This window comes from Blautia sp. LMAG:89, from assembly GCF_008679485.1.
GTDB classification, from domain to species: Bacteria; Bacillota; Clostridia; order Lachnospirales; family Lachnospiraceae; genus Blautia_A; species Blautia_A fusiformis.
This window is the reverse complement of sequence record NZ_NANC01000003.1, coordinates 560,514-791,199: the sequence shown is the minus strand read 5'-3', so window position 1 is coordinate 791,199 and position 230,686 is coordinate 560,514. Positions and strand designations below refer to the sequence as shown.

205 protein-coding genes, 9 pseudogenes and 1 riboswitch (2 of these 215 only partly in view) are annotated in these 230,686 nt (G+C 43.4%); of the genes and pseudogenes, 39 read left to right on the top strand and 175 right to left on the bottom strand.

Annotation, left to right across the window (positions count from 1 at the left end):
- From CCC70_RS03930 to CCC70_RS03905, 6 genes are all read right to left on the bottom strand, one after another.
- Nucleotides 1–945: the 5' portion of an ATP-binding protein gene (locus CCC70_RS03930; RefSeq protein ID WP_287084312.1), read on the bottom strand. The gene continues 576 nt to the left of window position 1, outside the view; 945 of the gene's 1,521 nt are visible here — the first part of the coding sequence; its start codon is at nucleotides 943–945; the stop codon falls past the left edge of the window.
- A complete protein-coding gene (locus CCC70_RS03925; protein ID WP_287084311.1) occupies nucleotides 942–2,228 on the bottom strand; it encodes a vWA domain-containing protein in 1,287 nt (428 codons plus the stop codon). Before CCC70_RS03925 ends, CCC70_RS03930 begins: the two co-directional genes overlap by 4 nt.
- A gap of 33 nt (nucleotides 2,229–2,261) precedes the next feature.
- The gene (locus tag CCC70_RS03920) at nucleotides 2,262–2,693 is read right to left on the bottom strand and encodes a hypothetical protein (RefSeq protein ID WP_118626141.1); all 432 of its coding nucleotides are present in this window, start codon (nucleotides 2,691–2,693) and stop codon (nucleotides 2,262–2,264) included.
- A gap of 156 nt (nucleotides 2,694–2,849) precedes the next feature.
- On the bottom strand, nucleotides 2,850–3,506 hold the full coding sequence (locus CCC70_RS03915; protein WP_287084310.1) for an SdpI family protein: 657 nt from the start codon (nucleotides 3,504–3,506) through the stop codon (nucleotides 2,850–2,852).
- Nucleotides 3,496–3,774: an autorepressor SdpR family transcription factor gene (locus CCC70_RS03910; RefSeq protein WP_021977088.1), complete on the bottom strand. Its 279-nt coding sequence runs from the start codon at nucleotides 3,772–3,774 to the stop codon at nucleotides 3,496–3,498. The genes CCC70_RS03915 and CCC70_RS03910 overlap by 11 nt, the downstream gene beginning before the upstream one ends.
- Before the next feature lie 215 nt (nucleotides 3,775–3,989).
- Nucleotides 3,990–4,220, bottom strand: coding sequence for an HPr family phosphocarrier protein (locus CCC70_RS03905; protein ID WP_110103223.1), 231 nt, complete (start codon nucleotides 4,218–4,220; stop codon nucleotides 3,990–3,992).
- A gap of 156 nt (nucleotides 4,221–4,376) precedes the next feature.
- Here CCC70_RS03905 and CCC70_RS03900 point away from each other — a divergent pair, with 156 nt between their 5' ends.
- Nucleotides 4,377–5,603: a 6-phosphofructokinase gene (locus tag CCC70_RS03900; RefSeq protein WP_118368989.1), complete on the top strand. Its 1,227-nt coding sequence runs from the start codon at nucleotides 4,377–4,379 to the stop codon at nucleotides 5,601–5,603.
- 147 nt (nucleotides 5,604–5,750) lie between these two features.
- Here the strand turns inward: CCC70_RS03900 and CCC70_RS03895 are convergent, their stop codons facing one another.
- The 10 genes from CCC70_RS03895 to CCC70_RS03850 all read right to left on the bottom strand — a co-directional run bounded on the left by CCC70_RS03895 (nucleotide 5,751) and on the right by CCC70_RS03850 (nucleotide 14,234).
- Entirely contained in the window at nucleotides 5,751–6,839 is a 1,089-nt protein-coding gene (locus tag CCC70_RS03895) for a class II aldolase/adducin family protein (RefSeq protein ID WP_287084307.1), read from the bottom strand.
- A gap of 241 nt (nucleotides 6,840–7,080) precedes the next feature.
- Entirely contained in the window at nucleotides 7,081–8,892 is a 1,812-nt protein-coding gene (locus CCC70_RS03890; RefSeq protein WP_278603659.1) for a S8 family peptidase, read from the bottom strand.
- A gap of 104 nt (nucleotides 8,893–8,996) precedes the next feature.
- Nucleotides 8,997–9,767: a prolipoprotein diacylglyceryl transferase gene (locus tag CCC70_RS03885; protein ID WP_278603660.1), complete on the bottom strand. Its 771-nt coding sequence runs from the start codon at nucleotides 9,765–9,767 to the stop codon at nucleotides 8,997–8,999.
- Nucleotides 9,764–10,582: an arginase family protein gene (locus CCC70_RS03880; protein WP_021651344.1), complete on the bottom strand. Its 819-nt coding sequence runs from the start codon at nucleotides 10,580–10,582 to the stop codon at nucleotides 9,764–9,766. Before CCC70_RS03880 ends, CCC70_RS03885 begins: the two co-directional genes overlap by 4 nt.
- Nucleotides 10,583–10,625: 43 nt before the next feature.
- The gene (locus tag CCC70_RS03875) at nucleotides 10,626–11,570 is read right to left on the bottom strand and encodes a DUF308 domain-containing protein (protein WP_059086005.1); all 945 of its coding nucleotides are present in this window, start codon (nucleotides 11,568–11,570) and stop codon (nucleotides 10,626–10,628) included.
- A 168-nt stretch (nucleotides 11,571–11,738) separates the two neighbouring features.
- A complete protein-coding gene (locus tag CCC70_RS03870; RefSeq protein ID WP_015527205.1) occupies nucleotides 11,739–11,930 on the bottom strand; it encodes a small, acid-soluble spore protein, alpha/beta type in 192 nt (63 codons plus the stop codon).
- Nucleotides 11,931–12,027: 97 nt separating this feature from the next.
- Complete coding sequence (locus tag CCC70_RS03865) at nucleotides 12,028–12,210, bottom strand: PspC domain-containing protein (RefSeq protein WP_287084304.1); 183 nt, start codon at nucleotides 12,208–12,210, stop codon at nucleotides 12,028–12,030.
- Nucleotides 12,211–12,223: 13 nt separating this feature from the next.
- Entirely contained in the window at nucleotides 12,224–13,141 is a 918-nt protein-coding gene (locus tag CCC70_RS03860) for a DUF4097 family beta strand repeat-containing protein (protein ID WP_287084302.1), read from the bottom strand.
- Complete coding sequence (locus CCC70_RS03855; RefSeq protein ID WP_287084301.1) at nucleotides 13,138–13,914, bottom strand: DUF1700 domain-containing protein; 777 nt, start codon at nucleotides 13,912–13,914, stop codon at nucleotides 13,138–13,140. The genes CCC70_RS03860 and CCC70_RS03855 overlap by 4 nt, the downstream gene beginning before the upstream one ends.
- Nucleotides 13,915–13,916: 2 nt before the next feature.
- On the bottom strand, nucleotides 13,917–14,234 hold the full coding sequence (locus CCC70_RS03850; RefSeq protein WP_015527209.1) for a PadR family transcriptional regulator: 318 nt from the start codon (nucleotides 14,232–14,234) through the stop codon (nucleotides 13,917–13,919).
- 256 nt (nucleotides 14,235–14,490) lie between these two features.
- On the opposite strand from CCC70_RS03850, the gene CCC70_RS03845 reads away from it, so the two are divergent.
- Nucleotides 14,491–15,951 (top strand): RsmF rRNA methyltransferase first C-terminal domain-containing protein, encoded by a 1,461-nt coding sequence (locus CCC70_RS03845; protein WP_173722851.1) that lies wholly within the window; start codon nucleotides 14,491–14,493, stop codon nucleotides 15,949–15,951.
- A gap of 52 nt (nucleotides 15,952–16,003) precedes the next feature.
- Here CCC70_RS03845 and addA read toward each other — a convergent pair whose 3' ends face one another.
- Nucleotides 16,004–19,726 (bottom strand): helicase-exonuclease AddAB subunit AddA, encoded by a 3,723-nt coding sequence (addA, locus tag CCC70_RS03840; RefSeq protein ID WP_287084300.1) that lies wholly within the window; start codon nucleotides 19,724–19,726, stop codon nucleotides 16,004–16,006.
- The gene (gene addB, locus CCC70_RS03835) at nucleotides 19,707–23,129 is read right to left on the bottom strand and encodes a helicase-exonuclease AddAB subunit AddB (protein WP_330577125.1); all 3,423 of its coding nucleotides are present in this window, start codon (nucleotides 23,127–23,129) and stop codon (nucleotides 19,707–19,709) included. The genes addA and addB overlap by 20 nt, the downstream gene beginning before the upstream one ends.
- A gap of 167 nt (nucleotides 23,130–23,296) precedes the next feature.
- On the opposite strand from addB, the gene CCC70_RS03830 reads away from it, so the two are divergent.
- Nucleotides 23,297–23,734 (top strand): FMN-binding protein, encoded by a 438-nt coding sequence (locus CCC70_RS03830; protein WP_118368969.1) that lies wholly within the window; start codon nucleotides 23,297–23,299, stop codon nucleotides 23,732–23,734.
- Between the two features lie 23 nt (nucleotides 23,735–23,757).
- Here the strand turns inward: CCC70_RS03830 and CCC70_RS03825 are convergent, their stop codons facing one another.
- From CCC70_RS03825 to CCC70_RS03810, 4 genes are all read right to left on the bottom strand, one after another.
- A complete protein-coding gene (locus tag CCC70_RS03825) occupies nucleotides 23,758–25,707 on the bottom strand; it encodes an NAD(+) synthase (protein ID WP_287084299.1) in 1,950 nt (649 codons plus the stop codon).
- A 19-nt stretch (nucleotides 25,708–25,726) separates the two neighbouring features.
- Nucleotides 25,727–26,608, bottom strand: a complete 882-nt coding sequence (gene hslO / locus CCC70_RS03820) for an Hsp33 family molecular chaperone HslO (RefSeq protein WP_287084297.1) — start codon at nucleotides 26,606–26,608, stop codon at nucleotides 25,727–25,729.
- Between the two features lie 17 nt (nucleotides 26,609–26,625).
- Nucleotides 26,626–27,399 carry a class I SAM-dependent DNA methyltransferase gene (locus tag CCC70_RS03815; RefSeq protein WP_173733129.1) on the bottom strand — a complete coding sequence of 258 codons (774 nt, stop codon included), beginning with the start codon at nucleotides 27,397–27,399 and terminating at the stop codon, nucleotides 26,626–26,628.
- Between the two features lie 176 nt (nucleotides 27,400–27,575).
- Nucleotides 27,576–28,706, bottom strand: a complete 1,131-nt coding sequence (locus CCC70_RS03810) for a hypothetical protein (protein WP_059086908.1) — start codon at nucleotides 28,704–28,706, stop codon at nucleotides 27,576–27,578.
- 443 nt (nucleotides 28,707–29,149) lie between these two features.
- Here CCC70_RS03810 and CCC70_RS03805 point away from each other — a divergent pair, with 443 nt between their 5' ends.
- Both CCC70_RS03805 and CCC70_RS03800 read left to right on the top strand, forming a co-directional pair.
- A complete protein-coding gene (locus CCC70_RS03805; RefSeq protein WP_044961472.1) occupies nucleotides 29,150–29,713 on the top strand; it encodes an ECF transporter S component in 564 nt (187 codons plus the stop codon).
- A gap of 48 nt (nucleotides 29,714–29,761) precedes the next feature.
- Nucleotides 29,762–30,892, top strand: coding sequence for a pyridoxal-phosphate-dependent aminotransferase family protein (locus CCC70_RS03800; RefSeq protein ID WP_287084296.1), 1,131 nt, complete (start codon nucleotides 29,762–29,764; stop codon nucleotides 30,890–30,892).
- Between the two features lie 90 nt (nucleotides 30,893–30,982).
- On the opposite strand, the gene CCC70_RS03795 is transcribed toward CCC70_RS03800, so the two are convergent.
- The 3 genes from CCC70_RS03795 to CCC70_RS03785 all read right to left on the bottom strand — a co-directional run bounded on the left by CCC70_RS03795 (nucleotide 30,983) and on the right by CCC70_RS03785 (nucleotide 34,095).
- Nucleotides 30,983–31,804, bottom strand: a complete 822-nt coding sequence (locus tag CCC70_RS03795; protein WP_092068387.1) for a carbohydrate ABC transporter permease — start codon at nucleotides 31,802–31,804, stop codon at nucleotides 30,983–30,985.
- Nucleotides 31,804–32,685, bottom strand: coding sequence for a carbohydrate ABC transporter permease (locus tag CCC70_RS03790; protein WP_226843038.1), 882 nt, complete (start codon nucleotides 32,683–32,685; stop codon nucleotides 31,804–31,806). The genes CCC70_RS03795 and CCC70_RS03790 overlap by 1 nt, the downstream gene beginning before the upstream one ends.
- Nucleotides 32,686–32,769: 84 nt before the next feature.
- A complete protein-coding gene (locus CCC70_RS03785) occupies nucleotides 32,770–34,095 on the bottom strand; it encodes an ABC transporter substrate-binding protein (RefSeq protein ID WP_015527223.1) in 1,326 nt (441 codons plus the stop codon).
- A 285-nt stretch (nucleotides 34,096–34,380) separates the two neighbouring features.
- Here CCC70_RS03785 and CCC70_RS03780 point away from each other — a divergent pair, with 285 nt between their 5' ends.
- Entirely contained in the window at nucleotides 34,381–36,183 is a 1,803-nt protein-coding gene (locus tag CCC70_RS03780) for a sensor histidine kinase (RefSeq protein ID WP_278655111.1), read from the top strand.
- 4 nt (nucleotides 36,184–36,187) lie between these two features.
- Nucleotides 36,188–36,955, top strand: coding sequence for a response regulator transcription factor (locus CCC70_RS03775; protein ID WP_118368961.1), 768 nt, complete (start codon nucleotides 36,188–36,190; stop codon nucleotides 36,953–36,955).
- A 98-nt stretch (nucleotides 36,956–37,053) separates the two neighbouring features.
- On the opposite strand, the gene CCC70_RS03770 is transcribed toward CCC70_RS03775, so the two are convergent.
- The 12 genes from CCC70_RS03770 to clpB form a co-directional block, all read right to left on the bottom strand.
- Nucleotides 37,054–39,156 (bottom strand): HelD family protein, encoded by a 2,103-nt coding sequence (locus CCC70_RS03770; protein ID WP_118368959.1) that lies wholly within the window; start codon nucleotides 39,154–39,156, stop codon nucleotides 37,054–37,056.
- Between the two features lie 5 nt (nucleotides 39,157–39,161).
- Nucleotides 39,162–39,482, bottom strand: coding sequence for a putative heavy metal-binding protein (locus tag CCC70_RS03765; protein WP_015527228.1), 321 nt, complete (start codon nucleotides 39,480–39,482; stop codon nucleotides 39,162–39,164).
- Nucleotides 39,483–39,638: 156 nt separating this feature from the next.
- On the bottom strand, nucleotides 39,639–42,008 hold the full coding sequence (locus CCC70_RS03760) for a glycoside hydrolase family 31 protein (RefSeq protein ID WP_287084295.1): 2,370 nt from the start codon (nucleotides 42,006–42,008) through the stop codon (nucleotides 39,639–39,641).
- A 172-nt stretch (nucleotides 42,009–42,180) separates the two neighbouring features.
- Complete coding sequence (locus tag CCC70_RS03755) at nucleotides 42,181–43,050, bottom strand: AraC family transcriptional regulator (RefSeq protein WP_092068404.1); 870 nt, start codon at nucleotides 43,048–43,050, stop codon at nucleotides 42,181–42,183.
- A 104-nt stretch (nucleotides 43,051–43,154) separates the two neighbouring features.
- On the bottom strand, nucleotides 43,155–43,448 hold the full coding sequence (locus CCC70_RS03750; protein ID WP_110103239.1) for a hypothetical protein: 294 nt from the start codon (nucleotides 43,446–43,448) through the stop codon (nucleotides 43,155–43,157).
- A gap of 124 nt (nucleotides 43,449–43,572) precedes the next feature.
- Entirely contained in the window at nucleotides 43,573–44,724 is a 1,152-nt protein-coding gene (locus CCC70_RS03745; protein ID WP_287084294.1) for an aminotransferase class V-fold PLP-dependent enzyme, read from the bottom strand.
- A gap of 4 nt (nucleotides 44,725–44,728) precedes the next feature.
- Complete coding sequence (locus CCC70_RS03740; protein ID WP_270652640.1) at nucleotides 44,729–46,096, bottom strand: hypothetical protein; 1,368 nt, start codon at nucleotides 46,094–46,096, stop codon at nucleotides 44,729–44,731.
- A gap of 405 nt (nucleotides 46,097–46,501) precedes the next feature.
- Nucleotides 46,502–48,334 carry an ABC transporter ATP-binding protein gene (locus CCC70_RS03735; RefSeq protein WP_287084293.1) on the bottom strand — a complete coding sequence of 611 codons (1,833 nt, stop codon included), beginning with the start codon at nucleotides 48,332–48,334 and terminating at the stop codon, nucleotides 46,502–46,504.
- Nucleotides 48,331–50,493 carry an ABC transporter ATP-binding protein gene (locus CCC70_RS03730; RefSeq protein WP_287084292.1) on the bottom strand — a complete coding sequence of 721 codons (2,163 nt, stop codon included), beginning with the start codon at nucleotides 50,491–50,493 and terminating at the stop codon, nucleotides 48,331–48,333. The genes CCC70_RS03735 and CCC70_RS03730 overlap by 4 nt, the downstream gene beginning before the upstream one ends.
- The gene (locus CCC70_RS03725; RefSeq protein WP_270406379.1) at nucleotides 50,486–51,004 is read right to left on the bottom strand and encodes a MarR family winged helix-turn-helix transcriptional regulator; all 519 of its coding nucleotides are present in this window, start codon (nucleotides 51,002–51,004) and stop codon (nucleotides 50,486–50,488) included. The genes CCC70_RS03730 and CCC70_RS03725 overlap by 8 nt, the downstream gene beginning before the upstream one ends.
- Before the next feature lie 298 nt (nucleotides 51,005–51,302).
- Complete coding sequence (locus tag CCC70_RS03720) at nucleotides 51,303–51,476, bottom strand: DUF4250 domain-containing protein (RefSeq protein WP_044961487.1); 174 nt, start codon at nucleotides 51,474–51,476, stop codon at nucleotides 51,303–51,305.
- Between the two features lie 285 nt (nucleotides 51,477–51,761).
- On the bottom strand, nucleotides 51,762–54,344 hold the full coding sequence (gene clpB, locus CCC70_RS03715) for an ATP-dependent chaperone ClpB (RefSeq protein ID WP_287084291.1): 2,583 nt from the start codon (nucleotides 54,342–54,344) through the stop codon (nucleotides 51,762–51,764).
- Nucleotides 54,345–54,662: 318 nt separating this feature from the next.
- On the opposite strand from clpB, the pseudogene CCC70_RS16665 reads away from it, so the two are divergent.
- Nucleotides 54,663–55,259, top strand: a pseudogene (locus tag CCC70_RS16665) (helix-turn-helix domain-containing protein); the annotation flags it as partial.
- Here CCC70_RS16665 and CCC70_RS03700 read toward each other — a convergent pair.
- Nucleotides 55,231–55,512, bottom strand: a complete 282-nt coding sequence (locus tag CCC70_RS03700; protein WP_287084290.1) for a hypothetical protein — start codon at nucleotides 55,510–55,512, stop codon at nucleotides 55,231–55,233. The pseudogene CCC70_RS16665 and the gene CCC70_RS03700 sit on opposite strands and share 29 nt — an antisense overlap.
- Nucleotides 55,513–55,617: 105 nt before the next feature.
- Between CCC70_RS03700 and CCC70_RS03695 the strand changes: the two genes are divergently transcribed.
- Nucleotides 55,618–55,818 carry a helix-turn-helix domain-containing protein gene (locus CCC70_RS03695; protein WP_087169710.1) on the top strand — a complete coding sequence of 67 codons (201 nt, stop codon included), beginning with the start codon at nucleotides 55,618–55,620 and terminating at the stop codon, nucleotides 55,816–55,818.
- 76 nt (nucleotides 55,819–55,894) lie between these two features.
- On the opposite strand, the pseudogene CCC70_RS16660 reads toward CCC70_RS03695, so the two are convergent.
- The 20 genes and pseudogenes from CCC70_RS16660 to CCC70_RS03595 all read right to left on the bottom strand — a co-directional run.
- Nucleotides 55,895–56,145 (bottom strand): annotated as a pseudogene (locus tag CCC70_RS16660) (very short patch repair endonuclease); the annotation flags it as partial.
- Between the two features lie 469 nt (nucleotides 56,146–56,614).
- Complete coding sequence (locus CCC70_RS03685) at nucleotides 56,615–56,938, bottom strand: hypothetical protein (RefSeq protein ID WP_287084288.1); 324 nt, start codon at nucleotides 56,936–56,938, stop codon at nucleotides 56,615–56,617.
- The gene (locus CCC70_RS03680; RefSeq protein ID WP_287084287.1) at nucleotides 56,919–58,946 is read right to left on the bottom strand and encodes a hypothetical protein; all 2,028 of its coding nucleotides are present in this window, start codon (nucleotides 58,944–58,946) and stop codon (nucleotides 56,919–56,921) included. Before CCC70_RS03680 ends, CCC70_RS03685 begins: the two co-directional genes overlap by 20 nt.
- A gap of 5 nt (nucleotides 58,947–58,951) precedes the next feature.
- The gene (locus tag CCC70_RS03675) at nucleotides 58,952–59,719 is read right to left on the bottom strand and encodes a hypothetical protein (protein ID WP_287084286.1); all 768 of its coding nucleotides are present in this window, start codon (nucleotides 59,717–59,719) and stop codon (nucleotides 58,952–58,954) included.
- A gap of 9 nt (nucleotides 59,720–59,728) precedes the next feature.
- The gene (locus tag CCC70_RS03670) at nucleotides 59,729–60,928 is read right to left on the bottom strand and encodes a restriction endonuclease subunit S (RefSeq protein WP_287084285.1); all 1,200 of its coding nucleotides are present in this window, start codon (nucleotides 60,926–60,928) and stop codon (nucleotides 59,729–59,731) included.
- Nucleotides 60,918–62,054: an HsdM family class I SAM-dependent methyltransferase gene (locus tag CCC70_RS03665; protein WP_287084322.1), complete on the bottom strand. Its 1,137-nt coding sequence runs from the start codon at nucleotides 62,052–62,054 to the stop codon at nucleotides 60,918–60,920. Before CCC70_RS03665 ends, CCC70_RS03670 begins: the two co-directional genes overlap by 11 nt.
- 117 nt (nucleotides 62,055–62,171) lie before the next feature.
- On the bottom strand, nucleotides 62,172–63,707 hold the full coding sequence (locus tag CCC70_RS03660) for an IS66-like element ISRob1 family transposase (RefSeq protein ID WP_004611469.1): 1,536 nt from the start codon (nucleotides 63,705–63,707) through the stop codon (nucleotides 62,172–62,174).
- A gap of 66 nt (nucleotides 63,708–63,773) precedes the next feature.
- On the bottom strand, nucleotides 63,774–64,124 hold the full coding sequence (gene tnpB, locus CCC70_RS03655; RefSeq protein ID WP_158526524.1) for an IS66 family insertion sequence element accessory protein TnpB: 351 nt from the start codon (nucleotides 64,122–64,124) through the stop codon (nucleotides 63,774–63,776).
- 14 nt (nucleotides 64,125–64,138) lie between these two features.
- Entirely contained in the window at nucleotides 64,139–64,537 is a 399-nt protein-coding gene (gene tnpA, locus CCC70_RS03650; RefSeq protein ID WP_249308030.1) for an IS66 family insertion sequence element accessory protein TnpA, read from the bottom strand.
- A 110-nt stretch (nucleotides 64,538–64,647) separates the two neighbouring features.
- On the bottom strand, nucleotides 64,648–65,139 hold the full coding sequence (locus CCC70_RS03645) for a hypothetical protein (protein WP_287084284.1): 492 nt from the start codon (nucleotides 65,137–65,139) through the stop codon (nucleotides 64,648–64,650).
- On the bottom strand, nucleotides 65,136–68,135 hold the full coding sequence (locus CCC70_RS03640; RefSeq protein WP_287084283.1) for a type I restriction endonuclease subunit R: 3,000 nt from the start codon (nucleotides 68,133–68,135) through the stop codon (nucleotides 65,136–65,138). Before CCC70_RS03640 ends, CCC70_RS03645 begins: the two co-directional genes overlap by 4 nt.
- Nucleotides 68,122–68,352: a helix-turn-helix domain-containing protein gene (locus CCC70_RS03635; protein ID WP_270190606.1), complete on the bottom strand. Its 231-nt coding sequence runs from the start codon at nucleotides 68,350–68,352 to the stop codon at nucleotides 68,122–68,124. Before CCC70_RS03635 ends, CCC70_RS03640 begins: the two co-directional genes overlap by 14 nt.
- Before the next feature lie 567 nt (nucleotides 68,353–68,919).
- Entirely contained in the window at nucleotides 68,920–69,108 is a 189-nt protein-coding gene (locus tag CCC70_RS03630; protein WP_287084282.1) for a hypothetical protein, read from the bottom strand.
- Between the two features lie 377 nt (nucleotides 69,109–69,485).
- A pseudogene (locus tag CCC70_RS03625) lies at nucleotides 69,486–70,708 on the bottom strand (IS256 family transposase).
- A 410-nt stretch (nucleotides 70,709–71,118) separates the two neighbouring features.
- Nucleotides 71,119–71,631: pseudogene (locus tag CCC70_RS03620) on the bottom strand (cytidylate kinase-like family protein); the annotation flags it as partial.
- Between the two features lie 145 nt (nucleotides 71,632–71,776).
- The gene (locus CCC70_RS03615) at nucleotides 71,777–73,090 is read right to left on the bottom strand and encodes a sedoheptulokinase (RefSeq protein ID WP_287084281.1); all 1,314 of its coding nucleotides are present in this window, start codon (nucleotides 73,088–73,090) and stop codon (nucleotides 71,777–71,779) included.
- 63 nt (nucleotides 73,091–73,153) lie between these two features.
- Entirely contained in the window at nucleotides 73,154–73,906 is a 753-nt protein-coding gene (locus CCC70_RS03610) for a response regulator (protein ID WP_215638328.1), read from the bottom strand.
- The gene (locus tag CCC70_RS03605) at nucleotides 73,899–75,482 is read right to left on the bottom strand and encodes an ATP-binding protein (protein ID WP_287084280.1); all 1,584 of its coding nucleotides are present in this window, start codon (nucleotides 75,480–75,482) and stop codon (nucleotides 73,899–73,901) included. The genes CCC70_RS03610 and CCC70_RS03605 overlap by 8 nt, the downstream gene beginning before the upstream one ends.
- An 85-nt stretch (nucleotides 75,483–75,567) precedes the next feature.
- Nucleotides 75,568–76,215, bottom strand: coding sequence for a potassium channel family protein (locus tag CCC70_RS03600; protein ID WP_173759589.1), 648 nt, complete (start codon nucleotides 76,213–76,215; stop codon nucleotides 75,568–75,570).
- Between the two features lie 19 nt (nucleotides 76,216–76,234).
- Nucleotides 76,235–77,572 carry a TrkH family potassium uptake protein gene (locus tag CCC70_RS03595; RefSeq protein WP_287084279.1) on the bottom strand — a complete coding sequence of 446 codons (1,338 nt, stop codon included), beginning with the start codon at nucleotides 77,570–77,572 and terminating at the stop codon, nucleotides 76,235–76,237.
- Nucleotides 77,573–77,879: 307 nt separating this feature from the next.
- Here CCC70_RS03595 and bioB point away from each other — a divergent pair, with 307 nt between their 5' ends.
- Both bioB and CCC70_RS03585 read left to right on the top strand, forming a co-directional pair.
- The gene (gene bioB, locus CCC70_RS03590) at nucleotides 77,880–78,851 is read left to right on the top strand and encodes a biotin synthase BioB (protein ID WP_118071249.1); all 972 of its coding nucleotides are present in this window, start codon (nucleotides 77,880–77,882) and stop codon (nucleotides 78,849–78,851) included.
- A gap of 100 nt (nucleotides 78,852–78,951) precedes the next feature.
- Nucleotides 78,952–79,497 carry a biotin transporter BioY gene (locus tag CCC70_RS03585; protein ID WP_015527251.1) on the top strand — a complete coding sequence of 182 codons (546 nt, stop codon included), beginning with the start codon at nucleotides 78,952–78,954 and terminating at the stop codon, nucleotides 79,495–79,497.
- Between the two features lie 80 nt (nucleotides 79,498–79,577).
- Here the strand turns inward: CCC70_RS03585 and CCC70_RS03580 are convergent, their stop codons facing one another.
- From CCC70_RS03580 to CCC70_RS03545, 8 genes are all read right to left on the bottom strand, one after another.
- Nucleotides 79,578–80,465: a putative ABC transporter permease gene (locus CCC70_RS03580; protein ID WP_278603872.1), complete on the bottom strand. Its 888-nt coding sequence runs from the start codon at nucleotides 80,463–80,465 to the stop codon at nucleotides 79,578–79,580.
- Between the two features lie 123 nt (nucleotides 80,466–80,588).
- A complete protein-coding gene (locus CCC70_RS03575) occupies nucleotides 80,589–81,941 on the bottom strand; it encodes an MATE family efflux transporter (protein ID WP_287084278.1) in 1,353 nt (450 codons plus the stop codon).
- Nucleotides 81,931–82,383 carry a MarR family winged helix-turn-helix transcriptional regulator gene (locus CCC70_RS03570; RefSeq protein WP_173739032.1) on the bottom strand — a complete coding sequence of 151 codons (453 nt, stop codon included), beginning with the start codon at nucleotides 82,381–82,383 and terminating at the stop codon, nucleotides 81,931–81,933. Before CCC70_RS03570 ends, CCC70_RS03575 begins: the two co-directional genes overlap by 11 nt.
- A gap of 113 nt (nucleotides 82,384–82,496) precedes the next feature.
- Nucleotides 82,497–82,778, bottom strand: a complete 282-nt coding sequence (locus tag CCC70_RS03565; protein WP_270391766.1) for a hypothetical protein — start codon at nucleotides 82,776–82,778, stop codon at nucleotides 82,497–82,499.
- 133 nt (nucleotides 82,779–82,911) lie between these two features.
- Nucleotides 82,912–83,220: an MGMT family protein gene (locus CCC70_RS03560; RefSeq protein ID WP_015527257.1), complete on the bottom strand. Its 309-nt coding sequence runs from the start codon at nucleotides 83,218–83,220 to the stop codon at nucleotides 82,912–82,914.
- Between the two features lie 107 nt (nucleotides 83,221–83,327).
- On the bottom strand, nucleotides 83,328–83,861 hold the full coding sequence (locus CCC70_RS03555) for a methylated-DNA--[protein]-cysteine S-methyltransferase (RefSeq protein ID WP_118368721.1): 534 nt from the start codon (nucleotides 83,859–83,861) through the stop codon (nucleotides 83,328–83,330).
- Between the two features lie 394 nt (nucleotides 83,862–84,255).
- On the bottom strand, nucleotides 84,256–85,941 hold the full coding sequence (locus CCC70_RS03550; protein WP_092068491.1) for a formate--tetrahydrofolate ligase: 1,686 nt from the start codon (nucleotides 85,939–85,941) through the stop codon (nucleotides 84,256–84,258).
- A 73-nt stretch (nucleotides 85,942–86,014) separates the two neighbouring features.
- A riboswitch (ZMP/ZTP riboswitch) is annotated at nucleotides 86,015–86,096 on the bottom strand.
- Nucleotides 86,097–86,337: 241 nt separating this feature from the next.
- Nucleotides 86,338–87,738, bottom strand: coding sequence for a sodium-dependent transporter (locus tag CCC70_RS03545; protein ID WP_270652509.1), 1,401 nt, complete (start codon nucleotides 87,736–87,738; stop codon nucleotides 86,338–86,340).
- Nucleotides 87,739–87,959: 221 nt separating this feature from the next.
- Between CCC70_RS03545 and CCC70_RS03540 the strand changes: the two genes are divergently transcribed.
- Nucleotides 87,960–88,688: a helix-turn-helix domain-containing protein gene (locus CCC70_RS03540; protein ID WP_118512801.1), complete on the top strand. Its 729-nt coding sequence runs from the start codon at nucleotides 87,960–87,962 to the stop codon at nucleotides 88,686–88,688.
- 66 nt (nucleotides 88,689–88,754) lie between these two features.
- Here the strand turns inward: CCC70_RS03540 and CCC70_RS03535 are convergent, their stop codons facing one another.
- Genes CCC70_RS03535 through CCC70_RS03525 form a run of 3 tightly spaced genes read right to left on the bottom strand, consistent with a single transcriptional unit; the run spans nucleotide 88,755 to nucleotide 90,939 of the window.
- The gene (locus tag CCC70_RS03535) at nucleotides 88,755–89,603 is read right to left on the bottom strand and encodes a 4Fe-4S binding protein (protein ID WP_270652507.1); all 849 of its coding nucleotides are present in this window, start codon (nucleotides 89,601–89,603) and stop codon (nucleotides 88,755–88,757) included.
- A gap of 7 nt (nucleotides 89,604–89,610) precedes the next feature.
- Nucleotides 89,611–89,763: a CD1871A family CXXC motif-containing protein gene (locus tag CCC70_RS03530; RefSeq protein WP_092068499.1), complete on the bottom strand. Its 153-nt coding sequence runs from the start codon at nucleotides 89,761–89,763 to the stop codon at nucleotides 89,611–89,613.
- Nucleotides 89,764–89,790: 27 nt separating this feature from the next.
- Nucleotides 89,791–90,939 (bottom strand): TlpA family protein disulfide reductase, encoded by a 1,149-nt coding sequence (locus CCC70_RS03525; protein ID WP_287084277.1) that lies wholly within the window; start codon nucleotides 90,937–90,939, stop codon nucleotides 89,791–89,793.
- A gap of 205 nt (nucleotides 90,940–91,144) precedes the next feature.
- Here CCC70_RS03525 and CCC70_RS03520 point away from each other — a divergent pair, with 205 nt between their 5' ends.
- A complete protein-coding gene (locus tag CCC70_RS03520; protein WP_287084276.1) occupies nucleotides 91,145–91,822 on the top strand; it encodes a response regulator transcription factor in 678 nt (225 codons plus the stop codon).
- A complete protein-coding gene (locus CCC70_RS03515; protein ID WP_330577124.1) occupies nucleotides 91,819–92,991 on the top strand; it encodes a sensor histidine kinase in 1,173 nt (390 codons plus the stop codon). Before CCC70_RS03520 ends, CCC70_RS03515 begins: the two co-directional genes overlap by 4 nt.
- An 11-nt stretch (nucleotides 92,992–93,002) precedes the next feature.
- On the opposite strand, the gene CCC70_RS03510 is transcribed toward CCC70_RS03515, so the two are convergent.
- From CCC70_RS03510 to CCC70_RS03460, 11 genes are all read right to left on the bottom strand, one after another.
- Nucleotides 93,003–93,896: an AraC family transcriptional regulator gene (locus CCC70_RS03510; protein WP_118624957.1), complete on the bottom strand. Its 894-nt coding sequence runs from the start codon at nucleotides 93,894–93,896 to the stop codon at nucleotides 93,003–93,005.
- 27 nt (nucleotides 93,897–93,923) lie between these two features.
- Complete coding sequence (locus tag CCC70_RS03505) at nucleotides 93,924–94,634, bottom strand: ABC transporter permease (protein WP_287084275.1); 711 nt, start codon at nucleotides 94,632–94,634, stop codon at nucleotides 93,924–93,926.
- 92 nt (nucleotides 94,635–94,726) lie between these two features.
- Nucleotides 94,727–95,515, bottom strand: a complete 789-nt coding sequence (locus CCC70_RS03500) for an ABC transporter permease (RefSeq protein WP_287084274.1) — start codon at nucleotides 95,513–95,515, stop codon at nucleotides 94,727–94,729.
- Nucleotides 95,516–95,548: 33 nt separating this feature from the next.
- A complete protein-coding gene (locus tag CCC70_RS03495; protein ID WP_287084273.1) occupies nucleotides 95,549–96,283 on the bottom strand; it encodes an ABC transporter ATP-binding protein in 735 nt (244 codons plus the stop codon).
- A 380-nt stretch (nucleotides 96,284–96,663) separates the two neighbouring features.
- Nucleotides 96,664–96,801, bottom strand: coding sequence for an iron-containing alcohol dehydrogenase (locus CCC70_RS03490; RefSeq protein WP_147343313.1), 138 nt, complete (start codon nucleotides 96,799–96,801; stop codon nucleotides 96,664–96,666).
- A gap of 140 nt (nucleotides 96,802–96,941) precedes the next feature.
- Nucleotides 96,942–98,039: an IS200/IS605 family element RNA-guided endonuclease TnpB gene (tnpB, locus tag CCC70_RS03485; protein WP_287084272.1), complete on the bottom strand. Its 1,098-nt coding sequence runs from the start codon at nucleotides 98,037–98,039 to the stop codon at nucleotides 96,942–96,944.
- Nucleotides 98,039–98,461: an IS200/IS605 family transposase gene (tnpA, locus tag CCC70_RS03480; protein ID WP_270610229.1), complete on the bottom strand. Its 423-nt coding sequence runs from the start codon at nucleotides 98,459–98,461 to the stop codon at nucleotides 98,039–98,041. The genes tnpB (CCC70_RS03485) and tnpA (CCC70_RS03480) overlap by 1 nt, the downstream gene beginning before the upstream one ends.
- Nucleotides 98,462–98,727: 266 nt before the next feature.
- Entirely contained in the window at nucleotides 98,728–100,002 is a 1,275-nt protein-coding gene (locus CCC70_RS03475; protein ID WP_287084271.1) for an MFS transporter, read from the bottom strand.
- A 430-nt stretch (nucleotides 100,003–100,432) separates the two neighbouring features.
- Nucleotides 100,433–101,557: a DUF362 domain-containing protein gene (locus CCC70_RS03470; RefSeq protein ID WP_287084270.1), complete on the bottom strand. Its 1,125-nt coding sequence runs from the start codon at nucleotides 101,555–101,557 to the stop codon at nucleotides 100,433–100,435.
- A 99-nt stretch (nucleotides 101,558–101,656) separates the two neighbouring features.
- The gene (locus CCC70_RS03465; protein ID WP_287084269.1) at nucleotides 101,657–102,124 is read right to left on the bottom strand and encodes a DUF2284 domain-containing protein; all 468 of its coding nucleotides are present in this window, start codon (nucleotides 102,122–102,124) and stop codon (nucleotides 101,657–101,659) included.
- Nucleotides 102,125–102,189: 65 nt separating this feature from the next.
- Nucleotides 102,190–103,062, bottom strand: coding sequence for a LysR family transcriptional regulator (locus tag CCC70_RS03460; protein ID WP_118753072.1), 873 nt, complete (start codon nucleotides 103,060–103,062; stop codon nucleotides 102,190–102,192).
- A 155-nt stretch (nucleotides 103,063–103,217) separates the two neighbouring features.
- Between CCC70_RS03460 and CCC70_RS03455 the strand changes: the two genes are divergently transcribed.
- From CCC70_RS03455 to sdaAA, 3 genes are read left to right on the top strand one after another with little or no spacing between them, the layout of a single operon-like run.
- A complete protein-coding gene (locus tag CCC70_RS03455; RefSeq protein WP_118512825.1) occupies nucleotides 103,218–104,438 on the top strand; it encodes a dicarboxylate/amino acid:cation symporter in 1,221 nt (406 codons plus the stop codon).
- Nucleotides 104,439–104,443: 5 nt separating this feature from the next.
- On the top strand, nucleotides 104,444–105,112 hold the full coding sequence (gene sdaAB / locus CCC70_RS03450; RefSeq protein ID WP_118753071.1) for an L-serine ammonia-lyase, iron-sulfur-dependent subunit beta: 669 nt from the start codon (nucleotides 104,444–104,446) through the stop codon (nucleotides 105,110–105,112).
- Nucleotides 105,113–105,132: 20 nt separating this feature from the next.
- Nucleotides 105,133–106,002 carry an L-serine ammonia-lyase, iron-sulfur-dependent, subunit alpha gene (sdaAA, locus tag CCC70_RS03445; RefSeq protein ID WP_015527274.1) on the top strand — a complete coding sequence of 290 codons (870 nt, stop codon included), beginning with the start codon at nucleotides 105,133–105,135 and terminating at the stop codon, nucleotides 106,000–106,002.
- A gap of 392 nt (nucleotides 106,003–106,394) precedes the next feature.
- Here sdaAA and CCC70_RS03440 read toward each other — a convergent pair whose 3' ends face one another.
- The 3 genes from CCC70_RS03440 to CCC70_RS03430 form a co-directional block, all read right to left on the bottom strand.
- Nucleotides 106,395–106,754 (bottom strand): P-II family nitrogen regulator, encoded by a 360-nt coding sequence (locus CCC70_RS03440; RefSeq protein ID WP_118753070.1) that lies wholly within the window; start codon nucleotides 106,752–106,754, stop codon nucleotides 106,395–106,397.
- Between the two features lie 54 nt (nucleotides 106,755–106,808).
- A complete protein-coding gene (locus CCC70_RS03435; RefSeq protein ID WP_118753069.1) occupies nucleotides 106,809–108,047 on the bottom strand; it encodes an ammonium transporter in 1,239 nt (412 codons plus the stop codon).
- 218 nt (nucleotides 108,048–108,265) lie between these two features.
- Nucleotides 108,266–108,991: a TraX family protein gene (locus CCC70_RS03430; RefSeq protein WP_287084268.1), complete on the bottom strand. Its 726-nt coding sequence runs from the start codon at nucleotides 108,989–108,991 to the stop codon at nucleotides 108,266–108,268.
- Nucleotides 108,992–109,164: 173 nt separating this feature from the next.
- Here CCC70_RS03430 and nudC point away from each other — a divergent pair, with 173 nt between their 5' ends.
- Nucleotides 109,165–110,001, top strand: coding sequence for an NAD(+) diphosphatase (gene nudC, locus CCC70_RS03425; protein WP_287084267.1), 837 nt, complete (start codon nucleotides 109,165–109,167; stop codon nucleotides 109,999–110,001).
- Between the two features lie 197 nt (nucleotides 110,002–110,198).
- Here the strand turns inward: nudC and glgP are convergent, their stop codons facing one another.
- Together glgP and CCC70_RS03415 are read right to left on the bottom strand one after the other, a co-directional pair.
- Nucleotides 110,199–112,466, bottom strand: coding sequence for a glycogen/starch/alpha-glucan family phosphorylase (gene glgP / locus CCC70_RS03420; RefSeq protein WP_114002280.1), 2,268 nt, complete (start codon nucleotides 112,464–112,466; stop codon nucleotides 110,199–110,201).
- Nucleotides 112,467–112,681: 215 nt separating this feature from the next.
- Nucleotides 112,682–113,599: an AraC family transcriptional regulator gene (locus tag CCC70_RS03415; RefSeq protein ID WP_287084266.1), complete on the bottom strand. Its 918-nt coding sequence runs from the start codon at nucleotides 113,597–113,599 to the stop codon at nucleotides 112,682–112,684.
- 284 nt (nucleotides 113,600–113,883) lie between these two features.
- On the opposite strand from CCC70_RS03415, the gene CCC70_RS03410 reads away from it, so the two are divergent.
- A complete protein-coding gene (locus CCC70_RS03410; RefSeq protein WP_270652497.1) occupies nucleotides 113,884–115,098 on the top strand; it encodes an iron-containing alcohol dehydrogenase in 1,215 nt (404 codons plus the stop codon).
- A 70-nt stretch (nucleotides 115,099–115,168) separates the two neighbouring features.
- Nucleotides 115,169–116,548 (top strand): aldehyde dehydrogenase, encoded by a 1,380-nt coding sequence (locus CCC70_RS03405; protein WP_287084265.1) that lies wholly within the window; start codon nucleotides 115,169–115,171, stop codon nucleotides 116,546–116,548.
- A gap of 57 nt (nucleotides 116,549–116,605) precedes the next feature.
- Here CCC70_RS03405 and CCC70_RS03400 read toward each other — a convergent pair whose 3' ends face one another.
- The 8 genes from CCC70_RS03400 to trpE all read right to left on the bottom strand — a co-directional run bounded on the left by CCC70_RS03400 (nucleotide 116,606) and on the right by trpE (nucleotide 125,646).
- Entirely contained in the window at nucleotides 116,606–118,699 is a 2,094-nt protein-coding gene (locus tag CCC70_RS03400) for a glycoside hydrolase family 3 C-terminal domain-containing protein (protein WP_287084263.1), read from the bottom strand.
- A gap of 182 nt (nucleotides 118,700–118,881) precedes the next feature.
- Nucleotides 118,882–119,655: a tryptophan synthase subunit alpha gene (gene trpA, locus CCC70_RS03395; protein WP_059086055.1), complete on the bottom strand. Its 774-nt coding sequence runs from the start codon at nucleotides 119,653–119,655 to the stop codon at nucleotides 118,882–118,884.
- Complete coding sequence (gene trpB, locus CCC70_RS03390) at nucleotides 119,648–120,832, bottom strand: tryptophan synthase subunit beta (protein WP_015527286.1); 1,185 nt, start codon at nucleotides 120,830–120,832, stop codon at nucleotides 119,648–119,650. Before trpB ends, trpA begins: the two co-directional genes overlap by 8 nt.
- Nucleotide 120,833: 1 nt before the next feature.
- Nucleotides 120,834–121,481: a phosphoribosylanthranilate isomerase gene (locus CCC70_RS03385; protein WP_278603592.1), complete on the bottom strand. Its 648-nt coding sequence runs from the start codon at nucleotides 121,479–121,481 to the stop codon at nucleotides 120,834–120,836.
- Between the two features lie 107 nt (nucleotides 121,482–121,588).
- The gene (gene trpC, locus CCC70_RS03380; protein WP_287084261.1) at nucleotides 121,589–122,383 is read right to left on the bottom strand and encodes an indole-3-glycerol phosphate synthase TrpC; all 795 of its coding nucleotides are present in this window, start codon (nucleotides 122,381–122,383) and stop codon (nucleotides 121,589–121,591) included.
- A gap of 129 nt (nucleotides 122,384–122,512) precedes the next feature.
- Nucleotides 122,513–123,526 (bottom strand): anthranilate phosphoribosyltransferase, encoded by a 1,014-nt coding sequence (gene trpD / locus CCC70_RS03375; RefSeq protein WP_287084260.1) that lies wholly within the window; start codon nucleotides 123,524–123,526, stop codon nucleotides 122,513–122,515.
- Nucleotides 123,527–123,583: 57 nt separating this feature from the next.
- Nucleotides 123,584–124,162, bottom strand: coding sequence for an anthranilate synthase component II (locus CCC70_RS03370; protein WP_270437805.1), 579 nt, complete (start codon nucleotides 124,160–124,162; stop codon nucleotides 123,584–123,586).
- A complete protein-coding gene (trpE, locus tag CCC70_RS03365) occupies nucleotides 124,159–125,646 on the bottom strand; it encodes an anthranilate synthase component I (RefSeq protein WP_287084259.1) in 1,488 nt (495 codons plus the stop codon). The genes CCC70_RS03370 and trpE overlap by 4 nt, the downstream gene beginning before the upstream one ends.
- 522 nt (nucleotides 125,647–126,168) lie before the next feature.
- Here trpE and CCC70_RS03360 point away from each other — a divergent pair.
- A complete protein-coding gene (locus CCC70_RS03360; protein ID WP_270388781.1) occupies nucleotides 126,169–126,846 on the top strand; it encodes a GTP pyrophosphokinase in 678 nt (225 codons plus the stop codon).
- Nucleotides 126,847–126,862: 16 nt separating this feature from the next.
- Here CCC70_RS03360 and CCC70_RS03355 read toward each other — a convergent pair whose 3' ends face one another.
- The 5 genes from CCC70_RS03355 to CCC70_RS03335 all read right to left on the bottom strand — a co-directional run bounded on the left by CCC70_RS03355 (nucleotide 126,863) and on the right by CCC70_RS03335 (nucleotide 132,731).
- Complete coding sequence (locus CCC70_RS03355) at nucleotides 126,863–127,846, bottom strand: AraC family transcriptional regulator (RefSeq protein WP_287084258.1); 984 nt, start codon at nucleotides 127,844–127,846, stop codon at nucleotides 126,863–126,865.
- Between the two features lie 212 nt (nucleotides 127,847–128,058).
- Complete coding sequence (locus CCC70_RS03350; RefSeq protein ID WP_287084256.1) at nucleotides 128,059–129,123, bottom strand: substrate-binding domain-containing protein; 1,065 nt, start codon at nucleotides 129,121–129,123, stop codon at nucleotides 128,059–128,061.
- Between the two features lie 99 nt (nucleotides 129,124–129,222).
- On the bottom strand, nucleotides 129,223–130,230 hold the full coding sequence (locus tag CCC70_RS03345) for an ABC transporter permease (protein WP_287084255.1): 1,008 nt from the start codon (nucleotides 130,228–130,230) through the stop codon (nucleotides 129,223–129,225).
- 3 nt (nucleotides 130,231–130,233) lie between these two features.
- Nucleotides 130,234–131,226, bottom strand: a complete 993-nt coding sequence (locus CCC70_RS03340; RefSeq protein ID WP_059086065.1) for an ABC transporter permease — start codon at nucleotides 131,224–131,226, stop codon at nucleotides 130,234–130,236.
- A complete protein-coding gene (locus tag CCC70_RS03335) occupies nucleotides 131,226–132,731 on the bottom strand; it encodes a sugar ABC transporter ATP-binding protein (RefSeq protein WP_059086913.1) in 1,506 nt (501 codons plus the stop codon). The genes CCC70_RS03340 and CCC70_RS03335 overlap by 1 nt, the downstream gene beginning before the upstream one ends.
- Before the next feature lie 265 nt (nucleotides 132,732–132,996).
- Between CCC70_RS03335 and CCC70_RS03330 the strand changes: the two genes are divergently transcribed.
- The 3 genes from CCC70_RS03330 to CCC70_RS03320 are packed head-to-tail and all read left to right on the top strand — an operon-like array spanning nucleotide 132,997 to nucleotide 136,813.
- Nucleotides 132,997–134,562, top strand: a complete 1,566-nt coding sequence (locus CCC70_RS03330) for a response regulator transcription factor (RefSeq protein WP_118753056.1) — start codon at nucleotides 132,997–132,999, stop codon at nucleotides 134,560–134,562.
- The gene (locus CCC70_RS03325) at nucleotides 134,559–136,382 is read left to right on the top strand and encodes a sensor histidine kinase (RefSeq protein ID WP_287084254.1); all 1,824 of its coding nucleotides are present in this window, start codon (nucleotides 134,559–134,561) and stop codon (nucleotides 136,380–136,382) included. Before CCC70_RS03330 ends, CCC70_RS03325 begins: the two co-directional genes overlap by 4 nt.
- 47 nt (nucleotides 136,383–136,429) lie before the next feature.
- Complete coding sequence (locus CCC70_RS03320) at nucleotides 136,430–136,813, top strand: DUF3783 domain-containing protein (protein WP_118753054.1); 384 nt, start codon at nucleotides 136,430–136,432, stop codon at nucleotides 136,811–136,813.
- Between the two features lie 146 nt (nucleotides 136,814–136,959).
- Here the strand turns inward: CCC70_RS03320 and CCC70_RS03315 are convergent, their stop codons facing one another.
- From CCC70_RS03315 to CCC70_RS03245, 15 genes are all read right to left on the bottom strand, one after another.
- On the bottom strand, nucleotides 136,960–138,378 hold the full coding sequence (locus tag CCC70_RS03315; RefSeq protein ID WP_287084253.1) for an arabinose isomerase: 1,419 nt from the start codon (nucleotides 138,376–138,378) through the stop codon (nucleotides 136,960–136,962).
- A gap of 24 nt (nucleotides 138,379–138,402) precedes the next feature.
- Nucleotides 138,403–139,806, bottom strand: coding sequence for a rhamnulokinase (gene rhaB / locus CCC70_RS03310; protein ID WP_015527297.1), 1,404 nt, complete (start codon nucleotides 139,804–139,806; stop codon nucleotides 138,403–138,405).
- Nucleotides 139,807–140,075: 269 nt separating this feature from the next.
- Nucleotides 140,076–141,245 (bottom strand): substrate-binding domain-containing protein, encoded by a 1,170-nt coding sequence (locus tag CCC70_RS03305; protein ID WP_021652145.1) that lies wholly within the window; start codon nucleotides 141,243–141,245, stop codon nucleotides 140,076–140,078.
- A gap of 147 nt (nucleotides 141,246–141,392) precedes the next feature.
- Nucleotides 141,393–142,370, bottom strand: coding sequence for an ABC transporter permease (locus tag CCC70_RS03300; RefSeq protein ID WP_021652144.1), 978 nt, complete (start codon nucleotides 142,368–142,370; stop codon nucleotides 141,393–141,395).
- Nucleotides 142,371–142,381: 11 nt separating this feature from the next.
- Nucleotides 142,382–143,893 carry a sugar ABC transporter ATP-binding protein gene (locus tag CCC70_RS03295; protein ID WP_287084252.1) on the bottom strand — a complete coding sequence of 504 codons (1,512 nt, stop codon included), beginning with the start codon at nucleotides 143,891–143,893 and terminating at the stop codon, nucleotides 142,382–142,384.
- A 21-nt stretch (nucleotides 143,894–143,914) separates the two neighbouring features.
- On the bottom strand, nucleotides 143,915–144,889 hold the full coding sequence (locus CCC70_RS03290) for an ABC transporter permease (RefSeq protein ID WP_278655019.1): 975 nt from the start codon (nucleotides 144,887–144,889) through the stop codon (nucleotides 143,915–143,917).
- Between the two features lie 157 nt (nucleotides 144,890–145,046).
- On the bottom strand, nucleotides 145,047–146,054 hold the full coding sequence (locus CCC70_RS03285) for a substrate-binding domain-containing protein (protein ID WP_270652488.1): 1,008 nt from the start codon (nucleotides 146,052–146,054) through the stop codon (nucleotides 145,047–145,049).
- Complete coding sequence (locus CCC70_RS03280) at nucleotides 146,051–147,838, bottom strand: cache domain-containing sensor histidine kinase (RefSeq protein WP_015527303.1); 1,788 nt, start codon at nucleotides 147,836–147,838, stop codon at nucleotides 146,051–146,053. Before CCC70_RS03280 ends, CCC70_RS03285 begins: the two co-directional genes overlap by 4 nt.
- Entirely contained in the window at nucleotides 147,835–149,451 is a 1,617-nt protein-coding gene (locus CCC70_RS03275; protein ID WP_287084249.1) for a response regulator, read from the bottom strand. The genes CCC70_RS03280 and CCC70_RS03275 overlap by 4 nt, the downstream gene beginning before the upstream one ends.
- A gap of 248 nt (nucleotides 149,452–149,699) precedes the next feature.
- Complete coding sequence (locus CCC70_RS03270; protein ID WP_287084247.1) at nucleotides 149,700–150,701, bottom strand: aldo/keto reductase; 1,002 nt, start codon at nucleotides 150,699–150,701, stop codon at nucleotides 149,700–149,702.
- A gap of 46 nt (nucleotides 150,702–150,747) precedes the next feature.
- The gene (gene pfkB / locus CCC70_RS03265) at nucleotides 150,748–151,677 is read right to left on the bottom strand and encodes a 1-phosphofructokinase (RefSeq protein ID WP_118753047.1); all 930 of its coding nucleotides are present in this window, start codon (nucleotides 151,675–151,677) and stop codon (nucleotides 150,748–150,750) included.
- A gap of 1 nt (nucleotide 151,678) precedes the next feature.
- Nucleotides 151,679–152,731 (bottom strand): galactitol-1-phosphate 5-dehydrogenase, encoded by a 1,053-nt coding sequence (locus tag CCC70_RS03260; protein WP_118512858.1) that lies wholly within the window; start codon nucleotides 152,729–152,731, stop codon nucleotides 151,679–151,681.
- Nucleotides 152,732–152,733: 2 nt separating this feature from the next.
- Entirely contained in the window at nucleotides 152,734–154,251 is a 1,518-nt protein-coding gene (xylB, locus tag CCC70_RS03255; RefSeq protein ID WP_092068595.1) for a xylulokinase, read from the bottom strand.
- Nucleotides 154,251–155,276, bottom strand: a complete 1,026-nt coding sequence (locus CCC70_RS03250; protein ID WP_147602915.1) for a LacI family DNA-binding transcriptional regulator — start codon at nucleotides 155,274–155,276, stop codon at nucleotides 154,251–154,253. The genes xylB and CCC70_RS03250 overlap by 1 nt, the downstream gene beginning before the upstream one ends.
- Nucleotides 155,277–155,310: 34 nt before the next feature.
- Complete coding sequence (locus CCC70_RS03245) at nucleotides 155,311–156,162, bottom strand: class II fructose-bisphosphate aldolase (RefSeq protein WP_015527310.1); 852 nt, start codon at nucleotides 156,160–156,162, stop codon at nucleotides 155,311–155,313.
- Nucleotides 156,163–156,504: 342 nt separating this feature from the next.
- On the opposite strand from CCC70_RS03245, the gene CCC70_RS03240 reads away from it, so the two are divergent.
- Nucleotides 156,505–156,951: an RbsD/FucU family protein gene (locus tag CCC70_RS03240; RefSeq protein WP_015527311.1), complete on the top strand. Its 447-nt coding sequence runs from the start codon at nucleotides 156,505–156,507 to the stop codon at nucleotides 156,949–156,951.
- Nucleotides 156,952–157,068: 117 nt separating this feature from the next.
- Here the strand turns inward: CCC70_RS03240 and CCC70_RS03235 are convergent, their stop codons facing one another.
- From CCC70_RS03235 to glf (CCC70_RS03225), 3 genes are all read right to left on the bottom strand, one after another.
- Entirely contained in the window at nucleotides 157,069–160,017 is a 2,949-nt protein-coding gene (locus CCC70_RS03235) for a C1 family peptidase (protein WP_287084246.1), read from the bottom strand.
- Nucleotides 160,018–160,056: 39 nt separating this feature from the next.
- Nucleotides 160,057–160,869 (bottom strand): hypothetical protein, encoded by an 813-nt coding sequence (locus CCC70_RS03230; RefSeq protein WP_270388803.1) that lies wholly within the window; start codon nucleotides 160,867–160,869, stop codon nucleotides 160,057–160,059.
- A gap of 122 nt (nucleotides 160,870–160,991) precedes the next feature.
- Nucleotides 160,992–162,107 (bottom strand): UDP-galactopyranose mutase, encoded by a 1,116-nt coding sequence (glf, locus tag CCC70_RS03225; RefSeq protein ID WP_287084245.1) that lies wholly within the window; start codon nucleotides 162,105–162,107, stop codon nucleotides 160,992–160,994.
- 318 nt (nucleotides 162,108–162,425) lie between these two features.
- Here glf (CCC70_RS03225) and CCC70_RS03220 point away from each other — a divergent pair, with 318 nt between their 5' ends.
- Entirely contained in the window at nucleotides 162,426–163,292 is an 867-nt protein-coding gene (locus tag CCC70_RS03220; RefSeq protein ID WP_287084244.1) for an Rpn family recombination-promoting nuclease/putative transposase, read from the top strand.
- Between the two features lie 91 nt (nucleotides 163,293–163,383).
- Here the strand turns inward: CCC70_RS03220 and CCC70_RS03215 are convergent, their stop codons facing one another.
- From CCC70_RS03215 to CCC70_RS03200, 4 genes are all read right to left on the bottom strand, one after another.
- Nucleotides 163,384–164,406, bottom strand: coding sequence for an acyltransferase family protein (locus CCC70_RS03215; RefSeq protein ID WP_287084243.1), 1,023 nt, complete (start codon nucleotides 164,404–164,406; stop codon nucleotides 163,384–163,386).
- A 242-nt stretch (nucleotides 164,407–164,648) separates the two neighbouring features.
- Nucleotides 164,649–165,842, bottom strand: coding sequence for a site-specific integrase (locus tag CCC70_RS03210; protein ID WP_117570047.1), 1,194 nt, complete (start codon nucleotides 165,840–165,842; stop codon nucleotides 164,649–164,651).
- A 78-nt stretch (nucleotides 165,843–165,920) separates the two neighbouring features.
- A complete protein-coding gene (locus tag CCC70_RS03205) occupies nucleotides 165,921–166,124 on the bottom strand; it encodes an excisionase (protein WP_287084242.1) in 204 nt (67 codons plus the stop codon).
- Nucleotides 166,124–167,185: a replication initiation factor domain-containing protein gene (locus CCC70_RS03200; protein WP_278278651.1), complete on the bottom strand. Its 1,062-nt coding sequence runs from the start codon at nucleotides 167,183–167,185 to the stop codon at nucleotides 166,124–166,126. The genes CCC70_RS03205 and CCC70_RS03200 overlap by 1 nt, the downstream gene beginning before the upstream one ends.
- A 486-nt stretch (nucleotides 167,186–167,671) precedes the next feature.
- Between CCC70_RS03200 and CCC70_RS03195 the strand changes: the two genes are divergently transcribed.
- The 6 genes from CCC70_RS03195 to CCC70_RS03170 all read left to right on the top strand — a co-directional run bounded on the left by CCC70_RS03195 (nucleotide 167,672) and on the right by CCC70_RS03170 (nucleotide 172,169).
- Nucleotides 167,672–168,307 (top strand): helix-turn-helix domain-containing protein, encoded by a 636-nt coding sequence (locus CCC70_RS03195; protein WP_005946876.1) that lies wholly within the window; start codon nucleotides 167,672–167,674, stop codon nucleotides 168,305–168,307.
- A 275-nt stretch (nucleotides 168,308–168,582) separates the two neighbouring features.
- A complete protein-coding gene (locus CCC70_RS03190) occupies nucleotides 168,583–169,269 on the top strand; it encodes a class I SAM-dependent methyltransferase (RefSeq protein ID WP_223380606.1) in 687 nt (228 codons plus the stop codon).
- 23 nt (nucleotides 169,270–169,292) lie between these two features.
- Nucleotides 169,293–169,853, top strand: coding sequence for a TetR/AcrR family transcriptional regulator (locus CCC70_RS03185; protein WP_008728836.1), 561 nt, complete (start codon nucleotides 169,293–169,295; stop codon nucleotides 169,851–169,853).
- Nucleotides 169,854–169,928: 75 nt separating this feature from the next.
- Complete coding sequence (locus CCC70_RS03180; RefSeq protein ID WP_008728838.1) at nucleotides 169,929–171,314, top strand: MATE family efflux transporter; 1,386 nt, start codon at nucleotides 169,929–169,931, stop codon at nucleotides 171,312–171,314.
- 191 nt (nucleotides 171,315–171,505) lie between these two features.
- Nucleotides 171,506–171,925: an RNA polymerase sigma factor gene (locus tag CCC70_RS03175; RefSeq protein ID WP_008728841.1), complete on the top strand. Its 420-nt coding sequence runs from the start codon at nucleotides 171,506–171,508 to the stop codon at nucleotides 171,923–171,925.
- A gap of 4 nt (nucleotides 171,926–171,929) precedes the next feature.
- Nucleotides 171,930–172,169: a helix-turn-helix domain-containing protein gene (locus CCC70_RS03170; protein WP_005946862.1), complete on the top strand. Its 240-nt coding sequence runs from the start codon at nucleotides 171,930–171,932 to the stop codon at nucleotides 172,167–172,169.
- Between the two features lie 248 nt (nucleotides 172,170–172,417).
- Here CCC70_RS03170 and CCC70_RS03165 read toward each other — a convergent pair whose 3' ends face one another.
- From CCC70_RS03165 to CCC70_RS03105, 13 genes are all read right to left on the bottom strand, one after another.
- Nucleotides 172,418–173,320, bottom strand: a complete 903-nt coding sequence (locus tag CCC70_RS03165) for a sugar phosphate nucleotidyltransferase (RefSeq protein WP_287084231.1) — start codon at nucleotides 173,318–173,320, stop codon at nucleotides 172,418–172,420.
- A 24-nt stretch (nucleotides 173,321–173,344) separates the two neighbouring features.
- On the bottom strand, nucleotides 173,345–174,460 hold the full coding sequence (glf, locus tag CCC70_RS03160; RefSeq protein WP_334296280.1) for a UDP-galactopyranose mutase: 1,116 nt from the start codon (nucleotides 174,458–174,460) through the stop codon (nucleotides 173,345–173,347).
- A 62-nt stretch (nucleotides 174,461–174,522) separates the two neighbouring features.
- Nucleotides 174,523–175,584, bottom strand: coding sequence for an acyltransferase family protein (locus tag CCC70_RS03155; RefSeq protein WP_118368691.1), 1,062 nt, complete (start codon nucleotides 175,582–175,584; stop codon nucleotides 174,523–174,525).
- Between the two features lie 45 nt (nucleotides 175,585–175,629).
- Nucleotides 175,630–177,072: a flippase gene (locus CCC70_RS03150; protein WP_147602910.1), complete on the bottom strand. Its 1,443-nt coding sequence runs from the start codon at nucleotides 177,070–177,072 to the stop codon at nucleotides 175,630–175,632.
- Between the two features lie 43 nt (nucleotides 177,073–177,115).
- Nucleotides 177,116–178,153 carry an NAD-dependent epimerase/dehydratase family protein gene (locus tag CCC70_RS03145; protein ID WP_118368689.1) on the bottom strand — a complete coding sequence of 346 codons (1,038 nt, stop codon included), beginning with the start codon at nucleotides 178,151–178,153 and terminating at the stop codon, nucleotides 177,116–177,118.
- A gap of 50 nt (nucleotides 178,154–178,203) precedes the next feature.
- A complete protein-coding gene (locus tag CCC70_RS03140) occupies nucleotides 178,204–178,932 on the bottom strand; it encodes an IspD/TarI family cytidylyltransferase (RefSeq protein ID WP_287084230.1) in 729 nt (242 codons plus the stop codon).
- A 74-nt stretch (nucleotides 178,933–179,006) separates the two neighbouring features.
- Complete coding sequence (locus CCC70_RS03135; protein ID WP_118368688.1) at nucleotides 179,007–180,386, bottom strand: O-antigen polymerase; 1,380 nt, start codon at nucleotides 180,384–180,386, stop codon at nucleotides 179,007–179,009.
- 48 nt (nucleotides 180,387–180,434) lie between these two features.
- On the bottom strand, nucleotides 180,435–181,517 hold the full coding sequence (locus tag CCC70_RS03130; protein WP_118368687.1) for a galactofuranosyltransferase: 1,083 nt from the start codon (nucleotides 181,515–181,517) through the stop codon (nucleotides 180,435–180,437).
- Between the two features lie 24 nt (nucleotides 181,518–181,541).
- Nucleotides 181,542–182,231, bottom strand: a complete 690-nt coding sequence (locus CCC70_RS03125; protein WP_442859717.1) for a LicD family protein — start codon at nucleotides 182,229–182,231, stop codon at nucleotides 181,542–181,544.
- Nucleotides 182,232–182,557: 326 nt separating this feature from the next.
- Nucleotides 182,558–183,682, bottom strand: coding sequence for a glycosyltransferase family 1 protein (locus tag CCC70_RS03120; protein WP_287084228.1), 1,125 nt, complete (start codon nucleotides 183,680–183,682; stop codon nucleotides 182,558–182,560).
- Between the two features lie 31 nt (nucleotides 183,683–183,713).
- The gene (locus tag CCC70_RS03115; protein WP_287084227.1) at nucleotides 183,714–184,748 is read right to left on the bottom strand and encodes a glycosyltransferase family 2 protein; all 1,035 of its coding nucleotides are present in this window, start codon (nucleotides 184,746–184,748) and stop codon (nucleotides 183,714–183,716) included.
- Nucleotides 184,749–184,759: 11 nt separating this feature from the next.
- Nucleotides 184,760–185,584 (bottom strand): DUF4422 domain-containing protein, encoded by an 825-nt coding sequence (locus CCC70_RS03110; protein WP_287084226.1) that lies wholly within the window; start codon nucleotides 185,582–185,584, stop codon nucleotides 184,760–184,762.
- A 329-nt stretch (nucleotides 185,585–185,913) separates the two neighbouring features.
- The gene (locus CCC70_RS03105) at nucleotides 185,914–187,149 is read right to left on the bottom strand and encodes a transposase (RefSeq protein WP_287084225.1); all 1,236 of its coding nucleotides are present in this window, start codon (nucleotides 187,147–187,149) and stop codon (nucleotides 185,914–185,916) included.
- 312 nt (nucleotides 187,150–187,461) lie between these two features.
- Between CCC70_RS03105 and CCC70_RS03100 the strand changes: the two genes are divergently transcribed.
- The gene (locus tag CCC70_RS03100) at nucleotides 187,462–188,571 is read left to right on the top strand and encodes a tyrosine-type recombinase/integrase (RefSeq protein ID WP_278603602.1); all 1,110 of its coding nucleotides are present in this window, start codon (nucleotides 187,462–187,464) and stop codon (nucleotides 188,569–188,571) included.
- 188 nt (nucleotides 188,572–188,759) lie between these two features.
- On the opposite strand, the gene galE is transcribed toward CCC70_RS03100, so the two are convergent.
- From galE to CCC70_RS03000, 20 genes and pseudogenes are all read right to left on the bottom strand, one after another.
- Nucleotides 188,760–189,776, bottom strand: coding sequence for a UDP-glucose 4-epimerase GalE (gene galE, locus CCC70_RS03095; protein ID WP_287084224.1), 1,017 nt, complete (start codon nucleotides 189,774–189,776; stop codon nucleotides 188,760–188,762).
- Nucleotides 189,777–189,868: 92 nt separating this feature from the next.
- Nucleotides 189,869–190,792, bottom strand: a complete 924-nt coding sequence (locus tag CCC70_RS03090; protein ID WP_021652265.1) for a sugar phosphate nucleotidyltransferase — start codon at nucleotides 190,790–190,792, stop codon at nucleotides 189,869–189,871.
- Nucleotides 190,793–190,935: 143 nt separating this feature from the next.
- Nucleotides 190,936–192,291 (bottom strand): sensor histidine kinase, encoded by a 1,356-nt coding sequence (locus tag CCC70_RS03085; RefSeq protein WP_287084223.1) that lies wholly within the window; start codon nucleotides 192,289–192,291, stop codon nucleotides 190,936–190,938.
- Nucleotides 192,288–192,962, bottom strand: a complete 675-nt coding sequence (locus CCC70_RS03080; protein ID WP_044961949.1) for a winged helix-turn-helix domain-containing protein — start codon at nucleotides 192,960–192,962, stop codon at nucleotides 192,288–192,290. The genes CCC70_RS03085 and CCC70_RS03080 overlap by 4 nt, the downstream gene beginning before the upstream one ends.
- Nucleotides 192,963–193,120: 158 nt before the next feature.
- The gene (locus CCC70_RS03075) at nucleotides 193,121–194,941 is read right to left on the bottom strand and encodes a Na/Pi cotransporter family protein (protein WP_287084222.1); all 1,821 of its coding nucleotides are present in this window, start codon (nucleotides 194,939–194,941) and stop codon (nucleotides 193,121–193,123) included.
- A 286-nt stretch (nucleotides 194,942–195,227) separates the two neighbouring features.
- Nucleotides 195,228–195,728 carry a transcription elongation factor GreA gene (greA, locus tag CCC70_RS03070; protein ID WP_015527340.1) on the bottom strand — a complete coding sequence of 167 codons (501 nt, stop codon included), beginning with the start codon at nucleotides 195,726–195,728 and terminating at the stop codon, nucleotides 195,228–195,230.
- Entirely contained in the window at nucleotides 195,725–195,868 is a 144-nt protein-coding gene (locus CCC70_RS03065) for a hypothetical protein (RefSeq protein ID WP_158526432.1), read from the bottom strand. Before CCC70_RS03065 ends, greA begins: the two co-directional genes overlap by 4 nt.
- Nucleotides 195,865–196,398 carry a CarD family transcriptional regulator gene (locus tag CCC70_RS03060; protein WP_287084221.1) on the bottom strand — a complete coding sequence of 178 codons (534 nt, stop codon included), beginning with the start codon at nucleotides 196,396–196,398 and terminating at the stop codon, nucleotides 195,865–195,867. Before CCC70_RS03060 ends, CCC70_RS03065 begins: the two co-directional genes overlap by 4 nt.
- Nucleotides 196,399–196,614: 216 nt before the next feature.
- The gene (locus tag CCC70_RS03055) at nucleotides 196,615–199,629 is read right to left on the bottom strand and encodes a translation factor GTPase family protein (RefSeq protein WP_287084220.1); all 3,015 of its coding nucleotides are present in this window, start codon (nucleotides 199,627–199,629) and stop codon (nucleotides 196,615–196,617) included.
- A gap of 84 nt (nucleotides 199,630–199,713) precedes the next feature.
- Nucleotides 199,714–200,583, bottom strand: a complete 870-nt coding sequence (locus CCC70_RS03050) for a patatin-like phospholipase family protein (protein ID WP_287084219.1) — start codon at nucleotides 200,581–200,583, stop codon at nucleotides 199,714–199,716.
- A 121-nt stretch (nucleotides 200,584–200,704) separates the two neighbouring features.
- On the bottom strand, nucleotides 200,705–202,261 hold the full coding sequence (locus CCC70_RS03045) for an ABC-F family ATP-binding cassette domain-containing protein (protein ID WP_021652255.1): 1,557 nt from the start codon (nucleotides 202,259–202,261) through the stop codon (nucleotides 200,705–200,707).
- 153 nt (nucleotides 202,262–202,414) lie between these two features.
- Nucleotides 202,415–202,912 carry a flavodoxin family protein BilS gene (bilS, locus tag CCC70_RS03040; RefSeq protein WP_022427068.1) on the bottom strand — a complete coding sequence of 166 codons (498 nt, stop codon included), beginning with the start codon at nucleotides 202,910–202,912 and terminating at the stop codon, nucleotides 202,415–202,417.
- 36 nt (nucleotides 202,913–202,948) lie between these two features.
- Nucleotides 202,949–203,938, bottom strand: coding sequence for a choloylglycine hydrolase (gene bsh, locus CCC70_RS03035; protein ID WP_287084218.1), 990 nt, complete (start codon nucleotides 203,936–203,938; stop codon nucleotides 202,949–202,951).
- 17 nt (nucleotides 203,939–203,955) lie between these two features.
- Entirely contained in the window at nucleotides 203,956–205,512 is a 1,557-nt protein-coding gene (gene cls, locus CCC70_RS03030; RefSeq protein WP_287084217.1) for a cardiolipin synthase, read from the bottom strand.
- A gap of 431 nt (nucleotides 205,513–205,943) precedes the next feature.
- Nucleotides 205,944–206,246, bottom strand: a complete 303-nt coding sequence (locus CCC70_RS03025; RefSeq protein WP_278603610.1) for a hypothetical protein — start codon at nucleotides 206,244–206,246, stop codon at nucleotides 205,944–205,946.
- Nucleotides 206,247–206,339: 93 nt separating this feature from the next.
- Entirely contained in the window at nucleotides 206,340–207,299 is a 960-nt protein-coding gene (locus CCC70_RS03020; RefSeq protein WP_278603611.1) for a MarR family transcriptional regulator, read from the bottom strand.
- A gap of 165 nt (nucleotides 207,300–207,464) precedes the next feature.
- A pseudogene (locus CCC70_RS03015) lies at nucleotides 207,465–207,815 on the bottom strand (DNA-3-methyladenine glycosylase I); the annotation flags it as partial.
- Nucleotides 207,816–207,818: 3 nt separating this feature from the next.
- Nucleotides 207,819–208,139 (bottom strand): TIGR04076 family protein, encoded by a 321-nt coding sequence (locus CCC70_RS03010; protein ID WP_287084216.1) that lies wholly within the window; start codon nucleotides 208,137–208,139, stop codon nucleotides 207,819–207,821.
- A gap of 21 nt (nucleotides 208,140–208,160) precedes the next feature.
- The gene (locus CCC70_RS03005) at nucleotides 208,161–208,997 is read right to left on the bottom strand and encodes an NAD-dependent protein deacetylase, SIR2 family (protein WP_287084215.1); all 837 of its coding nucleotides are present in this window, start codon (nucleotides 208,995–208,997) and stop codon (nucleotides 208,161–208,163) included.
- A gap of 532 nt (nucleotides 208,998–209,529) precedes the next feature.
- A complete protein-coding gene (locus CCC70_RS03000; protein ID WP_270388896.1) occupies nucleotides 209,530–210,510 on the bottom strand; it encodes an NAD-dependent protein deacetylase in 981 nt (326 codons plus the stop codon).
- A 501-nt stretch (nucleotides 210,511–211,011) separates the two neighbouring features.
- Here CCC70_RS03000 and CCC70_RS02995 point away from each other — a divergent pair.
- From CCC70_RS02995 to CCC70_RS02975, 5 genes and pseudogenes are all read left to right on the top strand, one after another.
- Nucleotides 211,012–213,620, top strand: a pseudogene (locus tag CCC70_RS02995) (heavy metal translocating P-type ATPase).
- Entirely contained in the window at nucleotides 213,610–213,873 is a 264-nt protein-coding gene (locus CCC70_RS02990; RefSeq protein WP_270388897.1) for a metal-sensing transcriptional repressor, read from the top strand. Before CCC70_RS02995 ends, CCC70_RS02990 begins: the two are co-directional and overlap by 11 nt.
- A 64-nt stretch (nucleotides 213,874–213,937) precedes the next feature.
- Nucleotides 213,938–214,300 (top strand): CGGC domain-containing protein, encoded by a 363-nt coding sequence (locus tag CCC70_RS02985; RefSeq protein WP_278603615.1) that lies wholly within the window; start codon nucleotides 213,938–213,940, stop codon nucleotides 214,298–214,300.
- Between the two features lie 53 nt (nucleotides 214,301–214,353).
- Entirely contained in the window at nucleotides 214,354–214,740 is a 387-nt protein-coding gene (locus CCC70_RS02980) for an ArsR/SmtB family transcription factor (protein ID WP_287084214.1), read from the top strand.
- Nucleotides 214,737–214,946, top strand: a complete 210-nt coding sequence (locus CCC70_RS02975; RefSeq protein ID WP_270388902.1) for a hypothetical protein — start codon at nucleotides 214,737–214,739, stop codon at nucleotides 214,944–214,946. The genes CCC70_RS02980 and CCC70_RS02975 overlap by 4 nt, the downstream gene beginning before the upstream one ends.
- A gap of 309 nt (nucleotides 214,947–215,255) precedes the next feature.
- Here CCC70_RS02975 and CCC70_RS02970 read toward each other — a convergent pair whose 3' ends face one another.
- The 14 genes and pseudogenes from CCC70_RS02970 to CCC70_RS02905 form a co-directional block, all read right to left on the bottom strand.
- A complete protein-coding gene (locus CCC70_RS02970; protein WP_287084213.1) occupies nucleotides 215,256–216,656 on the bottom strand; it encodes a tyrosine-type recombinase/integrase in 1,401 nt (466 codons plus the stop codon).
- 1 nt (nucleotide 216,657) lies between these two features.
- On the bottom strand, nucleotides 216,658–217,098 hold the full coding sequence (locus CCC70_RS02965; RefSeq protein ID WP_270388906.1) for a helix-turn-helix domain-containing protein: 441 nt from the start codon (nucleotides 217,096–217,098) through the stop codon (nucleotides 216,658–216,660).
- Entirely contained in the window at nucleotides 217,099–217,569 is a 471-nt protein-coding gene (locus CCC70_RS02960; protein WP_270388908.1) for a DNA-binding protein, read from the bottom strand. It lies immediately after the preceding gene.
- A 57-nt stretch (nucleotides 217,570–217,626) separates the two neighbouring features.
- Nucleotides 217,627–217,815, bottom strand: coding sequence for a helix-turn-helix domain-containing protein (locus CCC70_RS02955; RefSeq protein WP_055057014.1), 189 nt, complete (start codon nucleotides 217,813–217,815; stop codon nucleotides 217,627–217,629).
- A gap of 82 nt (nucleotides 217,816–217,897) precedes the next feature.
- Complete coding sequence (locus tag CCC70_RS02950; protein WP_270388933.1) at nucleotides 217,898–218,095, bottom strand: sigma-70 family RNA polymerase sigma factor; 198 nt, start codon at nucleotides 218,093–218,095, stop codon at nucleotides 217,898–217,900.
- Nucleotides 218,096–218,119: 24 nt separating this feature from the next.
- Nucleotides 218,120–218,374, bottom strand: a complete 255-nt coding sequence (locus tag CCC70_RS02945; RefSeq protein ID WP_270388912.1) for a hypothetical protein — start codon at nucleotides 218,372–218,374, stop codon at nucleotides 218,120–218,122.
- A 395-nt stretch (nucleotides 218,375–218,769) separates the two neighbouring features.
- Nucleotides 218,770–218,934, bottom strand: a complete 165-nt coding sequence (locus tag CCC70_RS02940; RefSeq protein WP_118062271.1) for an Arc family DNA-binding protein — start codon at nucleotides 218,932–218,934, stop codon at nucleotides 218,770–218,772.
- Nucleotides 218,935–219,136: 202 nt separating this feature from the next.
- On the bottom strand, nucleotides 219,137–219,916 hold the full coding sequence (locus CCC70_RS02935) for an HD-GYP domain-containing protein (RefSeq protein ID WP_287084212.1): 780 nt from the start codon (nucleotides 219,914–219,916) through the stop codon (nucleotides 219,137–219,139).
- A gap of 213 nt (nucleotides 219,917–220,129) precedes the next feature.
- On the bottom strand, nucleotides 220,130–221,671 hold the full coding sequence (locus tag CCC70_RS02930) for an ASKHA domain-containing protein (RefSeq protein ID WP_106492201.1): 1,542 nt from the start codon (nucleotides 221,669–221,671) through the stop codon (nucleotides 220,130–220,132).
- A gap of 59 nt (nucleotides 221,672–221,730) precedes the next feature.
- A pseudogene (locus CCC70_RS02925) lies at nucleotides 221,731–222,389 on the bottom strand (flavin reductase).
- On the bottom strand, nucleotides 222,382–222,789 hold the full coding sequence (locus tag CCC70_RS02920; protein WP_117450067.1) for a Fur family transcriptional regulator: 408 nt from the start codon (nucleotides 222,787–222,789) through the stop codon (nucleotides 222,382–222,384). Before CCC70_RS02920 ends, CCC70_RS02925 begins: the two are co-directional and overlap by 8 nt.
- 132 nt (nucleotides 222,790–222,921) lie before the next feature.
- Nucleotides 222,922–223,308: pseudogene (locus tag CCC70_RS02915) on the bottom strand (YaaA family protein); the annotation flags it as partial.
- A 134-nt stretch (nucleotides 223,309–223,442) separates the two neighbouring features.
- Nucleotides 223,443–224,366 (bottom strand): thioredoxin-disulfide reductase, encoded by a 924-nt coding sequence (gene trxB / locus CCC70_RS02910; RefSeq protein ID WP_005421617.1) that lies wholly within the window; start codon nucleotides 224,364–224,366, stop codon nucleotides 223,443–223,445.
- Nucleotides 224,367–224,381: 15 nt separating this feature from the next.
- Nucleotides 224,382–224,705, bottom strand: a complete 324-nt coding sequence (locus CCC70_RS02905) for a thioredoxin family protein (protein ID WP_015524989.1) — start codon at nucleotides 224,703–224,705, stop codon at nucleotides 224,382–224,384.
- A gap of 166 nt (nucleotides 224,706–224,871) precedes the next feature.
- Here CCC70_RS02905 and CCC70_RS02900 point away from each other — a divergent pair, with 166 nt between their 5' ends.
- Nucleotides 224,872–225,555, top strand: a complete 684-nt coding sequence (locus CCC70_RS02900) for a Crp/Fnr family transcriptional regulator (RefSeq protein ID WP_044994845.1) — start codon at nucleotides 224,872–224,874, stop codon at nucleotides 225,553–225,555.
- Between the two features lie 111 nt (nucleotides 225,556–225,666).
- Here CCC70_RS02900 and CCC70_RS02895 read toward each other — a convergent pair whose 3' ends face one another.
- From CCC70_RS02895 to yaaA, 8 genes and pseudogenes are all read right to left on the bottom strand, one after another.
- Entirely contained in the window at nucleotides 225,667–227,358 is a 1,692-nt protein-coding gene (locus CCC70_RS02895) for an FAD-dependent oxidoreductase (RefSeq protein ID WP_287084211.1), read from the bottom strand.
- 1 nt (nucleotide 227,359) lies between these two features.
- On the bottom strand, nucleotides 227,360–227,680 hold the full coding sequence (locus CCC70_RS02890) for a rhodanese-like domain-containing protein (RefSeq protein WP_008708183.1): 321 nt from the start codon (nucleotides 227,678–227,680) through the stop codon (nucleotides 227,360–227,362).
- Between the two features lie 11 nt (nucleotides 227,681–227,691).
- Nucleotides 227,692–227,997 carry a thioredoxin gene (gene trxA, locus CCC70_RS02885; RefSeq protein ID WP_118062274.1) on the bottom strand — a complete coding sequence of 102 codons (306 nt, stop codon included), beginning with the start codon at nucleotides 227,995–227,997 and terminating at the stop codon, nucleotides 227,692–227,694.
- A 92-nt stretch (nucleotides 227,998–228,089) separates the two neighbouring features.
- Nucleotides 228,090–228,836: an SDR family NAD(P)-dependent oxidoreductase gene (locus CCC70_RS02880; protein ID WP_005421611.1), complete on the bottom strand. Its 747-nt coding sequence runs from the start codon at nucleotides 228,834–228,836 to the stop codon at nucleotides 228,090–228,092.
- 159 nt (nucleotides 228,837–228,995) lie between these two features.
- Complete coding sequence (locus tag CCC70_RS02875) at nucleotides 228,996–229,154, bottom strand: rubredoxin (protein WP_005339874.1); 159 nt, start codon at nucleotides 229,152–229,154, stop codon at nucleotides 228,996–228,998.
- Between the two features lie 94 nt (nucleotides 229,155–229,248).
- Nucleotides 229,249–229,623, bottom strand: coding sequence for a desulfoferrodoxin family protein (locus CCC70_RS02870; RefSeq protein WP_055066633.1), 375 nt, complete (start codon nucleotides 229,621–229,623; stop codon nucleotides 229,249–229,251).
- Between the two features lie 184 nt (nucleotides 229,624–229,807).
- Nucleotides 229,808–230,008 (bottom strand): annotated as a pseudogene (locus CCC70_RS02865) (rubrerythrin family protein); the annotation flags it as partial.
- 89 nt (nucleotides 230,009–230,097) lie between these two features.
- Nucleotides 230,098–230,686, bottom strand: the 3' portion of a protein-coding gene (yaaA, locus tag CCC70_RS02860) for a peroxide stress protein YaaA (protein WP_055066634.1). It continues 158 nt past the right edge of the window; only the last 589 of its 747 coding nucleotides appear in the window; its start codon lies beyond the right edge, outside the window — the gene reads right to left on this strand; it ends in the stop codon at nucleotides 230,098–230,100.

The following is a 230,686-nucleotide window of genomic DNA, read 5'->3' as shown; positions in this document are numbered from 1 at the left end:
TGTCACAAGGAAGCGTTCCTCAAAAGAAGCATCCTTCGCCATTTTTACCTTTTTCTGCTGCTCTTCCTCCGGCATCTCTCCGGAAAGCAGGCGTTCCAGGCCATAGTCCTCTCCGTACTTCCGGTACAGCTGATAGCTGGCAAAAAAGCTTCTTGCGATCTCATCTCTGCATAAATACTCCCCGACCAGATTCTCCGTGATCTCCACGCCCAGTTCCTCATAAGCCTTCAGGATCTCAGACAGGTCTTCCCAGCCTCTTGCTGTCACGAAGAATTTCCCGTCCACTGTATTCTCCACAGAATAAAAATGATCCTTTTTCATGCCGAGATAAGCCAGGATCGATCCGTGGATCTCCTTTTTCCAGGCATACTCCATCCACACCTCAAGATCTGCCTCGATATCCATCCTCCGCACACGGTCCAGTGTTACAATATCAAACTCCCGGACCGATTTATTATATTCCGGAGGATTTCCTGCTGCCGCGATCAGCCATCCTTCTGGCACGCTGTGACTTCCGAAGGTCTTGTTCTGAAGGAACTGCAGCATAGTGGGTGCAAGTGTCTCGGAGACACAGTTGATCTCATCAATAAAAAGGATTCCCTCCTTCTTCCCGGTACGTTCCATACAATCATACACAGAAGCAATGATCTCACTTAAAGTATACTCTGTGATGCTGATCTCTTTTCCATTGTAGCACCGGGTCACGATCCTTGGCAGTCCTACCGCACTCTGTCTTGTATGGTGGGTGATAGTATAGGCTACCAGACCTGCCCCGCATTCCTCTGCCACCTGCTCCATAATCGCTGTTTTTCCGATTCCGGGAGGTCCCATAAGCAGGATAGGACGCTGCCGGAGTCTGGGAAATGTATAGCGCCCGGCTGCATCCTTCCGGTTGTAAGCCAGTAAGGTATGTTTGATCTCTTCTTTTGCCTCTTTTATATTCATGTTCTGTAACGCACTCCTTCCTGCTCTGCCACAAGCCGGATCGCCCAGGGCGGAACAAGCTCCATTTTTTCTGTTTTATGCAAAAATACAAAGGCCGTTTCATAATCCGGTTTGCTTCCGGGATATATCCCGTCCCCGTCTGTAAAATAGATCAGCGCCTTAAGACTGCGGATTTCTTTTTTCTCCTGCTGTTCCTTCACATACCGGAACACCGGCCGGAAATCCGTTCCGCCCCGGCCCTGTATGATGATATTTTTGCTGTATTCCTTCCATTCTTCCTCGGAATAGATCACCTTAACATCCTGGATACAGCAGTCACACTGGATCAGGTACACCTTCATTTTATGGAAAAAATTCTCTTTTTCACTGAGAATGGAATACGTTTCTCCAAGGAATCTCCGCACAGTCTCTCCATCACAGGAACCGGAAGTATCAATGGCGATCACCAGCTCCTCCAGACGGTTCACTTCCTTATATTCCAGCGGCTCGATCAGCGGAAGATTTCCATAATGCTCCATCCCGTAATTATAAAAAATATAATCAAAGCTTTCCGTATCCAGTTCCACCTCTTCCCGCAGCACAGAAAACTGACGGAGAAATTTTTTGTAATCGTACCTTCCTGATCTTACCGTTCCTGTTTCTTCCTTCTGGTCCCCTTTCTGGCTTCCCCGCCGTTTCCGGTGATCCTGACGGTTAGCGGCAGTATAAGAAAGAAGCTTGTTCCATTTTTCCTTTGTTCTTTTTCCTTTTTCTCCTGTGCAGGTGTCCCACAAGGTGTGATCGTCAAAATGAAAGGCTTCTTCCAGTTCTTCCAGGTGGAACGGAAAAGCCTGTTCCTTCAGCTTTCGGCATATCTTTTCTGCGGAATCCGACCTGTCTCCCAGAATATGAAAAACCTTTTCACGGATTTTTTTCGCATCGCCGCCTGTCTCCAGAATCGGAATCTTTTCCCTGGAAATGATCTGTTCTACTGCAATATCACAGGCCAGGTTCCATAAGCGTCTGTCCTCCTGATCTTCCCGAAAAAGATGCAGATACAGGCAGTGCAGCAGCATGTGCAGATAACCTCTTCGTACTGCCTCCGGCCTTTTTACATAAAGCTCCAGCAGATATTCCGGGAAAAAAAGGAAGAAAGCTCCATCTGTTCCAATGGTTCCGGTCTGCTCTGAGCCCTTCCCGGAAATACAGGCAAAAGCACCGTCCAGATATGGAAAATAGTAGTACAGCTCGTTCCTTATGTTTTCCAGGATATGTATTCCAAGCTCTTCCTGCCTCCGGTCCACTGAATGCCTCCTTTTCTGATTTCCTGAAAAAAATCACAACTCGAATTTTTTCTCTTTAAATCCATAATTTGCTTTTTTCAAATGGAGAAGTCCCATCAGCGCCGCAGGTCTCCTCCACTCTTCGGCCAGTTTCAGGAACACTTCCAGTTCCTGTTCCCCAAACCATTCGTTTTCATAAAGCTTCTCGATCTTTTCCCAGTCATCTTCCAGGATCAGACGTTCCACAGCCGGACGGATCCTTTTCTTAAGATATGCTCCATAATGCGCGCGTTCCTCTTCCTCCACACCTTCCTCCAGAAAATATCCCCGCAGGGCAACTGCCAGCCGCAGCGGCTCCTGCTTGGTACTTCCGAATTTCCGGTAAAGATGAATGGCCTCTTCTTTGGCATCCTCGTTCTCTGCCCGCATTTCAAGAGCATTGGCAGCAACTTCCACATCTTTTTGAAAACGGCTTAATTCTGTCATAGTGATCCCTCCTGTCTGCTGTCGGTTTATAGTGTTCGAGAAAATGCTTTTGTATGACATTATCATATCACGTACCGTTTTGTTTGAACATTATTTTTTGGTAAAAAAGAAGCCGCCACTGCCTTTTCCTGACAGTGACGGTCTGAATTTATTTTCTCAGATTCCCTTTTTATAAAGAATAAATGAATAGATCATTGGCACAAGGATGACCACAAAAATTACCGCCAAAACAATTTCCGTTTTCAGAAGCAGCGAATTCATAAGAAAAAGCACTCCTGACAGGATCAGCACCCAGCCAGCCATACGGTTGGTACGGTTCCAGTTCTCCTCGCTGTTTAACGTCCAGGGAAGCTTCATTCCCACCGTGTAATTCTGTTTCACCTTGTGGATATAATTTCCGAGAATGATAAACATGATACCAACCATGATGTTCACGATCATTCCCATATCAATGTCCATTCCCAGAGCAAGGCCATAGATTGACATGCAGGTGATCACAGATACCACCGGAACCAGCCACAGGATCATGGTAAAAATGCGCTTGTTGATATTTTTTCTCTTTGGATCATTGGCTGTAAAAAAAACACAGAACAGATGAACCAGCAGAAGCAGAAACGGGATCCCAAAAACTGCCACAGGCTTGCTGCTCCAGCCGTTGGCCAGATTATGCTGGTCAAAATGTGTGGCGATCTTCTCCGGCAGACGGTTCCACAGAAGGATTCCTGCCAGTGACGGCGAGATCGTAAGGATACTTCCGGAGATCAGGGACATTTTATACTCTTTCAGAAATTCTTTCTTTTCTTCATCTTTCATCACTATTTCCTCCTTTCAGATCACTGAGCCACAAAAGCAGTTCCTCCACTACTGTGGTATTCAGTTCGTAATACACGAAATTCTTCACCTTCGTCTCCCACACAAGATCTGCTTTCTTCAAAATTTTCAGATGATAGGATATGGTTGCACCTGTCATGTCAAAATGTCCTCCGATCTCACCGGCTGACATTTTCCCGTTTTTCAGAAGCTGCAGGATTTCTCTCCGCACAGGATCCGAAAGTGCCTTGAAGGTTTCCGCAAACGCCATCGTGTATGTCTTCCTCCTTTTTGATAGTATTTAGAAATATTTCTAAATAGAATATATCATTTTCGGATTTCCCAGTCAATAAGTATTTAGATTTTTTTCTAAATATTCACATTTGTCATCTATAAAAAATGAGGATACCGACCATCGCCTCTGCGACCTTACGATATCCTCATTCACCATCGATCAACCATTATTTATTTTTTCCCCTCTTAAACCTACCTCATGCAAAAACCAAGACTGGATGTGATCTCCGGCGCAAGCTCCGGCACATGTGCACAAAAGTCCATCTCTCTGCCAAGGCCAATGGATGCAACTCCAAGAATGGATTTGCCATTTACTGTTCTGCTTCCCCTTTTCAGATCCACTGCAAACGGAAAATGCTCTGTCACATCAAGAAAACGGTTCACTTCATCCATGCTCTCAAACTGTACTTTTCTTACTGTCATCGTTTTTTTCACCTCTTTTCTCTGTATATACTATTATATTACTATGATATGACCATTTGCATAGAGTAATTTTTTTATAAAAAAGGTGATTTTTTTAGATGTTATCTTCTCCTATTTCTGTTACAATATAAAAAACAACACCCAGGAGGTATCAGAATGTCAAAAAAGAACCTTATCGCAGGACAATCCGGCGGACCAACCGCAGCTATCAACAGCAGTCTTTACGGTGTGGTATCTGAAGCACTTAAACATACAGAGGAGATCGACCACGTTTATGGTATGGTCAACGGCATTGAGGGATTTTTAAACGGAACAGTCCTTGATTTCCAGGAAGCACTTCCGGGAGAGCAGCTTCTCGCTCTTACCTGGACACCCGGTGCCTATCTCGGCTCCTGCCGTTACAAGCTTCCGGAATCCCTGGAGGATCCGGTTTATCCGAAGCTTTTTCAGAAATTCGAGGAGATGAATATCGGCTGGTTCTTTTATATCGGCGGCAACGATTCCATGGATACCGTCAGCAAGCTTTCCCGCTATGCTGAAAAGATCGGCAGCGACATCCGTATCCTCGGTGAGCCGAAGACCATTGATAACGATCTTGTAAACACCGACCATACTCCCGGATTCGGAAGTGCTGCTCGCTACGTAGCCTCCACCGTCCGTGAGATCACCCTGGACGCCTGTGTCTATGAGAAAAAATCCGTCACTATCATCGAGATCATGGGACGTCACGCTGGCTGGCTCACCGGAGCTGCTGCCCTTGCCCGGAAATATGTTGGAGACAATCCGCTTCTCATTTATCTTCCGGAAACCGATTTCGATGTAGAAGAATTTCTCCGGAAAGTTCATGCTGCCTTCGAGAAAAACTGCAACGTCGTAGTCTGTGTATCTGAGGGAATCCATGATAAAGACGGCACTTTCATCTGCGAATACGACAGCGCTGCCGGAACCGACGCCTTCGGTCACAAGATGCTTGCTGGCTGCGGTAAATATCTTGAGAATCTTGTACGCAGCCGTCTTGGTGTCAAAGCCCGCTCCGTAGAGCTCAATGTAAGCCAGCGCTGCTCTGCAGCTATGCTCGCCGGAACAGACCAGCAAGAAGGCATCCTCGCCGGTGAATTCGGTGTACAGGCTGCCCTGAACGGCGAAACCGGAAAGATGATCGCATTTAAACGTCAGAGTGATTCTCCGTACTCCATGAAATGTACACTGGAGGATGTCAACGTTATCTGCAACGAAGAAAAGACGGTCCCTGTGGAATGGATCACAGAAGACGGCTCCGATGTCACCGAAGACTTTATCCGCTATGCCCGCCCGCTGATCCAGGGAACTGTAAATGTTCCGGTTGGCGAGGATGGACTGCCGGCGTTCGTGTATCGGAAATAAGATTTGTGGTAATGCGGATAAAAATATCCACATTTGCTGCGTAACTCTGTCCTGAGTAACTGTTTATCCGTCATTCGATAAAAAATGCACCGGGAATTCCTGATAGTTCCCGATGCATTTTCTTTATTTCTCTATATATTTTCTTTTTTATTTCTTACTGCGGTATGCTTCTGCTTCCCAGTGTGTGATAAAATATGTGATCTCATCGGTCATCTGCAGCGGGCCGCCAAAGCTCTCTGCATACACTGCAAGCTTGATCGCATCCTTTACCAGAAGCTGTGCCTTTGCTGCCTTTCCTTTGTTATCTTCCATGATAAATGCACCAACTCCCTGTACCAGGATCAGTCTTGGCTCTTTATCATGCTCTGCCATAAATGCATCCATCGCATTTTTCGCCTCATCAATATTTTCTACAAATAACGGATAAGGTCCGCAATATACAATATGATCCGGAGTAAACGGCTTCAGAAGAGGTGCTGCAGCAGTTTTGTCTTTTACAAAATTATCAGCCTCCGCAGCCGGTACGACTTCCACCGCATGTCCAAGCAGACTGGAAAGCTTCTGTGCTGCCTGCTCTTTTTCAGGTGTAACTGCATCACTTACATCCGCAGTTCTCTTTACCTGCTTTTCCAGCTTTCCGATCACACCATCGAATAAAACGCCGATCTCCTCTACAGTATCAGCCGCAACAAAAATTCCGTGATTCTGAAGCAGAAGAACCTGCACGTCTTTTCCTGTTTCTTCTTTATAGGCATTCATTTTCTCGAAGCAGATACGGGCAAGTGTGTATCCCGGTTTGCAGATATCGATCCAGAGTACATCTTTTCCAAGAAGCTCTTCGCAAAGAGCCTTTGCGCCCTTTCCGCAGGTCAGTCCATTGATAAGTGTCGGATGAACATGCAGGACATACGTATAAGCAAACAGATTGTGGAGCAGTGCTTCCACGCTGGGACGTTTGGTTTTATCCTCATCGGTCACTGCCGCCATTACATCTGCAAGATATGCAGATTCACGCTTCACATCATCCGCCGGATATTCCGTTTTCATGATCTCATTCAGACGGGCTCTGTCCATTTTGACAAATTCCTCTGCCTTAATGGTAGCAAGCTGTGTACCGGATCCCTTTACATACAGTGTTGTATCGTCTTTTACAGAAGTATTACCGCCTCCTGCCAGAACATAGGCCGGATTGCTTCCGTAAGTGTTTGACATTTTTACCAAAGTTGAAAGCTCCATAAGTAAAATTCCTCCCTGTTGTGTCATTATATAATTTTTCCATATATTTATAGTACACGATACAAAGTGAATTATCTATATGAATATTTTTTCCAAAATTAGTACTTTCGTATCCTTTTATTACTTTTCCAAATGTAATATCTATACATCTTTCCATTGAGTTTCTTCTGCGATCCGGGAAATCGTTTTTCCTTTATATATAAATAATAAGCAGCATACATGATCAAAAAAACAGATCATCTCACGTCAGCAACTCAAAGGTATGATACAGATCCACCCTCCCATACCCCCACTCCGGGTTTGGGTACTGCATGTTTTCTTCTCTTCTTGCGCCTCTCTGCAGATAATATTTCACGCTGCTCCCGGTAAAAAACGGCTGATTATTCCGTATGATCGCCCATTCAAACAGAAGTGCCGCGATGCCGGCGGTCTGTGCAGCGGATATACTGGTTCCGGAGCGGGTTCCAAATCCGCCTCGTACCAGCGGCACTTTTACGTTAACGCCAGGAGCTGCCAGATGTGGAGTGATCATGCCATCTGGCGTATAGCCTCTGCCTGCTGCAATGTAGATGCTTCCGTCACGATGCTGGTAGGCAGTTGCCGTAATGCTGTTCCTGGCGTCTCCCGGCGCTGTCACCGTGGTATAGGGGGATGGTTCCAGAAAATAGGTATCCTGGGAGATCAGCCCTTCCACAGGAAGCCATATATGGAACTGTACGTTCTGTCGATTTCTTGCCTGGGTAAAAATTTTCCAGATACCGGACGCCGGATGGAAAAATCGGATATACACCAGGGAATATCCGGTCTGACGCTCGATCAGGATATAATTCACATACACCTTTGTTTCCACAAAAACAAATGACAGCTCCTGGGTTCTGGAACCGATGGAACTGCTGACTTCCAGTATCTCACCGGTTGGTGACTGGATGGAAAGCTCATAGATTTCCGGCGGTTCTCCCCAGAATTCTATGGTAAAGCCCTGCTCTCTTTCCGCTACACGGAGTTCTGTCACGATCTGTTCCCTTCCCTGAGAAAAAATCCCCGTACTGTGGTTTCTTGTATTTCCTTCATTTCCTGCTGCCACAGATACGGATACCTGGGAAAAATTTGCCACATAGTCCACATACTGGCTTAACGCATTGGTCCCCAGATGCGCGCCCTGGCTGCTTCCGATCCCCAGGCAGATAGAAAGTGGCATCTTCAGCTTTTTGGCCTGGGAAATCGCAAAAGCAATGGCCATCATCACATCATTTTCCTGAAAAGCTTCTGCATCCGGAGGATAAAGATAAAAATTCCGAAGATATTGTTTTGCCGGCTTTACCTTGATGATGATCAGGGTTGCCTCCGGCGCTGCTCCGGTAAAATTTTCTCCGGGTACCATATTTCCAGCAGCAATACCCGCCAGTGCCGTGCCATGGCCGTTGGTATCTCTGGATGGCACGATGGCAAACGGCTCCTCGGAAGCCAGTGCCCGGTCGATATCCTTTTTCCGGAATAATTTGCCATATGGAACTTCTGTATCTGCTATATCATCCCCCGGCAAATTATCTGCATCTCCATTTTCAGCTTCCAACTCCCGTCCAGACTGATTTTGTTCTTCCTCTTCTATGGACTGATCCCATAAATAAGCGATTCTGGAGCCGCCTGCATTTCGAAACACCTCATTCTGATAATCAATCCCCGAATCGATCACCGCCACCGCAGTACCTTTTCCACGCAGCTTCAGATAAGGGTGATCGTGCAGCCTGTTGATCCCTGATTCCCCTGCTGCCTCCATATCCATGTAGGTATAGCATTTCGGGATCGAATTATAGGAGGTTCCCGTGACCTCAATTTCTCCCATACTTTCCAGCGGAACATAAAGAACCCCGAAAATTTCATTGATCGCCCGAAAAGATGCCCCCGGAAAAAGTTCCATAGTATCCTGGACATTCTGCATATATTTCACGATAAAATCCCCGAAGCGCTGACTCTGTGCCGGATTTTCCGTCTGCGCTCCGGGGATCTTATCCTCTGTTTTCATATTTGGTTCAAAATCTTCTTTTCTGAGCATGACAGGCCTGCTTTCGCCTTTTTCATAGATGTATGCAGCGAAAGCCTGTCCTTATACCACTATTGTCCAACTTTTTCCTGATACATGGAACTTCCCTGATTCGTTTAAACGCAGCTCTTGCTGTCTCTTTTTTTCCTGATCAATATCAGCAGCACGATTCCCGCAATCCCGGTAAAAATACTGATAAACTGGGACGTCGACAAAATCCCCACACTTCCACGGATAATATCCCCACGGAAAAACTCGATCACAAACCGTCCAATGCTATAAAAGATCAGATAACAGGCAGTGACCTGACCATCTTCTTTTTTGTTCCGTGCGATCAGCAACAACAGAAGAAAATGCAGAAAATCCAGTCCGCTGGAATACAACTGCGTCGGGATCAGCGCCACGTGATTGGGCGCATATTCAGAATTCTGAAATATCACAGAAAAAATACTCTCTGTCTCTTTTCCATAACAGCAGCCCGCCAGGAAACATCCGATCCGTCCAAATCCCTGGGCCAATGCCACAGATGGCAGGATCACATCTGCATATTTAAAAAATACAAGCTTTCTGATCCTGCAGTACAAAAGCCCCGTCAGTATCCCGCCGATGATACCGCCAAACACCACAAAACCAGAGCTTAAAGTTTCCATTATAAATCCCGGATCCTGAACAATTGATTTCCACTCTGTGATCCAGAAGAGAAGCTTTGCACAGAAAAATCCCCCTACCAGGCACCACAGGATCATTGGAAAGATCTGTTCACTGTCAAGCTTCTGTTTTCCGGCTCTATATTCTGCAGTCAGGCAGCCTGCCAAAATTCCAATGGCGATCATCAGACCATAACCGTATACCGTAAATGGCCCAATGGTAAGAAGTTCATTTTTCATCGGTTTCCTCCTGTTATCTCATTCTTATTTCCGTCATGATCTTCGCTCCCGTATGCGGACAGAAAACACTCCAGCAATGTAGCATTGGCCCGGTCATTCAAGGCGCTGTTTCCAGATTCTGCTACATCACATTCACCACAGATATCCACGCCCAGGATTCCCTCTGCACATATTTCTCTGACTCTCTTCAGACATTCCAGCATCGTATTCAGGCGCATATCCCCCTGGCTCCAGTTCGTGTCCGCATCATCCTTGCAGAGAACATCTTTATCCACAGAAATGTACAGCGGCAGCTTTCCCACATGCTTGCTTACAAACGCACACACCTGCGCCTCTTCCATTTCCAGAAGCTTCTCTCTGCTCAAGAATTCCACCTTTTCCTGAATCTCCGATTCCACTCTGGAAAAAGCTTCCTCATCCGGGCCGATCAGGATCACCCTTTTAAGCAATGGAAGTTCCATAACAGAATCGTAGATCCATCCTCCGCAGGAAAGCAGACCTCCGAATGCCGGCGGCTGCATATCCGTGTGATTGTCAAATACAAGAAGCGAGAAAGGCTCCGATATCTTTTCCAGCCAGATTCTTGTCATATAGTGATAGTTTCCGGAATCAATAAAATGGATTCCTCCGGAAGAATAAGGGGCAATACGGCTGCGAATGGCATTCATCGCATCCTCATCACAGTAGCAGTTGGTTCCGGGAATGTCCCTGGCCTCCACCCGGGATACTTCTTTTCCCCTCCAGAACTGCTGATCCTCATATATTCCGGAAAAATCCATCATCAGTATCTTTATATTTTTATCTGTATTTTTCATGTGCACATCTTACCACGGAATGGCAGATGATGCAAGAGAAGGGTCAGTCCTTCCACTCTTCCAGTTCTTCATCGGAACCGTCCAGAAGATCCTTCAGGCTGCCGGTTTCCGCCTGGTCTTTGCCTACAGCCCAGAGCTTCATCTCCACATTCTCCGGTTCTTTTTCCCATCGGGAATTCTTCTGCTTTTGCTCTTCTTCCGGTTCTGTGGATTCTTCTGTCTCTTTTCTGTCCGCAGAATATCCGTCTGCATCCTGCGCCGGCATAGCCGCTGTAGTCTCTGCTGTAGTTTCTGTTGGATATTCTGTTTCCTTCCCACTCTGCTGCTCACTCGGCGCGTTTTCATCCTGGGTTCTTGTATCATTTGGCACATCCATATCTGCCGTTTCATTTACAGCATCTGCACTGTCTGCACCAGAATCTTCCTTCTCTGTCTCCGCCTTTTTTGCGATCTTTCGAAGCCCCAGCTTCATAATAATATAGAATACGATATCCGCAGCTCCGTCACACACCAGCACCCAGCCGGAAAAGATCAGCAGAGTCATGATCTTCGGAAATCTTCCAAACAGCATCACGATTCCAAGTGCAATGAAAACAAGACTTCCGATCAGAAGCACGCTCCATGCGCCGTTTCCTCCTTTTTTCAGAAGGAAGGCTCCTTTAAACTTCCACAGACTGTCAACCAATACAAATGCGCTGAGCATCCATGGAAGCAATTTGATCACGATAGACGGTGTCATAAAAAGAAACACCCCCAGCACAAAAACAACCACACCACTTAGAAGATCCATGATCGTAGCTTTCGCTTTTCCACGTATGTAAATATAGATATGATAAATGCCAGCTCCGATGAGGATCAGCCCGAATACTACTTTGCAGATCACGTCCACCGTCTGCGTGGGGATCAGGATCAGGCAAAGTCCAAGCAGTATATAAAATACTGAGGAGATGATCTCACCCTTTAGAATGTTATTAATTTTTTCACCCATGTTCATTCATACCTCCTCTGTTATTCCAACAGTATAGCTCTTTTCCACTGGTCAGTCCACCCTGAACCGTCAAAAAAATTTCTTTTTTCCAGAAAAATATTCTTATAATTCAATACAGCCCGAAGGACTTTTCCGGCGTCATTTCGCCTTGTTCCTTCGGGCTGTATTTTACTTTTTATGTTTCTTCTTTTTTGTCATAAGACCACCGATCCGTCCGGTTTCTTTTGCAGAAAGGCTTTTCCACCCGTCTTTGATCACTTTATCCAGAACTCCCATCTCATCGGCAATCTCGTATTTCAATTTTTCCGCCTGGGAAAGCTTTCCCTCAAGATATGCTTTTACTTCTTTCTCCCTGTTCATCTTCCACACTCCTCATCTTTTTTATGGAGTATGGACCATTTCCGGATAAATTATGCATTCTGAAAAATATGTCCGTCCTTTATGGGTACTGTCATTTTTAATCCGGGATAATGATCGCCGCAATGATATACGCCAGGATTCCAGCTCCGCCCATCAGCGTGATGATTACCCATACCAGCCGGACAAGAGTCGGACCGATATTAAAGTATTCCGCAATTCCGCCGCAGACACCACATAACATACGGTTTACTGATGATTTGTATAGTTTTTTGTTACTCATAATGCTTCCTCCTTTAATCTTCTTCAAATTCAACCTCAACGTTTCCCATTCCGCAATCCAGTTTTATATTTTTCGTGGCACCTTCATTTGTGATCTGTTTATTTCCGGAAGTAATGGATGTTTCCAGAGAATCATCCACCTCCAGATTTCCAAGACCACATTTCAGCTCATAATTATACTCAGCAGCTTTTCCTGTAAGTGTAAGCTCCATATCTCCCATACCACAGCTTCCTTTTAAATTCTCTACCTGAAGTTCACTGATATCAGCAGTTCCCACTCCGACTGTAAAATCTGCTTCCTTTATATCCAGGCTGCCGGAATTTTCAATGGTTCCGGCCCCCACATTTACTTCCATCTGCTCCGCTTTAAAATCACCATCCAGTTCGATGGTTCCGGCTCCCATCTGAAGTTTTATCTTCTGAAAGCTTAAGTTTTCCGGGCAAAAAATTTCTATGGAACGGTTTCTCACTTTTTGATTGCTTGCAATTCTCAGACTACCGTTGTCATTGCTGATCTGAATGCGATTGTGATCCTTCCCTGAAACTTTCACCTGAACTTTATCCTCATTCCATGTTTTCAAAACCAGTTCTTCGTATCTCAGATCACAGAAAAGGTCTGACACAGCCGAGGCCTCATATACTTTCGTATATGCGGAACTGTCTGCACTGTCTGCCAGAACGCCCTTCTCAGTTACCGCGCTCTCTGCAGCTGCCTGAAAATCGTCCTCCTGCTCATCCATATCTTTCTCGGAATCTTCCACTTCCCAGCTGTCTTCATGATCCAGAACACGAAGCACCTGCGTGATTCCATGATCCAGAACACTCACATCTCCCATAGTCGCTCCCATGGCAGCTCCGCCGGCAGTAAGTCCCAGGCCTGCTACACCGAATACTGCTGCAAGGATCAGAATTACCTTCAGAAAACGTTTCATACTTTTTCCGCCTTTCTTCCATTCAGGAGATTGCTGCAGAATCCCGTAAATTTCCGCAGGATCGCAGGCAATATCTTACCTGTAAACCACACCGTCAGTAACAGTAACAAAAGTCCAAATGCCATCATCAGGCATCCGATACCGATAGTCAGGATCCCGGCCGGCGGAAGAGACACCGTCATGGCAATCCCAACAACAATGCACGCAGCTGCACCGATCACAAGGATGATCGATCCCGCTCCTGCAAAAAATGTCAGCAGGAAAGGCAGCAATGCCAGTGTCACCAAAATCCCCAGTACTCCGCCAAATAATCCTTTTATCAGAGGAGCCGCAAAAACAAGAACGATCAGCGCAAGAATGATTCCTGCCTTATTCTGCTTTTTCTCTGCGTGATAGCCGCGCTGGGCACGTCTTTTCCTGCGGTCTTCGAAATTTTCTGTATTTCCCGTATCACGATGGGCCTCTCCCTGTTCATTTCCGTATACGGTTACTTCTGTATAATGGTCCGGCATTTCCCCGTTCTCTTTCACACGGGTATCCTGATATCCGTTCTCTGTGTATTCCCCGTAATCTTCACTGTTCTCCTGAAGATCTGCCTTAATGATCGCAGCAACCTTCCCCGGATTTCCCAGTTCCCGGATCACTTCTCCTTCATTCTCAGGACCTGCATCATCAAAATATCCTTCATAATATTCCAGTGCTTCCTGTCTCTCTGCCTCTGAAATATCGGAAAGCAGCCGTTCAAGCTGTTCCATAAACTGCTTTCTGTTCATAATCAAACTCCCTCCTCAAACATCCTGGTGATCTTGGATGAATAGATCTCCCATTCACTTCTGTAAAGATTCAGCTGCGCTGCGCCCTTATCTGTCAGCTTATAATATTTCCGGTTTCTTCCTGCATATTCCATATTGTAGGCTTCCAGACATTCATCCTTCTGAAGCCTGCGAAGGACCGGATACAGCGTAGATTCTGAAACCTCCAGAACACTTCGCACATCCTGGGTGATCTTGTACCCGTAGGTACCGTCCTTCTCTCTGGAAATAACAGCCAGGACGATTGCATCCAGGAGGGCTGCTCCTGTATTAAATACCATCTGCTCACCTCTCTATGACCTGTAAAACGGACATTCACATTCCGTCTTACTACATGCTGATGAACGCGATCACTTCACGATCCAACGCTCACATGATAAGTCATGTAATATTGTTCTGTGAATAATACCATATATCGTATAATATAGTTTTGTCAATAGTATTTAGAAAAATCCCTCTATACTTTATAATATTTTTCGGAAACCACTCTTTTCACACAATATCCGAAAGAGTCAAGTTTATATTATGGAGGAAATTATGACAGATTCAGATAAAATACAGACATTACCGCTTCCTTTTCTGGAGCGTATGAAAGAAATGCTGGGAGATGATTATGATGCTTTCCTGAAAAGCTACAAAAATCCCCGCACCTACGGTCTACGTGTAAACACCGCCAAGCTCTCCTGCCAGGATTTTCAGGCGCTTTCCCCTTTCCCTATCCGGCCGATCCCGTGGATCAATACCGGATACTTCTACGAGGAGGAAAGCCGCCCTGCACGATGTCCTTACTACCAGGCGGGTCTTTATTATCTCCAGGAACCAAGTGCCATGACACCGGCTTCCAGGCTTCCCATCGAACCTGGAGATTTTGTCCTGGATCTCTGCGCAGCTCCCGGAGGAAAAGCCACTGCCCTGGGTGCAGCCTTAAATGACACCGGATTTCTCCTTGCCAACGATATCAGTACTTCCAGAGCCAGAGCCCTTCTTAGGAATCTGGAGCTTTTTGGCATGAAAAATATGCTCGTCACCGACGAAAAGCCCGCCAAACTTGCCCAACGTTTTCCTGCTTTCTTCAATAAGATCCTTCTGGACGCTCCATGCTCCGGGGAAGGCATGTTCCGAAAAGAGGAAGCCCTTGCCCGCGACTGGACACCGGAAAAATCCGCTGAACTTTCTGATATCCAGAAAGACCTGGTCTTAAAAGCTGCGGATATGCTCCGTCCGGGCGGAATGCTGCTTTATTCCACCTGCACTTTTTCCCCATGTGAAGACGAAGAAGTGGTAGCCTATCTTCTCAGACAACGCCCGGATATGGAACTTATGGAAATGCCAGGATATGAAGGCTTCTCCAGCGGCCGCCCGGAATATGCCGGCACAGCAGACACTTCCGATTCCGAAATCGCGTTAAGCTTAAATGCATTTAATCCGGAAGAACTTCAAAAATGCGTCCGAATCTTTCCACACAAAATGGATGGCGAAGGTCATTTTCTCGCCCTGTTCCGCAAAAAAGGTGACTCTCTTCCACCCGTTTTCCGCTTTTCCGCAAAAGGGCCGGACAAAAATACCCGGAAATGGCTGGAGGAATTTTTCTCTGAGATCGGCCTGAAAACCATTGGCGGTCAGGAATTTGACTGGAACCGTGTGGAAGTCCGCAAAGATAAAGTATACTATCAGCTGCCCTTCCCGCTGGATCTCCGCGGAATCTCCTTTCTTCGAAACGGCCTCTACCTGGGTGATCTGAAGAAAAACCGTTTTGAGCCGTCTCAGCCTCTGGCGCTGGCGCTTCACAAAGGAGATGTGGAAGCAGTTATCTCCCTGCCGGTTTCCGACGAGCGGCTTACCCGTTATCTGAAAGGCGAAACTCTTATGATCGAGCCGGAAGAGGCCGCTCACAAAAAAGGCTGGCACCTTCTCTGTGTGGACGGTTATCCTCTCGGCTTCGGAAAGCTTGTAAACGGGATCCTGAAAAACAAATATCCTGCTGGCTGGAGAGTGTAATCTCTCCGCCGCAGGATATCTGCCCACATTAACATATCATTTCATTTTCAGATCAGAGACTGAACGCTTCTCCAAGAGTAAACGAATAAATATACCGTTCCTTCACCTTCCGGCCTGTCATCCGTTCCAGCGCCTGGGCGTAATCCTCCAGCTGTACATGATAACGGTCGATCAGCTTCTGTTCTTCTCCACGTCTCACAAAGTCCGTTTTATAATCCACCAGAACGATTTCTTCATCCTCTATAAAATACGCATCAATGATTCCCTGTACCAGAACATTTTCCTCACACTGCCACTGCGGATCGAGCTCCGAAGCTTTTCTTGTGATCACAAAAGGCTGCTCCCGGAACAAAAGTCTCTTCTCTGAAGCTGCTTTCATCCGCTGTCCGAGGGGTGTTTCCACAAAATTCCAGATATCCTTTACCCGGACCGACTCAGCCTCTTTTCTTTCCATCTTCCTGGCGTCAACCCATTCTCTCAGCTGTCTGCGGATCTCATCCCTGTTTGCTGTCTTCTGATAGTCCAGGCATTCCATTACACGATGATAAGCCGTTCCACGAAGTGCCCCTGTATACCCTTCCTCTTTCTTCTCCTCGATAAATCGGGGAACCAGCGGCTGGATCTCTTCTTCCGTCTCATAATCCACCGTTTCTTCCAGATCCTGCTCACTGTGGTAGCTTCGCTTTTTCAGTTCTGATACACTGACCTTCACAGGAAGATCTTCCAGATATTGATATGGATATACAAAAGAAAAACGTCTCTGGATCTCCTCCCGGATCTCACTGTCAAAAACTCTGTCCGGATTCCAGTTCTCCAGCGTTTCCTTCTTCATTTCCCGCTCCGCCTGTTCCATAACCTCACTTTCTGTCAGTTCCCGTGCTGTGACCCTTGTAACTATGAATTCTGCCGGATCTTTGTACAGAGGATTTGCGGTATTCATAAAGATGCCATATTCATGAAATAATGGTGCCATGCAGCGATGTCTTACCAGTGCCGGAAGTACATAATCCCAGTAAGTCTTCCCGCAAAGCCTTCTTCCCAGAGAAAGCAATGGTGCCTCACTGTCCCTTAATGCGGACAATTCTTCCAATTCCGGACGCAAGGCTCCAATAGTTCCACTGAGGATCAGTTTTTCCTTTGCACGTGTAAGCGCTACATAAAGTACCCTCAGCTCCTCTCCGAGGCTTTCCATCAGGAGCGTTCTCCGTATGATCTGCTTGCACAGGGATGGAGCAATGATCCTCTTCTCCGGCAGGATCGCATCCGCACCGATCCCCAGCTCCGGATGGATCAGGATACTTGCGTTCATATCCCGGAAATTAAAGCGTTTTCCCATTCCTGCTGCAAACACTACCGGAAATTCCAGTCCCTTGCTCTTATGGATCGTCATGATCTGTACTGCACTTTCCCCGGTTCCGGAAAGATTTACCTCCCCGTAATCCACCTGATACTGCTGAAGCTTCTGGATATATCTTACAAAATTAAAAAGGCCTCGATAGCTTGTCTTCTCATATTCCATTGCCTTTTCCACAAGCATGTTCAGGTTTGCATTCCTCTGTTCACCATTTGGCATTGCCTTTGCATGGTCTCCATATCCGGTACGTGCAAGTACCTCCAGGATCAGCTGATGGACCGGCGTGTAAGCCGCCTTATCACGAAGTGTATTCATGGTGTCCATAAAACAGGACAGCTTCTCTCCGAGGATTTTTTTGTTTTCCTCAAAGCTCCCATGCTTTCTGTAGTCCTCCACAAACCTGCACACACATTCATAGATCATTCCTTCCGGATATGCGATCCGAAGCTCAGCCAGCTCTTCTGTGGTACATCCAACGATCGGTGAACGCAGTACGCCGGTCATGGGAATATCCTGCAGCGGATTATCCAGGATCCGTAGATAATTCAGCAGTGTCACAACCTCTGTTGCAGAAAAATATCCGGTTCTGGAGGCCGTATATACCGGTATCCCTCTTGCACTCAAAACCTCCCCGAAGGTTTCAGCCCAGCCTGAAGCAGATCGGAGCAGAATCACGATATCTCCATATCGAAGAGGTCGATACTCTCCCGTTTCCTTATCCAGCACCCGTTCATGCCCTACCATAGATCGGATCCTTTCTGCAATGGCAAGGGCCTCCAGCTCTCTCTCATTCTCCGTTATTTCTTCATCCTCATCTTCCAGCAGCGGACTGTATTTATCCACAAGAAGGATCTCTGTTTTTACAAATTCCGGATCCTGGCCTTCTGGAAAAGAAGCTCCGGGATACAGAGCTGCCGCCTCGTCGTAGGCAATTCCTCCCAGATCTTCCCCCATGATCTGCCGGAAAATAAAATTGACACTTTCAAGGACTTCCGGTCTGCTTCGGAAATTTTTGTGCAGGTCGATCCGCTGTTCCTGACTGTCTTCCAGCGAATAGCTCTTATATTTTTCCATGAACAGTTCCGGACGGGCCAGACGAAAACGGTAGATGCTCTGCTTTACATCTCCTACCATAAAGATATTTTTACGTTCATTGACCCAGCCGGAAACTGTCTGCATCAGGATCTCCTGGACCAGATTACTGTCCTGATACTCATCCAGCAGGACCTCATCATATTTTTCAGAAAGCTCTCTTGCCGCCTGGCTGGGCACATAGGTTTCTCCTTCCTTTTTCAGAAGGATATCCAGGGCAAAATGTTCCATATCCGAAAAATCCAGAACATTTTTTTCACGCTTCTTTGCCTGGAAACGTTCTGCAAAATCCTTTGTCAGCTTTACCAGCATCTCCAGCGGTGGTGCAGATGCTTCTGTCAGTTCCGTCAGCTCAGCCAGATTTCCGTAAAAATATCGGATTCCCAGTTCCTTCAAATTGTCTTTTGCATCTTCGCGAAGAGCTTTTACCAGATTTTTCAGCTGCTCCGATACTCCCTCCATTTTTTTTGAGGAAAGTCTTGCAAACTTCAGATTCCGGAGATTCTGCGCTATCTCATCATAATCCCTTTTAACGGACAGTTGTTTTAACTGCCGGATCAGCATCATATCTTTTTCCAGAGCCTCCAGATAAAGCTCCGGTCCATCCTGAAGCTGACAGGTCTTCATTGCGGTTTCTGTAAGCTCTTCCGCTTCTTTCAGTGCGCAGTCTGCAGCCTCCCACAGATATCGGAACCATCGCGTTCCCTCAAGACCTTTTTCCGGATCCAGATGATAATTCTCCACACAGCTGTCCAGCCATTTTTCGGGCCATGGATTACTCATCGCAGCATTATAAAGCTCCAGAACATGTTCCTTCAGTCCTTCATCCGTTTTTCCTGGCGCATAGCATTCCACAAATGCAGTAAAATCTGCCTTTCTTTCTGCATAATGATCCTCAAAAAGCTCCTTCAGCACATCTTCCTGCAAAAGCTTCAGTTCACCCTCATCTGCCGTCCGGTAACCCGGATCCAGTCCGATCAGATGAAAATAATTTCGGATCACATAGGCGCAAAAGCCGTCAATGGTAGTGATCTGTGCCGTATGGATCAACGTCATCTGTCTCTGCAGATGCTCATTATCCGGATCTTCAGCCAGTGCCTGATCCAGTCCACGCTCGATACGTTCCCGCATCTCTCCCGCTGCCGCCCTTGTAAATGTCATAATCAGAAGACGGTCAATGTCCACCGGTTTCAAAGGATCCATGATCTTACTTAAGATTCTCTGCACCAGCACTGCAGTTTTACCGGAACCGGCTGCTGCGCTGACCAGAATATTCCGGTCCCGGAGCGTGATGACCTTTTTCTGCTCCTCAGTCCATTTCACTGCCATTCTCTTCCTCTCCCTTCATGATCTTTTTCCACAGTGCATCTTCTCCGATGGACGACAGCCTGTGAAACTCATATCCCGGTATCTTCCTGTCGAAGCCGCACACAGTAAGATACGGACAATATGTGCAGGCATTCTTTTTTCCAAGTTCATAGGGTTCCACTGCCGCATTTCCATCCAGGATCGATTCCCTGATGTCACAGATCTTTCTCCGCACATACGCTCCCAGAGCATCAAACTGCTTCCTTGAGGCAACAGAAGATCTTTTGCTGAAGCTTCCGTCCCGGTTCAGGGATACCGGTATGGAGGCCATAGTGCTGTCGATTTTGGTACTCATATTATCATCTGCCTGTACAAGCCCGTTCATTTTCATTTTCTTCAGCATCTGCTCATTGATGCTTTCCATATCCGCATGGATCTTCTCCTGTATCATAGGATCCTTCACATTATAATAAAACACACCGGCCGGAACGATCTCGCGATCCGGATACTTCCGTTTTTCCACCTGTAATGCTCCATCCAGATAGACCATCAGCTGAAGCTGAAGGCCATGATACAACGCCAGCAGATCAAACGAAGTATTTCCGGTTTTATAATCGATCACCTTCACATAGACCCGGTTGTTCTCCGGCTCTTCCATGATATCCACACGGTCGATCCTTCCGCCCTGAAACCTCACCTCAAATCCTTCCGGCCGGAATGCTCCATGCTTCAGCTGTTCCTGCAAAGCCCACACGGTACGCCGCAAAATACGTCTGGTCCGTTCGATCATATATTCATTTCTCGCACTGCTTTTAAGGATCGTATTTCCGTAATCTGCGGAAACCTGATCCAGACAGCTGTCTATGATACGGTTTCGCTCTTCCTCCGTAAGCTCTGCCCAGTCCAGTCCCTCTTTTCGGACTTCCGCCGCAAATTTTTCCAGTGCCATATGCATGACATTTCCCATATCCATAGCCCGGAACTCATACTCTGCACGTTCTGTAACCTTCAGGCCATACTGCAGAAAATGTGCAAATGCACAGGCCGCAAAACGCTCCAGCCGGGTAGCACTGTACGGAGAAATTTCTCCATAGAGGATCTTTGCCACTGTTTTTCCGATCTTATCTGACGGTCGTTCTGAAAAAGATGCCTCTGTAAGTTTTTTTACAAGGATCCGGTATTCCGGGCTCTGAAGATACCAGCTGTACAGTTCCTGGAAGACCGCATTATCCTGGTAAGCTTCTCCTGCAAGCCCTCTCAGGAAATAATCCAGGCTGATTCCCGGAAGCTCCAGTAATTCCATAGGTTCCTGCATATCTCCGCACTGCCGGATCTCCATTTCCGGAAACATCTCCCGGATATTACTGACAAGAAAGGCCGGACTCAGGGCTTTTCCCTGGCTGTCGGACTGACAGAAGGACAGACAGAGCAGTTCTCTTGGCTTGGTCATGTTCAGATACAGATAAAATCGCTGCATGTTCATCAGTTCCTTTGGCCCCGGTGCAAGCTGGATCCCCTGATCTTTAAAAAATTCTCTGTCAATCTCCGTAAGCATTCCTCCACCGGATGTATTCTTCGGAATATTCCCTTCATTTACTCCCACAAAAAACAGTGCACGGATATCCTTCAGCCTGGTTCTCTCCATATCTCCCACAAGTACCTGGTCCATACTTGGCGGGATCAGAGCCACCTTGGCCTGGTTCAGTCCTGTTTCCAGAAGCTGACGGAAATCCTGGCGGTTCACGGTTTCCTCTCCAAGGATCTCCACCATATTATCCAGAAGTTCCATAACGATTCCGTATATCTGGGCATATTCCTTTTCCATGGCCTTGTCGCCCTGTTCCTTGAATTTCAGTTCCTGATGCTTCAGTTTCTGCTGCACCTGGCTCCGCACTGCAAACTCGTAGAGAAAAGTACAATATTCCCGGACCGTCTTTTTCCCGCCTTTAAAGCTTAGCGCAAGCTCTCTGGTCTCATCTGCGAACCGCTTCCGGATCTCATTAAGCCTCTGAATGCTTTCCGGCGGCATTCCCCGGTAAATACGCACCCACACTTCATCCCATCTCTTAAATCCACGGATACCAAGAGCCAGCACATAATTCTCCAGAAGGTCTGCTTCCTCCCTGGTCACACAGGACATTCCGCAGCGGAGATACCTGAATACACTCTCATAGGAAAAATCCTGCACTGCCATCTCAAGTGCTGCCCGGAAATATTCTACAAACGGATTCATCAGGACCGTATGCTTCTCATCAATGAAATACGGGATCCCTGCTGCTGTAAATACCTGCTTTGCAAGATTGCCATACTCCTCCAGATTACCTGTGATCACGGCGATCTCACCATAACGGCAGCCCTTTTCCCTTACAAGTCTGGCGATCCGGCGGGCAGCTTCTTCCATTTCCTTCTGCGGGTTCACTGCCGAAAACATGCAGATCTCATCCTGCGCTTTTTTATATATATTTTTTCGGTAACGGAAGATATTTTTTTCAAGGAAATGAAGGGCAGGTGCCTGGGAAAAGCGGGATTTTCCCACATCCTTCAAAAGAACCGGCGTCTCGATCTCCCTGGTCAGCTCCGAAAGCCCGTGGATCATCTGACGGCTCATATAAAAAAGCTGATAAGGTTTTCCTCTCATGCTCAGATTCTCATCCGCATCCATAGTCACCGTTACCATCACCTTTTCACAGACAGCAAGAAGTTCTCCCACAACACGCATCTGAATAGGAGTAAAACCGGTGTAACCATCCAGAAGAAGTACACTGTTTTTCATTTTTTCAGAAAACGGAAGAGCTTTTTCCAGCGCATCCATTACTTCTTCTCCCGTCATATAATGATCCTTCAGATATCCGGTAAACGCCTGGTAAAGAACAGCTACGTCTTTCAGCTTCATCTGAAGTAACGCTCTGTCACCGGAATCCTCGATCATCTCCTGAATCTCACTGTCCCGGATATCGTACTGCATAAACTCCGACAGGATAGACTTCACTTCATCCAGGTATCCCGCTTTACGCATCTGACCTCCCAGATAGGAAAGCTCCTTTCCATGCTGCTGTACCATCTTCTGCAGCACCATACTCTTACCGGTTTCTTCCAGAAGGATGCGGCTGTCTCCTCCAACTTCCTCCAGAACACGGTATGCAAGACGCTCAAAGCTCAGGATATCAATATTCAGGATTCCCCTGCCCGGACTCATTTCCACCAGTGTCTTCTGGGTCTGCATGGTAAACTGCTCCGGCACGATCACATAAAAAAGCTTCTCAGGATGCAGCCCCGCCTGTTCTATGATATTCTGATAAGCATAACAGGATTTTCCGCTTCCGGAACTTCCTATGATAAACTGTAATGACATCTTCATCCTCCCGATCACTTGCAGATTTTCAGTCATTCCGGCGCCATCCTGCGCCTGAAGTATTCCTATCATACCACAAATTCTACTCCTATAGAACGGTCGTTCTCTATATTCTGAAATATCTGCCTGCTCTTTTCCTTATTTTTCCAGGCACAGTATCGGATAACCTGCGCACAGCTGTGGCATAAATCCTCCCTCCCGATAATAAACTATATAAAAAGCTTTGGGAGGCGTGCGCCATGAGTTCCAAAACCAGGATCATCGTCCTACATATGAAAGAGATCATTTACACAGCTGTCTTTCTGGCTCTGGCTGTTGTTCTGGCTGTCGTTCTTTTCTTCATGTTCGGTCCCGGAAAAAATGCCAGTCATACAGCCAGCGAAAAATCCCGCTACAAGCCGGGCGTCTATACCTCTTCCATCACTCTGAATGATAATACCTTCGATGTGGAAGTTACTGTAAATGCTGACAGGATCAAGGCCATCCGTCTGGTGAATTTAAATGAAACCACAAAAGCTTCCTATCCTCTTATGGAACCGGTTCTGGATTCTTTGGCAAGTCAGATCTATTCCAGTCAGTCCCTGGAAGACATTCAGTATGCAGGAGACCGGAAATATACCTCCCAGGTACTCCTTTCAGCTATCACGGATGCAGTAAAAAAAGCGGAGAACACTTAAGCTCTCCGCTTTGCGATCTACGTTCAGATTTCAATCTTCTCCAGCACATCCTGCCAGATCCTTGCACTTGCATCACTTGGCATTCTGAGATCTCCTCTTGGAGAAAGTGCCACACTACCTACCTTCGGGCCATCCGGCAGACAGGAACGCTTGAACTGCTGGGCAAAAAATCTCCGATAGAAGGTTTTCAGCCATTTCAGGATCGTCTCTTTATCATAAATCCCATCAAAGGTCAGGCAGGCAAGCCTGTAGATCTTATCCGGTGTAAATCCTGCACGCAGCATGTAATACAGATAAAAATCATGAAGCTCATAAGGTCCTACCAGATCCTCCGTCTTCTGGGCGATCTTGCCATCCTTAGGAGGAAGAAGCTCCGGGCTTACCGGAGTATCCAGGATATCCAGAAGAACCTCCTTCAGTTCCTCATCTCCGCAGGTATCCGCATAATAACGTACCAAATGACGTACCAGTGTCTTCGGGATAGAAGCATTTACACCATACATGGACATGTGATCGCCATTATAGGTTGCCCAGCCAAGAGCCAGCTCGGAAAGGTCTCCGGTTCCCACAAGAACACCGCCTTCCTTGTTTGCCGTATCCATCAGGATCTGAGTACGCTCACGTGCCTGGCTGTTCTCATACGTCACATCGTGGATCTCCGGATCATGTCCGATATCCCGGAAATGGATATTTACCGCCTCTTTAATATTTACCTCGGTAAGCCTTGCACCAAGGCAGCGGCTTAACTTGCAGGCATTCTGATAGGTTCTGTCTGTGGTTCCAAAGCATGGCATGGTCACACAGTGGATCTGTTCTCTCGGCATTTCCATCCGGTCAAAGGCACGTGCCATTACAAGAAGCGCCAGGGTAGAATCCAGTCCTCCGGAAAGTCCTACTACCGCACTCCTGCTGTGGATGTGCTCCATACGTTTCTTAAGTCCCATTGCCTGGATGTTCAGGATCTCCTCGCAGCGCTCATCACGCTCTTCCTTCACAGACGGAACGAAGGGATACTGTGGATATTTTCTGGTAAGTCTTGTTTCCTCCTCTGCTACGGAAAAATCAACTCTTGTATGACTGCAGGTAGAAACTGCCGGATACGTGGACATTCTTCTTCTCTCATCAGCCAGTCTCTGCACATCGATCTCACTGTAAATGATGCCGTTCTCAAAGCGTCTGCTTTCCGCAAGCATGGAACCGTTCTCTGCAATCATATTCTGTCCGCCAAACACGAGATCCTGGGTAGACTCCCCTTCCCCTGCACTGGCATAAATATATCCGCAGATCAGTCGTGCTGACTGCCCGCTTACCAGAGTTCTCCGGTAGGAATCCTTACCTACCATCTCATCACTGGCAGAGAGATTAACGATGATATGCGCACCGTTGATGGCATGACGGATACTTGGCGGCGCAGGGACCCAGAGATCCTCACAAAGCTCTGCTGCAACAGTGAATTCCGGAAATTCCTTACATTCAAAGATCAGCTCTGTTCCAAAAGGAATTTCATCCCAGAACTCATCCTCCTCATTTTTCTCGCACTTCAGGAAGTCCACAAATTCCACATCTTCTTCCTCTGCACCTGCAAACTGTCTCTGCTCATAAAACTCATTATAATTCGGAATATGCGTCTTCGGCACAAATCCCACGATACGGCCATGATTCAAAGCTGCTGCCACATTATAGAGCTTGCCTCTGTGACGCAGCGGGAGTCCCACAAAGATCAGGGCGTCCGTCTCCCTTGTCTCCTCTGCAATATGCAGAAGCTCATCCCACGCACTGTCCAGAAGACATCTCTGGAGAAAAAGATCGTGACAGGTATATCCTGTGATACAAAATTCCGGAAATACCATCAGCTTGACATGCTCCTTTTCCATTTCATGAATGGCCTTCAGGATTTCCTCTCCGTTTGCCTTGCAATCTGCAACGGTAACTCTCGGCGTTGCCGCTGCCACCTTGATAAAACCATGCTTCATTTTTTCTTCCTCCCGAGTTTTATCGCTTGCACTCTCTTATGATCCTCTTAAGATCTTCCACGGTAAAATTATAATTTTTATTGCAGAAATGACAGTTCATCTCAATGTCCTTGCCTTCCTGGATCATCTCGTTAAGTTCTTTTCTTCCGATGCTGATCAGCGCTTTTTCTACACGCTCTCTGCAGCAGTTGCAATGGAACTGTGTGGGCAGTGTATCATTGATCTCTATGTCAAAGCCCTCCAGTACTTTTTCAAGAAGACTTTCCGGTGTATGTCCCTGTTCCAGAAGATTGGTAACAGAATCGATCTTTGATACGTTTTTCTCAAGCTTTGCGATCACCTCTTCCTCTGCAAAAGGCATCAGCTGTACAATAAAGCCTCCCGCCTGACGGACTGTATTATCCTTATTCATCAGCACACCCAGTCCTACCGCAGACGGAACCTGCTCGCTGGTTGCAAAATAATAGGTGAGATCTTCTGCGATCTCGCTGGTCTGAAGAGCAACCTGTCCCACATATGGCTCTTTCAGTCCCATATCCTTGATCACATCCATAAAGCCTACGCCGACAGCTCCCGCAACATCCAGCTTGCCTTTGCTGTTTGCCGGGATACATACATCCGGATTCCCCACATAGCCCTTTACATTTCCGTGAGAATCCGCAGTTACTGTGATTCCCTGCAGTGGTCCGCCTGCATGGATCCGAAGTGTAAGGAGATCCTTTTCCCCTTTCATCATAGCTCCCATCATGGCACCGCCGGTAAGGAGACGTCCCAGTGCCGCTGTTGCCACCGGACTGGTGTTATGATTCTTTCTCGCTGTCTCCACCATATCGGTTGTAACAGCCGCAAATGCACGGATCTGGCTGTTTGCCGCTGTTGCTCTTACAATATAATCACTCATATAAAAAATTTCCTCCTTTATTTCTCGTCTGACGGAATTTCCTTTCCATGTTCTCTGGCCACAAAAGTCAGTCTTCCGCTGTCCGGCTTCGGTGCATCCTTGGTGTATGCGTCATAAACCGCCAGCGGGATCAGGCCTGCCTTTTCAAGAAGTTCCCTTACTTTCTCCGGATCATAGGCCTTCTGGTAATGAATTTCCTCGTCTCTCTCATAAAGACCATCTTCTCTCGGAAGAAACAGAGTCAGATCATACACATTGATCCCGGCCTCCTCATCAAATTCATTTTCCCAGATAAAGCTTCCCTCTTCCCGATTCTCTGCAATAGTCGTATTTCCAAGCATTTCCCGGTATTTATACGGGGTGTTCATATCAAATATGAAAATTCCATCCGGATCAAGATAATTGTTCACCAGTTTAAATACAGTAAGCAGATCATCCTCCTCTGTGATGTAATTCATACAGTCACAGACGCTGACGACAGCACGTACTGTTCCATAAAGTTCAAACTCCCGCATATCCTGTTCCAGATAAAGGATCTCATGACCGGATTCTGCACGTTTTTCCATGGCTTCGCCAAGCATTTCCTCAGAGTTATCCACACCGATCATATCATAACCGGACTCAGCCAGAAGCTCTGTCATCACTCCGGTCCCACAGCCAAGTTCCAGCACGATCCCGTCTTCAATTCCATATTCTTTAAGACTTCCTATAAGATATTCCGCCCATTTTTCATATTCCACATTGTCCATGAAAATGTCATAAACTCTGGCGAAATCACTGTATGCTTCCATAAAAACCTCCAAATATTTTCCGGGCGTTCCATCGCCCGCAGCGTTCACATTATACCATGTCTTCCTGTATAAGTATACGCCTCTGACATAATATGACACAAAAAATCCGGGACCGCAGCCACAAAAGCTGTAATCCCGGAATTCTTATCTAACCGAATCTCCTGCTACTCCAGGCTTTACTGTACAGGCATATAGTATACGTCTGCAGCCTCACCGTGCCAGTAGAAGCTTGTTCCATCCTCTTCATATACATCACAGTCATACTGAGAAGAGAAGGTGAAACGGTTTCCTTCGTTATCCATCCATGCACCGTTTCCGTCCGGAACGATAACACGTGGTTTACCATCGGAGTTTCTGTAAATAGTTCTTGTCTCATCTGTGTTGCCAAGCTGCTCATCTGTAAATCCGCCATTTACGATAGCACCGGAGGAGCTGCTGTCAGTGGATGCAGTTCCATTGGAAGAACCATCAGATGTACTGCTTCCGTCTGTAGATGTTCCGTCAGATGCTGCACTTCCGTCTGTAGATGTGCTTCCGTCGGCAGCTGTAGTTCCATCTGCTGCTCCGTCAGAAGAAGCTGCTGCATTACCATCTGCAGATGCACTTCCGTCAGAGGAAGCTGCTGCATTACCTTTACCGGCAGTCTTGGCTGCGGAACCATTTGCCGCACTCTTCAGAGTGGAATCACCAAGGATTGCAAAGCTGTCGACAGACTCCTGAACCTTTTTCAGAGCATCCTCTTTTTTAACAGATGCCACAAGGCTGTAATACTCACTGTCATTTACAAAGTATTTATTGATAGCATATACATAACCGTCACTCTTGGTCGTATCCTTATATTTCACAGTATAGGAATAAATGTTGATTCCGTCTTTCTGATCTGCCTTGTAATCCTGGATCTCAAAATCGGTTCCATTTACCATGTTCTCTGCCTGTGTCATGGAAACTGCCATATCCTGGGAGTTCGGGATCACTGCGGATTCCAGATCTGCGCCGGATCCGTGAAGGATCAGGATTCTGCCCTGGTCCGGAGACTCGAAGCTTACCATATCTGTCTCGTCGGACTTGTTGGCCCAGGTTGCATCCGGAAGCTTGATCGCTACGGATTTATCCTTGGATGTATAGGTTGTATTCTGTGCGTCTGCTGCAACAGTCGGTGTAACCTTCGCTTTTTTCGCTGGTGTCGGAGTAGGAGTAGACTCCACAACCACGCTGTCCTCTTTTCCTCCTCCGAAACTACATGCCGTCATGACACCAGAAAGAGCAACAGTCATAGCTAAAAGTGCAATAAATTTTTTATTCTTCATAGTATCCTCCTCATAATCATCATCAGTCACAAAATGTGTCCGGAATATTCACTCCTGAACACACTCTTTGCTATAGTTTACGATTTTATTACAGCTTTGTCAATTGATTTCTCCCTATACTTTATGAATATCCTGTAAGCAAATATCCTGCTCCGTACAGGATTCTTCTAACATTATAATCTTCCCGGATATATCTATCTTATTCTCTTCTTCTGCTGATCCTGTATTTCCCGTTTTACGCCTTCATTACGAAAGCTCTGTTTATTCCCCCACCAAGTAAGCCTCCTGTTTTAATGACAAATATCCCCTTGAATCTGTCCCTTCTTTTTTTTCTATAATTGTGTCTTTATTCATGCACACTCATGTTGTAAAGTATACCCAACCAAAAATATATGAAAAGAGGACATCCATACATCGATGTTTTCAGGAAAGGATCTATCACTATGGAAAAAGCAGTTCAGACATCTCAGAGAACTGACCAGGAGCTTTCATCTGTTCAGTTTCTCACCATTACAGCCGCATTTGTTGCACTGACTTATATCTTCACCGCATTTATTAATGTTAAGCTTCCGATCGCAGCCAACGGCGGACTGATCCACCTTGGAAATGTGCCATTATTCATCGGTGCCATTTTATTTGGAAAGAAAACCGGAGCCATTGCCGGTGGGATCGGAATGGGGCTCTTTGACCTTCTCTCCGGCTGGACCCTGTGGGCACCATTTACTCTTATTATTGTAGGGATCATGGGCTTCACAGTAGGTAAGCTCACAGAGGATCCCCGGCACCAGAACATGAAATGGTATGTGATCGCCATTGCCGCAGCCTGCGTGATCAAGGTTGCAGGATACTACATTGCAGAGGTTATCATCTATGGAAATCCACTGGCACCGGTATCTTCCATCCCGGGAAACCTGGTCCAGATCGGTGTTGCAGCTGTCATCGTTCTCGTAGTGATCACACCATTAAACCTTGCAGCAAGAAAAACCGGATTAAAAAAACAGCTGTAACAGCTGCCGTAATTTGCGGAAATAATATAAAGATCAAGAGGTGAGCTTATGTATAAGATCATGACACCGGGACCTACACAGGTCGCAGAAAATGTCCGTCTGGCAAGAAGCATGGAATGCACGAACCCGGATCTGGACGAAGATTTTGTCGAATTTTATAAAGAAACCTGCGAGAAGATCAGCACTCTTCTCCATACCTCCAACGAAACCCTCATCTTAAGCGGTGAGGGTATCCTTGGACTGGAGGCTGCCATTGCTTCCATGACTGAGCCCGGAGATAAGGTTCTTGTTCTGGACAATGGTATCTACGGAAAAGGCTTTGCCGATTTTGTTTCCATGTACGGAGGCAGACCGGAGCTTTATACCAGAGATTATCAGAACACTCTCGATGTAAAGGAACTGGAAGCCTTCCTTGCGGATAACCATGACTACAAATATGCAACCGTAGTACACGGCGATACTCCAAGTGGCATGCTCAACGATGTATCTGCCATCTGCCCGCTCCTTAAAAAATACGGGATCCTTACCGTTGTAGATTCTGTCTCCGCTTCCTTCGGCGAGCCTCTGAACATTGATGCATGCCAGATCGATATCATGTGCGGCGGATCACAGAAGGTGGTATCTGCACCTCCGGGACTTACCTTTGTTGTAGTCAGCAGTGATGCAAAGAAATCCATGGCAGACCGTAAGACACCAATTGCTTCTTTCTATGCCAATCTTACAGCTTTTGCACATTATTACGAAGAGAAATGGTTTCCATATACAATGCCGATCAGCGATATCTACGGACTCCGCGCTGCCATTGACAACATCGCAGCAGACCCTGCCATCCTCTCCCGCCACGCAAAGATCGCCAGTGCCTCCAGAAAGGCCATCTCAGGCGCAGGCCTGAACCTTTACCTGCACAGCGGATATTCCAGTACTGTTACTGTTTTTGAAGTACCGGAGGGCACAACAGCCGAAGCGATCCTTGAGGGAGTAAAAAAAGACTACAACATTATGCTGGCAGGTTCCTTCGATGTCCTGGCTGGCAAAGTGATCCGCATCGGACATATGGGAAACAACGCTACATTCTATAATGTAAGAGAAGTTTTCGCAGCCCTGGACGGGACTTTACGCAGGCTTGGCGTTCCGCTTAAGGCTTCCATGGAGGATATCTTCTGCAAAAACATGCAGTAATTTCTGAGATTTCAATAGTAAAAAGCACTGTAAGATGAATCCAACTTTTCATCTCGCAGTGCTTTTTTATAATTCTTATAATATTTTTCTTTATTCTTTTACCGCACCGGATGTCATACCACCTACGATGTATTTCTGGCCGATCATGTAAACAATAATAACCGGGATACAGGTAAGTACGATATCAGCAAAAATATAGTTCCAGTAACTCTTGTTCTTTCCGAAGAACTGATATACAGCCATTGTCATCGGGAAGAGACGGCTCTTGCTTGACAGATACAAAGGTGTGAGGAAATCACTCCATACTGTCATGAACTGAAGGATAAAACATGTTACCATAGTTGGTTTCAGAAGCGGCATGATGATCTTGAAGAACAGGCTTAACGGGCCTGCGCCGTCGATAACAGCAGCCTCGTCCAGCTCAACCGGGACAGAGATTACGAAGTTACGGATGGTAAATACACAGAACGGAATCATTGCACTGGTAAATACCATGATAATGCCAACTCTTGTATCGTTCAGGTGCAGTGTACTGAGTACACGTACCAATGTTACATAGTTGACCGGGAAGAACAGTCCGCAAAGTACAAAGTAATACAGGAATACATTCAATTTTGTTCTCTTACGGCACATAACAAATGCAGCCATGGAGCAAAGTACAACGCCAAGTGTTGTAGCGATCAGCGCATATGCAAAACTGTTCAGGAATCCCTGGATCAGACTTCCTTTTTCAATAACCTCAGAGTAGTTGGAAAATACCCACTCTGTAGGAAGTGCCAGACTCATTCTGGCTGCCTCTGCTTTTGTCTTAAAAGAGTTGATCAATACCATATAAAATGGAAGCACGACACATAAGCAAAGCAGGATACATACAACATGTTTTAATAAATTCTGAATTCTTTTTTTTGCCATTACTGCTGTACCTCCTGTTTACTCAATGTCTTAACAATAAATACACCTATGATCGCTGTAATTACAAGAAGAACAGTATTCAATGCAGAAGACATTCCATACTGGCCTCTGGAATAGAGCTGGAATGCATAAGTTGTAAGAACCTCTGTTGCATGTCCAGGGCCACCGTTTGTAAGTACATAAACAATATCGAATACTTTCAGACCATATGTAATACCAAATACAAGGTTGATCATGATAGCACCACTCAGCATCGGAAGTGTTACATACCGAAGTCTCTGCCAGAAGTTTGCACCGTCAATCTGTGCAGCCTCATAATAAGATTTCGGAATCGTATTCAGACCTGCAAGAAAGATAGTCATAACATAACCAATACCTCGCCATGCATCTACACCATAGATGGATTTCCATACAATAGCCAGATCAGACAGCCATTTCTGTTTGAAAATTCCAAGATGGAATGCATCAAGAAGTGTGTTTAAAAGTCCGTTATTATAATTCAGGATGGATTTAAATACAAGACCAATGATTACAAAAGGCAGAATAGACGGCAGGTAGAGCAATGTTCTGTAAAGCCCTTTGCCTTTAAGTCCCTCCTGAAGCATAATCGCGATCAGAAGAGCCGGGATCAGCTTAACGATGTTGGAAATGATAGTAAACTTCAATGTATTGCCAATACCGCTCAGATAAGACTTATCTGATGTAAAAATCTCAGCAAAATTCTGCAGTCCCACAAAATGAGTACCATTAAGAACACTTCTGGAGTTCCAGTCTGTAAAGGAGTAACCAACACCCATTACACTGGGAAGCAGGAAAAAAATGATATATAATGCCAACGGCAGTATCAGAAACCACTGTGGATAGATTCTCTTCTTATTCACAGAAAGCACCTCCTGTTTTAAGTTAAAACAGAGCCGGCAAATACCGGCTCTGCCTTCGGGTCAACTAGTTTTAAGTTCTGTTATTTATTTCCAGTTCTCGTCGCCTACAGTTTTTGCTGCCTCAGCACGGTTGGTATCCATGTTCTTAAGAACATCGTTTGCTTCCATCTCGCCCTGGCAGAATGCAACCATATCCTGACCAAACTGTGTCCAGTAATCGTTTGTATATTTTGTACCTGTCTGAAGTGTTACAACAGCCTTCTTGTCATCCGGAACTGTTTTAAGGAACTCCTGCTCCTCCGGCAGCCAGTGCTGCTCAAGCTTGTCATCGTTAACGTCAAGGTTTGTGTATGCCGGAGAGTTGTCAAGAATTTCCTGAAGGCTCTCTGTTGTTGTAACGAAGTTGAAGAACTCTTTTACAAGATCCTCATGCTCTGTTCCCTTGTAACCAAACATTGTCGGGCCGGAGTTGCTGCTTGGATACCAGGTATTGTCGCCAAGTGGCTCAAGGAACATTCCAAACTCATCAGATGTGCCTGTGTCTTCCTGGATCTGTTTGATGAAACTGGAATTTGCAAGTGCCATTGCACAGTTTCTGTCACCAAATTCGTTGGACATGTTTGTACTGTCTGTTCCGATCCAGTCTTCTCCGAAGTATCCTGCATCAGAGAGTTCTTTGAACTCATTCAGAACTTCAAGCATCTTCTCGTTATCTGCAAATGTTGCTTTGTTTTCATTTAATTCGTCATAAAGACCAGGTGTTGCTTCTTCATAAACGCCGCCGATCTGGAAAAATGCCAGCTGATGCTGCCATCCATCTGCACCAGGCATGAACCAAGGTGTGATTCCTGCATCCTGGATCTTACCGCAGAGTTCTTTCAGCTCATCATATGTTGTCGGTACTTCCCAGCCGTTCTCTTCAAACAGTGTCTTGTTGTAAACCATTACATACTCCGGAGATGCGTTCCAGATCTGAAGTCCGTACAGTTTGTCATTGTATACGCAGGACTCTTTTCTTGTCTCCGGCATAACATTCTCCCAGGAAGCTCCTGTAAAGTCGATGCAGTATTTCTCAGGATCAACGATGGTAGATTCAATTGCAAACGGGTTGGACTGGATCCAGAAGATATCTGCACAGGAATCTGTAGCAAGTTTGGACTGAAGAAGATCTGAATACTGATCAGCCGGAATTGTCTGAAGGTCTACGGTAACATCGTAGGTATCCTCAAAACGTTTAATTGTCTCATCGTAACGATTGTCCATCCATCCTGCTGAAACCAGGATGCTGAGCTCCTCGCCTGCGAAATCGCTCTTCTCATCCGCTGCAGATACGTTCACTGCAAGTCCTGTCGTCATGGAAGCGATCATTGCTGCTGCACAGGCTACTGCCAGAAATCTCTTTCTTTTCATTAATGTTTCCTCCTTTTTTTGAACTGATTTTTCGTTCTCTCTTGATGATATTAGTTTATCATCTGATCATTTTAAAAGCCATGGATATTCCTGCCCTGTATTTGTACTTTTTTCACAGTTTATTATACTTTTTTCATATTTTCCGTAACTATACACAAGTTTCTATTGACATTTTCAAGCACTATTTCAGAATTACATTTTTACGGTTTGTACTTTTTTTACAAATGTGCTATACTTTTAGCCAATGTTTTGCACGACCATTTCACACACAGGGGGCTTACCAATATGAAAACACGCAGTCTGCAGTCCAAACTTTTTATCGCCTATCTTGGCATGGCCTGCCTGATCCTTTTTTCTTTTGCCATATTCTTTTATGTTTTTGCATCCGGGCAGCTGAAGAAAAGCCAGATCAGTGCCATGAGCACCTTAAATTCCACATTTCAGTCCCAGGTAGACTCTGCAATCCAGAATCTTGACACTGTATCTGTAAACATCAATTACAGCAACATGTCGAAATCCGTTCTCGACCAGAAATTTGACCTTAATATTTCCGATGAAATGCTTTCTGCCATGTCCGATCTTTTTATCTCCTTAAGCGGCACTGAATTGAAAGCAGATCAGGTAAATCTTTATGATTTCTCCGGATATGTGCTCCAGGCCGGCCTTTCCACCATGGTCAAAAAAAGCAACGACTCTCATAATGAATGGATCCAGAAAGCCCGTGAAGCCAACGGAAAAAAAGTCCTGACAGCTCCTTACAGCACTTACGTCTATTCAAAATCTGCCCGCTATCCCCAGTGGTTCATCTCCCTGTACCGCTCCTTCACCAACCAGTACGGCCGTGGTGTCGGCGTGATTGAAACCGCCAAACAATGTAAATCCATCTTTAAGAGCATCATTTCCTATGAGAAAAAAAATCACGGAAATGCTGCCAGTGTCTATGTTTTCAATGAGTCCGGCGATCTTATCTATCCTTATGATATCACAGCCGACGATACCAATGATATTTCAAAATATTACAAACTTACTGATTCTGACCAGGATACCCTTACCATACAGAGTCCCGTCACAGATCAGAAAGAATACGTCTCCAGACTGAATTCCGCATATACAGGCTACACTTATCTGACTATCCAACCGGAATCTGTGATCCTTGCCCCTGCATACAAAATGCTGAAGATCCTTCTGGCTGTTGTTGCTACTTTTCTTGCCGCAGCAGTAATCATTTCCTACAGGCTTTCCCGCTCTGTAGTAAAACCGGTGAAACACCTGAAGCACATTATCCAGCGTATGGAACTGGACACTCTCGGCCAGGAAAAAGTCACTTCCTATCCGGTTTCCGTCAATGAACTGGAAGAACTGTATCAGGCATTCCAGCTGATGAGCGATAACCTAAAAGATTCCATGACTCAGCTTAACGAAGCCAAGGAGCAGGAAATGAAAGCACGCAGCATGGCTTTGCAGAGTCAGATTAATCCTCATTTTTATTACAACTCTCTTTCCAGCATTATGGTGCTTGCAGAAAACGGAGATACGGATACCGTGGAAAAAATGTGCCGCAATCTTTCCAGGATCATGCGTTATATTACCAATACTGCTGAAACAACTGTAACACTCCGCGAAGAGCTTGATTATGTCCAGAAATATCTCTACTGCATGAAGGTCCGCTACCAGTCCAGTCTGAATTATTCCATTGATGTGGATGAATCTCTTCTGGATCAGCCGGTTCCGAAGCTGATCATCCAGCCTATTGTGGAAAACGCTATCAAATATGGTTCTGACTGCGAACCGCCATGGACTATCACAATCAGCAGTACAATAAACCAAAACAGCTGGCAGATCGATGTTACAGACACCGGACCGGGATTCACTGAAAAAGCCAAGAAAAAAATAAATTCAGATATCATGAATGCCATTCGAAATCCCGGCATGCCTGCTTTGAAGATCAACGGTCTTGGCACTGTCAATGTATTTCTCCGCTGGAAACTCTTCTGCAAAGATGACATAATTTTCAGGTATGGAAATACAGCGGACAGCCACGGAATTGTTTCTATTGGACGGTATTTTCAGACAGATGCGGAGGAATAATACTATGAACTATACTGTTATTGTGGCAGAAGATGAAGAACTTCTTCTGAATAATCTGGTACATAAGATTGAAAAAGCAGATCCTGATTTTCAGGTGATCGGCACAGCACAGACAGGTGCACAGGCCCTCTCGCTGGTGGAACAGATGAGCCCGGATGTGGTATTTACGGATATCAAGATGCCCGTCATGGACGGAATCACCCTGCTCACCAGGATCCGTGATCAGTTTCCCTTTACGAAATTTGTGATCACCAGCGGATTTTCTGATTTTAAATATGCAAAAAAAGCCATCACGCTGAAGGTTTCTGATTACCTTCTGAAGCCTGTAGATCCGGACGAACTCCAAAATGTTCTCCTTAAGATCAAACAGGAACTTCAGATTAAACGTGATGACTACGAAACCGTATTCGCCCCAGGTGCTTCCTGCATGTCACCGGGACAGATTGCAGAGCTTCTCAAGAACTTCATGGTACAGAATTATGCAGAGGATATCAACCTGAACCTGATTGCAGGAACCATGAACTACAGTCCCAGCTACCTGACCAAAATCTTCTGTCAGGTCTATGACTGCACCCCTACCAAATATCTGATCAATCTCCGGATGAGCCATGCACAGAAGCTGCTGATCCATGAGCCTTCCCTTTCTGTAAAACAGATCGGTGAAATGTGCGGCTATCACGACCAGGGATATTTCAGCAGGATCTTTAAGAAACATACAGGGAAAAGCCCTCTGGAATATAAAGATGAGGGAGAGAGCCAGCAGATCAGTTAATAAATTTTCCAGGTATATATAAACAAAAAAGTCATTTCACGACGTCCGGTTATGCTCTGTTCCCAAAGCATCCGGCTTCTGAAATGACTTTTTATATTTTATTTCACAACTTCATACATATACAATTCATGAAGAGCTCTCGTCGCCGCAATATATCTCGCCCGCTCCACGATCTGACTTCGGTCTTGCCCAGGAAATACAGAAAATACCTGATCAAACTCCAGACCCTTTGCCATGTAGAATGTTGTGACAGTCAGGCCTTTTTGGAAGTTTGTGCTGTCTCTGTGAAGAAGGGACAAACGCTCCTTGGTATCAAAGCCTTCTGCTTCCAGCTTCTCCTTCAGAATGTAGTAAGTTTCCCTTGCTTCATCTGCAGTTCTTGCGATCACTGCTGCTGTTTCATATGAAATAATATCTTCAACACCTTCATCTGCATTCTCAGCTATGACTGCCTGCTTCTCAAGCCGCAGCTCTCTCACTACGCTCTCCAGTGCCTCCTCAAGCCCCGGAAATTCTTTTTCCACAACAGGTTTTCCATGACGTTCAAAAAGCTCCACTTCCGTAATTCCCGCCAGTTTATTGGCATAAGACGCAATCTCAACAGTATTACGGTAGCTCTTGTTCATCACGATCCTGCGTATATCTTTTCCAAAGATCTTAGGCAGAAATGTCAGCACATCCTGTTGCTCGCCGTCCATAGTCTGTTCTCTGTCCCCAAGAATAGTCATCCTGCATTTAAAGAGTCTCTGAATGATCAGATACTGGATCATGGAATAATCCTGCATCTCATCCACGATCAGATGGCGCACACCGGAATCCTCCTGCTGAGTTTCCAGCCGATATTTCAGATACAAAACCGGATACACATCCTCATAGCGCAGCTTTCTTTTTTCATACTGAACCTGTGGAAGAGAAGGAAAACCCTCCTGTCTCAGGAAACGGTTGTACAGCACATAGAGATCTCTTGTCTCATACATCCTGTAGAAACGGTTCTTCACAGCCTCCCTTTCCTCATCCGGAAGATCGAATCCCTTAAGAGTCTCCACCTCATCAATGAAATATTCTGCTACTGCATCCATTCTGGAAAGCAGCGGGATATCCATGAATTTAAAGTAAAAAAGCTCTATGATCTCCTGCTCTTTTTTGACCACGCCTCTGTGTTCCACATCACGGAAGTTCATAAGGCTGTCCTCAAGCTCCACCAGATATCCTTCCATACGATCCAGAAAATCCCGTGACAGTTTCTCTTTCAGAAGCTTTTCATCGCATAATCCTGCAATCTGACGCTCGATCAGATCATATCTGTCTTCACAGTCAGAAACAACATTTTTCAGTCTCTTGTATGCAAAAAGGTCAAAGCTCATCTCCCGGATATTCTCCTCGCCAAGCTCCGGCAGGATATGGGAAATATAGTCCGAGAACACCCCATTCGGTGAAAGCACCAGCACAGAAGAAGATTTCAGATTTTTCCTGTCATGATACAGGAGATAAGCGATCCTGTGAAGGGCAATGGAAGTCTTTCCGCTTCCTGCTGCTCCCTGGATCACCATGATACGATCCGAAGTGTTTCGGATGATCGCATTCTGCTCCTTCTGGATCGTGCGAATAATATTCTTCAGCTGTACATCACCGTTGCTTCCAAGCTCTGCCTTCAGGATCTCATCGTCGATCTTCACATCACTCTCAAACTCATAGATCATTTTTCCACCGCGGATCTTGTACTGCCACTTGGCAGCAATATCCCCGTGGATCTCGCCAAGCGGAGCCTGGTAGGAAGCCGGTCCCTTGTCAAAATCATAGAACAGTCCGGACACAGGTGCTCTCCAGTCATAGATCAACGGAAGTCCGCCGTTCTCCTCAGCCAGGTTCGCAATTCCGATATAAAATATCTCCGGCTCATCTTCTCCTTCATAGCAGAAATCCACCCTTCCGAAAAACGGTGAATCCATCATCTTCCTGAATCTCCGACGCAGTTCGATCTTCTCATTGCTGGCATTGATCTCATGGAGAAGTGCCTGCTGGTTATCAAAATTCTCATATCCGTACTGGTCCATCTCTGTATAGTTTTCCCAGTAGTACTCATGCATACCTTCGATTTCTTTCTGCCCGACCTCTATGGATTCATCCAGCTGTGCGATCCTGTGCTTCAATGTCTCTGTCACATGTGAAAGGTATTCACGTCCGTTTTTTACCGCTGCCATAAGCCTTAATCCACCACTACAGCAGTTCCGCTTGCTGTTACCATCAGCATTCCATTATCTGCACCAAGCACTTCGTAGTCAATATCCACACCGATCACTGCATTAGCTCCCATTGCACCTGCACGCTGCTCCAGCTCTGCCAGGGCTTCTCCTCTGGCTTTCTGAAGTTCTTCCTCATAACCGGCGCTTCTGCCGCCAAAGAAATTCCGAAGACCTGCTCCAAGATCTTTCATGAAATTTACTCCTGTGATCACTTCTCCGAATGCGATTCCTTTATATTCACGGATTGCTCTTCCCTCTACAGATGGCGTTGTTGTTATGATCATGGTAAAATCCTCCCGTTTCTGTTGTTTTTTCTCAGGCATAAAAATGCCTTATTACAGAATTATACCCGAAAGCCGTCACGATGTATAGAGTAAAAAAAGGCTGCCCAAAGAGATGCCAGGCACCTTTTCAGACAGTCTTTCCTTATTATCGCTTATTTATTTTACAACTTCAGTCACATAGGAAACTTCTTCCATTCCCGGATAACTTCCCTGACGCCCGCCAACAGTCAGAGTTCCTGTTTTATCATCCCAGGTAAGCTCTGTTGTTGCATAAGCACCGTTTTCAAAATTGTAGTTATTTCCCTCATCCTCATAAATAGTGAACTTGCAGTCTTCACCTGGATATACCATAAGTTTCACCGACTCCTCAGGTTTCTGGGAAGCATATACAAGTCCCTCTGCAACAGGAAGGATACTTCCTGCTTTTACAAAGATCGGCATCCGGTCGATCGGAGCATCTGCGGTTACGTACTGGCCGCCTTCATACTCCTTGTTTGTCCAGTAATCGTACCATTTCGTACCTGCCGGGAGATAGCATTTCCATGTTTTCTCTCTATGGAGCTCAGTACTCTCAGGTCCGTAATACATCGGCTCTGTAACAGCACAGATCAGAAGGGACGGTCCGAACATAAACTCATTCTCAACCTTGCGTGCTTCTTTATCCTCCGGGAAGTCAAAGAGAAGGCTTCTCATAATCGTATAATCATTAAAATGTACAGCACCTGCAAGGGAATAAATATACGGCATCAGATGATAACGGAGCTTGATAAACTTCTCGATGGCATCATAGAACATGGTTCCTTTTTCACCAAAGTTCCAGATTTCTCTTGGTGTATCAGTTCCATGGGAACGGAACATCGGAAGGAAGGTTCCCATCTCCAGCCATCTTGTATACAGCTCACAGTATCCTTTATCCTTCACACCTTCGTTATATTTGCCCTGCCAGAACCATTTCGGCTCCGGATCTGTGTTGCAGCCGCATCCACGGTTCTGCCACTTATCAGCAACTGTAAAGAAAGCGCCGATATCCAGTGTCCAGTATGGATATCCACTCAGTCCCATATTCAGGCCTTCCACGATCTGTGTCTTAAGATTATCCCAGGATGCACAGGTATCGCCTGACCACAGCATTGCAGAATATTTCTGGCCGGAAGCATAGCCGGAACGTGTCAGGTTAAGAACTCGTTTCTCTTCTGTAGTTTTTCTCTGATTCTCATAAATTCCCTTTGCATGCATCAGTGCAAAAGCATTGGCAACAGCAGGATCCAGATATTTCTTGTGCTCACCGCCGACAAGCTCATATCTTTCCCATGGCTCTCTCTTTGCTGCACCACTCCAGTCAGGACCGGAAAACGGTTCTGTGGAATCGCACCACCAGGAATCAAAGCCCTGGTCAAAAAGTCCTTCCTGTGCCTGTTTCCAGTACATTTCTCTCGCTTCTTCATTAAAAGCATCATAAGTCGCATAATCATAAAGAAGATGACCAGTCTTAAAAAACTCTGTATGGTTCTTGCCGCCTGCATTCATATTCGGCCATACGGAAACCATGGTATGGGCATTCAGTTTGTGGATTTCCTCCGCACATTCTTTCATATCTCCGTAACGCTTCTGATCCAGGATCTTCTCGCCCCAGTTTCCAGGATCCCAGGTATTCCAGTCCTGTACCACACAGTCAAGCGGAACCCCGATCTTACGGTAGTGGCGAACAATCTCAAGAAGCTCTTTTGCCGTGTAATACTGCTCTTTGGACTGTACATAGCCATAAGCCCATTTCGGCAGCATCTGCGCCTTGCCTGTAAGATAACGGTAATCATGGATGATCTCATCCATAGTATGACCGCCCATAAAATAATAATCGATCTGATCTACAGTATCCAGAAACAGATAGGAATCTTTCAGATCATCATTAAAAGTCATAAGTGAACAGCAGTCAACAAGAATTCCATATCCTTCTGTGGAAACCAAAACCGGCATCGGGATACGCATGTTATGCTGATATAAGTACTGGCAGTGACCTCTGTAATTGTAAATACCTTCCTCTGCCTGGCCAAGCCCATGGATTTCCTCATCCTCTTTCCATGTGAAGAACAGTTTTCCACGATATGCTGTTCTTACTTTCTCAGCTTTCAGATTCTGGATAAAATTCCTCTCACCGTCAACTGTCTTTACACGGTTGATGATCGGCTCCTCATCGCCTGTATTATAGTGGATCACATCTGTTTCAGTCAGTTCCGGTTTCTTCTGGGAAAGCCACTTGCTTCCGTCTGCATGCTTCCAGATGATATCACCGGATGCAGTGTTGATCTCTGCACAAACTTTCACAGTTTTCACAATGATACTTCCTGCATTTTCCTCTGCTGAAAAATCAACCTCAGGATATTCTTTTTTCTCAATGATCAGGGAGTCCTGTGCCTCTTTGATCTCTTTTCCGGAAACGATCATGCGGATGATCTCCTCTGTCACCGGAACCACCCGGTATGTCAGCTTTCCTGCTTCAAACTGTACATAGCTATCTGTTTTAACCATAATTTCCCTTCTCCTTATCTGTCCGGTAAATCAGACATTAATATTCCGTTTCTGATATCGGAGCCTTTCTAATAAAAAAGCTCCGATATCAGGACAAAATTTCTTACTTTTATCCTAACATCGAAGCCTGATTTCCGTCTATGACTTATCCGCTCATGAATTTTAACTATTTTTACTGTTTCTTCTGCTTCTCATCTTTCGGCGGTTTCCCCACGTGTTTTTTGTAAAGTCTGTAAAAATTGGAAATATTATTAAATCCGCATTCCATGGCGATTTCCGTAACATTTTTATCTGTTTCCCGAAGAAGCTCACGCGCATGGTTGATCCTCATCCTTGTGACATAATCGCTGAAACTGATATTTGTCACCTTACGGAAATAAGAAGAAAAATAGTTGGAACTCATATATACGGAAGAAGCAACTTCTTCCAGAGTGATCTTCTCACAGTAATGATCATCTATGTAATTAAAAGCCTGCTCAAGACGCTTCATTGCATTTTTCTTCTCACGGAGCATTTCCCCTGACTTGCTCTCATCCTGATAAGCCCGGATCAGCATGGTAAGGATGCGAAGTACATTCGCCTTGATCATCAGCGGATAGCCTTCTTTTTTCTGCTGCCATTCGTGATAGATCTCCCAGATACTGGAACGGATCTCTCCGCTTACCTCTTCTTCCCTGCCGATACGGTTCTTAAAATTACTTCCTCTCTCAACAAAAGGCTTCAGATATTCCGTATCAAAAATACTCAGCTTTTCGGCCACGAATTCCGGTGAAAAGATCATCACAAGAAGCTTCATGTCTCCACCGATCAGCTTCCATCCATGAGGCTCCACATTATTGAAGATGATGATGTCATCTTCTTCCATTGTATATTCCTGCCCGTTTACAAAATAATTTCCCTTGCCCCCCAACACACAGGTGATCTCGAAATAGCTGTGCCAGTGATAACTTCCAGGCCGACTGTTCTCCGGTGTCAGTTCCACCTCTGAAATCTGAAAAGGAAATTCTTTGTCAAGGGGTATGTTGTCTCTCTCTAATCGCAAATTCTGCCTCCTGTAAACGCAGACACTGTCATCGCATCAGCTGTTTCCGGCAGGACCGGCAGCCTTTCCAGTGTCTTCTTACGCTCACAATATTATAGCAGATATTATTTTTCCATGCAATCTGTGATAGTTCGTTCTAACTCTTCCAGCTGATCTTCGTGCTTCCCATGGACAGCAATGCGGAAATAATCATTACCCTGAATTCCTTTTATCATATAGTAATCGCTGTCAATCTTAAAAAACGGCTGTTTCAGCATATCAAGATATGTGAATCCACCCAATGGTCTCAGCTTCAGAATGAATTCCCGCTCTACCGGTTCATCCAGAAGATAATCCCAGGCAAACCAGCCGGATTCTGCACATTTTTCCCTGGAAGGCTGTTTTCCTATTATTTTCATAATCGTGTATTCCCCTTTCCTTTACAGGCAGATTTCCCGTGGATCTGCTGTCTGCCCTATATGACTGATTCCTGCGATCGTTCTTCGTAATACATCCGTATAAATTTGCTCTGTAACTTGCCTGCTAAATATTCCGTGCCACAGATGCCGCTATTTCCTTCGCAGCTCCTAAAAATTCCTTTATATCCTTCTCCTCCGTAAACCACGAAACACTTACTCTCACAGTTCCGCCCTCTTCTGTTCCCATTGCCTTATGGATCAATGGCGAACAGTGAAGCCCTGAACGGACAATGATCCCATATACGCTTTCCAGAATATACGCGGCATCCGAAGCTTTCAGTCCCTGAAAATTCAGGCTCATCACAGGTCCTCTGCATACGTCATGGTTTCCGTAGATTCTTACACCCTCTATCTGTTCCAGACCACAATAAAGCATTTCCATTAGACGAGCTTCTTTTTCCATAATTGCCGCAAGTCCTGTCTGCTCAATAAACTCCGCCCCAGCCAGAAGTCCTGTGATTCCCGGCATGTTCTGAGTTCCTACCTCATACTCATAATCTTTGTTCTCGTAGGTAAGCTGTGCGCTGTTTCTTCCGGTTCCCCCATATTTCAGAGGCTTCAGCTCAATTCCGCTCCTGACATAAAATCCGCCGGTTCCCTGAATTCCCATCAGGCTTTTGTGGCCTGTAAAAATAAGCGCATCTGCTTCCCATTTATCTGCATCAACAGGGATACAGCCAGCACTCTGTGACACATCCACGATCAGGATCAGTCCATGTCTCTTTACAAATTCCCGGATCATCTCCATATCCTGCACACAGCCTGTCACGTTGGAACAGTGGTTCACGATCAGCACACGGCTGTCCGGTCGTACTGCTGTTTCCAGGGTTTCTTCCGTCACTGTCCCGTTTATCGTACACTTCACTACCAGCACCGGATGTTCTCTCAGCTGTTCCAGATTATATACCGGACGTAGCACACTGTTATGCTCTGTCTGCGTTACCAGGATGCTTCTGCCTTTTTCACCGTAGTCCAGCCCCCCAAGAACTGTATTCATGCTTTCTGTTGCCCCTGATGTAAAAAATATTCGCTCTGTTTCCCTGATTCCAAGGAGCTGTCCCAATTTTTCCCGGCAAAGTACTTCCACATCTTTTTTCATGATCGATCTGCCGCCCCGGAACTGCGAAGCAGGCGTGCCGCTAAGACACGCCTGCACAGCTTCCAAAACAGCAGGGGGCTTCGGCCAGGAAGTTGCCCCGTTGTTCAGATATATCATCCTATCATCCTTCCAGAATATTGAAGTTCATAATTTTTGCAATCTTCTTGATCATCTTTGTATAATCACCGAAGATCAGCACCTGATGATGTCCGAATCCTGCAAGATTGTGCATGAATTCTCTTGCATCGTCCATCTGGATGTAGTAGAACGGACTGCAGTATGTATCTGCATATTCAGAACGGATAACCTTGCCTTTCTTGATGCACATGGTATCGCCTGCCGGATTGAAACGTCCAAGTGTGATATAATCATCATCGTTCTCTGTGAAGTCAACCTGCAGTTTTCCACCGAATCCCTGGCCTGTGAATGCCCAGAGTTTGTATGCCAGCGGTTTTGTTCCATAACCGTTCATATGAAGAGCCGGTACTGCATGGTGGATGCGGAGAAGCTCGTCTGTCTCGTGGTTCGGGTTACCCATGAATGCCGGACGTTTTCCGGCATACTGCATGATCAGCATGGCCATCAGTGCATTAAGATCTTCCTCACATCCGCTTGGAATTCCCTCGTCTTTCATGATGGAATGGCACATACATGGTGTGAATTTACGGTTCTGCGGGATTTCTGTTGTACAGAGCTCATGACATGCGGTTGAGAAAGCGTTGCAGTCATAAATATCCATCATCTTTTTGGCAGCCAGATAATATTTCACGTCATTGATAAACCAGTCTGTGTTTACCTGTGTATCGGTAGATCCTGCAATGATCTTATCTGCAATCGGTTTTGCTTCCTCATCTGTGATCTCATCCATATATTTGAAGATGGATGTAAATGGAAGCTTCACCACTTCAACTCCGTAACGCTGACGAAGGATCTCCGGATCACGGATCAGACTCTGGATTCCGAATGTAGGCTGAGATCCTGCTGTCAGTACAAGCGCCCTTGTATTGCGAACTGCTTTTCTTACCCAGAGAATATGCATGATCTCATTCACATCCTGAAGATCCATACATACATATGCCTCTACTCCGATGGAACGGCAGTATGCTGCAAAATCAATTCCTTCGTTTCCGTTCTGCCAGATAACGACCGGCTTTCCGAAACGCTCAAGCTTAGGAATTCTCCATCCCATGCAGAGGAAGCAATCGATCTCATCAACATCCTCTCCGATTTTTGCAAAAAGGTCTTTATCTACAACAAAAGACTCATTATAGCGGACATCCACAGGCTCCGTGAATTCTACCTCATCAATAACCCCTTGTAATCCCTTAACTGAATTTTTGAACGCCTCATCAGCTGCTTTTGTCTCAGCTTCAACAGTCATATCCTCTTTATGTCCGGCACGACATGGTCCCTCCCAGAAATGTGTATGTGTCAGACAGCCAACCAGCGGTTTTACTACAAGTTTCATATCCATTGCTTTCTGTTTCATAATAAAAATACCTCTCTTCTCTTTAATATTCCGCATTTTCCGCATTATATAGTTTATAGTTTTTCCACACACTCGATATATCCTATTATACTGTATGAATCATGGAATTCCTCTTTATTCTTCCGAACAGACTGTACTTTCTTACGATTTTGTGCTATTTTCATATAATTTATATTATTATTCCTATCATTTTTATATGAATTATACAATATTTATTCACCACATTAACCTGAAAAAAATCCGCAAAAAAAGCACCGGAAACGTGGCCGATCCGTTTTTCGGATGGAAGTACATTTCCGGTGCTGTAATCCTGCTCAATACTCAGGTTATCTTATGCCTGAGCCTCTTTCAGCAAAGCAGACATTCGGAATCCGCTTCGCTACTTCCTCATGAACAAAAACAGGATTATGCCTGTTTTTGTTCAAACTGACTGTTATACAGATCCGCATAGAAGCCCTTCCGTGCCAGCAGCTCTTCATGATCTCCCTGCTCAATGATATCTCCGTCCTTCATGACAAGAATCAAATCTGCATCCTTAATGGTAGAAAGTCTGTGGGCGATAACAAAGCTGGTTCTGCCCTTCATCAGGTTATCCATAGCCTTCTGGATCTGCATTTCTGTTCTTGTATCAACGGAAGATGTGGCCTCATCCAGGATCAGGATCTTATTGTCTGCCAGGATCGCTCTTGCAATGGTAAGCAGCTGCTTCTGCCCCTGAGAAACATTACTGGTTTCCTCATCCAGGACCATCTGATAGCCGCCGGGCTGCTGCATGATAAAGTTGTGGATATGAGCCGCTTTTGCTGCTGCGATCACCTCTTCATCCGTTGCGTCCAATCTTCCGTAGCGGATATTTTCCATAATGGTTCCGGAAAACAGCCAGGTGTCCTGCAGCACCATTCCGAACATCTCACGGAGATTGCTGCGGTTGAAGTTCCGGATATCATGTCCGTCAACCTTGATGCTTCCGCCATTTACATCATAAAAACGCATCAGCAGCTTTACGATCGTCGTTTTTCCTGCACCTGTAGGTCCTACAATGGCAATCTTCTGACCGTCATGCACATCTGCGGAAAAATCATTTACAATGATCTTATCCGGATTATAACCGAATTTCACATGCTCAAACTGTACATTTCCTTCCAGTCCCTCAATGGAATCCGGGTTCTCCGGCTGAAGCTCTTCCTCCGGCTCCTCAAGAAATTCAAATACCCGCTCAGAAGCTGCCGCCGAGGACTGCAGAAGGTTTGTAACCTGGGCGATCTGCTGGATCGGCTGTGTAAAGTTACGGATATACTGGAAGAAGGACTGGATATCTCCAACCTCGATAGTTCCCTTGATGGCAAAAATTCCTCCGAGAAGTGCCACCATCACATATCCCAGATTTCCCACAAACTGCATGATCGGCATCATCATTCCGGAAAAGAACTGTGACTTCCATGCAGACTCATAAAGCTTATGGTTGTCATGCTCAAATTCCTTCAGCACATCCTGCTCTTTGTTGAATACTCTTACCACATCATGGCCGCCGAAATTCTCTTCCACCTGACCATTTACTTTTCCCAGATACTCCTGCTGTGCCTGGAAATATTTCTGGGAGTGTTTCATTACTTTATTAATGATAAGCATGGAAACCGGCAGGATCAGCACTGCTGCCAGTGTCATCCACACGTTGATGGAAAGCATCATGATAAATACACCGATCAGTGTTGTTACGGATGTGATCAGCTGTGTCATGCTCTGGTTGATGCTCATCTGCAGGGTATCCACATCATTTGTCACCCTGGAAAGGATCTCACCGTTTGTTCTGCTCTCGAAATAATTCATTGGCAGACGGTTGATCTTCTTTGAAATATCCTTTCGGAGATTGTATGTAACATCATTGGAGATCCCCGTCATGACAAATCCCTGGATCAGGGAAAAACATGCACTCGCCACATACAATCCCAAAGTCCACAGAAGGATCATTCCGATCTTACTGAAATCAATACCTCCTGTACCGTTTACCTTGGCAACCAGACCATTGAACAGCTCTGTGGTAGCTTTTCCAAGGATCTTCGGGCCTGCAATATTAAAAGCTGTACCTGCCACTGCAAAGATAAACATCAGGATAAAACGGATTTTATATCTGCCCATATAGCCAAAGAGCTTTTTCATGGAGCCTTTGAAGTCCTTGGCCTTCTCTGTTGGCTGCATTCCGTGTCCGCCCATAGGGCCTCTTCTTCTCTGCTGACTCATGCCAATTCCTCCTCTGATAACTGACTCATGGCAATCTGGCGATATACCTCGCAGGACTTCATCAGCTCCTTATGGCTTCCGATTCCTGCCATATGTCCATCGTCCAGTACAAGGATCTTATCTGCATTTAAGATCGTACTGATACGCTGTGCCACGATAATGGTTGTTGCTTCTTTTGTATGTTCTTTCAGCGCTTTTCGTAGTGTGCTGTCTGTTTTGAAATCCAGTGCGGAAAAGCTGTCATCAAAGATAAATATCTCCGGATCTTTTGCGATAGCTCTGGCGATGGAAAGCCTCTGCTTCTGTCCACCGGAAACATTGCTTCCTCCCTGTGCGATCGGAGTCTTATATCGCTCCGGCTTGGTGTCGATAAATTCCGTAGCCTGTGCAACCCCTGCTGCTTTTTTCACTGCATCTTCCGAAATCTCTGTCTTTCCGTAACGGATATTGGAATCAATGGTTCCTGAGAAAAGTACACCCTTCTGCGGAACGTAACCGATCCTGTCACGGACATCCTTCTGTGTCATTTCCCGGACATCCACGCCATCCACTTTCACAGATCCTTCTGTTGCATCATAGAAACGCGGGATCAGATTGATCAGTGTACTCTTACCGCTTCCTGTACTTCCGATGATCGCTACTGTCTCACCTTTTTCTGCCTTGAAAGAAATGTCTGTGATAACATTCTCTCCTGCCTCCGGATATGCGAAGCTTACATGATCAAATTCTACAGTACCCTTCACATCCTGGGAAGGCTGTACCGGATCCTCCGGATCCTGGACACTGACTTCTGTCTCGAGTACCTCGTTGATACGGCATGCAGATACATTTGCTCTCGGCAGCATGATAGACATTGCTGTGATCATCAAAAATGACATGATGATCTGCATTGCATACTGGATAAACGCCATAACATCACCAACCTGCATGCTTCCGCTGTCTACTGCATAAGAACCGCTGTAGATGGTCAGTACGGAAACTGCGTTCATGATCAGCATCATCACCGGCATCATAAATGTCATACAACGGTTTACAAAGAGGTTTGTCTTCGTCAGAGTGATATTTGCATCCTCAAAACGCTCCTCCTCATGTTTTTCCCGGCTGAATGCACGGATAACCGGAATACCGGTAAGGATTTCTCTTGTTACCAGGTTCAGCTTATCTACCATGGTCTGCAGGGCTGTAAATTTCGGCATTGCGATCCTGAACAGCATTGCCATAAATGCCATGATCAGTACAATGGCCACCCCAAGGATCCATGTCATGGAGGAATCTCTCTGAAGCACGCGGATCACACCACCGATTCCAAGGATCGGCGCATAAAGCACGATACGGAACATCATAGCCATTACCTGCTGGATCTGCTGGATATCGTTCGTGCATCGTGTGATCAGGGACGCTGTTGAAAACTTATGGTACTCTCTGCTGGAAAAACCTATGACTTTGTTATAAACCAGCCCACGGAGATCATGTCCCATAGATGCAGCAACTCTGGATGAAAGAAATACCACACATACTGCAGCCATCATGGTGACCAGTGCCATCAGCACCATGCGGATACCTGTTGACTTCATGTAATCCATCTGTATGGCGTCCACATCTTCACCCATAGCTTCATATTCTGCACGAACATAGGAAACACCTGCCTGTGTGATGATGGATTCCTGCATCTTGTCGATCTTTTCTCCGACCTGCTCCTTCATAGCAGACAGAGCCTCTGCAGGCATCTGAGAAAGAGCCGCCAGTGGATCAGTCCCTTCCGGGATTCCCATTTTTGCAAGAGCTGCCTTTGATTCTTCACTGTCGGACGTCAGAGTAGAAACGATCACCATCGGTTTGCCGAAGATATCGTTGAGTTCTTCTCTGTCTTTTTTGGAGATTTTATCCTTTAATACCAGATCATCTCCCTCTTCCTCATAAAATCCATCCACAGTTTTCGCATCATCCTCTTCCATAAACAGCTTCAGACTGTCCATGGACGTCTTTCTGATCTTCTCAGGAACACTGTCTTCAATACCGTTCTGCTGAATTCCCACATTAATGATATTGGATGTGTAATTCGGCAGAGACAGATCACAGTATGCCTGAAGAAAAAGAAGCGCAATGATGAGTACGATGTAACCTGCAGATCGTTTCAGATATTTCATCAGTTTAATCACGTTTCTGTTCCTTCCTTTCTGTCATTTCATCCGGATGAAGCTTTTCTATGGCTTCCTCCGGCTGGATCTTTTCGATATTTACAAGGATCTGCTCCAGAAATCTCCGAAGCAGGCACTGTTCCGCCTCACTGAAGCCTTCCATCATTACAGCCTCATTTTTATGGATCCGTTCCAGTGCTTTTGCCTTGATTTCCTTTCCCTTTTCTGTCATGTAGATCCTGGTCACACGCTGGTCCTTTTCATCCGGTTTCTTATAAAGAAAGCCTGCTTTCTCCAGTCTCTGTATCGATACATTTACCGTAGGCGGCTTGATATGCAGGATCTTTGCAATTTCCCGCTGACTCAGGCCATCCCTTCCGGACACAAGCCCCAGAACCGGGATCTGTCCCGGATAAATCCCAAGCTCCTGCATCTGACTAAAGCATTTCGTCATAAAATGACGGTCTACCTTCATAAACAGAGATAAAAAACTGCTCTGCTTTTCTTTCTCATCTTCCTCCTTACAAAACACGCTGTCACTCCTCTCTCATCCGATCAGACACCTGCTCCCTGTTAATGATATACGAAGCAGTGATCTTTTTTAATTAGTCGGCTAACTATATATAATATACATCTGCACAAAAAATGCAATTGATTTTTGTGAATTTTACACTTTTTTAAGATTTACAGCTTCTTTAATTTCCACCTAAAATCTATTAATTAATTTGTTTAACTAATTTATTTTCTTCTGTTTTTCCTATTTTTCCACAAAAAAATACCCGCTTCGTCTTTTTATTCGAAACGGGTACTTCTTTCTGTTCCTGATTTTCTTATACAAACTGATTCACAGCCGGATCATAAGCATAATCGATCATGTCAAGCTTATCCTCCAGTTCTTTCCGGTTAAGTCCTCTGTCCTCACAGAAGGCATCCAGGGATCTGTAAAAATCCCGCAGCTGTGTATTTACGTAACTTAAAAGCATTACCGGGTCCTTTGGTATCATAATCTGTTTCCATCCTTTTATCTGATATTTATCCAATATCCCAGATGCTGCTGGATAGCTGTCTGATCTGAAATATCAGATTTACTATCTTACCAATTTTATTTTTTGTCAAGAGCCAGTAAAAAATTTTTCAGGATTTTTTATTTCTTCAGTATCTGATAAAAATATTCCATTCCTTGTCCAAAAAAGAACTGCCTGGTTCCGATTTTCATCCTGAAATGAATTTCTATCAGAACCGACAGTTCTTTTCCTTGTCAATCTATCATAACTTTATGGAGTTATTTTTTACTTCGTGCTGACGGTAAACGCTCCGTCCTTCGCATCCAGCACAATGGTATCTCCGGCATGCACATCACCGGAAAGGATCTTCTTGGCTGTCAGTGTCTCCACATAATTCTGGAGATAACGCTTCAGAGGACGTGCACCGTAAACAGGATCATAACCGTTATCCACTACCATCTGTTTGGCAGCATCTGTAAGCTCCAGAGAAAGCTCCTGGTCAGCCAGACGGTCACTGAGCTCTTTGACCATAAGATCTACGATCTTACCTACATTATCCTTGGTCAGCGGCTTGAACATGATAATCTCATCCAGACGGTTCAGGAACTCCGGACGGAAGTGACCACGAAGATCATTCATAACCTGTTCCTGTGCCTCCGGCTTGATATCTCCCTTCTCGTCGATACCGTCAAGAAGGTATGGAGAACCAATGTTGGAAGTCATGATCAGGATCGTATTCTTAAAATCAACCGTACGTCCCTGTGAATCCGTGATACGTCCATCGTCCAGTACCTGCAGAAGTACATTGAATACATCCGGGTGAGCCTTCTCGATCTCATCAAAAAGAACAACACTGTACGGTTTTCTTCGAACGGCCTCTGTCAGCTGTCCGCCTTCCTCATATCCGACATATCCTGGAGGCGCTCCGATCAGACGGGACACGGAATATTTCTCCATGTACTCACTCATATCGATACGGACCATATTCTGTTCATCGTCAAACAGTGTGGCAGCCAGAGTCTTGGCAAGCTCTGTTTTACCAACACCGGTTGGTCCAAGGAACAGGAAGGAACCGATCGGCTTTGTGGGATCCTTGATTCCGGCTTTGGAACGAAGGATCGCATCTGTTACAAGACGAACACCCTCATCCTGTCCTACTACACGTTTGTGCAGCTCATCCTCAAGGCCCAGCAGCTTGGTTCTCTCACCTTCTGTCAGCTTGGTTACCGGAATACCGGTCCATCTGGAAATGATACGAGCAATCTCATCATCTGTGACAGCCTCATGTACCAGGCTTCTGTCACTCTCTTTAACCTGCTTCTCCTCAACCTCCAGCTGCTGCTGAAGCTTCGGCAGCTCGCCGTACTGCAGCTCAGCTGCTTTCTCCAGATCGTAATTCTGTTTTGCTTTCTGGATCTGTTTATTGATATCCTCGATCTGCTCACGTAATTTCTGAAGCTTCTCTACGGAATGCTTCTCATTATCCCACTGAGCTTTCTGGGTATTAAAAGTATCTCTCAGCTCTGCAAGTTCTTTCTGCAGATCAGCCAGACGCTCTTTACTTAAGTTGTCAGTTTCTTTTTTCAGGGCAGACTCCTCAATCTCCAGCTGCATAATCTTACGTCTCTGCTCATCCAGCTCTGTGGGCATGGAATCCAGCTCCGTCTTGATCAGCGCACAGGCTTCATCAACAAGGTCGATTGCCTTATCCGGGAGAAAACGGTCTGTAATGTATCTGTGTGAAAGTGTGGCAGCTGCAACCAATGCACTGTCTGTGATCTTAACACCGTGGAATACCTCATATCTTTCCTTCAGGCCACGGAGAATGGAAATGGTATCTTCCACTGTCGGCTCATTTACCATAACCGGCTGGAAACGACGGGCAAGTGCAGCATCCTTCTCAATGTACTGTCGGTACTCATCCAGAGTTGTTGCACCGATACAGTGCAGCTCACCTCTGGCAAGCATAGGCTTCAGCATGTTTCCTGCGTCCATGGCGCCGTCTGTCTTACCTGCACCCACGATCAGATGAAGCTCATCGATAAACAGAATGATCTGTCCTTCGCTCTTCTTCACTTCCTCAAGTACCGCTTTCAGACGTTCCTCAAACTCACCACGATACTTGGCACCTGCAACCAGCGCACCCATATCCAGGGCAAAAATCTTCTTATTCTTAAGACCTTCCGGTACATCTCCTGCCACAATACGCTGCGCCAGTCCCTCGATGGCTGCTGTTTTACCAACGCCAGGCTCACCGATGAGAACCGGGTTGTTCTTGGTCTTACGGGAAAGGATACGGATAATATTCCGGATCTCCATATCACGGCCGATCACCGGATCAAGCTTCTGGTTCTTCGCCTTCTCCACAAGATCCTCACCGTATTTATTCAAAGTATCATAGGTTGCCTCCGGGTTGTCACTGACAACTCTCTGGTTTCCCCTGACTGTAGATAATGCCTGAAGAAAACGCTCTCTGGTGATTCCGAATTCATTGAATAGCTTCTTCATGCTCGGGCTTGGATTCTTCAGCATGGAAAGAAAGAGATGCTCAACCGATACATACTCATCTCCCATAGCCTTCGCTTCGTCCTCTGCACTGACCAGTGCCTTGTTCAGATACTGACCAAATCGAAGCTCTCCACCGGAAACCTTAACTCTGGCATCCAGTGCCCTCTTAACTGTGTCAATAAAATATTCCTTCTGGATTTCCATCTTCTCGATCAGCTTGAGGATCAGGCTGTCCTCCTGTGTCAGCAATGCATACAGAAGGTGTTCCTCCTCAATCTCCTGATTGCCATATTCATAAGCAACCTTCTCAAGATCCTGGACAGCCTGTACGGATTTCTGTGTAAATTTACTGATATTCATAGGCTTTCCTCCTATTCTATGAAAAGCATTTCCAATATTCGCATACCGGAAATGCTGTGCTTTTTTCTTGTTCTATGAGAACTATAACACCATTTATTAGCACTGTCAAGAGGTGAGTGCTAATTTTTACAAAGAATTTCGCCATCCGTAAAATGAAAAACTAATTTCCATCTTTAGCCCTTTATGTTCTTTTTGCTGGAATCAGGGGTGGAACTTAGCCCTACAATAAGGTATCCTATAACAAATGCCAGGGTACACTGGCCCATATCCTCCGATCGCCGGAAATGATCCATTTTTATTACAAAGGAGGATTTATCTATGGCTACTAATAATATTGGAAATCACAAACACCTTACTCTCGCTGACCGTGCTGCTATCGAACATGGAATACAGATTGGCGAAAACTTTACACAGATCGCTCAGAGGTTAAACAATGATTCCTCTACCATCTCAAAGGAGATACGGCGGCATCTCATACATGTTCCTCATTATCAGGACGACCTACAGAAGAAACGCTCAGAATGCCAGTTCTTTCATTCCTGTGAAAAAAGAAATGTATGTGGCAGCCTTTCCTGCCAGTCATTATGCTTTAAATGCCGTTCCAAACGCTGCGCCGTGTACTGCCGTGATTTTACTCCTATACTTTGTGACAGACTTAAAAAACCATCTTACGTCTGTAATAACTGTAAACAGATCCGGACCTGTTCCCATGACTTCTATTTTTACCGTGCCCATTATGCCCATGACCTTTATAATGAGATCAAGGTTTCTTCCCGTTCCGGTATCAATCAGACTCCTGAATCGCTGGAACAATTGAATCAACTGGTTTCGCCTTTTCTCCTTAAAGGGCAGCCATTATCTCATATTTACGCTTCCAATCAACATCTTATCGATTGTTCCATCCGTACATTGTATCCTTTATATCATCCTCGATAGGTTTTACGTATTTATCTGATAATTCCGGATACTCATCCAGCAACCTTTCAAAGAGTTTATAAAGTCCATGCTCTGTACATTTAGCTAGGCATGAAGAAAAAAGTTCCATTGTCATTGGCTTTTGTTTATCGATTGCCGCCAGTTCATCATCGGAAAACTCGAATGTTAAGATAAGGAATTCTTCAAAATTATGTTTTTCTTTGTTGTTGGATAGCTCATCATATTTTTTCATCCCTGCTCCTTTCATATGCCTCTATTATAGATACATTTTTCAGTATAGTAAACTATTATTTTTCCCATGATAATGATTATATTACAAACTGGGAAGTGAACAGAAATGATAAGCTATTCTCCATTATGGGAGACCATGAAGAAACGGGATATCTCCACCTATACACTGATTCATAAGTATGGAATTAATCCCCGAACGATCAATAATTTAAAACATAATAAGTCTATTACCATGTTTACACTGGAAAGGCTTTGTGAGATTTTAAATTGCGAACCAAATGATATTATAAAGTTTGAGAAAGAATAAAAGCTACTGGATGATTACACTCCGGTAGCTTTTCAATCTTATGGATTTATCCTAAGCATACGTTTTCACAAAAACTATCATCACGTTCAATATTTCGTGATATTTTTCTTATCCAATAATCAGAATTTTTGCTTTTTTCCAATTTAGGTTTTAGAATCTTCCAATCCTTTCCATGGAAAAACTCTCCATCAAAAACACAGAAATTTTGTATTTTTTCAGTACTATATCTGGCTTTTTAGGTAGATTTTTAAGATTTGATATAACGGTATCCTTTAGCCCCACAATACTTTTCTAGTATAACTTCAAGGAAGTATCTTTACTACGAATGTTCTATATACTTTTTCTTCGCTGATCCACTGTTAAATTATTCATAATTTATCTCCCTTATCTTTGAAAGATCATATCAATATGATATTCAATAAAACGACGATCCGGCAGGAACTTACTTGGCATAATAATTTTTATAATCATAGTTCATAAACCATGCCTTTGTATATTCATCCATACTCTCGTTTTTAACTGTGAAAATACTATTATTTTATAATTGTAATTAAGTGTAATCGCCCCCCTATCTAATGCTTTATCATGCAATGTATTTAGGCATAGACCTTTTTTAGGATTAGTTCGTTCTGTTTTTTCATTACTCCCACTCAAAGTAGGGTTTTGAGATATACATATTTTATATAGCGTTCATGCTACAATCCGGCGTATTTTTCTCATATTCGCCGGTGTATTTCTGTGTCTCGCAAATAGTGTACTCAAAATGTGCTCATGCCATGTTGCAAATTTAGAATTTTCATTCTTCGCTCAATTCCGCAGAATACTTTTCGATCGCAGCTTTGTATAAATCACACGTTTCATCCTTGAATTGTACTCGCTTTTTAATTAGTGCATCGAATTTATCGTATATGTTTTTATAAATTATTTTGTGTGCAGGATTTTTTAAGCTTTCCTCATCATAAGAATCCATTTCGAATCCATTTTCTGCGCTCCCATCAACAATCAAGTTCAGTAATCTCAAAAGATCCTCTTTTCGAATTTTATCTATGGTTTGTTTATCTGTTTCCAAACCACTTACTGAAAAAAATCCCTGTCCATTCTCAATGTAAAGATACTTCATATGTTTTGCTCCTCTCGAGATACGCTTCTTCACCTGCTTCCAAGCAATTCAGCATAATTGATCTACGCTTTAACTTATTTCCCTCCAGATCTGTTAGTTCTTCACTGGTTGGATATCCAGAATAAAGGTGATATTTGATAGCACCATCCGGAGTAATCTCTTTTTCTGTGTATATGAGAAAATCAGGATGTACCGAAGCCCCAATAGTGTTATTGTGCGTTGCAATCACAACAGGAATGTGTTCGGACAGTTCTTTCAGTAAAACATCAACACCATCTTTTAAAAAAATATTGTCAAAAGAAGATTCTGGTTCATCCAAAATTAAAATATCTTCTTGTAAAGCATCTTTCACTCGTTGAAGCAGATTATATTCTGATCGTTCGCCACCTGACGCTTTAGTTCCATATTTATTCAAAACCTCATATTCAATATAAGCAAAAAATTTATGATATTCAGAACTTGGAATATTTTGATTTTTGCGTAACAAACACAAATACTCGTACGGATCATTATATTTTTCGTAAAGGGGAGTAAGTGCATCACTCGTTCTAAACACCGAATGAAGCTCCTGAGCTCCATTAAAAGGTCTCGATTTTGCAACGATGTTGAACGAATGGACGCTTTTTTGTTCAATAATACGTTTTTGCTGAATACCTTTAACAATAGCAACGAAGTTTTCTATTTTTCTCTGATTCAGCAAAATCCTGTAAAAGTCAATCTCCGGAATAACTGTATTTGTCGTCCTACTGCTCAACTCCGTCTTTATATTACCTACAATATCATTCACACATTTCATAGCGCTTGCTAATTGGCTTTCAGTGATATATTCTTTTCTGAGTGAAATCGCCAAATTTAACAATGCTTTTCTCTCAATATGAGAATTTATCAATTCTCGATACTCTAAATTAGAAATCAAAACATCAACAGCTTCAATAAGCTTTTTAAGTGATGATAGGTCTTTAATGTCAAATAATGTTTCACTAAATAGTTTTGCTTTTGCAAAAGCATCTTGTCTTTCGACCTCTGCAGCAGATTTTTTTAACATTTCAAGATATGTTTCTATTTCCCTTTCATCTGCTCTTAGATCTACCGCCTGTACATTATCAATCACATTTCTAAATGGTTGCAAAAATTCCTGAGTAATGGAGTCTCCTTTTCTCCGTAAAAGTTCATCAAATCTTCGTTTATCTGCTTCTTCATCCCGAGCAAGTAATTCAAACTGGCGTATATAAGCAGCATGTTCATACTGATCATTAATAGCGTCTAATGTATATGACTTTCCAGAAGATCTCCCTCCCAAAACAACTGTCAGACCTGTAGAGATTTGCAATCCATTATCTAAAATTTGAAACAAAACATTCCCTTCATCTGGAGAAAGTGAAACTTTGGCACGGTCTCTTAAGGCGTGTTTTAATGCATTTATAGATAATTCCTCAATATCAATAAAAGTTTGTCTATCTGGGAACTGCGCCTCCCTGTTTTCCATGCGTTCATCGCTAAAAAGAATTGGTACGAGTTCCCCACTTCTTTTTTTCATTGATATAAATTTTTTTACGCTTGTGACTTCGCCGCAAGTAATGTGGTCTTTGATTTTGGGAATTCGATGTAATTCTAACTTTGGACTTTTATCATAGTGAGGTATCAGTACATACTTTCCGATGTTTGGAAAATATTCCAGCAGATCATCTTCTGATATCCAAGAAGTATTCGTTGAATTTTTTCCCTGTATATGCTTGCATCGAGGTTCAAAATCATCCAGGTCGTCCGGTGAAGTAATCAATAATAAATGTCCCTGCTCTACATCAATTTCAATCCCCGGAAATACTGGAACTGATATTTTTTCACAAATTTCTTCATATTGCTTTCTATCAAACAGATTATGATTTGTGACAGCAATTGCATCTAATTCTTTGCATTCCACATAACTTTGCAGCGCATCCATGGAGAATTCAAAGTAATGGTCACTTACAGTCGCAACTGTGTGAATGTGTAAATCGACCTTTTTCATACTTTCTATCCTCCTATCAGTCCCAATGCAGCTGTTCCCAAAAGTTGAACTACAGCACCGTAAAACCAACCATGCTTTTCCATGTGATTGGAAATCTTTTCAAATAATTTCTTTTGCTTCGGTATGGCTCTGCTTGACTGTATATTTTCGATCAATTCTTTGACTTCATCCAACAATTCGTGAAGTTCCTCTTTATCCTCACCGCCTTTTTCATCTATGACTTGCTCAATTTGATGTATGGAATTGTCCACAGTCAATGTAGATCCCGAAACATTACCGAAAACTAAGTTTCCATAGTTGATGATACTTTGCTGGCGTTCCTTTTCACGCTTATCTTGCCTATATAAAGCTGTCTGTTTATCCTCAAAATAGGAGAAGGCAGGTGGTAACAAGTCGAGCATGCCTCCATTGTCAAATGATAAAAGCCCGCCAATCATCCCGTATTGTATTAGTTTCTCGAGTTCTACTCCAATAGACATCTGGACATACGACGGAAAAATATCATCAGAGAAATTAACATGGCTGTCCCTTACGCTGTCACACTCCAGTAAACATTTTAATATCTCTTCTGATGTCTTATCCATAATGCGAAAGCCTTCCACTAACGGTTGGCCATTTACAATAGATGATGCCCGATTCCGAACAATCGCTTTTTGTTCCATGCGCTTCTGCTCCCTTGCCCGTTTTTCATCTTCTCGCCGCTTTTTATCCGCAAGCTGTTTTGCCTGCTTCATTTGAGATTCAATTTGTCTTTCCAATGGACTTTTGGCCATATTTTCACCTCATTCCACCCGTGCCTGTCCGTTCATCAGCATAGGCAAAAGCCAGTCACGGAGTTTTAATAATTCTTGTGATTGTTGAGCTACCATTTCGAGATTTTCTCTTATTGGACGCACAATATCGATAAATCGATTCATAATTTCTGATTCCTTAGATGGAATAGGCATAATTAGCTGCTTAATTCCTCTAACATTTAAGCTACCAAAAAATGAACCTGTATCGGTATTGGATTTTATCTGCGCTTTCATATCACTGCTTGCAAAAAAGTAGTACATAAAAATGGGATCAACATTTACTGCCCTAATGGCAGTCATATTTCTACCTATACCACAAATAATTCCTTCTGGAATTCTTGCAATATCTCCTACTCGCCCAGCATTTGTTATCACCAAATCTCCACATCTTACCTCAATCTTTGAAGTCCAAGCAGCATAATCATTGGCTGATACATAATATTTGTTTGATAAATCAAGCAACCCCATATCAACCAAATTGTCTAATTGCAATAAGTAATAGTTTTCAGCCTCAAAGGACAAATCCGGTTTTTTAGAGTGCAGACAATCTACAACTGCGCAAATTTCCTGTATATTTTTAGCTTCCCACCCCTTGGGAATCTCCCGTTTGAGTTGCTTATTCCAGACCATTTCACCGCCGGAGGTGCGGTAAGGCTTACCATTTTCGTCAGGGAAATCAAACTGCACAAACCAGTAGTCGTAGAGGGTCTTTGCCATGGATTCCAACTCAGAGCAGATTCTATCATTTAAACGGATTTTACTATCTATTGCATAAACACTACTGATAAGAGTTTTTTGATCCTCATAAGGAAAATCTAAAACCTGAAAGGAGTCCAGAATCTGCATCGTCAAAAATTTTGTTTGAGAACCTTGAGCAAGTCGTTTTAGATGCTTCAAGGATAGTTCAAGAGAATATTTAATATAATCAATGTCGTATCCTTTTTTGGCAGTGATAACATATGTACGCTGGTATGCATCAAACTTTCCTTTGTATCGTTGAAGATGAAAATTCCCCTGTGCGTTGTTTCCGGCAAGTAAAACTACATCATCATCAAATGAAAATGTATTTATTCTCAGCGGAGTGGGTGCACATGTAAAAAACGGGAATTTTCCATCAGGTATTTCGGCGTTCGCATCAAGTTTTCCGGTAGTAATATTGCTTACCTGTGTAAGATTCTTAGTTTTCATACTTCACCCGCCCCAACTGCTGCTTAATCTCATCCTCCAGCCGACGGCTCTCTGCAAACAGCTCGTCCAGTCGGGTGGTGAATCCGTTCATCTTCTCAGAAAATTCATCAGGAGTCAGCTCTACATACTCAATTTTGACATCAAAATACTGACCGGCAGAAAAGGACAGCTTCTTTTCCTCAATCTCTTTGTAGCTGACTGCCACGCAGAAATCATCGACTGCTTCACCAGCATTGAAGATATCAATAATTTTGTTGATTTCCTCCTGGCTCAGCACCGTCCGCTGGTTTTTACCATCAACCTTTTCTTTTGTTCCCAGCTTGGACGCATCCATCAGGATTACCTGTCCATCCCAGTTTTCTTTATCCAGAAAGATAATAGACACATTGGTGCCGGTGGTAGCAAAGATATTTGAGGGCATGGACACAACACCACGCAGCATACGATTTTTCACGATATGCGCTCGAATCTTTTTAGGAATACCAGAACCGGCAGTCAGAAATCCGGTAGGAACCACAATCGCAGCTTTTCCATTTGTATCCATAGAATAGATGATGTGCTGCAAGAACATCAGGTACACAGCCATGCTGCTCTTGTCTTTATTGGGAATATTGGGCACACCGGCAAAGAAACGGCTGCTATATTTTTCACCGGCTAAGGTTTCCCGATTGTCGCTGAAGTCCATGTTGAAGGGAGGATTGCTGACAATATACTGGAACTTGGCAAGCCCCTTCTTCTGTGGGTTCAGGTGCCGGGGAGCAATAAGCGTATCGTCATGCACTACATTGCTGAGAGAGTGAACCAGATTATTTAGGATCAGGTTTAGTCGCAGGAACTCGTTGGACTTGGAAGATATATCCTGAGTGTAGATGGTGCAGTTGTCCTCGCCAATTTGGTGAGCCAGAGCCAATACCAGCGTACCGGAGCCAGCCGCAGGGTCATAGACGGTAGCATTGGTCACTTCTCCATGCACCATAATACGGGCAATGATATCTGCAATGGTGTGCGGAGTGTAGTATTCCGCATACTTACCAAAATCCTTGTTATAGTCTTTAATCAGATACTCAAAAATCTGGGAGAAGAAGTCGTATTTCTGCTCAAAAACTTCTGCAAAGCTAAACTCCACCAACTTATTGATAATTGCACGGCAAAAAGCAGATTTCTTTGCTGTTTCAATGTAAGCGTCAAATAAAACAGTGTATAGAAAAATAACCGTCAGCCTTTTATACTAAAAGGTCAACGGTTATCGACAGAATTCTTTTACAAGAGGATTCCAAGGCAGATAATCATCCAGATATTCAGGATGTTCAAGAAAAGCACTCCCCGGCATGTCGGACAGGATATATTTTATATATTTCATCGGGGCAAGCCCATTCGCTTTCGCTGTCTCTACCAGTGTATAGATTCCTGCACTGGCTTCCGCCCCTTTCGGACTGCCGGAGAACAGCCAGTTCTTTCTGCCGATCACAAAGGGACGGATACAGTTTTCCGCAAGCGAATTACTGATGGAACAATTCCCGTCTTCCAGATAATTCCAAAAACCTTCACGGTTATTTAAGGCGTAATGAAAAGCTTTTGAAAGTTTGGATTTCGGCAGCTCTCCGATGGCACTTTTTTCTGCCCATGACCAAAAAGCCTCGAGAAGCGGTTTCTCGCGGATAAGACGTTCTTTTTTCTTCTGATCAGGAGGGAGCGCCTCCAACTCTGACTCTATGTTAAAGAGTTGATTCAGACGGAGGATTGCTTCCGCAGGTTTTGATGCTTCCGAATTATGGATGTCTTTTGGGAGCGCATCCACGAAAGCCCGGCGCAGATGCGTATAGCAAAGACATCTTTTTACTCCTGAAACTGCATTGTATCCGGAGTAAGCGTCTGTATGGATATAACCTTCATATTCCCTCAGAAACGCTTCCGGATATTTCCCGCTTCGTCCCGGCTGGTACTCGAAGTAGCGGATGGGATTTACGGCATCTCTGATGCTGCAGTAAACCCACATATAGGAATCGGACGTATTTTTCCGTCCCGGTTCTTTCAGCACCTGTACATGTGTTTCATCGATATGAAGGTATCTCTGTTTCAGAAGTTCCAGCTTCAGACGGTGGACGATGTGTACAAGCCAGTCCCGATAGACAACCAGAAGCCAGTTTGACATAGTCGCTCTGCTTAAACGTAATCCCAAAGCCTCCCATTCTTTTTCCTGTCTGTACAGCGGGATGCTTAATTCAAACTTCTGGTGGATGAGCCAGGTGATGGTAGATGCAGATGCCAGAGAATGCAGGACGGGAGGATATGGCACCGGAGCCTTCTCCATATAAGGAGTTCCGTTTTTCCGGCATGACCTGCATTCATACGTTTCCCGGTAATGGTCAATCACCTTGAGTTTTGCAGGGATAAACTGTACTTCCGTGCGGACGAATTCTTCCCCTACTTTCACCATCGTACTCCCGCAGTTATCGCATATCTGTTCCCTTTCATCTATGGTATGGAGTACTTTGCTGTGAGGGAGATTTTTTACCAGTTCTTCCCGCTGACCGGTGTACTTCCTTTTACGTAGGTGCTTCTCTATCTCAACAAGCTCCGGTTCGTGTGCATCAGGATCCGCACAGGTTTCGATTTCATTAAAAAGAGACATCTGCCCCTCGATTTCGAGAGTAGATGTCTTCTCGGATTTTGTTCCATAAAGTTTACGGGTCAGGAAATCAACCTGCTCTTTCAGGAGCCGGACCTGCTGTTCCAGTTCTTTGATATGATTTTTATACTCCTGTTCCGTAGCTGACATAACCTGAAAACCCTTTCGTTTCGATAAGATTATTATACCATAGAATCGTCAGATTTCCCAGCATTTCTAAGGATTTTCAGTATTTTCAGACTTATGCGGGAGCCATTTCTGAACTGCCTTTGGCTGCTCCGGGTTCAAACCTTCCAGAAGCCAGCGTAGCTGCTGATCAGAAATCTGTTTTGCTTCTTCGCCGGTCCGCGGCCATTGGAGACGTCCGTTTTCGTACCGTTTGTATAAAAGGCAGAAACCGTCTCCCTCGTAATGGACTGCTTTGATCCGGTCAGCCCTCTTTCCACAGAACAGGAATAAGGAATTGCTGTAAGGATCCAGTTTGAAGTTGTACTGGATGATATCCAGCAAGCCATTGAGCTGCTTCCTCATATCGGTGTAGCCGCATCGGATATAGATTTTCTCCACATGGGAAAGATCTCCTAACATGACTGCACGGCTTTCAGAATGTTTTCCAGCATCTGGGCAGATGTGCCTTCATAAAGTTCCACTGTTATGGATCCGATATGAAGTATGGCTGCAGGAGTGGAACGGGAAATGTTTCTGTCCGGAAGTGAAAGCTCCGCAAACTCAGCCGGGGATTCCGTTAAAGCAGTTGACTGTTGGTCTGTACACATGTGGATGCCGTTTTTCTTGCGGGGCAGTTCTTCCAGGGCAAGCTTTCGAATTTTGGAAAGCCAGTAATAATAACTTTTCAAAGAGATATCGTGTTGTTCACACCAGATCTGATTTGTCAGTCCGGAGGCCCTGCATTGCTGTATTACATCCAGCCAGTATTGAAGTTTCACCTGTTTGTCTGGAGTCAAAGAAGAAAGATCCATAAGCCTGCTCCTTAGATTAGATTTAGAGTTTTTAGAGTCAACTCCCAAAACTCTAATCAATAGTTTACATGCAACAGCCAGAAATTTCGATACACCCTCTTATTGGACGCTTACGTTTCAATGACATACTGAGAAATTGGCTCAAAGAGCTTGATTTTCTCCTCGCTGCCGGTCCGGACGGAAAAGATGTCTAGGTTGTAGTTTGCAATATCTACCAGCGTATCATCAAAGAGTTCATGGAAGGGATACGGTGTTCCATCTGCTTTCTTCATGCTATCGTCGTTTTGGTGGTTAAACAGGTAGGAAATATAGTGGTTCTTTTTCAGCTTTGCCACATTGCCACCCAACATCATGAGCATCATCTCATAGTCTTCGTCTGGCATAGCACTCAGTGCTGCTTCCACATTTTCTGCCTCGGTAATGGACGGTTCAACCTTGCTGGCTTCATAGCCGAATTTGTCACTCAAATATTTGTACAGAAACACCTGAGTGATGATTTTATATTCACCCGGAGAGCCACCTAAGCCAAAGTTGGCACAGATGGCTTTCAGGTCATCAATCATCTGTTTTGTCTTTATGGTAATCGATTCAATCTGCATCATGCGGTATAATTCCTTTCGGCAAAATATTCAGTCGAAATACATTGGTCTATAAACTTCACTTGGTCGAGAGTGGGTTTTACGCCACTCTTGCGACAGGATTGGATAATGGACGGCATGATCTCCTGTGAGAAAAACGCATGGTTGTCCATCATCCGTTGATTTTTCAAAACTTTTTGGTCAACTGCCGCTTTCACTCCCATAAGCACATCAAAAATCACAGAATCTGCTCCAATGGGTGGCGGACTTGCTTTTAGCCTTTTATGGGTACGCATATATTTTGTATCATTGCCATACTTGGAGTACAGCATCTGATCCCGAAGGTTCTGCTGTGCAGCAGCTTTCCGAATCCGCTCCAAGTCCTGAATGTGCTCTTTCATTTCATCAGCGGTCAGTTCCTCTATGTTTTTCTTTTTGAAAATCCGCTTGAGTTCATCAAGTAGAGACACATACTCAGGGTCTTTGGGGTCAAGGGAACGTTCCAGTTCACGACGGGTTTTCTCCAAAGTATCCTGAAACTGGTCGGCAATCACCATTTCGCTCTCAGATACCTTGCGGAAATGAAACTCAACCTGATCCAATGCGGTATTGAGCAACTCGGTCATATCCTCACTTTTCTGCATATTCTGCTTGAGGTTGATAATGCTGATACGATTATTGACTTCGGTAAGCATAGCATGAAGGCGTTCCATCGAAAATTTCTTTGCCAGCTCATCGTAGCCAAAGAGTTTCATAATATTGATCAATTCCTTATAGGTATCCAATGCCTGACGCAGAGAAAACAGCTCCCCCTTATCGTCCAGAGCGGTGATCTGCTGAGAGAACAATTCTGCGTTGTCCGTTGCATATAGAAACAGCTTGTCCTGTATGCTTTTTAAATCCTGCTCAATCTCCTCTTGAGACTTGAAAATATTCCGGTATTTTTCAAATTCATCGCCAAGCTCAGACTGCAATTCTTCAAAGTATGCCTTGTTGGTTTTGTCAAATTCGTTCCGGATGTCTGCAAAATCTACTACATAGCCATAGCGGAAGGTTTTATAAGGACGATTGACACGGGTAAGGGTTTGCAGCAGGTTGTGCTCCCTGATCACACGACCAAGATACTGCTTTTTCAGTCGAGGAGCATCAAAGCCCGTCAATAGCATATTGTAAACCACCAGCAAGTCAATCTTGCCCTTTTTGAAGTCCTCCTGATAACCACGGCGGGTTTCTTTATCTTCCACATCGCAGAGAATCAACTCATGAGTCAGTTCCGAGTATTTATCCAGTTCTCCCTCAATTTTAACGGCTTGTGGAGAGGAGTCACAAACGATCATACCTCCAATGGTACTGTCTCTCAATGCGATTCTACTGTGCTTGAAATCTTCTACGATGTACTCCACCAGAGCTGACACATACTTCGGGTGTGCATACACATCCTTTTTGGATAGGGAGCCTTTCTCTGTTTCCAGAGATTCCAAAATAGACTGCATCTTGGTGCGATACTCTGTTTTAATGCCTTCCCGAATCAATTTCAGTGTGTAGCCGTCGGCAATGGAGCGATTGTAATAATATTTGTGAATGTACTCTCCAAATACATCCTTCGTGTTATATCCGTCACCAATCAATGGCGTGCCGGTTAAAGCAATTATCACAGCATCACGATCGGAAGCCATTAAGTTTGCCAAGAAGGAACCATTGGGTTTGTAGCTTCGGTGAGCTTCATCCAAAAAATAAATGCGCTGCACATCTACATCATAATCGGATTTTCTGGCAACAGATTCCTCTGTAAATTTCTGAATATTTACAACGGTTATGCTGTCCTCACCGGAGTTATTGGATGTTCCAATCGTTTTAATATTTCTGATAAAATCTTCCTTTGAATTGACTTTTTCAACATGAAGACCACGAGCAGCAAATTCCTCACTGGCTTGCGTAAGCAAATCAAGCCGGTCAACAACAAAATAGAATTTTGCCACCTTGCCCTGCCGCTGAAAATAATCACGGAGATATCGGACATTATGAAAGGCAAGCGCAGTTTTTCCGCTGCCTTGAGTGTGCCAGATGATACCGTGTTTCACACCCGCATCGAGTTTTTTCTCGATAGCCAAGGTTGCAAAAAATTGAGGATAGCGCATAATATGTTTTTGCAGAGTTTTGATGCCATTCTTGTCTGTTCGCTCCACATAGGCAAATCCATATTTCAAAAACATGTTGAAACGGGAGTGGGTGAACAAAGAAGTCAGCATTCGATTGGTGGGTGTATGTTCATCAATGTTACGGGCATATTCCTCTGTTCCTTTGATTGTAACCAAGTTGTTGTCTATCAAAATGGTTTCTTCGATGTTGGTGTCAACAGGGCGAACAGAACTATGTATGGTAGGATCTTCTTCACGAAAACGGTTAAAGAACAGCTTCTCATAGCTGCTGGATGCATAGAACGCACCTTCGATTGGTTCCACATCGTTGTCATCGTACTCCATGTTGTTGGAGAACACCATAATCTGTGTGATGTTGGCAAACCGACGGAATACCTTTTTGGCAAACCGCTTGTTCATACGAGTATGCTCTGCAATGATACCATCACGGTTGTTTGGTTTCTTCACTTCAATGAACGCCAACGGAAAACCATTGACCAACAATGTAATATCCGGGCGAAACTCATCTTCACCATTTTGGTATGTCAGTTCTGTTACTACATGATATGAATTTCGTGATTCATCTTCCAAATCAATCAGTCGTAAACCATTGAATCCGCTGAGAAGAATTTTATAAAACGCACGTCCTAAATCATCTGTATTGAGTTTGATTGCCAGCTCTTCAACCAACGAATCTACATCAGCTTCAGTCAGTACAGTACCATTCAGGCGATTGATGCTGTCACGCAGAATTCCTTTGAAGATATTTGTTTTAGGACAATATGCTCCGGAGCAATCCTTTTGTTTTATATATTTGTATCCTAAACGGGTTAAATGAACCAACGCCGGAATCTTCACTCTGGAATTTTCATTGTGAATCACATGACTCGCCTCCCTCAACCAGAACGATCTCCATAATATCCCCAATGTCGCAATGTAAGGCTGTGCAGATTTTCACCAAAGACTCCGTGGACACATTTTCGTTTCGTCCCAACTTCGCAATTAAGGCTGGACTAATCCCAGCAGCTTGCTGTAAATCCTTTTTCTTCATATCCAAATCAATCAATAATTTCCATAGCTTCTTGTAGCTTACTGCCATATTTGCCACCTTCCATGCAACAATTAAAGTTTATAATTTGTTATTATTATACCAGAAATCTTTTTATTTATCAATAAAACTATACGATAATGAAGTTTTACTATCCGATAACCCAAGCAGCATCATTAAAAAGAAAAATAAAACTTGGAAAAGTCTGTTGTACTTTCGTCACAAATTGGCAAGCAGTATAAACCTGTATAGGTTCACTCATTTTCTTGAATCACCCTTTCAGACATTCTTCGCAAATTTGCTTGTTGGGGTGATGCCTCAATTTCGCAGAACATTTTACTACACCATTTTCTTTCAAAATAACGATTTTTGACGCTCCAAGACAAAAAGTAAGAACCCGAAAAAGCCTTGTAAAATAACGCTTTACGGGCTCTGAAGCCACAGGACAAAATCACCCTAAACGAGCCAAGAGGCTGGAGTAATTTTAATTTCACGTCGGTATTATTTGGCGGTTACAATTATGGGGCGAGGTGTCAAAGGTGCTGCGGGAGCTCTCCGAGCTGGTTCAAAAGTAAAATAGGAGGGATAAAAGTCGCACGACTTTTATCCCTCCTATTTTTATAGGTATTTTGTTTTCATCAAATCAATTATATCTTCACTACTGTATCCTTTAAGTGAAAGCTCTCGTATTTCGAGTAGATACTTTTCAAAAGTTAATTTTCCTTCAACCAATATTCTTTTTGTTGCGGCAAAAACATCAAAAAACTCTGTATATGACATGGTAAGTGTAGTTACTTTATCGAACATCTTCTCAATCTCGCTGGAGATATTAGGATTTGTTGGCCGCTTGTTATAGCAGTACGCATAGAAACCGTAGTAAATTTCACAGCAAGAAATAATATCAGTTTGACAAACGCCTTTGATTAACTCGATTACATTGATAGCTTCTTCATATTCGCCGGTAATAACTTGGCGAAAGGTAGTGTAAATTATTCTGTGTAAACCTCTCAGATTGATGATAAAATCATAGGTTTATAGAATACAAAAATATAATGTGATGGGCTGAATGGCATACTTTGCTGTTCAGCCTGTTGTTTATTTAGTAGCATGGATTCTATTGCATGTCAAGGGCGCCCGAGAAAATCGGGCGTTTATTTACCCTTGATATGCGATTGGATCTGTGCTTAATCGATATCCTCTGGCTGGATCCGATCACCAAAATAGATGCATAACTGATCCAGTGTCAGACCCCAGTCCCAAGCCTTTCCGGTCCATTTTTTGTAGCATCCATCATTGCCAGATAGAGCATCTTGAAAAGTGCATCATCGGTCGGAAAAATAGTCTTGGATTTCGTAACCTTGCGTAGCTGGCGGTTAAAATTTTCGATAGAATTTGTAGTGTATATTAATTTACGTATCTCAGATGGATATTTAAAATAAGTGGATAATTGTGTCCAGTTATTTCTCCAAGATCCAATGGAAGCAGGGTATTTTTTGCCCCATTTTTCTTCCAGATCTTCCAAGGCTGTGAGCGCAAGATCTTCTGTATCAGCTTTGTAAACCAGCTTTAAATCCGCCATAAATGGTTTTAAATCTTTGTAAGAGATAAATTTTGTAGAATAACGAATCTGATGCACAATACACCTCTGGATCTCCGCCTGTGGGAATACTGCATGGATGGCATCCCCGAATCCGGTCAATCCATCTACGGATACGATCATGATATCTTCCACACCTCTGTTTTTTATCTCGTTGAGAACGGACAACCAGTATTTCGCACTTTCATTTCCTCCTACCCACATGCCGAGAACCTCACGTTTTCCATTCAGTTTAACACCTATAGCAACGTAAACTGCTTTTTTTACCGTTCGATTGTCTTCTCGAACATGGAAATGTACCGCATCCATAAAAACAATGGCATATTTTCTTTCCAGCGGCCGATTTTGCCATTCTTTTGCGATAGGAAGGATTCGATCTGTCATATGTGATATCATTTCTGCTGATGCATCCACACCATAAACATCTTTGAGATGAGCGGAGATATCCCTTGTCGTCATTCCTTTTGCATACATAGAGAGTACCTGATCTTCAATGTTTGAGATATCTGTCTGATTCTTTTTCACAATCTGCGGTTCAAAATCTCCCTTTCAATCTCGTGGTATATCCAGATCGATCGTTCCCATTGAAGAGGTGACTGTTTTAGGACTATAACCATTACGGCTATCGTCTGTCTCTTTGTTCTTGTAGTCATACTTAGAATATCCAAGGTGATCATCCATTTCAGCTTCTAACATACCTTGCAGCGTTTCGCCTAGCAGGTCTTTCAGCATGTCCTGGACGTCCTGGGCATCCTTTGGTTGATAGTGTTCCAACAAGCTACTGATGAACGCTTTGCGTTCCGGATCCATTTTTCTTCTTCGTGCCATAAAAAAATCCTCCTGAATTGATATTTATTTTAACATCAATCCAAGAGGATATATAGCTCTTTTAGAGTTTACACAGAATTAATTACAGTCTCTGGCGAAAGGCCAAATATCGAATGACTTCGCTTTTATCCAATATAGATAGCTGATTGTATTTTGTCGTCGTGTGAGAAATAGCTTTTAGACGTTTGTAGATTCTATCATGGTCTTTGATCTCTAATTTGCAGGCAGCTTGACTTAATATTGCTTCTTGCTTTGCCGCTAATCTTATAACAGAAACATAAAACACAATTACAATATATGCTAAATATAAAATGACAAATAAAGTAATATTGGCCTTTTCCCAATCAATCGAGTAAATCGTTAACACGCCTAATACAAAACTGAGTGTAGTTTCAGAAAAGCTTTTTGTGCTGACGTAAGTACCTATTGAAATTAAAAGAATAAGTAATCCTACATTCCATAACAAGCTTCTCACATCTGCCATATCCAAGCTGTGAACTATTCAGACACAACGTATAATTACTGGCCTTTCCCCATTTCTGATCGGTGTAAAAATTATAATTCGTCATACGCCTTTTATCTGTATCTGCCATCATTTTGACAGCTTCCTTCTCTCCTACATTATATAAACCCATAATACGCTGTGTTTTTTCCGGCATATTCCCATGGATAAATACATTCAGTACATCATCCCTATCTTTCAGAATATAATCTGCATTTCTTCCGATAATTACACAAGATTCCTTATCAGCCAGTTCTAAGATAACCTTTCTCTGTGTCTCATACACCATGTCTTCTACTGATTTTCCTGTGATATCACGTCCGGCAAATGCATATGCAAACAAACCTTTTTTCGGAGACAGTTCCGCACTTTCCTGAATATATTCCGGAGATAAGCTGGACTTACGCTGACACGCTACACACTTTTCATGGCGATATTCATTTTTGCAAAATAAAAACGAGTAGCCGGTAAACTGGATTTACGCTTACTTGCTACTCGTTTCTTGTAATTATATTGCCTCTTTTTCAAAAAGTCAAACAAAATTTTTCTTACATTGCCGCAACCAACTTTCCCGCAGTAAGTGCAGCTCCATATGCAGCCTCTTCTTCATATTCAGGAATCTCCATCGGCATTTTGAACATTTCTTCTGCCAGTCTTCTCATCAGCGGGTTTCGGCGAATTCCGTTTCCGGAGCCAGTCAGGCGTGTGGCCTTTTTTCCGGTGAGCTGACACATCTGCTCATACTGCTCATGCAGTTCGTTAAGGATTCCACAGATCACACCGACCGTCAGTGCACCAGGATGAAAATTCTCTACACCGATTCCTGCGATCATGCCCGTGTGAGACGGATCACTTCTTGTCCCTGAAAAAGCTGTATCTACTTTCCATGCAGCTTCTTTTCCGTATTTTTCAATAAATTTTTCTGCCTGCTCCTGCATCCGGGAATACAGTCTTTCTTCAGTTTCTGCAGCTTCTCTGTAAAACTGTTCCAGCATCGCATACGCACGACCACCACACAGGGAAGCTCCCACGAGGATATAGCTGTTTTCGGTACAGGGGCGAAGCTCCACACTGCCGCTGCATTCTATAAACGTCTCTGTCACTAAGGAAACCTGGCTGCCGGTTCCCACATTCAGGAGTACGGTATCTTTAAGATCCCGGACGGAACCAAACAGACTCGCCTGATTGTCACCGATCGATCCCATTACCGGCACACCGGCTCTTGTTTCTCCGACTAAAAAATGTCCCTTTCTTACTTCCGGCAGATAAGAAGTATCTACGCCGGCCTGCTCCAGGGCTTCATACAGAAACTCCTGTTTTCGCAGGTCAAAGCAGCCCCAGCTTGCCGCCATGTCAAGTCCAATAACAGGGACAGTATTTTCACACAGCCGCATAGCAATATAATCACTGATCGTCGTCATCCTTACAGCATCCTTCGGGATCTGATCTTTCTTCTGAAGATAAAAATGTGTCACTACACCATATCCGGACGCTGCCGCACCTACTCCCTGCAAAAGCTCTGCACAGGTTTTTCCGTTTTCCAGCGGAATCTCTCCGCTTCCATCCTGCCAGGTATAGAGAGGACTCACTGCCTTGCCGGAAGCATCCACATACAGCATTCCATGCATCTGCCCTGTAAACCCTATTCCATCTGGCAAACCATTCTCCTTCTGCTGCTTTATAAGAAGCTCCCGGACGATTTCATAGATCCGTTCCGGATCCTGCAGCTTCTGTTCCGGCTTACTGCTCCGCAGAAAAGAATTATGCTCCACTGTTTCCTTTGCAAGCAGCTTTCCCGTTTCTGTATCTGTCATTACGACACTGACTGTTGTTGTGCCGATATCAATCCCCATGATCTTCATCGTCTGTTTCCGTCCTTTTCTGTGATCTTTACTATAGAAAAAAACTGTCATCATATGAGATGATTATATTATCGTTTGAGGATTAATGCTATCTTTTTTGGTTTCCTGCTCAGGTTTCTCGATTCTGAGCATGCGATATCCGATTCCTATGTGCGTCTGGATATATTGTACACCGTTTTTTTCAGGCTCCAGTTTTTTCCGCAGTGTTGCCATAAAGACCCTGAGAGAAGCAACATCGTTTTCCGAGCAGCGTCCCCAGATCTGCTGAGTAATATATGTATGTGTCAATACTTTTCCAATATTACGGGATAAAAGACAGAGCAGCTTATACTCAATGGGCGTCAGATGCAGTTCTCTATCCTTCAGGAATGTGCAGCCAGCCGTGTAATCTATCTTTAATCCTCCATTTTCAAAAACAGAGGTTTCCGGCTGTTTTCCTGCCTGCGTTATGGCAAGCCGCCTTTGACTGACACGGATACGCGCAAGTAATTCTTCTACTGAAAATGGTTTTGTGATATAATCATCTGCACCCGCATCCAGTGCCTCTATTTTGTCCATATCTTCACTTCTGGCACTGATCACGATGATAGGCATATTCGACCAGGTACGGATTTTCTTTATTACCTCTACTCCTTCCATATCAGGAAGGCCCAGATCCAGAAGAACGATATCCGGATTGTGTGATGAAGCCTCCAAAATGGCTGAAGCTCCATTTTCTGCAGCCAGATATTTATAGTCATGTGTTTTTAATGTGGTAACGATCAGGTTCCGTATGGGTCTGTCATCCTCAACCACCAGAATTAATGTCTTATTCATTTAATGTCACCTCGCTTAATGGTAAAGTAAAAGTAAAATTACATCCATGCGGAGCATGATCTGAAAGAACCAGTGTTCCATCGTGAGCTTCTATGATAGAGCGGCAAAGTGCCAGGCCAAGCCCCAGACTCCGTTGGCTGTCTGCAACGGTCGTTTTCCCTGTATAAAACATCTCAAAAATATGTGGCTTCATTTCATCCGGAATTCCGGGGCCGTTATCTTCCACGCTTATCTGCGCTTTCCCGGCTTTTTTGACCCCCCGAATGCTGATGACAGAGCCTGACGGCGTATATTTTATCGCATTATCGATCAAATTTACCAACACCTGTATAATAAGATGCACGTCCATACGTGTAAGAACAAGTTCTTCACAGTCCGCCACGATCTTATACTCATCATGCTTCCGGCTGATATGTCGGAGTGACTCTGCTATTACCTCATCCAAAAGCTGATCCGTAAATTTAAACTTCAATCTTCCATCATTGAGCCTGGTAATGGAAAGCAGATTTTCCACAACTCCGATCAGCCACTCTGAATCCTCATGAATGTCCGTGTAGATCTGATACCTTGTAGCTTCATCCAGACGGTCACTGTTACTGAGAAGCATATCTGCATTTCCGGAAATAGAACAAAGCGGAGTACGCAGGTCATGGGAGATTGCCCGAAGAAGATCGCCACGCAGCTGCTCATTTTTTGCTAAAACCGCATTTTTTTCTTTTTCTATGGCATTTTGTACATTCTCCATTGCAAGTGCACATTCATTTATTACAGACAGCAGGATGCTGTATTCATAAGAGTCCAGTGTTTCTTTCTGCAGAGGGATCCCGATTACGCCATAAACATTATTCCCGCTTCGAATTGCCAGATATAAGCATTTTGCCTGTGAGAAATACTGTGTGGATGCGCCGGCACGCTGTCTGTTTTCATAAGTCCATCTGGCCGCCTGTTGTTCTTCCTGTGTCAGAAAATCCTCTGTGCTCTCTTTTTCCCCGGAAAAAAGCTTTCCTTCTGATAAAGTTCCATTTTCCACAACATATGCCGTGATGCTGCGGTTTAACAGGCGTATCAGCTGTGTACAGGTAACTCCGAGGATTTCTGTCTCACTTTTTGCCTTTTGCAGCAGACGATCCGTATCAAACAGAACCTGTGTGCGAAAGGCAATCTGTGAAGACAGCTTTGCATGCATTTTCAGCTTTGCCGCAAGGGTTCCTGTAAGTACAGACGAAATAAGCATTATGAAAAATGTCACCGGATATCCCACCGCATATGTCTCAAAAGACATCCTTGGCTCCATCAGGAAAAAGCAAAATAAGAATACACTTAAAAAGGAGCCGGCTACACTGCAAAGATAACCATCTGTCACGATCGAAGTGATCAATACGCCCAAAATGTATATCGTTACAATATTTGTATCTGTAAGATCCAGTTTCTGAAACAGCAGGCCGATCAAAGTGCATACTGCAAATATAAAAACCGTCAGCAAGTAATCTTTTGCGGACGGTTTTTCCACATACCATGCAAATGGCCGTTTCGGATAGGTTCTGTTTTTTACTGTATCCTCCATTTTCAAGCTCATTCTGTCATTCTCCTTCTACTGCTGTTTTCTGGAATTATATCACGCAGCTGTTCTGTGGTCAAAATTTTTTCTTCATGGCAATGAGCTATATACGGAAGCACTTCTGAAGAGCTCTGTACTCTCCTAATACCAGTAATTTATCATTCTCTGCAAAATACGTTTCCGGAGAAATTGCAATACTGAATTCCTCTTCATTTTTTACTGCCAGGATATTAATATTGTAGCGTTTTCTGATGTCAAGTCCGCCCACTGTTTTTCCAACCCATTCTTCCGGCACTTCCACTTCAAAAATTGCATGGGAAGCATCCACTTCCATATAATCCAGTATATGATCATCTGTATAACGGATGGAGGCCCATTTTGCCACCTGCTTTTCCGGATAAACTACCTTATCGGCACCATTGCGTAAAAGAAATTTTTCCTGAACATCACGTTCAGCTCTTGATATCACCAATTTTGCGCCCAGTTCTTTTAGAAGGGATGTTGTTTCAAGAGAATTTTGAAAGCTATCTCCAATGGTTACAAAACAAATGTCATAGTTTCCAATTCCAAGGGACTGTAAAAATTCAGCATTGGTGCTGTCACCAATCTGAGCATTCGTCACAAATGACAGTACTTTGTCCACTCTTTCTTCCTTCCAGTCAACTGCCATAACTTCATGTCCCAGCTGATTGAGCTGCATGGCAATATGTCTTCCAAACCTTCCAAGTCCAATAAGCAATACATTTTTCATAATATTATTTTTCTCCTTCTTATCCAACTGTGATTTTTTCCAGAGGGAGCTTTGCATTTCCCTTATTTCTTCCGGAAAATACCGCATAGATCAGGGTCAGACCACCTACACGTCCCAGATACATCAGTATGATCAGCACGACTTGTGAAAAAACATGAAGTTCCGGTGTGATTCCCAGAGTCAGACCTACCGTACCAACAGCTGAAGCAGCTTCGTACAGACAATCTAAAAGCGGAAGGCCTTCGTACACACTGATCGCTATTCCGCCGCCAAAGAATAAGGCAAAATATAACATGGCTATTGTCGCTGCATTTTTTATCACATGATATTCAAGTCTTCGCCCAAAAGCTCCTGCATTTTCCTGACTTCGAAATGTCGCAATTGCATTTAAAATAAGTACTGAAAAAGTTGTTGTTTTCATTCCACCTGCTGTAGATCCCGGTGAACCACCAATCAGCATTAACAATATCATAACTGCTTTTGATGCCTCACTCATCTCTGAAATGTTTATAGTATTAAATCCGGCAGTTCTTGTCGTTACCGATTGAAACGCTGCTGCTAACAGGCGTTTTCCCATGGGTAATTTTGTCAGATCACAGATATAGAAAAAAACTGCCGGAAATAAGATCAGACATGCGGTAGTCATGAGAATGATCTTGCTTTGCATGCGGTAGCGTTTAAAGTTCAGTTTATTTGTATAAATATCATCCCATGTGAGAAAACCGATTCCTCCTGTAATGATCAACAGCATAATTACCAGATTTATAAGTATATTTCCGGAATACCCAGTCAGCGATGGAAACATACTGGAATCTGTCCCCAGAATATCAAAGCCGGCATTACAAAAAGCAGAGATTGAATGAAAAACTGACATCCAGATTCCCTTTTTTCCATAATCTCCCATAAAAACCGGCAGCAACAACACCATCCCTGCAGCTTCGATCAAAAATGTTCCCCTCAAAATAAACCTTGTCAGTCTGACGATTCCTCCAACTTTAGGTGCTGAAATTGCATCCTGCATGGTGCTTCTTTGCATGAGGGATATTTTCTTTCCGGAAAGAAGGGAAACAGACGCAGCCACAGTCACTACTCCAAGCCCACCTGTTTGTATGAGTGCAAGAATGATCGTCTGGCCTGCCAGGGACCAGTAGCTTCCAGTGTCCTTTACCACAAGACCTGTAACACATACCGCCGAAGTGGCTGTAAAAAGTGCCTCATGAAATGGTGTGATCACTTTCTCCGCAGAAGAAAATGGAAGCATCAGCAGAACGGTTCCCAAAAGGATCACTCCTGCAAACCCCATGATAATCAGCTGAAAAGATGTCATATGTTTTTTCTTATATGATTTTTCCGGCATAAATGATCAGAACTCCTTATCAATACTTTTAACAGTGCTATCCTCGTAATGCATTTTATTATATATAACTACTTTCAAAGATAGTATAAAATTCTCTGCTTCCGTATTAAGATTTTATAAAGATATGATATTGAATTGAGAATTATTTTAACCGAATCAAGGAAATTACCTGCTTTGATGATCCTAAGCATTACCTTAATACTACAGTTTTTTAATTGTAAACTTATTTTATATTTGTAGTTGACATTCGATATTTCTCTGTGATAAAGTGATACCCGTACAAAAAACTCAAAAGGAAGGTATTGACATGAACACTGCATCATGCGAAAAAGAAGCTCCATCGCTTTCCAGAGATGAAGCCATTGCAATTTTAGATACTCCGGACGAAGAACTCGAGGCACTGATCGACCGTGCCAGCAGTTTACGTTACAAATATAAGGGAAACCGGGTAAGCATCCACATCCTTACCAATGCCCGCAGCGGAAACTGTTCCCAAGATTGTGCATACTGTGCCCAGTCATGTCGTTCCACTGCCGATATTGATAAATACAAATGGGTAGATGAAGACAAATTATATCAGGACAATGATTTCGTAAATGAGTATCATTTATCCAGACACTGTATCGGCCTGAGTGGTATGAAGTTTACAGATAAAGAGATCGAGGAGCTGGCCCGCAGGATCCGCAAAATGAAAGAACACGGAACTCATCTCTGCTGCTCCATAGGCTTTCTCACAGAGCACCAGGCAAAAATGCTCAAAGAGGCCGGTCTTGACCGGATCAACCATAACCTGAACAGCAGCCGTTCTTTTTATCATAATATCTGCAGTACACATACCTTTGACCAGCGTGTCCGGAATATCCATATGCTTCAGGGACTTGGTTTCGAGATCTGCAGCGGCGGTATCATTGGCATGGGTGAAAGCAAGGCAGACGTTGTTGACATGCTTCTGGAATTACGTGAGATCCAGCCGGAAGCACTGCCGATCAACTTTCTTCTTCCGATCAAGGGAACTCCCCTCGGAAATGCAGATATTTCCCAGCTGACAACAGAATACTGCATGAAAGTCCTCTGCCTGGCAAGACTTCTTGTACCCAAAGCAGATATCCGATGTGCTGCCGGAAGAGAAGTTTATTTTAAAGGCGAAGAAAAAAAACTGCTCAGTGTTGTGGATTCTATTTTTGCTTCCGGTTATCTTACAGAAGGTGGCCAGGGAATCGAAGACACTCTGAAAACCATTACAGATGCAGGATTCACCTATGAGATCGAATCTGCGTAAGCATCCTTATGGCATATGATCTTTCATACACACTTACAGCATTTCATTGCTTACCCGAACCAGTAAATACATTACCTTTTTCAAAGGAGGCTCTTTCAATATGAATCAGACAAATACTGTCTCTGCACCACGTACAAAAACCTACGAGATCACCATGACCGCTCTTATGGCAGCTGTCACCTGTATTCTTGCGCCGCTGTCCATTCCAATCGGTCCGGTTCCGATCTCATTTACCAATCTTGCCATCTATCTGTCCCTTTATCTTCTCGGATGGAAAAAAGGAACCATCAGCTATCTGATCTATCTGCTGCTTGGCCTTGTAGGTCTTCCGGTATTTTCCGGATTTACCGGCGGTCCTGCAAAGCTGGCCGGTCCTACAGGCGGATACATCATCGGCTTTATCGTTATGGCTGTTATTGCCGGACTGGTAATTGACAACTGCCATAAACCTCTGATCCAGCTCGTTGGTATGATCGCAGGAACAATTGTATGCTATCTTTTCGGAACTGTATGGTTCTGCATCGTTGCAGATTCCACTTTCAAAGCAGCTCTTGGAATCTGTGTAATTCCGTTTATCCCGGCAGATCTCATAAAAATGATCATCGCCATGATCATCGGACCAATGATAAAGAAACGAATCCGATAAGCTGAAGCTCTGATACGCCAAAAGAGGCAGCAGGAAACTTCCAACATTTCCTGCTGCCTCTTTATCGCGTTTCGTTTTTCTTATCTGAGTTTTTTCTTCAGTTCCTGGATCAGTTCAAAATAATCTCTGTGCTTCATCTCCGGGAAAGCCTTAATGATTCTTCCCTGACCGAATACGGTATGGTTTGTGATAGAGTTTGACAGCTCATCAAACTGTGCCTGAAGCTCCGCTTTCTTCATCCGAAGCATTTCAGAAGATTTTTCTCTCTGAGCCACAGTCGCATCTCTGAGCTCTGCCTTAGCAAGAGCAACCTGAACTTTTCCCTCTCCCACCTTCTGTGCTGTATCAATGGTAGTTGTTGCCAGAGTATCACTGAGCTTATCGCTCACGATCCGCAGATCTGCACGTACCTTATCCAGTCTGGTAAGCTTCTTATTCAGTCCGCGGATCACCGCTACTGTTACAATAAAATCTGCCAGATACACCGCATACAGAATTACCATAACAACCCATTCCAGTGTGGAAGGTGTATGAGAAGCCTGACGCTCCACATACTTTTGAAAAACCTTTACGACCATCACAATGGCAAGTCCCCATATCAGGGAAAACTCAAGACAGATATAGCCGTGAAAATTCAGCGGCTTATTAGAATAATCCCACCATCTTGCATGGAAACATACATCCAGAAGCCATCCGGCAACCAGCTCTACCGCAGTTGCAAGAACGATCCCAAACAGAAAGATCATTCCCTCACTCATCTGATGTCCGCCGCTCTGAAGCATATTAAGCAATGCAAACACGGAAAGTACACCAAATCCGTACACCGGGCATACCGGACCGTTGAGAAATCCCCGGTTTATAACCTTTCCTAAGGTTACTGCATGGAAGATAACTTCAACGACCCATCCTCCAAAAGAATAAAACAAAAAATACAGACATATCTGAAAATACGTCATCCCGCAAATCATCCAGTCCTCCTCCTTTACAGCTGTCAAGATTCCGGCAGCTATTTCAGGGTCAGTACCATCACCTCTGCCGGGGTGATTCTGATTATATCATATCACCCCTCTCATTTACATCCCTTTATCCAGTCATTCTTCAGAAACAATTTCTTTTTTCGCACGGGTGAAGTACAGAAAGAATCCGATGTTCAGAATGATTCCCACTGTAGTAGATACCGGTGCTGCAAGTCCGATCTTTGTCAGGCTGGCATCCGGCTGGATACTCATGAAGTACGCCATTGGAAGTCGTACCAGAAGCGTCTGGACCAGACCCTGGACCATAACCCAGATGGTCTGGTTGTTTCCGTTGAAATAGCCTATCATACTGAACAGAACAGCTGTAACCAGTGTCTCCGGAGCAAACCCCTTCAGATAATCAAAGCCCTTTTGGATAACGCCGGCATCTGTTGAAAAGAATCCTGCCAGCACATCACCCTTCAGCAGGATCAGGATAAATACCAGGCATCCCACAGACAGGCCAACTCCAATTCCCGTAAGCATGGATTTTCTCGCACGTTTCGGCTTTCCGGCTCCTACGTTCTGTGAAACAAAGGAGGCCATGGACTGCATCAGGGAGCTTGGAACCAGCATGGCAAAGTTTACGATCTTACATGCAACTCCGTAACCGGAGGATGCTTCCAGACCCAGGCGGTTGACAAATGCGCACAAGGCCAGGAATGAAATCTGCGTCAGGAATTCCTGAAGTGCCAGCGGCAGTCCGATCTTTAGAAAACGTCTGCACTGGGGATTCAACCGGAAATCTTTCTTTGTGATGGTAAAAGGAAGCTCCTTCTTTATCAGCAGAACTACTGCAAATACAACACTTAAGGCCTGCGCAGAAACCGTAGCAATAGCTGCTCCTGCTGCATCCATATGTAACCCGGCTACCAGTACCAGATCTCCGATCACATTTACAATACATGCCACCAGCACAAACAGCAACGGAGATTTGCTGTCACCAAGGCCACGGAAAATAGCAGACAGCAGGTTATACGCGACAATAAAGAAAATTCCACTTCCACAGATCCGTACATAAGATGCAGTCAGCACTACCGCTTCGTCTGGTGCCTGCATCAGCACGGAGATCGGATGTGCAAAGCCTACCATAACAATAAACAGCACGACAGATATCATGGTAAAAACGATCGCAGCCCCACCGATAACAGAGCCGATCTGCTCCGGTCTTTTTTCTCCAAGATAACGTGCGATCAGAACTGTGATACCCATAGCAAACTGGATCACTACAAAGGTAACAAGATTCAGTACCTGACTTCCGGTGGAAACCGCTGACAGTCCGGATGTGGAACCGAATCTTCCAACTACAAGAAGATCGACCGCACCATAGGCAGCCTGCAGGATCAGCGCACCGAGTACCGGCATCATAAATGCAACCAGCTTCTTCAGAATATTTCCCTGGGTAAAATCTGCCTTATCACTTGTCATAATGTTCCCTCCTGTCACACATAATCTGATAAAATTTCCCGATGGTCCGGATCATACTGTCTGCTTCTTCTTCGGAAATCTCTGAAAGATAGGGTGCCAGACTGCTGAAATAATCCTGGTCATACTTTCTGGAAAGATTCTCTCCTTTTTCTGTTATAGAGATGTAAGTAACGCGCCCGTCATCCGGAGACATGAGCTTCTGAAGATATCCCTTTGCCTCCATTTCTTTCACTGTTCTGGTGACACCGGGACGCGGCAGGTTCATGGCGTCACTGAGATCGGAAATCCTGATATCTTTTTTTTCCTTCTGCAGAGAGTGGATCACATCCAGATATTGAATATAGGACGGCATCACCCCTTGCGGCAGTGGCGGAAGCATATCCCGGATCCGCTTCGCCTGATAAAACGCATCAAACATCCTCTTGATCTTTTCATTTGTCATAAAAAAACTCCTCATATAATTATCTTAGTTAATTACCATTGATAATTATACGAGGAATTTATGGTTTGTCAAGCATGTTTTATTTTTCTGTTACAGAGTAACTTTCTATTAATCTATGCTTCTAATGCCTCTTTCAGAGAAGCTTCAAAGATCTCAAGTCCTTTCTCCATCTGCTCATCGGTCATGGTAAGCGGTGCAAGGTTCAGATATCTGGCCTGTGCCATCACACGCTCTCGGCTTAAATGTTCTGCATCCAGAATAGAGGAAGACAGCTGCTCTGCGGCGTTTCTGTCCTTTTCCTCCAGCACAAGTTTCCGGCTGTCGTTGGTGACACTGGGATTTGTCAGAACTACGAATTCTCCTCCATGGATATAGTTATTCAATCCTGTATTCACTTTTGATGCACTGCAGGCAGTCTGCAAAATAGCCCCATCGTACAGACTACTCCAGACCGTTTTCCCCTACTTTCAGCTTCAGAACTTCTGTAAGCTCCGGGATCTGCATCATATTTCTACAATTCATAAAACACTACTCCTCCCACTGATACTGCTTCATATCTACACATCCATTTGCCTTAAACTCCACACCCTCGTCTTCCAGAAGCATCTTCTGCTCTCTCCAGCCTGGTGCAGTACGCCCTGCATGGTTCACAACTCTGTGGCAGGGATACTTCCCGTAAAATTCTGCCATACCTAAGACTTTTCCTACAAGACGTGAATTTTTATCCCGCCCGATCAGCCGTGCGATCTGCCCGTAGGAGGCCACTTTTCCCTCAGGTATCTCTTCCACCACGGACAGTATCTCGTAGATTAAATCTTCATCCAGTATTTTTCCCATAATTATTCCTCCGAAATCCTGCTGGCAATTTTCATAGCATGTTTTCATAAATAAAATATCTGTCTTTTCGTGGACGCCTGCACCAGACCGTCCTCTCAGCCTGAGTTTTACAGTGCAGTTCCTTTCTTTGGAATAAACAAACGGCTCATATCTGTATGTTCCAGCTTGAGAAGTGAAATTTTTTTGTCAATTCCTCCGGCATAGCCCGTCAAGCTTCCATTTGTTCCTACAACTCGATGGCAGGGAATGATAATGGAAATTTCATTATGTCCAACAGCACCGCCTACTGCCTGGGCGGACATATGGGAAGTGTTTTTCATCACTGCAATTCTGCGCGCAATTTCTCCATATGTGATCGTCTGTCCGTAGGGAATCTCCAGTAAAATCTGCCACACTGCCTTTCTGAATGTTGAACCGTTCGGATGAAGTGGTGGAGTAAAGTTCGGTTCTTCACCGGAGAAATATACATCCAGCCATCTTTTTGCTTCTGTGAGAATTTCCGTCTCCTGTTGGATATGGTCATTGGGAAGTGTATTTGCAAAATATTTCTGTCCTTCAAACCACAGACCGGTAAGTCCGATTTCATCTGCGGCAAGTAAAATATCTCCGATTAGCGATTTATATTTGCATGTGTATACCATATTTTCCCCCATATTCATTTATCTCTATAATTTTTTCTATAGCATTCCTCTTAATTAACGCAAATGTCACATGCACGTCCCCTCTGCGCTTTCCTCGACATTGTGAGTTTTATCCCAACAAGCAGCAGGAGATTTCTGATATTCTTGACAATTTATAATATTATACCATTTTTGTTTTGAACATGCTATAAACGGAACAAAACCCCACGGAAGTCTCGACCACTTCCGGGGGTTTTCGTATCAAATTCGTATCACGGGATCGTCAAACCCAGTGTTTTTCCTGCTTTTAAAAGTTTTTCAATACTCTCTCCACAACAAGATAAAAAGCGGCAGAGCCTCTATTTTTGCAGGCTCTACCGCTTTCTATCTGAATTCCCCTCAAAAAATCTTTATATTAGAACAGTCCTGTGATCTTACCGCTCTCGTCTACGTCGATCTTGGTTGCTGCCGGTACTTTCGGAAGTCCTGGCATGGTCATGATCTCACCTGTCAGTGCAACAATAAATCCTGCACCTGCGGAAATCTTAAGATTTCTTACTGTTACCTCGAAATCTGTCGGAGCACCAAGCTTTGTCTGGTCGTCTGTTAAGCTGTACTGGGTCTTAGCTACACAGATCGGGCAGTTGCCAAATCCAAGTGCCTCCAGCTGTTTCGCCTGCTTCTGGGCATTTGCTGTAAGAACAACTTTCTTTCCACCATAAACCTTCTGTACGATCTGGTTCAGCTTGTCCTCGATGGATCCTTCCAGTTCATAAGCATATGTGAAGTCATTCGGTTCTTCAACAAGACGGATCACTTCCTCAGCAAGCTTGATTCCGCCTTCGCCACCTTTTGCCCATACCTCAGAAAGTGCTACGTTTACGCCAAGCTCCTTGCATTTTGCTTCCACAAAATCAAGCTCTGCCTTGGTATCGGTCGGGAATGCGTTAATAGCTACCACACATGGAAGCTTGTATACATTTTTGATATTGCTTACATGCTTCAGAAGGTTCGGGATACCCTTTTCAAGAGCCTCAAGGTTTTCATTGTTCAGGTCAGCCTTTGCAACGCCACCGTTGTATTTCAGGGCACGTACGGTTGCTACAATAACAACTGCACTTGGTGTAAGACCTGCCATACGGCACTTGATATCCAGGAATTTCTCAGCTCCAAGGTCAGCACCGAAACCAGCCTCTGTGATCGCATAATCAGCAAGCTTCATAGCCATCTTTGTAGCGGTTACGGAGTTACATCCGTGAGCGATATTTGCGAATGGTCCGCCATGAACGATCGCCGGAACATGCTCCAGTGTCTGAACAAGGTTTGGTTTCAGGGCATCCTTCAGAAGTGCTGTCATAGCACCCTCTGCGTGGAGATCTCCTGCTGTTACCGGTTTCTGCTCAGCAACCTTGCCGTAAGTATATCCGATGATGATTCTGGAAAGTCTCTCCTTCAGATCTTTGATATCACTTGCCAGACAGAGAACTGCCATGATCTCAGATGCTACGGTAATGTCATATCCGTCTTCACGCGGCATACCGTTTGTTCTTCCGCCAAGTCCGTCTACTACATTACGAAGCTGACGGTCGTTCATATCAACGCAACGTCTCCAGGTGATCTTTCTCGGGTCGATATTCAGCTCATTACCCTGGAAGATATGGTTGTCGATCATTGCTGCAAGAAGGTTGTTTGCCGCACCGATCGCATGGAAATCACCGGTAAAATGAAGGTTGATATCCTCCATCGGAACTACCTGTGCATAGCCGCCGCCTGCCGCACCGCCTTTGACACCGAATACCGGTCCCAGGGATGGCTCACGAAGAGCTACCATAACATTTTTTCCAAGTCTCTGCATTCCATCTGCAAGACCTACCGTTGTCGTAGTTTTTCCCTCACCTGCCGGTGTCGGGTTGATAGCTGTTACAAGAATCAGTTTGCCGTCTTTTTTGTCTGTTTCTTTCAGGAGATTATAGTCGATCTTTGCTTTGTATTTACCATACTGCTCCAGATATTTGTCATCAATACCTGCTTTCTCTGCAATCTTGGTAATTGGCTCCATTGTGCACTCCTGTGCAATCTCGATGTCACTTTTGAATCCCATAATGTTCTCCTTTCTCCGCTGCAACCGTCTGCATCTTTTATCCCATAAAAAAGAGCAGTATCTGAAGTTTTTCAAATACTGCCCAGACGGTCGACTCATCGAATCTCCGGCTCCCTCGTGGTTATCCCACAACTCCGTCAGTCACCGAAGACTTTATTAATTTGATGATTGAATACTAACATATTTATTAATGGTTGTCAATAAATTATCAAATTATTTTTTTCACTTTTAAAGTGAGCTAAGTCTAATTTTCTGAATCATTTCCGTTCTATGTATTAGTTTTCTCTCCAACATTCGTACATATCTTTTTTCATCAAATCCTCTGTTGTTTAATCGTATATTGTACTGGTCATCCGTTAATGCGACTGTCCAGACGCCATAAACATATTACCACACTTATGAAATCAAATCTGCAAATCCTGTAGATACCAGGAATAATATCAGCATTACAACCGGCACTACATAACGGATCATAAAGCGATATAACCCTGCCCGTTTAAAGTGTTCCCCATTTCGTTCCACTTCTCCTATGATCCAATCAGGGCCGATCACCCATCCGATCAGAATACTTGTCAAAAGTGAGATAAACGGCATCAGAAAACTGTTGCTGATATAATCCATCACATCCAGAAGCTGTCCAACAGAACCATTTGGCAGCTTAAGTTCAAAATACAGTTTGTTATAACCAAGGCAGATCAGTACTGCTGTAACAAGAGAATAGATTCCGACAGCACCACACATTTTCTTACGTGGTTTATGATAAAGTTCCATGCAGTTTGCAACCAGTGTCTCCATGACAGATACGCAGGAAGTCAGTGCCGCAAATCCCATCATCAGGAAAAATGCAATTGCCACCGGACGGCCAAATACTCCCATGGCATCAAAAACCTTTGGCAGTGAGATAAATATCAGGCTTGGGCCGGAAGCCATTCCATCCTTTCCGAGAAATACAAAAACAGCCGGTATGATCATCATTCCTGCAAGAAACGCAACGCCGGTATCAAAGATCTCAATCTGATTTGTTGCTTTATTTAAATTAACTTCATTTTTCACATAAGAACCATAAGTGATCATGATTCCCATAGATACACTTAAGGAAAAGAATAACTGGCTCATCGCATCCAGAAGGATCTCCAGGAAGCGTTTTACCGTCAGTCCATGAAAATCCGGTTTGAGGTAAACCGCCAGCCCCTGCATACCGGTGCGGACAGTTCCATCCGTATCAGTATGGGACAGTGTCAGTGAAAAAATGGCAATGATCACGATCAGAAGAATCAGCCCCGGCATAATGATCCTGGAAAACTTTTCGATTCCCTTTTCCACACCACGAAATACGATCCAGGCAGTCAGGGCCAGAAAAATCAGCATAAATACAACGGGTGCAATATCTGATGTAATAAATGATGTAAAGTATCCTTCTGAAGCCGCATCTTTCCCATCAGAAATAATATAAGTAAAAAAATATTTTGCGATCCATCCACCGATAACAGAATAATAGGTCATGATCAATGCCGGAACCAGAAACGTTAAATGTCCTAAAAATTTCCACTTTGGATTAAGTGCTTCAAAAGCTCTCAATGCATTTTTCTTTGTCTTTCTCCCAAGTGCTACATCCGTTGTCAACAGTACAAATCCAAAAGTCAGTACCAGTATCAGATAAACCAGCAGGAAAAGTCCTCCTCCATCTTTGGCACAGAGATATGGAAATCTCCAGATATTTCCAACTCCTACTGCACTTCCGGCTGCCGCCAGGACAAAACCTATTGAGCCGGAAAAGCTGCTTCCTTTTTCTTTCATTTCAATTTCCCCTCTTCAAGTATATATTTGATATAGGCTGAAACCTTCAGCCTAACAGCTATATCTTACCCTAAATAAAGATAAGTGCAAATGGCAGAAGTTTCTTTTTACGAAATTTTATTTCAAAAAAGTTTCTTGCCACTTTACAAAGAACCTGTTTTTCCGATATAATCGTATACAATGAAAATTAATAAGAAAAATAGATAGTATGAGGAAACAAAATGAGTGATTTTACCTGTTATGTAGGTGAACAAATAAGAAAATACCGAAAAGCCGGAAAGATGACTCTGCAGGATCTGGCAGATGCCATCCATAAAAGCCGAGCTACCATATGCAAATATGAAAACGGAGATATCTCCGTTGATATCGAAACTTTATATGAGATCAGCCAGATTCTCCAGGTATCTATGTCCCAGCTTACCACTGGTCTTCCTGAAACAGCCAGTGAACCGTCCAATGCACCGGGAAAAGGACAAAAAAGCCCATTTTTTCAGGCCCAGAGGCTATATTTTTACTTTTACGATGGACGATATCAGCGTACAAAGGATGGCGTCATCGATATTTATGAAAAAAAGGGCGAATCCGGAAAATATGAAGCAACCTTAACGATCTGTTCTGTTTCTGCCAACGGAAGAAGCAGTGAGATTTTTTACACCGGAAAAGTTCTTTACAGTGATATGCTGATCCGTTTTTCCTTTGTAAATCAGTATAACCCACTGGAAGAAGATCTCCTGTACATTTTTAATCCTCTGGAGCTTCGAGATTTTACAACAGGACTTTTGTGTGGGATTTCCAGTGCGGATCTGATGCCCTGCGCATTCAAATGTGTGATCACTTTAAAACCGCAGGAGCTTACCGAAGCTTTCCGCCACCAGCTTCTTTTTACAAAAAAAGATCTGAAGCGCTGGGAACAGCTGAATATGTTACTGATAGATAATATGGAAAAGTAGTTTACTGTCTCAAAAAACGGTACATCTTATATTTTATAAGCTGTACCGTTTTCGTATTTTTCTGTATCAGGATTTTCCTGCAACCCCACACCGGATTGCCTGTGTCGGACATATCTTTTTACATCTTCCACATCGGATGCACTCTGTACTGTTGGGATCCTCTGTCGGATCGACCTCCATCTGGCAGATATTTCTGCATTTTCCACAGTGAACACATTTTTCTTTATCTACTCTGTAACGAAAAACGGAAACTTTATTAAATACCGAATAAAAAGCTCCCAGCGGACAGATATACTTACAGAATGGCCGGTATATCATAATTGATAAGATAATGGTGATCACCAGGATCGTATTTTTCCACATGTACAGCCAGCCTACTGCACTTCGCATGGATTTGTTCAGCAGCACCAGCGGGATACCTCCTTCCAGTGTTCCTGCCGGGCAGATCAGCTTGCAGAAATATGGTGCTCCCTGGCCCATGATATCTACTACAAACATGGGAAGTATGATCACAAATACAAGAAAGATCACATATTTCAGTTTTCGCAGAAGCTTATCTCCCCGAAATGTCCGGATCTTCTTTGGAAAAGGAATCTTGTTCAACAGATCCTGGATCAGTCCAAAGGGGCAGAGAAATCCGCACACCAGTCTTCCAAGCAACGCTCCTACAAAGATCAGAAATCCAGCTACATAATATGCCATCTTGAAGTTCCAGCTTCCGATCACAGCCTGAAGGGAACCAATGGGACAGGCCCCTCTTGCCCCGGGGCAGGAATAGCAGTTCAGCCCCGGAACACAGACATTTTTCAGTTTTCCGGTATAGATCTTTCCAGTCACAAAGCCTGATATGTGACTGTTTGTAAGGGCCGCCCACAATGCCTGGATCCCATGCCGCGGCCATTCATTTATTTTCATCTTCTTATTATCCAATGCCAATACACTCCATACAGATGTTGATCGCTTTTGTAAAAACTACAGACACCTCGCCCCTGCAGATTCCCAGTATCATCAGTAAAATTCCCAAAACCGCCAGAGCAGGTCCGATCCACCTGGATTCTGTTATTTTCCGAATCATTTTTCCACTCTCCATAATGATCATCTTTTACTTTGAAACGTTTTTAAGCTCTTTTTCCACGATTTCCTTCCATTCGTCCAGTGTATGGCTTCCTGTATAGGTATCGCCTACAATGTTTCCATCTTTGTCAACAAAAAATGTTTCAGGAAATGCGGAAATCCCCTGCAGACGACCGTTCATCATAGTGGTATCCGGTGTCAGGAACGGATATTCTGCTTTTGTTTTTTCCTGAAGAATGCCTGCTTTCTTTACAGCCTCCTCGTCCTGATTTCCCTTTTCATCTGTAGTATCAAGCACTACGCCTGCTACTCCGACGCCTTTATCTTTCATTTCTTTATAGAGCTCCTGAAGTTCCGGAATCTCTTTTACACATGGTGAACACCAGGTTGTAAAAACATTTACCAGCGTCAGGTCATAGTCACTGAATACTTTTTCTGTATATGTTTTTCCATCTATTCCTGTTGTTTCAAATTTTCCTACAGATTTTACATCCTCCGGGTTGACGCTGGTATCCTGTGGCTGGTCAAACACGGAAATATTCTGATACGGTGCCATTTCCGTAATGTCGGTTTTGATCTTTTCCAGCTCCTTTGTCAGCTTTTCATCTGCATCTTTGTTGGTGCTCAGATAATATTTGTATTTCCCGTTACTGCTGCTTCCAAGCTCTTTATGCTCTGTACAGCCAGTGATCTCATCCAGCTTTTTCTGTGAAGCTTCGTCATAAACGCCAATTGTACCAATTCTGTCCAGACCTGCCACCCAGTCGTCATATCCTGTTCCCATCTTCTGTATTTCGGCATTTTTCTGTTCCTCTGTCATTTTACTCCAGCTTACATAAGCATATGTCACTGCATTGGTCTGATTCTCAAAATCTTCCGTGGTAAGCATTGCAATGCTCTGGTCCTTGATCTGCTTTAACAGCTCCTTCGAAAGCGAAAGCTTCAGTCCCAGAAACGGATATTCATAAGAATCCTGTGCCTTGCAGGTTACATCAGAAGGCTTAAATGTACCTGCCACCAGATCTGATGAAACTGCCTCTCCATCCACCATCATTGCCGCTCCGGGATCTGCTGTTTCCGTGCTTTCCGCCGCTGTTACCGGCACGCTTCCAAATGCAGATATTCCTAATACCGCAGCTGCCATAAGTGCTGTTATTTTCTGTGTTCTCAATTTCATTGTTTATATTCTCCCTTCTGATATCACCGGCCCATATCTGGAACCAGCATATATTTTATATGTAAATTTTGTTCTCTGTAGCCTTACTATATCATCCCCTGTATAAAATCTCTGTTAAGAAACAAAAAAATTTACAGGAATTTTATGCTATACATGATATTATAGATAACAAAGCAAAATCAACTGTTTTTTTGGAGGATTTATTATGCATATATTGATAATCGAAGATGAACAGCAGCTCTGCCAGTCTATTGCGGAGGGACTTCGTATGGATGGCTATGAAGCGGACACATGTTTTGACGGGGATGAAGGACTGGAATTATGTCTGGTGGAAAATTATGATCTCATCCTTCTTGATCTGAATCTTCCAGGCGTTGATGGTCTGGAAATCCTGCGCCAGTTTCGGGAATCCGATACTTCCACTCCCGTTTTGATCCTCTCTGCCAGAGGACAGATCCAGGACAAGGTTGAAGGGCTTGATCTCGGTGCCAATGACTATCTCACAAAGCCTTTTCATTTTGAAGAGCTGGAGGCACGGATCCGAAGTCTGACACGAAGAAAATTCATCCAGCAGGATGTGTGTCTGCAATGCGGACGTATCAGCTTTGATACCCGTACAAGAAAGACCAGTATCGATGGACTCCCCCTTTCTCTGACCCGAAAGGAAAGTTCTCTTCTGGAATATTTCCTTCTTCATCAGAACCGTATCATAAGCCCGGAAGAAATGATCGAGCATATCTGGGACGGAAGCGTCAACAGTTTCAGCAATTCTATTCGTGTCCACATTTCTTCTCTTCGAAAAAAACTGCGCACTGCTCTCGGCTTTGATCCAATACAGAATAAGATCGGCCAGGGTTACATTTTAACGGAGGATATACAATGAAAATGAAAAAAATAACCGGAAAGCTTTCTCTTCAATGGCGTCTGACACTGATCACTGCGTTGCTTATGACAGTCACCTGCATTCTGATGTATTTTTTTATCAGCCAGTCCGCAGTTGCCGGAATGGAGGATCTGGGAGATTACATGATACGGATCGATAACACTGATTCTGCTCCCATCACCTTTAATATGAATCCCTCCATCTTATTTCCGGAGCTTTCCGATCAGCTGCAGCTAACCAAAAAACTGTTTCTCACCAAAGGACTCATGGTAACAGGAATCATCATCCTTCTCAGCAGTATCTGCACATATTTTATCAGCCGTCAGGCATTACTTCCGCTTCGCAGACTCAGCCAGGAGGTGAACAAAATAGAGGTCCAGAACCTTTCAGAGGCTCTTGAAGTTCCTGCTACCAATGACGAGATTTCCCTCCTGACAATTTCATTTAACAAAATGCTCGCACGCCTGGATGAAGCTTTTACTGCCCAGAAGCAATTTTCTGCCAATGCAGCCCATGAGCTGAGGACTCCTCTTGCCGTTATCCAAACAAATCTGGATGTTTTTGCCCGCAGGGAAGCACCTGCTTTAAAAGATTATCAGGAGATTTTTGCCATGCTCCAGGAACAGACCGGGCGACTTTCCCATCTGGCTGAAATCCTCCTGGATATGACCGGTGTACAGACTGTTGAACGTTCCGAAAGGATCTCTCTGGCAGCACTGACTGATGAGGTTTTCTGCGACCTGGCTTCCGTAGCGGAACAGAAGGATGTTGAACTGATCCAGCAGGAGGGAGACTGCATCATTACCGGAAGCTACCTGCTGCTGTATCGCGCTGTGTACAATCTTGTGGAAAATGCGATCAAATACAATCACTCCGGTGGAAAAGTAACCGTAAATATCCATCTTTCCGAAGAAATAACAGATACATCCACGTCTGTCAATTATGTCTTTCTTGAAGTCTCCGACACCGGAATCGGCATTCCTCCTGAATATCAGGAAAAAATCTTCACCCCGTTTTTCCGTGTGGACAAATCAAGAAGCCGTGCTATGGGAGGTGCCGGCCTGGGGCTTGCACTTGTCAGTGAAATTGTCAGACAGCATAACGGACAGGTAAAAGTACTGGAAAGCAGCAAAAAGGGCAGCATGATCGCAATCATGCTGCCGGTCTGAACATGTTTGTATTACACTTGTCTCATATTCCGATACTCTGTAGGTGAAATTCCATAGCAGCTTTTGAATACTTTCGAAAACTGAAAAGGATTCGTATATCCAACATCTGATGAAATATCGGATATGGAATATTCTGTGGTGGTCAGCAGGATCTTTGCCTGATTCATCCTTACTTTACGGAGATATTCCCGGGGTGACTGGTCGTATTCCCGGCGGAACAATGTGCTGAGATAGTTTGGATGTACATGGAGGATTCCTGCCACATCCTGGATCCGGATATCCCGGCTGTACATGCGGTCCATATAGTTTTTTGCATCCTTGGCCAGATTTTTTTCTTCTTTTGTCAGCTTTTTTATATCGCCCTGTGTTTCAAGGAGCCTGGCAAAAAGATGCAGCATTCTGCTGTTTGCCTCCAGGGATGCGGAAAAATTCCGTATGGAGAAAAACTGCTCTCCCGGAAAATCTTCTTCCTGATAAATGGCCACATCCTGAAGTCTTTTATCCATAACTGACAAAATCGACAGGATTTCTTTTTCCAGTTCTTTAGCCGAAAGCGCCAGATCCAGGATCTCGTTTTTTCCAAATAGAAGATCAATAAATTTATTTCCGTTGTCTGCATAAAATCCGATCCAGGCATATTTCCAGGGGTTCTGCAGGGAAGCTATGTATTTTCCTTCTATTCCTGCAGGTATAAAAAATGCCTGTCCGGCATGTACATTCAGCATTCTGCCTGAGATTTTCAAGCTTCCTTCTCCCTGCAGTACAAAATGCAGCAGATGATAAGGCCGTGCCTGAAACTGCCACATATGTCCTTTTTCACATTCCTGGATACCGCAGTGGTTCATCTGCATAACCGACAATTCCCGCTTTGCCCGATCCAGAAAAATATCTTTACTTCCAAGCATGGACTCACCTCCCCCCATAAACGATCTTTAATTCCCAGCACTTTCATATCTTCCCAGTCCACGTTTCAGGCACACTGCCGATAACCACAGCATCCCTAAACAGACAGGAAACTGTAACAGACATCCCGGCAGCATGTCCTTCTTTCCTAACAAAAAGCCCGCCGGATAATAGCTGATATATGCGTAAGGTATGATGTATCCAAAGATTCCTTTCAGTAATCCCGGGTATATGATAAGTGGATATTTCGCCATCTCTCCTACAGAAAGAACCAGATAATTTAACGAATTTTTCGGTCCCTGCATCCAGAAGGACATACAGCTTGCCAGCCAGATCATGCAAAAACGAATCATAGATGCTGTAAGCAGATATGCCACAAAATACAGAATTTTTATGATCGTCCAGTTTATTTTACAGTTTTTTATTCCAACTGACAATATTCCCAGTGCTATGATCATTTTATTTAATCCGTCAAAATCAATCCGGGAAGCTGCCATCTGCATTCCTGTCGGAAGCGGTCTTACGAGAAACCGGTCGATTTCTGATTTATTTACCATCTGTGCAATTTTCCAGGAACCCTGAAAGAAGAAGTTCACCCATCCTTCTGAAAATAACAGATACCCGTATAACAATAAAATTTCCCATACAGACCAGCCGCCAACTGTGGGAATATTTGTATAGATAATTCCAACAACTGCCAGATTTGATACCTGGGACAGCAATGTAAAAAATGTCATCATCAGAAAATCTGCTCGATAATACATTAGGGATTTTATATTCATTTCCTGCATCTTCCGGTATATTTTGAAATATTTCCTGTATCTGCCCATCTTTAACCTCCATATAATGCGATAACGGAAGATGCTTTTTTCCATAAGATGCTTCCAAATGCAAATAATATTACATTCCACACGCTCTGGAACAAAAGTGCTTCCCAGCATTTCTGCCAGCAAAATATTCCATCAAATATGCTGCATGGAATATATACGATCCCGGAAAAAGGCATAACCGTAACAATTTTCTGCAAAAATCCAGGAAACAATGCCAGTGGAACCAGAGCTCCTGAACAGAAATTTGTCAGAACTTCTCTCCCTTTTACAACACCATACGCATTATCTGTATAAAAACAGAACATGGAAAATATATACTGGATGTTAAATTTGATTCCCATTCCCAAAAGTATGGAGAAAAGCAGAAGGAGAACTCGCCACACCTCTATATTCTGCATTCCGTTACACATTACCAGAAAAGTACCGCACCATAAAAATGTGATCAAAAATTCCATTCCTGCTGTTCCCACAGCTTTAAAGAATGTCAAACTTCGGTAACTCAGCGGTTTTAACAGATCTGTGATTATATTTCCACTGATAATACTGTTGGCCGTCTGCATTTCAAATCCAAAAGAAAACGTACTGTTGCACAAAAAAGAAACGATCACATATTTTTTCATAATTTCCCATGTATATCCATTGATCTCCGTATGATATAAAAAAACACTTTTCCATACATAGTAAAAAACTACAATCTGAATAAAATTTGCAAGCAAACCGGTCAGGAAATTTTCTTTATAAGCAATTCCTTCCAGAAATCCCCCTTTTATCAGTGCCAGATATTTTCTCATATTTGCTCTCCTCAGAAAAACAAAATCAGACGGTTAATTCTTCGTATTTCCATTGAACAGTTCAATAATAATTTCTTCCAGTGTTTCTGCTTCCGGATAATTATCAAAAATTTTTGTTATTTCATCATCAAATAAAATTTCTCCTTTTTCCAGAATGATAAGTCTCCGGCACAGCCATTCCATATCTTTCAGATCATGGCTTGTCAGCAAAATCGTGGTCTTTTTTTCTTTATTTATGTATTGTAAAAACTGATATACTTTCTGTTTGACTGCCACATCCAGCCCTATTGTTGGTTCATCCAGAAATAAAACCGGCGGATCATGTAAAAGAGCTGCTGCTATATCTGCCCTTACTCGCTGTCCGAGAGACAGCTTTCTTGCCGGCTGGTCTATAAATTCTTCCAGTTCCAGAATTTTCTTAAACAGATTCAGATTTTCTTCATAAACATTGTCCGGGATTTCATAAATACTATGCAGCAGTTCAAAAGAATCTTTTACCGAAATATCCCACCACAACTGTGTCTTCTGACCAAACACAACGCCTATCTTCCCGCCATTTCTGATCCGTTCCCTGAATGGATCATTTCCCATAACGGAAATCTTTCCGTCTGTCGGTTTCATGATCCCTGTAAGCATTTTAATGGTCGTTGATTTTCCTGCCCCGTTTGCACCAAGGAAAGCTACACATTCACCCTGCTGTATGGAAAAAGAAATTCCTTTTACAGCTTCCTTCTCTTTATATTGGGGATGGAATAAGTATTTCACCATCCCGGTAAAACCTTCCTGCCGCTGTGAGATCTTATATATTTTGTACAGATTTTTAACCGCTATGCTCTCCATATACATTCTTCTTTCTCTGTATTTTGCTCTGTTGTGGTAAGCTTGGTTACTGTCTATACAATAGCATCGTATATTTTATCCGTACATGTTCGTTGTATAAATCTTTATGTTTATAATATAATTTTCACTGCAAAAAAGCTCCCCGGAAAACAGCTTTTTACTTATTTCGGGAAGCCAATATCTTTTTCATTTGCACAAAACAGGAGCAAAAAGTCTGCCTGAACTTTTCACTCCTGTTCATTTCTTCAAATACTCTGATGACAGATTTTATTTCTGCAGTAGCGTCACATCCTTACCTGATACTATCTTTACAGTGCCTCTTTATACAGTGCCAGGATATCCTCCCGAACGGTCTTCCGGGGATTTACCGCAATGTTTCCACTTTTCATGGCATCCTCTGTCATCTGCGCAAAATACTCATCTGTAACCCCTGCGTCCGTTGACACTCCCCACAGCTAAAGCAGGGGGATTCTTGCTTCTCCCACTACTGCATTGGCAAACACCTTACGGTACTGCAATGTCTTACACAGTGTCCACAAGCTATATTTATACTGTTCCCGTATGCCCTACGGTACAGTTTTTATCTTTATGCAGACTGCATCTGCAGTCCTTTTTTCAGAATATTGATACTTGCATTCGTATCCCGGTCATGAACCGCATGGCATTTGGGACACTCCCAGATACGAATGCACAGATTTTTTATCCGTGGATTTCTGTAGCCACAACAGCTGCAGGTCTGACTGCTCGGATACATCGTTGGTACTCTGTGAATTTCATTTCCATACCAGCCAGCTTTATATTCCAGCATTTCAAAAAATTTTGCCCAAGAAACACTCGCTATCGATCTTGACAGTTTATGATTCCGGATCATCCCCTTAACATTCAGATCTTCAATACAGATGGTTTGGTTTTCACGCACCAGCATCGTTGACTGTTTCTGCAGGAAATCATTCCGCTGATTGGTTACTTTCTCATACACTCTTGCCACCCTGATCCGCTGCTTCTCGCGGTTATGGGAATCTTTTTGTTTTCGGGAAAGCCTGCGCTGTTCTCTTATGAGTTTTCGCATTGAGCGTTCCAGATATCTGGGATTTGATACCGTATTTCCATTACTGTCGGAGTAGAACGCTTTGATTCCGACATCAATCCCTATCATTCCGCCAGCATTTGAGCGTGGTTCCGGTTCAAAATCAACATTTAAAACCGCAAAATATTTTCCAGCCGATGTGTGCTCAATGATCACGTGATTAATCTTTTCCACTTCCATCGACTGCCGTATTTTAACAAATCCAAGTTTCGGAAGTTTGATATATCTTCCCACAATACGAATATTATCTTTTTGATTTACCGTTCTGTATGACTGGAACCGGTTATGTTTACTTTTGAAGGTTGGATAGGAAGCCCGTTTCTGAAAGAAATTCACAAATCCCCGGTCCAGATCCCGCAAAGACTGCTGTAATGCAATGGAATCTGCTGCTTTCAGAAAGGCAAACTCCTCTTGCTTTTTCAGTTCAGTCAGCATGGCGGAAGTCTGGGAATAGCCGATCTTTTCCCCATTTTCATAGCCTTCCTTACGCATGGCAAGTCCCCGGTTGTAGATGAACCGGCAGCATCCCAGGGTCTGATGGATGAAGTTTTTCTGTTCTCTGTTCGGGTAGATTCTAAATTTAATTCCTTTTTGCATTATCCCATCTTATCCTTTTGTCTCTGCGATGTTTTCTGGTTTTCAATATACTGTTTTACTGTTTCCAGCGGAGCACCGCCCACCGTCGATACAAAATAGCTGTTTGTCCAGAGAGTCGGCATTTTCGTTTTAAGATAGGGAAATTCCTGTCTTAAAATTCTGGACGTATAGCCTTTAAATGACTTTACAGCTTTGTGGATGCCAAACTGAGGATCTACTTCCAAAAGCATATGAACATGGTCTGGCATGATCTCCATTTCCAGAATGTCTACAGAAAGATTTGCAGCATACTCTGTGAGCAGCTCCTTCAGCCGGACGTCCACACCGTTAATTAATACTTTTCGTCTATACTTTGGACACCATACTATATGGTATTTACAGGAATAGACGACATTGTTGTTTGATTTATATGTTGTGTTCATATTTGTATTATACCATTGTTCATCAGTTAATACAATTACTATTTTGTCCATCTTCAATCACTTGCATAAACAGTCAAAAACAATATCTGATTTTCTCATCCTTTCGTTATCCTAGCAGAAATATCTGATCCCTGCAACTCAAAAAAAGCCTGGAAGAAATCAGCCACAGGCATTTTATTTCTTCCAGGTTTTTCTGTTTTCTGATTCTCAGTCAGCTGTCTTTGATCCGGCAGCTGATACAGCTCTGCATCCAATTACATTCAGACTTATTCTGCCTGTGGTTTGCTTACCTGTGCTGTATCATTCTTTACTCCGGCAGATTTTTCGGCATGCTCTTTCACAAGATTCCGTCCAAGCAGAGTCAGGCATACAAATGCGATCACTGCAAAAACAGCTCCGATCCCAAATACCACGTTCATCTCATAACCTTTGCTGCTCACCAGACCGGAGATTGCCGGTGCGCCAAAGGTTGCAAATACAATGCCGAACATGACAAATCCGTAATTCTCCCCGGTGTGCTTCATTCCGAAAATAGAGCTTGTCAGGGACGGAAAACTTCCCATGATGCCGCCGTAGCAGCCGTACATCAGCACAACAGCAACCGTTACTGCCAGGGATCTTGATACAGCGAGAACTCCCATAGCGATCACTGCCACGATCAGCACTCCTTTGATGCAGACGATCCTGCCTGCTTTATCTGCCAGTGTTGGAAGCACCAGTCTTGCGCCAGCGTTTACAATAGAACCAAGCATCACTGCACTAACTGCCATTGCAGACGGAATTCCAAGGTCGATCTGATAGGTCTGAGATACCGGTGAAACCATAAAATACGAGGTCAATCCAAAAAACATAGTAGCAAGGAGAAGATAAAAATTCTTTGTACGCACCATTTCTGCAGATGTGTACTGTTTTATTTCCGGTTCAGCTGCTTTCTTTCCGGCGGAAGCCTGTACATTCATCAGATTTTTTGCCGGCGCCTGGAAGAAAATTCCGCATAGTATCCAGGAAACTGTAATGGCAGTTCCAATAATAAGAAGTGTTTTCTGTACACCGGCTGTCTCCAGCAGTTTTCTGCTCAGCGGCGCCAGGAAAAATCCACAAAGTCCGTTGGCAGTTACCACAACGCCGGAAGCAAATCCGGTACGGTCCGGGAACCATCTCTGCACGGTTGCCAGGATCACCGTGTAGATCATTCCCTGTCCAAATCCCTGCATCACTCCATAGGAGAGATACATAGGAAGCGGTATGGGAACGATCAGAAATGCGGATGCCAGGATTCCTGCCGCAAAGATCCCGCCTCCGATCCATACAATCGTCTTTTCCTTAAAGCGGTTCTGCATCCTTCCGCCTACGATATTTCCGAATACAAAGGTGCTCAGTGCCAGATAAAAGCACATGGATGCCTGTCCCTGGCTCCAGCCTGCCTGCTCCATCACATAGGGCTGGTAAATAGACCATACATGGGGATATCCGGTAAAAAAGATCGCGAAAGCTCCGAATATCATGGTCAGCAAACGCTGTTTTTTCTGTATTCCTGTCATAATTTCCTCCTCTGAAAAGATTTCCGGCCTGCTCTGTACTCTCTGCCCACAGAATGCAGCCTGTTTCTGTACACACGACCTGCACGTTTTCCTGCACATTAGCTCTGCTTATTCCTGATATTCTTTTATTTGTGTGCCATTATTCTTTATTTGCGTGTCAAATGCGTGTTAATTATGTTGTGTGTATGTTATCACACGCAATCTTATTATGCAATATAAACTTACAGCTTTTTCTGTTTTCTCGTTTTTGTCCAAATTTTCCTGTTATTTCTTTGTATATTATTCACAGTGGTCATCTTTTAGGCACGCATATGCACGCATATATTTTTTATTTAAAATACCGTTTTTTCTATTTTATATTTCTTAATTCGCATAAAAAAGCACGCCATGTTACAGGCGTGCTTTCGTGATTTTATATAATTTCTGTTGCTTATTTGATTATCTTCAGCTCATATTCCCTGGTTCCCAGGCCGATCTTTTCTGCCTGATCCAGAGTTGCCTTCCACTCAATATTCGGATTGGAATCCTTAAAATGGTCATGATGACAGTGCCATCCCGGCTCTGCCAGATGCTCTCCAAGCTGGCTGTTGGCGATCGGTGTTGCCTTCAGGCAGGCATCTGCACAGGCCTGATCCAGTGCAACCGGGTCAAAGCTTGCGAACATTCCGATATCCGGAAGGATCGGCGCATCATTTTCACCATGGCAGTCACAGTTAGGGCTGATATCCTGTACCAGTGCAATATGGAAATGGGGACGTCCGTGACAGACAGCCTGTGCATACTCTGCCATCTTGCGGTCAAGAAGCTCGTTTGCACTGCTATTCGGATTGTATACGGCATCATAGCTGCAGGCCCCGATACAGCGGCCACAGCCTTTGCATTTATCGTAATCGATAACTGCTTTCTTGTTTACATATGTAATCGCATCACTTCCGCACTCTTTCGCACAACGGCGGCAGCCACGACAGACATCTTCATGAATGGCCGGCTTTCCGCTGGCATGCTGCTGCATTTTTCCGGCACGGCTTCCGCATCCCATACCGATATTCTTCAGAGCACCGCCAAAGCCGGTTGCCTCATGTCCCTTGAAATGGCTGAGACTGATAAAAATATCTGCGTCCATGATAGCATGTCCGATCAGGGCAGTTTTGCAGTATTCTCCGTTTACTACAGGAACTTCTACTTCATCGGTTCCTCGAACTCCGTCACCGATGATGATCTGACATCCGGTTGTGATCGTGTTAAATCCGTTAAGATTTGCACAGTCCAGATGCTCCAGTGCATTCTTTCTGCTTCCCGGATAAAGAGTATTACAATCTGTCAGGAACGGCATTCCGCCCTGCTCCTTACAAAGATCTGCGACTACCTTTGCATAGTTCGGACGAAGGAATGCCATATTTCCAAGCTCTCCGAAATGCATCTTGATGGCTACGAATTTTCCATCCATATCGATATCTTTGATTCCTGCGACAACACAGAGTTTTTTCAGTTTATCCAGCTGGCTGGTTCCCACCGGACAACGAAAATCAGTGAAATAAACTGTTGATTTTTCCATTCTGGTTTTCCTCCTGTTTAATCATTTCAAAATAAATTTACCCTTTTCCTGACAGTATGTCCAGTTTTTATACTAAAAATGTATAAAAAATGCGCTACTCTACTCTCGAAAAAGAATCTGCGAAAAATACCGGAACTTTCCATCATTGGTCCAGCACTGCATTCCCACAGCATCTGCCATCTTCTGCGCATCCACACAATAGGCAGACATACAGGAATTATGCTTGTACGGTCCGGCGCTCATGATCAGAATATCTGTTTTTCCGCACTCTTTCATCTTCTCTGAGAGCTGCTCTGTCAGCTTATTATGTGCAAGCTTGGCTTTTCTGTAATCCATGAGTCTGTCCTGCGTCGTCTGGAGCACCAGGGTGTTCTCATAATCCAGGGCACGTGCCTTCATTTCTTCCACAGTCCCGCTTTCCGGTGGACATGCAGGATTTTTATCATAATTACCACAAGCATTTTCTTCACAGAAAACACGGTATTCCGGCACAAACACCAGCTTATCGGTTTTCATGACCGCTGCATCGGAAAAGCCAAGCTTCTTTGCTTCTTCAATAAAATCCATTTTTCTCTCCTATGCTTTTTTCTTTTATAGTGCCACATTTTATTTGTTTTTACAAGCTCTGCCTTTCACTCTGCCGCCAGGCGGATGAATTCCTCCATCTCTCTCGTCTTAAACTTATTTTTATGGTAAAAGATCTGCCGGTACATGGATATCTCCACATCTTCCACATGTAAAAGGGCAATTCTTCCTTTCCGGATATCCCGCTCCACAGCCAGATAGGGAAGAAAGGAAAGTCCGTGGTTCTTTTCCAGCATGCGGATGATGAAAGCGGTATCGCTGATCTCCAGTACCGGTGACAGGGCCTGCTTCTTAAGCGCCAGCTGCTGATCTAGGGCCTGCCGATAATTGGCATTCTTTTCCGTGAGAAAAAAAGGCTCTTCCAGAATATCCTCCATCTTCAGCGTCTTTCCCGCAAACTCCGAATCTGCAGAGGCCACAAATACTACCGGCTCCGCCTTCTCCATGACCTTCACCCAGTTCTGGTCCCACCTTGGGGTATCCAGTATATAAATAAGATCCAGCCCGTTATGCTCCATCATCCGTATCAGCTGCTCCGGTGTATCAATAGTCACCTGCATATTTACTTTCGGGTGAAACTCACGAAATTTGCTGAGAACAGCCGGAAGCTTTGCTGTGCAGAGAGATTCAATAGTCCCGATATGCAATGGATTTTTCAGTTCCGCATCGTCATTCATTGATTTTTTTGCTTTATTTACGTCATATAAGATCCGGCTTGCATGCTCCATAAACTCTTTTCCGGACGGAGTAAGCACCACACGCTTTCCGGTTCTGTCAAAAAGTCTTGTTTCCAGCTCATTTTCCAGAAGACGGATCTGGACAGTGATCGCTGACTGGGTGTATCCCAGAACCTCTGCTGCCCTGGAAAAACTCTGAAGCTGTGCTACATGTACAAACGTCTCCAACTGACGGATTTCCATTATTTTCTCCCTTTTTCTATGAAATTTTTTCATCGTGATGATGAAATCTGTGAATTTGCTTTATTTTTATGTCAATGTTACAATACAATCACGAGGACGTCAATCGTATTTTTGTGCAAAATGAATAAATTCATACTTAGGAGGAAAGAATCCAAATGGAAAAGAAAAAAATCAAGATCGGACTTGTGCCGAAGCTGATCATTGCCATCATCATAGGTATCCTGTTCGGCCAGTTCCTTCCGGAAGGCTTCTGTCGCTTTGTTGTAACCCTTTCCGGATTTTTCAGTACCTTTCTGAAATTCGTCATCCCGCTGATGATCCTTGCCTATGTGACCATGGGTATTGCGGATCTTTCACAGGGTGCAGGGAAGCTTCTCCTGATCACAGTGGCTCTGGCTTATGGCTCCACTCTGATCGCAGGTTCCGCATCCTATCTGGTATCATCCAGCCTGTTCCCACACTTTATGAGTGAAGGTGCACTGGATCAGATCGCAGCTACCGCAGACGCATCCCTGACACCATTTTTCTCTATCACACTGGAGCCGGTCATGGATACTCTTTCTGCTGTTGCCCTTGCCTTTGTCATGGGACTGTGCCTCTCTTCCATGCGTGGAAAAGAAATGGGAAACAGCCTTTATAACGGAATGAGCGACTTTTCCAAAATCATTGACAAAGTCCTTCATACCATTATCATCCCGCTGCTTCCGCTTTACATCTGCGGAACCTTCACAGATATGACTATTTCCGGAAAAACCTTTGCCATCTTAAGCATCCTCTGGAAGGTATTCCTTGTTGTTATCATCATGCACCTGATCTGCATTACGATCCAGTTTGTGATCGCAGGTACTGTCAGCAAAAAGAATCCTTTCACTCTGATCAAAAATCAGATCCCGGGATACACAACTGCTCTGGGAACCCAGTCTTCCGCAGCTACCATCCCGGTCAACCTGGAATGTGCAAAGAAGGATGGCGTATGTGAGCAGATCCGCAACTTCGTAGTACCGCTCTGTGCAAACATCCACATGGCCGGTTCCATGATCACCATCACAGCCTGTGCTACTGCAGTCTGCCTTATGAACCAGCTGCCCATCAGTCTCGGGATCATCGTTCCGTTCATCATGACTCTCGGTGTTGCCATGGTTGCATCTCCCGGTGCTCCCGGTGGTTCCATCATGACTGCCCTTCCATTCCTTTATATGGTATTCGGAGCAGAAGCCGGTGATCCGGACGGTGCCATCTGTGCTATCATGGTTGCCCTTTACATTACTCAGGATTCCTTCGGAACTGCCTGCAATGTATCCGGTGACAACGCCATCGGCGTGATCGTTGACACCATTTATAAGAAATTTATCGCAAAAACACCACAGGAGAATTAAGCAAAATGTCTTTTATCAGTGTATTTGACGTTATGGGGCCCAACATGATCGGTCCTTCCAGTTCTCATACCGCAGGGGCTGCGCGTATTGCTTTCCTTGCCCAGAAGATGATCACGCCGCCCCTGAAAAAAGTGGAATTCATCCTTTATGGTTCCTTCGCCAGAACATACAAGGGACACGGTACAGACCGTGCCCTCCTTGGCGGAATCATGGGCTTTTCCACAGATGACATGCGTATACGGAGTTCTTTTGATATTGCCAGGGAACAGGGGATCGACTTTTCCTTTACTCCAAATGAAGCGGAAACCGATGTCCATCCCAACACTGTAGATATCCATATGGTCAATGAACAGGGACAGGAAATGACAGTCCGGGGGGAATCGCTGGGCGGCGGCAAGGTCCGCATTGTGGAGATCAACCACGTGAAAGTGGATTTCACCGGCGAATACAGTGCCATCATCGTGATCCATCAGGATACTCCCGGTGTTGTGGCCTACATCACCAGATGCTTAAGTGAACGTAACATTAACATTGCCTTCATGCGCCTCTTCCGTGAATCCAAAGGAACCACAGCCTATACGATCGTGGAATCCGATGGTCATCTCCCGGAAGATATCGTAGAAAGCATTCACCAGAACACCAACATCCATGATGTCATGGTTGTTCAGATGTAGGGAAAAGGAGGATGTGTTTTATGGATTTCAAAAATGCCAAGGAACTTCTTGCTCTCTGCCAGGAAAAAAAGCTTCCGATTTCCGAAGTAATGCGCCAGCGTGAGATCCTTCTCGGTGAAACCACTGCTGAAATCGTGGACCAGCGCATGGACCGTGTTCTGGAGATCATGAAGGACGCTGCTTTTTCCCCCATCAAAGATCCGGTGATATCTATGGGCGGACTAATCGGCGGTGAAGCCCGAAAGCTCTGCGAATTTCATGACCTGGGAAAAAGCCTGTGCGGAAATGTTCTCGGAAAGGGAATCACCTACGCTATGGCAACCCTTGAGACCAACGCTTCCATGGGACTGATCGTTGCCTCTCCTACTGCCGGCAGTGCCGGGATCGTTCCCGGAATGATGCTTGCTCTTCAGGAGGTCTACGGCTTTTCCGATAAAAAAATCCGCCAGGCACTATTTAATGCAGGCGCGATCGGCTATCTTGCCATGCGTAATGCAACAGTTGCCGGTGCTGTTGGCGGATGTCAGGCTGAGGTCGGAATCGCTTCCGCAATGGCTGCTTCCGCTGCTGTTGAGCTTCTTGGCGGCACTCCGCTGCAGTGTACCTATGCGGCTTCCACCGTTCTTATGAATATGCTCGGTCTTGTATGTGACCCGGTAGGCGGCCTGGTGGAATATCCCTGCCAGAACCGTAATGCAGCCGGTGTTTCCAATGCCCTAATCGCAGCGGAAATGTCACTGGCCGGTATCCCCCAGTTCATCCCGCTGGATGAGATGATCGATGCCATGTATACTGTGGGCAAAAAACTTCCTGCCGAGCTTCGTGAAACTGCTCTCGGCGGTTGTGCAGCCACACCGTCTGCCTGTGAGAAATGTCATCTTTGCAGCTGATGAGCAGAGTATAACACATAATAAATAGAGCCCGACTGAAATGACTCAAACAACAAAACGGAGAATTCCCGAACTTCTTTTTCCAGGAATTCTCCGTTTTCTTTTTTATAACAGGCATTCTGATCTCACATTCGCTGATTGTTCGGATTTTTTCTGGCAGTCTCAAAATCCGGTTCCAGTCCTTTCTTCAGAAGTTTAGCGTAAATACTTTCAGCACTTTTTATCCGGTTGGTGATCTAACTGATCTATTGTATACCTTTCTATCTTATATGTAACTGCAGAAGTTTGCACCAAATCAAAGTAAGACTATTGTTAATTATCTGCAAAAAGATCCTTCTGAAAATCTGAATATCTCAGTTTTCCAGAAGGATCTTTTTTACATTTCTATTATTTTAAAAGAACTCTGACTGCAGTGCATCATATCCGGTCTCACCGGTTCGGATTCGGACAGCATTTCGGATCTCGTAGCTGAAGATCTTGCCATCGCCCGGGTCACCGGTGAATGCTGCTTTCTGAATCGCATCAATGACTTTAATCTCCCAGTCTTCGGATGATACTACAATCTCAAACTTGATCTTCGGTTTCAGAAATACATCGATTTTAGAACCACGGACATATTCTGTGTAACCACGCTGTGTTCCGCAGCCCATAATCTGGGTTACTGTAAAACCGTTTACCTGGATGTCATTTAACGCTGCTTTGACATCTTCCATTTTTTCTTCTCTTACGATTGCTTCTATTTTAATCAACATATTATAATCTCCTCTTTAACACCATCATTCACATTAACAGGAAATGAACTCTTATCAGTCAAATCCATTGAATGACGGATATGCATTCTCTCCATGCTGGGATGCGTCCAGACCAACCAGTTCTTCCTTCGGATCTACACGAAGCGGTGTAAAAATACGCACGATTCCAATACAGATCAGTGTTCCCACAATGGCAACAGCAATGGTGATCACAATACTTAAAACCTGTGCCAGAAACAGACGGTAATCTCCAAATACAAGGCCATCCCATTTTGCAACAGAATTGATCGAAGATTTTCCGAAAAGTCCGGTTGCGATTCCTCCCCATATACCGCCAATACCATGGCAGCCAAAAGCATCCAGCGCATCATCGATCTTCAGTTTCTGCTTCAGAAGAATCACAGTAAAATAGCAGATCGGGCTTACCAGGATTCCAATGATAAAAGATGCCCAAACCGGTACGAATCCAGCTCCCGGAGTGATTGCTACCAGTCCGATAACAAGACCTGTAGATGCACCAACCAGTGTCGGTTTTCCCTCACGAATGACTTCGATCAGCATCCAGGTAAGCAAAGCACACGCAGAAGAAATACTGCTTGTCATAAAAGCATGTGCTGCAAGACCGTCTGCCTTCAGTGCACTTCCTGCGTTAAATCCGAACCAGCCAAACCACAGCATGGCTGCACCCAGGAAAACAAATGGAATATTATGGGTGCGGTAGGTTGCTTTTGCGTAGCCGCGTCTCTGTTTAAGATAAATGGCCAGTACAAGTGCACTGACGCCGGAGCTGATATGTACTACATTTCCTCCTGCAAAATCCACTGAGCCGATAGCTGCAAGAAATCCACCGTCTCCCCAGACCATGTGTGCCATAGGATAATACACGATCACAGACCAGATTGCAACAAAAAGAAGCAGTGCTTTAAAACGCATTCTTCCAACAACAGCACCTGTGATCAGTGCCGGTGTGATCATGGCAAACATCATCTGAAACGCTGCAAATACCAGATGCGGAATGGTATCTGCATAGGGCCCTGGCTCCCAGCCGACACCGTTCATGGCAAACCACCTGAAGTCACCGATAACACCACCGTGATTTCCGCCAAAGGCAAGTGAATAACCAAATAATGTCCACATCACAACGGACAGACCCATAATTGCTGCACACGCCATCATGGTATTGACAACATTTTTTCTCCGGACAAGTCCTCCGTAGAAAAATGCCAGCCCCGGTGTCATAAAAAACACAAAGGCCGTACAGATCAGCATAAAACCAGTATCTCCTGCATTCATAATCATTCCTCCTCGGTTCCCTCATTTATTTCTGCAACGCAAAAAGCGCCTGGAAATATAATTTCCAGACGCCTTTGTCATGGGAGTTATCATAGCAGATAATTTTTTTGATTTCAAGAGTTTTTCTTTAATTTTCTTATTTTCTTACAGACTTACTATGTTTTACTGATATGCTTTTTATTTTCAGCAATCTATCTGATACATTTTTTCAGCATCTTTTATACGATCCACATTTTGATCAAACTTAAGATCAGCAGATGTGCCGGATAGAAAATATAGAAAAACCACTTTGAAAACTTCGGTGCTTTTTCAGATTTTTCTCCATTATAGAAGCAGATAATGATAATTCCTGATACTACGATTCCAACTGCTGAAAATATCGCATGAAGCAATGCCTGTGCAGCCGGCAAAGTTTCTGCATAAGACGCGTAATTAAACGCTGCAAAAAGCACTGCTCCGATTCCATAAGCCTGAACCATTTTCTTCCTGTTTCCCCAGCCTGCATGAAACCAGAGAGTAAAAACAGGTGCCAGGATTGCCCAGTCCGAATAAATGGACAGTACCAGCAGAATGATTGTAAGCGGAACCCTCCACTTACTTGCTATCATCTTGTCCTGGATCACCAGGATCATAAAGCAGATAAACAGTGTAAAAATCATATTCAGCTGTGAAAAATCAAAGGCCATCATATAGGGAACCTGGGAGATTCCTGCAAAGACCAGAAGTCTCTCGCCATATTTCCTCCGGGAATGTGTATAGTAAAAACCTTCCACAAGAAAATAGCACATGGTGATGGCTGTGAAGTAACCGATGTCTATAAACACTTCCCACAGGATCGTGTTTTCCGGCAGAAGCACGTTGGCGATATGATTCAGAAGCATAGTGAAGATTGCTATGTATTTAATGGTATCCCGGGTCAGACCCTGCTTTTTTTCTGTTTGCATAATTTTCTCCTTTTCCTGCATAAGACAACAATCTTATCTTACACTTCCCATTTGCTGTCAGCAACTATTTTTCGTAAATTTACAGAATAGTTGCCTTTTTCTTAAGGTAAGTTTATACTGTAGAAAGCATACATAAAACACTCATACAGAACCAAAAACGAAAGGAATTTATCATGATCCAGGATATCGCACCACATACCTACCATAATGAATACAAACCTGTTGCCCCTGATAAAGCAAGCCACATTCTCGCCTATGAAGAGGGCAGGATCCTTATGAAAAAGGATGGCGAGACTATGACTCTTCCAAGCTTTGGAGAGCTGGAAGGAAAAATTGATAACCTATATGAAAATTATATCTATCTCTTCTCTGTTGATGAAGAGCATTTTTATCTGATCCCAGATCTGGATACCAGCCTTCTTCCCGGATATCAGTTTGAAATCACAAGAGTTCTCCGCACAGCGGAGCCTCAGTATCTGGCTTTTGCCGGAATCACCGGATACCAGCTCTTTCAGTGGTACAGCAAGCGCCGTTTCTGCGGCTGCTGCGGCAAACCGATGGTACATGATAAACATGAGCGCAAGATGATCTGCCCTGCCTGTGGAAACGGTGAATATCCGGTGCTTTCTCCAGCTGTGATCGTAGGCGTTACCAACGGTGACAAGCTGATCCTCTCCAAATATGAGGGCCGAAATCACACCCGCTACGCCATGATCGCAGGTTTTGCCGAGATTGGCGAGACCATCGAGGAGACTGTCCACCGTGAAGTTATGGAAGAGATCGGCGTAAAGGTCAAAAATCTCCGCTACTACAAGAGCCAGCCATGGTCCTTCTCCGGAACACTTCTGTTTGGCTTCTACTGTGATCTGGATGGCGACGACACTCTGACTGTAGACCACGATGAGCTTTCCATGGCCTCCTGGTTCAACCGGGAAGACATTCCGGATGAAGGAGATAATATCAGCCTTACCAAGGAGATGATGATGGCATTTAAGCATGGAAAAGCCTGAAATATCGCTTGCCTGATTCCGTAAACAATTTTTCGCAACCAATTTCACACAAAAACACCGGCCATTCATCTGTACCATATCCTGTCCAGGCTGCCAGATCCTCTATGACATCTCAGCCCCTGTACATATTCCGATGAATGCCGGTGTTTTTATTTTCTATTTTTCTTCCGAGCCGGAGCAATCTGCCTAAAACCGTTTTATTTCTCCGGTGTCAGATGCCAGATATCTCTGTTGTACTCCTCAATCGTTCTGTCTGAAGAGAAGTATCCTGCTTTTCCGATGTTTACAAGCATTTTTTCTGCCCATGCGGTTCTGTCCTCATAATCGGACAATGCCTGATCTTTCACCTTCGCATAATCCTCGAAGTCAAGAAGAGTCATGAACCAGTCTTTGCTTACGATCTCATGATGCAGTCTTCTTAAATGCTCCTCACTTCCAATAGAAAGAAGCTCGTTTCCTACAATAAAGTCTACTGCACGACGGATGCGCTCGTCTTTCTCATAAAAATCTCTGGAGCAGTAGTCAGCCTTTTCATAGTGTTCGATAACCTGCTCACTGGACTCTCCGAAGATATAGATATTATCCTTGCCTACCAGCTGGCTGATCTCCACATTTGCGCCATCCATGGTTCCCAGTGTTACAGCACCGTTGAGCATGAACTTCATGTTTCCTGTTCCGCTGGCCTCCTTGGAAGCAAGAGAGATCTGCTCGGAGATATCGCAGGCAGGGATCAGCTTCTCTGCTGCACTTACGTTGTAGTTTTCCACCATAACAACCTTCATGTACGGGGAAACCTCCGGATCATTGTTGATAAGCTCCTGTAAGCAGAGGAGAAGGTGGATAATATCCTTTGCGATAACGTATGCAGGAGCTGCCTTTGCACCGAAGATAAAGGTTACCGGGCGCTGCGGCTTCTCGCCTGCTTTGATCTTCAGGTAACGATCAATGATGTAAAGTGCATTCAGCTGCTGACGTTTGTACTCATGAAGACGTTTGATCTGGATATCATAAACACTGTGTGTGTTGATCTCTTCACCTGTGTTGGCTTTGATAAACTCCGCACATCTCTTCTTTGCATCCTGCTTGATCTTAAGGATATTTGCAAGAACGTCCTGATTTCCCTTGAAGCCAAGCATCTTGTCAAGCTCAAAGGAATCCTTTCGGAAGCCGTCACCGATCATGGAGGTGATGTACTCTGTCAGCGGATGGTTGCAGTGAAGGAGCCATCTGCGGAAGGTAATTCCGTTTGTCTTGTTATTGAATTTCTCCGGATAGATCTCATAGAACTGATGAAGCTCTGTCTCCTTCAGGATATCGGTATGAAGGGATGCAACACCGTTGATGGAAAATCCGTAGTGGATGTCCATATGTGCCATGTGTACCAGGTCGTTCTTGTCGATGATGGCAAGATTTTCCTGCGGATATTTTGCTTTGATACGCTCGTCCAGCTTGCGGATGATCGGCATCAGATGCGGAACAACCTCCTCAAGATAGGAGATCGGCCATTTCTCAAGTGCCTCTGCAAGAATGGTATGGTTGGTATAAGCGCATACATGAGATACGATCTCGCATGCCTCCTCGAACTCGATTCCACGCTCTGTGAGGAGACGGATAAGCTCCGGAATTACCATACTCGGATGTGTATCGTTGATCTGGATCACTGCATAATCGGCAAGGTCATGAAGATTGCAGCCTTTTGCGGTTGCCTCATCCAGGATCAGCTGTGCCGCATTGCTTACCATGAAGTACTGCTGATAGATACGAAGCTTTCTTCCTGCGTCATCGCTGTCATCCGGATACAGGAACAGTGTCAGGTTGTGGAGCAGATCCTTCTTATCAAAGGAGATTCCCTCGCCCACAATACTCTCATCTGCAATATCAATATCAAAAAGGCGAAGCTTGATCGCTTTGTTCTCATAGCCTGCAACATCAATATCATACAGTGTGGATTTCAGCATAAAGCCCTTAAACGGCACGTAATAGGAAACGCCTGCATCTGTAAGCCAGCTCTCCGGCTGGATCCACGGATTCGGTGTCTCAAACTGAAGATGATCCTTAAACTCCTGTTTGAAAAGTCCGAGGTGATAATTAAGTCCGATTCCTTCTCCCGGAAGTCCCAAAGTTGCGATGGAATCCAGAAAGCAAGCTGCCAGACGGCCAAGTCCGCCGTTTCCAAGAGATGGCTCCGGCTCTATTTCCTCAATCATGGAAAGCTCTTTTCCGTTTTCTTTAAGATATTTCGCAACTTCATCATAAACGCCCAGATTGATCAGGTTGTTGGAAAGAAGCTTACCGATAAGGAACTCTGCGGAAATATAATAAATTTTCTTTTTTCCTTCCTGGTAGCCGCGGCCCTTCAGCTGCTCCTTTGTCCAGGAGAGAAGTCCGTGATAGATTTCCTCGTTTGTACAATCTTTTACATTTTTGTTATATTTGTCTTCAAATACTTTGCTTAATGTTTCCATTTTGATCTCCTTTCATGGATCTTGATGGGATGAAATATGTTTTTACAAGGTTGTTTGCTTTGTTTTTGATGATATTAGGATATCACGCATTTCTTTTCAAAAATATAACAATCCTGTCATGATATGCAAGATATTTGTCAGACTGTTTTTCACTTTTTACTGTAGCTCTGGATAAAAACGTAACCGATACATATGCGGTTGCTTCGGGAGCTTTCTCAGATCTGTCTCATACTCTTCCTGTACTTATGCGGTGAAACCTTATTGGACTGCTGAAATTTCTTTATAAAATAACTTGTACTGTTAAATCCCACCTGCATGGCAATCTCCGTCACAGGTGCATCGGAATGCGTAAGAAGATACTTCGCCTTCTCCATACGGAAGTCATTGATGTATTCCACCAAGGTTTTTCCCGTATACTGGCGGAAAAGCTTCATAAAATAATACTCACTGTAATTGGAAAGTCCGGAAAGCTCTGAAACGGTAAGATTCTCCTGGTAGTGAAGGCTGATATGATCCAGCACTTCCTTTACTGCTGCAAGGCTCTTGTTCTGCTCTGTACTTACCGGGATAATATAATGCTTCGTCAGCATCTCATAAAAGAAATTAAAAAACAGCATTTTCAGCTTCACATAAAAATATGGCTTCTTCTCCGTATGACAGTCATGGATCTCCAGAAAAATTTCCCGTAGCTTCTCATATCCGGAATCTCCTTCTTCTATATGATGGCAGAATTCTGCCTTGTTTTCTATTAATGGTGATACCACACATTCCTGGCAGATATCTCCCGGCTGACCTGCAAGGAAACCCAGGCTGAAAACCACACTCTTATAATAAAGAGGCTTCTTAAGATCCGTGCGCATACTATGGAGAACTCCGCAGTTCACGATCAGGATATCCCCCTTTTTCAGGCGGATGCTCTCCCGGTTCAGTCTGGCAAAGCCACTGCCTTTTTCAATATACATGATCTCCATCTCACTGTGCCAGTGGTCATACAGTGCATGAAAGATCTCACAGTTCGCCATATAGGTTTCCACCGGCAGCTCAAAGGAACCGTGAGGGCTTAATTCTTTTAAATTATCATCCACTTCGGATACGTGAAGAGGATTTTTTGCGGATGTGTCTGTTTCTGGCATGATTTCCTCCGTGATCAATATCTATCCTGCGGACATTTGCCTTCCGCTGGATATCCAATCCTTGCATAATGATTCTGTTTGACTCCCTTAGTGTAAAGGATATTTACAACCATGACAATATTATATTTCCTGTTTTCTTTTTTATGACGTTACGGTTACTCTGTTCTCAGCAACACGCTTCGCGATGCACTTCCATAAACAGCAATCTTGACTTTTCCCCTTCCAACTGCTATATATAATATTTAGAATAAAATAATTTGACTTTAAAAGGAAAGAAAACTACCATGAATCCATTAAAAAAAGCTTACTGCCGGGTTTTCCAGAATGTCTTTAAATTCGCCCTTCCACTGCTTCCTTACCGCAATCCGAAGATCATCGGAAGCGTCAAAGGTATTCCGGAAGTTCTGGAAAAAAGAAACTATAACAATGTACTCATCATCACAGATGCAGGGATCCGAAGCCTTGGCCTTACAGAAAGACTGGAGCAGACACTGAAGCGAAGTTGCATCTCTTACCACATCTACGACAAAACCGTTGCCAATCCAACAACCGTCAATGTGGACGAAGCCCTTCACATGTATCTGGACAATGACTGCCAGGCGATCATCGGCTTCGGCGGAGGTTCCAGTATGGACTGTGCAAAAGCCACAGCAGCCCGCATTGCCAAGCCACACCAGTCTCTTGCTCAGATGAAGGGAATCCTGAAGATCCACAAAAAGCTTCCTCTTCTCATCGCCATCCCCACGACTGCAGGAACAGGAAGTGAAACAACACTTGCTGCTGTCATTACCGATGCAGAAACACGGCACAAATATGCCATCAACGATTTTCCGCTGATCCCACGCTACGCAGTCCTTGACCCGAAAGTGACTTTAAGCCTTCCGCCGTTTATCACAGCTACCACCGGCATGGATGCCCTGACTCACGCAGTGGAAGCCTACATTGGAAATTCCACTACACCTGGCACAAGAAAAAATGCCCTGGATGCTGTCAGACTGATCTTTGAAAATCTGGATACCGCCTACACAGACGGCAATAATATTGAAGCAAGACGAAATATGCTCCGCGCCTCCTATTTCGCAGGCTGCGCCTTCACCAAATCCTACGTTGGATATGTCCACGCAATTGCACATTCCCTCGGCGGAAAATATAATGTTCCACATGGGCTTGCCAATGCAGTGATCCTTCCTATGGTACTGGAAACATACGGAGATTCCATCACTCACAAACTCCGCAACCTTGCCGTAACTGCCGGTCTCTGCGATAAACATGAGGACGATAAAACTGCTGCCCGGATGTTTATTGATGCAATAAAAGATATGAAAAAACGCTTTGGCATCGGAGACTATATCCCGGAAATCCAGGAAACAGACATCCCGGAGCTTGCCCATTACGCAGATAAAGAAGCCAATCCTCTGTACCCGGTTCCTGTGCTGATGGATGCCGGCGAACTTGAGACACTGTATTACAGACTGATGCCTCCGGCAAGCAATTGCTAAAACAGCCATTGGCATAGAAAGATTTTTTCGATATTTCGAATACAGTTTTTTCAGAAAGGACTACAATTCCATGGAAAAAGAACAGATCAACCAGCTTTTAGATAAACAGCGCCAGTACTTCTACTCCGGCGCAACTCTTGACCTTGATTTTCGCATCAGCGCCCTGAAACGTCTCCGCGCTTCCATCCGGAAACACGAAGATCAGATCCACGCCGCGCTGAAAAAGGATCTGGGAAAAAGTAATTTCGAAAGCTATATGTGTGAGACCGGACTGGTACTCTCCGAGATCACACATATGCTGAAAAATATCCGCTCCTACGCAAAAGAACAGACCGTTCCAACTCCACTGGCACAGTTCCATTCCCACAGTTTCCGCAAACCATCCCCCTACGGTGTGGTTCTCATTATGAGTCCGTGGAACTATCCGTTTCTTCTCACCATAGAACCACTGGTAGACGCCATTGCAGCTGGAAACACAGTCATCCTGAAACCAAGTGCCTACTCACCGGCAACAAGTGAAGTGATCCGTCTTCTCATCCATGAATGTTTCGATGAAAAATACGTTGCAACTGTCACAGGCGGACGTGCGGAAAACACACATCTTCTCAGTCTGCACTTTGATTACATCTTCTTCACGGGAAGCCAGTCTGTGGGAAAAGAGGTCATGAGAAAGGCTTCCGAACACCTCACACCAGTCACTCTGGAGCTGGGTGGAAAAAGCCCCTGCATCGTGGACAAAACAGCCAATCTCCGCCTTGCGGCAAAACGTATCGTATTCGGCAAGTTTCTGAACTGTGGCCAGACCTGCGTGGCTCCGGACTACATCTACTGTGATCCGGAGATCAAAGAAGCCCTGGTCGCAGAGCTTCGCAGACAGATCACACGCCAGTATGGAAAAGAACCACTGAAGAACCGGAATTATGGAAAGATCATCAACGAAAAGCATTTCGACCGTATCAACAGTCTGATCGATCCTTCCAAAACTGTCTGCGGCGGTGGTTCCAACCGTGAAACACTTCAGATCGAGCCGACGGTTCTTGATAACGTAACCTTCGAAGATCCGGTCATGCAACAGGAAATCTTCGGTCCGGTACTTCCGATCCTCACCTATGACTCTCTCGGAGGTGCCGTAACAAAGATCAATTCCATGGCACATCCGCTGGCTCTTTATATCTTCACCGAAGATGAAAAAAATGCCCGGGAAGTTACTTCCCGATGTGGTTTCGGCGGTGGCTGTATCAACGATGTCCTCATACATCTGGCAACCAGCAATATGGGCTTCGGTGGCTTTGGTGAAAGCGGCATGGGATCCTATCATGGCATCGACGGCTTCCGGACATTCTCTCATTATAAGAGTATTGTAGATAAAAAGACCTGGATCGATCTTCCTATGAGATATCAGAAATATCGGAAGATTTATGAGAAAATGGTACGGTTGTTTATGCGTTAGATATAAAGGGAGGGCGCTGCCTGATGCATCGCCCTCCTGTTACTTTAGATTTTCTTATTATTTTTCCCAGATGATCTTTACCGGCATGATCCCGGTCAGTTCTTTGCTTTTTTCATCCGGCTGGCTGCAGCCTGCATAAATTTCAAATTTCTTTCCTTCTTCCATCCGTTTTCCTGTTTCATCTACTACGGTGAATGCTTTTTCCCATATTGGGATTTCTATTTTTCGGCATTCTCCCGCCTTCAGGAATATCCGCTGAAAACCGGCCAGCATCGGATTGGGAATGGCATTTTTGCTGTCGATATTTTTTACATAGATCTGAACAACATCCTCTGTATCATATGCGCCGTTATTCTGCACTTCTACCTCCACGTTTATCTTCTGTTCACATGTTTTGACCTCTGCTTTATCTACTGCCACCTTACTGTACGTCAGACCATATCCAAAAGGAAACTGTGCTTTTCGTTCCATATAGCGATATGTTCTGCCTTTCATGGAATAATCGGTAAAATCCGGAAGTTCTTCCAGGCTTTCATAAAATGTCACCGGAAGTTTTCCTGATGGCGAGATTTCTCCAAACAGTACCTTTGCCGCTGCCTTCCCGCCCTGACATCCAGGGTACCACAGCATCATGACGGCATCAAATTTCTCTGCCGCATATTTCAGATTAAGGTCACTTCCTGCCAGCAGACAGAATACTGCCGGTTTTCCGGTGTCTGCGATTGCTTCCATCAGTTCTCGCTGTACTCCGGGAAGTTCAATATCTTCTTTATCTCCCGATACATAGCTGTTTCCGGTGTCTCCCTCTTCTCCTTCCAGTGTCTCATCCAGTCCCATACATAAGATCACCACATCGCTGTTTTCCGCAACCACCTTTGCTTCCGCAATACGATCTCTGGTAAACGCAAGGTGCTCCGTCCGGTCTCGGAACAGATCACAGCCTCTGGAAGTAAGGATCCTTACATCGTCTCCCACATAATCCTGGATGCCTTCCTGTATGGTAATATACCTGGAAGCTGTCCCGTGATAATTGCCGATCAGCGCCTGCCTGCTGTCCGCATTTGGTCCGATGATCCCTATTGTTTTCAGTTTTTCTTTATCAAGCGGAAGAATCCCGTTATTTTTCAGCAGAACAAAGCTTTTTTCCGCTGCTTTCTCCGCTGCATCCAGATGCCTGGGAGATTCTACCTCCATGTAGGAGATATTGTCATATTCGCTTCCATCAAACAACCCCAGCAGATATCTTGTGGTAAAAAGCCGCACTGCTGCCCGGGTTATGGTTTCTTCTGTGACAAGCCCCTTTTCGTATGCCTTCATAATGTGAAGATAGGTATTTCCACAATTCAGGTCACAGCCATTATTAATCGCCAGTGCTGCAGATTCAACGGCTGTATCCGTTACCATATGGTGTTCATGAAAATCACGGATCGCCCAGCAGTCTGATACAAAATGCCCCTGAAATTTCCATTCGCCTCTGAGTTTTTTCTGTAATGTGGGACTTCCGCAGCAGGGTTCCCCGTTTGTCCGGTTATAAGCTCCCATAACCGCTTCTACTTTCGCTTCTTTTACCAGACCTTCGAATGCCGGCAGATACGTTTCTTCCATATCTTTTGCGGATGCTTCCGCATCAAATTCATGACGGAGTGCCTCCGGCCCGGAATGTACTGCAAAATGTTTGGCACAGGCTGCTGCCTTCATTGTATCCCCATTTCCCTGAAGTGCTTTTACAAAGGAAACTCCCAGTTCTTTTGTAAGATACGGATCTTCCCCATAAGTTTCATGGCCTCTACCCCATCGTGGATCACGGAAAATATTGACATTAGGAGACCAGAACGTCAATCCCTTATAAATATCTCTGTCACCGTTTACGGAATATGCATTATACTTTGCTCTGCCCTCTGTTGCCACGATACCGGCCATCTCTGCCACACTTTTCCGGTCAAAAGCTGCCGCCATTCCGATCGCCTGTGGAAAAACCGTTGCCTGCCCTGCTCTGGCAACACCGTGAAGTCCCTCATTCCACCAGTTATACGCCGGAATTCCCAGTCTTTTTATTGCAGGTGCATCGTACCTTAACTGACTGGCTTTTTCCTCCAGAGTCATCCTGGCAACCAGCGCTTCTGCTTTCTTCTTTGCTTCTTCCCGATTCATCCCCAATTTCCTCCTCACCTTTTTTATATCATCTATCATTTGGTCTCTGACTGTCAAGTAGATATTTCCTGCAATTTTTCCGGCCTCTGTTCAGAGCAGAAAAAAATCTGCTTTACCCTTTCTTTGGATAAAGCAGATTTTTATTACACTTTGTGATCTGTGTTCCGATTTCAGCCGGAAATTTATCTGATCGCATCCTTCATCTCTTTCACATAAGCCTTCACCTTCGGCACGCAGTCTTTGCCGTAGGCACCACAAAGCTTCACAATGGCAGATCCTACAATGGCACCGTCCGACTGATCTGCCATTTTTTTTGCCTGCTCCGGGGTTGAGATTCCGAATCCTACTGCACATGGGATGTCTTTCTGGGCTTTTACCAGCTTCACCATAGCTCCGATATCTGTGGTAATGCTGGTACGCATTCCTGTTACACCAAGGGAAGATACGCAGTAAACAAAGCCTTCCGCCTCTTTTGCGATCATGGCGATCCGCTCATGGGAGGTTGGTGCGATCAGGGATATCAGGTCAAGGCCGTACTGTTTGCACACAACATCAAACTCTTCTTTTTCCTCAAACGGAACATCCGGAAGGATCAGTCCATCCATTCCAACTTCCGCTGCTTTCTTGATAAAACGCTCTGTTCCGTAAGAAAATACTACGTTTGCGTAGGTCATGAATACCATTGGGATTTTTGTATTTTTACGGATTTTTTCTACCATTGCAAAAACTTTATCTGTAGTCACGCCACCTGCAAGTGCCCGGACATTAGCTTCCTGGATCACAGGTCCCTCTGCGGTAGGATCTGAGAACGGGATCCCAAGCTCGATCAAATCTGCGCCTGCTTCTTCCATTGCATAAACCAGTTGCTCTGTTACCTCCAGAGACGGATCTCCGCAGGTTAAAAAAGGAATAAATGCTTTTCCGTTTGCAAATGCTTCTGTAATTCTTTTATTCATGAATATCCTCCCCTCTGTAGCGGGCAATTGCCGCACAGTCCTTATCTCCACGTCCTGAAATGGTAACTACCATGATCTTGTCCTTTCCAAGTGTCGGTGCGATCTTTTTCGCATAGGCCACTGCGTGGGCACTTTCGATTGCAGGAATGATTCCTTCTGTTCTGGAAAGATATTCAAAAGCCTCTACTGCTTCGTCATCTGTAACAGGAACGTACTCTGCTCTTCCGATATCATAAAGGTGTGCATGCTCCGGACCTACACCCGGATAATCAAGACCTGCGGAGATGGAGTATACCGGTGCGATCTGTCCGTATTCATCCTGGCAGAAGTAGGATTTCATACCATGGAAGATTCCGAGACGACCGGTTGCGATGGTTGCCGCAGTCTCCGCAGTATTCACGCCACGTCCTGCTGCCTCACAGCCGATGAGACGAACGTCTTTGTCCTCAATGAAATTGTAGAAGGTTCCGATAGCATTGGAGCCGCCGCCTACGCAGGCCAGGACAACATCCGGAAGTCTTCCCTCTTTTTCCAGCATCTGTTCTTTGATCTCCTTGGAGATCACTGCCTGGAAATCACGTACGATAGTTGGGAACGGGTGCGGTCCCATAACAGATCCCAGTACATAATGGGTATCTGCAATACGGTTTGTCCACTCACGCATGGTCTCGGAAACGGCATCCTTTAAGGTTGCGGTTCCGCTTGTGACTGCATGGACCTTTGCTCCGAGAAGACGCATTTTGTAAACATTCAGTGCCTGACGTTCCGTGTCTTCTTTTCCCATGAATACCTCACATTCCATTCCCATCAGTGCTGCTGCGGTTGCAGTTGCAACGCCGTGCTGGCCGGCTCCTGTCTCTGCGATGACACGGGTCTTGCCCATTTTTTTTGCCAGGAGCACCTGACCAAGTACGTTGTTGATCTTGTGGGCTCCTGTGTGGTTTAAGTCTTCTCTTTTCAGATAGATCTTGGCTCCGCCAAGGTCCTCGGTCATATGTGCCGCATAGTAAAGACGGGATGGTCTTCCTGCGTATTCATTGAGAAGCTCTGTGAGCTCACGGTTGAATTCCGGATCGTTTTTGTAATGGTTGTATGCTTCCTCAAGCTCCAGAACGGCGTTCATCAGTGTTTCCGGGATGTACTGTCCGCCATGGATGCCGAATCTTCCTTTTGACATGTTATATTTCCTCCTTTATGTTCCTTACTGCGTATACTGCTTCTAATATTTTATCCGGGTCTTTGTGACCGTCGGTTTCTACACTGCTGCTTAAATCTACTGCCCAGGGGTGAAGCAGATGTATGGCCGATTCCAGATTTTCACAGCCCAGACCTCCTGCCAGAAACCAGGGACGTTTGATCGCCGGTACCAGACTCCAGTCGAAAGTTTCTCCTGTTCCTCCTACGCCCTGATCCAGCAGAATATAGTCTGCTTCCGAACGGATCGCTTTCTTTATATCTGCTTCTGTTTTTATGGAAAAAGCCTTTATCAGAAGCTGGTCTGTCATGGTCTTAAGCTGTCTGATATAATTCTCGTCCTCCTGTCCGTGAAGCTGTGCCAGTGCGATGGTTCCTTCGTTTAAAAGCTGTGCGGGAAGCTCCACCGGTGCATTGACGAATACGCCTACCGGCAAAATGCTATCATCCAGTTCTTCCCGGAGACCCTTCAATTGCTCCACGGTGACGTTTCTTCTGCTTTTTGGGAATTCTACAATGAATCCTGCAAAGTCCGGTTTAGCCTGGTTAACTGCCTGGATATCTTCCGGGCGGGTCAGGCCGCAGATCTTGATCCTGGTTCTGCTCCCATGTTTCAACGGTTGTTCTCTCATATTCAGCCAATCCTGCCCTTTCTGTCTGACCCTTCCCCTTCCTGTTTCGTTACTATTTGCTGCTGGTCAGCTCTGTTACTTATTTGCTCTATTCTTTCATTTGGCCTTTATACAAGCGCTCTACCATTCAGATTTTCCAATGCAGCTTTCTTATCCGGGCTTCGCATCAGGGTCTCACCGATCAGGACTGCACCTACCCGGTTTCTTTCCAGGATAGCGATATCACCTGCGTTTTTGATTCCGCTCTCAGACACAAATACCACATTGTCCGGTGCCAGGTTTCGAAGACGGATGCTATTATTCATATCAACCTTAAAGGTTTTCAGGTCACGGTTGTTTACACCGACGATCTTTGCACCTGTCTTTAATGCTCTTGCCACTTCATTCTCGTCATGAGCTTCCACCAGTGCATCCATTCCCAGAGCTTCTGCAAGCTCTCGGTATTCCAGGAGTTCCTGGTCATTTAAGATAGCACAGATCAGAAGTACAGCCGATGCGCCGAATGCTTTTGCCTGATAGATCATGTACTTATCCACCGTGAAGTCCTTCCGAAGGACCGGAATATCCACTGTTTCTGTGATCTCACGGAGATAAGTGTCACTTCCCATGAAATAAAATGGCTCTGTGAGGCAGGAGATCGCAGATGCACCTGCTGCCTCGTATTCTTTCGCAATTTCCAGATACGGAAATTCCGGTGCGATCAGCCCCTTGGAGGGGGAAGCTTTTTTTACTTCACAGATGTAGGACATACCCGGCTTTTTCAACGCTTCCAGAAAGGACGGCTGCTGTGGTGCTTTTTCTGCCAGGGTTTTCAGCTGATCCAGAGGAAACTGACGTTTTTCCTTCCGGATACGTTCTCTTGTTTTTTCTGCGATTTCCTCCAGAATGTTTTTTTCGCTCATTCTTTGTTTGTCTCCTTGATATTTCAGTTCAACTCTCATTCGGCAATTTCAAGAAGTCTGACAGATTAATGTTTCCGTTCGTATCTCTTCCGATAGGGATTGCCGATTTCTCTTCTGCCGCTATTATTTTCAAATCTCGTTACTTAATTTGATAAATTCCGCAAGCTTGGCAGCAGCTGCACCACTGTCGATCAGGTTTTCAGCCATCTTCACGCCATCTTCTATAGTCTTCGCCTTTCCTGCGATATAAAGTGCTGCACCTGCGTTCATGCAGACCGCCTGACGCTTCGGGCCTTTTTCGGTTCCGTTTACAATGGCTTTTGTGATCTCTGCGCTCTCTGCCGGTGTGCCGCCTGCCAGATCTTCTTTGCTGCAGCGTGTATAGCCGAACTGCTCCGGTGTGATCTCATAGGACTGGAACCATCCGTCCTTAATCTCGCACACAGAAGTCGGTGCGCTCATGGAGATCTCATCCAGCTTATCCTGTCCGAAAACTACCATTCCGCGGTTCACGCCAAGCTTCATCATAACCTGTGCCAGCGGCTCTACCAGAGACTGGTCAAAGACTCCCATCAGCTCCATGTTTGCGCCTGCCGGGTTGCTTAATGGTCCGAGGATATTAAATACCGTGCGGATTCCCAGCTCTTTACGGATCGGTGCCACATATTTCATGGCAATATGATAATTCTGGGCGAACAGGAAACAGATGTTGATCTTTTTCAGGATCTCTGCACTTTTTTCCGGCGGGATGGTGATCTTTACGCCAAGTGCTTCCAGAACATCTGCTGCACCGCTCTTGGAAGATGCTGCACGGTTTCCGTGTTTTGCTACCGGAACGCCACCTGCTGCGATCACAAGAGAAGATGTCGTGGAAATGTTAAAGGAGTTTGCTCCGTCACCACCGGTTCCTACGATCTCCAGAACATTCATATCGTGGAGAAGCTTGATGCAGTGTGCACGCATTCCGGCTGCTGATGCAGTGATCTCATCAATAGTCTCTCCTTTCAGGGAAAGTGCAGTAAGGTAGGATGCCATCTGTACCGGTGTTGCCGCTCCGTCCATGATCTCATTCATTACGGCTTCTGCTTCGTCATATGTAAGATCTTCTTTTTTTGAAAGCTTGATGATTGCTTCTTTGATCATTGTTGTTTCCTCCTGTTCTGTAACGATTCTATCTTTTATGGATTGCTGTTCTCTGTCTTATCTGTCTCTGATAACCTTCATAAAGTTCTCGATCATTGTTTTTCCATCCGGTGTCATAACAGATTCCGGATGGAACTGTAATCCGAATATCGGATATTCTTTATGCTCCAGTGCCATCACCTCTCCGTCCTCAGACTCAGCGGTAACAACCAGTTCCTCCGGTAAGGTATCCCGGATAGCTGCCAGTGAGTGATATCTGGCTGCCGGAAAAGTTTCCGGAAGTCCTTCAAACATCCGGCTCTTTCCAACTTTATGTATCTCTTTCTGCTTTCCGTGCATCAGCTCTTTTGCGTAGGATACTGTCCCTCCGAAGGCTTCACAGATGGACTGATGTCCAAGGCAGATACCCAGGATTGGCAGCTTGTCTTTGAAATATTTTATGGATTCAATACAGATTCCCGCATCCTCCGGTCTTCCCGGACCAGGAGAAAGGATCAATGCCTCCGGCTTCATGGCCTCCAGCTCTTTGATGGTCACTTCATCATTTCTTACCACCTTGATATCCGGCTCCACAGAACCGATCAGCTGGTAAACATTGTAGGAAAAGCTATCATAATTATCGATCAGTACTATCATTCCAGTCCCTCCTGTGCAGTTTCGATTGCCTGTACAACGGCTCTTGCCTTGTTGCAGCACTCCTGAAATTCACTTTCCGGAATACTGTCTGCTACGATCCCTGCTCCTGACCGGATACAGATCTCACCGTTTTTCTTATAAACCAGGCGAATGGCAATACAGGTATCCAGGTTTCCGGCAAAATCCAGATATCCGATAGCACCGCCGTAAATGCCTCGCTTGCTCTGTTCCAGTTCCTGGATGATCTGGCAAGCACGGAATTTCGGTGCTCCGGAAAGCGTTCCTGCCGGAAGGATGGCATCCACTGCATCCACTGCATCCCTGTCATCCCGGATCTGGCCGGTAACTGTGGAACCGATATGCATCACATGAGAAAAACGTTCGATGCACATATATTTTTCCACCTTTACCGTGCCGATCTTACTGATCTTTCCGATGTCATTTCGTCCCAGATCCACCAGCATGTTATGCTCGGCACGTTCTTTTTCATCTGCCAGGAGTCCTTTTTCCAGCGCTTCGTCTTCTTCTTTTGTCTTGCCTCTTGGTCTTGTTCCTGCAAGCGGGAAGGTACTTAATTCTGTTCCTGCAAGCCTGGCAAGTGTTTCCGGGGAGGCTCCTGCAATCTCAATATCATCACTGGAAAAATAAAACATATATGGAGAAGGATTGGTAGCCCGAAGGACACGGTAAGTATCAAACAGGCTTCCCTCGGCTTTTGCTCTCATAGGATTGGAGAGGACTACCTGGAAAATATCTCCTTCATGGATGTAATGTTTCGCTTTCTCAACCATCTCACAGTATTTTGCTTTCGGGAACTGCGGCTCAATGGAAGATTTCAGTTTCAAAGACGGAAATTCCTTCTGTTTTCCGTTTCGGATCAGATCTGCCATCTCTTTTAATTTTGCTTCCGCCCTCTGATAGGAATTTTCCGGATCATCTGTCATCACACCGGTAATCAGAAGCACCTTCTGTCTGTAATGGTCAAAGGCGATCACCTGGTCAAAAAGCATCAGATCCATGTCCCGGAAATCCTGTACTGTTTCGTCAGTAAGCTCCAGCTTCGGCTCGCTATACTTAATGTAATCGTAGGAAAAATATCCTACCAGACCTCCGGTAAAGGTCGGCATATTTTCCAGCACCGGGCTTTTGTATTCTTTCAGGATCTCCCGAATGGCATCTCCCGGATGCTTCACCTGCTGTACGGTTTTTTCTTCCGTTCCGTCCTCATGGATTCTACGGATCTGAAGCTTTCCGTCTGTACAGGTGATCTCCATGGATGGCTCATATCCCAGGAAGGAATAGCGTCCCCATACCTCTGTCTGGCTGGCACTTTCCAGAAGATAGCAATGTCTGCTGGCTGTGCGTAAGGTCCTCATAACTTCTACGGGTGTATAGCGGTCGGAATACAGCTCTCTGCATACAGGGATTCGCCGGTATTCGCCTGACTGTGCGAGTTCTTTGATTTTTTCTAATGTTGGATACATATACAGGCCCTCCTGAGTTTTTCATTCCTTACCGGAGGACGGGACATTCGTGATCTGCATTCGCTGCTTGCTCATAAAATCAAGAAAAGCCCGTCTCCGACAGAATCTGGTTCTGTCAGGGACGAGCTCTAAATTCAAAATCACCCGCGGTGCCACCCTGATTCACGGTCTGACCCGTGCACTTGGCGGAATACCTTCATATTCCCGGCAACTGACGTATGCCCTCACGTCACAGAATACTTGATATCCGAAAATATCTTTCCCTGTGCCCTCTGCGGTCCATTTGATAAACTGCCTCTCGACCCGGCTCTCACCCTCCCGGACTCTCTGTGCGCGCATGAATATCTTTATCTCCGCTTCAACGGTTTAGTGGTTTACTTAATTAAATTTTTTCTATAAAATAGCATAGCTTTTCTGATATGTCAATACAAAAGTTGAAAAAAATGTCATTTTGTTCTATAATTGTATAAAAGTAATTGTTATAAATATCACATAAGAAAGGAGTTTCACCAGAAAAACACTATGGCTGAAAGAAATACAAACACCTGGCTGGATACCCCCGATCCGCAGGTTTTTATCAAAAATTCCGCAAAATTTAATGATCTGATGATGATGTATCGATGTACGGTCCGTGAGGTACGCACCAAGCTGGAAGTCCTCAACGATGAATTTTCATTGGAATATAAACGTAACCCGATCTCCTTCATCAAGACAAGGATCAAAAAGCCAGAAAGCATTTACAAAAAGCTCAAAAAGCTCGGCTATGAGTTTACTGCGGAGAATATTCAGAATCAACTGAATGACGTGGCAGGCATCCGTGTTGTCTGTGCCTTTATCGATGATATCTACACCATTGCAGACCTGATCACCAGGCAGGATGACATTACCGTCATTCAGGTAAAGGACTATATCAAAAATCCAAAACCAAACGGCTACCGCAGTTATCACATGATTGTGGAAATCCCCGTATTCTTCTCCAAGGGAAAAACTCCCATGCGTGCAGAGATCCAGATCCGTACCAACGGTATGGATTTCTGGGCTACTCTGGAGCATCAGCTGCGTTACAAGCAGAATATCGAAGAAATGGACGGTTATGAGGAAGTCAGCAATGAGCTGCTGAACTGCGCCCGCGCTGTGATCGATATGGATAACGAAATGCAGCGGATTAAAAACAAGATCGGACAATTCCATGATATTTAAAAAACAGGTGAGGCTGTTACAGCCTCACCTGTTCTTTCTCACTGTTTTTCACCCGGAACGCCCGCGGTGTCATGTGATAATGTTCCTTGAATACCCGATGAAAATAACTGTTATTTTCATAGCCTACAGCTGCAATGATGTCACTGACAGGAAGATCTGTTTCACACATCAGCTCTACAGCCTTGTTCAGACGCTTTCTCTGAAGAAGTTCCTTAAAATTAAACCCTGTGCTTTTCTTGATCATCTTACTGAGGACATGCATGGGAAGATGCAGACGACCACAAAGCTCCGTCAGCGTGGCAGTCCGGTATTTCTGTTCAATATAATCCAGTGTTGTCATGGAGATCATATTTTCGTACTGATTGGGCAGACGCATCTCCACATACTGCACCGATTCTACCAGATACATAAAGATCAGGCCCATTGTGGTCTGATTGATCCGCTCTCTGTTCTCCTCACCGTTTACAAGAGAATAAATGATATTTTCCAGAAGATTCTGGATCTGCAGCACTTCCGCAACCTTAAAATGAAGATATTCCCCACGCTCTTCATCCTGACGCAGGACATTCACCAGAAAATCTGCCAGCATATTGTCATTGCCCGCCATGGAATAGGCCACATCAAAAAACTCCGGCAGCACCATAAAATTGATCGCAATATCATTCTGCCCCGCTTTCAGAATCTCATGCTTCGTAAACTGATTGAGAAAAAGCAGCTCACCTTTGTTAACTATGACTTTTTTTCCGTCAATGATATTCGTCAGAGATCCCTCACACACATACAGCACTTCCACAAAATTATGCCTGTGAGACGGAAAATACACAAAACGGGTGTGTGTACGCACAGCGATCAGCCTGCCTTCTTTCAGCATCTTACGGCTGTCCACGGTAAAGTCCCGACCGGATGTGTAGAGATCTTTGTCTACCTCTGCCTCTCCGTCCAGAATTCTCCTCTCTTCATCTGTAATTTTTCTCAGCTGATCCAGTAATGCCTGCTGCATGTATTTTGCTCCTTTATCTGTTCATGGTTTTCTGTTCTGCTGTCCTCATTTTAACACTGCAGCCATAAGAGTACAACCAGAATCAGAAGGCGGAGATTTTTTCAGAAACCTTCTATACACGAAATCCAAACATACAAAACGGGCGGAGCCCGAAGACTCCGCCTGTTCTGAAAGGATTTATCATATGATTATACAATCAATCTGAGGATTGATTAGTACAGCTTAGCCATCTCCTCGATGTTGCTTGTATCGAATTTCAGAGGTGCGCCAAGAACAACTTCTGTACCGCCGTCATCAGCATCTGTTACTGTGTAGTCACCAAGGTCACCAGCTGTGAACTTGTCATCTTTAGCACCTGTGATGTCGCCGTTGATCAGAGAGATTGTTGTGTAAGCACTGAGTTTTCCAAGGCCCTGCATATCCCACAGATAGAAGTACGGGCAGGAATGAGAATCATCATCACCTGTGTACTCCTGCATCTCAGATGGAAGTCCAAGTCCTGTCAGCTTGCAGGAAGATCCGTTATCCTGAAGATATTTAGCTGCTGCTGCGATACCAACTGTTGTAGGTGCGCAAATAACTTTCAGACCCTTGTAGTTCTGAAGAAGAGCTGCTGTCTGGTCTGTGGATTTCTGCGGCTCATCATCACCATATACAACGTCTACAAGCTCAAGCTTGCTGTATTTTTCATCGCCTTCCATGATAGTCTTCATTGCATCGATCCATGCATTCTGGTTAGCGGACTGAGATGTAGCGGAAAGGATAGCGAACTGTCCCTCACCACCGGAAATATCAAGAACTGCATCCATAAGTGCCTGAGCAACTTCTTTTGTACCAGCCTGGTTTACGAAAATCTCACGGCTGTCTTTGTTCGGTGCGGAGTCGAAAGAAGATACTTTGATTCCCTCATCCATAGCTTCCTCAAGCTTAGCCTGAAGAGCGTTAACATCGTTAGCGGAAATACAGATTGCATCGAAGTCCTGGGAAATCAGGTTGTCAAGAACCTTGATCTGTGCATCAGCTGTAGCTGTCTCAGGATAAACGACCTGAACCTCGCCGCCTTCAGCCTCTACTGTCTCCTGGAAAGATTTCGCTGCGATCTCGAAGAATGCGTTACCGGCTGCTTTACCAACCAGAGCGATCTTTTTGCCTTCTGCGGAATTTCCAGCTGCTTCTGTCTTAGTATCTTCGGATTTGTCATCTGCTGCGAGAACCGGGCAAACTGTACCAAGAACCATTGCTCCACAAAGGATTGCGCTAATTACCTTTTTTTTCATTGTTGTTCCTCCCTATAAGAATATAATTTTTTTATATGCAGCTGCCTCCGCTACACCACTGGAGGCAGCTAACAATCATATGGGTTTCAAAAGTGATATTTAGTTTTTCTTCATTGCGACTGCTTTTTTCACATCGCCGATGATATTCGGAAGAGCTACTGCTGCTACCAGAAGTACACCGATGATGAGAAGGATCACCTGTGCATTTACGTTCTTCTGTCCAAGACCAACTCGTAAGCATACGATGATGAATGCAGAAATGATACCGCCGGCCAGGTTACCTTTACCACCTGTGGATGAGATACCTCCGAATACTGCCATTGCAATGGCATCCATCTCAAATCCGTTACCGGTTGTTGTATTTGCACCGTAGGAAGAGGATACCAGGAATACTGCACAAAGTCCGGACATAAGTCCCATAACTGTGTAGATGATGAAACGGATCTTCTCTACGTGAACACCTGCGTAATAAGCTGCCACACGGTTTGTTCCGATCGCATATGTACGGCGTCCGAATGTGCTCTTTCCAAGGAAGATTGCAAAAAGTACACCAAGGATCAGCACCAGAAAAAGAATATATGGAATATTTCCAACCTTTCCACCGATAGCACGGAAGCCATCTGTGTTTGTGATCGCAATACTTCCGCCGGCTCCAAGTGTAACCTCAGCGATACCACGGAAGATAATCTGTGTTGCCAGTGTTACGATCATTGGAGGCAGCTCCTTGAAGCGGGTAAGGATAAATCCGTTAATCGCACCACAGAGGGCACCAACAACCAGTGCTGTAAGTACTACTACAATGAACGGAGCGTTTGTGTTGCAGACCATACAGCTTAAGGTAGCGGAGAGACACACGATCGCACCTACAGAAATATCGATCTCGCCTAATACCAGGATGTACGCCATTGGGAACATCATGAATACCTCTGCAAGGTAAACCGGCATCTGACGAAGAACACTCTTCATATTATAAAACTCAGAAAATGATGCGCAGAAAATATTTACCAGGATAAAGAGAATGACCAGGATGCCTTCCCAACTGAATATGATGTGTTTCATCGGATTTTCCGGCACATTGTTAATACTTCTTCCAGATTTTCCAGCCATGATTTACATCTCCCTTCCCTTTAATGCGTTTTTATCTGCGATTCTCTGCAGAACAACGTTGATCACAACTACTACCAGGATGATAACACCCTTGATCATGTTCTGCCACAGTGAACTGATACCTACAAGCGGAAGAGCTTTTGCGATCGTTGCAAGGATAATGGAACCGAGGAATGCACCTACTACGGTTCCACGTCCACCGCTCATGCTTACACCACCGATAACGCAGGCTGCGATAACATCCATCTCACCGCCGTACTGCATATCAGGCATTGCAGAAGCATAAACAGATACCTGAAGTGCTCCGCCAAGACCTGCGAGGAATCCCATGATCACATATACAAGAAGGTTGATATTCTTTGCATTGATACCGGAAACCTGTGCTGCGCTTGCATTACTTCCTACTGCGTAGATCCTTCGTCCTGTTCTTGTCCATTTCATAAAGAAGAAGAATACCACATAGCATACGATGATCACCCAGATAACCTTGTTGATCCCAAGGAAGCTGGTTGTTGCAAAATTCTTAAACTCACCAAGAGCTGCGGCACTTGCCCACTCACCACCGTGGGAAACAAGATAACCCATTGCTCTGTAGATGTACATAAAGCCCATGGTTGCAATGATAGGCGGAACGTTTGCTCTTGAGATCACAAGACCTACAACCAGTCCGCAGGCAATACCGATCGCCATTGCAATGATGAAAGCAAGTAATGTACTTGTGATATGTCCGTATTTCAGGAGCATACCGATGGACATACCGGAAAGTGCCAGAGTTGACATGATGGAAATATCGATTCCGCCTACCAGCATGACACACAGCATACCAAGTGACATTACCATTGTTACTGCATTATTTTTCAGCATCTCCATGAGTGACTTCGGCGTAAGGAATGACGGGCTGATCACTGTGACAACGGCAAACAGCACGACCACGATAATTGCCAGCAGAGCCTCTCGGGAGCCTGTAATCTTCTTGATAACAGATTTCTTTTCCATTATTTAGTCCCCTTTCCAGTGCTCTTTTCCATGGACAGCTCAAGGATTCCTTCCTGTGTTGCCTCTCCCCTATTCAGTTCACCTGTCTTACGGCCGTTGCACATAACGATGATACGGTCAGACATTCCAAGGATCTCAGGCATCTCGGAAGAGATCAGGATGATAGCATAGCCCTTCTTCGCAAGATCTCCCATGATCGCATAGATCTCGGCTTTTGCACCAACATCGACACCCTTTGTCGGCTCATCCATGATAACGACCTTCATTTCCTGAGCAAGTGCCTTGGCAACAACAACCTTCTGCTGGTTACCACCGGACAGTGAACTTGCAGGCTGGAAAATATCAACAGCCTTGGTATCTACTTCTTCAAGAAGCTTCTTGGAAAGCTCTCTTTCTGCTTTCTCGTCATTGAATCCGGATTTTGCATATTTGCTGATGATCGGAAGGGTTACGTTTCTTCCAAGGCCCCAGCTCATGACAAGGCCCTGCTTCTGTCTGTCCTCAGGAAGAAGGATGATACCTTTTTCCATTGCTTCGGAAGGAGTCTTGATATAAACCTCTTTTCCCTCAAGGAAAACCTTTCCTTCGTCCGGATGGGTGATTCCGCTGACAGCTTCCATAACCTCTGTACGTCCTGCACCGACCAGACCGGTAAGACCTACGATCTCGCCTGCACGTACATTGAAGGAAACATCCTTGAAAAATCCTGTTCTGGAAAGATGTTCAATACGAAGCATCTCATCTCCCAGCTTAACCTCCGGCTTCGGGAACAGATCATTGATCTCACGTCCAACCATTGCCTTGATCAGATCTGCGTTTGTGATCCCGTTTACATCATAGGTTCCGATATACTGAGAATCACGGAATACGGTAACTCTGGAAGCCAGACGGTACATATCCTCGAAACGGTGGGAAATAAAGATAATGGAAACGCCATTCTCTTTCAGCTTATCAACCAGTGTGTAAAGCTTCTCCGACTCGTTTCTGGTAAGTGCTGCTGTAGGCTCATCCAGAATGATGATCTTTGCATTTGTGGAAAGCGCTTTGGCGATCTCAACCATCTGCTGCTGTGCAACAGAAAGAGTTCCCATCTCAGCGGTTGCATCAAAATCTGCATCCAGCTCACCTAAGTACTTGTTCGCCTCCTGATTCATCTCTTTCCACTGGATCATATGATGTTTGATGATCTCGTGACCCATAAAAATATTTTCTGCAACTGTAAGGTGCGGATATGATGTCGGATGCTGATATACGGCTGCAATACCTGCCTCCTGGGCATCCTTCGGACCCTTGAAGTCAACCTTCTGTCCGTTCAGGAACATCTCACCTTCTTCTGCTTTATGTACTCCGGTAATAACCTTGATAAACGTAGATTTACCAGCACCGTTCTCACCCATCAGTGCGTGAACCTCACCAGGCTTGAGCTGGAACTGTACATTATTCAGAGCTTTGACACCGGGGAATATCTTCGTAATACCTTTTAATTCAAGAACATATTCTGACACGGCTCTTTCTCCTCCCTTTCCTTTAATCTGATTATATTCTATCATCCGGCCCACAGGTTGATAATGGGAATATTTTTGGATAAGGGTAAAATATTCTTCTTTTCCCTGTAAAATATTACTCATAAACCATTGTCCCATTCTCGTATTTCTATATACTTTATGCTATAATGATAACGCTGACGTTACAGTTTTCTGGGAATATAAACAGAGCTGTAAACGTCCGATTTACGAAGCTATAAAGCTATGCTCGATTGGAGAATTGTATATGAAATTACTGATCGTCGATGACGAAGAACTTACGCGTACCGGACTGATCTCATCTATCGACTGGGATTCTCTGGGGATCACCGAGATCCTTCAGGCAGATGATGGTGTGAACGGACTGGAAATGGCCAGACTGTATAAACCTGAGATCATTCTCTGCGATGTACGGATGCCGCGGATGACAGGCATTGCCATGCTGGAACGTCTGGAGAAATTCCTGCCGGACAGTATCCCTATCTTTATGAGCGGATATTCTGACAAAGAGTATCTGAAAGCTGCCATCAAACTAAAAGCCATCAATTACATCGAAAAGCCTCTGCATCCCGAGGAAGTACAGGCGGCAGTTCTGGAAGCGCAGACTCTTTACAAACAAAAGCTCCGCTCCCATCGTGGCGAAGCGATCCATTCTCAGGAAATCGCTACCCGGCTGGCACAACAGCTGACTCTTCCACCTTCCGATAACAACAAAATTGCAGATCTCTGTCTGGAACTGGGGCAGCCGGAGCTTCTTGAGAACGGCATGAATTTTACCTCTGTGATCGTAAAGCTTAATGAATCTGTGGAGGCTTCCGGTATTTTCCTGGAAGATCTCCAGAACGACATTTCCTGTTTTCTGGAGCATTACCATCTGAAATGTCTTTTTGTGGAAAAAAGGGTTCAGTATCTGGTCCACCATATATATGGAAGGAATGCCCTTTCCCCGACTACCCTTTCCGCAGTGGGAAGCTATATTTCCAGACAATATGACACCTGCGGAAAGCATCTGATCGCAGCCGGAAATACCGTAACGGATATTTTCAGGGTTTATCAGTCCTACGCTTCTGCCGTGATCCTTCTGCAGAACTGTTTTTTCTTTCCGGAAAAAACATTTCTGACGGAAAATGCCATCCGCCTGCTTTCCCCGAAGGGACCGGTTCCGGATTCCCTGCATTCACCGGAAAATACTTTTTCCAAATATCTCCTGGCCGGAGAAGAAGAACCCTGTTTTCAGTTTCTTGATGAGCTTTTCCGGTATTATAGCTGCAATCACACATTTATGCCTAACCAGATCCGTGATCTTTATTACCAGCTATTTAATACACTTTCGGCTTCCCGTAAAAAAAATCAGCTGGAAACCGAACTTCATGAAAAGCAGGATCTGATCGTAGATACGTTAAACAACGCCTTCACCTACGAAGAGCTTCACAAAGCTCTGAAAGAAAAAACCGCCCAGTATTTTGAAGATGCGAAAAATTCCCAGCCGGAAAATTCCACAATCTTTATGATCAAGGATTATATCAGCCGGAACTATATGAACGATACACTTTCCGTAAAAGATATCAGCGGCCATGTATACCTTTCCGCATCTTATGTATGCACTTTTTTCAAAAGTGAGACCGGACAGACTCTCAATCAATATCTGACAGAATACCGAATGGAAAAGGCCAAGCAGCTGCTTTCCGATCCCAGATACAAGATTTCCGAGATTTCTTCCAAGGTAGGCTATACGGATGGCAATTACTTCGGAAAAAGCTTCAAAAAATACTCCGGCTTTTCCCCGTCTGAATACCGGGAGAAAATGTCATGAGGGCCCTCTGGCGCCGTTTCAAAAACGGCTACCTGAATTTAAACCTGCAGACAAAATTCACCATTGCCCTAATCAGCATTGTGGTAGTTCCTGCCTGTCTTACCGCCTTTCTTTTTTATGGACGACTTTATAGCATGGTGGTTTCCAATACCATCCGGCAGGAACAGGACGCCTCCGCAAAAACTGCACCTCTGATCGAACGGACTATGGATACGATCCTCGCTACTACCCGGAATATTACAGGACAGAATTTTTTTCAGGAACTTTTTTATATGCCGGTCAGCGATTCAGCAGAACAGCTTGCAACATCTAACCATGCCACTGATTTTAAAAATGCCGTTCAGCGTCTGACCACAGATTCCATTGTTACCGATGTACAGATCTATGTGGATTTTCCTGATGATCTGAAGACACTGGATACTTATCCCAATACTGAGAATATCCTTGCTCCCTTAAGTCAGGCGAAAGGTACCTACTGGTACGGTATCTTTCAGGGAAACCGGAACACCCAGGAAATGTTCTGTCCTTCCTTCTATCTTGGTACCAGGGAAAAAAAGAATTATGGTGATATGGCATATATCTGCCCTTTAAGCCTTTATTATCACTCCACTGCCTATAAGGCTTATCTGGCAGTGTATTATTCCGATGACAAGCTTACTTCCATTCTTTCCGACAATCTATCTCTGGAAGGAAGTGTTTCATATATTGTAAACGAACGTGATGCCATTGTTGCTACCTCAGATCTGTCATTATCCGGAATCTACCAACTGGATTACGACACCATCAAGGCTTCCTTTATGTCTTCCAATAACTTCATTGAGCGGAACATTCTGGACACAAAGGTTTATGCCGGTTTTTACAGCATTTCCAATACGGACTGGTTTATGGTGACGGTCCTTCCTTCCCCACCGCTGATCCATGCGAGCAACCGACTGATGATCCAGATCGTACTGATCTATGCAGTTTTTCTGGTTCTGGCACTTATTTTTGCCAATGTACTGGCTCATTCCATTACCGGAAGACTTTCTTCTGTGATCCGGCAGATGCAGACCGTCCGCCACGGCCCGCCTACTCCTATGGAAAGTCCACAGGCACATGATGAGATCGGTAATCTTATCGATACCTACAACTATATGACTCGAAAAATGGAGGAACTGATGGAGAAGCAGGCTAAAGCTGCAGAAGATCTCCGGATCGCAGAATTCAATTCCCTCCAGGCACAGATCAATCCACATTTTCTTTATAATACCATGGATATGATCAACTGGATGGCACTGCAGGGACAGACCAATGAGATCAGTCACGCAGTACAAAGTCTTTCCCGTTTTTATAAGCTGACTCTGAGCCGCAAAAAAGGAATCTCTACCATTGCAAGGGAGCTGGAGCATGTAACCATCTACGTGCAGCTTCAGAATATGCGCTACCACGACAGCATTGAGCTGATCACGGATATCCCGGGTGAGCTTTCAGAATACCAGATCCCGAAGCTGACTCTTCAGCCTGTTGTGGAAAATTCCATTCTTCACGGGATCCTGGAAAAAGAATCAAAATCCGGAACTATTGTTATTACCGGATGGATGGAAAATGAGGATATTGTTCTTCTGATTTCCGATGACGGTGTTGGGATTTCGCCGGAAATCCTGTCAACTATCCTTTCCGGAAAGGGAAAAAGCCAGTCCGGCGGCACCAATATCGCAGTTTATAATACCCACCGGAGACTCCAAATTCTCTATGGAAATAATTACGGACTCACTTATTCCAGCAAGCCTGGAGAGGGGACGGATGTTGAGATCCGGTTCCCTGCACATCGTGAAAAGTAACTTACGTTCCAAAAAAATCTTTATTCAGAAATGAGGTATGACACTATATGAATACACAGCCAGAAGCTCTTTTATATAATTTTAACGACCCGGAACGGCTTCGCCAGATCCGCCGCTATCTGAACCGTCAGAAGGTTAAGACACGGATCGTCACTGCGCCGGAATTTCTTCATCCGCTGGGATATCTTTTTGAGATTCCTGGATTTCATCCCTCCTCACAGTTTAATCTGGGAAGCAATTTCAGCGATGAGATGATCGTGCTGAAGGATTTTTCCAGTGCACAGATGGATGGTTTTCTTGCTTTTTTCCGTGAAAACCAGATCCCGCCTGTTGCACTGAAGGCCATGCTCACACCGGTAACTCAGCACTGGTCTTCCATCCAGCTGCACGATGAGCTTTCCAGGGAGCACACACTTATGCATAAAAAATAAATAAAAATCCAAAGCTTTGATCTGCCGAATCTGCCTGCTGCATTTCCGGCAGATCTTTTTTATCTTATTTTCCCACTGAAAAAGGAGACCGCTCCGCGCAGTCTCCTTTTTTGAATATGTTTTAGGTTGAATACATAAGAAAGAATTTATCTTGTCACGATATCTACCGGTACGTTAAAGATTTTTGCAACCTTCAGGATCGTATCGATGTGTCTTCCTGTAGCAGCTGCCATATGATGTGTCGGGCCAGCCTCGCTCCAGCGGTTAACGAACTCTCTTGCTCCGCATGTGAAGCGTGTTCTCATGTTTGTATCACCGAAGGAAAGGATCGGTCCCTCCTCGTTTACGCCCTCAGCTACAACGAATTTGAAGTTTCCGTCTTTATCCTGAGTGATCGCAAGGTAGGTCACCGGACCTGTGTACGGATAGAACTGTGTCAGATATCCGCCGCCTGTTTTGCCATGGAATACTTTTACGATCTTCATGGTTGGCTTCTTGTCAGAGATGTCCGCGTCACCGCTTCCGGAATGTCCGATGATGCAGATGTCATCGTTGAAGTCGATGGAGTACATCTCAGAAAGCTGACCTGTACCGGAAATTGTCTTTAAGATACTCATTGCCATGGCAACCTTCATGTCACCCTCTACCGCACATGCAGTACCCTGTTTGATCAGCATGGAGAATGCCGGGATCAGCATACTGTCAAGGACACCGGCTTTACCCTGTGCAAATCCGTCGTAATGGGAAGCGATCATTCCAAGATGCTCGTCTTTTACCCATTTCTCAAAAGCAACAACGTATTTGGCCATATCCCATACTTTCTCGATGGTGCCGCCGCCCTCAATATCGAATGTATCAAGGATATCCTGTGCCTTTGCACGGATTGCTTCCTCGTCTGTGATATCATCAGCGATCGCCCACATCTTCTCCCAGTCGAACTGTTTTGTGTAGAGGAACATTCTGTTATAGAGGTTTGTCTCATCAATATACAGATCCATCATACCCGGATATGGTCTTCCGATCTGTGCAATGTTAGTCTCACGGAATCTTCTTCTTACCTGAGCAGCCTTGCACCAGTCTTCGATCTCAGCCTGAACTGACGGATCTCCGCCTTCTACAACGCCTGTGATAACCGCATGTCTCTTGCCTGCTCTCTCAAGGTCAGCAACTGCCTCGCCTACAGCACCGCATGCATAGCCTTCACCCAGCCAGGAGGCAATGTCAGTGTGCTCATAATCCAGCGCTTTGATCTTCTGAACGTTCACAAGAACAACCGGAACATCCAGATCACGGATTGCCGGAAGTATGTTGTAGGATGTTGCGTATGTCAGCATCTGAAGAAATACAAGGTCAACATCTGCTGCACGGAACTTATCTCCTGCCACCATTGCCTGCTCTTTTGTTGTCACCATTCCGCCGTCAACGATCTCTACTGTATCCGGGATCGTTTTCTTGAATGCGTCGTACTGTGCCTCAAATTCCGGCACCAGTGACGGAAACTGCGGAAGATATGCGCCTAAAGCAATTGAAAATACACCAACTTTTGCCTTTGTGTTAACTAACATAATAAAACCTCCAGTTATTTTTATTTATGCTTTGTATACTTTGATACCGAAGGACTCATGGATGGTTGTACGAGCCTCCTCGATCGTTTTAAACTCCTCGGCCTTCAGCATCTGTGCTGTGATATTACCGATTGCAGTAGCCTCACCAGGGCCTGCATGGATTTCTTTCTTTGTAGCTTTTGCAGTCAGCTCATTTAAGTATCCTGCATTGGAACCACCGCCTACGATATGGATACGGCTGTAGGTTCTTCCTGTCATCTCCTCGATTTCTTTTGCGATCTTAGCGTAGCAATCTGCAAGGCTTGTATAGATAACGGTTGCAATCTCGCCAAGAGTTTCCGGAACCTGCTGTCCTGTTCTGCGGCAGTAGTCCTGAACCTCTTTTGTCATGTTCTCAGGAGAAAGGAAGCACTCATCGTTTGCGTTTACTCTTGACGGGAAGTCTTTTGCCTCCTCAGCCATCTCGCAGATCTGTGCAAAGCTGTACGCATCATCAAACTCATGACGTACAGACTGGATCATCCAGAGACCCATGATGTTCTTCAGATAACGGAAACGTCCTGCATATCCACCCTCGTTTGTGAAGTTCATCTCACAGCTCTTCTCAGAGCAGTCTGCTTCTTTTCTCTCGATTCCCATCAGAGACCATGTTCCGGAACTGATATAAATGAAATCGTCATCATTTGCAGGCACAGCCAGAACTGCAGACCCTGTATCATGTGTAGCCGGTGCTACAACCTCAAGATCAAAGCCAACTGCTTCCTTCACTGCGTCTGTTAAATGTCCGATGCTTGTGCTAGGCATGATCAGCTTCTGGAATATCTTTCTTGGATATCCCAGCATATCGATCAGCTCATAATCCCAGTCCTTGGTTGTCGGGCATACAAGCTGTCCTGTGGTTGCCTCTGTGTACTCGCAAGTTTTTTCGCCTGTAAGAAGAAAATGGAAGTAGTCCGGTACATGAAGAAGTGTCTCAGCCTGCTCCAGATACTCAGGATGTTTCTTCTTCACTGCCATCAGCTGATATACTGTATTGTAGATTGCTTTCTGGATACCGGTTCTTGCATACAGATCCTTCAGGGAAATTGTCTTATAAACTTCCTCGTCCATTCCCTCTGTACGATGATCACGGTAGCCTACCGTGTTGCCAAGAACCTTGTCATCCTTGTCAAGAAGTACGAAGTCAACACCCCAGGTATCAACACCCATGCTTACCGGGATCTTGCCGATCTCTTTACATTTCTTAAGACCATTTACGATCTCGTTGAAAAGGCGGTCAAACTCCCAGCAGAGCTCTCCATCCTTCTTAACCATGCCGTTCTCAAAACGATAGATTTCTTCCAGGATCATTTTTCCGTTTTCCATATGTCCCAGAATGTGACGTCCACTGGATGCTCCGATATCTACTGCTAAATAATATGTTGCCATTTTTAAATCCTCCTCAATATGTAAGCTTCTGATCACTTTCATATCTGATGTTGTATTTATCATACATCAGGATCCTTCCGGTGATAAGAACCTCTTTTGTCAAAAAAAGTGTCTTTATTTGCCAATAATACAGCGATTATTTATGAACTACTACATTATTTGTTTAAAAAATCCGCTGACTGAATCAGCCAGCGGATTTCTTATTTCATACGTCCGAACGCAATCCGCGTTCATTATAACTTCACGATCTTATCAATTATATGATTTGATTAGTCATAAAGGTTAGGAGCGATATCCTCGTCTTCCATATTTGTTGCATCATACCAGTAACCGTCTGTAGGAACATCCTCAAGCTCCTGGCCGTTTGCTGCTGCTGTCAGAGCGTAGATTGCATAGTATCCCATCATAAGAGGAGACTGTGTAACAGCACCAATGAATGTGCCATCTTTAACAGCTGCTTTGATGATAGAACCAGCATCGAAACCAACACCAACTACATCACCGTTTGCCGGGTCAGAACCAAGAACGTTAAGGTTAGCATTTGCTGCAAGAACACCCTCTGCAGAAACCTGGTTGGAACCGAATACTGCGATACAGTTCTCCTGGGAAAGGATTGCCTGAGCCTCTGTGGAGCAAAGCTCTACAGTTGTCTGTGCCGGAACAGCTACCTGGATAACAACGTCTGCGTCTTTAGCATCAGCATCAGCACCCTCTGCTGCGTTAACATAGAACTCGTTACCGCTTACTGCTACAGTCTTGCCATCAGCCTGAAGAAGCTCGATCATCTTGTTGATGAATCCAGTACCACGCTGCTGAATGTTCTGAGCTGTTGCATCCTGGTTAACCTCACCGATGATAACCTGTCCGTCAGCATCTTTAACAACGTCTTTAATGGAGTTGTACATATTCTCAGCTGCTACTGCACCAGCCTGTGCGTTGTCTGTACAAACCTCGCATACTACAGATCCTTCCGGAGCATCAGCGATACCTGTATCGAAAGTTACAACCGGGATACCTTTTTCTGCACATGTCTTAAGAGCATCCTGAACAGAAGATGTATCGCAAGCTGCAAGTCCTAATCCAACAGGATTGGAGCCGATAGCTGTGTTGATCATGTTAACCTGGTCAGCGATATCGGACTCACTGTTCGGTCCCTGTGCTTTATAAGTAACGCCCAGCTCCTCAGATGCTTTCTTCATACCTTCCTGAGCTGCATCCCAGTATGTAGACTGGAAAGATTTAACCATCATCGGGAACTCATAAGCTTCGTTTGCTTTCAGTCCGTCGAACTGTGCGGTAGGATCCTCAGCTGCTGTGGAATCTGCGGATTCCTCTGTTGCTGCATCTTCTTTCTCCTCAGCTGCAAAAGCTGCTGTTGCGCTCATGCTTGTTACCATTGCTGCACAGAGCATTAATGCCATAACCTTTTTTGCTTTCATATAATATTTCCTCCTTAAAATATATTATATAGTTTTTTATGTTCATACGCCGTTGCTACCCCTTGGCGTTTCACATCTTTGATTATCGGGTGCTGTTCACATTTCTCTGTAAACAGCACCCTTACTTATTATACACACTTCTTAATATCAGTGTGCTGCTTTTTTCTCTTTCAGGATATCGATCAGAACGGCTACGATCAGAACGATACCAGTGATGATCTGCTGCCAGTTTGCCTGCAGGCCGATATATGGAAGACCTGTTTTCAGAAGCATGATGACGAAGATACCAACGAATGTACCGATCACGGAACCATATCCACCGGTAGCTGCTACACCACCAACGAATACACCACCGATAGCATCCATCTCAAGTCCGGCACCAGTACCAGGCTGTACAGTAGGTGTTACTGCTGCGTATGCGATTGCTGCAAGACCTGTAAACAGACCGCAGACAACGTATACCATTACGTGATAGAACTTTGTATTGATTCCAGAAAGGGCTGCTGCCTCTTTGTTGGAACCGATTGCAATTGTGTAACGACCGAATTTGGTGTGGTTCAGGATGTACTCCATAAGAAGAACCAGAATGATCATCCACAGGAAACCGAGCGGATAACGTGAAGCACTTCTTCCTGTACCAACTGTTACCTTGAAGATGGTATGGAACCATCCGCCCGGCTGTGTAAGTCCCGGCCATGGTGTTGCGCTGCAAAGAGAGCCGGCACCACGGGTAATCATACAGGTACAAAGTGTTGCCAAAAATGGCGGCAGGTTCATAACACCGATCAGTACACCGTTCAGTGCACCGACTGCGATACCAAGAACAATACAGATCAGCATTGCCAGAGCTACCGGGCAATTGTTGTTTCTGATCAGTGTTCCGGCGATCAGTGCGTATGCTACCATACCAGTTCCGATTGACAGGTCAACACCACCAGTGATAAGCGGGAATGTAACTCCGATCGCCATAAGAAGATCGTAATATGAGAAATCCAGCATACTCAGGATCGTGGTGTACTGTCTGAATTCTTTACTCAAGCCTGAGAATATTGCACACAGGACAATGATAACGAGCAAAACAATAAATCTCTGATCACTTAAAATACTTTTTTTCTTCTTAGTCATGACTTTCCTCCTTAATTGATATTCCGTGTGGCCTTGTCCATGATGTTTTCCTGGGTTGCCTCGGAGATATCAATACATCCGGTAACTTTACCCTCACACATGATGATGATACGGTCACTCATTCGGAGAACTTCTGTCATCTCAGAAGAAATCATGATAATGGATTTGCCTTCTGCTGCCAGTCTGTTCATTAATTTGTAGATTTCGTTTTTAGCACCAACATCGATACCTCTTGTCGGCTCATCGAAAATAAGGATGTCACTGTCTCGTGTCAGCCATTTTGCGATAACTACCTTCTGCTGGTTACCACCGGAAAGGTTAACTACCAGCTGGTCTGTAGTAGGTGTCTTAGTTGCAAGTTCGTTTACATATTTCTCAGCAACTTTTTTCTCTTTTGCTTTGTTGATAAAGATACCATTGGTAAACTCTTCCATTGTTGCCAGTGTTGTATTCTCTGTTACAGATTTCTGTACAACACAGCCGTATCTTCTTCTGTCCTCTGACAGATAACCGATACCGTATTTAACAGCATCCTGCGGGCTGTTGATGGTAACTTCGTGAAGCTGTCCATCTTTACCCATAACAGAGATCTTACCACTCTGTTTCGGGTCTGCTCCGAACAGTGCTCTGGCTGTCTCGGTACGTCCGGCGCCCATCAGTCCTGAGAAACCAAGGATCTCACCTTTTCTCAGCTCAAAGCTTACATCCTGAACCATCTTTCCTGCGTTCAGATGCTCAACTTTCAGGACTACCGGTGCATCTGCCGGAACTGCACTCTCCTGCTTCGGATCCTCATAGATAACACGACCAACCATCATGTTGATGATATCTTCTTTTGTACTGTCTTTTGTGATGAGGGTTCCTACGTAACCACCATCTCGCATGACTGTTACACGGTCTGTGATGGTTTTGATCTCATCCATACGGTGTGAGATATACACAATACCAAGATTCTTCTTACGAAGGTCACGGATGATCTCGAACAGGTCCGCGATCTCTTTCTCTGTCAGTGCTGCGGAAGGCTCATCAAAAATGATGACCTCAGCCTTATGAGAAATCGCTTTTGCAATCTCACACATCTGCTGTTTTCCTACTGTCAGATTACGCATTTTTTCTCTTGGATTGATATCGATGTTCAGATCCTGGAAAAGTTTCTTGGAATCCTCGATCATTTTCTTATCATCGATACGGAAGCCTTTTTTCGGCTCACGTCCGATAAAGATGTTCTGAGCAACGGTAAGATCACCTACCATGTTCAGCTCCTGATGTACGATTACAACGCCGGCATCCTGTGCCTCACGTGTATTGTGGAATTCTGTTTCCTGTCCTTTGTAAACGATGGAACCTGAATCCTTCTGATAAATACCGGTAAGAACCTTCATCAGTGTTGATTTACCGGCACCGTTTTCTCCCATAAGTGCATGTACTTCGCCGCGTTTTACTTCGAAATTAACGTGATCCAGAGCATGAACTCCAGGAAAGGACTTATCAATGTCCTTCATAGTTAAAATAACTTCACCCATTGTCGCATCCTCCCTCTAAGATCAGTTCTTTCTGCGTCTTGCAGAAACGTCGATATAAACTGCAACGATAACGATGATACCTGTGATGATCATCTGCTGTCCTTTACCAAGGCCAAATGCCATGATGCCCTGCTGAAGAAGAGAGATGATAAATACGCCGATTACAGTACCGCCGATGGAAGCAAGTCCACCAACCATGGATGTACCACCCATAACGCAGCCTGCAATAGCCTCGTTGTTGTACTGATCGCCATAACCAGGCTGAACAGTTGTGTATGTAGCTACAAAGAAGAGTGCTCCAATACCTACCAGGAATCCGCAGATCACATAAGCAAGCATTTCCCATTTCTTTGTGTTAACACCAGAAAGACGGACAGCCTCTTTGTTGGAACCAAGGCAGAGGATGTAACGTCCCGGCTTTGTGTTGTAAAGAACGATACCGCAGATAACTGCCATTCCCAGGAAGATAATAATTCCTACAGGGAAGCCGTTTGCGGAAACGATATTACGGAACCAGCCGTTTGCCTCACTGGCTGCCGGCCAGCTTACGGACTGTGTTTTTGTGAATACCGAAGCAATACCTTTTGCAATGTTCATGGATGCCATGGAAATAATGAATGGCGGTACTGACATGTAAGAAACCATCCAGCCATTAAAAATACCAAAGCAGAGGCCGATCAGAATGCAAAGGATCATGGCAACTGCACATGGAACCTTGTAGGATGTCATGCAGTAACCGGATACCAGTGCACAGCAGAACATTACAGGTCCGATGGAGAAATCAATTCCTCCTGTAGCGATTACGAATGTAACGCCAAGTGACAAAAAGCCCAGGAAGTACACATAGTTCAAAGTAGACTTGATACTGTCAACAGCCGGAAACTTGTTTCCAAGAACTACTTTAAAAACCAGGAACATAAGAATCAGAACACAGACAAGAAGTATTCTGTTCAATCCGAGCTTCTTAACGATTGGATTTTGTTTTAACTTTTCCAATTTTTACCCTCCTCACGTTTTGCACGTATCTTGTGTTTTCTTGGTTATTATAATACCGTCAAAAATCAATAATTGTAATAGAATATCTTTCAAAAAAAGGTTAAATATTTACTGTACTGTAAATATTTAACCCTTTTCTTTGTGCATTTATGACTATTTACGGTGTAAGATCACCATATGTTTTTAACGTATTAAACGGGAAAAGCAGTTTTTCGATCTCACTGGTATACATATTGTCAGGAGTTACCAGCTGGCACCCGGAATTAATATTCTTTTTATAGTTTTCTCCACGCAGCATCTTAACTGTTTCCCGAACACCCACATACCCCATTTTAAATGCCTTCTGTACAACGATTCCCTGGAAGATTCCGTGTTCCATCAGCTGAACGGCCTCCTGTGAGCTGTCTACTCCCACCACCCTAATCCGGTTCTCTGCTTTTGCTGCCTTTACTGCTCTTGCAGCACCTACAGAGGAATATTCATTCATCCCCGCGATCATCTTGAGATCCGGATATTTTTTCATCAGCTCTTTTGTAAGCTCATAGGACTTGTCATACTGAGAATCACAGTATACCACATCCACGATATTATCCTTCCGACTGCCAAGTCCTGTCCGGAAACCTTTTTCTCTTTCAACTGCCGTAGATACACCCTTTACATGTGAAACGATCGCGATCTGATCATCCGCTCCCACAAGATCCTTCGCAAACCTGCCAAGGATCTGCCCTGCTTCCAGATTATCGGTCGCAACGGTAAGGTCCTGAACCTCTTCCTGTGTGTAGGAATCAATAAATGAAATATGTATTCCCTGTTCCTTTGCCTTCTTCAAAAGCTGGTCAGATTCAGTGAAGCTGGACGGCGAGATCAGGATCGCATCCGGTTTTTCTTCTATTGCCCTTTCGATCAGCTTGTTCTGACCATCCACATCATTTTCTTCCTCAGGTGCCCATACGCGGATATCTGCATTATATTCCTTTGCAGCCATCTCCGTCCCCTGGATCAGTGATGTCCAGAAATCGTTGGTACCGTCCACAACCTTCGGAATATAGATCAACGATAGTTTTCTCTCTTCTTCTACCTGTTTATAATAGAATATTCCGGCTACAAGCCCCGCCACAAGGCAGATGACCACTCCTAAAGTCAGGAGTTTTCTATGTTTTTTCATATTGATTCCTCCTGTATTCCCGGAATGGTAATCGTGGCAGTGGTTCCGACACCTTTTTCACTTTCATAGGTGATCCCGTAATTTTCTCCATAATAAAGCTTCAGACGTTTTTGTACATTGTAAACACCCACACCATTGGAATGATAATTCACCTTATGCTTATCATAAATATGTGACAATGTTTCCTCATCCATACCTACACCATTGTCGATCACCTGAAGAACTGCATTTCCGTCCTTCATAAAGCCTTTTACCTGCAAAAGTCCCTTACTCTCTTTATATTTCAGTCCATGATAGATGGCATTTTCAATGATCGGCTGGAGAACCAGCTTGATCAGAGGGATATTTAATATAGAAGGTTCTACATCAATCTCGAATTCCAGCTTGTCCTTGTAACGCATCTTCTGGATCGTAAGATAACCCTTGGCATACTCCACTTCCCTTGCAAGAGGAACCACTTCATCTTCATTACTGATGCTCTGACGAAGAAGACGCGCCAGGGATGCTGTCATCAGAACAACCTCTTCGTACTTTCTGCCCTCTGCCATCCAGATGATCGAATCCAGGGTATTGTAGAGAAAATGAGGATTGATCTGGGACTGAAGGGCCTTAAGCTCACTTTTTCTCTTTGCTTCCTGTTCCTTCACGTTCTGCTCCATAAGATCCTGTATCCTATGTGTCATCACATTGAAAGATTTCGTCAGGCTTCCGATCTCATTCTCTGAATCGATCTCCACATCTGCTCCGTCAAAATGCCCTTCCTGTACTCTGGACATGGAATCTCTGAGACGCTGAAGAGGATATGTAAGACTCTTTGCCAGAAATCTGGAAAAAAGCAGTGCCACGATCATCAGAAGTGCGGAAATAAGCACATAAATACTCTGTGCCTGATTGCTTTTGCGCAGAAGCTCGCTGACGCTCATACAGCCCACAACTGTCCATCCGGTTTTATTTGATCTGGAAATGGAATACAGCTTTCCTCTGTTTCCCTTTTCGGTACGCACCGTATCTTCTTTTGATTTCACGATCAGGTCGATATTCTCAGTCTGTAATTCATTGTAAAGCTGCTGCTGTTGGGGATGGTATACAATATTTCCGCTTTCATCCAAAATGAATGCGTATCCCTTTTTCCCGATCGTATTCTGATCACAAAGTTCACTGATGGCACTATAATTCAGATCAATAAAAAAGACTCCCTCTTTCTCACCACTGTTGGAAAAATTACGGATTCCCCTGCTTAAAGTGATCACCCACGGACGCTCTCCGCTGATGATGTGCTGTACATGAGAAGATGTAAGAAGCGGGCCTTCCGGCTTCTGTAAAGCTTCCAGATACCATTCCTGGGTGGAAAGCTTCAGATCCGGATTCACAGACTGCTTGCCGTCGTTGATCAGCTTCCGTCCATTACTTCCAATGATTCCAAGATTTCGGATATCACTTCGTCCATCCAGAATAGTCTTGAACTGATTGATCAGACGCTCTCTTGTTCCATTGTCCACATTTTCACCAAAAAGATATTGCTGTACATCCTCGTTACTGGAGATCATATAGGCTATATTTTCCATGTAATCAATATAGGAATCAATATTCTGATTCATCTGCTGCACGATATTCTGGGTGTAGACAGCAGAATTTTCAAAAATAGAATTGCGGGTATATCTCATGGAAACACCTGTTATGACCAGCACCGCACTTAAAAGCAGCACCGTCACTACCGCAAAGATCGCACTCTGGATACTCTTAAATTTTCCTATGATCTTTGCCGCAAACCGGATATCTCTCATTTACGTTTCTCCCTTGCATATTCTGTTGGTGTGCAGCCGGTCATTTTTTTGAAGGAGATCCCAAAATAATGGGGATCTGCAAATCCGACTTTCTCGGCAATTTCATAATTCTTCATAGTTGTATTCTCCAGAAGTTCCTTCGCCTTCTCCATGCGGGTACGGATCAGAACTTCTGTAAAAGTCTCTCCCGTAAGATCCTTAAAGATCGTACTGAAATAGCTTGTACTAATATTCAGATAGGAACAGATACTGTTCAGGCTTAAATCCGGATCCATATAATTCTTCTGGATATAATCCAGGGCAAGTCTGGCCTGACGCTGTCCGCTGGAGCTGTTTGCATCGGAAAGTGTCTGGAAAATCTCTCCGATATGATTCCTGACCAGTTCAACAGCACTGTCAAAAGAATTCTGCTCCGTAACCTGCTGCAGAAGTGCTTCTCTTTTGGAAAAAAGCCTGTTGTCCGGAACCATATCCTCACAGGTTTCATCTGCTGCACGGATGATCTGCTGAAGATACACGCAGGCACGACTCTTATCCACCCGCGCTTCCTTGATCTCAGAAGAGATCTGTTCCAGAATATGCTCTGCGTTTTCCTTTTTATCCGCTTTCAGAGCAGCTACCAGCTTCTCTACATAATCTTTAATGGAAAGATTTTTTTCCTCCGGCTGTTCTTCCATATCAATAAGAAGGCTTCCGCCAAGAAGATAACGATATTCAATAGCTTTCTCAGCAAGTTCATGGGATACACGAAGCTCCTGCTGAGTTCTGGCCCAGCTTCCCACACCGATAGAAATATCCAGCGACATCAGTTCCTTCAGCTTATCCTGAATCGTCCTGCAGATCTCCATGATCTTCTGTTCAAACTCTCTGGTACGGTTTCCCATGAAAAGAGCACCGACCTTGTTATTTCCGGCCTGATATGCCACTCCTGCTTTTTCCTTGCTGATGATCTCATCACTGATATTAAAAAGAACAAAAGACATCAGTGCGCTCTCCTGGCGTTTCTCCGCAGTAAGCTGACTGCTGTCCGAATACAGATCCAGATCAAAAACAGCCACACGATAGCATGCTGCCTCAAGATCGATTCCTAATGCTGCAAGCTCTTCCAGACTTTCCTGCCGTGTCTTGATATTATCCACAAAGCCCTGCAGCGCTCTGGAACGGATCACAATGGCGTTTTTCTGATAATTCTCGGAAGTCTGTGTCAGACGTTCCAGCTTCTCTTTTTCTTTTCTTTGCTGGTCCACCTTCTCCTTCATTTTTCCGATAACATTTCTGAGTTCCATGGCGGTCACCGGCTTCAGCATATATTCACTGACACCATACTGGATCGCCTTCTTGGCATACTCGAATTCTCCGAATCCGCTGAAGATCACGATCACGATGTCCGGATAATTATCATGGAGAAAACGGCTCAGTTCCATACCATCCATATATGGCATAAGGATATCTGTAAGCACGATATCCACCGGATGGTTCTGTACAAATTCCGCTGCTGCTTTCCCGTTATCACAGTCTCCTACCAGCTCACAGTCCATTGCTTTCCAGTCAATATTCTCCCGGATCGCATCTCGAACAAGTATCTCATCATCTACCAGTAAAATACGATACATAATTTCTGTTGTCCCCCTCTGATCAGTTTCTGTTGTTTTTATTGCACATCCCCCTGACAGATCCTTCCCCCCGTCTCTGTCATTTTCATTGGTAAGATTACTGTCCTTTCTGTGAACAATAACTGTTAATTCTTTTTATATGTTAACATGTTTGGTTAAAATTTACAACGGAGTTTCTTAGTCCAAATTAAATACAAAGAAATCCCGCATCCAACATATGGGACACGGGATTTTCCTGCATATTTTTATTATTTTACGATAACGCCATCCTCATCCCAGAGGTCATGCCAGTCATTTGCACCATGCCACAGGAATACCTGGCCTTTTACAAGACGGTTGCCTTTTTCCAGAGTTGCGATGGTTGCCATTTCTTTCTCTGTAAGGGGATCCTCTGTGACACATTTCAGGTTGCTTGCATAGTTGTGCACAGAGAACGGAATGGAGATCTCGCCTCTCTGATGTGCCCACTTCAGAGCGATCAGAGCCGGATGAACCCCATGTGCCTTTGCGATTGCCTGCATCTCCGGAACCTCCAGATCCGCAACATCCTCCGGGCAGATATCTCTCTCCGGTCTGCGTGGAGAACCGATCGGCATATAGCCTACCGGCTGGATGTTATGCTCTACCAGATAATCATAAAGCTCCTGCTGCTGGAAGCATACATGAAGCTCAAGCTCACAGGTTGCAGGTTTGATCTTCATAAGCGGAAGAACTGCCTCAAGCTTCGGAATGGTCATATTGGAAATACCGATATAACGGATCTTTCCTTTTTCTACCAACGCCTCACACTGGCGGTATGTATCCATAAACTCCTCCACACTGAAGGGTTTGGAATCCGGATTTCTGGAATCCACATCACATCCTGGTGCATGATAGTTCGGGAATGGCCAGTGGATGAAATACATATCCACATAATCGCACTGAAGATCCTTAATGCTCTTATCACAGGCTTCCTCTACTCTTCTGTGCATGTCATTCCATACCTTTGTCATGATAAAAAGATCCTTACGCTCTACAACACCTTCGTCAAAAGCTTCCTTAAATACCTGGCCGATCTCATGCTCGTTTCCGTAGCATGCGGCACAGTCAAACATACGGTAGCCACTGCGGATCGCGCCTGCAACAGCTGCAGATACATCCTCTGCGGATACACGGTCGGAACCGAATGTTCCCATTCCAACACACGGAACCTGCTCGCCGGAAGGAAGTGTCACTTTCGGCACAATTGCCGGATTGATAACTTCTGCCATCTTTACATCTCCTTTTTTATAAAAATTTTCTTATTATAAGCTTATCTTATAAACGCCTGATCTCGATCTTCGGAAGAAGAGCCTCCATATCCTCCATCACAAAGAAGCCCGTTTCCTCGCGCATGGCTGCCGCCGCTGAGATCGCACTGGCTCTTTGCAGAGTCTCTTCCAAGGAAAGTCCCTCACTTAATCCAAGGGCAAAGCCTGCGATCATGGAATCTCCGCAGCCTACGGTATTTACCGCATCGATCTTCGGAACCACCGCACGGAAAATCCCTTCCTCTCCGACTGCCAGGGAACCATCTGCTCCAAGCGAGACCGCCACGATCTCCACACCACCGGCATGGATGGCTTTCGCTGCTTCAATGATATCGTTGATATCGTCACAATGCTTGCCTGTCAGCATACGGATCTCATCAATGTTAGGCTTGATCAGTGTCGGTGCTGCCTTGATCCCCTCTTCCAGAAGCTTGCCGCTGGTATCCAGGATCACCGGTTTTCCAGCGTCTTTCACAATCTTCACGAGGCGCTGGTAGGCACTCCCGTCAAGTCCCTTCGGCACGCTGCCGGACATTGCCACAACAGAAGCGTCTTTTACAAGCTGGCGGAATTTTTTCTCAAAGCCATCAAAATCTGCCTCTGTCAGTGTAAATCCCGGCTCCAGGAATTCGGTCTGTACATGATTCACCTCATCCCAGATGTTGATACAGGAGCGGCTCTCCGCCTCTACATGGTAAAAAGCACTCTTAATGCCAAAAGGCTTCAGGGCAGCTTCTATATAATTGCCTGCGTGGCCGCCTACAAAGCCGGTGGCAACCACTTCAGCACCGTAAATGGACGCCGGCTTGGAAACATTCAGTCCCTTTCCGCCGGGAACATAGGTACATTCACGCACCCGGTTCACTTCGCCCACCTTAAAATCATCCACTACATAACGCTTGTCAATGGCAGCGTTTAAGGTTACTGTCAGGATCATATCAGTCTTCCTCATTGGAAAGAAGGATCTTTCCTTTTACAAGGCCCGGTGTCTTGAACAGCTGGAAGGCCTCCTGTGCCTGACTCATCGGGATTTTCTTATAAATGAAGCCCGGGTCAAACTTCAGCTGACCGGTTGCAAAATAATGAGCAGTCAGATCCCACTCACGTCCCGGATATGGTGCACTGTAGGACATCCAGGAACCGGTAAGCTTGAACTCCTTACGGTTCATGTTCTCCCACTGCTTCGGTGTGAAAGTAAGGTTCTCATGAGGAGTACCGATGAAGCATACATGTGCTTTGTTTGCTGCAAGCTCGAATGCCATGTGCATGGTCGGAACCTGTCCGGCTGTCTCGAATACGAAGCCGTATCCCTTGCCGCCTGTGATAGCCATGGCTTTTTCCATATATCCATCTTCCTTTGTGTTGATGATCTCATCTGCGCCGAGACGCTTTGCAAGCGCAAGTCTCTCATCGCTGATATCAAAGACCACTACCTTCTTGGAGCCGAAGATCTTTGTCCACTGCATGGTGAACATACCAACCGTACCGCCGCCAAGGATCGCCACATACTCACCGCCGTGGTAATCATTCTGGAATACACCGTGGATAGCTACGGTTGCAGGTTCAAACATGGCTCCCTGCTCATATGGAACATTGTCTGCGAATGGTACTGCATTCTGCTCAGGAACCACTACATAATCTGCGTTTGCTCCCTGTTCTCTGGAACCGATGAAGCTGTAATGCTTGCAGAGAGAGAAATTACCCTTCTGGCAGTCGTCACATTTCATACAGGGAAGAAGTGGCGCACCGGATACACGGTCACCGACCTTCACCTTGGTAACGCCTTCTCCCACTTCCACCACATCGCCGGAAAATTCATGTCCGAGCACGATGGGATAAAAATGTACGCCGTGATTTAATACACGTGGGATATCAGACCCGCAAATCCCGGAATATCTTACCTTGATCTTCACATGGCCTGGTGTTACCTGAGGTTCTTCCACTTCCTGATACTGAACATCCTCATTTGCTACTACTACTGCTGCTTTCATGATCACTTTTCCTCCTCATTTCTCATCATAGGTTCAAGAGATTTATAGAGATTTAAATAGGTTTTATAGGTTTTCTCATAAACGTCCCGGTTTTCCGGGTTCGGTTCATGTCTTCTTGTTTCCTTTACCGTAAGACGGATGGCCTCATCATAATCCTGATACATTCCAACACCAACACCTGCCAGAATCGCTGCACCAAGTGTTGTTGCCGTATCAGAGGACGGCACTACGATGGGTTTTCCTGTGATATCGGATTTGATCTGTGTCCAGAGAAGAGAATTTGCAGAGCCTCCCATTGCACGGAGAACTTCCACATCTGCTCCCGCTTCCTTTGCCACCTCAAGGTTGTGTTTCAGAGAAAGTGCTACGCCTTCCATACAGGCACGTACCATATGTCCCTTGGTCTTGGCAAAATCCAGTCCGTAGAATACGCCCTTCGCATTGGGATTCCAGATCGGGGAACGCTCACCGGACATATATGGAAGAAATACCACTCCGTCACTGCCTGGTGCGACCCTTTCTGCGATCTCATTGAGCTGATTCAGAGAAGAGCCTTTTTCCCCTGCTACAGAGCGCTCATAATCTGCAAACTCACGTTCAAACCAGCGCATGACACCACCACCTCCGGTGGTTCCTCCCTGAAGGAGCCACTGTCCCGGAACCACGTGATAGCCAAGGATCAGTCTGGGATCTGCCTTGTACTCATCCATGCAGATGCTCATTCCGCCGGCCTGTCCTCCCTGCTCCTGTGTCTCACCCGGATGGATCACTCCAGCCCCCAGTGTTCCGCATGCCGCATCCAGACCACCGGCAACAACCGGTGTTCCCACAGCAAGGCCGGATTCCTCCGCCGCCTTCTCTGTAACTGTTCCCACAACATGATCACAGGCACAGATCTCAGGAAGAAATTCCATGGGAATCCCAAGCTTTCTGCACATATCCTCATCCCAGGCTGCTTTTCTCATGTCAAAGCAATGCAGGCCATAGCCCTGGGAAACATCCTGGCTCATCACACCCGTCAGCTTATATGCAATGTAGCTGTTAGACTGCAGGATCTTGTGGATCCTTTGGTATACCTCCGGGAGATTTTCTTTATACCAGAGGATCTTTGCAGTTGTGTAGGACGGCTGAAGGGAATTACCGGATACTTCAAAAATCTGCTCTGCCCCGATCTCTTCATTCAATCTGTCACAGATAGACTGTGCTCTGGTATCCATCCAGATCGGAGTGTTTGTCAGTACATTTCCGTCCTTATCCATGGCAATGGCTGACCAGCTCTGGCCGTCAATACCGATGCCTGCGATCTCCTCAGGTGCTATCCCCGCTTTTTGGATGGCCTTCTTTACCGCCTGACAAACAGCACTCCACCATTCTTCCGGATTCTGTTCTGCCCAGCCCTCCTTCGGATAGTAAACTGGATAATCGCCGTTGGCCGCAGCCACAACCGTTCCCGATTTTTCAAAAACCGCAACCTTACAGGCACTGGTTCCGATATCAATACCTAATAAATATGGTTTCATTATAGCTTCTCCTTCTCGTCCAGCACACAGACGGATTTTCCCATGATGATCTCTGCGCCAAGCTTCTCCGTGATCGGTTCTGTTTCTTCACTTGCAGCCCCTTCCAGCCGTTTCAGCATGATTCCCGCCACTTCTCCGGCAATCCCCTGTGTAGGCTGTGCCACAATGGTAAGCTTGGGATTGCATGCTCTGGCAAACTGCAGATTGTCAAAACCGATCATAGACAGCTGTTCCGGGATCTTAAGACCCAGCTCATTCATCCCGATCACCGCCCCCATGGTCATCTCATAGTTGGTAACAAACACAGCCGTCATATCCGGATTGTCCGCAACAAGCTTCTCTATTCCCTGCACACCGCCCTGAATGGTATAATCGCCGTGATAGATCAGAGATTCCCGTACCGGTATATTTTCTTTTTCGTATGCATTGCGGTACCCCTGGAGACGTTCCTGAGCTGTGGAAATTTCCTCCGGTCCGCCAATGATCCCGATCTTACGGTGTCCTGCCTGAAAAAAAACTCTCATTGCGTCCTCAGCCGCCTTCTCGTTGTCTACAAGAACACTGTCACAGGAAAGCTCCCTGATCCTGCGGTCAATGAGTACGATGGGCTTTCCGGTTTTCTGGAATTTTTTCAGATGATTGCCTTCCGCATCCACCGGCATGCTGATGATCCCGTCCACACGCTTCCGGCTTAAAAACTCCACTGCATCCCGCTCCAGTCTCTTATCGGTACGGCAGTCACAGACAATAGTCGCATATCCGTGACTCCTTAAGACATCCTCCATTCCTGTGATGATCTCCGCGCAAAAGGTATTGTTAAGCTCCGGGATCACCACGCCGATGGTCTTGGTAGCATTAGTCTTAAGCCCTCTGGCCACCTCATTGACCTCATAATGCAGCTCCTGAATGGCCTCCTCGATCTTTATTCTGTTTTTTTCTCTTACGTTTCCGCCGTTAAAATAAGAAGAAATCGTTGCGAGCCCAAGTCCGGTCCGCCTGGCAATATCTTTCATGGTTGCTGCCATACAGATCACTCCGTTTCTGCTTTTTTACAGAAGATCATTCTGCCTTTCCATCACAGCCGCAAACCTTCATACGCGCCTCAACCAGCTCCTTCACTGCCTGGATCGCTTTCTTTCCGTAGGCTTTCGGGTCGATGGTGTTCTCATTCTCTGCAAAGGTCTCCTTCACTGCCCTGGAATATGCAGCACGAAGCTCTGTTGCAAAGTTAACCTTGCAGATACCACGTTTTACACAGTCGCTGACATCCTCATCACTGAGTCCGGATGCCCCGTGAAGAACAAGGGGGATATCTACGACTTCGCGGATCTCGCTTAAGCGTTCCTTGTCAAGAACCGGTGTTCCCACATAGAAACCATGTGCGGTTCCGATGGCAACTGCCAGTGAAGTAACACCTGTACGCTCCACGAATTCCTTCGCCTCCTGCGGGTCGGTGTTAGTGTCTGCCTCAGCCTCAAGATCATCCTCTTTACCACCGACCTTACCGAGCTCAGCCTCACATGGGATATCCAGGGCTGCTGCCACATCCGCAACTCTCCTGGTCTCTCTGATATTATCCTCAAAATCCAGCTTGGAACCATCGATCATCACAGAGGTATAGCCTGCATGCATTGCCTGCATCGCAAGCTCAAAGCTGCTGCCGTGGTCAAGATGAAGGCATACCGGAACGGAAGCCTTGGCTGCCTCTGCTGCTACGATCGCAGCGTAAGTCTCAACCGTACCATATTTAACAGTAGAAGGTGTTGTCTGGATCATAACCGGTGCTTTCAGCTCCTCAGCTGCCTGGATGATCGCCTTCACCATCTCCATATTCTCTGCGTTGAATGCTCCTACTGCATATCCGCCCTTCTGTGCCTTTAACAGCATTTCCTTCGATGTAACCAGTGGCATAATCTTCTCCTCCTTGGAATCATTGTGTTTGTTTTGTATTATTTCCTCATTTGGTTCAGAAACCGAAACGTTTCCGTTTGAGTTCATCATAGCGCTCCATACGTTTTCTGTCAACCATAAAATTTTCATCATTTACAGGAAAATATTCCCTTGAAAAGGAGACCAAATACCGTTAGATTAATTAATAAGAGTTCTAAAGCCTGTGGCCGGGCAGGTCTGTCTGATACTACCGGCGTCATAACAGTTTCGGAAATCCATGTATCCTGTTCTGATCACCTGAGCCTGATGCTGTAATTTCCGAAAATACTATAAGTACACAATGATCTTAGGAGGATATGAACTATGTTAAAAGGAATTCCAGAAATCTTATCACCAGAATTACTGAAGGTTTTATGTGAGATGGGACACAGTGACCGTCTTGTTATCGCTGACGGAAACTTCCCTGTAGAATCCATGGGAAAAAATGCCATCACCATCCGTTGTGACGGACATGGCGTTCCGGAGATCCTGGATGCCATCCTGAAGCTCTTCCCGCTGGATACCTATGTAGAGCATCCGGTAAACCTGATGGAAGTAATGCCTGGCGATAATGTGGAGACACCGATCTGGGATACATATAAAGAAATCGTTTCCAAGCATGACGAGCGTGGCGAAAAAGCCGTTGGAAACATCGAGCGTTTCGCATTCTATGACGAAGCAAAAACTGCATACTGCATCATCTCCACAAGTGAGAAAGCACTTTATGCCAACATCATGCTTCAGAAAGGCGTTGTGATCAACAACGACTGATCTTTCTTTTGAACTGCCTGATATAATCATATATAATACACATATTCAACCAAAACATAAAACGCCCGGATCTGGAATGTTTCAAGCCAGATCCGGGCGTTTTATATTTTAACACTTTTATCTCTTTGCTGCTTTTGCGGCGTATCCTCCGCAGAGTACTTTTCCACCGGAGGTTTTTATCCCTGCACGCACCGCATAGTAATACGTTGTTCCCTTCTTTGCGGTCTTATCCTCAAAGGAGGAACGGCTGCCTCCGGAAACTGTACGGATCTTTTTCCATGAACCCTTTCCGGTCTTACGGTAGATCTGATAGCAATCTGCTTTCTTCTGCGCTTTCCAGCAGATCTTCAGCCCCCTGGAGGTCTTCCTGACACTGGATATCTTCTGAAGTTCCGGATAGGACAGGATATAGCTGCTTGCCTGATATCCTCCTAAAACTTTTTTCCCATCTACATTCTTATATGGCCTCACAGCATAAGCGTAGGAGGTGATTCCCTTAATCTTCGTGTCCTGCCAGGACAATACTTTGTTGTTAACGGTTCCGATCCGAACCCAGCTTTTCCCCTGGAGTTTCCGGTAGATATGATAGCCACTTGCTCCGGAAACCTTCTTCCAGGATACCCTGTTACATGGTCCGCTGACAGCTTCAGCCACTGCACGGGCCTTCCCCAGCTCCGCTTTTGCTGATAACGGCGAAGATACGGCTCCATAAACAGTCTTCTTTCCGGAACGTACATAAGAAGCCCGGATCCGATACGTATAAGTGCTTCCTGTTTTCACTGCAGTATCCTGCCAGGTCACTACATCTGCTGTCACGGTTGCCATTTTTTTTGAATTTCCGCTTTCATCCCAGCGATAGATAGCATAACGATTGCAGCCGGGAACTGCTTTCCAGGAGATCCGTATCCTGTTAAATGCCTTGGAAACCAGTTTTACACCTGTGGTCTGACGAAGCTTCACCGTAACCTTACAGGTAGCTCGGATTCCCCTGGCATTTTTTCCGTAGCAGGTTATGGTTGCTGTTCCCGGATTTTTTGCAGTAACAACGCCGCTTCCATTTACAGCAGCCACACTGGTATCTGAGCTTTCCCAGACAATGCCGGAAGCATCCATCTCGGATCTGGTAGCCGAAGCATTCAGTGTTTTCTGATCTCCGGAATACAGACTTATCTCAGAGGAAGAAAGCTGCATCCTGGCCGCACTGCTCAGAGTCCTAGTATGCGCCTTGATCCTCGGCGTTACCGATGGATTAAATTCAACTGCATCCATCCAGGTATCCTCCGCGTTATATCGCAGAAAGCTCTGACCGGATACGATAGACGGAGAAAAGCTGCACCAGCCATAACTGACCTCTGCCTCCACACAGTATTTTATATATGTGCTTCCTGCATTTGTCACCACAATAGAATACAGACTGTTCTGGCTGAGCAGAACCTCCGGGATCTGAAAGGTCATAACCCCAGCCATCGGCTGACTGCAGGAAACCGGTGTGGAATATGCCGGTGTTCCACTGGTAGGATCACTGGCATCCTTCAGATTTGTATATACCTGCACAGTATAGGAATTATTGGCAGACATGGAGCTGAGAGTCACCTCGCCAAGCGATTCCGCTTTTCCGTTTCCTGCACTGGCACGAAAAACCGTGGACAGCTGTTCCCCTGCATACATGCGGATAGAACCAAGGCCCGACGTTCCGTCATAAAAATAATTGTTGCTATATTTCGGTGTATTGACAGCCGTAGCCGCAACCAGCTCACTGACAGACTTATCCTCATAAGACATATAAAAATATCCGGATTTTCCCCAGCCTGTACCCCAGCTGTTCTTGACGATCCAGGCTCCGTCTCCCTTTACCTTGGAAGATGCCCGGAAATTCTTCGCAGAATAATTGTCATCCCAACCCACCACTGTAACTACATGATTCACGTTCTTGGTGCTGGTAGGATAGGAATAGGCCGCTGTACTTGCATTGTAATAGGCATTCTGTGCATTATACATCACAGTGACCGAATTATTTGCAACCAGAAGCTTCTTCATGGCATTTACGGAATAATCGGAAAAATAGGCATTTTTCAGATAAGCAGCTGCATTGTACGCCTTGGATGCCGCCGGAGTCACACCGGTTTTCTGTGTATGCGTGGAATCTGTTGCCAGCGGCACATCCCCTTCTGTTGTCATTCCGGACCAGGTACTCAGAAACATGGAAGCCAGAAGATCATTTCCGCCCTCATGATAATCTGCGTTTCCTTTATCATCTGTCCCCATATGCTTATTGACATCCCCGTAGGTATTTCCAAGCGGGTCATTCTTTCTGTTTGCAAAAAAATACGCCAGATGCTCTTCCGACAGATCATAAGTTCCAAGGCCCTGGGTCAGAAACGAAGTTTCCAGAAGAGAGGCCATTCCAAATGCCCAGCACATACCGTAGGGCTCCTGATTCTTTACGGAAGTAACATATCCCTGATCCGCTGCATTATAATAGGACGGATAGGCCGCAGCTCTTCCCATCGGTACCTCATCCACATCATTTCCGATCTCCACGGCGGTGGAATAAGCGGTCAGATTATCAAAGGGTGCCAGCTGTTCCTGCTCCTCTTCCTCCGTAAGCGGACGGCCCTTGATATATTCGATGCCGGACTCATCACTGTCTGAGGCATCCCCAAAGCTCTCCTCACCGTCGCCAAAGGTATCCTCCTGGGAATCAGAAGACAATCCTTCTGATGTTTCGGGAGTCTCTGTATCCTCCTCGGAACTCTGCAAGGCTATATCCTCGGTATCCCCGTCGGCTGCCTCTGCAATATCCTCTGTCTGTTCATCCGGGATACCGGTGTTCTCTGTGGTATTCCCTGTGATATTCTCTGCGGTGTTCCCTTCTGCGGTCTCCGTCGTATCCTCTGCTTCCGCTGACTGCGTCTGTGTATCTTCTGACCATTCTTCATTGAAGCCTTCCGCAGAATCACTGAAACCTTCCACATCGGCTGCCATAACCGGAACCTGGCTGCCCGCAACTGCCACACACAGAAGAAGCGGCAGTAATTTCTTCCTGACAAGCTGTAATCTCTTCACAAAATTCTCCACTTTTCTTATATTGATCTGGTTTATCTGTTAACGTTTCTTCAAATGATAACCCAGAATTCCGATTACTGCAAGTACTGTTGCGATCCCGATCCAGATAAACGGACTTTTATACCAGGAATTTTCTTCTTTAAAGGATGTCGCAGCTGTGCCATTGACCGGCTTGGTGACAGCTTCATCCGCAGATTCCCCACCTTCTGTTGTTCCATCCGCTGCAGGCGGTCCCTGGACCTCGCCGCTCTGAGCCTGAGAACTACCTGTGCTGGCCGTCCCTGCAGGTGGCCCCTGAACCTCACCTCTCTGAGCCTGAGATTCATCTGTGCTGGCCATCCCTGCAGACGTTCCCTGTCCTTCGCCATTCTGAGCCTGAGAGCTGCCTGTATTGTCCGTCCCTGCAGACGTTCCCTGTCCTTCGCCGGCTGCGGAATCCTGCGTATCGGATGCGTCTCCCTGATTCACTGCAGAAGTCTCTTTCTCCGTGCCCCCTGCGATTCCGGCCTTCGCCAGCTCCGCATCCTTTGAGGGCCGCAACTCCTCCAGCGGCACATAACCGTATCTGCCATTATACTTTGTATATCCCCAGGTCTCACCATTCTTCTCTGTCTCCCCTTCGATATGCAGGACAGTACCATCCCTTACCGTCTTATCATTGAGCTTTTCACCTTTTCCGTCGGTGGACGGATAGATATCCACACCAACTCCACCGGAATCCACAGTCATATAATAATCTGTGGTATCCGCCGGAGCCTCCACCTTTACCACAACCGACTTGTCCGCATACACCGGAACACTCATACTCAGCACCAGCATTCCTGCCAGAAACACACCTTTGCACCTTCTCATTGCTCTTTCCTCCCTCAAAAAATCTCACTGCCATTCTATGCATAAAATCCCCTTATATTTCTCTTTTGCCTTGACTCCGAAATATAAGAGGATCTTATCATTAGTTATATCCAGTATCTTTTTTATGCAAGCTCCCGCTCACACATATCCAGCGCAGAAGCGATCACCGCATCCATGTCATAATATTTATATTCGCCAAGACGGCCGCCGAAGATCACCTTCGGTTCCTTCTCTGCAAGCTCCCTATACTGTCCGTAAAGCGCTCCGTTCTTCTCATCATTGACCGGATAATACGGCTCATCTCCAGGCTTCCACTCGGAACTGTATTCCCGGCTGATCACCGTTTTCGGAAGATCATTACCCTCCTCATCCTTTCCGAACTCAAACCATTTATGCTCGATGATACGGGTCCATGGAGTCTCCACATCCGTATAATTCACTGCTGCATTTCCCTGGAAATTAGGTTTATCCAGTGTCTCGTTCTCAAAACGCACGGAACGATACTCCAGAGTTCCCAGCTTATAGTCAAAATACGAATCAATGGCACCTGTGTAGATCACCTTCTCCGCCATTGCATCATACTGCTCTTTTTTCTCCAGATAATCCTCATTCAGCCGTACCTCGATACCGTCCAGCAGATTGGCAACCATCTTCGTATAACCACCCACCGGGATTCCCTGATACAGCGCATTGAAATAGTTATTATCAAAGGTCAGACGCACCGGAAGCCTCTTGATGATAAAAGCAGGAAGCTCCGTACATGGACGTCCCCACTGCTTCTCCGTATAGCCCTTGATCAGCTTCTCATAAATATCCGTACCTACAAGGCTGATAGCCTGTTCCTCCAGATTCGAGGGTTCCGTAATCCCTGCAGCCTGCCGCTGCTCCTCGATCTTTGCCGCAGCCTCCTCCGGAGTCACCACGCCCCACATCCTGTTAAAGGTATACATATTAAACGGAAGACTGTACAGCTCCCCGTGATAATTGGCAACCGGACTGTTGGTAAAACGATTGAAGGTGGCAAACCGGGTGATATAATCCCAGACCTTCTTATTATTGGTATGGAAAATATGCGCACCGTATTTATGCACGTTGATCCCTTCCACCTTCTCTGTATATACATTTCCCGCAATATGCGGACGCTTGTCGATCACAAACACTGACTTCCCGGCACGCTTCGCCTCCTGTGCAAAAACCGCACCGTAAAGACCGGCACCTACGATAAGATAATCGTACATTGATTTCATTCTCCCTGTTCTTTTGATGATATTATTTTAACACTGAAAAAGGGCCGCTGGCAAGACACCACTACAAAATCTAGATAAATCTTATGTAAGAATGTTATCAAACAAATCTCCGCAAGCTACAAAAATGATAAAATATCAGATATCCGCTTCTCAAACACCAAAATGTATGATACCCTGTAACTGGATCAGATAATAAACTACTCTGATCACATAAACAGATCGAAGGTGGTGAAACCTATGGGTACAAAGGATACCATCACCAAAGATTACATGGCTGACAACCGCGTTTTTGCGGACGTGTTCAACCATATGCTGTACAAAGGAAAAAACGTCATAGACCCTGACACGCTTCATCCACTGGATACCACAGTTCTCGCTGTCCCCTACGGATCCGGCACTTCAGAAGTTCCCGTCCAGAAATTCCGGGACGAATTCAAATCTCTTAATGTTATGCACGATGATTCAAGGATCTATCTTCTCCTGGGGATTGAAAATCAATCGGAAACACACTACGCAATGCCGGTCAAAAACATGGTCTATGATGCATTAGAATACGCAGGGCAGGTAGAAAATTCTGCCAGATCCCACAGAGAAGCAAAACAATGGCCCTCCACATCCGGAGAGTATCTCACCGGTTTCTACAAGGATGACCGGCTCATCCCGGTCATAACCACGGTCGTGTACTTCGGTTCCGACACCTGGAACGCTCCCAGGAGCCTCCACGAAATGCTCTCTGTCCAGGACCCCGAGATCCTTTCTCTGGTCCCGGATTACCGGATCAATCTCTTCTCACCTGCCGAGATAAAGGATGAAGAACTTGACAAACTCCAGAGCAATCTCAAAGAAGTCATGCTCTTCATCAAATATTCCAAAGATAAACGGAAGCTTCAGGAGCTTACATCACAGAGCCCCGGTTTCCGGTCACTCGAGCTCAAAGCAGCCCGGGTCATTGACTCCATAACCGGTATCAACTTACGTTTCACAGAAACAGAAGGGAGTGTTAATATGTGTCAGGCTGTTCAGGAAATGTGCGATGATGCACGTGCCGAAGGCCATCAGGAACAAGCTATGCTGACAGCACAGCGTATGCTTCAGGATCCAAGATTCTCCCCTGAAGACATCTCCAGATTTTCAGGACTTTCTCTTGAGGACGTGCTGAAATTACAGAAGAAATAGTTCGTATTGAAAATGCTCAGATCCTTTACAGAGGATCTGAGCATTTTGCTATTCTTCTGACCAAGGCAGAAGCCGATTATTATCTATTACCCTAAATCAGCTTTTTTTGTAATTTTACAATTGTGTATGTCAAAAACAAACTTATCAAAATACAAAAAACATAATTTTGAAAATAAAATGTCTTTATCCCTATAACATTCATAAGTGCTCTAATTGCAACATGAGTCAAATATAATTCATAAGACATTTTTCCAAACTGCTCCAATATCTTTACAATTCTTTTAGGCATCTTTCGCATACTTACAGCAATACAATACAGCAAAAAAATCCCCCAAAAACACATCAAAATCCTAAATCCTAGTTTTGACACAACTATTTTGGTTACCGGTAAAAAGCCGCACAGCATTATCATTACTCCAAATAAAATTCCCATTTTATCTATATTATTAATACAAGCATTCTGGTAAACTTTTTTTCCACACCAACACCCTATGAAAAAAACAAGAAATCTTCCCAATAGAATTTCTATATTTAAATTCAATACAGGAGCTACAATTCTCGGTAAAAATTGAATAACTAAAGCTATAATAAGAAGAATTAACAGTTGCCTCCAATCTGACCACTTTACATGCAATATCTTATAAACAAATGGATAAATTAAATATGCAAAAACAATAAATAACACATACCAAAAGGTTCTTGTCCCTTGTGTAAAAAATGTAACAAAGCCAAAATCAAATGCAAACATCTTGACACCTTTTTGCATGATAATAAGATCAATCACAATCCAATATGGAATAGCAACCATAAGATAAGCTGGCAAAATTCTCTTTATTCTCTTCTGAAAAAAATGCAAAATATTGGAATCTTTTGACATCGAAAAATATAATCCAACGCCGGACAGAAAAACAAAGAACTCAACTCCAACACTACCAATGAATGTGTTATACAACTTGCCTAAAAATCCCAATCCCCCTCCGGATAAATTTGAATTTGCTATATCTTCAAAAAAATGAAATATCATAATTGAAATTATCGCCACACCATAAATTGCATTACGATTTTTGCTAAATATATTCCAATTATCCTTCGAATTCATCACCGATATATTCATCACAATGTTCCTTTATTTCTTTATATATTGGGGCCATTTGCAAATGATTCTATATTCTTATATACCTTCTATATAAAATTATATATGTCTTTTTGACTATCTTTTTATATCTTCCTAAATGTCCGCAAAGCCTTATTTTATCGGCTCTACGGGCATTTTGCTTTTGTGGTAAACCTCGCATATCTAGGTCTATCTTCTTATATTTTCCCTGTCAATCGTGGTTAAAATCGTGGTAAATACTTCTATGCGATTAGACGCTGAACCTCTGATTTTGCGGTATCTATGGACGCATGAGCGTACCAGTTCATTGTGATACTAATGTTTGAATGTCCCATGATATACTGTAAATCTTTTGGGTTCATGTTCTTGCTTGCCAGTCTTGTGCAGAATGTATGGCGTAGCGTATGCGGTGTGATATGTGGCAAGGGATTGTCCTTGTGGTGCTTGTTATATTTCTTTACCATACGGACAAATAAGGCGTTGTAATCAATCGCAACTTTGGGCTTGCCTTTATGATTGACAAATAAGAAATTGCTCTGTCCGTCTATCACAAATGGTTCTGCCTTTGGGCGTTTCTTCATAACTCGTTGAAATGCCTGTATTGTTTCTCTACTTAATGGCACTTGTCTTATTCCGCTTTTCGTCTTAGGCGTTTCAATATAATAGCCCTGTTCCTTGCTCTTTAGTAACTGGTGGTCGATAATTACAACTTCATTCTTGAAATCAATATCAGCTACTGTCAGTCCGCACAGTTCCGAGATACGAAGTCCAGTCTTTAACAGTATCAGCACATCATCATAATGGTTGTGATACACATTGTCTGTCTTGATAAATGAGAGTAAGGCTTGTTCCTGTTCCTCTGTCAATGCGACTTTCTCTTTGGTATCATTTTCTAGGACTTCACTTAACTTGAAATCAAAGGGATTTTTCCTTACGCAATCGTCTTGTATGGCGATATAGAATGACGCTTTTAACGAGCGTTTATGGTTGTTAATGGTATTGTAGGAAAAGCCTTTGTCTTTCATGCGTAACGCCCATTCTTTAGCGTCAGAGGGCTTGATTGTATCAATACTCCTAGCACCTAACTTGTCCTCTTTCAATAACCGCATGAGTTGTTCCCGTTGTTTCTGTGTGCTTTTCTTCACATTTGCCCTTTGTGCGTTCTGTTTGGCATAAAGTTGGCAAAGCGTCATTTTCTTGCCTGTGCTGTCGATACCGTCCTCAATATCCCGTCTTATCTGCTGTTCCAGTTCTCGAAGTGAGGGTTTTTCCCGTTTTCCCTTTGGTGTCGGGTCTGTGGGTGTCAATCTCCAAGCATACACATATTTTGTGTTTCCAAATGCGTCCACATATTTATATAAGTATTTTCCGTCTGTTCGTTGGCTCTCTCCAGTATGCAGGATACGACCTTTGTTATCCCGTCTTTTTTCTTTCATGGTGTCTGCTCCTTTCCTTGTTGGAAAGAGCCTTGATATGACTTGTGTTCATCATAACACATACAAGGCTCATTTGCATTAGATTGCGTCCAATTTGTCAATAACCTTTTCAAACTGTCGGCGTTTAATCTGTATGCGGTTGCCATTCATAATGAGCCAGCCAGCGTCCTTGTTTTCCTCTGCCAATCGTCTTAACTTGTTTTCTCCGATACGGAAATACTTTGACGCTTCTTCAATGGTAAGGGTGTATTTTTTCCATACGGGAATATCGTTGTTGTTCATCAGATACCCCCTTTCCCATGTTTCGTGTCATACTGGATATAGGGGATAAGGTCGGTGCGGTTTATCCTCTGTAAATGGGCGGTTAATTTACTGGAAAGGGAATTGCTGTATCTTGCCCTATCAAGCATAGTTCCTACTTTTTCCAGTCCACCTAATGCGTCATGTTCTTCTAAGAAATAAAAACTTTTGACAGCGGAAATCACGCCACCCTCTGTGAGCCATTGCTGTGTTTCCTCAAGGGAATTATGCTGTTTTGGTACTTGCAGTTCCAAGACTTCCACAGCCCCCAAAAAGCGTTCCCAAAATCGACACATTTTCCATCTGCTTTTATTACTTTCGTTTCTGTTTGGTACGACAAAGCGTAGGTTGTTTGCCAGCAGTCCGAAAGCCAGTTCCCCAAGTTCCAGCGGTCTGTCTTTGAATGTCATGGCAAAAACATGAGCCTTATCATCACGCAGTTGCATTTCTGTCCGTTTCCAACTGCCAACTTCATCAAGTGTCTTATTATGTTTTGAACAGACTTCCTTATCCTTATCATAAAAGCGGTAGGACAATCCCGATTTTCCAGCACCGATATAAACGGTCTTTGCAGTGTCGAAATCATCAAACTTGCTTTCGTCAAAGTGGTAGCCCTCACTATTCGAGATAAATTCCTCTTTTTCACATTTCTTCTTTATCTGCTCTATGGTAAAGAATGGCTTTTCGTTCCTATCATCAATGGCAATATCAAGTCTTGTGAAATGGAAGTTATCCAGTCCGTATCTTCGCTCACAGCGTCGGAACATATCCCCAAAGGTATAATTCCTACTGTCGAGAATACGGAAAATATCATCACAACCTCTGCCAGTCATAACAAGATAACAGCCTAGCCCTTGTGGATTGTCCTCTGTCTTTCTTGCGTCCCCCGATACATAAATATCTCCAATCTGCCAGCGTGCCTGATAGGTCTTGAATTTAACGCTTGCCGGATAGACATTGAAAATGTCAGTCGGTAAACCTAAAATGTGCATGATAACATCTTCTGCGGTTGCAGTATCAAATACAATGCTGATGTAATCAATCTTAACGGATAAATTTTTGTGTGTAGTTATAGTGCATTACTCCTTTCGTACTTCCCGTTTTTTTGCGAGGTAAAAATCGTGTTTTTTCCTTTATTTATCACAGTTTCTAGGTACTATGACATGTATGCGCAGGGCGGTGTTACATATACGCCCTCTGCGAACGCCTTTAGGCGTTCCTTTTCCAAAAGGAACTGTCTGTCCGAACACGTCTGGGGGACGTGCCCCGTCCAGCCAGCCCCTTTTGGAAACCACTATTTTCGGTCTGATAGTCCATGCTTATTCATGCTATCAAAGTGAAAATGTATCTTCTCTATGCTTACTCAAGCGTGTGATTGACCTTATCGTGCTTAATCACTCTATCTGATACGATAATAACGCCATTAGAATTACTTGTCAAGAAGTTTTTGTTGACTTTTAGATGTAGATTAAGTATGATATGCTTATAAATACCAAGAAAAGCAACGAAAGGAGCGGTTATACTAAGTTATGGAGCATTACGAAAAGAAAATCAGTTTCTTAGGAGAGAACATACAGACCATAAGAAAACACAGAGGAATGAAACAACAGGAACTTGCGGATAAAATCGGTATCAATATGCAGAGCCTTTCCAAGATTGAACGAGGTGTGAATTTTCCTACCTTCGATACATTAGAAAAGATAATGGACGTGCTGGGTGTAATGCCCAATGAATTATTATCGGGAGAATGGAAGTATGTTAATCAATCCGAAAAGGAAGTCTGCCAGTTTTTAAGAATTGAAGAACGATTAAATGCAGAACTAAAACATGGACATTATGACAACTTCTTTGACAGCGAGGAAGAATGGCTGGAATATGAGTTGGAAAAGTTACGGGAATATATTACCGACTACATCAACGGGAAAAGTATTGTAGCGTCCGACCTTTATCCAATCAAAGAATTTATCCAGCATTTGAAGTTTCAAAAACTGTTAGACCGCTATGATGATTTATACAGCATGGATATGTTCGGGGAAAGCATAGAGGGACATAAATATAGGACACCTTATCAAGTCGTAAAAATGATAAACCCCAATTCAAAAGAAGATATGGAATTATTACGGGAAGTATTGAAAAATAACCATTTTGATGATGAGGACGAATAACTTTTTCCCTCTTTGTAGAAGATACAGCAAACAAAAAGCCCAGTAAAGAGTGCAAAGCACCACCAATGGTGGCAAGGCTCTTGACAGGGCTTTTTCTTTTCTGTGGAGGGTAATCAAGAGGAAGAAAAGATAAAATTTGATTTGTGGTAAATCGGATAATATCAATGAAATTGTCACGGTACAAATTTGGGCTATATAAGGAATAGTAACTGGAAGATTGTAGGGTAATCAAAAAGGCGTGTATTTTAAATCAGAGATACACGTCTTTGAAATGAATGAAATTCAATGAATTTTATTCATTGACAATCGTTCATTCACGAGATATAATTTTAGTGAAAGGAGTTGATTACATGAATATTACGAAACAAAAATCACAAAAGACTTTTGATAAGCAAGCTGCCGATTATGATACAAATATTCAGGGGGAACATGCTCGAAAACTCTATAAGCCGATTATAGAAAATTTAAAAAATAAGAATATACATTCTATATTAGATTTAGGTTGTGGAACGGGTGCGTTACTTAAAGAAATAAAAGAATTAAATATAGCAGAACAACTATTTGGAATAGATATATCTCCCAATATGCTTGAAATTGCAAAAAATAAACTAGGAAATGATGCAACACTTATCTTAGGCGACTCTGAGAGATTACCTTTTGAAGATAGTTCTTTTGACGCCATTGTATGTAATGACTCATTTCATCATTATCCACAACCAGATATTGTAGAGAAAGAAGTGTCTAGGTGTTTAAAGCAAAATGGAGTTTTCATTATCGGTGATTGTTGGCAACCAATCGGAGCAAGACAGATAATGAATTACTATATGAAACACAGCAATAGTGGAGATGTAAAGATTTATTCAAAAAAGGAAATGTTGTTATTATTATCAAAAGACTTCCACGAAATTGAATGGAAATCTTTTGGCACAAGATCTTGTTTAATTATAGCATACAATAATTAAACCGCAAGAAAGGAAAGAAAACAATGCGTATTTCAAAAGAACCAGAGGAACGTAAACAAGAAATTTTAGAAACAGCCATTAAATTATTTAGTGTAAATGGGTTTGAAAAAACTTCAATATCAGACATAGCAAAAGAAATTGGAATAGCACAAGGATTATGTTATAGATATTTCCCATCAAAAGATGTACTTTTTCAGTCTGCTATCAATGAATATTCAAATATTTTAGTCGCCAATATGACAAAAAATATAAATATAAAAAAGGATAGTTTAAAAGATATTTTGCGGAAGATGATACTTTTTGCAGAACAAGAAGATGATACATATTATCCAGTTTTTCATAATAACCAAAATAAAAATTTCCATAATTTATTAACATTGAATGTATGTGAAAAACTTTTTCCTATTGTATCTGAAATTATTGAAAGAGCAAATTACACAAATGAAATACAAGTCAATGATGTTGAAATGTATGCCAGTTTTTGCATATATGGACAACTAGGAATTATTTTAAATACCGATATATCAATTAAAGAAAAGAGTTCACGGATAAAGGCATTTTTTAGGGACTTGTTTAGGCTTTAAATCTTCCCCTGCCAAAAGGCAGGGAATATTTAAATAAATTAAATGAATAATTTTCATTCAATAGGAGGAATTAAAATGAACAAAAATATTGATTTTGTAAACGGAAACACAAAAAAATGTTTACTTGAAATGACTGTTCCTATGATAATAGCTATGTTTTTAAATATGGCATATAATCTCGTAGACAGTCTTTGGATTGGAAATTTGTTAGGTGAGCAGGCATACGCAGCATTAACAAACTCGACACCTATTATTTTAATCTTAACTTCAATTGGTATGGGAGCAACAAACGGGTTAGCCATTCTATTATCACAGGTAATTGGTGCGAAAAATGAGCAAAAGAAAAAGAATATTATAGTTACTTCTTTTTTTGTATCTATAATTCTTTCAGTGTTTATGACAATTGTGTTGGAGATTTTTTTAGAGCCTATTTTGATAGTTTTAAATACACCGACTGAAATTTTTGATATGGCAAAAAATTACTTATCTATATATGCTTTGGGATATGTAGCAGTTTATTTGTATTTATACTTTACAGCCATTTTAAGAAGTTTTGGCAATACTATGTTTCAAGCAGTTGCAATGCTTGTGTCTACTTTATTGAATGCTATTTTAGATCCTATTTTCATTAACATAATTGGATTTCACGGAGCGGCAATCGCAACCTTAATATCACAGATTATTTGTTTGGCGTTTATGTGCATTTATATTTATCGTAAAAAATTATTTAACCTTTCACTATCTGATTTTGATACAAAAGAGATTATGCCGTTTGTAAAAAATGCTGTGCCGTCTGTCATTCAACAAAGTATTCCTGCTATTAGTACAACATTTTTAACTGCTATTGTTAGTACTTATAGTATTTCTGCTATTGCTGGCTACGGAGTTGCTGGAAAATTAGAAATGATATTATTTTATCCTGCTATGGCTCTTAATATGGTGTTGACTTCAATCGTAGGGCAATGTATTGGAGCACAACGTATCGACAGAGCAAAGAATTATCTGAAATTGGCGTTAAAATATGGTATTGTTGTTTCAAGTGTATTATCAGCAGTTGTTATTTTCTTCTCTAAACAGTTGGCAAAATTGTTTGTTTCCAACGTAGCTGTAACAAATGTTGTCAGCCATTATTTTTTAATTGTTAGTATCGGTTATGTTCTTTACACTATTACTAGTTGCTACTTAGGTACTTTAAATGGTATAGGAAAACCAACAAAAAGTATGATACTAATGATATTCTACTATATTATTATTCGTATTCCTTTTGCCTATCTATTATCTTGGCTGGCAGAAAATTTAAATGGTGTTTGGATAGCGATTTTAATCAGTCACATAGTCGCCTGCATTATAACTATTTTAACAAGTAATCAAATTATTAAGCGGTTATATGGAAAACTTTATGATAGGACTAAAAAAGCAAGATATAAAAGCATTGAAAGTAACTGCTGTGGAAAGTTTTAGGAATAATCTTATACGATTATGCACTACCTAACAGCATTTTATCAACAACTAAATATTTTACAATATTAAAAGTTCGTACAGACGGTATATTTTGTACGGACTTTTTTCTTGTTCTTCTTTTTGTATTTTCCAAAGATATAGACGGTATCTCCGTTTATATATTTCAGCGTATGCGGAAAGGAGGTGAGATTATGAACCCATCTTCTTTCGAGCATATCGTTAGAATACAGTTTAATGCTTTGATGATGACTGTTATTAAATGCACAGTAAAAAACAGAAACAGACAGTTTGCAAGACGTTCTAAGCGTGAAGTTTTATTCTGTGAATTATCAGATACGAAAAATGTTGAATGTGTAACTAAGGATAACTATTCTTGTGATTACATTTCGTTTGAAGTCTTGAATTTTACAATTCAAATATCAAATGAGAAACTTGCTGTTGCTTTATATAAGTTATCGAATAAAGAGCGTGATGTAATTCTATTACGCTATTTTCAAAGTATGAGCGACCAAGAAATAGCCGAATTATATCATGTATCACGTTCTGCTATTTATCGCAGAAGAAGTAACGGATTGAAGAAACTAAAAACAGTATTGAAAGAAAGGAATTGAACCAATGAAAAAAGAATATGGCTACCCTACATTAAAAGTAATATGTCAAGCGTCTGCTGGAAATGAAACTGCCATAAGAGAGATTTTGAAGTTTTATGACGCTTATATATGTAAATTATGCTTGCGTCCGTTTTACCACTCTGAAAGTGGTAAAATCATTATGCAGGTTGATGAAGAATTAAAAGGTCAAATCCATACAGAAATGATGAAAGCAATCTTGAAATTTGAAATCAGAGTAAAATAATCATACTACATGAATGAAAAACGGGAGATACACAGATATTTGTGCTATCTCCCATGTTGTTTTTGTGTCATATCAAGGCTCATTCAATCGTGGTAAATTCGTGGTAAAATGAATAGTTTTCTATACTTCAAAATGTTTGAAAGTATAGTGTTTATGCGGATAATCAAAAATCAGATATAAAATTTATAATAAATAATAGTAACATTATCCCCATTTACTGACGGTCTCGCTTTTATACAAAAAAACTCTTATAAATCAGCAAAAAGCTCTTCTCTGTAAATTCCTTTTTCCAACATCTCTCTGAAACTATCCTTCACTGCAGCAACATCCTCTTTATAAGTCATACCATACCAAGTATCATTGGTACGAAGAACCTTTACGGATATCCTTCCTTCTGCCAGAAGTTCTCCAATAAATGTTGGAATCAAAAATTCCGCCTTTATAAGATTCTCCGGAACCACTTTTTCAAAAAAATATTGAAAACCACTTTCCAGCGTTTTCAGGAACTCCGGTGCCAATCCCCACATATTCATAGAAACAAGTGATTCTGTATCCAGCTTTACGCCGTCCGCCTCGGCACCTTCTGCATTCTTTACAATATTGGAAGTCTCCACAATCTCCGTCAGATTATTATACTCATCCATTTTGCAGATACCACGTGTCACACCACCATTATCAGACAACGTATTCTTCAACACAAAACCAGCCATGCAGGACTGGCCTCCTTTTACAAGATAATCATGAATCTCACGGAATCCTTCTTTTCCATAATAATCATCTGCATTGATCACAACAAAAGGCGTTGTCAAAACATCCTTTGCAGCCAGAACCGCCTGTCCGGTACCCCAAGGCTTCGTACGGCCTTCCGGAAGTTCTCCCGGAATATCGTTGATATCCTGGAAAACATACTCCACAGTAACAGAATGCGCCTTGCAGACCGCCTCGATCCGATTCCCGATCACATCCTTAAATTCATTTTCAATATCCTTTCGGATAATAAAAACCACCTTGTTAAAACCTGCTTCGATTGCGTCATGAATCGAATAATCCATGATGATATGGCCCTGTTCATCAACCGGCTCCAGCTGTTTGATACCACCGCAAAAACGGGAACCGATACCAGCAGCCATGATAAGTAATGTTGTTTGCATTTAATTTCCCCTCATTTCCTGATCTTAATGCAATTCTTTTTCACAGCGGTCTAATACAGCCGCAATAACCTGATCCATGTCATAATATTTATATTCACCAAGACGTCCGCCAAAAATCACATTTGTCTCAGCTTCTGCCAGCTTTTTATACTCTGCGTAAAGAGCTCCATTCTTTTCATCGTTAACAGGATAATACGGCTCATCCCCCGGCTTCCACTCAGAACTGAATTCTCGGCTGATCACTGTCTTAGGAAGATCGTTACCTTCCTCATCCTTACCAAATTCAAACCATTTATGCTCAATGATACGCGTCCATGGAGTTTCCCGATCCGTATAATTCACAGCTGCATTTCCCTGGAAATTCGGTTTATCCAGAGTTTCTGTTTCAAAACGCACGGAACGATATTCCAGTGTACCAAGCTTATAATCAAAATATGCATCGATCGGACCTGTGTAAACTACTTTTTCAGCCATCGCATCTAATTCATCTTTGTTTTCCAGATAATCTGTACTCAAACGAACCTCAATACCTTCCAGAAGATTTGCTACCATCTTCGTGTAACCTCCAACTGGGATACCCTGATACAAAGCATTAAAATAGTTATTATCAAATGTCAGACGAACCGGCAGACGTTTAATAATAAACGAAGGAAGATCCTTACAGTCACGTCCCCACTGTTTCTCGGTATAACCCTTGATCAACTTTTCATAAATGTCACGTCCGACCAGTGAAATTGCCTGCTCTTCCAGATTCTTTGGTTCTGTAATTCCAGCTTCTTTTCTCTGCTCCTCAATCTTCGCTGCAGCTTCCTCCGGTGTTACCACACCCCACATTTTATTAAATGTATACATATTAAAAGGAAGACTGTAAAGTTCCCCTTTATAATTAGCGACCGGGCTGTTTGTAAACCTGTTGAACTCTGCAAACTGAGTGATATAATTCCATACTTTCTTGTTGTTAGTATGGAAAATATGTGCTCCATATTTATGTACGTTAATACCTTCTGTTTTCTCTGTGTAAACATTTCCAGCAATATTCGGTCGCTTGTCTACTACAAGAACTGTCTTTCCTGATTTTTTTGCTTCGTGCGCGAAGATTGCTCCGTATAAGCCGGAACCTACTACTAAATAATTGTACATCATTTTAATTTCTCCCTGTTATCAATTTCTTTAGTTACATCTTTAACTTTCTATCTGCCTTATTAATATAAATATTTCAAATTAAATTTTTTTAATATCCATGTAATACCTATTGCTATTATTGGTGTTATAACAATTCTTGAAAAATATATTATTGCTGCCCCGAACTCTGAACCAAAAAATTCAATTCCACAAAAACGATAAAACCAAAATAAAAATAAATAATTTAATGGTTCTGCATACAAATATATTCCCATTCCATAGTCACTCAATGACTTTATTGCTCTACCATTTATTTTTATATGCCTTACTATATAGTTTAAAACTATCAACATAAAAAATGGACATACAATATACGAACTCAAAAAATGGAAAAAATGAATCTTTACTATTTTATCGACAATAAAAGATAAACATACCAGCCCAAACAAACATAATATCGATGAATCTTTCCAAATATTATGTTTTTTCAACCACTCAATCATATTTTCCAATCTATATCCCAGATAAAACCATAAAAGATAATATAAAGGATCTCCCAAAACGTGATATTGATCCAATCCTTTATATAAGATTACTCCTATGCACCAACAAAAGCTAACTATAACTATTTGCTTTTTTGTTTCTAATTTACAAACAAAACTTGCAATGACAAACACAAAAAACAAACATTCTAAATACCATAAATATACACATGAAGGAAAAATCAACTGCAATAGCATTCCCTTTATACTAACACCATGGTAATAACCCGAAAAATATTTAACAGGTAAATTCCAGAAAATCCATACAGCAATAAATGGAACCAGTAACCTTTTTGTCTTTTTTATAATAGTTCCCCTGGTATTAATATTCTTTTTCAATGAAAAAAGACTTCCAGATAGCGCTATAAATGCTGGCATATGAAATGTATAAATAAAATTTGTTAAAATGCTTGTAATTTTATGAAACATTGTATCAGATATAGACGCATCTGACATCATAGTTCCGTAATTAATGCCTCCAAATTTTGTAGTTATATTATAATATGTCCCGTGACCTATAACTACCAAAGCTACCAATATAATTCTTAATATATCCTTATCTTCTTGCCGATATATGTTGTTTTTGTTTACATTTTCCATTCTTTTTATTTAATCTCTCCCTTTCATCATTTAATGCAACAGATATTATATTATTTTATTTTTTATTGTATTAAAAATTTCAAGAAACAGTTCTTCTTTCAAAATCAGTAATACAAATCCATATGCACCAAAAAAAAGAAGTGATGATATTACTAATGAAAAAAAACATTCTAAATTTAATATTTTCACCCACAAAGATACAATACTACCGACAGACAATGCAATTAATATTTTTATATAATGTATCTGTCGAAAAGTATTCAAAATTTCATCTTTTAACGCATAAAACTGGACAACAAAAACTGCAAACTCAGCAACCAATGTACCTATTGCAGCTCCCGTTGACGCATAAACCGGGATCAATAGTGCATTGATAATGACATCCACGACAGCACCAACAATCTCAGAATATAATACAATTTTCTCTCGTCCTGTTGGTACAAGTATCTGAATTCCAAGTATATTTGTAATACCAATTAATAAAAGAGTTGGCATAATCACCTGCATGGGTATAATAGAGCCAACATAATTATTACCTGACAAAAAGAAAATCCCTTCTTTTGCAAAATAAATAAAATATACAAACAAAGGTGTTGCCATTAAAAAGACAAAATTCAATGCCTTTCTTGTAATTCTATGAAACTCTTTCAATTCTCCTCTTTGTATATAATAAGATGCTCTAGGCAACAATACTGTCCCTAATGATGTTACAACACTCACAAGGATTACTTTAATTTTTACTGCTGCATTATAATATCCCACATCTGTATCTGTTGTCATAAATCCCAACATTACCGTATCAAGATTTGTATATATTGTTGTTGCACATGACATAGCAAAGAATATCAATACTGGTTTTAGGTGTCGTCTAAAATTGTAATTTCCAACAGGCTTCAGATTTATAAATTTATGTGCATTAATCAAATTTAAAATATTCGATGCAGAAGCTGCAAAAATTGTTATTCCACCATAAATAACATAATCCGTCTGTTTATGTACGAGAAAGAACATAAAAATCAGTGCGATAAATTTGAAAATAACTGATCGTACTGTGATATAAGTATACTGTTCCAAGGCTTTATATAACCATTCCATGCCGATAGATGTCAAAATAATGTTAAAACTCAATATTACATACAATTCTTTTTCACATCTAAATTTAGGTACATAAAACAACAATATAATCAATACCATATAAGAAATCATACTCATGATTATATTAATGATCAAAAGTTCCTGTGCCACCTTGGAAAGTTTCTCACGATTATCCCTAACTTTTGCACACGCCCGAATTCCATATGTAGGAATACCTAATTGAGCAAACATAGAAAAATATGTAATAACAGATGTTGCCATCGACACTTTTCCTGTTCCAACTGGCAATAAAACTCTTGATACATACGGAAAAGTTATCAATGGAAAAATGAAAGAAGACATTGTCAGAATTATATTCATAACAAAATTTAGTTTTATTGATTTCTTTTTCATTTATTTTTTCTACTCTCTTACTTATAAGATTTTCGTACTTACTCTATATTTCCTCAATCTTCATCTGTTCAATCATTCTCTTATATGCATCCTCTAAGCCTATTTCTGGTGTCCACCCTAAAGCTTGTAATTTATCAGAATTTAACTTCATTTTCGTATCTTCTGCATAACCAAATACATTATCTTTAGGAATATCGTATATTACTTTAATTTTCCCATTTGAAATTTTATCCGCAACCATATGCGCCATTTCTGCAATTGTAGTATGTGATTTTGGATTTGCCACATTATATGCTTCACCATTTTCTCCGTAAAGTAAAATTATAAATAATCCTAAAACACAATCTCGAGTATAACAATAATTTCCTTCCGATAATCCTCTCGTATGCAATACTATATCTCTTCCTGAAATTACGCTTTTAGCAAATTGAGCAAATACACGATTCTCCCCTGGCAAAATTCCTGCGCCAAACGTTTGTGCTAACCTAGCAATCTTGACTTTAACTCCGTATTCTCTCATATATGCAACACACATATTTTCGCATAACCGCTTACTTTCAGGATAATTACTACGTACTTTCAATGGATTAATGTAACCAATCTTATCTTCTGTTATCTCTGTATCAGAATTATTAAATGTTCCATACATTTCCATTGATGAAATATATACCATTGATTTACATTCATTTTTACAAGCAAGTTCTAAAATATTTTTTGTACCTTCTATTGCTGTAGATAATGTCTCTACTGGTTTTTCAATCATTAATTTAGATGTTGTTACAGCAGCACAATGAAAGATCCAGTCAACTTTTTTATTAACATTAATAGGAAATGTGATATCACCAACAATAAGCTCAATATTGTCCAACTCATGTCTACTATATAATTTATTTGCTTTTTCAATATTTCTCACTAATGCAATAATATGAATACCTTCTACTGCTATAAGTGCTCTTACTATTGAAGCTCCGATAAGCCCAGTTGCCCCAGTTACCAGAACAGTGGTTTCCTTCAGCTGCTCATACTGTAACGGATATTTTGCGATATATTGCAAATCATCCTCTAGCGGTCCTTTTCTCATCCAGCATCTCCTCCTTTAATTTATTTTTCTTTATAAGCTTTTTATTATCCTTATTCAAGCCCATATATTTGCTCATTTTCTTTTGCTTCAAGAATAGCTCGCATAGTATAAAAATCTTCTGGTGTTGTAATTTTAATATTTTCTCCTGGTCCATCAATCAGATAAAGATCATATCCATATCTTTGCATCATTGTGCAAGAATCAACACAATTCTTTTCACCTTCTGAAAGTGCTTTTTCATGAGCTTTCAAAATATCATCTAGCCAAAAACTTTGTGGAGCTTTGGCAACTCTTGAATTGTTCCGACTTGGGACATAATCAATTGTTGCTGTTCCCTCATTAACAACAAGTATTGTCTCTTTTACTTTAGCTGTTGTGATTGCAGAACCATATTTAATCACCGATTGAATATTATCACTAATTACTTTCTCATTAATCAATGGTCTAACGCCATCATGAATTAAAACAATGCTTTTTTCATCTTTTGCAATCTGTTTTGCAGATTTAAGACCATTGTATATGGATAATTGACCTGTTTCCCCTCCAGGAACTACAGATTTTACTTTTTCAATACGAAATTTATAAAGAAGTTTATTTAAATATGGAATCCAATCTTTTATACACACAACCACAATCGCATCTATCATAGAATGGTTTTCAAAATATTCCAATGTATGTATTATTATTGGTTTATTATACATTTCAAGAAACTGTTTCGGTCGATCTTTACTATGCATACGGCTTCCAACACCTCCAGCAAAAATCACTGCAATATTCATCCCTTGAACCTCCTAGTCTCTAGCTCGTGTTAATCAAATTCAATTATCTCTTGATTATTTGTCCATTTTTTGTTCTAATTTGTTCCCATTGGTATTACTGTTTTCTTTTGCCTTTTGAATTTAAGTTTAATCCCATGTCTATACTCCAATGCAACTCCTTTATCAATCAACACCTTATATAATATAAATGTGACTAACAAGTGCTTCACAAAACCTATTGATGCTACCGTTTCGTAAAATCTGTCTGAAAAAATCAACATAATTAAATCATTAAATAAATATGCATATATTATTATTGTAAAAGGTTTATTGTTATATATTTTTCTATAAGCACAACTAAAATATAAAGCAATTATTGCCATAAGCGGTACAATACCATCATAACCAAAATCATAATAAAACTGATAAAAGGTTGTATATACATTACCAGTATTTAATCCATTATGTTTTAAAAATGGAAGATCTAATTGATATAAATATTGACTTATTCCATATTTTCCTCCCAAGTATGTATAGATATTACGAAACACCTGACTGCCCCACAATTCAGGTGTATGACGAGTTCCTTGTAAATACGTATCCAAATTTTGTATTGGAGCTCCAATATATACATAAATTGATTCCAGAATTAGATTTAAAGTGCTATTCTCACCCGTACGATTTAAAAGCATATTGATTCCGATAAGTAATAAAATTATTCCAAAAATAATACCTACAATTTTAAATAATAACTTTGTAAAATTTCGACGTTTATTAAGTCCAAAACATATTACCGTTATTATCAAAATTGCAGTTATCATCCTAAATAATGCAGTTCTACCACCTGATAACATCTGATCAAATGCATAAATTCCCAAATATATTATCTGTATAATTTCTATTTTTTTCTTTACGGCTAAATTATTAATTAAAATATAAAGCAATACATATGCATATGCAGTTATCCAAACAATACCATGTCTATATATAAAAGATGCAGAGACTGCCTTTTCAATAAAATTATTATAATTGAACAGTGCAATGACATGGTACTTGCCGGCTATATCAAAAATTGATGAAGTACTATACCCAAACGCAGCTACAACATCTTTTATATATTTAGCATGATAAAACACTACTAGAACTTCCAAAATAAGAAATACTAGTTGAATCAAATAATTTATAGAAATATAATTTCTGGAATGTTGTTCTCCATAATTTCGAACATCAACTCTTTTCATGTAAAAAAAAGCACTAACAATTCCAAATGAAATCATTCCTAAAGCAATTACTAAAATAGTATTCAAATGAATTTCTACCTTGTACATCCTTGAAAAAAAAAGGCACAAAAATTCTGCAATTAAAAACATTTCACAAAAAACGCAAAATGGAGAAAAAATATCTACATGAGTAATTAAATACCCAAACATTAAAAATACAATTGTTACTAAAATAAGTACTATAAGATTAAACATTTTCACCTGTTCCTCATATATTAGAAGTTCAATATAACTTCACAAATATTATATACTTTGTTTCATTGCACTTTTTAAGAAATATCCTCTTCTTAATTTCCCACCAATTTTGCACGCATTAGCTTTTAATGTTTCATATTCTTCATCGAGCATATTGTCTATTATGTTTCTAATTTCATCTGTTGACTTTATTGTTATTCCACAATGATTTTTCTTAATAAAATTTGCTAATGCAGCTTCTTCCCATATAATTACAGGAATTCCAGCTGCCAAATACATTGATGTCTTATGCGGATTATTAATTTTAAGATAATCTCCATAAACTCCAGTACAAGTAGCACTGCTGTCCCCATCCCAGACCAAGCCAAAACTACCTTGTAGATTATAAATTAATTCTTCTGGATTAAATGCCCCAACATAATTTGTATTTGAAGAAGCTTTTTCTCGTTCAAAATTAATCCCATATAAATTAAAGTTACAATTTTCCGGTAAATTATATATATATCCAGCCTTGTGTTTACTCAATGCTCCCGCTATGATAACTGGACCTTTTCTGCTTAAGTTTCTCTTTTCTAATAATTCTTCATTATAATTCTCAACTAAATAATCAAATATTCCTAATATATCCATTTTATCTTTATGTATTTTCCATTTTTCATGCATAAATGACTTCATTTTTTCATTATGCACAATGATTTTACTGCAATTCTTAAATGAACTAATTTCTTCAAATCTCATTCTAATTTTTCGAGATAATGGAACATCATTTCTTAATGTAAAACGAATTGCCTCAACGTCATGTATGATTATTGAAGTATGTATTCCTCTCTTTTCCAAATTTTTTATAAGTAATGAAAACAGCATTGTATGTTCTAACAATGGAAACTGAATATATATCCAATCATTTTTTTTTATTTTTTTTAATGCATTCTTCCATAACATATAAACATCATAATGTGCTTTTATTTTTCCTAATCTTGTTTTGTTTTCACGTCCTTCTATCAGGCATGGAATCTCAATTTTTTTAAAATTATTCCACTTAAAAATAGTTTCTACATCTTGTCTGGCTTTAACTCCAGCTGTTTTTTGTATCAACTTATGTTTATCGGTTTCCACAACATAATAATTCATTTATTATATCCGCCTTTCCCTCAATCATCCCTCAATATAAGCATCAAACTCATGATTTATCCGCTTACTTTCTGGCGGAAGTTGCATATAGTCTCCATATATTTGTGTCAAATAAAACTTCCAACATGCTGGCGCATGAAATTTTTTCCCACAAAATTCCACATCATTATATGGTAAGTATTCTTTCTTTTTCATTCTTTCATTAGGACCCAAACTCCAAGCAACTCCACCAATATACTCCTGTTTGTCAAAATCATACTGATGAGCCAGCTTATCTAATTTTCTCCCAAATCTTTCTGGTGTATACATTCGCAAAAAAAGAATCATCGGTATTTTAACTATACTTCGTACAAAACCTTTTCCTTTTCCTATAGTTGCACTGCATCGATTAATCCATTTTTTTAATGGTTCCGCTTTACTCAACAATATATCACTTTCTTCCTTATCATCCGGAAGACCATCCATCGGAAAAATATCAATCCACAAATGTTGATCAACATTTGAATATTCATTTTTTATATAGGTTCTTGTATCAATAATTTTGGCAAATGGCCAAAAACTATTTCCCATCTGTAGACTGATTAATTTATAATATGGTCGAATATTTCCTTTTCTTAATAAATCATGTAATTTATCAAAATCTGGACGTGGCATTAATAAATCAACATCATCATCCCATGGAATAAACCCTTTATGGCGTACTGCTCCTAACAAAGTTCCTCCCGATAAATAATATCTCAGCCCATTCTGATCACAGAATGCCGCAAACTCACATAATATATTCAAAATATACTTTTTAACTTCCGTATTATCTAACTTTCTCATACTTTACAGAGATAAAACACAAATCTCTTATCTCACTGTCCTTTCTTTAATATATAAAGGTTAAATAGTTATTGTGCGATATATATCCATAAAACGCGCTCCTATCTTTCTTCCCTATTAAACGTCTCATAGAAATAGCCTTATTGTCTGATTGTTTTTTTATATTTTCTCTTTATCAGTCCATTATTCCACTACTGTTTCTTTTATTTTTAAACTTATTTGTTCACCACACCATTCAACAATATTTTTTCTAATTTTTTTGCTTCAGTATGAATTTCGTATCCTCGCATTGTAAAATTATCCACTATCTCCTTTTGGGACACTCGGTTTATATTTTCTTTGATATTTAAAATTTCTTCTGCCCAAGACTCCGCTGAATTTTCCAAATTCCAAAATATAAATGATGGATTAATTTTAACTTCTTTAGGAATTACACTGTCAGATGCTAACATAGGTACTCCATTTGCCTGAGCTTCCATCGCAGCCATGCTGAGGCCTTCAAATTTAGATGGAAACAAAAACAGATCGAATGTACTCAACCATCCACATATGTCTTTCTGAATTCCGGCCATATATACATACTTATTTAGTTTCTTTTTATCAATCTCTTTTTCAAGCTTTGTCCTGTCTTCTCCATCACCTATTAAAATCAATCTTACTTTTGGTTCTTTTTTTATAAGTTTTTCAAATATGTCTAAAATAAACATTTGATTTTTTTGGAAATGCAACCTTCCTATATTTCCTATGATATAATTTTCTTCCCACTTCAAATCTCGCCGCAATTTTTTTCGCTTCACATCATCAAAACAATATTTTTCTACGTCTATCGCATTACTGATAATAATAGATTTTTTTATTATTGAAGAATCATAAAACCATTCCGAAGCTTCTTTTGAGCAGCTCCAAAAATCCGTTACATAATAAGCAATTCTTTTTTTATTATATTTATGTAAAATTCCTCTTAACCTGCTATCCATATTTTGAGAATTATGGCTATGTATAATTCTTCTTTTTATCCCATATTTTTTTGCCATTTTCAGATAATCAATATTGGCAAGACTACACACATTCACCCATATTGCATCATACTTAGAGGCATTATTTTCAAAAAAACTTTTTAATTCTTTTTTGTATTTTTTATAATTTTTACTTCTCGCAGGAAAATGAAATGTTTGTGAGCCATTGGAAATAATTTCTTCTTCGAAAGCGATTTTATTATATGAATTACATAAAAAATCAAAATGAAAGGTATTCTTATCCATGTAATGATAGTAATTCATAATAACACTCTCTACCCCACCTGGATTTTCTGTCATACCAAAAACTAATATTTTATACATAGGTTTCCTCACAATTTAATGTTTGACTATTTTAATTTCTACTTTTTTCGTAAATATAATTTTGATATGCCCGCACAATATATATGATACTTGCAATATGAACCAATTTATATTTCATAAAAAAAACAGGCAATGTTCTCGCTGAAAAATTATTCTTTATATGGAACTTTTTTATCGCATCTTTGAATACAGGTGTATTTATAATTTTTTTTATATGCTCTATTTTTTTTACATAATTTTCTTTATTATTAACGCAAAATATACCTCTAACACAGGCTATATTTAAATGCATTAAAATATAATCATTAAATGCCAATTGTACATTTTCATGTTGTTTTTCAATATACTTACTCGTTATATTCATAGCTTCAATATATTGAAGTACTTTTTTATCTGCGTTACTCCTCATCGTAGACTCATTGTCTATAGAATAATGGTAAAATATCGTATCACTTATGCTAATTCTGGAACAATGCATTAAATAATGTAATGTAAAATCACTATCCTCTGAAAGCTGCATTTTTGTATTAAAGCCAATTCTATTTTCATAAATAATGCTTTTCCTAAAAATCTTTCCCCAAACCTGCATGAATTTTGTTGGATTTGCGATCATTTTCAACTTCATTTTTTCTGCAAAGTCATTAAAATAATATGTTTTCTCTTCTTTATTGTTTATATAATTTGCTCTATTACCAATCTCGTAACTATATACATACAAATCCGCTTTAGCATTTAATATATCTTCGTAAATATATTTTTTGCTTTTAGATACTATATAATCATCTGCATCGACAAAGACAATCCATTCTCCTCTGGCGTTTTTCAATCCTTCATTTCTAGCTCTTGACACTCCTTTTTCCGAATGAATTAGTTTAACATTTTCTCCATATTTTTGAATTAATTTTAATGCAACACTATTGGTGTAATCAGTTGATCCATTTTCAACAATCAATATTTCACATTTCTCCATGTTACAAGTATGTGTAATACTTTCCACAGCTCTTTCTAATGTATCAGCCGCATTATATGCTGGAATAATATATGAAATTAATATTTTTTCATTCATAATCCTCTTATTTAAAAGCTCCCTTCATATCTTTTTCCAACAAACTTAGCTTTTAAAAACGCTGTACTCTTTTTCCACCAATTAATCTTTTCCATATGCTGGTAAGGCAACTCTTTAATCTCATTTTTCTTAATTTTCCCTAGTTTAATCTCACCATCAAGCCACACATTAAATATTATCTCGCTTACTCTTCCATAAAATCTTCCCTGGAATGATGATAATTCCTGTGGATCAATGCGTTTTTCTAACTCGAAGAGAATATCAAATAACCATTCACAATAATCATTCAGATATCGTTTTTGCATGATCATCATATTGAACATATAACCATAAGTGTGTTTTACAACTTCATCATAACTTTTCAGATAGTCGGGATATTTTTCAGCGATTATCTCTCTGGTGATATCTAATTGAGATGCATAATGTGTATGTTCATAATGAGAATATAAGGTTTCTATATAATATTTTCTTTTTTTAGGTACAAAGATTTTATATTTCCCAAGCATTGGGCACAGCTCATTATACGTAAGAACACCTTCAAATGGTGCCTTGGTTTTCTTTCCAAAATGGCGTCTGTAATGTGCCAATCCTGTATAATCCGTGTCAAGATTTTTCCACGCCCAATATAAGCCTGTAAGCTCACAATACGCAGCGTTTTTGTTTGAAATGTTTTCTCCTGTATTATCTTTTTGATACCCTAAATCCAGCGGATTTCCATTCTGATCTGTTTTTCCCTCTGCGCCAACATGCAGTGGAAGATACATTGCATCTTGAGGCATTTCATATTTTTTATGTGTTGCTACTATAATTTTTACTGTAGGCGTATTCTTCGTCATTTCAATATTTCCTTACATGCTTTCTCTCTTTTTTCTATTCATCCTCCATATGCAAGTTTTTATTTTTCATAACTTCGAATACACTCCCCAACTCAAAATCCGGCACATTCTTCGCCGTGCCCACACCTTCTTCAGGCACACACACGACAGGCGGTATTCAACCCGACGGTGTTTATCACTGATATACACCGTGTTTTGCTTTCGCTTTCTTTTTGTCAGCACGGCAAAGCCGATGCACTGACTTTATGACATCTGTTTTCTGACATGCCATAAGGTCAATCCACCTGCTCGCTTTTCATACTGATATTCTGTTTCCTTTGTTCTTCCCTTCATGCTCTGCGTCCAAACTGTGTCAGGCACTTTTTCCCGAGATTTCTCACAGCATTCAGATACCGATTCGTCTGGTGTCCGTTGGCACAGCAGCATAGTTCTGTTCTGGTGTCAGTCCGAATGATTTCTGCACCGCACTTTGCACAAATTTTGCTGATGCCGGTGGCGTGAACTTCGATAACAATGATTCCGTTTTTCCAGGCTTTGTAGTCCAGGTACTGGCGAATCCTGGTGCTTAAGTGGAGCGAGCCCCAGTTTCCTGAGCCTTTCATGACGTTTCTGGAATATTCCTGGTTATAACGTGGAAGTACGATCACAGAAACGTCCTGCTCTACGGCAAAACGGAGGATCTGGCTTGTGACCTGGTGTCCATAGTGTTCAGAAAGATGTTTCAGATGCATCCAGTATTTCTGATCAACTCTGCCTGTCTGTCTGCCTCCGGTTGCTTCCTGGGACTTCTGGATCTTTTCCAGAAGCTTTCTGCAATGGTGGCCGTATTCCTTTCCGCCTTTCCAGAACTTCACTGCAATCTCCTGACCGGTTCCGTCCAGAACAACGCCTACCGCAAAGGCATCACTGTTTGTAAACTGAATACAGAGTATCCTGCATCCTGCCTGCATCCTCTGACGTACGGTTGCTGTATTTTCATTGTTCTGACGTACTGGAACATGCAGCATGTCATATTTGTATTCAAAAACTACGGATGGTGACATGAGTCTGGCGTTTTCCGGAAAGTCTCTGCCTGACAGCCGGCAATGCATCCAGGTCCATGTGTCTCCTGTCCAGACACGCAACGTGATCTCTTTAGCGGAAAAATCCTGATACATTCCTTTGTAATAAGTAACTGCTGCATTTAGTTTCTCTGCTCTGCCGATCTTCTCATCCTGGGCAAAACGGCTGAGATAGCTTTTGGCTGAAGCAATTCCCTCATTGGCTGCTGCTCTTCGAAAATACAGTGGAACCTTTTGCCAGGGGAGGGGATCTGATGGTATGCGTCCGCCTCGTCCCGGAATGCTCATGATTTCCAGCTCGCGTAAAGTCTGCTGGCTTCCCAGTTCCCAGAGATCCGTATGATCCAGAAGCAGGTTGTAATAAAATTCAGCGATCCGGTTATAAAATTCCTGTGTGGTCCGCAGCCATTCCGGATGTCTGCACCAGAGATGCAGTCGCCAGGTTGTAATGCTGTAGCCGCTTTTTCCGGTGTTTTCTTTTTTGCCGGTTTCCGGTTCTTTCATTTTGGTTCTCCGTTTTTTGTAAAGAAAAATCATTATAATATAACTTATCTAAATTATTATTTCCTGTCGCTTATCATTTCCATAAGCGACAGGTGATTTTCTCTCAAATTGCATAGTTTTTGAATCTTAATCAATGATAGCATTGCACCCTGTCGCTGTCAAGATGCGAAAAATGCACCACTTTCGACCAAAAATGCAGTTTTTTTTCGGTTGATTTTTTTATATACGACAAATTTTCCTTTTTTTCGCTTATTAGTGGTCACAAAAATGGTCAGACTTTTGCTATAATAGTGCGAAAAGGAGACTACGATTATGCCTAGAAAAGGGGAAAATATCAGAAAAAGGAAAGACGGAAGATGGGAGGCGCGTTATGAAAAATGTCGTGACCAGAATGGACGGATCCAGTACGGATATCTGTATGGTCGTACATACGAGGCTGTAAAAAAGAAAAAGCTGGCTGTTTTATGTCAGAATAATCTTCAAAACTCTCCGGGAAAGTGTTATGTATTTCGAAACCTCAGTGAAGAATGGATGTTATCCATGCGTTATGCTGTAAAGCTCAGCACCTATGCCTGCTACGAAACACTTCTTGATACACATATCCTTCCGGAATTTGGTGATATGCCGTTGAAATACATCTCTTCTGCTTCCGTATATGCCTTCTCTGAAAAGCTGAAACAGCAAGGGCTTTCGCCACGTACCATCAAAAATCTTCTGATCCTGTTCCACAGTATTTTACGCTATGGTGAAAAACAGGGGTATCTGAATCTTTCACAGCTGGAATTTCGGTATCCCAAAATAAATACCAGTCCTTTTCAGCTTATTTCTCATGAACATCTCACAAAGCTGATCACAGTTCTCTCTGCTGAGGACTCAGAATTCCCCATCGGCATCCTGCTATGTATTTATACAGGGATCCGCGTTGGCGAGCTCAGCGGCATCCGTTGGGAAGATATTGATTTTGATAAAAAGCTGCTACATATAAGGCGAACGATCTCACGGATAAAAAATCTTGATTATTCTGGTGAATCTGATGACGAACCCAAAACCGTTTTAATGATAGGTCCTCCTAAATCAGTCTCATCCATCAGGGATATTCCAATCCCTGATTTTTTATTGAAAAAAATGAAACGGATTGCTGCTGAACCTGATTCATACCTGCTGACGGGTACGAATCGTAAATGTATGGAGCCCAGAAATATACAGCGTAAATTCCAGAAGCTCCTTCAGCAATGTGAAATCCCCAGTATCAACATTCATTCTCTCCGGCATGCTTTTGCCACCCGTTGTACGGAAATGGGATTTGACAGCAAGACACTTTCTGAAATTCTGGGACATTCGTCCGTCAAGATCACCATGGATATTTATGTGCACAGCAGCATAAAACAAAAACAGAAGTGCATGGAAAAGCTGAACTATTAGCAGTCAGAATTATGGTCAAAGCAGGCCGGAAGTCCGCATTTATACGGGTTTCCGGCCTGTTTGTCGCTTATGGAAATGATAAGCGACTTTTTTACCCTCAAAAAAGCAACACGGCAGACACCCCTCCGGGGCTGTCTGCCGTGTTTTATATCGCTTTTATGTTTTTATGTAATTAAGCTTTCTGTTCCTTAAGCCTCATATCCATTAGGGTTCTGGCTCTGCCATCTCCAGGAGTCTGCACACATCTCGCGGATTCCGTTCTCTGCCTTCCAGCCAAGCTCTTTCTCAGCTTTGGTTGCATCGGAGTAGCAGGTTGCGATGTCGCCTGGGCGGCGTGGTTTGATCACATATGGGATCTTAACGCCGGTAGCTGCCTCAAAGTTCTTAACGATATCAAGAACACTGTAGCCTTTTCCGGTTCCAAGGTTGTAGATGCTTAATCCGGAATTGTCTTCCAGCTTCTTAAGGGCTTTTACATGGCCCTTGGCAAGGTCTACTACGTGGATGTAGTCACGGACACCTGTTCCATCCGGTGTATCGTAATCGTTTCCGAATACGCCAAGCTCTTTCAGCTTGCCTACTGCTACCTGTGTGATATATGGCATCAGGTTGTTCGGGATACCATTTGGATTCTCACCGATGGTTCCGCTCTTATGAGCACCGATCGGGTTAAAGTAACGAAGAAGAACTACGTTCCACTCCGGGTCTGCCTTCTGGATGTCTGTAAGGATCTGCTCCAGCATGGATTTGGTCCAGCCATATGGGTTGGTACACTGTCCCTTCGGGCACTCCTCGGTGATCGGGATCATTGCCGGATCTCCGTATACGGTTGCTGAGGAAGAGAAAATAATATTTTTAACATTATGTTTTCTCATCACGTCTACAAGAGTAAGGGTTCCTGCGATATTGTTCTCATAATACTCCCACGGCTTGGCAACAGATTCACCAACTGCTTTCAGTCCTGCAAAATGAATACAGGAGTCGATCTCTTCTTTGTCAAAAACTTCATTTAATGCTTCGCGGTCCAGGATATCTGCTTTATAGAATTTCACCGGTTTGCCTGTGATCTTGGATACTCTGCCCAGAGCCTTCTCACTGGAATTGCATAAATTGTCAACTACTACAACATCATATCCTGCGCTCTGCAGCTCTACAACGGTATGACTTCCAATGTATCCTGCTCCACCTGTTACTAAAATTGCCATAGTTTTTCTCCTCCTCTATTGGATCTAACTGTTCCTGTTTATTTTAGCACTGTTCCTTTGTTTCCACAATAGCAGAAAACCAGGTTTACTACCTAATCCCAGAGTCCCTGCGGATAAAGTCCCTGATCCTTCAGATTCTGGATCGCAGCTACCACTACCGGTTTGTCCTCTTTATAGGTCACTCCGTACCATTTATCCTGTGTGGTAAGGACCCTGACTGCTGCCTTTTTTTCCTGGAGGAGCTCGTCAACTACAAACGGAAGGAAATATTCGCATTTCAGAGGATTTTCCGGGATGCTCTTTTCAAGGAATACCGGGAAGCGTTTTACCAGCTCTTTCATAAATCCACCGGTGAATCCCCACATGTTCATGGATACCGGAGTCTCTCCCGGGAGACTTGTCCAGGTTTTTCCATCGTCCTCTGTGTAGGCTGCTCCGCCGTCACGTTTCTCAATATGTGTTCGCTCATTGATATCTGCAAGATATCCATTTTCATCTGTCTCACAGACACCTCTGGAAACGTAGCCGTTGTCTGTCAGGGTATTCTCAAGACGGTAGCCTACCATCATATACTGGGCAGGTACGGTGTCCTCCTGGGCCTGGATCAGGAAATCATACGCCATCTTAAAGGCATGGGTTCCATAATAATCATCTGCATTGATCACCACAAACGGTCCGTCGATCTCTCCGGCACAGCTTAATACCGCATGTCCGGTTCCCCATGGCTTCACACGGCCTTCCGGAACCTGGAAGCCTTCCGGGATGTTGTTGAGATCCTGATGCACATAAACGATCTCCACCTTGTCACTTAAGCGGTCGCCGATGGCATCGCGGAAATCCTGTTCATTCTCTTTTTTTATGATGAATATCACTTTCTTAAAGCCTGCACGTACGGCATCATAAATGGAAAAATCCATAATGATATGACCTTCCTGATCTACAGGATCGATCTGTTTCAGTCCGCCGTAGCGGCTTCCCATTCCTGCTGCCATTACTACCAGAACCGGCTCTTTCATAATCTTGTTCCTCCTGATTTTTAGAAATACAGGGATTTTTTCCCATACATAGTTTAAGCCGGTCAGATTCTCATCCGACCGGCCTTTGAACCTTTTTTTATTATACTACACTTCACCGTGAAATCCTACTGATTATTTTCAGTTTATTTTCGGTCAGAAGTATTCTCCGGGAAAACGATCTCCATCCTGGTTCCAACTCCCTGTTCACTTTCCACGTTGATCTGTGCATGATGAAGCGTTGCTCCATGCTTCACAATGGAAAGACCCAGACCTGTTCCGCCGGTCTGTCTGGAATGGCTTTTGTCTACCCGGTAAAAACGCTCAAAGATCCTTCCCTGTTCACTTTTCGGGATTCCGATCCCGTCATCTGCCACACAGTAGAACGGATGCCCTTTCCGGTTGCCTACCATGATCCGCACATGACCATTCTGTTCTGTATAGCGAACTGCATTGTCTGCAATATTAAAAAGCATCTCATAGAGTACATGGCGGACGCCCTGGATCTTCTCTGTACTTCCGGCAAGCTCAAGGGAAATATTTTTCTTTCCGGCAGGATGTCTGAGATTATTTCTTACGTCTTCTGCAAGCTCATAAAGATCCACCTCTTCAAAAGGAACCTCACTGTTGCTTTCATCCAGTCTGGAAAGCTGGATGATATCCGCTACCAGATTGGAAAGTCTTATTGATTCATGGTAGATCCTTCCGGAAAATTCCTGTATATGATCTGCCGGAACCATGCCGTTCATCATAAGCTCCGCATAACCGGAAATGGACATCAGCGGGGTCTTCAGCTCATGGGAAACATTTGCAGAAAATTCCTTCCGGATTTCCTCTGCCTCCTTCAGTTCTTTTACCTGCTGCCGGATCTGCCGATTCTGTTCATCCACCCGCACAAGAAGGGGACGCAGCTCCTCATAGCACACGTTGTTCAGCGGATGCTCCAGATCCAGATCGTTGACCGGACGGATCAGCTCTCTGGTCTGTCTCTGTGCAAAAACAAACTCCAGGATCAGTACCAGGAGCATCAGAAGTCCCAGCACTGCAAGACTTGAGGTCCATGTGGAATATATGGAATCTACGGTTTTTCCCACCCGGAGCACGTTTCCGTCATCCAGCTTCACCGCATAATAAAAAGTCTTTTTTGCAAAGGTTTCTGAATAACGGATACTTTCGCTTTTTCCGTTTTTTTCTGCCTGTATAAATTCCGGACGATCACTGTGATTTGCCAGTTTTTTCGGAGAGGCCTCAGAATCGTAGAGAACGGTTCCGTCTTTACGGATGAGAGTCACACGACTTGATGATACTGTCTGAAGCTTTTTTGTGAGAAAGGAATCTCCATACTCATCCATGGCAAGGCAGATATACTGCGCTTCCTCACGGACTCCCCGCTGCATGTATGTGTTTAATTTATTGTAGGTGACCACACTTGCTGCCAGAAACGTGACAAGAACAGCAAAAATGATCATAATGCTTGTATGATGCAGAATTTTCTTTTTCATACATGATCTCCGATCCGGTATCCCACGCCACGCACTGTCTCGATCAGATTTCCGGCTTCCCCCAGCTTTTGTCGAAGAGTCCGTACATGAACATCTACAGTCCTTGTTTCTCCGTCAAAATCATAGCCCCACACATGGCACAGGATCTGGTTTCTGGACATGACCAGTCCTTTGTTCTCCATAAGATATTCCAGAAGCTCGAATTCCTTTCTGGTCAGCTCCTTCACCTCACCCTGATAGCTGACTTCGTGACGGGACACATTGACACGAAGACCCTTACAGTGCAGCTCCCTCTCTTCGCTCTGCCTTGCGCAGCGCCGAAGGACCGCTTTAACCCTGGCTACAAATTCCATCATTCCGAAGGGCTTGGTGATGTAATCATCTGCGCCGCCCTCCAGACCTTTTACCTTGTCAAACTCCGCTTCTTTGGCTGTGACCATGATCACCGGGATATCCCGGGTCCTGGTATCACTTTTCAGTCGTTTCAAAATATTATACCCATCTTCACCCGGGAGCATGATATCCAGCAGGATCAGTTCCGGCATATTTTTTTTCATGGCTGTGTCAAGTTCTGCCCCGGTTTCAAAACCTTCTGCCTCAAAGCCTGTTGTCTCCAGGGTATAGACAAGAAGCTCTCTGATATTTCTCTCATCTTCCACACAGTAGATCATTCTATATCCTCTCTGTTCGTTTTTTTGCCGTTGGCACTTCATAATCGTCTGGTCTTTTTTGTTCCATGCCTTCAGTATAACTGCTTTCTTTTTACTACACAAGCCCTGGCCGTCTGCTGATACAGATAACCAGGGCATAGCATTATTTCGATATCTTTTTATTGGCTGCCTGCCGCGGCCATCTGGGCTGCCGCCGGCTCATCCTTTATTTCCGGAAGCTGATACTGACTCCGGATCACCTCCAGCGCACGGTAGAAGGTTTCGTCCGGCCCATGTTTGATCTGCTTCAGGTGCTGATGTGTATCAAAAGCATCTTCATGAACCTGTGTCACACAAACACCGATATTGGAACAGTGATCTGCCACACGCTCCAGGCTGGTCGTCACATCGGACAGGATGAATCCCATTTCAATGGTACATTCTCCGGCGCGAAGTCTCTGGATATGCCGGTACTTCAGTTCCTTGCTGAGTTCATCGATCACTTCCTCCAGTGGCTCGATCTCTCTCGCAAGCTGCACATCCTGATTTTCGTAAACCTTGTAAGCAATATCTACAATGTCTTCCACCGCATGCTCCATGACACGTAACTCTTCCAGCGCTTTATCCGAAAACTTCAGGCCTTTTTCATAAAGCTCCTGTGCGGATTCCATGATGTTCACACCGTGATCGGAAATCCTCTCGAAATCACCGATACAGTGGAGCATGATGGAAACACTGTGACTGTCATGAACGGAAAGATCCTTCTGGTTCAGTTTTACAAGATAGGTTCCAAGTTCATCCTCATAACGGTCTACCTTTTTCTCTGCTTCTTCCACCAGAGCCTTTCCTTCTGCGCTGAAATTCTTCAGAAGGTCCAGGGCGGTAAACAGAGTTCTGTGAGAATCCTCTGCCATTTTTTTCGCTGCATTCCTGCTCTGCTCAACTGCAAATGCAGGTTTCTCCAGAAAACGGCTTTCCAGGATCATGAAATCCGGATCTGCTGCCACCTTCTCCTCCTCTTCCTTCCTGTCGCGGATAGTAAGACAGGCAAGCTTCTCCAGAGCCTTTCCAAACGGAAGAAGGACAAGAGTTGCCGTGATATTGAAGGCACTGTGCAGGATTGCGATCCCGGCCGGAGTCGCTGCCTGTGCCATAAATGAAAAATGTACTGCTGCATTTATCGCATAAAATACTGCCATGAACAGCATGGTTCCGATCAGATTGAAATACAGATGGACCATAGCCGCACGTTTTGCGTTTTTGCTGGCTCCGATGGCTGAAAGGATCGCGGTGATACAGGTACCGATATTCTGTCCCATGATAATAGGAAGTGCTGCACTGAACGGTACCATTCCGGTAAGGCACAGTGCCTGGAGGATACCAACCGATGCGGAGGACGACTGTATGATCGCTGTCAGCACTGCTCCGGCCACAACTCCAAGGATCGGATTGGAGAATTTCACCAGCATTCCGGTAAACTCCGGTACCTCTGCAAGAGGTTCCACAGCTCCGCTCATGGCATTCATTCCATACATCAGGATCGCAAAGCCTACAAAGATCGCTCCCACGTTCTTTTTCTTCTGGCTTTTTGTAAACATGATCAGAACCACGCCGATCAGTGCCAGTATCGGTGAAAATGACGTAGGCTTAAAAAGCCGGATAATAAAGTTATCACTCTGGATACCTGTAAGACTTAAGATCCATGAGGTTACGGTAGTACCGATATTGGCACCCATGATGATTCCCACAACCTGGGACAGCTTCATGATTCCCGAGTTTACAAAACCAACGACCATAACGGTAGTTGCCGAGGATGACTGGATCACTGCAGTCACACCCAGTCCAAGAAGAACGGCTCTGATGGGATTGGAGGTAAGTGTCTCCAGGATCCGCTCAAGCTTTCCGCCTGCAACCTTCGCAAGCCCGTCTCCCATTAAGTTCATTCCATAAAGGAAAATAGCAAGTCCGCCAAGCAATGCCAGTACGCTGAAAAAGTCCATAATACTCTCCTTCACTTTCTCTTTTTGATATGTTTGATTTCCTTTTTTCTCATTTCAACGATTTTCATAATAGCGGCCTATTGTAAAATTTTCCCCACTGGAATGTAAAATCTGTGTAAAAAAAATAAAACAGAGGATCCTGTTACGGGAAACCGATTTCCCGTCAGGATCTCTCTATCCTATATATCGTACAGTGGTTTTTATCCTTATGATGTGTTTTGTGCTGCGGATATTCTCATTCCGCTGAGCTGCATGCTCATGAGCAGAGCTGCCCTGCGATCTGTGATCAGAATCCGCGGATCTCCTCATCCTCAGATCCGGTCTTGTCGATGGATTTTATTACAAGGTAATAGCTGTAATCATCATTGACCTTTACTTCCACCCGGTCTCCTACACGATGACCGCGCAGTGCCTTGCCGATAGGCGATTCGATACTGATACGGTTTTCCATGGAATTTCCGCGGATGGAAGTAACCAGCTTGTACTTCTCCACCTCATTATCTTCTTCAAAAAGAACTTCCACGATATCGTCCATTCCCACTTCGTCAGATCTGGAAGCATCGGATACAATGGATGCCGTCTTCAGCATCCTCTCCAGATAACGGATGCGGCTCTCGTTCTGATTCTTATGCTTCTTGGCTGCATAATACTCAAAGTTCTCACTTAAGTCTCCCTGGGCACGTGCCTCCTTGACCGCCTCAATGGCTTCCTTACGTACTACCAGTTTACGGTGTTCGATCTCCTGCTCTATTTTTTCAACATCCTTGCGGGTAAGCTGTTCTCTCATTTCTCTGGCATCTCCTTTTCTTTATAACATTCAGACTGATCCTGGATCTGTTCTCCACTTCCTGTGAAGCTTCTGTCACAGATACAGGATTTCTGGAAGGTTACCGGAAATACCATAGCAGATACGCTCTGCTTTGTCAAACAGCGCATACCTGTTCTTCGGCTTCCTTCTGCTGGTGTACTCGCTGTTCAATATAATCTGCCATATGTTCTTTGGGGATATCCAGTAACATGGAAAATTCAGAATAGAGATGATCCTCTGCAAGCTTCAGATACCGCTCGTCTGTAGCGGTTGTTTTTTTGCCATGAGATAATCTGGCCTGTTTTCTGACGTAGATCGTCTTGATGATTCGAAGAAGATCTCTGCATTCACAGGTACGGATGCATTTCTTGTAGCTATCCTCCCGGAATTTCTCATTCTCAATACTCAGTGTCTCAATAGATGGAATCTCATCGATAAGCCTCTCCGCTTCTTCCCTCGTAATGATTCCGCGAAGCACCTGCTTTCCACCTTTCACCGGTGTAAATATCTTCCCATCTGTCTCTCCTCCGGGTCTCAGTACATAATAAAGCTTCTCGCCGGAGGAACCATCCACCCTCATTGTGGTAACTCCTGTTACCTGGCAGATGCCGGTACGACCATACACAACATATTCGCCTGTTTCAAACATTTTTCCACTTCCTTTCATTTTTTTACTTTTCTTTTGTTATCCTGGCGCTTATTGTGCTCTAATGAAAGCTCCCTGCCAGGTTATATATCCAGACAAGGAGCTTCTCACTGAGGATTCTATCCTTATTTTACTACTTTTCCCATTTATTTGCAAAAGAATTCAAAAAGTTTTTTTATTTTTGTGAAATATGCCCACAATGAGAGCATATATTTTTTGTTATAATTCTTCTTTTTTCTTTCTTCCCAGACGGATGTCTTCCATATGAGATTTCAGTTCCGGTGTCATACTGTCAAAGAGATAGGTTTTGCTGTTGTCCCTGCGCTCCTGCCATTCTTCTCTCATCTGCTGTTTTGCGGAAGCGATCTCATCTTTGAATCCGCGCGCTGAGATCCTGGCGGCTCCCTGTCCCATAATGATGATCTGCTCCAGTCCGTCTGATGTGGCAACTGTCACGTTATGCTTCCGTCCGATTTTATGGACAGTGCGTTCAATATACTGGTCTGCAGTTTCCGCTTCTTTTGTATAGACAACATGAATGTTATGATACTGGAAGGTTTCCTCCGGATGGCCCTCCACACGGTAGGCATCAAATACCAGGATCAGGATGCAGCCCTTGATCCCCTGATAATCACTTAATATATCCATTAACCTGGACTGTGCCGCATGAAAGTCTGCCTGTGCCAGATCTCTTAAATCCTCCCAGGCAAATATGATATTGCAGCCGTCCACCAGCAGATAGTCCTCTCTGTGGATGGCCGGACTGCTGTTTCTCCAGGCGCCGTGACCGGTTTTTGCCAGAAGGCCGGAATCTGCTGCATCTTTGCCTCCCTTTCCGGAAAAGCTGCTTCCGCTTTCCGGATTTCCGAAGCTTCGACTGTTACTGCTGTATTTCTTTGAGCTCACCGGACCAAAGGTTTTCTCAAAGATTGCCTTCAGTTCTTTTTCCTCTTCGTAGCTTCCATACATGGATGTATATTTTCCACGGCCGGCATTGGCTGTTCTGTGATCCGGACTGTTTTTGGCTGTTCCCTGACCTGCACGCACTCCTGCAGAGCTGTTGTCGGAATCCTCATAGGCATCATTACTGTCCGGAAGCTGAGCTCCTTCCAGATGCATATATTCTTCTACCTCATACCAGGGAACCACGAAGCCTGCTCCATGGGCACAGAATACAGAGCCTGTAGGATTCTCAAGATCTCTCTCGGAATCATATCCGATCTCCTCTGCGATCTGCTCCTGATCCTGACAGGGTTCATAGCCATTCAGAGTACAGGTCAGATGACCTCTGCCTCTTGTGTAGGAAACTACCTGGCTCTGATAATCCCTCATTTTTGCCACCGGCGCACTTCCTGTGATCACCGACAGCTCTCCCTGGGTTTCCGGCCCCTGAAAGGTTCCCTGCATCCTCTGGATATCCGTCATGGCACGTCCTACATTTTCTACCGGGACCTCAAGTCGGAAGCTGTAATAGGGTTCCAGAAGAACTGTCTCCGCTTTCTTGAGGCCCTGGCGCACAGCACGGTAGGTCGCCTGCCGGAAATCTCCACCTTCCGTATGCTTCTGATGTGCCCGCCCGGTGAGCAGTGTAATCTGCATATCGGTGATGGGTGATCCGGTAAGGACTCCCAGATGCTCTTTTTCCTCCAGATGTGTCAGGATCAGCCGCTGCCAGTTCCGATCCAGCTGATCTTCATTTGCCGCAGTAAAAAACTGCAGTCCGCTTCCTCTCTCTCCCGGTTCCAGAAGAAGATGCACCTCCGCATAATGACGAAGCGGTTCAAAATGTCCCACGCCTTCCACCGGCGCGGCAATGGTTTCTTTGTATACGATATTACCGGTCCCAAATTCTACTGCCACGTGAAAACGCTCCCAGATCAGATGCTTCAGGATCTCGATCTGTACCTCACCCATCAGCATGGCGTGGATCTCTCCCAGTTGCTCATCCCACATGATATGAAGCTGCGGTTCTTCCTCCTCCAGCTCCTTCAGGCTTTTCAGCATCCTGTGAGCGTCACAGCCCTCCGGAAGGATGATCTGATAATTCAGTACCGGTTCCAGCACCGGCATGGCAGAATCCGCCTCAATGCCAAGTCCCTCTCCAGGATATGTTTCGGTAAGACCTGTAACTGCACAGACGGTTCCTGCCTCTGCCTCTTTGAGCATTTCAAATTTTGCACCGGAATAGATACGGATCTGATCTGCCTTTTCCTCCCAGATCTCCTCTGCCGGAATACCATTTCTTCCTGCATTGGTCAGCGTCTCCTTAACCTTCAGGCTGCCGCCGGTGATCTTCATATAAGTGAGACGGTTTCCCTGCTCATCTCTGGCGATCTTAAAGATCCTGGCTCCGAATTCTGCGGGATAGGACGGTACTGCCATGTAGGTCTCCATTCCATGGATAAAAGCATCTACGCCTTCCATCTTCAGGGCAGATCCAAAAAAGCATGGAAAAAGCTTTCGCTCCAGGATCAGCTCTGCCACGTCCTTTTTTGCGATCGTTCCTGTTTCCAGGAAGCTTTCCAGAAGGTTCTCCTCACACATGGCGATATTTTCCAGAAAATCATCAATTCCATTTATTTTATCAGAAGCGCCCTGCGTTCCAGATATATTCTCTTTTTCTGCTTCACTGGCGTTGTCTTTCAGCTGCATTCCTTCAGCTGACGGAGATTTCCCGGAGTTATCCACAGGATTCTCCTTTTTCCCTGCTGCTTCTGCACCGGAGCATTCCAGTTCTCCACTAAAATCCACACAGCATCCGCTTAATTTCTTCTTCAGCTCCTTAAGAAGTCTTTCCCTGTCCGTTCCTTCCTGATCCATTTTATTTACAAAAAGAAATGTTGGGATCTTATACTGTGTCAGCAGTCTCCACAATGTCTGTGTATGCCCTTGCACACCATCTGCTCCGTTGATCACCAGGATCGCATAATCCAGCACCTGCAGGGTACGCTCCATCTCAGCAGAAAAATCCACATGCCCCGGCGTATCCAGAAGTGTCACTTCCATATCCCCCATGGAAAAAACTGCCTGCTTTGAAAAAATGGTGATTCCTCTCTCCCTCTCAAGCTCATAGGTATCCAGATACGCATCCTTGTGATCGACTCTTCCGATTTTCCGGATCCTTCCGCATTTAAAAAGCAGGCCTTCCGATAATGTCGTCTTTCCTGCATCCACATGGGCAAGCACGCCCAAGCTTATATGTCTGTGTTTTATATTCTGAGGTTTTTCTCCCATTGAAAATACCCCTTTCTGTTGTAATGATATCCAATATCATAACATAGAAAGGGGTATAAGTCGAATTTTGTTTCGGTCTGTGATTCAGGAATCCAGGTAGGCTTTCAGCTTCTCCAGATCCTTTTTCATATCTGCTCTTCCTGTCTGGTAGATCCGCTCCAGATTACTCTCATCACGCTCGATCATCGCCGCCTGGATGGGACTGCTCGGACGGATGATATGAATGCGCCCCTCTTTTTCCAGAGAAGCCAGTTCCTCCAGTGTTTCATTATAATGGATATGCCGTTCCTCCAGATCCTTCAGAAAAGCCGGATATTTATGTAATACTGCTTTCAGAAAAAGCTGCATCTTCGGGTTTGCTTTTTTTCGGTACTTCACATCTCTGGTAAGCACCACTACGTTTTTTTCGTATCCCCGGGAAAGCATCCATTTAACCGGGATCGGATCAGACACACCACCGTCCAGAAGTCTCTTTCCCTCAAGCTTCACCGGTCGGGAGGCTATCGGGATCGATGCAGACGCACGCATCCATTCAATATCCTCCACATCTCCGTTGGGACATTCATGATACACCGGTTTTCCTGTATCCAGGTCCGTACACACCACTGTAAATTTCATGGGATTTTCTGCGTAGGTCTGACGGTCAAAAATATCCAGTTTCCAGGGCAGTTCATAATATCCGAATTCCCGGCTGTATACATCTCCTGTGGTGATCCAGTTCCGGATGCTTGCAAGTCTTTTATCCTTGCAGTACTTTTTGTTATAGCGAAGAACTCTTCCGATCTGCCTGGACTTATAATTGCATCCAAAAACAGCTCCAGCCGATACGCCCACCGCACTGTCTGCGTAAATCTCATTTTCCATCAGAACATCGATCACACCGGCTGTATACAAACCTCGCATACCGCCGCCCTCCATAACGATACTGAATTTTTTCAATTGTGTTTCTTCCATTTATTTGTCCTCTGTATTCTGTCTGGCAGACTCTGCTGCCCTTATGCTGTCATCTTTATGTCCCATTTATTGTACTTTTTGAATTATATCGGTCTTTTCTGCCATATATCTATATCCATTATCAGAATATCTTGGTTGTCCACTTGCTCATATCCCAGACTTCATTTACCACATCCTGGTAAAATTCCGGTTCATGGCAGATGAGAAGGATACTTCCGCGGTATTCCCGGAGAGCTTTTTTCAGCTCGTCTTTTGCATCTACATCCAGATGATTGGTAGGCTCGTCCAGAAGAAGAATATTGGTGTCACGGTTCACCAGCTTGCAAAGACGCACTTTTGCCTGCTCACCACCGCTTAAAACTCGTACCTGGCTCTCAATATGCTTGGTCGTCAGCCCGCATTTCGCCAGCGCGGAACGCACTTCATACTGGGAAAATGACGGAAATTCCTGCCAGAGTTCTTCGATACAGGTAGTTCGATTCTCACCTTTAACTTCCTGCTCAAAATATCCGATCTCAAGGTTCTCTCCCTGCTCCACGCTTCCGGAAAGAGGCTTGATCAGTCCAAGAAGGCTTCGAAGAAGTGTTGTTTTTCCTATTCCATTGGTTCCCACCAGTGCGATCTTCTGTCCTCGCTCCATCGTAAAATTCAGTGGCTTGGAAAGCGGCTCATCATAACCGATCACAAGGTCATGTGTCTCAAAAAGCATCTTTCCTGGTGTTCGGCCATAACGGAATTTGAACTCCGGCTTCGGCTTCTCTGCTGCCAGCTCGATCACATCCATCTTGTCCAGCTTTTTCTGGCGGGACATAGCCATGTTTCTTGTGGAAACACGTGCCTTATTCCTTGCTACAAAATCCTTCAGCTCACTGATCTCCTGCTGCTGTTTGCGGTAAGCAGCCTCCAGCTGTGCCTTCTTGACCGCATAGACCTCCTGGAAATGATCGTAATCTCCTACATAACGGTTCAGTTCCTGATTTTCCATATGATAGATAATGTTAACTACAGAATTCAGGAAGGGAATATCGTGGGAAATAAGGATAAAGGCATTCTCATAATCCAGAAGATATCTTTTCAGCCATGCAATATGCTCCTCATCCAGATAGTTGGTAGGCTCATCCAGAAGCAGGATGTCAGGCTTCTCAAGAAGAAGCTTCGCAAGAAGTACCTTGGTTCGCTGTCCGCCGCTTAGATCCGTAACATCACGGTCAAGCCCAAGATCCAGAAGGCCCAGAGCTCTGGCAACCTCCTCCACTTTGGCATCGATCGCATAAAAATCGTGAAGTGTCAGTTCGTCCTGGATCGTTCCAAGCTCTTCCATCAGACCATCCATCTCGTCAGGATCTGCAGTTCCCAGCTTGTCGCAGATCTCGTTCATCCGTTCTTCTTTTTTGAGGAGAGGATCAAAAGCGGATTTCAGCACCTGGCCGATGGTCATCCCCTTTTCCAGAACTGCATGCTGATCCAGATAGCCTGCGTGGACATTTTTTGCCCACTCTACCTTGCCCTCATCCGGCATCAGTTTTCCGGTCACAATACTCATAAATGTGGACTTTCCTTCGCCATTAGCGCCTACAAGTCCGATGTGTTCTCCCTTAAGAAGCCGGAAAGATACATCTTCGAAAATCGCTCTGTCTCCAAACCCGTGGGTCAGGTGTTCTACATTTAAAATACTCATTTGTTATATTCCTTTATCATTGTGGTTTTTCTGTTTTCCCGGAAGGGATTTTTAATAATGCTATAGTATTATACTTGATATTTTTCTCTGCTGTAAAGTCAAATCTCTGTATACACTGCGATCGGCTGACTGGCAGTTGCTGGTACACCGTTTTTATTTCATAATGATCTTCTTCAGTTTTTCCAGGTCGTCCGTATCAGGATGAGACAAAGCACAGTCAAAATTTTTGATCAACAGATCAAGATTCGCAGGGTGTTCCGGATTTTCTTTCATTTTTATATATCGTTCACGCACAGACTGGGGCATCTTTCCCTGACACATATACTCTCCGATAACAACATTACCCGGAGCAACAGACTGTCTGACCTGACCGAGGACCTTTTCAAAATATGCCGCACTTGCACCAAAACCGGCTGTTCCAAACAGAAAAATCTTCTTCCCTTTTAATTTGGATAACAATTCCAGGGTCTTCTTATCTGCATTCCCTTTGTCCGTCCAGAATCCGATATACAACAGATCGGATCCAGGTACCTGTGATCCGGTCTCCCCAAAGTGATCACACTTATCTTTTGGCAGCACTTCATAGATCGCCTCAGCCAGCTTTTTTGTATTACCGGTTAAGCTGCTGAATACTATTGAATAATTTTCCATCTTCCTACCTCATTATCTTCTGTAAAAATTCTTCTCTTATTTATTATGCCATCTGATCTCACCGTTTAATATGATCGGATAACGGATCAGCTTGTCTGAATCAAGGTTTTCCGCATACATATCTACTGCTGTTATCTGATGATTATCATATGTGGTGTAATAATAGATTCCCTTTGTCGTGTTGCAGCATGAAGTATAGATCGTGATCTCATATGCGCCCTCTGATACCTCACAGCATCCCCGCTGCTGATCAACAGAGCCTAAAATATGGAAAAACTGGCTGACACTTTCGTTTTCCCCATCTCCGGATATTGCATTTAATTTTGTAAATGCAACCTTTACAAATCTTGACTGGCTTGAAAGATCTCCCGGAATTCCCATTCCGCCCATTCCTCTGCTGTATGGATCCAGCTCCAGCACTCCTGCAAATGTACTTTCCGGCTGCTTTCTGGATACACCCGCATAATTGTTAAGTGCAAACATCTGACCGGGGAATGGAGGATTATTTGTAAGTACGCCAACAGGATCATCATAGATGTGCATTCCGTCTTTCATGGATTCTACAACGATGCATTCCTCCTTGTCTGCGATCATCCAGTGAAGCTGTGCAGTTGGAAGCTGTTCACTGAAGGAGGTTCCCATAAGCTTCATATTGGAAAGCATCCTCCTTGCTTCAGCCACCGAAGCACATTGGGTAAGGATCCATGGAATAAATTCATATTGCGCCACCGGGACAAGCTCCTTATCTGCCTCTGTCACTTCATCTGCATATGCCGCATTCCCCACAAAGTTAAGTCCTGCCATACCCAGTCCCTTTTCATTAGCCGCATCATAATAAAGCGGATAATCTCCTGCTACAAATGCCATTCCTATGAGAGCATAATGTGTTTTTAATTTTCCTGCATATCGAAAATCGAACTCATAATTTCTTGGAGTTATGGTCACCTCTTCCCCATAGGAAAACTCATAGTCAAGAGTTCTTCCCATATAAAAATCCTTTGTCTGATAAGTTGCTGCTGTACACATAGATCTACACCTCTTCCTTACAATAATCCTGCAAATAATCTCATGAAAAGCTGTCCAAGACGAAGATATGCACTGCGTCCTGTCCGGTATTGTTCTGTTACTTCCCGACATTCCTGCATTGTTTCTTCCAGATCATTTCTTATGGATAACACAGCCGGACTGTCTGCCATAAAGCATCCGTTTTCAAAATGATGATAAAGACTTCTGTAATCCAGATTTATGGTTCCGCAGGTTGCCATACAGTCATCTGCCACGCTCATCTTGGCGTGACAGAAGCCAGGTGTCCACTCGTAAATCCGCACTCCATTTTTAACCAGTCCATGATAAAAGGAACGTGTAACACTGTAAATCATTTTTTTATCCGGGATTCCCGGTGTAATGATCCTGACATCAATCCCCCTCTTTGCAGCAAGACACAGCGCATGTGTCATTTCATCCGTAATGATCAGATATGGCGTTATAAACCAGCAGTATTTTTCAGCTTTGTTGACCATGCTGATATAAACTTCCTCTCCTACCTGTTCATCATCCATTGGACTATCTGCATAAGGCTGTACAAATCCGTTCTGAGCTGCCTTATATTCTGATCTTATAAAATATTTGCTGAAATCCTCATTATTATTCCTGTCATTGGCTGCATTCCACATTTCAAGGAATGTTGCTGTCAGCGACTGAACTGCATCGCCTTCAAGACGGATCCCGGTATCCTTCCATTGTCCGTAGGGATTAGTGTAATTAAAATATTCATTTGCCAGATTATAGCCGCCTGTGAAAGCTACTTTTCCATCGATTACTGTTATTTTTCGATGATCACGGTTGTTCAGAAATACATTCAGCCCCGGCATAAATGGATTAAATACCCGGCAGTGGATTCCGATCTGCTCCATCTTTTTTACGAAATCCGTATTAATAAATCCAATAGATCCCATATCATCATAAAATACTCGCACTTCCACGCCTGCCTGTACACGCTCCTCCAGCACTTTCTGGATCTTTTTCCAGGCCTCTGCATCTTCTATCGCATGGTATTCCATAAAAATAAACTTTTCAGCCTTTGACAGTGCCGATAATTGTGCTTCTAATCCCTTTACCGCCTCATCATAATAAACAATATCCGTATTCTGGTATACGGGATAACCTGCATTTTTCCAAATATACTCACTGATATTTCCTGCTTTGGGGATTTTGTTTTTGATATTTTCCAGTTTTTCCCGATTGTCCGGCAGAAGCGGCAGAAGCTTTCTGTCGATATCCGCATATCGTTCTCGCATTTTACGGGTTCCGCCATTTAATCCAATCAGAAGATACAGTGCTACACCCATGATCGGAAACACAAGTATCAGAATGATCCACGGCATTTTCATGGAAGAGGTCTGATCGGATGCATATAGTGCCAGAACCAGAATTCCTGCAAAGACTCTAGTCAGCAGATTAACGATCTCCGCATATTCATTCAGCCTTGTGATCACGATAATGATAAAAGCTGCTTCCAATAAAATACAAAGCACCGAAAAGCATAATCGAATGACACCGTTTTTCGTTTTTGCTCTGCCCTCCAGTGTATCCTGCTTCATAAAACCGCCCCTTTCTGCATTGAGTGGGAATTTTCTGTTGTGCGTAAGCCTAACTGAATATTCCTGTTTCGTAGTAAACTCAACAATTATCTTTTGTACTGCAAACAGCGCAGCTCTTACCTGGTGGTTACTTATCCACTGTAATAAAAAATGAAATACGAAGAAAGCCCTGGAAGCTGCAACTTCGAGGGCTTTTGCTTTTTTTGTTATAAACACTTTAATTCTTTTTTGCCTGCGAGCATTATATCATATGCGATTTTTCTTCGCAATATACTCTGTATACTTTTTAAGATGTTTTGTGCGGTAGTGCGGAGTATTTTCATGGGTTGTCCTCCTGTAAAAACGTATTTTCCGTTTTTATTCTCTGATTGTTATTGGGTCAAGTCAATCAAATCCTTGCTGACATGCCCTTGTCTGTTCAAATATCTATATTAAAGTGTCTCGTACATTGCTTTTAATTCTTCCAGAATCTTCTCCTTTGTTCTGCCAACCAGCCCCAACTGTTTAATATCCACGTTTTCATTTTTCATACGCTGGACAAACTCTTGAATATCGGCATAAACTCCTTGGGGAGCCACTACCTTGGCGGTGGGATCAATCAACTCCGTCAGACGGAAAACATCATTCTTATGTTTCTTGATATTTTTGCTATCAACGTGTTCTCCTGCGGCCTTACGATCTGTCAAATCCATCCACGCTTTTGCCTTAAACGGAATCAAATATGCCGCATCCAAGACAGTCACTCCTCCGTCATCATAATGTCACACGCAGTTCCACCAATGATAGCATATTGTTCTTCACTGCCCTTGAACCATTCCTTAAAGCTATCAATTCCTGTAACCATCTATCTTCCTCCACAGTTCATTCAACATTTCTTCTACTGCTTCTTCAACCCGTTCATCTGCATCTTCTCTCAATGCCAATGCCAGCGAAAGCTCATCTACAATGTTTCGCATGGACAATTTTCGTGGATTGTATCTCCACATCTCTACGGCCACTTGCACCTGCGAATTCAGCAAGCTATTGGTCATAACATCTTTCCATTGAGAGATTCTTTCTGCCGCATAACATCTGACATTCGGTGTGTTCAGCATGGAATACTCTGCCAACGCCGAATATCCACTTTCCAACAGCTCTGTTCCCACCAATTCTTTCGGAATATAAACCGTTCGTTTTATTGGATTCAGCAACTTATCTCCTGCTTTTTGGAACAGTGTTTTCGGAGAATCCTCAGATTGCATGATCCTCTGCACACCGACTTTCCTGATATGCAGCAATCCCATTTCTTCAAGCTGTCTTGATGCCCTTGATATAGAAGTAGGTGTCAGTTCCAAGTCCTTCGCAGCTTGACTTGTAGATAGTTCCTGTGCGCCTCCATAAATGAAATGCAGTAGAAGCATCTGCGCCGATGGAAGTATTTCTTCCCTTGTCTTTTTTTCGGCGCTGCACCGTTCCTGCAAATACACTGCCATAAAGGGCAAATAAATTTGCTTTCCATCTACAATAAATGGAATCTTCTCACGAATCAAATATTCTTTCTGGCGAAAGCTAAGTTCTTTTAGCACCAGCACAACAGGCAAGTTCTCATTATTCTGTATCCGAGCAATATGTTTTTTCAGTACTTCAATCTGCTCCAGTTCTGTCTTAGGATAAAGAAAAATCATCTTCTGTTCATTCATTGACACCATCTGTAAACGATACCTTGTGGCTATAAAATTGGGCAAATGCTTAAACTCTACATCATCATAGGTAACCTTGACTCCCAGAACTTTATCGAGATATTCCATGTCATCACCTGCAATCTTAACTTTTTTTCTGTATTATAACTCTTTTTGAGTTAAGATGCAATATTTGAGTTAAGAGCAGTTAAGAATCAACATTATTAAAAATTATTTTTACAAAAAAACCGATGCAACATGAGCATTACACCCACACTGCACCGGACATTCCATGCCCCACTCTTGCTGTATCTTTTGAAACACTTGTGCGTTGACCACTGCGGCTCGTATTTTCAGCCGGTTACGGATGATTCCGGAGTCAGCTTGCAGAGCCATCAATTTTTCTTCGCTATAAGATGCCACTTTCCGTAAATCAAACCCGTCAAAAGCACGGCGAAACGCTTCCCGTTTATTTAAGACACATTCCCAGGTGAGACCTGCCTGAAAATTCTCCAAAATCAACATTTCAAACAGTATATGGTCATCGTGGACCGGTCTGCCCCATTCCTCGTCATGGTATCGCAGATAAGTGGTATTAGCCGGGTTCACCCAATGGCATCGAATCTTTCCATCTGCCCACTGCATTCCTTACTCCGCCTCCAAGAGAAAAATAACAAGCCGGATGCCGTCTGGACATGCAAACACACCAATCGTATCATCATTGAGCCAAGTCCCAGACGGCTGAACCAGTTCCCCCAAGGACAACTGACGCGCCATAGGAGCAATCACCTGCCAAGCAACGCCACACATCCCATCCGGTGGATTGATGCCATCGCTGTACAGCACTTGACCTTTCTGATGAAAAGGACACTTCCCCAAATTAGGAATTGCATACTGTTCTGCCAGTTCCTGATAATATTCCGTCCGCAGCACGGTGATTTTAACCTTTTTATGCATTTGTATAGTCATTTTGAACCTGCTCCGAAATCGTCATGCCTCGCACGCCTCCCGGAGAGCAGGCAGCAGCTCATCCAGTCGCCCGTCCAGTCCGAAGGACTTCTCTTTGATATTGTCCACAATGTAGATCTCACCCAGATTGATGGTCACATAAGTGGCGTTTGGCTCGCTGGCCACCAGGCGCATCATTGGGGCCTTGATCAGCTGATTACGCCAGCCAATGCCCAGCTCCAAAACCACCAGTTTCTTCCCGTGGTAGGTTTTCAGAAAGTTTTGGAACCGTGCCTGGGCTGCGGTATCCTGAATCATCCTCTGACCTGCGCCCATGTGGATGTCCATGGGACCGCCGCATTTTGGACAGCGCGGCACCAATTCAGCAGGCACATGGCCGCCCTGTTCGGCAGCCGATAATTTTTCGGCCACCTCCAGACTAGGATAGAGGGTGTCGTGGCAGGGGCGGGCACACTGCATCGTAAACCAGTTGCCCTCAATCTCATAGATTTTCGTCGGATCAAAGCCACACAGTTCAAAGTGACCTTCTCCGTTTGATGTGACGACAAAGTAATCTTTCTCTCCCACAATGGCCTTCAAATCGTTCATCACCGACGTAGGCTGGTACTGCCCGCAGTAATGATGGATGAGCCGGGTCCAGAAGGCCCACTTTTCCTCCTCGCTGGGCCATCCAGCCATCATGCCCTGCAAAATGCACTCAAGGCCGTATTTCCGTTTAAAATCCCCAAACAGTCTTTCAAAGGCCGCATTGTCCGCAAACAAATGCAGTCCTTCGGTGATGGACAGGCCGTTACTGGCCCCGATCAGGATAGCGTCCGCTTCTCTGAATTTTTCCGCAATAGGTTTCCAATCAATCATATTCGTTCGTCCCTTTCTATTTTATGGTTGCTGCGATGGATCGCTCCTGCCGGAGGGCAGGCAGAGTTTCCGCCAAATCTCCTTGCAGATACAGGCTTCGTGCCCGCAGATGCTCTGGCCTATGAGATGCCTCTCGATTAAGACATGCATAAAAGACGTTTTCGTTTTTGGCAGTAAGTTCCCAGAAAGGCAGTTTGATGATACTGGGCGTCATCTCACCCACGCCAAGTTCCAACAGCAGGACTTTTTGTCGGTCTGATCCATTATCCAGCGTCGCAGGAATCTATGGTAGCGGTGCAGGTTATCCTGCCAGAAGGTTCCCTCCAGGAAGGTATCATCTCGTACCCAGGGGCACCAGCACCCGCCCGCAATCCTGGCAACGAGGAACAGCCTCCTCCGGCAGACGAACATCTACCAAGTAACCCGTCAGTTCCTTCACTAGTTCGCGGTTTTCCCAAATATCATCCCGGCATGGCTGGCTACATTGGCAGCAGCTAAAGTCTCCCTGAAAGCGCCGCTTGGTTTCCAACCCTCATTGATCGTTATCTCTGCTTTCCATGGTGTCCCGTGCATCCCGTAGCGCTTGAGCAATGTCGGCCACAATGGTCATACCCTTGTCCTCCAACTGCTTGGGCAGGAAGTCATATTTGTCGTTGATAGCAATATATCGAGCATGGGGAAAGCTGAGGGTCAGGTTCCAGAAAGGCTCCTGGATGAACATGGGAGTCAGTCGACCAACACCCAGCTCCAGGAATAGAATCTTACTGTCTTTATGTTCCAGCACATAGCGAGAAATTTTTTCGTACTGTTCTTCGTATTTCTTTCCTTGCAGGAAATTCCCATATCCTCGCACCCAGGGGAATGCCTCGCCGCCGCAGTGAGGGCACCGGGGAATGAGATCCGTGGGAATCTTCGTGCCATCTCCCATAGCGGCCACCATACCAGCCACTGGCTTTACTGCATCCCAGGTGTCATCGGTACAGCAGGCGGCACACTGGAAGAACCGGTGATCTCCCTGGATTTCCGCCACCTTCTCCTCCGGGTAGAGTTTGACAAACTGGGTATCCTGGTTGGTGGTGAGGATGAAGAAGTCCTTGCCTTTCAGCAAAGCGTCTAAATCCAGATAGGGATGACGCACAGGTGCGGTCTGGGTGGTGTGAAGGAAGGTGGCGAGATACCCCCAATACTCTTCCCGGGTCTCCCAGGGGTGCATCATCCCTGCAAAAGCACCTTTAAAGTGGTACTTCTCAGCAAAAGGCCGGAAGTATTTCCGGTAGGAGTCGTTGTCCTCGTAGTAAAAATCTCCGCCACCGGCAGCGGACAAGCCGGAGGCTCCGCCCACTACCACGCAGTCAGCTTCCTTTACCTCCTGTACCAACCGATTGATCTGTTCGCTATACGGCAGCGGCTTTTGGTCAGTCAGCTGATAAGGCGTACTGCCGGAAGCATAGATATGATAGTACTTGGAATAATTCATCTGGGTCTGCATGACCAAATCATCATAAAAGTTCATTGTCACCATTCCTTTCGAGTGGGTGTTATTTTTATTCTTACTTCAAATCATCTTAGCATCCTCTTACGTTACTGTCAATATGCTGTTATTATAAAAATAACATTAAATTTGAAAAGGAGATCACACCACGAAATATCCCGCCCGCCTTACGGAAGGGAGGGCTGCTGATCAGCGTGAAGGGACATCCACACCAATCCTACCTGTGGCGCGGGTGTAAATATCCAACTGGTGCTGCGGGATTTTTACTTGGACATTCAAAAAACAGCGGAACAAAGAATGCAGGAAATCACACTGAAAGACGTGCTGGAACAATATCACATGAAGTTAGAAGGGATGCTCTTGCAGCGTTTATGACAGATTGATTTTCAGAAACTCTTCCATTTGGGACAAAAAATTCTTCTGAATGGGAAATACAGAACCGCCTTGCGGGACTATAATGGGAACCAGAAAGGCTGATACCCCGTATGGGTATTCTGCTTTCCAGAAAAGGAGGTTTCAAATATGCAGGAAAAGTACAATGTCACAGGCATGACTTGTGCGGCCTGCCAGGCCAGGGTACAAAAAAGCGTATCCAACCTGACCGGCGTGCAAGAGTGCAATGTCAATCTGTTAAAAAACAGTATGGTGGTGACTTACGACGACAAAAATGTAAACAGTGGGCAGATCATCGCCGCTGTAGAAAAGGCGGGCTATGGCGCATCCCTACAGCAGGTCAAAGGAAAATCAGCTGCACAGGCGGTCTCCCCGGTGGACACGGCGAAAAAGGAATATGAGGCGATGCGCCGTCGAGTAATCTGGTCCTTTGTATTCACTATCCCTTTGTTCTATATCTCAATGGGACATATGTTGGGCTGGCCGCTGCCGGGTGTCTTTCTGGAAACGGAAAGCTCCATGATCTACGCCCTGACCCTGTTTTTACTGGTTCTGCCAGTAGCAATTATCAACAACAAATACTATCGTATGGGTTTTAAGACCCTGTTCCACGGATCGCCCAACATGGATTCCCTAATCGCATTGGGTTCCGGTGCCTCCCTGGCCTACGGAATCTACGCCCTCTATAAAATTGCCTGGGGCTTTGGCCACGGAAATTTGGCGCTGGTAGATCAGTTTGCTCACGACCTCTATTTCGAGGGAGCGGGCACCATTCTCACTCTCATTACTCTGGGCAAATTCTTCGAGGCGCGTGCCAAGGGCCGTACCTCTGACGCAATCAACAAACTGATGAATCTGGCTCCAAAGAAAGCCACAGTAGTCCGGGACAGTGTGGAGTCTGTCATTCCCGCCGAAGAAGTGGCGAAAGGCGACATTCTGATCGTCAAGGCCGGAGAGCGCGTCCCTGTGGACGGCGTGCTGCTTGAGGGCAGCGGCTCGGTGGATGAGAGCGCCATTACGGCGAGAGCATTCCTGTGGACAAGCAGGCCGGTGATAAGGTCATCGGCGCTACCATCAATCAGAGCGGCTACTTTAAGATGCGGGCTGACAAAGTGGGCGATGAGACCGCACTTTCTCAGATTATCCGACTGGTGGACGAAGCCACCAGCTCCAAAGCGCCTATCGCCAAGTTGGCGGATAAGATGGCCGGAATCTTTGTCCCGATAGTCATCGGTATCGCTCTGCTTGCTATGGTGGTGTGGCTGATTTGCGGCGCGACCTTCGAGTTCGCCATGACCATCGCGGTATCGGTACTGGTGGTCTCCTGCCCCTGCGCTTTGGGACTGGCGACTCCTACTGCCATCATGGTAGGCACCGGCCGAGGCGCATCTAACGGCATCCTCATTAAATCCGCAGAAGCTCTGGAGACTGCCCACAGTGTAAATGTGGTTGTCATGGATAAGACCGGCACCATCACCCAGGGAAAACCTGTAGTCACCGATCTCAAATGCCACAGTGGAGTTACCGAAAAACAGCTTCTTCAGATTGCCGCGTCCCTGGAAAAACTTTCGGAGCATCCTCTGGCCCGTTCCATTGTGGCTGAAGCCGAGAAGCAGGACACTCAGCTTCTTCCAGTGGAGCAGTTTGAACAGATTCCTGGTCAGGGCATCAAAGGAAGCATCAAAGGACTCGCCTGTCTGGCTGGCAACCAAAAGTTACTGAATGCCGAGGGCATCCACGACGAGGCGCTGGAACAGCTTCAAGATCAGATGGCGGATCAGGGCAAGACACCGCTGTTCTTTGCTGCGGCGGGTAAGCTCATCGGCATGGTCGCAGTGGCAGATGTGGTGAAGCCCACCAGCAAGCAGGCCATTGCTGATCTTCAGACCATGGGTATTGAAGTAGTCATGCTTACCGGTGACCATCAAAAGACCGCCGAGGCCATTCGCAAACAAGTAGGTGTAGACTGTGTGGTAGCCGAGGTACTGCCTCAGGATAAGGAGCGTGAGGTGCGCTCCCTTCAGGCGAGCGGCAAGAAGGTAGCCATGGTAGGTGACGGTATCAACGATGCACCTGCTCTGGCCCGCGCCGATGTAGGCATCGCAATTGGTGCTGGCACTGATGTGGCTATGGAGTCTGCCGACATCGTACTGATGCGCAATGATCTTTTGGATGTGACTGGAGCTATTGAACTCTCTAAGGCCACCATCCGCAACATTAAAGAAAACTTGTTCTGGGCTTTCTTCTACAACATCATCGGCATTCCCATCGCCGCCGGATGCTGGTACACAGCCTTCAATCTGAAGATGAATCCGATGGTGGCGGCGTTGGCTATGAGCTTCAGCTCGGTGTTTGTAGTGTCCAACGCCTTGCGCCTGCGGTTCTTCAAACCCAAGCATGGCTCAGCGGTCTCCGACAACACAGCAGAGACTAGCACTTCTGTCACTACGGAATCTCCCGTACAGAAGATTTCCGTCAAGCAAACAACAATAAAGCAATCGAATGGAGGAATTACTATGAAAAAAGAACTGATGATCGAAGGAATGATGTGCCAGAACTGCGTCAAGCATGTTACCCATGCCCTGGAGGGTATCTCTGGTGAGTCCCATGTCCAGGTAAGTTTGGAGGACAAAAAGGCCACTGTTGAGGTCCCGGAGTCCGTTACCAACGAAACCCTGAAAGCGGCAGTTACCGAGGCAGGCTACGAAGTCACGGAGATTATCCCCCATGAAGGCTGATAAGGCTCACATAACCCATTCCATTAAGATTGCCAGGGGACAGCTGGACGGCATTTTGCGAATGATCGAAGAGGATCGCTACTGCGTGGACATTTCCAATCAGCTGTTGGCAACTCAGGCTCTTTTGAAGCGAGTGAATCAAGAGATTTTGCGGGCCCATATACGTGGCTGTATCCGAGAGGGACTGCATACGGACGAGCCCAACCCAAAACTGGAGGAAGCTCTCCAACTGTTGGAAAAGCTGGTTACATAATAATAAACAATGGAGCGGCCAAATTTGAATGATCGGCCGTGAATAAATCAAGGAGGAAACCAATATGAAACTTGGCATTATTCGTTGTATGCAGACAGAGGATTACTGCCCCGGAAGCCGGGATTTTCTGACAATCCGAGAGAGAAAAGGCGCTTTTATGGGAGCGGATGATATTCAGTTAGTGGGCTTCATCAACTGCGGTGGCTGCCCTGGAAAAAAAGCGGTGCTGCGGGCCCGTTCTCTGGTAGAACAGGGCGCTGACACCATTGCTTTTGCTTCTTGCATCAGCAAAGGGACTCCCATTGGTTACCCTTGTCCTTTTGCTAAGCGTATGCGGGAGCTGGTGCAGAAAGAGGTAGGCGATGGTGTCCGCATCTTGGATTACACCCATGACGCTGGTCCTAAACCAGAAACATCTCAGAAGTAAAGTTTCTTTTCCCTCCGGCCTATGGTAAAATAGACTTCAAGGAGGAATGCTAAATGATTCAGAAACACTTACCCCACGACCACGGACAAACTATCGAGCAGGAACTGGAACATATGCCCAGCGTAGAAAGCTTTCAAACCGTAGCTGATATTTTCAAGCAGCTGGGGGATGGCAGCCGTATTCGCATTTTTGGGTTGCTTTGCCACTGTGAGGAATGTGTTATCAATCTTTCGGCCATGGTAGATATGAGCAGTCCTGCAGTTTCTCACCATCTCAAGCAGTTGAAATCAGCAGGTCTGATCGTTAGCCGGCGGGACGGAAAAGAGGTCTATTATAGAGCTGCCGATACCGAACCGGCCCAAAATTTCCACCACATGATTGAGTGGCTTGTAAAAATCGCCTGTCCCTCGCAAGTAGAAACACAGAAAGGAACACCATGAAAAAAGAAGAATCCAAAGTTATCGCTCAAAAACTCCAAAAGATTCCAAACGGCACCCTCGCCTTGAAGCATTGCCGGGCTGGTGGAACGAGTAGCACACTCTTTGGAGCAACTTTTATGCAGGTTCAGACTAGTCCAACAGAGACAACCTATTCATTTATAGGTCCAGTAAAAAAGCGCCTTCCCGGACTATTTCTGTTCATATAAGATCATTGAAAATTATTCCGGATTTTTACATTTTCTGAGAAAATGATTGTACGCTTCTAATATAAAGCGCCAGCTCCATCTATAATTTTTCAAATCATAAAATCCAACTATCCTGCCCATTTAAAAGCGGGAAATGAAATGTGTGATACACTATTTTCTTTGTCAGATTTCTTCTAAATTATACATCAGATACCGCCATTTACGCAAGATGCTTTGACCACTATTTTACCTCTTTTTTCTCACATGCTCTGATTTGATCTCATAAATAAAACCGGCAGAGATTTTGCTCTCCACCGGTCTGCTTTTATCCTAATTATGTTCCCCTTGCATTGATTTTGCTAATGATGTCAGCAACACAGCCATTTCCGGATTGCTGAGAACTTTTGCAAGCAACTCTGCGTCCACTCCTTCTGGAACTTCCATCATCGTCCTCTTTTCTGTATCATGGATTTGCGGATTCAGATTCTTCCTGTTATAAAAGGAATCTTCCAACAGTGTCGCATTGCGCCGTCTGTCTTCATCTATGATATGCGAATATACTTCTGTAACCATATCTGCCTGTGCATGACCAGAATCCCCCTGTACCGCCTTTATATCACCGCCGTTCAGCTTAAGCTTATAGGTAACACTCATATGCCGGAAGCTGTGAAACACAATCTGTGGTAGATCATGTTGTTTGATCAGCTTATTCAGGGAATCTCTGATATACGCACCTCCCCTTGGAAGTCCATATTCAGTAGCAAGGATAAGGCCATAATCCTGGTATTCTTCCTGCAAAATATCCTTTATCTCCTCCTGCTGTGCTTTCCATGCAATCAGTTCTTCAGCTACGCTCCTGGGTAAAAACACTTTCCGCACACTGCTTTCTGTTTTTGGTGTTTTCATAATGCGTATCGTCCTATTCGTTTTCCGCTCCTCTGGAAATATGACGATCACATCTTTCTGGTCTAATTCCTCTAACGCTTTTTTGCTGACCCTCTGCACTTCCTTATTTACATAAAGATACGCCCTGTTTTCTTTGATAGCTTCTTCCGATATATCCACGCAATCCCAGGTAAGCCCCAGTAGTTCCCCTATTCGAAGAGAACCGGCAAAGGCAAGGTTCATACACAATTTCAGGCACTCATTTTCACACACATCCAGAGCATATGCAACGGTCTCTGCATCCCATATTACCCGTTTCTCTGATTTATGCTTTGGTACCGTCGCTTTAAATGCTGGATTCTTCTCCATGATATCCCACTTCACAGCCTGATTAAAACAACTCTTCAGCAGCTTATGTACATCACGGATTACACTGGTAGATACGAACTCGCTTCTGACATTTCCGTTCAAGTCTGGAACGGATGGCGTCTTTGTCAGCGTCTTATAGTAAATCTCCAGAAATCTGGTATTGATATCCGTCAGTGGAGTTTTCCCAATGATAGGCAATATATAATTCTTCAGCAATGACATATTCCCGTCATAGGTAGACAATGCCCACCTGTCTTTTCCATACAGTTCTACATACTCATTTATCAGATCCTCCAACGTCTTACAGTTCGATACGATAATACCGCCTTTTTTCTCTTTCAGTTCAATTTCTGCTTTTCTGATTTTAGCTGCGTTCTTTGTATCATACGTTTCCCACTTCTGTTTCCGCTTTCCATCTGTATCTTTACAGTAATATACGACACAATATTTGTTATTTTTCTTCTGTATCGAAGCCATGCTATACCACCCCCTTTTCCTTCCGCTTCAATAACCACTGTTCAAATGCTTCTCTTGGAATACGAATAATCTTTCCTGTTTTTCTGACCGAGATTTTTCCTGTGGTGTACCAATAAGCTATGGTTGCAGACTCCACTCCTGCCAGTTCTGCCGCTTCCGGCACTGTCAGATACTCCAGACACTTTTTCTCCTGGCTGTGATCTGCTTCTGCAAGGCATCTTCGCTTATAATTCTCATATTCCCGTTTTTCTTCCAGTTCCAATTCTTCATATTCAAAATTAAACAGCTCATAGGTATCCTGTGCCTGCAAGAATCGCTCAAAGCTCTCCCTTGTCACCCTTCTCCGTCCGGCAATTACAATGACGTCCAGCAATGGGGCATATTTTTTACTGCTCAGGATTCCATATACGGTACTTCTTGGAACATCAAGCAGCCGGGCCATTTACGGCATACTGAGACTGGCTGCCTCTGCAGCTGCATCTTTCTTACGATCTTCCTGTGTACGGTATCTGGACTGGCTGTGATACCAGTCCCAGAAAGCATCCGTCGGCACTCGCAATCTTTCATTCACGGTAACTGTCTCAATATTGTTTTTCTTCAATATCTCATATACCGTTGCGTTGTCCGTCCCCAGCATTTCCTGTATTTCTTTTGGGGAATAAGATCTGAGCCTCAACTCTTTTCCCGGTGCTTCCCCATTGACTTTGTGATACCAGTCCTGATTGGCATACCACTTTTCAAAACTGGCAATTTCAACCCTCATCTTTCCAAGCAATGTTTCTGTCCGAAAATAGTTTTTATGAACTAGCCAGTAACGATCTGTCTTCTTTAATCCCAACATATCCCCCATCTCGTGGACACTCATCCACTTTCGGGGTTTTGCCGGTGATCCAACTCTTTGTATCACTGCCATGTTTCACGCTCCTCCCATTCATTTTTCTTAAATCATATCTCACAATACGCAAATAATTTAGGATGTCACAGAAGCATTTCCCTTATCCAACCACTCGTCAAAACTCTTCTTGGAAATGCGGTAGCCACCGCCTTCTAACTGAATCCAGCGGAACTCATTTTGTCTCAACAGCTTATAGACCGTTGATCTGCTGACATCCAGCATTTCCTGTAAATCCTTCACCGTATAACATCTTTTTTCTGCCATATTTTCACTCTCTTTCTATCTGTTTTGATTTTATTTCTAAATACAAAAATCATGAAAAAGTTAAGAGTGCCGTTCTCACTCTTTAACCTATTTCATACATTTTCCGCATTTTCTTTAAGATTGCACTGACCTTCTGAGACATACGAACCTTTGAAATTCCCAGTTTTTTCGCCAGTTCTACCTGCTTCATACCATCAAAGTAGATGGACTTGATAATAAACTGTTCATGTTCTGACAGCTTTGCGATATTCTGATGCAATTCTGCAGATTCAGCCTGCAGAATTACCAGATCTTCTACGCTCCGCTAGCACTCATCCGGTAAATCCTGCACTCCGATTCCATCTGTATTCTCACTGAAAACACAGTCCAGAAGCTCTGTCCACTTTGTTTTTCTTGTCATGGTTTCCGGGTCTTCCGGCTGCCACTTTTTACTTCTGTAAACTTCATTACGGTAAGCGGAAAGCATTGCCTTGGCTACCTCTCTGGTTATTTCATAAAATTTCCCATCAACTTTTGCATAAAATTTGTCATTGAATTTATATGGATGCTCTACATACATCGTCCGTTCCTCCTGAATTTGAAATCTGTTTCGTGTTCCAAATTCAAGAGCGGAGGGGACCGGCTCCTTCTGATGCCTCTGATCATGCGTACTGATTTCCTTTCAGGCCACCAGATCAGGCAGACCTGTGGCTTATTGGCCGGAAATCCAAATTTCAGGGCAACAAAAAAAGCCCCTCCGGGGTGCTAACCCGAAAGAGCTTTTCTAATAATCATATGAAGTTTTCCTGCTGTTCTTTTATTTCCAGCATAATCAGTATAACAGTTCAAAGTATCAGGGGTATCTCAAATACCTGCCGTAAAGTATCACTGATTCCTATAAAAGTATCATCATTTGATACTTTTTAAATTGACATAAAAATACACCGGAACTCACCAGCCCGATGTATGATCTTTCTATTTATTTAATGTGCCATGATCTTTCTCATGTTGAGCAATTGCCTGACGAATCAGATACAGCACTTCTCCATTGATAGAACGCCCCTCAAATTCAGCAAGACTTTTCAGTTTTCCGTGCGTCTCAGAATCAATCCGAAGACCAAGATGTTTATCTTTTTCCATATGGCTTCCTCTCCATTTGATAAGTACAAAATAAGTTTATAATACAAGTACATTTTAAGTACAAAACATGGTAAAATGGTTTAAATGAACTTGTTTTAAGTACTCTATATTTTATTATTAGGGGAGAGCATCAAAAATATGAAGAAAGAAAAGCGATATTATCAAATCCGAATGGATTATTTCTGGCTTTCCATTCTGGCAGTCATAATACTGCATGATGTTTCATCGTTTTAAATTCTTCATCGGTTAATTTTTCTGGTTTTTCCAGAATCTCATTCCCGATTGCGACCTTTCCTATGTCATGTAAAGCTCCGGCAATATACATTTTCTGACAGATATCCTCATCAAATCCCATGAACCTTGATATTTTTTCCGCACCTTCCGCAACACCCATTGAGTGGTTACTTGTAAAGGGTGATTTATAGTCCACAATATGGGCAAAAAGATCTGCAATAGCTTTAATCTGTGCAAAATTAAGTTCCAGCTTTATTCTGGGTACTTTCTTCCACAACATCGTATCCAGGGTTTCATTATCAATCATATGAATTTTTTCATCTGAAAAAGCATTAAAAAAAACTTCCACGCAGAAGGAATCAAACAATTTATCTTTTGACTTTATTACAAATTCTTCTGTTCTTTTCCACTCATCCGAATCTGATTTCATAGATCGGCAAAATATATCTATCGTATCACACATATGGATAATCCTTGCAAAAAACGGTACTTCATTCCATTGTTTTCCAAAAGGTTCACTTCCATCAGCGTTTTCATGGGGGGGGTACAGTATGACATTAGATACATCATTATGAAACGGTATATTTTTCAGAATTTTTTCTCCTATGGTACAATGCCTTCCCAGCTTCGTCACCCCGTTACGTAAAGCGTCATTTTGAAGCTCTTCCTGAATATATTGTGCCACTGCATTGTCGTGCAGCAATGCACACTCTGCCAGATCCTGCAGGCTTTGACCCTGTATACCCATTTTTTTCAGCAGTACAAACCGCCATATATGCCACACGTTTAGAATGATTGTTTGTTACTTTAATCAGCTCTGCCTCTACACAGTCCAATGCATATGAGCAGGCTGCTAATAACCCCAGCACATCAAATTTCATTTTTGATCTTGTCTCCTCCTTTGTTCTGTTTTCTGAGAAATCTGGAATATGCTTACCATGACAGATTTCTCAACCTCGGATCAATAAAAGCATATGTTTTGTCTTTTCTTTAATTTTTCCATGACCGTTGGATATTTTTTATAATCTGTGTGAGGTAAGGCCTGGGCAGCTACCATCTGTTCCAGAAAATCATCCACTTCCGCAAATTGTATATAAGTCATTTCTTCCAGTATCTGATCAATATCTGCAAGAAGTTCTTTGTTCAGCAAAAGCTTTTGTGCTCCTTCCAGCGAAGAATTTCCAGCATTGATCATCTTCTCCCGTTCCATGTCAGGATACATCCCAATGGTAATGGCTGATTCCACAGATACATATTTTCCAAAAGAGCCGGCTACATAAAATCGATCTGCCTGATTCAGTTCAAGTCCAGATTCCCGGAGCATGATCTCAACCATTATATGTGCTGCGGCTTTGGTAAGAATAAATTCGTCGATATCTTTCTGATAAAAATACAGACCCGGAGCATATTCTATGCAAAGCTGACCTTCTCGTTTCTGAATAAGATTCGTTTTTTCAGGAGAAAACTTACCACGAATATCTATCCAGCCTTCTAAAAAAAGTTCCGCAATCAGATCGACAATACCGGAACCGCAGATACCCTTAGGGCTAATTTTTCCTGAAGAGTTACCAATTACATGAACATGGATTTTTCCACCTCTTATCCTCACGCTGTCCACTGCTCCGGCATCTGCCCTCATCCCGGTGTGTACTACACCGCCTTCCAATGCAGGCCCCGCCGCACCGGCGCCGCAAAGAAGAAAATCTTTATTTCCTATCACAAGTTCACCGTTGGTTCCAATGTCAAAGAAAACACTGATTCCATCCTTTTTATATAATTCCGTTTCAATCATTCCACTGATGATGTCACCACCCAGATAATTAGACTTCGCCGGATAACAATATACATAACCATTCAGCGGAATGTCCAGATCTTTTGCCGGCTGGAATCCCGGACGGTCTGCATGAACAGCATGTGGCGTATAAAAGACACAGAAAGCATCTATTCCCAAAAGAAAGTGGATCATGGTGGTATTGCCTGCTACTACCATAGACAGACATTTTCGTGACACCGGATGCTTTACATCCAGCTTATCCATGCACTCTATAATAGACTCAACTGTAGCAAGCCGTATCTCTTCCAGTTTTTTCCTGTCATCTTTGCAGAAAAAAATACGTGATAAAATATCGGTTCCCCACTGAATCTGTTTATTAAAGCAGCTCTCTTCTCCCAATATCTCACCACTATTACAATCTAAAAGTCTCACCACTACCGTTGTACTTCCAAGATCCACAGCCAGCCCATAATGCTGTCTGGCTGTATCTCCGCTTTCTATATCAACCAGCTCCCATTTTTCTCCATTCCAGGAAAGCGAAACGGTTATTTTCCAACCTGCACGATCAAGTAATGGATATAGTTGTCTCAACATGCGAACCGGAATATGAACCTCCTCTTTCACGCCCTCCGCGGATAAAGCTTCCAGAATGCGCTGCTGGTCTGAACGCTGATCCTCTTCGGTTGGAACAGAAAGATCAAGATATAATTTTCGGCTAAGCCCTCTCATAGTATTCATCTCCCTACAATTTGTGCATTTTTTATTCTGTAAAAAAAGAAGGTCATCCGTTATATCACATACTTGACATCCTTCCTTACCTCCGCTTTCTTTATCACTTTTTCAAAATCTGATGCCGGATGTTTGCACAAAGGACATACAAAATCATCCGGTAATTCTTCTCCTACATACTCATATCCACAGATCCTGCAACGCCATATTGTCTGACCATCTTCTGTTTTTCCTACTGCCTGTGGCTTAGGTTTTATGTGATTCTGATAGTACTCGTATGTTACAGAAGGGATATCACTTAAGACTTCCATGTCTGTTATTTCACCAATAAACATCGTATGGGAACCCAAATCTTCTGTTTTATTAACACTTACAGAAATATACGCATTTGTTCCTTCTGTGATATAGTAAATTCCATTTTCGCCCCTTGCACATTTTTCAAATTTTTCAAACTTATTCATATCCCGCCCGGATTGAAAACCAAAATGTTTAAATAATTCAAACTGGGCACTCTGGCTTAATACTGACACTGTGAATTTTCCGGTTCTTTGGATCATTTCATGTGTATAATTTGCTTTATTTACACAGATACTTAATTGATTAGGTTCTGATGCCGCCTGGATTGCAGTGTTAATGATACAGCCATTATCCTCTTGGGCTTCTCTGCAGTCAGTACAAATAATCCGTAACTCAGCTTATACATCGCTTTTTTATCCATTCTGCTCCTCCTTCATCTTCTCCCTGCATCTCGGACAAATGCCTTTAAAGGAAATATCATATTCCAAAAAATCAATTCCATGCGTATCATGAATTCTTTTCATTAAATCCGGTATTTCCTCCATATCTACATCCGATACCTCACCACATTTTATACATCTCACATGATAATGATTTTTCAATGTGATATCGAACCGATTTGCTCCATCTGGCACTTCAACCTTTCTCAGAGCACCTTCTTCTGACAGTATATCAAGATTTCTATATACTGTTCCTTTTCCAATGGTAGGATATTCTTTTTTTAGAAATTCATATACTTCATTTGCTGTAACATGCCTTTTCATTTCATATACAGCATTTTTCACAAGATCTTTCTGAATTGTATTTCTTCTGTTAGTCATTTGCCCTCCTTATTAGGATTTATTCTTAATTAGAAGTATATATCAGAAGTTTTAAAATGTCAATATAAAATTAGTAATAATTACTATTATTGAAATAATAGCACTTTGTAAATGTCCCTTTTTCGCACAATCTTATTCCATAATTTTTCGTTCAAAAACATATTCTATTTCAGATGATAAATCTCTTCTAAAATTGTATCCAAGTCTGTCAAACGTTTGTACGTCTGCAGGATTTTCAATTTCTTTTTCTGCCATATATCTGACCATCTCACCACGAGCCATCTTAGCATATGTACCTTTTGTTACCAGTTTATCCCCTGATTGTTCACAAAACGTAACCGTAATATATTTGTCTTTATCTGATAAATATTTTTCTATACATTTCGAGTATTCTTTTGATGCAAGATTAATGATAATCCTGCTGTCATCAAGCACTGAACAATATAATCTTTCACCCCAATAGTCATATAGATTTTTGGTATCTTCTATTTCAGCTTTCGCCTTCATCTCCAGGCGATGCCTTCTTTCATCAGCATAATCATTGTATCAGGATAAAGTTCACAAAGTATCCGCAATACATTCCCATAAGTTCATGTCATTATTGAAATTGTACATATTTCAGTATGAAAAGTTCACCATTCAAATTCTGATTATTATTTCTCCACATACTCTTCTGCCATATGTACTGCCATAGCACCATCTGCCACTGCTGTTACTATCTGACGAAGTAACTTTGTTCTGACATCTCCTACAGCATAAACACCCGGAATACTCGTTTCAGTGTTTTCACCTGCCACAATATATCCTTTATTATCCAGTTCTATCTGATTATCTAAAAAATCTGTTGTCGGTTTTCTTCCTATACTCACAAACAGGCCGTCACATTCTATAATGTTTTCTTCTCCTGTAACTGTATCTTTCAACCGCACACCAGTCAATCGTTCTCCATAAATCAGTTCATTTACTGTATTGTTCCATCGAAACTCTATATTTTCAGTTTTCATCAGCTGGTCATGGTAGATTTTCGTTGCACGTAATGTATCTCTTCGATGAACAATGATGACTTTCTTAGCAATTCGACTTAAAAGAACAGCATCTGATACAGCAGAATTTCCACCACCAACAACCACCACGATCTTATCTTTATAAAACATACCATCACAGGAGGCACAATAAGCAACCCCATGACCTATCAATTCTTTTTCTTTAGCGAGACCAAGTTCTCTTGGATTTGCTCCAGTAGCAATCACTACTGTTTTCCCAATATAAATTCCCGAACTAGTTTCTACTCTCTTAAGCTTTCCTGTTAAATCCATATTAAAAACTTCAGCATATTCACTTTTAGCGCCAAATTTTTCCGCCTGTTTTTGCATTTTCTCTGCCAATGAAAATCCGTCAATTCCATTTTCAAAACCAGGATAGTTATCAATCTGCCAGGTCAATGACATCTGACCACCTGCAGATAATTTTTCTAAAACAATGGTATCAAATCCTGCTCTGGCTGCGTATAATGCTGAAGTATACCCTCCAGGTCCTCCCCCCACGATAATCATATCGTAAACATGATTTTCATTCATACAGCAGTCCTCCTTTTATTTTTCCAATGCTTCATTAATAAAATTCTCTATCATTATTTTTGATTCAGGTGCAACAATAGAATCTATTGCCTTTCCATTTCGATATAAAACCAGCGTAGGAATCACCTCAATCTTTTCAGCTTCTGCAATCTGTGGTTCTTCATCAATATTTACTTTTCCAGCAACAAGAATATCGCTGTATTCTTCACTTATTTTTTCATAAGCTGCTCCAATTCTACGGCAATAACCACACCAAGGTGCCCAGAAATCAACCAAAACCGGTTTTTCCTTATGAATTAATTGTCCAAACTTTTCTTTATTTATATTTATAGATGTCATATTTTTCAACTCCTTCTCCTATTTGAACTTAATATACCCCAAATAAGTGCTTGCTTCCGTGATGATATCACAGAAAAGATAATTTACTTTATTACACTTCTTTTTATTTCTATTTATGGCATATGCCAGTTATATAATTGACGCATCTAAAAAAAGCAAGTATACTATGTTCGTAAAGGAGATGACTGCTATGAGCTTCGAAAATTATTTTCCACTATGGAATGACTTAAATACAGCACAGAAAAAACTAATTTCAGACAATTTAATCACACGGGATGTAAAAAAAGGAACGATCATTCACAATGGAAACCTGGACTGTACTGGATTATTACTGGTTAAATCCGGGCAGCTTCGAACTTACATACTTTCAGATGAAGGACGGGAGATTACACTTTACCGTCTGTTCGATATGGATATGTGTCTTTTATCCGCCTCATGTATCATGCGGTCTATTCAATTTGAAGTAACCATTGAAGCAGAAAAAGATACGGATCTTTGGATCATCCCTGCTGAAATCTATAAGGGCATCATGAAAGAATCTGCTCCTGTCGCAAACTATACCAATGAGTTAATGGCTACCCGTTTTTCTGATGTCATGTGGCTGATTGAACAGATTATGTGGAAGAGTTTGGATAAGCGTGTTGCTTCATTTCTTTTAGAAGAAACATCCATTGAAGGAACAAATGAACTGAAAATCACTCACGAAACTATCGCAAACCATCTTGGTTCCCACAGGGAAGTTATCACTCGAATGCTTCGATACTTTCAAGGCGAAGGACTCGTCAGACTCTCTCGCGGCAAAATAACAATCCTTGATTCAAAAAGACTGGAAACACTACAAAGATCATAAAACGTTTTTTTCTCTAAAGAATCCTCCATTTATCAGAATTATGAAAGTCATTCTAATAAATGGGGGATCTTTTTATACTACAATCAAACTATAAAAATATTTTATTTATTTCTAATAATCCATACCACATGCATATGATCTTTCAATCAGCGCATGGTCATTAGCCACTGCATCATAAAAGCGGAATCCACCTGAAAAGTTGTATGTTTCATATCCATTTCCTTCCAAAATACGGCTTGCAATATAACTGCGTAGCCCACTCTGACATATCAGGTAAACAGGCTTTCCCTTCTCAATTTCATTGATACGTTCCCTTAGTTCATCTACAGGAATGTTTTTGAATCCATCCATATGCCCCCTGTTAAATTCACCTACAGTTCTCACATCCAGCAACACAGCATTTTTATCTTTAGAAATCTTATCCATATCTTCCAAATGCCATTGTTTTAAGGTTCCTTTTGCTATATTGTCTATCATGAATCCGGCCATATTTACAGGATCCTTTGCAGAGGAATATGGCGGTGCATATGCGAGATCCAAATCTTTCAACTGGGTTGCCTTCAGCCCTGCATGAATTGCTGTTGCCAGCACATCAATACGTTTATCAACACCTTCATATCCAATAATCTGAGCACCAAGCAAACGATAAGTCTCTTTTTCAAAAACCACCTTCATGGTCATCACTTTTCCACCAGGATAGTAACCGGCATGACTCATAGGAGAAAGAATTACTGTATCTACATCTAACCCTGACTTTTTGGCATTGGTTTCATTGATACCTGTAGTAGCTGCTGTCATTTCAAATACTTTGATAACGGAGCTTCCCTGACTGCCCAGGTAACGACTATCACCGCCACAAATATTATCAGCGATGATTCTGCCCTGTTTATTGGCTGGTCCTGCCAAAGAAATCAGCGCATCATTACCCGTAACATAATGTTTTACCTGAACTGCATCACCTGCAGCATAAATATCCGGTACAGAGGTTTCCATTCTGTCATTCACTACAATACTTTCCTTGATGCCAAGTTCCAGACCGGCTTCTTTTGCTAATACTGTGTCTGGTGTGACTCCGATTGCCAGAACTACCATATCAGCCTGAAGGGATGGATTATCTTTCAACAGGACCTCCACTCCGTTGTCTTTTTCTTTAAATCCTTCTACTGTATAGCCCAGTACCAGTTTTATCCCATGCTTTCTCATTTCATTATGGATCATGGATGCCATATCCGGGTCAAAAGGGTTCATCAGCTGCTTAGGCCTCTGGACAATCGTAACATCCATGCCAAGCTCCCTCAAATTTTCTGCCAGTTCCAGACCAATAAAACCGCCACCTGCCAATACAGCCGATTTTGGATGATTCATGTTTATATATTCCTTTATCCGAAAAGTGTCTTCTACAGTACGAAGTGTAAAAAGTTTATCAATACCTACTCCGGGAAGTCTCGGCTGTGTTGGCTTTGCACCTGGAGAGAGGATCAGCTTATCATATTTTTCTTCAAATATCTCACCATTCTCTAAATTTTTCACTGAAACCGTTTTACGTTCCGGATGTATGGAGATAACTTCATGATGAATTTTCATGTTAATACGGAAGCGTTTAAAAAAACTCTCTGGTGTCTGTAGTGTAAGTTCTTCCGGGTCTGTGATCACGTCTCCAATATAATATGGAAGTCCACAATTTGCATAGGATATGTATCCGGATCTTTCAAACACAGTAATTTCAGCATGTTCATTCAGTCTGCGTATTCTTGCTGCGGCTGTAGCTCCTCCGGCTACACCTCCTACAATTATTACCTTCATCTTATTTTTCCACCTTTCCTGAGTAAGCTGCAATGCCACCGATATTATTTACTTTAGAATATCCCATTCGTTGCAGTATCCCAGTTGCCTGGCGGCTTCGTGAACCGGAATAACAGTATACAAACAGTGGGATATCCTTATTCTTCGCTACAGAAGCAATATTGTCAAGTTGCTGCAACGGCACATTTTTACTTTCTGGTATATGTCCTTCCTGATATTCCTGCGGTGTACGTACATCCAGCAGAACTGCATCACCAGTCCTTTTATATTCTTCTATGCCTTGATTAATATTCGACTGTTTAAAGAGATCAAAAAATCCCATTAGAACACCCCCTAAAGCATTTCTAAAATCGCATTCTTAGGTCTCGCCCCTGAAACCTGCTGTACAATCTTCCCATTCTTCATAACCACTAAAGTTGGAATGCTCATAATACTGAACTTATTTGCCAGTTCAGGCTCTTCATCTACATTAATCTTTCCAACTTTAATATCTCTACGCTCACTTGCAATCTCCTCTACAATAGGTACTACCATACGGCAAGGCGCACACCAAGATGCCCAAAAATCTAAAAGAACGGGTTTATCGGAACTCAGTACTTCGTTCTGAAAATTATTTTTATTGATATTAATAGCAGACATTTTACAGTCCTCCTTATCTTTTTCTTTTTGTAGATTTATTATGGTCTTAATTTCATTTATTTTCCGTGATTACATCACCATACCTCATTAACTTAACTTCTTGCCATACCATCTACACTTAATATAACACCTGTAATGTAACTCGCCTCATCTGAAGCAAGAAACACAAACGCATTGGCAATATCTTCTGGCTGTCCAAGACGACGCAATGGAATTCTTTCAATCATAGGTTCGATAACTTCCTTTGGCACGGCCTTCATCATATCAGTTTCTGTAATCCCAGGTGCAACAGCATTAACACGAATACCTTTAGGTCCTAGTTCTCTTGCTAATGATACAGTCAATCCGTTTACTGCAAACTTCGATGCCGGATAAGCAAACCCACTTGGCTGTCCCGAAATACTCACCATGGAAGAAGTTGAGAGAATGACCCCCTTGCCTCTTGCCACCATACATTCTGCTGCTACACGAGTAGTATTAAATACTCCTTTTACATTTAGATCCATGACTTTATCAAAAGTCTCCTCTGTATAATCCATAAATGAGGTGTTTTCTGAAATCCCTGCATTATTTACCAGTATGTCGACACATCCATATTTTTCAGTTGCCTCTTTAAAAGCCTTTCTGACAGACTCCATGCTTGCTAGATTTGGACTAATTCCAGCAACTATTGCATTGGGATATTTTTCTTTTAATTTATCTACAGCAACATCTGCCGATTCCTGTGAACTTGCTGCCAACACAACTGAAGCACCTTCCTTCAAGAATTTATCAGCTGTAGCAAATCCTATACCACGGCTTCCACCCGTAATGATTGCAACTTTATCTTTTAATCTCATTTAGACTACCTCCTTACTTTGTTTGTAGTTACATTATAAGCAAAAGGTAAATCATTTTCTGTGATATCATCACAATCACAAACTATCGCAATAAAAAACCCTGTTGCTCACACGCACCAGGGTTTTTGTTTATCTATCCGTATTTAAATAATCAGAATTTTATTCAACTTCTGAAAACTGATCTTTTCCAACATTACATAATGGGCATTCAAAATCTTCTGGAACGTCCTCCCACTTTGTTCCTGGTGCAATACCACCTTCAGGATAACCTTCCTCTTCATCATATTCCCATCCGCAAACGTCACATACATATTTCATTAGTTTGTTCCTCCTTATAAATATATTAATACAAAGCATATATTACTGTTGTATCTGAATTATTTTGTAATCTTAGCACGAAAGTCAAGTGTTTTTAGCATTTCCAGAGTCCATGAAGATTGCAGTATGCGTATACTTCTTCTACATACTCTCCATCACAGAGGCAGAAATCCGCAATAGGTTCCTGTCCTGGAATTAGCTGTTTTCTATAAATACCCTGATTTGTATTTAGTGTAATCCATTCAATGAAATGATTATCAAGCATTGGATGTTTTGTTTCACCGACCACAACATGTACATGCTGTTTGTCCACTGTATATACAGGTACATGCTTCTCAACAGCAGCATCTGTCACTCCAGCTTTTAACTCATGCATAGCCTCTCCGCAGCACATTACTGGTACGCCTTGATCCTTTACCATTTCAATAATGTTTCCACAATGATTGCATACATAATATTTTACTTCCATCTTTTTTATCTTCCTATGTTTAAAATTTAAAATCCAATTGTTTCTATAACTTTTTTCAAAGCATCCGCCGATTTCTTAAACTTTAATGCTTCTTTACCAACTGATGCGGAACCAACAAAGCCACAGCCTATCATTACTGCTTTTTTTAATAATCACTTTCTTCTTTGTAATAATCTCCTTCTCTTTAATAGTTCTCTTCACGTACTTCGAAATAACTCTGTGGATGGTTACATACTGGACATATCTCAGGTGCCCTTGTTCCTACCACAACATGTCCACAGTTACGGCATTCCCATACCTTAACTTCACTCTTTTCAAACACCTGTGCAGTTTCAATATTCTTAAGAAGTGCACGATATCTCTCTTCGTGGTGCTTCTCAATCTGTTTATTGTCAATAAATAATAGTAATAATTACTATTATTATAATAATCAATATTACTGATTACATTTCATTTAAAATAATCATTCAATCATCATTTTTTCCGTTCAAAAACATATTCTGCATCTGATGATAAATCAGAGCGGAATGAATAGCCTAGTCTATCAAATTTCTTAATATCCTCAGGATTTTCAATTCTGTTTTCAGCCATGAACCTAACCATTTCACCACGGGCCATCTTAGCATATGTACCTTTTGTCACCAGTTTATCTCCTGATAACTCACAAAATGTAATCGTAATGTATCTATCCTGTCGTGTCAGATATTTTTCTATGCACTTAGAGTATTCTTTCGATGCCAGATTGATTATAATCCTGCTGTTATCAATCACTGAGCGGTATAATAACTCTCCCCAGTACTCATACAGATTTTTTGTTTCTCCTATTCCAACCTTCGCCTGCATTTCCAAACGATAAGGTGTCACACCATCCCTTGGTTTTAGCACACCATAAAATGCAGATATTATTCTCAAATGATTTTGTACATACTCGAACTGACTGTCCTCAAACACGGATGGAGCCATATATTGAAAAGCAATTCCTTCATATGATAAGACAGCTGGGGTAAGTAAATGATAAAGATCCATGTTTTCCAATCTATTGAAGTTCTGTTCTGTAATTTTG

Excerpts from the sequence above, each read along its gene's own strand:
- CCC70_RS03920 (WP_118626141.1), bottom strand. The coding sequence starts at position 2,693 with ATGACAGAATTAAGCCGTTTTCAAAAAGATGTGGAAGTTGCTGCCAAT.
- CCC70_RS03915 (WP_287084310.1), bottom strand. The coding sequence starts at position 3,506 with ATGAAAGATGAAGAAAAGAAAGAATTTCTGAAAGAGTATAAAATGTCC.
- CCC70_RS03910 (WP_021977088.1), bottom strand. The coding sequence starts at position 3,774 with ATGGCGTTTGCGGAAACCTTCAAGGCACTTTCGGATCCTGTGCGGAGA.
- CCC70_RS03905 (WP_110103223.1), bottom strand. The coding sequence starts at position 4,220 with ATGACAGTAAGAAAAGTACAGTTTGAGAGCATGGATGAAGTGAACCGT.
- CCC70_RS03900 (WP_118368989.1), top strand. The coding sequence starts at position 4,377 with ATGTCAAAAAAGAACCTTATCGCAGGACAATCCGGCGGACCAACCGCA.
- CCC70_RS03895 (WP_287084307.1), bottom strand. The coding sequence starts at position 6,839 with ATGGAGCTTTCAACTTTGGTAAAAATGTCAAACACTTACGGAAGCAAT.
- CCC70_RS03890 (WP_278603659.1), bottom strand. The coding sequence starts at position 8,892 with ATGCTCAGAAAAGAAGATTTTGAACCAAATATGAAAACAGAGGATAAG.
- CCC70_RS03885 (WP_278603660.1), bottom strand. The coding sequence starts at position 9,767 with ATGAAAAATGAACTTCTTACCATTGGGCCATTTACGGTATACGGTTAT.
- CCC70_RS03880 (WP_021651344.1), bottom strand. The coding sequence starts at position 10,582 with ATGAAAAATACAGATAAAAATATAAAGATACTGATGATGGATTTTTCC.
- CCC70_RS03875 (WP_059086005.1), bottom strand. The coding sequence starts at position 11,570 with ATGGGTGAAAAAATTAATAACATTCTAAAGGGTGAGATCATCTCCTCA.
- CCC70_RS03870 (WP_015527205.1), bottom strand. The coding sequence starts at position 11,930 with ATGAACAGGGAGAAAGAAGTAAAAGCATATCTTGAGGGAAAGCTTTCC.
- CCC70_RS03865 (WP_287084304.1), bottom strand. The coding sequence starts at position 12,210 with ATGAGTAACAAAAAACTATACAAATCATCAGTAAACCGTATGTTATGT.
- CCC70_RS03860 (WP_287084302.1), bottom strand. The coding sequence starts at position 13,141 with ATGAAACGTTTTCTGAAGGTAATTCTGATCCTTGCAGCAGTATTCGGT.
- CCC70_RS03855 (WP_287084301.1), bottom strand. The coding sequence starts at position 13,914 with ATGAACAGAAAGCAGTTTATGGAACAGCTTGAACGGCTGCTTTCCGAT.
- CCC70_RS03850 (WP_015527209.1), bottom strand. The coding sequence starts at position 14,234 with ATGGTATTTAATACAGGAGCAGCCCTCCTGGATGCAATCGTCCTGGCT.
- CCC70_RS03845 (WP_173722851.1), top strand. The coding sequence starts at position 14,491 with ATGACAGATTCAGATAAAATACAGACATTACCGCTTCCTTTTCTGGAG.
- addA (WP_287084300.1), bottom strand. The coding sequence starts at position 19,726 with ATGGCAGTGAAATGGACTGAGGAGCAGAAAAAGGTCATCACGCTCCGG.
- addB (WP_330577125.1), bottom strand. The coding sequence starts at position 23,129 with ATGATAGGAATACTTCAGGCGCAGGATGGCGCCGGAATGACTGAAAAT.
- CCC70_RS03830 (WP_118368969.1), top strand. The coding sequence starts at position 23,297 with ATGAGTTCCAAAACCAGGATCATCGTCCTACATATGAAAGAGATCATT.
- CCC70_RS03825 (WP_287084299.1), bottom strand. The coding sequence starts at position 25,707 with ATGAAGCATGGTTTTATCAAGGTGGCAGCGGCAACGCCGAGAGTTACC.
- hslO (WP_287084297.1), bottom strand. The coding sequence starts at position 26,608 with ATGAGTGATTATATTGTAAGAGCAACAGCGGCAAACAGCCAGATCCGT.
- CCC70_RS03815 (WP_173733129.1), bottom strand. The coding sequence starts at position 27,399 with ATGGAAGCATACAGTGATTTCGCCAGAGTTTATGACATTTTCATGGAC.
- CCC70_RS03810 (WP_059086908.1), bottom strand. The coding sequence starts at position 28,706 with ATGAAGAATAAAAAATTTATTGCACTTTTAGCTATGACTGTTGCTCTT.
- CCC70_RS03805 (WP_044961472.1), top strand. The coding sequence starts at position 29,150 with ATGGAAAAAGCAGTTCAGACATCTCAGAGAACTGACCAGGAGCTTTCA.
- CCC70_RS03800 (WP_287084296.1), top strand. The coding sequence starts at position 29,762 with ATGTATAAGATCATGACACCGGGACCTACACAGGTCGCAGAAAATGTC.
- CCC70_RS03795 (WP_092068387.1), bottom strand. The coding sequence starts at position 31,804 with ATGGCAAAAAAAAGAATTCAGAATTTATTAAAACATGTTGTATGTATC.
- CCC70_RS03785 (WP_015527223.1), bottom strand. The coding sequence starts at position 34,095 with ATGAAAAGAAAGAGATTTCTGGCAGTAGCCTGTGCAGCAGCAATGATC.
- CCC70_RS03780 (WP_278655111.1), top strand. The coding sequence starts at position 34,381 with ATGAAAACACGCAGTCTGCAGTCCAAACTTTTTATCGCCTATCTTGGC.
- CCC70_RS03775 (WP_118368961.1), top strand. The coding sequence starts at position 36,188 with ATGAACTATACTGTTATTGTGGCAGAAGATGAAGAACTTCTTCTGAAT.
- CCC70_RS03770 (WP_118368959.1), bottom strand. The coding sequence starts at position 39,156 with ATGGCAGCGGTAAAAAACGGACGTGAATACCTTTCACATGTGACAGAG.
- CCC70_RS03765 (WP_015527228.1), bottom strand. The coding sequence starts at position 39,482 with ATGATCATAACAACAACGCCATCTGTAGAGGGAAGAGCAATCCGTGAA.
- CCC70_RS03760 (WP_287084295.1), bottom strand. The coding sequence starts at position 42,008 with ATGGTTAAAACAGATAGCTATGTACAGTTTGAAGCAGGAAAGCTGACA.
- CCC70_RS03750 (WP_110103239.1), bottom strand. The coding sequence starts at position 43,448 with ATGAAAATAATAGGAAAACAGCCTTCCAGGGAAAAATGTGCAGAATCC.
- CCC70_RS03745 (WP_287084294.1), bottom strand. The coding sequence starts at position 44,724 with ATGATATATCTGAACAACGGGGCAACTTCCTGGCCGAAGCCCCCTGCT.
- CCC70_RS03740 (WP_270652640.1), bottom strand. The coding sequence starts at position 46,096 with ATGAAACAGAAAGCAATGGATATGAAACTTGTAGTAAAACCGCTGGTT.
- CCC70_RS03735 (WP_287084293.1), bottom strand. The coding sequence starts at position 48,334 with ATGAGTCAGCAGAGAAGAAGAGGCCCTATGGGCGGACACGGAATGCAG.
- CCC70_RS03720 (WP_044961487.1), bottom strand. The coding sequence starts at position 51,476 with ATGATACCAAAGGACCCGGTAATGCTTTTAAGTTACGTAAATACACAG.
- clpB (WP_287084291.1), bottom strand. The coding sequence starts at position 54,344 with ATGAATATCAGTAAATTTACACAGAAATCCGTACAGGCTGTCCAGGAT.
- CCC70_RS03700 (WP_287084290.1), bottom strand. The coding sequence starts at position 55,512 with ATGAAAAAATATGATGAGCTATCCAACAACAAAGAAAAACATAATTTT.
- CCC70_RS03695 (WP_087169710.1), top strand. The coding sequence starts at position 55,618 with ATGATAAGCTATTCTCCATTATGGGAGACCATGAAGAAACGGGATATC.
- CCC70_RS03685 (WP_287084288.1), bottom strand. The coding sequence starts at position 56,938 with ATGAAGTATCTTTACATTGAGAATGGACAGGGATTTTTTTCAGTAAGT.
- CCC70_RS03680 (WP_287084287.1), bottom strand. The coding sequence starts at position 58,946 with ATGAAAAAGGTCGATTTACACATTCACACAGTTGCGACTGTAAGTGAC.
- CCC70_RS03675 (WP_287084286.1), bottom strand. The coding sequence starts at position 59,719 with ATGGCCAAAAGTCCATTGGAAAGACAAATTGAATCTCAAATGAAGCAG.
- CCC70_RS03670 (WP_287084285.1), bottom strand. The coding sequence starts at position 60,928 with ATGAAAACTAAGAATCTTACACAGGTAAGCAATATTACTACCGGAAAA.
- CCC70_RS03660 (WP_004611469.1), bottom strand. The coding sequence starts at position 63,707 with ATGTCAGCTACGGAACAGGAGTATAAAAATCATATCAAAGAACTGGAA.
- tnpA (WP_249308030.1), bottom strand. The coding sequence starts at position 64,537 with ATGGATCTTTCTTCTTTGACTCCAGACAAACAGGTGAAACTTCAATAC.
- CCC70_RS03645 (WP_287084284.1), bottom strand. The coding sequence starts at position 65,139 with ATGATGCAGATTGAATCGATTACCATAAAGACAAAACAGATGATTGAT.
- CCC70_RS03635 (WP_270190606.1), bottom strand. The coding sequence starts at position 68,352 with ATGGCAGTAAGCTACAAGAAGCTATGGAAATTATTGATTGATTTGGAT.
- CCC70_RS03630 (WP_287084282.1), bottom strand. The coding sequence starts at position 69,108 with ATGTTCGATAAAGTAACTACACTTACCATGTCATATACAGAGTTTTTT.
- CCC70_RS03615 (WP_287084281.1), bottom strand. The coding sequence starts at position 73,090 with ATGAAGATCATGGGGATTGATATCGGCACAACAACAGTCAGTGTCGTA.
- CCC70_RS03610 (WP_215638328.1), bottom strand. The coding sequence starts at position 73,906 with ATGAATAAGACATTAATTCTGGTGGTTGAGGATGACAGACCCATACGG.
- CCC70_RS03605 (WP_287084280.1), bottom strand. The coding sequence starts at position 75,482 with ATGAGCTTGAAAATGGAGGATACAGTAAAAAACAGAACCTATCCGAAA.
- CCC70_RS03600 (WP_173759589.1), bottom strand. The coding sequence starts at position 76,215 with ATGAAAAATGTATTGCTTATTGGACTTGGAAGGTTTGGAAGACATATT.
- CCC70_RS03595 (WP_287084279.1), bottom strand. The coding sequence starts at position 77,572 with ATGCCGGAAAAATCATATAAGAAAAAACATATGACATCTTTTCAGCTG.
- bioB (WP_118071249.1), top strand. The coding sequence starts at position 77,880 with ATGAACACTGCATCATGCGAAAAAGAAGCTCCATCGCTTTCCAGAGAT.
- CCC70_RS03585 (WP_015527251.1), top strand. The coding sequence starts at position 78,952 with ATGAATCAGACAAATACTGTCTCTGCACCACGTACAAAAACCTACGAG.
- CCC70_RS03580 (WP_278603872.1), bottom strand. The coding sequence starts at position 80,465 with ATGATTTGCGGGATGACGTATTTTCAGATATGTCTGTATTTTTTGTTT.
- CCC70_RS03575 (WP_287084278.1), bottom strand. The coding sequence starts at position 81,941 with ATGACAAGTGATAAGGCAGATTTTACCCAGGGAAATATTCTGAAGAAG.
- CCC70_RS03570 (WP_173739032.1), bottom strand. The coding sequence starts at position 82,383 with ATGACAAATGAAAAGATCAAGAGGATGTTTGATGCGTTTTATCAGGCG.
- CCC70_RS03560 (WP_015527257.1), bottom strand. The coding sequence starts at position 83,220 with ATGGGAAAAATACTGGATGAAGATTTAATCTACGAGATACTGTCCGTG.
- CCC70_RS03555 (WP_118368721.1), bottom strand. The coding sequence starts at position 83,861 with ATGGTATACACATGCAAATATAAATCGCTAATCGGAGATATTTTACTT.
- CCC70_RS03550 (WP_092068491.1), bottom strand. The coding sequence starts at position 85,941 with ATGGGATTCAAAAGTGACATCGAGATTGCACAGGAGTGCACAATGGAG.
- CCC70_RS03545 (WP_270652509.1), bottom strand. The coding sequence starts at position 87,738 with ATGAAAGAAAAAGGAAGCAGCTTTTCCGGCTCAATAGGTTTTGTCCTG.
- CCC70_RS03540 (WP_118512801.1), top strand. The coding sequence starts at position 87,960 with ATGAGTGATTTTACCTGTTATGTAGGTGAACAAATAAGAAAATACCGA.
- CCC70_RS03535 (WP_270652507.1), bottom strand. The coding sequence starts at position 89,603 with ATGAAAATAAATGAATGGCCGCGGCATGGGATCCAGGCATTGTGGGCG.
- CCC70_RS03530 (WP_092068499.1), bottom strand. The coding sequence starts at position 89,763 with ATGATTCGGAAAATAACAGAATCCAGGTGGATCGGACCTGCTCTGGCG.
- CCC70_RS03525 (WP_287084277.1), bottom strand. The coding sequence starts at position 90,939 with ATGAAATTGAGAACACAGAAAATAACAGCACTTATGGCAGCTGCGGTA.
- CCC70_RS03520 (WP_287084276.1), top strand. The coding sequence starts at position 91,145 with ATGCATATATTGATAATCGAAGATGAACAGCAGCTCTGCCAGTCTATT.
- CCC70_RS03515 (WP_330577124.1), top strand. The coding sequence starts at position 91,819 with ATGAAAATGAAAAAAATAACCGGAAAGCTTTCTCTTCAATGGCGTCTG.
- CCC70_RS03510 (WP_118624957.1), bottom strand. The coding sequence starts at position 93,896 with ATGCTTGGAAGTAAAGATATTTTTCTGGATCGGGCAAAGCGGGAATTG.
- CCC70_RS03505 (WP_287084275.1), bottom strand. The coding sequence starts at position 94,634 with ATGATGACATTTTTTACATTGCTGTCCCAGGTATCAAATCTGGCAGTT.
- CCC70_RS03500 (WP_287084274.1), bottom strand. The coding sequence starts at position 95,515 with ATGAGAAAATATCTGGCACTGATAAAAGGGGGATTTCTGGAAGGAATT.
- CCC70_RS03495 (WP_287084273.1), bottom strand. The coding sequence starts at position 96,283 with ATGGTGAAATACTTATTCCATCCCCAATATAAAGAGAAGGAAGCTGTA.
- tnpB (WP_287084272.1), bottom strand. The coding sequence starts at position 98,039 with ATGCAAAAAGGAATTAAATTTAGAATCTACCCGAACAGAGAACAGAAA.
- tnpA (WP_270610229.1), bottom strand. The coding sequence starts at position 98,461 with ATGAACACAACATATAAATCAAACAACAATGTCGTCTATTCCTGTAAA.
- CCC70_RS03475 (WP_287084271.1), bottom strand. The coding sequence starts at position 100,002 with ATGACAGGAATACAGAAAAAACAGCGTTTGCTGACCATGATATTCGGA.
- CCC70_RS03470 (WP_287084270.1), bottom strand. The coding sequence starts at position 101,557 with ATGGAAAAATCAACAGTTTATTTCACTGATTTTCGTTGTCCGGTGGGA.
- CCC70_RS03465 (WP_287084269.1), bottom strand. The coding sequence starts at position 102,124 with ATGGATTTTATTGAAGAAGCAAAGAAGCTTGGCTTTTCCGATGCAGCG.
- CCC70_RS03460 (WP_118753072.1), bottom strand. The coding sequence starts at position 103,062 with ATGGAAATCCGTCAGTTGGAGACGTTTGTACATGTAGCACAGCTTCAG.
- CCC70_RS03455 (WP_118512825.1), top strand. The coding sequence starts at position 103,218 with ATGGAAAAGAAAAAAATCAAGATCGGACTTGTGCCGAAGCTGATCATT.
- sdaAB (WP_118753071.1), top strand. The coding sequence starts at position 104,444 with ATGTCTTTTATCAGTGTATTTGACGTTATGGGGCCCAACATGATCGGT.
- sdaAA (WP_015527274.1), top strand. The coding sequence starts at position 105,133 with ATGGATTTCAAAAATGCCAAGGAACTTCTTGCTCTCTGCCAGGAAAAA.
- CCC70_RS03440 (WP_118753070.1), bottom strand. The coding sequence starts at position 106,754 with ATGTTGATTAAAATAGAAGCAATCGTAAGAGAAGAAAAAATGGAAGAT.
- CCC70_RS03435 (WP_118753069.1), bottom strand. The coding sequence starts at position 108,047 with ATGAATGCAGGAGATACTGGTTTTATGCTGATCTGTACGGCCTTTGTG.
- CCC70_RS03430 (WP_287084268.1), bottom strand. The coding sequence starts at position 108,991 with ATGCAAACAGAAAAAAAGCAGGGTCTGACCCGGGATACCATTAAATAC.
- nudC (WP_287084267.1), top strand. The coding sequence starts at position 109,165 with ATGATCCAGGATATCGCACCACATACCTACCATAATGAATACAAACCT.
- glgP (WP_114002280.1), bottom strand. The coding sequence starts at position 112,466 with ATGGAAACATTAAGCAAAGTATTTGAAGACAAATATAACAAAAATGTA.
- CCC70_RS03415 (WP_287084266.1), bottom strand. The coding sequence starts at position 113,599 with ATGCCAGAAACAGACACATCCGCAAAAAATCCTCTTCACGTATCCGAA.
- CCC70_RS03410 (WP_270652497.1), top strand. The coding sequence starts at position 113,884 with ATGAATCCATTAAAAAAAGCTTACTGCCGGGTTTTCCAGAATGTCTTT.
- CCC70_RS03405 (WP_287084265.1), top strand. The coding sequence starts at position 115,169 with ATGGAAAAAGAACAGATCAACCAGCTTTTAGATAAACAGCGCCAGTAC.
- CCC70_RS03400 (WP_287084263.1), bottom strand. The coding sequence starts at position 118,699 with ATGAATCGGGAAGAAGCAAAGAAGAAAGCAGAAGCGCTGGTTGCCAGG.
- trpA (WP_059086055.1), bottom strand. The coding sequence starts at position 119,655 with ATGAATAAAAGAATTACAGAAGCATTTGCAAACGGAAAAGCATTTATT.
- trpB (WP_015527286.1), bottom strand. The coding sequence starts at position 120,832 with ATGTCAAAAGGAAGATTCGGCATCCATGGCGGACAGTACATCCCGGAA.
- CCC70_RS03385 (WP_278603592.1), bottom strand. The coding sequence starts at position 121,481 with ATGAGAGAACAACCGTTGAAACATGGGAGCAGAACCAGGATCAAGATC.
- trpC (WP_287084261.1), bottom strand. The coding sequence starts at position 122,383 with ATGAGCGAAAAAAACATTCTGGAGGAAATCGCAGAAAAAACAAGAGAA.
- trpD (WP_287084260.1), bottom strand. The coding sequence starts at position 123,526 with ATGATCAAAGAAGCAATCATCAAGCTTTCAAAAAAAGAAGATCTTACA.
- CCC70_RS03370 (WP_270437805.1), bottom strand. The coding sequence starts at position 124,162 with ATGATAGTACTGATCGATAATTATGATAGCTTTTCCTACAATGTTTAC.
- trpE (WP_287084259.1), bottom strand. The coding sequence starts at position 125,646 with ATGTATCCAACATTAGAAAAAATCAAAGAACTCGCACAGTCAGGCGAA.
- CCC70_RS03360 (WP_270388781.1), top strand. The coding sequence starts at position 126,169 with ATGGCTGAAAGAAATACAAACACCTGGCTGGATACCCCCGATCCGCAG.
- CCC70_RS03355 (WP_287084258.1), bottom strand. The coding sequence starts at position 127,846 with ATGCAGCAGGCATTACTGGATCAGCTGAGAAAAATTACAGATGAAGAG.
- CCC70_RS03350 (WP_287084256.1), bottom strand. The coding sequence starts at position 129,123 with ATGAAAAAAAAGGTAATTAGCGCAATCCTTTGTGGAGCAATGGTTCTT.
- CCC70_RS03345 (WP_287084255.1), bottom strand. The coding sequence starts at position 130,230 with ATGGCTGGAAAATCTGGAAGAAGTATTAACAATGTGCCGGAAAATCCG.
- CCC70_RS03340 (WP_059086065.1), bottom strand. The coding sequence starts at position 131,226 with ATGGAAAAGAAATCTGTTATCAAGAAGATTACAGGCTCCCGAGAGGCT.
- CCC70_RS03330 (WP_118753056.1), top strand. The coding sequence starts at position 132,997 with ATGAAATTACTGATCGTCGATGACGAAGAACTTACGCGTACCGGACTG.
- CCC70_RS03325 (WP_287084254.1), top strand. The coding sequence starts at position 134,559 with ATGAGGGCCCTCTGGCGCCGTTTCAAAAACGGCTACCTGAATTTAAAC.
- CCC70_RS03320 (WP_118753054.1), top strand. The coding sequence starts at position 136,430 with ATGAATACACAGCCAGAAGCTCTTTTATATAATTTTAACGACCCGGAA.
- CCC70_RS03315 (WP_287084253.1), bottom strand. The coding sequence starts at position 138,378 with ATGTTAGTTAACACAAAGGCAAAAGTTGGTGTATTTTCAATTGCTTTA.
- rhaB (WP_015527297.1), bottom strand. The coding sequence starts at position 139,806 with ATGGCAACATATTATTTAGCAGTAGATATCGGAGCATCCAGTGGACGT.
- CCC70_RS03305 (WP_021652145.1), bottom strand. The coding sequence starts at position 141,245 with ATGAAAGCAAAAAAGGTTATGGCATTAATGCTCTGTGCAGCAATGGTA.
- CCC70_RS03300 (WP_021652144.1), bottom strand. The coding sequence starts at position 142,370 with ATGACTAAGAAGAAAAAAAGTATTTTAAGTGATCAGAGATTTATTGTT.
- CCC70_RS03295 (WP_287084252.1), bottom strand. The coding sequence starts at position 143,893 with ATGGGTGAAGTTATTTTAACTATGAAGGACATTGATAAGTCCTTTCCT.
- CCC70_RS03285 (WP_270652488.1), bottom strand. The coding sequence starts at position 146,054 with ATGAAAAAACATAGAAAACTCCTGACTTTAGGAGTGGTCATCTGCCTT.
- CCC70_RS03280 (WP_015527303.1), bottom strand. The coding sequence starts at position 147,838 with ATGAGAGATATCCGGTTTGCGGCAAAGATCATAGGAAAATTTAAGAGT.
- CCC70_RS03275 (WP_287084249.1), bottom strand. The coding sequence starts at position 149,451 with ATGTATCGTATTTTACTGGTAGATGATGAGATACTTGTTCGAGATGCG.
- CCC70_RS03270 (WP_287084247.1), bottom strand. The coding sequence starts at position 150,701 with ATGGCAGAAGTTATCAATCCGGCAATTGTGCCGAAAGTGACACTTCCT.
- pfkB (WP_118753047.1), bottom strand. The coding sequence starts at position 151,677 with ATGATCCTGACAGTAACCTTAAACGCTGCCATTGACAAGCGTTATGTA.
- CCC70_RS03260 (WP_118512858.1), bottom strand. The coding sequence starts at position 152,731 with ATGAAAGCAGCAGTAGTAGTAGCAAATGAGGATGTTCAGTATCAGGAA.
- xylB (WP_092068595.1), bottom strand. The coding sequence starts at position 154,251 with ATGAAACCATATTTATTAGGTATTGATATCGGAACCAGTGCCTGTAAG.
- CCC70_RS03250 (WP_147602915.1), bottom strand. The coding sequence starts at position 155,276 with ATGGCAGCAACCATGAAAGATATTGCCAGGCGGACCGGACTTGGGCTC.
- CCC70_RS03245 (WP_015527310.1), bottom strand. The coding sequence starts at position 156,162 with ATGCCACTGGTTACATCGAAGGAAATGCTGTTAAAGGCACAGAAGGGC.
- CCC70_RS03240 (WP_015527311.1), top strand. The coding sequence starts at position 156,505 with ATGTTAAAAGGAATTCCAGAAATCTTATCACCAGAATTACTGAAGGTT.
- CCC70_RS03230 (WP_270388803.1), bottom strand. The coding sequence starts at position 160,869 with ATGAGAAGGTGCAAAGGTGTGTTTCTGGCAGGAATGCTGGTGCTGAGT.
- glf (WP_287084245.1), bottom strand. The coding sequence starts at position 162,107 with ATGTACGATTATCTTATCGTAGGTGCCGGTCTTTACGGTGCGGTTTTT.
- CCC70_RS03220 (WP_287084244.1), top strand. The coding sequence starts at position 162,426 with ATGCTGTACAAAGGAAAAAACGTCATAGACCCTGACACGCTTCATCCA.
- CCC70_RS03215 (WP_287084243.1), bottom strand. The coding sequence starts at position 164,406 with ATGAATATATCGGTGATGAATTCGAAGGATAATTGGAATATATTTAGC.
- CCC70_RS03210 (WP_117570047.1), bottom strand. The coding sequence starts at position 165,842 with ATGAAAGAAAAAAGACGGGATAACAAAGGTCGTATCCTGCATACTGGA.
- CCC70_RS03205 (WP_287084242.1), bottom strand. The coding sequence starts at position 166,124 with ATGAACAACAACGATATTCCCGTATGGAAAAAATACACCCTTACCATT.
- CCC70_RS03195 (WP_005946876.1), top strand. The coding sequence starts at position 167,672 with ATGGAGCATTACGAAAAGAAAATCAGTTTCTTAGGAGAGAACATACAG.
- CCC70_RS03190 (WP_223380606.1), top strand. The coding sequence starts at position 168,583 with ATGAAATTCAATGAATTTTATTCATTGACAATCGTTCATTCACGAGAT.
- CCC70_RS03185 (WP_008728836.1), top strand. The coding sequence starts at position 169,293 with ATGCGTATTTCAAAAGAACCAGAGGAACGTAAACAAGAAATTTTAGAA.
- CCC70_RS03180 (WP_008728838.1), top strand. The coding sequence starts at position 169,929 with ATGAACAAAAATATTGATTTTGTAAACGGAAACACAAAAAAATGTTTA.
- CCC70_RS03175 (WP_008728841.1), top strand. The coding sequence starts at position 171,506 with ATGAACCCATCTTCTTTCGAGCATATCGTTAGAATACAGTTTAATGCT.
- CCC70_RS03170 (WP_005946862.1), top strand. The coding sequence starts at position 171,930 with ATGAAAAAAGAATATGGCTACCCTACATTAAAAGTAATATGTCAAGCG.
- CCC70_RS03165 (WP_287084231.1), bottom strand. The coding sequence starts at position 173,320 with ATGCAAACAACATTACTTATCATGGCTGCTGGTATCGGTTCCCGTTTT.
- glf (WP_334296280.1), bottom strand. The coding sequence starts at position 174,460 with ATGTACAATTATTTAGTAGTAGGTTCCGGCTTATACGGAGCAATCTTC.
- CCC70_RS03155 (WP_118368691.1), bottom strand. The coding sequence starts at position 175,584 with ATGGAAAATGTAAACAAAAACAACATATATCGGCAAGAAGATAAGGAT.
- CCC70_RS03150 (WP_147602910.1), bottom strand. The coding sequence starts at position 177,072 with ATGAAAAAGAAATCAATAAAACTAAATTTTGTTATGAATATAATTCTG.
- CCC70_RS03145 (WP_118368689.1), bottom strand. The coding sequence starts at position 178,153 with ATGAGAAAAGGACCGCTAGAGGATGATTTGCAATATATCGCAAAATAT.
- CCC70_RS03140 (WP_287084230.1), bottom strand. The coding sequence starts at position 178,932 with ATGAATATTGCAGTGATTTTTGCTGGAGGTGTTGGAAGCCGTATGCAT.
- CCC70_RS03135 (WP_118368688.1), bottom strand. The coding sequence starts at position 180,386 with ATGTTTAATCTTATAGTACTTATTTTAGTAACAATTGTATTTTTAATG.
- CCC70_RS03130 (WP_118368687.1), bottom strand. The coding sequence starts at position 181,517 with ATGAATTATTATGTTGTGGAAACCGATAAACATAAGTTGATACAAAAA.
- CCC70_RS03120 (WP_287084228.1), bottom strand. The coding sequence starts at position 183,682 with ATGTATAAAATATTAGTTTTTGGTATGACAGAAAATCCAGGTGGGGTA.
- CCC70_RS03115 (WP_287084227.1), bottom strand. The coding sequence starts at position 184,748 with ATGAATGAAAAAATATTAATTTCATATATTATTCCAGCATATAATGCG.
- CCC70_RS03110 (WP_287084226.1), bottom strand. The coding sequence starts at position 185,584 with ATGACGAAGAATACGCCTACAGTAAAAATTATAGTAGCAACACATAAA.
- CCC70_RS03105 (WP_287084225.1), bottom strand. The coding sequence starts at position 187,149 with ATGAAAGAACCGGAAACCGGCAAAAAAGAAAACACCGGAAAAAGCGGC.
- CCC70_RS03100 (WP_278603602.1), top strand. The coding sequence starts at position 187,462 with ATGCCTAGAAAAGGGGAAAATATCAGAAAAAGGAAAGACGGAAGATGG.
- galE (WP_287084224.1), bottom strand. The coding sequence starts at position 189,776 with ATGGCAATTTTAGTAACAGGTGGAGCAGGATACATTGGAAGTCATACC.
- CCC70_RS03090 (WP_021652265.1), bottom strand. The coding sequence starts at position 190,792 with ATGAAAGAGCCGGTTCTGGTAGTAATGGCAGCAGGAATGGGAAGCCGC.
- CCC70_RS03085 (WP_287084223.1), bottom strand. The coding sequence starts at position 192,291 with ATGAAAAAGAAAATTCTGCATCATACAAGCATTATGATCATTTTTGCT.
- CCC70_RS03080 (WP_044961949.1), bottom strand. The coding sequence starts at position 192,962 with ATGATCTACTGTGTGGAAGATGAGAGAAATATCAGAGAGCTTCTTGTC.
- CCC70_RS03075 (WP_287084222.1), bottom strand. The coding sequence starts at position 194,941 with ATGGACTTTTTCAGCGTACTGGCATTGCTTGGCGGACTTGCTATTTTC.
- greA (WP_015527340.1), bottom strand. The coding sequence starts at position 195,728 with ATGAGAGAACAGCTTACCCGCAAGGATGTTGAAAAAATAGAGCAGGAG.
- CCC70_RS03060 (WP_287084221.1), bottom strand. The coding sequence starts at position 196,398 with ATGTTTGAAACAGGCGAATATGTTGTGTATGGTCGTACCGGCATCTGC.
- CCC70_RS03055 (WP_287084220.1), bottom strand. The coding sequence starts at position 199,629 with ATGGGAGAAAAACCTCAGAATATAAAACACAGACATATAAGCTTGGGC.
- CCC70_RS03050 (WP_287084219.1), bottom strand. The coding sequence starts at position 200,583 with ATGGAAGAAACACAATTGAAAAAATTCAGTATCGTTATGGAGGGCGGC.
- CCC70_RS03045 (WP_021652255.1), bottom strand. The coding sequence starts at position 202,261 with ATGAGTATTTTAAATGTAGAACACCTGACCCACGGGTTTGGAGACAGA.
- bilS (WP_022427068.1), bottom strand. The coding sequence starts at position 202,912 with ATGGAAAATTATTCAATAGTATTCAGCAGCTTAACCGGTAATACAAAA.
- bsh (WP_287084218.1), bottom strand. The coding sequence starts at position 203,938 with ATGTGTACAGCAGCAACTTATCAGACAAAGGATTTTTATATGGGAAGA.
- cls (WP_287084217.1), bottom strand. The coding sequence starts at position 205,512 with ATGAAGCAGGATACACTGGAGGGCAGAGCAAAAACGAAAAACGGTGTC.
- CCC70_RS03020 (WP_278603611.1), bottom strand. The coding sequence starts at position 207,299 with ATGGAATATCTCGATAAAGTTCTGGGAGTCAAGGTTACCTATGATGAT.
- CCC70_RS03010 (WP_287084216.1), bottom strand. The coding sequence starts at position 208,139 with ATGACTATACAAATGCATAAAAAGGTTAAAATCACCGTGCTGCGGACG.
- CCC70_RS03005 (WP_287084215.1), bottom strand. The coding sequence starts at position 208,997 with ATGATTGATTGGAAACCTATTGCGGAAAAATTCAGAGAAGCGGACGCT.
- CCC70_RS03000 (WP_270388896.1), bottom strand. The coding sequence starts at position 210,510 with ATGAACTTTTATGATGATTTGGTCATGCAGACCCAGATGAATTATTCC.
- CCC70_RS02990 (WP_270388897.1), top strand. The coding sequence starts at position 213,610 with ATGAAGGCTGATAAGGCTCACATAACCCATTCCATTAAGATTGCCAGG.
- CCC70_RS02985 (WP_278603615.1), top strand. The coding sequence starts at position 213,938 with ATGAAACTTGGCATTATTCGTTGTATGCAGACAGAGGATTACTGCCCC.
- CCC70_RS02980 (WP_287084214.1), top strand. The coding sequence starts at position 214,354 with ATGATTCAGAAACACTTACCCCACGACCACGGACAAACTATCGAGCAG.
- CCC70_RS02975 (WP_270388902.1), top strand. The coding sequence starts at position 214,737 with ATGAAAAAAGAAGAATCCAAAGTTATCGCTCAAAAACTCCAAAAGATT.
- CCC70_RS02970 (WP_287084213.1), bottom strand. The coding sequence starts at position 216,656 with ATGGCTTCGATACAGAAGAAAAATAACAAATATTGTGTCGTATATTAC.
- CCC70_RS02965 (WP_270388906.1), bottom strand. The coding sequence starts at position 217,098 with ATGGCCCGGCTGCTTGATGTTCCAAGAAGTACCGTATATGGAATCCTG.
- CCC70_RS02960 (WP_270388908.1), bottom strand. The coding sequence starts at position 217,569 with ATGGCAGTGATACAAAGAGTTGGATCACCGGCAAAACCCCGAAAGTGG.
- CCC70_RS02955 (WP_055057014.1), bottom strand. The coding sequence starts at position 217,815 with ATGGCAGAAAAAAGATGTTATACGGTGAAGGATTTACAGGAAATGCTG.
- CCC70_RS02945 (WP_270388912.1), bottom strand. The coding sequence starts at position 218,374 with ATGTATGTAGAGCATCCATATAAATTCAATGACAAATTTTATGCAAAA.
- CCC70_RS02940 (WP_118062271.1), bottom strand. The coding sequence starts at position 218,934 with ATGGAAAAAGATAAACATCTTGGTCTTCGGATTGATTCTGAGACGCAC.
- CCC70_RS02935 (WP_287084212.1), bottom strand. The coding sequence starts at position 219,916 with ATGGGTATACAGGGTCAAAGCCTGCAGGATCTGGCAGAGTGTGCATTG.
- CCC70_RS02930 (WP_106492201.1), bottom strand. The coding sequence starts at position 221,671 with ATGAGAGGGCTTAGCCGAAAATTATATCTTGATCTTTCTGTTCCAACC.
- CCC70_RS02920 (WP_117450067.1), bottom strand. The coding sequence starts at position 222,789 with ATGACTAACAGAAGAAATACAATTCAGAAAGATCTTGTGAAAAATGCT.
- trxB (WP_005421617.1), bottom strand. The coding sequence starts at position 224,366 with ATGAATGAAAATCATGTTTACGATATGATTATCGTGGGGGGAGGACCT.
- CCC70_RS02905 (WP_015524989.1), bottom strand. The coding sequence starts at position 224,705 with ATGACATCTATAAATATAAATAAAGAAAAGTTTGGACAATTAATTCAT.
- CCC70_RS02900 (WP_044994845.1), top strand. The coding sequence starts at position 224,872 with ATGTTCGTAAAGGAGATGACTGCTATGAGCTTCGAAAATTATTTTCCA.
- CCC70_RS02895 (WP_287084211.1), bottom strand. The coding sequence starts at position 227,358 with ATGAAGGTAATAATTGTAGGAGGTGTAGCCGGAGGAGCTACAGCCGCA.
- CCC70_RS02890 (WP_008708183.1), bottom strand. The coding sequence starts at position 227,680 with ATGGGATTTTTTGATCTCTTTAAACAGTCGAATATTAATCAAGGCATA.
- trxA (WP_118062274.1), bottom strand. The coding sequence starts at position 227,997 with ATGTCTGCTATTAATATCAATAAAAATAATTTTCAGAACGAAGTACTG.
- CCC70_RS02880 (WP_005421611.1), bottom strand. The coding sequence starts at position 228,836 with ATGAGATTAAAAGATAAAGTTGCAATCATTACGGGTGGAAGCCGTGGT.
- CCC70_RS02875 (WP_005339874.1), bottom strand. The coding sequence starts at position 229,154 with ATGAAATATGTATGTGACGTTTGCGGATGGGAATATGATGAAGAGGAA.
- CCC70_RS02870 (WP_055066633.1), bottom strand. The coding sequence starts at position 229,623 with ATGGAAGTAAAATATTATGTATGCAATCATTGTGGAAACATTATTGAA.